Origin of the sequence: Larsenimonas rhizosphaerae (assembly GCF_023700005.1) — a bacterium.
GTDB classification, from domain to species: Bacteria; Pseudomonadota; Gammaproteobacteria; order Pseudomonadales; family Halomonadaceae; genus Larsenimonas; species Larsenimonas rhizosphaerae.
In genome coordinates this window covers 1-230,686 of the sequence record NZ_JAMLJK010000003.1, presented here as the reverse complement: position 1 = coordinate 230,686, position 230,686 = coordinate 1, and the positions used below count along the sequence as shown (strand labels likewise).

The 230,686-nt window shown below is 57.8% G+C and carries 222 protein-coding genes, 1 tRNA gene, 3 pseudogenes and 1 riboswitch (1 of these 227 cut by a window edge); of the genes and pseudogenes, 97 read left to right on the top strand and 129 right to left on the bottom strand.

The features are described 5' to 3' along the window. The 10 genes from NAT21_RS13200 to NAT21_RS13155 form a co-directional block, all read right to left on the bottom strand. On the bottom strand, positions 1-789 hold the 5' portion of the coding sequence (locus tag NAT21_RS13200) for a TolC family outer membrane protein (RefSeq protein WP_250939122.1). 717 nt of this gene lie to the left of the window's left edge; the window shows 789 of its 1,506 coding nt (coding positions 1-789); it begins with the start codon at positions 787-789; its stop codon lies off the left edge, out of view. A 219-nt stretch (positions 790-1,008) separates the two neighbouring features. Then, positions 1,009-1,992: an RNA polymerase sigma factor RpoS gene (gene rpoS, locus NAT21_RS13195; RefSeq protein ID WP_250939120.1), complete on the bottom strand. Its 984-nt coding sequence runs from the start codon at positions 1,990-1,992 to the stop codon at positions 1,009-1,011. 102 nt (positions 1,993-2,094) lie between these two features. Then, entirely contained in the window at positions 2,095-3,003 is a 909-nt protein-coding gene (locus NAT21_RS13190; RefSeq protein WP_250939118.1) for a peptidoglycan DD-metalloendopeptidase family protein, read from the bottom strand. Between the two features lie 9 nt (positions 3,004-3,012). Next, positions 3,013-3,948 (bottom strand): DUF368 domain-containing protein, encoded by a 936-nt coding sequence (locus tag NAT21_RS13185; RefSeq protein WP_250939117.1) that lies wholly within the window; start codon positions 3,946-3,948, stop codon positions 3,013-3,015. Beyond that, positions 3,945-4,718: a 5'/3'-nucleotidase SurE gene (gene surE / locus NAT21_RS13180; protein WP_250939115.1), complete on the bottom strand. Its 774-nt coding sequence runs from the start codon at positions 4,716-4,718 to the stop codon at positions 3,945-3,947. The genes NAT21_RS13185 and surE overlap by 4 nt, the downstream gene beginning before the upstream one ends. A gap of 26 nt (positions 4,719-4,744) precedes the next feature. Beyond that, on the bottom strand, positions 4,745-5,779 hold the full coding sequence (gene truD / locus NAT21_RS13175) for a tRNA pseudouridine(13) synthase TruD (RefSeq protein ID WP_250939113.1): 1,035 nt from the start codon (positions 5,777-5,779) through the stop codon (positions 4,745-4,747). Further along, on the bottom strand, positions 5,776-6,258 hold the full coding sequence (gene ispF / locus NAT21_RS13170; protein ID WP_250939110.1) for a 2-C-methyl-D-erythritol 2,4-cyclodiphosphate synthase: 483 nt from the start codon (positions 6,256-6,258) through the stop codon (positions 5,776-5,778). Before ispF ends, truD begins: the two co-directional genes overlap by 4 nt. A 27-nt stretch (positions 6,259-6,285) precedes the next feature. Continuing rightward, positions 6,286-6,978, bottom strand: coding sequence for a 2-C-methyl-D-erythritol 4-phosphate cytidylyltransferase (gene ispD / locus NAT21_RS13165; RefSeq protein ID WP_250939108.1), 693 nt, complete (start codon positions 6,976-6,978; stop codon positions 6,286-6,288). Continuing rightward, positions 6,975-7,301, bottom strand: coding sequence for a septum formation initiator family protein (locus NAT21_RS13160; RefSeq protein ID WP_250939106.1), 327 nt, complete (start codon positions 7,299-7,301; stop codon positions 6,975-6,977). The genes ispD and NAT21_RS13160 overlap by 4 nt, the downstream gene beginning before the upstream one ends. A 106-nt stretch (positions 7,302-7,407) precedes the next feature. Beyond that, positions 7,408-7,977, bottom strand: a complete 570-nt coding sequence (locus tag NAT21_RS13155) for an NUDIX hydrolase (RefSeq protein WP_250939104.1) — start codon at positions 7,975-7,977, stop codon at positions 7,408-7,410. Positions 7,978-8,021: 44 nt separating this feature from the next. Here NAT21_RS13155 and NAT21_RS13150 point away from each other — a divergent pair, with 44 nt between their 5' ends. Genes NAT21_RS13150 through NAT21_RS13140 form a run of 3 tightly spaced genes read left to right on the top strand, consistent with a single transcriptional unit; the run spans position 8,022 to position 10,617 of the window. Then, the gene (locus NAT21_RS13150; RefSeq protein ID WP_250939102.1) at positions 8,022-8,663 is read left to right on the top strand and encodes an NUDIX hydrolase; all 642 of its coding nucleotides are present in this window, start codon (positions 8,022-8,024) and stop codon (positions 8,661-8,663) included. Next, positions 8,660-9,316 (top strand): 2OG-Fe(II) oxygenase, encoded by a 657-nt coding sequence (locus NAT21_RS13145; protein WP_250939100.1) that lies wholly within the window; start codon positions 8,660-8,662, stop codon positions 9,314-9,316. Before NAT21_RS13150 ends, NAT21_RS13145 begins: the two co-directional genes overlap by 4 nt. A gap of 35 nt (positions 9,317-9,351) precedes the next feature. After that, positions 9,352-10,617 carry an AGE family epimerase/isomerase gene (locus NAT21_RS13140; protein WP_250939098.1) on the top strand — a complete coding sequence of 422 codons (1,266 nt, stop codon included), beginning with the start codon at positions 9,352-9,354 and terminating at the stop codon, positions 10,615-10,617. 2 nt (positions 10,618-10,619) lie between these two features. On the opposite strand, the gene NAT21_RS13135 is transcribed toward NAT21_RS13140, so the two are convergent. Further along, positions 10,620-10,988 carry a hypothetical protein gene (locus tag NAT21_RS13135; protein WP_250939096.1) on the bottom strand — a complete coding sequence of 123 codons (369 nt, stop codon included), beginning with the start codon at positions 10,986-10,988 and terminating at the stop codon, positions 10,620-10,622. A gap of 212 nt (positions 10,989-11,200) precedes the next feature. Between NAT21_RS13135 and NAT21_RS13130 the strand changes: the two genes are divergently transcribed. Further along, positions 11,201-11,599: a VOC family protein gene (locus NAT21_RS13130; protein WP_250939094.1), complete on the top strand. Its 399-nt coding sequence runs from the start codon at positions 11,201-11,203 to the stop codon at positions 11,597-11,599. A 13-nt stretch (positions 11,600-11,612) separates the two neighbouring features. Then, on the top strand, positions 11,613-12,581 hold the full coding sequence (locus NAT21_RS13125; protein ID WP_250939092.1) for a lysophospholipid acyltransferase family protein: 969 nt from the start codon (positions 11,613-11,615) through the stop codon (positions 12,579-12,581). Positions 12,582-12,626: 45 nt separating this feature from the next. Here NAT21_RS13125 and NAT21_RS13120 read toward each other — a convergent pair whose 3' ends face one another. From NAT21_RS13120 to NAT21_RS13105, 4 genes are all read right to left on the bottom strand, one after another. Continuing rightward, positions 12,627-14,243 carry an L-lactate permease gene (locus tag NAT21_RS13120; protein WP_250939091.1) on the bottom strand — a complete coding sequence of 539 codons (1,617 nt, stop codon included), beginning with the start codon at positions 14,241-14,243 and terminating at the stop codon, positions 12,627-12,629. 119 nt (positions 14,244-14,362) lie between these two features. Then, positions 14,363-15,229 (bottom strand): pirin family protein, encoded by an 867-nt coding sequence (locus NAT21_RS13115; RefSeq protein WP_250939089.1) that lies wholly within the window; start codon positions 15,227-15,229, stop codon positions 14,363-14,365. 140 nt (positions 15,230-15,369) lie between these two features. Further along, on the bottom strand, positions 15,370-15,855 hold the full coding sequence (locus tag NAT21_RS13110; RefSeq protein WP_250939087.1) for a YajQ family cyclic di-GMP-binding protein: 486 nt from the start codon (positions 15,853-15,855) through the stop codon (positions 15,370-15,372). A 167-nt stretch (positions 15,856-16,022) separates the two neighbouring features. Beyond that, positions 16,023-17,402, bottom strand: coding sequence for an SPFH domain-containing protein (locus NAT21_RS13105; protein WP_250939085.1), 1,380 nt, complete (start codon positions 17,400-17,402; stop codon positions 16,023-16,025). A 436-nt stretch (positions 17,403-17,838) separates the two neighbouring features. After that, positions 17,839-17,962: riboswitch (TPP riboswitch) on the top strand. A 70-nt stretch (positions 17,963-18,032) separates the two neighbouring features. Between NAT21_RS13105 and thiC the strand changes: the two genes are divergently transcribed. Together thiC and mqo are read left to right on the top strand one after the other, a co-directional pair. Then, positions 18,033-19,919: a phosphomethylpyrimidine synthase ThiC gene (gene thiC / locus NAT21_RS13100; protein ID WP_250939083.1), complete on the top strand. Its 1,887-nt coding sequence runs from the start codon at positions 18,033-18,035 to the stop codon at positions 19,917-19,919. A 391-nt stretch (positions 19,920-20,310) separates the two neighbouring features. After that, the gene (gene mqo / locus NAT21_RS13095) at positions 20,311-21,804 is read left to right on the top strand and encodes a malate dehydrogenase (quinone) (RefSeq protein WP_250939081.1); all 1,494 of its coding nucleotides are present in this window, start codon (positions 20,311-20,313) and stop codon (positions 21,802-21,804) included. Positions 21,805-21,898: 94 nt separating this feature from the next. Here the strand turns inward: mqo and pdxR are convergent, their stop codons facing one another. Then, entirely contained in the window at positions 21,899-23,380 is a 1,482-nt protein-coding gene (gene pdxR / locus NAT21_RS13090) for a MocR-like pyridoxine biosynthesis transcription factor PdxR (protein ID WP_250939079.1), read from the bottom strand. A 108-nt stretch (positions 23,381-23,488) separates the two neighbouring features. Here pdxR and NAT21_RS13085 point away from each other — a divergent pair, with 108 nt between their 5' ends. Beyond that, entirely contained in the window at positions 23,489-24,166 is a 678-nt protein-coding gene (locus tag NAT21_RS13085; protein WP_250939077.1) for a pyridoxamine 5'-phosphate oxidase family protein, read from the top strand. A gap of 82 nt (positions 24,167-24,248) precedes the next feature. On the opposite strand, the gene NAT21_RS13080 is transcribed toward NAT21_RS13085, so the two are convergent. The 3 genes from NAT21_RS13080 to NAT21_RS13070 are packed head-to-tail and all read right to left on the bottom strand — an operon-like array spanning position 24,249 to position 25,828. After that, positions 24,249-24,515 carry a hypothetical protein gene (locus NAT21_RS13080; protein WP_250939075.1) on the bottom strand — a complete coding sequence of 89 codons (267 nt, stop codon included), beginning with the start codon at positions 24,513-24,515 and terminating at the stop codon, positions 24,249-24,251. After that, positions 24,512-25,006: a hypothetical protein gene (locus NAT21_RS13075; protein ID WP_250939073.1), complete on the bottom strand. Its 495-nt coding sequence runs from the start codon at positions 25,004-25,006 to the stop codon at positions 24,512-24,514. Before NAT21_RS13075 ends, NAT21_RS13080 begins: the two co-directional genes overlap by 4 nt. Positions 25,007-25,063: 57 nt before the next feature. Next, positions 25,064-25,828: an alpha/beta fold hydrolase gene (locus tag NAT21_RS13070; protein WP_250939071.1), complete on the bottom strand. Its 765-nt coding sequence runs from the start codon at positions 25,826-25,828 to the stop codon at positions 25,064-25,066. A gap of 595 nt (positions 25,829-26,423) precedes the next feature. On the opposite strand from NAT21_RS13070, the gene NAT21_RS13065 reads away from it, so the two are divergent. Beyond that, a complete protein-coding gene (locus tag NAT21_RS13065) occupies positions 26,424-26,978 on the top strand; it encodes an RNA 2'-phosphotransferase (RefSeq protein ID WP_250939069.1) in 555 nt (184 codons plus the stop codon). Positions 26,979-27,032: 54 nt separating this feature from the next. Here the strand turns inward: NAT21_RS13065 and NAT21_RS13060 are convergent, their stop codons facing one another. Further along, a complete protein-coding gene (locus NAT21_RS13060; protein WP_250939068.1) occupies positions 27,033-27,401 on the bottom strand; it encodes a hypothetical protein in 369 nt (122 codons plus the stop codon). An 88-nt stretch (positions 27,402-27,489) separates the two neighbouring features. Continuing rightward, positions 27,490-27,666, bottom strand: coding sequence for a hypothetical protein (locus NAT21_RS15610; RefSeq protein ID WP_350355180.1), 177 nt, complete (start codon positions 27,664-27,666; stop codon positions 27,490-27,492). On the opposite strand from NAT21_RS15610, the gene NAT21_RS13055 reads away from it, so the two are divergent. Further along, the gene (locus tag NAT21_RS13055) at positions 27,580-27,846 is read left to right on the top strand and encodes a hypothetical protein (RefSeq protein WP_250939067.1); all 267 of its coding nucleotides are present in this window, start codon (positions 27,580-27,582) and stop codon (positions 27,844-27,846) included. The two genes, NAT21_RS15610 and NAT21_RS13055, sit on opposite strands and share 87 nt — an antisense overlap. A gap of 348 nt (positions 27,847-28,194) precedes the next feature. Here the strand turns inward: NAT21_RS13055 and NAT21_RS13050 are convergent, their stop codons facing one another. The 16 genes and pseudogenes from NAT21_RS13050 to NAT21_RS15535 all read right to left on the bottom strand — a co-directional run bounded on the left by NAT21_RS13050 (position 28,195) and on the right by NAT21_RS15535 (position 42,087). Then, positions 28,195-28,656, bottom strand: a complete 462-nt coding sequence (locus NAT21_RS13050) for an SMI1/KNR4 family protein (protein ID WP_250939066.1) — start codon at positions 28,654-28,656, stop codon at positions 28,195-28,197. Positions 28,657-28,658: 2 nt separating this feature from the next. Beyond that, a complete protein-coding gene (locus NAT21_RS13045) occupies positions 28,659-30,758 on the bottom strand; it encodes a DUF637 domain-containing protein (RefSeq protein WP_250939065.1) in 2,100 nt (699 codons plus the stop codon). A 239-nt stretch (positions 30,759-30,997) separates the two neighbouring features. Then, positions 30,998-31,231: a hypothetical protein gene (locus NAT21_RS13040; protein ID WP_250939064.1), complete on the bottom strand. Its 234-nt coding sequence runs from the start codon at positions 31,229-31,231 to the stop codon at positions 30,998-31,000. Between the two features lie 154 nt (positions 31,232-31,385). Continuing rightward, positions 31,386-32,810: a DUF637 domain-containing protein gene (locus tag NAT21_RS13035; protein ID WP_250939063.1), complete on the bottom strand. Its 1,425-nt coding sequence runs from the start codon at positions 32,808-32,810 to the stop codon at positions 31,386-31,388. Between the two features lie 803 nt (positions 32,811-33,613). Next, positions 33,614-33,787: a hypothetical protein gene (locus tag NAT21_RS13030; RefSeq protein WP_250939062.1), complete on the bottom strand. Its 174-nt coding sequence runs from the start codon at positions 33,785-33,787 to the stop codon at positions 33,614-33,616. 103 nt (positions 33,788-33,890) lie between these two features. Beyond that, positions 33,891-34,304, bottom strand: a complete 414-nt coding sequence (locus NAT21_RS13025; protein WP_250939169.1) for a MafI2 family immunity protein — start codon at positions 34,302-34,304, stop codon at positions 33,891-33,893. Next, positions 34,219-34,623: pseudogene (locus tag NAT21_RS13020) on the bottom strand (polymorphic toxin type 50 domain-containing protein). The gene NAT21_RS13025 and the pseudogene NAT21_RS13020 overlap by 86 nt, the downstream one beginning before the upstream one ends. 218 nt (positions 34,624-34,841) lie before the next feature. Next, positions 34,842-35,255, bottom strand: a pseudogene (locus tag NAT21_RS13015) (DUF637 domain-containing protein); the annotation flags it as partial. A 414-nt stretch (positions 35,256-35,669) separates the two neighbouring features. Beyond that, positions 35,670-35,987: a hypothetical protein gene (locus NAT21_RS13005; protein ID WP_250939061.1), complete on the bottom strand. Its 318-nt coding sequence runs from the start codon at positions 35,985-35,987 to the stop codon at positions 35,670-35,672. Then, complete coding sequence (locus tag NAT21_RS13000; RefSeq protein WP_250939060.1) at positions 35,984-36,484, bottom strand: DNA/RNA non-specific endonuclease; 501 nt, start codon at positions 36,482-36,484, stop codon at positions 35,984-35,986. The genes NAT21_RS13005 and NAT21_RS13000 overlap by 4 nt, the downstream gene beginning before the upstream one ends. A 108-nt stretch (positions 36,485-36,592) precedes the next feature. Further along, positions 36,593-38,071, bottom strand: coding sequence for a DUF637 domain-containing protein (locus NAT21_RS12995; protein ID WP_250939059.1), 1,479 nt, complete (start codon positions 38,069-38,071; stop codon positions 36,593-36,595). Positions 38,072-38,218: 147 nt separating this feature from the next. After that, positions 38,219-38,578, bottom strand: coding sequence for a DUF596 domain-containing protein (locus NAT21_RS12990; RefSeq protein ID WP_250939058.1), 360 nt, complete (start codon positions 38,576-38,578; stop codon positions 38,219-38,221). Next, a complete protein-coding gene (locus NAT21_RS12985) occupies positions 38,575-40,902 on the bottom strand; it encodes a DUF637 domain-containing protein (protein WP_250939057.1) in 2,328 nt (775 codons plus the stop codon). Before NAT21_RS12985 ends, NAT21_RS12990 begins: the two co-directional genes overlap by 4 nt. A 122-nt stretch (positions 40,903-41,024) precedes the next feature. Further along, on the bottom strand, positions 41,025-41,444 hold the full coding sequence (locus NAT21_RS12980) for an SMI1/KNR4 family protein (RefSeq protein WP_250939044.1): 420 nt from the start codon (positions 41,442-41,444) through the stop codon (positions 41,025-41,027). Between the two features lie 106 nt (positions 41,445-41,550). Then, positions 41,551-41,928, bottom strand: a complete 378-nt coding sequence (locus NAT21_RS12975; protein WP_250939043.1) for a UCP019853 family protein — start codon at positions 41,926-41,928, stop codon at positions 41,551-41,553. 30 nt (positions 41,929-41,958) lie between these two features. After that, positions 41,959-42,087: a hypothetical protein gene (locus NAT21_RS15535; RefSeq protein ID WP_284732798.1), complete on the bottom strand. Its 129-nt coding sequence runs from the start codon at positions 42,085-42,087 to the stop codon at positions 41,959-41,961. Positions 42,088-42,195: 108 nt separating this feature from the next. Between NAT21_RS15535 and NAT21_RS12970 the strand changes: the two genes are divergently transcribed. Beyond that, positions 42,196-42,345, top strand: a complete 150-nt coding sequence (locus tag NAT21_RS12970) for a hypothetical protein (protein ID WP_250939042.1) — start codon at positions 42,196-42,198, stop codon at positions 42,343-42,345. A gap of 30 nt (positions 42,346-42,375) precedes the next feature. On the opposite strand, the gene NAT21_RS12965 is transcribed toward NAT21_RS12970, so the two are convergent. From NAT21_RS12965 to NAT21_RS12930, 8 genes are all read right to left on the bottom strand, one after another. Then, the gene (locus NAT21_RS12965) at positions 42,376-42,696 is read right to left on the bottom strand and encodes a hypothetical protein (protein WP_250939041.1); all 321 of its coding nucleotides are present in this window, start codon (positions 42,694-42,696) and stop codon (positions 42,376-42,378) included. Between the two features lie 2 nt (positions 42,697-42,698). Continuing rightward, the gene (locus NAT21_RS12960) at positions 42,699-43,979 is read right to left on the bottom strand and encodes a DUF6862 domain-containing protein (RefSeq protein WP_250939040.1); all 1,281 of its coding nucleotides are present in this window, start codon (positions 43,977-43,979) and stop codon (positions 42,699-42,701) included. A 254-nt stretch (positions 43,980-44,233) separates the two neighbouring features. After that, complete coding sequence (locus tag NAT21_RS12955; protein WP_250939038.1) at positions 44,234-44,707, bottom strand: DUF2059 domain-containing protein; 474 nt, start codon at positions 44,705-44,707, stop codon at positions 44,234-44,236. A 79-nt stretch (positions 44,708-44,786) separates the two neighbouring features. Continuing rightward, positions 44,787-44,951 (bottom strand): hypothetical protein, encoded by a 165-nt coding sequence (locus tag NAT21_RS12950; RefSeq protein WP_250939036.1) that lies wholly within the window; start codon positions 44,949-44,951, stop codon positions 44,787-44,789. A 100-nt stretch (positions 44,952-45,051) separates the two neighbouring features. Beyond that, on the bottom strand, positions 45,052-45,441 hold the full coding sequence (locus NAT21_RS12945; RefSeq protein WP_250939034.1) for a glutaredoxin family protein: 390 nt from the start codon (positions 45,439-45,441) through the stop codon (positions 45,052-45,054). A gap of 85 nt (positions 45,442-45,526) precedes the next feature. Continuing rightward, positions 45,527-46,873 (bottom strand): hypothetical protein, encoded by a 1,347-nt coding sequence (locus NAT21_RS12940; protein ID WP_250939032.1) that lies wholly within the window; start codon positions 46,871-46,873, stop codon positions 45,527-45,529. A gap of 73 nt (positions 46,874-46,946) precedes the next feature. After that, a complete protein-coding gene (locus tag NAT21_RS12935; protein WP_250939030.1) occupies positions 46,947-49,304 on the bottom strand; it encodes a PAS domain S-box protein in 2,358 nt (785 codons plus the stop codon). A 181-nt stretch (positions 49,305-49,485) separates the two neighbouring features. Then, positions 49,486-50,118, bottom strand: a complete 633-nt coding sequence (locus NAT21_RS12930; protein ID WP_250939028.1) for a YIP1 family protein — start codon at positions 50,116-50,118, stop codon at positions 49,486-49,488. Between the two features lie 111 nt (positions 50,119-50,229). Here NAT21_RS12930 and NAT21_RS12925 point away from each other — a divergent pair, with 111 nt between their 5' ends. Continuing rightward, complete coding sequence (locus NAT21_RS12925; protein ID WP_250939026.1) at positions 50,230-51,201, top strand: YihY/virulence factor BrkB family protein; 972 nt, start codon at positions 50,230-50,232, stop codon at positions 51,199-51,201. A gap of 74 nt (positions 51,202-51,275) precedes the next feature. Further along, the gene (locus tag NAT21_RS12920; RefSeq protein ID WP_250939024.1) at positions 51,276-51,791 is read left to right on the top strand and encodes a PRC-barrel domain containing protein; all 516 of its coding nucleotides are present in this window, start codon (positions 51,276-51,278) and stop codon (positions 51,789-51,791) included. A 63-nt stretch (positions 51,792-51,854) separates the two neighbouring features. On the opposite strand, the gene NAT21_RS12915 is transcribed toward NAT21_RS12920, so the two are convergent. Both NAT21_RS12915 and NAT21_RS12910 read right to left on the bottom strand, forming a co-directional pair. Beyond that, on the bottom strand, positions 51,855-52,343 hold the full coding sequence (locus NAT21_RS12915; protein ID WP_250939022.1) for a fasciclin domain-containing protein: 489 nt from the start codon (positions 52,341-52,343) through the stop codon (positions 51,855-51,857). A 106-nt stretch (positions 52,344-52,449) separates the two neighbouring features. After that, positions 52,450-53,592, bottom strand: a complete 1,143-nt coding sequence (locus tag NAT21_RS12910) for a GNAT family N-acetyltransferase (protein ID WP_250939020.1) — start codon at positions 53,590-53,592, stop codon at positions 52,450-52,452. 59 nt (positions 53,593-53,651) lie between these two features. On the opposite strand from NAT21_RS12910, the gene NAT21_RS12905 reads away from it, so the two are divergent. After that, the gene (locus NAT21_RS12905; protein WP_250939018.1) at positions 53,652-53,927 is read left to right on the top strand and encodes a DUF4190 domain-containing protein; all 276 of its coding nucleotides are present in this window, start codon (positions 53,652-53,654) and stop codon (positions 53,925-53,927) included. 91 nt (positions 53,928-54,018) lie between these two features. Continuing rightward, complete coding sequence (pncB, locus tag NAT21_RS12900) at positions 54,019-55,185, top strand: nicotinate phosphoribosyltransferase (RefSeq protein WP_250939016.1); 1,167 nt, start codon at positions 54,019-54,021, stop codon at positions 55,183-55,185. Positions 55,186-55,234: 49 nt separating this feature from the next. Here pncB and NAT21_RS12895 read toward each other — a convergent pair whose 3' ends face one another. The 4 genes from NAT21_RS12895 to gap form a co-directional block, all read right to left on the bottom strand. Then, positions 55,235-56,053, bottom strand: a complete 819-nt coding sequence (locus NAT21_RS12895; protein ID WP_250939014.1) for a dienelactone hydrolase family protein — start codon at positions 56,051-56,053, stop codon at positions 55,235-55,237. A gap of 138 nt (positions 56,054-56,191) precedes the next feature. Next, positions 56,192-56,455 carry a hypothetical protein gene (locus NAT21_RS12890; protein WP_250939012.1) on the bottom strand — a complete coding sequence of 88 codons (264 nt, stop codon included), beginning with the start codon at positions 56,453-56,455 and terminating at the stop codon, positions 56,192-56,194. Positions 56,456-56,601: 146 nt separating this feature from the next. Beyond that, complete coding sequence (locus tag NAT21_RS12885; RefSeq protein ID WP_250939010.1) at positions 56,602-57,297, bottom strand: haloacid dehalogenase type II; 696 nt, start codon at positions 57,295-57,297, stop codon at positions 56,602-56,604. Positions 57,298-57,405: 108 nt separating this feature from the next. Next, positions 57,406-58,410: a type I glyceraldehyde-3-phosphate dehydrogenase gene (gap, locus tag NAT21_RS12880; RefSeq protein ID WP_250939009.1), complete on the bottom strand. Its 1,005-nt coding sequence runs from the start codon at positions 58,408-58,410 to the stop codon at positions 57,406-57,408. 247 nt (positions 58,411-58,657) lie between these two features. Here gap and edd point away from each other — a divergent pair, with 247 nt between their 5' ends. Genes edd through NAT21_RS12860 form a run of 4 tightly spaced genes read left to right on the top strand, consistent with a single transcriptional unit; the run spans position 58,658 to position 63,175 of the window. Next, positions 58,658-60,502 carry a phosphogluconate dehydratase gene (edd, locus tag NAT21_RS12875; protein ID WP_250939007.1) on the top strand — a complete coding sequence of 615 codons (1,845 nt, stop codon included), beginning with the start codon at positions 58,658-58,660 and terminating at the stop codon, positions 60,500-60,502. After that, entirely contained in the window at positions 60,499-61,458 is a 960-nt protein-coding gene (gene glk, locus NAT21_RS12870; protein ID WP_250939005.1) for a glucokinase, read from the top strand. Before edd ends, glk begins: the two co-directional genes overlap by 4 nt. Then, positions 61,455-62,315: a D-hexose-6-phosphate mutarotase gene (locus NAT21_RS12865; protein ID WP_250939003.1), complete on the top strand. Its 861-nt coding sequence runs from the start codon at positions 61,455-61,457 to the stop codon at positions 62,313-62,315. Before glk ends, NAT21_RS12865 begins: the two co-directional genes overlap by 4 nt. Then, complete coding sequence (locus NAT21_RS12860; RefSeq protein ID WP_250939001.1) at positions 62,312-63,175, top strand: aldo/keto reductase; 864 nt, start codon at positions 62,312-62,314, stop codon at positions 63,173-63,175. Before NAT21_RS12865 ends, NAT21_RS12860 begins: the two co-directional genes overlap by 4 nt. Before the next feature lie 113 nt (positions 63,176-63,288). On the opposite strand, the gene NAT21_RS12855 is transcribed toward NAT21_RS12860, so the two are convergent. The 3 genes from NAT21_RS12855 to zwf are packed head-to-tail and all read right to left on the bottom strand — an operon-like array spanning position 63,289 to position 66,131. After that, complete coding sequence (locus NAT21_RS12855) at positions 63,289-63,954, bottom strand: bifunctional 4-hydroxy-2-oxoglutarate aldolase/2-dehydro-3-deoxy-phosphogluconate aldolase (protein ID WP_250938999.1); 666 nt, start codon at positions 63,952-63,954, stop codon at positions 63,289-63,291. 31 nt (positions 63,955-63,985) lie between these two features. After that, complete coding sequence (gene pgl / locus NAT21_RS12850) at positions 63,986-64,672, bottom strand: 6-phosphogluconolactonase (protein ID WP_250938997.1); 687 nt, start codon at positions 64,670-64,672, stop codon at positions 63,986-63,988. Then, positions 64,659-66,131 (bottom strand): glucose-6-phosphate dehydrogenase, encoded by a 1,473-nt coding sequence (zwf, locus tag NAT21_RS12845; protein ID WP_250938995.1) that lies wholly within the window; start codon positions 66,129-66,131, stop codon positions 64,659-64,661. The genes pgl and zwf overlap by 14 nt, the downstream gene beginning before the upstream one ends. A 222-nt stretch (positions 66,132-66,353) precedes the next feature. Between zwf and hexR the strand changes: the two genes are divergently transcribed. Then, entirely contained in the window at positions 66,354-67,205 is an 852-nt protein-coding gene (gene hexR, locus NAT21_RS12840; protein ID WP_350355178.1) for a transcriptional regulator HexR, read from the top strand. A gap of 242 nt (positions 67,206-67,447) precedes the next feature. After that, complete coding sequence (locus tag NAT21_RS12835; RefSeq protein ID WP_284732797.1) at positions 67,448-68,872, top strand: sugar porter family MFS transporter; 1,425 nt, start codon at positions 67,448-67,450, stop codon at positions 68,870-68,872. Between the two features lie 74 nt (positions 68,873-68,946). Here NAT21_RS12835 and NAT21_RS12830 read toward each other — a convergent pair whose 3' ends face one another. Further along, entirely contained in the window at positions 68,947-70,617 is a 1,671-nt protein-coding gene (locus NAT21_RS12830; RefSeq protein ID WP_250938991.1) for a hypothetical protein, read from the bottom strand. A gap of 186 nt (positions 70,618-70,803) precedes the next feature. On the opposite strand from NAT21_RS12830, the gene NAT21_RS12825 reads away from it, so the two are divergent. From NAT21_RS12825 to NAT21_RS12750, 16 genes are all read left to right on the top strand, one after another. Beyond that, entirely contained in the window at positions 70,804-71,472 is a 669-nt protein-coding gene (locus tag NAT21_RS12825; RefSeq protein ID WP_250938989.1) for a beta-ketoacyl synthase chain length factor, read from the top strand. A gap of 118 nt (positions 71,473-71,590) precedes the next feature. Next, on the top strand, positions 71,591-71,866 hold the full coding sequence (locus tag NAT21_RS12820; RefSeq protein ID WP_250938987.1) for a phosphopantetheine-binding protein: 276 nt from the start codon (positions 71,591-71,593) through the stop codon (positions 71,864-71,866). Between the two features lie 6 nt (positions 71,867-71,872). Further along, a complete protein-coding gene (locus NAT21_RS12815) occupies positions 71,873-72,421 on the top strand; it encodes a COG4648 family protein (protein ID WP_250938985.1) in 549 nt (182 codons plus the stop codon). Then, the gene (locus NAT21_RS12810) at positions 72,418-74,112 is read left to right on the top strand and encodes an ApeI family dehydratase (RefSeq protein ID WP_250938982.1); all 1,695 of its coding nucleotides are present in this window, start codon (positions 72,418-72,420) and stop codon (positions 74,110-74,112) included. The genes NAT21_RS12815 and NAT21_RS12810 overlap by 4 nt, the downstream gene beginning before the upstream one ends. Continuing rightward, positions 74,112-74,852 carry a glycosyltransferase family 2 protein gene (locus NAT21_RS12805; RefSeq protein ID WP_250938980.1) on the top strand — a complete coding sequence of 247 codons (741 nt, stop codon included), beginning with the start codon at positions 74,112-74,114 and terminating at the stop codon, positions 74,850-74,852. Before NAT21_RS12810 ends, NAT21_RS12805 begins: the two co-directional genes overlap by 1 nt. Next, the gene (locus tag NAT21_RS12800) at positions 74,849-75,841 is read left to right on the top strand and encodes a lysophospholipid acyltransferase family protein (RefSeq protein ID WP_250938978.1); all 993 of its coding nucleotides are present in this window, start codon (positions 74,849-74,851) and stop codon (positions 75,839-75,841) included. Before NAT21_RS12805 ends, NAT21_RS12800 begins: the two co-directional genes overlap by 4 nt. Then, entirely contained in the window at positions 75,838-76,257 is a 420-nt protein-coding gene (locus tag NAT21_RS12795; RefSeq protein WP_250938976.1) for an acyl-CoA thioesterase, read from the top strand. Before NAT21_RS12800 ends, NAT21_RS12795 begins: the two co-directional genes overlap by 4 nt. Next, a complete protein-coding gene (locus tag NAT21_RS12790; protein ID WP_250938973.1) occupies positions 76,254-76,829 on the top strand; it encodes a LolA family protein in 576 nt (191 codons plus the stop codon). The genes NAT21_RS12795 and NAT21_RS12790 overlap by 4 nt, the downstream gene beginning before the upstream one ends. Further along, positions 76,826-79,159 (top strand): MMPL family transporter, encoded by a 2,334-nt coding sequence (locus NAT21_RS12785; protein ID WP_250938971.1) that lies wholly within the window; start codon positions 76,826-76,828, stop codon positions 79,157-79,159. The genes NAT21_RS12790 and NAT21_RS12785 overlap by 4 nt, the downstream gene beginning before the upstream one ends. Further along, on the top strand, positions 79,152-80,396 hold the full coding sequence (locus NAT21_RS12780) for an NAD(P)/FAD-dependent oxidoreductase (protein WP_250938968.1): 1,245 nt from the start codon (positions 79,152-79,154) through the stop codon (positions 80,394-80,396). The genes NAT21_RS12785 and NAT21_RS12780 overlap by 8 nt, the downstream gene beginning before the upstream one ends. Continuing rightward, on the top strand, positions 80,396-80,971 hold the full coding sequence (locus NAT21_RS12775) for a DUF3261 domain-containing protein (RefSeq protein ID WP_250938965.1): 576 nt from the start codon (positions 80,396-80,398) through the stop codon (positions 80,969-80,971). The genes NAT21_RS12780 and NAT21_RS12775 overlap by 1 nt, the downstream gene beginning before the upstream one ends. Continuing rightward, on the top strand, positions 80,968-82,149 hold the full coding sequence (locus NAT21_RS12770; RefSeq protein ID WP_250938963.1) for a beta-ketoacyl-ACP synthase: 1,182 nt from the start codon (positions 80,968-80,970) through the stop codon (positions 82,147-82,149). The genes NAT21_RS12775 and NAT21_RS12770 overlap by 4 nt, the downstream gene beginning before the upstream one ends. Beyond that, a complete protein-coding gene (locus NAT21_RS12765) occupies positions 82,146-82,595 on the top strand; it encodes a hotdog family protein (protein ID WP_250938961.1) in 450 nt (149 codons plus the stop codon). The genes NAT21_RS12770 and NAT21_RS12765 overlap by 4 nt, the downstream gene beginning before the upstream one ends. A 7-nt stretch (positions 82,596-82,602) precedes the next feature. Beyond that, on the top strand, positions 82,603-83,343 hold the full coding sequence (gene fabG / locus NAT21_RS12760) for a 3-oxoacyl-ACP reductase FabG (RefSeq protein WP_250938958.1): 741 nt from the start codon (positions 82,603-82,605) through the stop codon (positions 83,341-83,343). Positions 83,344-83,468: 125 nt separating this feature from the next. Then, positions 83,469-83,930, top strand: a complete 462-nt coding sequence (locus tag NAT21_RS12755) for an excinuclease ATPase subunit (RefSeq protein WP_250938957.1) — start codon at positions 83,469-83,471, stop codon at positions 83,928-83,930. Positions 83,931-84,060: 130 nt separating this feature from the next. Beyond that, positions 84,061-85,296: a dicarboxylate/amino acid:cation symporter gene (locus NAT21_RS12750; RefSeq protein ID WP_250938955.1), complete on the top strand. Its 1,236-nt coding sequence runs from the start codon at positions 84,061-84,063 to the stop codon at positions 85,294-85,296. A 50-nt stretch (positions 85,297-85,346) separates the two neighbouring features. Here the strand turns inward: NAT21_RS12750 and dacB are convergent, their stop codons facing one another. After that, positions 85,347-86,798, bottom strand: coding sequence for a D-alanyl-D-alanine carboxypeptidase/D-alanyl-D-alanine endopeptidase (gene dacB / locus NAT21_RS12745; RefSeq protein WP_250938953.1), 1,452 nt, complete (start codon positions 86,796-86,798; stop codon positions 85,347-85,349). A gap of 84 nt (positions 86,799-86,882) precedes the next feature. After that, positions 86,883-87,593: a tRNA (guanine(46)-N(7))-methyltransferase TrmB gene (gene trmB / locus NAT21_RS12740; RefSeq protein WP_250938951.1), complete on the bottom strand. Its 711-nt coding sequence runs from the start codon at positions 87,591-87,593 to the stop codon at positions 86,883-86,885. A 231-nt stretch (positions 87,594-87,824) separates the two neighbouring features. Here trmB and NAT21_RS12735 point away from each other — a divergent pair, with 231 nt between their 5' ends. The 3 genes from NAT21_RS12735 to NAT21_RS12725 all read left to right on the top strand — a co-directional run bounded on the left by NAT21_RS12735 (position 87,825) and on the right by NAT21_RS12725 (position 90,565). Continuing rightward, positions 87,825-89,705, top strand: a complete 1,881-nt coding sequence (locus tag NAT21_RS12735; RefSeq protein WP_250939159.1) for a beta-ketoacyl synthase — start codon at positions 87,825-87,827, stop codon at positions 89,703-89,705. A 66-nt stretch (positions 89,706-89,771) separates the two neighbouring features. After that, on the top strand, positions 89,772-90,248 hold the full coding sequence (gene coaD / locus NAT21_RS12730; protein ID WP_250938948.1) for a pantetheine-phosphate adenylyltransferase: 477 nt from the start codon (positions 89,772-89,774) through the stop codon (positions 90,246-90,248). A 65-nt stretch (positions 90,249-90,313) separates the two neighbouring features. Then, complete coding sequence (locus NAT21_RS12725) at positions 90,314-90,565, top strand: YfhL family 4Fe-4S dicluster ferredoxin (RefSeq protein WP_250938946.1); 252 nt, start codon at positions 90,314-90,316, stop codon at positions 90,563-90,565. Between the two features lie 64 nt (positions 90,566-90,629). Here NAT21_RS12725 and NAT21_RS12720 read toward each other — a convergent pair whose 3' ends face one another. Continuing rightward, positions 90,630-92,033 carry an alginate export family protein gene (locus NAT21_RS12720; protein WP_250938944.1) on the bottom strand — a complete coding sequence of 468 codons (1,404 nt, stop codon included), beginning with the start codon at positions 92,031-92,033 and terminating at the stop codon, positions 90,630-90,632. A gap of 247 nt (positions 92,034-92,280) precedes the next feature. On the opposite strand from NAT21_RS12720, the gene NAT21_RS12715 reads away from it, so the two are divergent. Both NAT21_RS12715 and NAT21_RS12710 read left to right on the top strand, forming a co-directional pair. Further along, positions 92,281-93,582: an MATE family efflux transporter gene (locus NAT21_RS12715; protein WP_250938942.1), complete on the top strand. Its 1,302-nt coding sequence runs from the start codon at positions 92,281-92,283 to the stop codon at positions 93,580-93,582. Between the two features lie 118 nt (positions 93,583-93,700). After that, positions 93,701-96,127, top strand: coding sequence for an MASE3 domain-containing protein (locus tag NAT21_RS12710; protein ID WP_250938941.1), 2,427 nt, complete (start codon positions 93,701-93,703; stop codon positions 96,125-96,127). A gap of 106 nt (positions 96,128-96,233) precedes the next feature. Here NAT21_RS12710 and NAT21_RS12705 read toward each other — a convergent pair whose 3' ends face one another. Further along, positions 96,234-96,449, bottom strand: coding sequence for a hypothetical protein (locus NAT21_RS12705; protein WP_250938939.1), 216 nt, complete (start codon positions 96,447-96,449; stop codon positions 96,234-96,236). 218 nt (positions 96,450-96,667) lie between these two features. Here NAT21_RS12705 and NAT21_RS12700 point away from each other — a divergent pair, with 218 nt between their 5' ends. Continuing rightward, a complete protein-coding gene (locus tag NAT21_RS12700) occupies positions 96,668-97,714 on the top strand; it encodes an ion transporter (protein WP_250938937.1) in 1,047 nt (348 codons plus the stop codon). On the opposite strand, the gene NAT21_RS12695 is transcribed toward NAT21_RS12700, so the two are convergent. Further along, complete coding sequence (locus NAT21_RS12695; protein WP_250938935.1) at positions 97,684-98,514, bottom strand: SDR family NAD(P)-dependent oxidoreductase; 831 nt, start codon at positions 98,512-98,514, stop codon at positions 97,684-97,686. The genes NAT21_RS12700 and NAT21_RS12695 overlap by 31 nt on opposite strands. Positions 98,515-98,718: 204 nt before the next feature. Here NAT21_RS12695 and NAT21_RS12690 point away from each other — a divergent pair, with 204 nt between their 5' ends. From NAT21_RS12690 to NAT21_RS12680, 3 genes are all read left to right on the top strand, one after another. Then, positions 98,719-101,079, top strand: coding sequence for an FdhF/YdeP family oxidoreductase (locus NAT21_RS12690; protein WP_250938933.1), 2,361 nt, complete (start codon positions 98,719-98,721; stop codon positions 101,077-101,079). Between the two features lie 114 nt (positions 101,080-101,193). Continuing rightward, a complete protein-coding gene (locus NAT21_RS12685; protein ID WP_250938931.1) occupies positions 101,194-102,441 on the top strand; it encodes an EAL and HDOD domain-containing protein in 1,248 nt (415 codons plus the stop codon). Between the two features lie 105 nt (positions 102,442-102,546). After that, complete coding sequence (locus NAT21_RS12680) at positions 102,547-103,542, top strand: acyltransferase family protein (RefSeq protein WP_250938929.1); 996 nt, start codon at positions 102,547-102,549, stop codon at positions 103,540-103,542. A 51-nt stretch (positions 103,543-103,593) separates the two neighbouring features. Here the strand turns inward: NAT21_RS12680 and NAT21_RS12675 are convergent, their stop codons facing one another. From NAT21_RS12675 to crcB, 11 genes are all read right to left on the bottom strand, one after another. Next, complete coding sequence (locus NAT21_RS12675) at positions 103,594-104,724, bottom strand: 5-(carboxyamino)imidazole ribonucleotide synthase (protein WP_250938927.1); 1,131 nt, start codon at positions 104,722-104,724, stop codon at positions 103,594-103,596. 52 nt (positions 104,725-104,776) lie between these two features. Continuing rightward, entirely contained in the window at positions 104,777-105,268 is a 492-nt protein-coding gene (purE, locus tag NAT21_RS12670) for a 5-(carboxyamino)imidazole ribonucleotide mutase (RefSeq protein ID WP_250938925.1), read from the bottom strand. Positions 105,269-105,386: 118 nt separating this feature from the next. Next, positions 105,387-106,286: a hypothetical protein gene (locus NAT21_RS12665; protein WP_250938924.1), complete on the bottom strand. Its 900-nt coding sequence runs from the start codon at positions 106,284-106,286 to the stop codon at positions 105,387-105,389. A 96-nt stretch (positions 106,287-106,382) separates the two neighbouring features. After that, positions 106,383-107,090 (bottom strand): extensin-like domain-containing protein, encoded by a 708-nt coding sequence (locus NAT21_RS12660; protein ID WP_250938923.1) that lies wholly within the window; start codon positions 107,088-107,090, stop codon positions 106,383-106,385. 223 nt (positions 107,091-107,313) lie between these two features. Further along, positions 107,314-108,978, bottom strand: coding sequence for a BCCT family transporter (locus NAT21_RS12655; RefSeq protein WP_250938922.1), 1,665 nt, complete (start codon positions 108,976-108,978; stop codon positions 107,314-107,316). Between the two features lie 239 nt (positions 108,979-109,217). Further along, entirely contained in the window at positions 109,218-110,012 is a 795-nt protein-coding gene (pstB, locus tag NAT21_RS12650; protein ID WP_250939157.1) for a phosphate ABC transporter ATP-binding protein PstB, read from the bottom strand. Between the two features lie 83 nt (positions 110,013-110,095). Next, positions 110,096-110,971, bottom strand: a complete 876-nt coding sequence (gene pstA, locus NAT21_RS12645; RefSeq protein WP_250938921.1) for a phosphate ABC transporter permease PstA — start codon at positions 110,969-110,971, stop codon at positions 110,096-110,098. After that, entirely contained in the window at positions 110,968-111,879 is a 912-nt protein-coding gene (gene pstC, locus NAT21_RS12640; protein ID WP_250938920.1) for a phosphate ABC transporter permease subunit PstC, read from the bottom strand. Before pstC ends, pstA begins: the two co-directional genes overlap by 4 nt. Positions 111,880-112,009: 130 nt before the next feature. Beyond that, the gene (pstS, locus tag NAT21_RS12635; RefSeq protein ID WP_250938919.1) at positions 112,010-113,056 is read right to left on the bottom strand and encodes a phosphate ABC transporter substrate-binding protein PstS; all 1,047 of its coding nucleotides are present in this window, start codon (positions 113,054-113,056) and stop codon (positions 112,010-112,012) included. 111 nt (positions 113,057-113,167) lie between these two features. After that, positions 113,168-113,488 (bottom strand): putative PII-like signaling protein, encoded by a 321-nt coding sequence (locus NAT21_RS12630; protein WP_250938918.1) that lies wholly within the window; start codon positions 113,486-113,488, stop codon positions 113,168-113,170. Beyond that, entirely contained in the window at positions 113,485-113,883 is a 399-nt protein-coding gene (gene crcB / locus NAT21_RS12625; RefSeq protein WP_250938917.1) for a fluoride efflux transporter CrcB, read from the bottom strand. The genes NAT21_RS12630 and crcB overlap by 4 nt, the downstream gene beginning before the upstream one ends. Positions 113,884-114,185: 302 nt before the next feature. Between crcB and NAT21_RS12620 the strand changes: the two genes are divergently transcribed. Both NAT21_RS12620 and NAT21_RS12615 read left to right on the top strand, forming a co-directional pair. Then, positions 114,186-115,226: a GGDEF domain-containing protein gene (locus NAT21_RS12620; protein ID WP_250938916.1), complete on the top strand. Its 1,041-nt coding sequence runs from the start codon at positions 114,186-114,188 to the stop codon at positions 115,224-115,226. 143 nt (positions 115,227-115,369) lie between these two features. Beyond that, positions 115,370-116,443, top strand: coding sequence for an acyltransferase family protein (locus NAT21_RS12615; RefSeq protein WP_250938915.1), 1,074 nt, complete (start codon positions 115,370-115,372; stop codon positions 116,441-116,443). Between the two features lie 2 nt (positions 116,444-116,445). Here NAT21_RS12615 and NAT21_RS12610 read toward each other — a convergent pair whose 3' ends face one another. Next, entirely contained in the window at positions 116,446-117,792 is a 1,347-nt protein-coding gene (locus NAT21_RS12610) for a DNA recombination protein RmuC (protein WP_250938914.1), read from the bottom strand. A gap of 162 nt (positions 117,793-117,954) precedes the next feature. Here NAT21_RS12610 and NAT21_RS12605 point away from each other — a divergent pair, with 162 nt between their 5' ends. The 3 genes from NAT21_RS12605 (at position 117,955) to NAT21_RS12595 (ending at position 120,193) form a co-directional block, all read left to right on the top strand. Next, the gene (locus NAT21_RS12605; protein ID WP_284732796.1) at positions 117,955-118,962 is read left to right on the top strand and encodes an aldo/keto reductase; all 1,008 of its coding nucleotides are present in this window, start codon (positions 117,955-117,957) and stop codon (positions 118,960-118,962) included. A 70-nt stretch (positions 118,963-119,032) separates the two neighbouring features. Further along, positions 119,033-119,596: a type 1 glutamine amidotransferase domain-containing protein gene (locus NAT21_RS12600; protein WP_250938913.1), complete on the top strand. Its 564-nt coding sequence runs from the start codon at positions 119,033-119,035 to the stop codon at positions 119,594-119,596. Between the two features lie 36 nt (positions 119,597-119,632). After that, on the top strand, positions 119,633-120,193 hold the full coding sequence (locus NAT21_RS12595) for a type 1 glutamine amidotransferase domain-containing protein (protein WP_250938912.1): 561 nt from the start codon (positions 119,633-119,635) through the stop codon (positions 120,191-120,193). A gap of 65 nt (positions 120,194-120,258) precedes the next feature. Here NAT21_RS12595 and NAT21_RS12590 read toward each other — a convergent pair whose 3' ends face one another. From NAT21_RS12590 to NAT21_RS12580, 3 genes are all read right to left on the bottom strand, one after another. Beyond that, positions 120,259-121,719, bottom strand: coding sequence for a sodium:solute symporter family protein (locus tag NAT21_RS12590; RefSeq protein ID WP_250938911.1), 1,461 nt, complete (start codon positions 121,717-121,719; stop codon positions 120,259-120,261). Further along, positions 121,709-121,942 (bottom strand): hypothetical protein, encoded by a 234-nt coding sequence (locus NAT21_RS12585; RefSeq protein WP_250938910.1) that lies wholly within the window; start codon positions 121,940-121,942, stop codon positions 121,709-121,711. Before NAT21_RS12585 ends, NAT21_RS12590 begins: the two co-directional genes overlap by 11 nt. Before the next feature lie 164 nt (positions 121,943-122,106). Continuing rightward, complete coding sequence (locus tag NAT21_RS12580) at positions 122,107-123,204, bottom strand: NADH:flavin oxidoreductase/NADH oxidase (RefSeq protein ID WP_250938909.1); 1,098 nt, start codon at positions 123,202-123,204, stop codon at positions 122,107-122,109. Positions 123,205-123,516: 312 nt separating this feature from the next. Between NAT21_RS12580 and NAT21_RS15530 the strand changes: the two are divergent. Both NAT21_RS15530 and NAT21_RS12565 read left to right on the top strand, forming a co-directional pair. Continuing rightward, positions 123,517-125,352, top strand: a pseudogene (locus tag NAT21_RS15530) (methyl-accepting chemotaxis protein); the annotation flags it as partial. 90 nt (positions 125,353-125,442) lie between these two features. After that, positions 125,443-125,874 carry a host attachment protein gene (locus NAT21_RS12565; RefSeq protein ID WP_250938908.1) on the top strand — a complete coding sequence of 144 codons (432 nt, stop codon included), beginning with the start codon at positions 125,443-125,445 and terminating at the stop codon, positions 125,872-125,874. A gap of 69 nt (positions 125,875-125,943) precedes the next feature. On the opposite strand, the gene rpmG is transcribed toward NAT21_RS12565, so the two are convergent. The 4 genes from rpmG to NAT21_RS12545 form a co-directional block, all read right to left on the bottom strand. Then, complete coding sequence (gene rpmG, locus NAT21_RS12560) at positions 125,944-126,099, bottom strand: 50S ribosomal protein L33 (RefSeq protein WP_250938906.1); 156 nt, start codon at positions 126,097-126,099, stop codon at positions 125,944-125,946. Positions 126,100-126,129: 30 nt separating this feature from the next. Next, positions 126,130-126,366, bottom strand: a complete 237-nt coding sequence (gene rpmB, locus NAT21_RS12555; RefSeq protein ID WP_250938905.1) for a 50S ribosomal protein L28 — start codon at positions 126,364-126,366, stop codon at positions 126,130-126,132. Positions 126,367-126,534: 168 nt separating this feature from the next. Then, positions 126,535-127,209 carry a RadC family protein gene (radC, locus tag NAT21_RS12550; protein WP_250938904.1) on the bottom strand — a complete coding sequence of 225 codons (675 nt, stop codon included), beginning with the start codon at positions 127,207-127,209 and terminating at the stop codon, positions 126,535-126,537. Between the two features lie 84 nt (positions 127,210-127,293). After that, on the bottom strand, positions 127,294-128,145 hold the full coding sequence (locus NAT21_RS12545; protein ID WP_250938903.1) for a 5'-nucleotidase, lipoprotein e(P4) family: 852 nt from the start codon (positions 128,143-128,145) through the stop codon (positions 127,294-127,296). Between the two features lie 125 nt (positions 128,146-128,270). On the opposite strand from NAT21_RS12545, the gene coaBC reads away from it, so the two are divergent. The 5 genes from coaBC to slmA all read left to right on the top strand — a co-directional run bounded on the left by coaBC (position 128,271) and on the right by slmA (position 133,129). Then, positions 128,271-129,509, top strand: a complete 1,239-nt coding sequence (gene coaBC, locus NAT21_RS12540) for a bifunctional phosphopantothenoylcysteine decarboxylase/phosphopantothenate--cysteine ligase CoaBC (RefSeq protein ID WP_250938902.1) — start codon at positions 128,271-128,273, stop codon at positions 129,507-129,509. An 11-nt stretch (positions 129,510-129,520) separates the two neighbouring features. Next, positions 129,521-129,979 carry a dUTP diphosphatase gene (gene dut / locus NAT21_RS12535; protein ID WP_250938901.1) on the top strand — a complete coding sequence of 153 codons (459 nt, stop codon included), beginning with the start codon at positions 129,521-129,523 and terminating at the stop codon, positions 129,977-129,979. A gap of 34 nt (positions 129,980-130,013) precedes the next feature. Beyond that, a complete protein-coding gene (locus NAT21_RS12530) occupies positions 130,014-131,396 on the top strand; it encodes a phosphomannomutase/phosphoglucomutase (protein ID WP_250938900.1) in 1,383 nt (460 codons plus the stop codon). 151 nt (positions 131,397-131,547) lie between these two features. After that, a complete protein-coding gene (gene argB, locus NAT21_RS12525) occupies positions 131,548-132,447 on the top strand; it encodes an acetylglutamate kinase (protein ID WP_250938899.1) in 900 nt (299 codons plus the stop codon). A 64-nt stretch (positions 132,448-132,511) separates the two neighbouring features. Then, positions 132,512-133,129, top strand: coding sequence for a nucleoid occlusion factor SlmA (gene slmA, locus NAT21_RS12520; RefSeq protein ID WP_250938898.1), 618 nt, complete (start codon positions 132,512-132,514; stop codon positions 133,127-133,129). Here slmA and NAT21_RS12515 read toward each other — a convergent pair. From NAT21_RS12515 to ftsY, 5 genes are all read right to left on the bottom strand, one after another. After that, positions 133,126-134,859 (bottom strand): putative bifunctional diguanylate cyclase/phosphodiesterase, encoded by a 1,734-nt coding sequence (locus NAT21_RS12515; RefSeq protein ID WP_250938896.1) that lies wholly within the window; start codon positions 134,857-134,859, stop codon positions 133,126-133,128. The two genes, slmA and NAT21_RS12515, sit on opposite strands and share 4 nt — an antisense overlap. Before the next feature lie 220 nt (positions 134,860-135,079). Beyond that, positions 135,080-135,949, bottom strand: a complete 870-nt coding sequence (gene rpoH / locus NAT21_RS12510) for an RNA polymerase sigma factor RpoH (RefSeq protein ID WP_250938894.1) — start codon at positions 135,947-135,949, stop codon at positions 135,080-135,082. Between the two features lie 127 nt (positions 135,950-136,076). Then, positions 136,077-137,048 carry a permease-like cell division protein FtsX gene (ftsX, locus tag NAT21_RS12505; RefSeq protein ID WP_250938892.1) on the bottom strand — a complete coding sequence of 324 codons (972 nt, stop codon included), beginning with the start codon at positions 137,046-137,048 and terminating at the stop codon, positions 136,077-136,079. Beyond that, positions 137,045-137,713, bottom strand: a complete 669-nt coding sequence (ftsE, locus tag NAT21_RS12500) for a cell division ATP-binding protein FtsE (protein WP_250938890.1) — start codon at positions 137,711-137,713, stop codon at positions 137,045-137,047. The genes ftsX and ftsE overlap by 4 nt, the downstream gene beginning before the upstream one ends. 3 nt (positions 137,714-137,716) lie before the next feature. After that, the gene (ftsY, locus tag NAT21_RS12495) at positions 137,717-139,198 is read right to left on the bottom strand and encodes a signal recognition particle-docking protein FtsY (RefSeq protein ID WP_250938889.1); all 1,482 of its coding nucleotides are present in this window, start codon (positions 139,196-139,198) and stop codon (positions 137,717-137,719) included. A 162-nt stretch (positions 139,199-139,360) separates the two neighbouring features. Here ftsY and rsmD point away from each other — a divergent pair, with 162 nt between their 5' ends. Together rsmD and NAT21_RS12485 are read left to right on the top strand one after the other, a co-directional pair. Further along, a complete protein-coding gene (gene rsmD, locus NAT21_RS12490) occupies positions 139,361-139,969 on the top strand; it encodes a 16S rRNA (guanine(966)-N(2))-methyltransferase RsmD (protein WP_250938887.1) in 609 nt (202 codons plus the stop codon). Positions 139,970-140,038: 69 nt separating this feature from the next. Next, complete coding sequence (locus tag NAT21_RS12485; protein ID WP_250938886.1) at positions 140,039-140,239, top strand: cell division protein ZapB; 201 nt, start codon at positions 140,039-140,041, stop codon at positions 140,237-140,239. 26 nt (positions 140,240-140,265) lie between these two features. Here NAT21_RS12485 and NAT21_RS12480 read toward each other — a convergent pair whose 3' ends face one another. The 7 genes from NAT21_RS12480 to prfB all read right to left on the bottom strand — a co-directional run bounded on the left by NAT21_RS12480 (position 140,266) and on the right by prfB (position 146,549). Further along, positions 140,266-140,745: a GNAT family N-acetyltransferase gene (locus NAT21_RS12480; RefSeq protein ID WP_250938885.1), complete on the bottom strand. Its 480-nt coding sequence runs from the start codon at positions 140,743-140,745 to the stop codon at positions 140,266-140,268. Continuing rightward, positions 140,742-141,578 carry a hypothetical protein gene (locus NAT21_RS12475; protein ID WP_250938884.1) on the bottom strand — a complete coding sequence of 279 codons (837 nt, stop codon included), beginning with the start codon at positions 141,576-141,578 and terminating at the stop codon, positions 140,742-140,744. The genes NAT21_RS12480 and NAT21_RS12475 overlap by 4 nt, the downstream gene beginning before the upstream one ends. Before the next feature lie 9 nt (positions 141,579-141,587). Next, a complete protein-coding gene (locus NAT21_RS12470; protein ID WP_250938883.1) occupies positions 141,588-141,896 on the bottom strand; it encodes a BolA family protein in 309 nt (102 codons plus the stop codon). A 57-nt stretch (positions 141,897-141,953) separates the two neighbouring features. Beyond that, positions 141,954-143,342, bottom strand: coding sequence for an MFS transporter (locus NAT21_RS12465; RefSeq protein ID WP_250938882.1), 1,389 nt, complete (start codon positions 143,340-143,342; stop codon positions 141,954-141,956). 38 nt (positions 143,343-143,380) lie between these two features. Continuing rightward, positions 143,381-143,767: a hypothetical protein gene (locus tag NAT21_RS12460; RefSeq protein ID WP_250938881.1), complete on the bottom strand. Its 387-nt coding sequence runs from the start codon at positions 143,765-143,767 to the stop codon at positions 143,381-143,383. 138 nt (positions 143,768-143,905) lie between these two features. Then, positions 143,906-145,420: a lysine--tRNA ligase gene (gene lysS / locus NAT21_RS12455; RefSeq protein ID WP_250938880.1), complete on the bottom strand. Its 1,515-nt coding sequence runs from the start codon at positions 145,418-145,420 to the stop codon at positions 143,906-143,908. Between the two features lie 30 nt (positions 145,421-145,450). Then, positions 145,451-146,549, bottom strand: a protein-coding gene (prfB, locus tag NAT21_RS12450; protein ID WP_250938879.1) for a peptide chain release factor 2 whose coding sequence is annotated in 2 segments (ribosomal slippage) — positions 145,451-146,473 and positions 146,475-146,549 — 1,098 coding nt in all. Because the reading frame shifts where the segments join, the coding sequence is not laid out codon by codon here. A 175-nt stretch (positions 146,550-146,724) separates the two neighbouring features. Here prfB and NAT21_RS12445 point away from each other — a divergent pair. Beyond that, a complete protein-coding gene (locus NAT21_RS12445; protein WP_250938877.1) occupies positions 146,725-148,308 on the top strand; it encodes a peptide ABC transporter substrate-binding protein in 1,584 nt (527 codons plus the stop codon). Between the two features lie 43 nt (positions 148,309-148,351). Here the strand turns inward: NAT21_RS12445 and NAT21_RS12440 are convergent, their stop codons facing one another. From NAT21_RS12440 to NAT21_RS12425, 4 genes are read right to left on the bottom strand one after another with little or no spacing between them, the layout of a single operon-like run. Further along, a complete protein-coding gene (locus tag NAT21_RS12440) occupies positions 148,352-149,233 on the bottom strand; it encodes a transglutaminase family protein (protein WP_250938876.1) in 882 nt (293 codons plus the stop codon). Between the two features lie 3 nt (positions 149,234-149,236). Continuing rightward, positions 149,237-151,729 carry a circularly permuted type 2 ATP-grasp protein gene (locus tag NAT21_RS12435; RefSeq protein ID WP_250938875.1) on the bottom strand — a complete coding sequence of 831 codons (2,493 nt, stop codon included), beginning with the start codon at positions 151,727-151,729 and terminating at the stop codon, positions 149,237-149,239. Positions 151,730-151,785: 56 nt separating this feature from the next. Then, on the bottom strand, positions 151,786-152,721 hold the full coding sequence (locus NAT21_RS12430) for an alpha-E domain-containing protein (protein WP_250938874.1): 936 nt from the start codon (positions 152,719-152,721) through the stop codon (positions 151,786-151,788). Positions 152,722-152,724: 3 nt separating this feature from the next. Continuing rightward, on the bottom strand, positions 152,725-154,179 hold the full coding sequence (locus NAT21_RS12425; RefSeq protein WP_250938873.1) for a circularly permuted type 2 ATP-grasp protein: 1,455 nt from the start codon (positions 154,177-154,179) through the stop codon (positions 152,725-152,727). Positions 154,180-154,581: 402 nt separating this feature from the next. Here NAT21_RS12425 and NAT21_RS12420 point away from each other — a divergent pair, with 402 nt between their 5' ends. The 9 genes from NAT21_RS12420 (at position 154,582) to NAT21_RS12380 (ending at position 166,172) form a co-directional block, all read left to right on the top strand. Further along, positions 154,582-156,168, top strand: a complete 1,587-nt coding sequence (locus NAT21_RS12420) for a peptide ABC transporter substrate-binding protein (protein WP_250938872.1) — start codon at positions 154,582-154,584, stop codon at positions 156,166-156,168. Positions 156,169-156,173: 5 nt separating this feature from the next. Beyond that, positions 156,174-157,088, top strand: a complete 915-nt coding sequence (locus NAT21_RS12415) for a C40 family peptidase (protein WP_250938871.1) — start codon at positions 156,174-156,176, stop codon at positions 157,086-157,088. Between the two features lie 28 nt (positions 157,089-157,116). Next, positions 157,117-158,715 (top strand): peptide ABC transporter substrate-binding protein, encoded by a 1,599-nt coding sequence (locus NAT21_RS12410; protein WP_250938870.1) that lies wholly within the window; start codon positions 157,117-157,119, stop codon positions 158,713-158,715. A 20-nt stretch (positions 158,716-158,735) separates the two neighbouring features. After that, complete coding sequence (locus NAT21_RS12405) at positions 158,736-160,319, top strand: peptide ABC transporter substrate-binding protein (RefSeq protein WP_250938869.1); 1,584 nt, start codon at positions 158,736-158,738, stop codon at positions 160,317-160,319. Positions 160,320-160,358: 39 nt separating this feature from the next. Further along, positions 160,359-161,285, top strand: a complete 927-nt coding sequence (gene oppB / locus NAT21_RS12400; RefSeq protein ID WP_250938867.1) for an oligopeptide ABC transporter permease OppB — start codon at positions 160,359-160,361, stop codon at positions 161,283-161,285. Positions 161,286-161,300: 15 nt separating this feature from the next. Next, on the top strand, positions 161,301-162,245 hold the full coding sequence (locus NAT21_RS12395; protein ID WP_250938865.1) for an ABC transporter permease subunit: 945 nt from the start codon (positions 161,301-161,303) through the stop codon (positions 162,243-162,245). Between the two features lie 9 nt (positions 162,246-162,254). Beyond that, positions 162,255-163,850, top strand: coding sequence for an ABC transporter ATP-binding protein (locus NAT21_RS12390; RefSeq protein WP_250938863.1), 1,596 nt, complete (start codon positions 162,255-162,257; stop codon positions 163,848-163,850). Positions 163,851-163,998: 148 nt separating this feature from the next. After that, positions 163,999-164,550: a cupin domain-containing protein gene (locus tag NAT21_RS12385; RefSeq protein WP_250938861.1), complete on the top strand. Its 552-nt coding sequence runs from the start codon at positions 163,999-164,001 to the stop codon at positions 164,548-164,550. 242 nt (positions 164,551-164,792) lie between these two features. Then, positions 164,793-166,172: a glutamine synthetase family protein gene (locus NAT21_RS12380; RefSeq protein WP_250938859.1), complete on the top strand. Its 1,380-nt coding sequence runs from the start codon at positions 164,793-164,795 to the stop codon at positions 166,170-166,172. Positions 166,173-166,282: 110 nt separating this feature from the next. Here NAT21_RS12380 and NAT21_RS12375 read toward each other — a convergent pair whose 3' ends face one another. Continuing rightward, a complete protein-coding gene (locus tag NAT21_RS12375) occupies positions 166,283-167,572 on the bottom strand; it encodes an NAD(P)/FAD-dependent oxidoreductase (protein ID WP_250938857.1) in 1,290 nt (429 codons plus the stop codon). A gap of 219 nt (positions 167,573-167,791) precedes the next feature. Between NAT21_RS12375 and NAT21_RS12370 the strand changes: the two genes are divergently transcribed. Next, entirely contained in the window at positions 167,792-169,678 is a 1,887-nt protein-coding gene (locus tag NAT21_RS12370; RefSeq protein ID WP_250938855.1) for a M3 family oligoendopeptidase, read from the top strand. Between the two features lie 47 nt (positions 169,679-169,725). Here NAT21_RS12370 and NAT21_RS12365 read toward each other — a convergent pair whose 3' ends face one another. Beyond that, entirely contained in the window at positions 169,726-170,994 is a 1,269-nt protein-coding gene (locus tag NAT21_RS12365; protein WP_250938854.1) for an OmpP1/FadL family transporter, read from the bottom strand. A 228-nt stretch (positions 170,995-171,222) separates the two neighbouring features. Between NAT21_RS12365 and NAT21_RS12360 the strand changes: the two genes are divergently transcribed. From NAT21_RS12360 to NAT21_RS12345, 4 genes are all read left to right on the top strand, one after another. Continuing rightward, entirely contained in the window at positions 171,223-171,669 is a 447-nt protein-coding gene (locus NAT21_RS12360) for a MerR family transcriptional regulator (protein ID WP_250938853.1), read from the top strand. Between the two features lie 3 nt (positions 171,670-171,672). After that, complete coding sequence (locus NAT21_RS12355; RefSeq protein ID WP_250938852.1) at positions 171,673-174,399, top strand: heavy metal translocating P-type ATPase; 2,727 nt, start codon at positions 171,673-171,675, stop codon at positions 174,397-174,399. Between the two features lie 199 nt (positions 174,400-174,598). Beyond that, a complete protein-coding gene (locus tag NAT21_RS12350; protein ID WP_250938851.1) occupies positions 174,599-175,615 on the top strand; it encodes an ion channel in 1,017 nt (338 codons plus the stop codon). A gap of 92 nt (positions 175,616-175,707) precedes the next feature. Then, the gene (locus tag NAT21_RS12345) at positions 175,708-176,136 is read left to right on the top strand and encodes a VOC family protein (protein WP_250938850.1); all 429 of its coding nucleotides are present in this window, start codon (positions 175,708-175,710) and stop codon (positions 176,134-176,136) included. Between the two features lie 10 nt (positions 176,137-176,146). On the opposite strand, the gene NAT21_RS12340 is transcribed toward NAT21_RS12345, so the two are convergent. From NAT21_RS12340 to ffh, 11 genes are all read right to left on the bottom strand, one after another. Further along, positions 176,147-176,755, bottom strand: coding sequence for a YitT family protein (locus NAT21_RS12340; RefSeq protein WP_250938849.1), 609 nt, complete (start codon positions 176,753-176,755; stop codon positions 176,147-176,149). A 107-nt stretch (positions 176,756-176,862) separates the two neighbouring features. Next, positions 176,863-178,656, bottom strand: coding sequence for a single-stranded-DNA-specific exonuclease RecJ (gene recJ / locus NAT21_RS12335; protein WP_250938848.1), 1,794 nt, complete (start codon positions 178,654-178,656; stop codon positions 176,863-176,865). 56 nt (positions 178,657-178,712) lie between these two features. Further along, entirely contained in the window at positions 178,713-180,101 is a 1,389-nt protein-coding gene (gene thrC / locus NAT21_RS12330; RefSeq protein WP_250938847.1) for a threonine synthase, read from the bottom strand. A 49-nt stretch (positions 180,102-180,150) separates the two neighbouring features. Continuing rightward, entirely contained in the window at positions 180,151-181,479 is a 1,329-nt protein-coding gene (locus tag NAT21_RS12325; RefSeq protein ID WP_250938845.1) for a homoserine dehydrogenase, read from the bottom strand. Positions 181,480-181,587: 108 nt separating this feature from the next. Beyond that, on the bottom strand, positions 181,588-182,319 hold the full coding sequence (locus NAT21_RS12320; RefSeq protein WP_250938843.1) for a DsbC family protein: 732 nt from the start codon (positions 182,317-182,319) through the stop codon (positions 181,588-181,590). Positions 182,320-182,322: 3 nt separating this feature from the next. Then, the gene (gene xerD, locus NAT21_RS12315) at positions 182,323-183,219 is read right to left on the bottom strand and encodes a site-specific tyrosine recombinase XerD (RefSeq protein WP_250938841.1); all 897 of its coding nucleotides are present in this window, start codon (positions 183,217-183,219) and stop codon (positions 182,323-182,325) included. 96 nt (positions 183,220-183,315) lie between these two features. Next, complete coding sequence (gene rplS, locus NAT21_RS12310) at positions 183,316-183,672, bottom strand: 50S ribosomal protein L19 (protein WP_250938839.1); 357 nt, start codon at positions 183,670-183,672, stop codon at positions 183,316-183,318. Positions 183,673-183,825: 153 nt separating this feature from the next. Continuing rightward, positions 183,826-184,611 carry a tRNA (guanosine(37)-N1)-methyltransferase TrmD gene (trmD, locus tag NAT21_RS12305; RefSeq protein ID WP_250938838.1) on the bottom strand — a complete coding sequence of 262 codons (786 nt, stop codon included), beginning with the start codon at positions 184,609-184,611 and terminating at the stop codon, positions 183,826-183,828. Positions 184,612-184,647: 36 nt separating this feature from the next. Further along, on the bottom strand, positions 184,648-185,187 hold the full coding sequence (gene rimM / locus NAT21_RS12300) for a ribosome maturation factor RimM (protein WP_265896637.1): 540 nt from the start codon (positions 185,185-185,187) through the stop codon (positions 184,648-184,650). 16 nt (positions 185,188-185,203) lie between these two features. Further along, positions 185,204-185,464: a 30S ribosomal protein S16 gene (rpsP, locus tag NAT21_RS12295; RefSeq protein WP_250938836.1), complete on the bottom strand. Its 261-nt coding sequence runs from the start codon at positions 185,462-185,464 to the stop codon at positions 185,204-185,206. A gap of 157 nt (positions 185,465-185,621) precedes the next feature. Beyond that, a complete protein-coding gene (gene ffh / locus NAT21_RS12290) occupies positions 185,622-187,022 on the bottom strand; it encodes a signal recognition particle protein (protein WP_250938835.1) in 1,401 nt (466 codons plus the stop codon). A gap of 245 nt (positions 187,023-187,267) precedes the next feature. On the opposite strand from ffh, the gene NAT21_RS12285 reads away from it, so the two are divergent. The 5 genes from NAT21_RS12285 to NAT21_RS12265 all read left to right on the top strand — a co-directional run bounded on the left by NAT21_RS12285 (position 187,268) and on the right by NAT21_RS12265 (position 191,899). After that, positions 187,268-188,071, top strand: a complete 804-nt coding sequence (locus NAT21_RS12285) for a cytochrome C assembly family protein (protein WP_250938834.1) — start codon at positions 187,268-187,270, stop codon at positions 188,069-188,071. Positions 188,072-188,151: 80 nt separating this feature from the next. Beyond that, positions 188,152-189,435 carry an HlyC/CorC family transporter gene (locus tag NAT21_RS12280; protein ID WP_250938833.1) on the top strand — a complete coding sequence of 428 codons (1,284 nt, stop codon included), beginning with the start codon at positions 188,152-188,154 and terminating at the stop codon, positions 189,433-189,435. 80 nt (positions 189,436-189,515) lie between these two features. Further along, positions 189,516-189,887 (top strand): PepSY domain-containing protein, encoded by a 372-nt coding sequence (locus tag NAT21_RS12275; RefSeq protein WP_250938832.1) that lies wholly within the window; start codon positions 189,516-189,518, stop codon positions 189,885-189,887. Between the two features lie 3 nt (positions 189,888-189,890). After that, positions 189,891-190,568, top strand: a complete 678-nt coding sequence (locus NAT21_RS12270; protein WP_250938831.1) for a response regulator transcription factor — start codon at positions 189,891-189,893, stop codon at positions 190,566-190,568. Beyond that, positions 190,565-191,899 carry a sensor histidine kinase gene (locus NAT21_RS12265; RefSeq protein ID WP_250938829.1) on the top strand — a complete coding sequence of 445 codons (1,335 nt, stop codon included), beginning with the start codon at positions 190,565-190,567 and terminating at the stop codon, positions 191,897-191,899. Before NAT21_RS12270 ends, NAT21_RS12265 begins: the two co-directional genes overlap by 4 nt. Before the next feature lie 18 nt (positions 191,900-191,917). Here the strand turns inward: NAT21_RS12265 and NAT21_RS12260 are convergent, their stop codons facing one another. Both NAT21_RS12260 and NAT21_RS12255 read right to left on the bottom strand, forming a co-directional pair. Then, positions 191,918-193,816: an MFS transporter gene (locus NAT21_RS12260; protein WP_250938827.1), complete on the bottom strand. Its 1,899-nt coding sequence runs from the start codon at positions 193,814-193,816 to the stop codon at positions 191,918-191,920. Continuing rightward, positions 193,813-194,427: a TetR/AcrR family transcriptional regulator gene (locus NAT21_RS12255; RefSeq protein WP_250938826.1), complete on the bottom strand. Its 615-nt coding sequence runs from the start codon at positions 194,425-194,427 to the stop codon at positions 193,813-193,815. Before NAT21_RS12255 ends, NAT21_RS12260 begins: the two co-directional genes overlap by 4 nt. A gap of 121 nt (positions 194,428-194,548) precedes the next feature. Between NAT21_RS12255 and NAT21_RS12250 the strand changes: the two genes are divergently transcribed. Continuing rightward, positions 194,549-195,244, top strand: a complete 696-nt coding sequence (locus NAT21_RS12250) for an SOS response-associated peptidase (protein WP_250938825.1) — start codon at positions 194,549-194,551, stop codon at positions 195,242-195,244. Then, the gene (locus NAT21_RS12245) at positions 195,241-198,054 is read left to right on the top strand and encodes an insulinase family protein (RefSeq protein ID WP_250938824.1); all 2,814 of its coding nucleotides are present in this window, start codon (positions 195,241-195,243) and stop codon (positions 198,052-198,054) included. Before NAT21_RS12250 ends, NAT21_RS12245 begins: the two co-directional genes overlap by 4 nt. A gap of 37 nt (positions 198,055-198,091) precedes the next feature. Here NAT21_RS12245 and sbcB read toward each other — a convergent pair whose 3' ends face one another. From sbcB to minC, 4 genes are read right to left on the bottom strand one after another with little or no spacing between them, the layout of a single operon-like run. Beyond that, positions 198,092-199,537, bottom strand: coding sequence for an exodeoxyribonuclease I (gene sbcB, locus NAT21_RS12240; RefSeq protein ID WP_250938823.1), 1,446 nt, complete (start codon positions 199,535-199,537; stop codon positions 198,092-198,094). Between the two features lie 45 nt (positions 199,538-199,582). Continuing rightward, positions 199,583-199,843, bottom strand: a complete 261-nt coding sequence (gene minE, locus NAT21_RS12235; RefSeq protein ID WP_250938822.1) for a cell division topological specificity factor MinE — start codon at positions 199,841-199,843, stop codon at positions 199,583-199,585. Beyond that, on the bottom strand, positions 199,840-200,655 hold the full coding sequence (gene minD / locus NAT21_RS12230; RefSeq protein ID WP_250938821.1) for a septum site-determining protein MinD: 816 nt from the start codon (positions 200,653-200,655) through the stop codon (positions 199,840-199,842). Before minD ends, minE begins: the two co-directional genes overlap by 4 nt. A gap of 55 nt (positions 200,656-200,710) precedes the next feature. Next, positions 200,711-201,433 (bottom strand): septum site-determining protein MinC, encoded by a 723-nt coding sequence (gene minC, locus NAT21_RS12225; protein WP_250938820.1) that lies wholly within the window; start codon positions 201,431-201,433, stop codon positions 200,711-200,713. Between the two features lie 299 nt (positions 201,434-201,732). On the opposite strand from minC, the gene NAT21_RS12220 reads away from it, so the two are divergent. Then, complete coding sequence (locus tag NAT21_RS12220; protein WP_250938817.1) at positions 201,733-204,507, top strand: DUF349 domain-containing protein; 2,775 nt, start codon at positions 201,733-201,735, stop codon at positions 204,505-204,507. A 62-nt stretch (positions 204,508-204,569) separates the two neighbouring features. Then, a tRNA-Met gene (locus NAT21_RS12215) sits at positions 204,570-204,646 on the top strand. A gap of 159 nt (positions 204,647-204,805) precedes the next feature. Here the strand turns inward: NAT21_RS12215 and NAT21_RS12210 are convergent. From NAT21_RS12210 to NAT21_RS12175, 8 genes are all read right to left on the bottom strand, one after another. Then, the gene (locus NAT21_RS12210) at positions 204,806-205,933 is read right to left on the bottom strand and encodes a Gfo/Idh/MocA family protein (protein WP_250938815.1); all 1,128 of its coding nucleotides are present in this window, start codon (positions 205,931-205,933) and stop codon (positions 204,806-204,808) included. A gap of 121 nt (positions 205,934-206,054) precedes the next feature. Next, positions 206,055-206,219 (bottom strand): hypothetical protein, encoded by a 165-nt coding sequence (locus NAT21_RS12205; protein ID WP_250938813.1) that lies wholly within the window; start codon positions 206,217-206,219, stop codon positions 206,055-206,057. A gap of 33 nt (positions 206,220-206,252) precedes the next feature. Beyond that, a complete protein-coding gene (iolE, locus tag NAT21_RS12200) occupies positions 206,253-207,155 on the bottom strand; it encodes a myo-inosose-2 dehydratase (RefSeq protein WP_250938811.1) in 903 nt (300 codons plus the stop codon). Between the two features lie 33 nt (positions 207,156-207,188). Then, positions 207,189-209,036 (bottom strand): 3D-(3,5/4)-trihydroxycyclohexane-1,2-dione acylhydrolase (decyclizing), encoded by a 1,848-nt coding sequence (iolD, locus tag NAT21_RS12195; protein ID WP_250938808.1) that lies wholly within the window; start codon positions 209,034-209,036, stop codon positions 207,189-207,191. Between the two features lies 1 nt (position 209,037). Further along, positions 209,038-210,996 (bottom strand): bifunctional 5-dehydro-2-deoxygluconokinase/5-dehydro-2-deoxyphosphogluconate aldolase, encoded by a 1,959-nt coding sequence (locus NAT21_RS12190; RefSeq protein ID WP_250938806.1) that lies wholly within the window; start codon positions 210,994-210,996, stop codon positions 209,038-209,040. A 324-nt stretch (positions 210,997-211,320) separates the two neighbouring features. Next, a complete protein-coding gene (locus tag NAT21_RS12185; RefSeq protein ID WP_250938804.1) occupies positions 211,321-212,220 on the bottom strand; it encodes an ATP-binding cassette domain-containing protein in 900 nt (299 codons plus the stop codon). 1 nt (position 212,221) lies between these two features. After that, on the bottom strand, positions 212,222-213,352 hold the full coding sequence (locus NAT21_RS12180; RefSeq protein WP_250938803.1) for an ABC transporter permease: 1,131 nt from the start codon (positions 213,350-213,352) through the stop codon (positions 212,222-212,224). Positions 213,353-213,406: 54 nt separating this feature from the next. Continuing rightward, on the bottom strand, positions 213,407-214,360 hold the full coding sequence (locus NAT21_RS12175) for a sugar ABC transporter substrate-binding protein (RefSeq protein ID WP_250938802.1): 954 nt from the start codon (positions 214,358-214,360) through the stop codon (positions 213,407-213,409). A gap of 230 nt (positions 214,361-214,590) precedes the next feature. Between NAT21_RS12175 and NAT21_RS12170 the strand changes: the two genes are divergently transcribed. The 3 genes from NAT21_RS12170 (at position 214,591) to iolB (ending at position 217,380) form a co-directional block, all read left to right on the top strand. Continuing rightward, entirely contained in the window at positions 214,591-215,454 is an 864-nt protein-coding gene (locus tag NAT21_RS12170) for a MurR/RpiR family transcriptional regulator (RefSeq protein WP_250938801.1), read from the top strand. Between the two features lie 55 nt (positions 215,455-215,509). Continuing rightward, positions 215,510-216,505: an inositol 2-dehydrogenase gene (gene iolG, locus NAT21_RS12165; protein WP_250938800.1), complete on the top strand. Its 996-nt coding sequence runs from the start codon at positions 215,510-215,512 to the stop codon at positions 216,503-216,505. Between the two features lie 71 nt (positions 216,506-216,576). Continuing rightward, a complete protein-coding gene (gene iolB, locus NAT21_RS12160; RefSeq protein WP_250938799.1) occupies positions 216,577-217,380 on the top strand; it encodes a 5-deoxy-glucuronate isomerase in 804 nt (267 codons plus the stop codon). Positions 217,381-217,604: 224 nt separating this feature from the next. Here iolB and NAT21_RS12155 read toward each other — a convergent pair whose 3' ends face one another. Beyond that, a complete protein-coding gene (locus NAT21_RS12155) occupies positions 217,605-218,255 on the bottom strand; it encodes a pesticin C-terminus-like muramidase (RefSeq protein ID WP_250938798.1) in 651 nt (216 codons plus the stop codon). Between the two features lie 101 nt (positions 218,256-218,356). Continuing rightward, complete coding sequence (locus tag NAT21_RS12150; protein ID WP_250938797.1) at positions 218,357-219,421, bottom strand: oxidoreductase; 1,065 nt, start codon at positions 219,419-219,421, stop codon at positions 218,357-218,359. A 140-nt stretch (positions 219,422-219,561) separates the two neighbouring features. On the opposite strand from NAT21_RS12150, the gene NAT21_RS12145 reads away from it, so the two are divergent. Beyond that, positions 219,562-220,506 carry a tetratricopeptide repeat protein gene (locus tag NAT21_RS12145; RefSeq protein WP_250938796.1) on the top strand — a complete coding sequence of 315 codons (945 nt, stop codon included), beginning with the start codon at positions 219,562-219,564 and terminating at the stop codon, positions 220,504-220,506. Between the two features lie 46 nt (positions 220,507-220,552). Here NAT21_RS12145 and NAT21_RS12140 read toward each other — a convergent pair whose 3' ends face one another. Continuing rightward, the gene (locus tag NAT21_RS12140; RefSeq protein WP_250938793.1) at positions 220,553-221,719 is read right to left on the bottom strand and encodes a MalY/PatB family protein; all 1,167 of its coding nucleotides are present in this window, start codon (positions 221,717-221,719) and stop codon (positions 220,553-220,555) included. A 38-nt stretch (positions 221,720-221,757) separates the two neighbouring features. On the opposite strand from NAT21_RS12140, the gene NAT21_RS12135 reads away from it, so the two are divergent. Beyond that, the gene (locus NAT21_RS12135; protein ID WP_250938792.1) at positions 221,758-222,192 is read left to right on the top strand and encodes a hypothetical protein; all 435 of its coding nucleotides are present in this window, start codon (positions 221,758-221,760) and stop codon (positions 222,190-222,192) included. A gap of 4 nt (positions 222,193-222,196) precedes the next feature. Here NAT21_RS12135 and NAT21_RS12130 read toward each other — a convergent pair whose 3' ends face one another. Then, complete coding sequence (locus NAT21_RS12130; protein ID WP_250938791.1) at positions 222,197-222,550, bottom strand: hypothetical protein; 354 nt, start codon at positions 222,548-222,550, stop codon at positions 222,197-222,199. Between the two features lie 99 nt (positions 222,551-222,649). On the opposite strand from NAT21_RS12130, the gene ybaK reads away from it, so the two are divergent. The 5 genes from ybaK (at position 222,650) to NAT21_RS12105 (ending at position 225,633) form a co-directional block, all read left to right on the top strand. After that, positions 222,650-223,123, top strand: a complete 474-nt coding sequence (gene ybaK, locus NAT21_RS12125; protein ID WP_250938790.1) for a Cys-tRNA(Pro) deacylase — start codon at positions 222,650-222,652, stop codon at positions 223,121-223,123. A 51-nt stretch (positions 223,124-223,174) separates the two neighbouring features. Then, a complete protein-coding gene (locus NAT21_RS12120; RefSeq protein ID WP_250938789.1) occupies positions 223,175-223,489 on the top strand; it encodes a hypothetical protein in 315 nt (104 codons plus the stop codon). After that, positions 223,486-224,007, top strand: a complete 522-nt coding sequence (locus NAT21_RS12115; RefSeq protein WP_250938788.1) for a DUF501 domain-containing protein — start codon at positions 223,486-223,488, stop codon at positions 224,005-224,007. The genes NAT21_RS12120 and NAT21_RS12115 overlap by 4 nt, the downstream gene beginning before the upstream one ends. Before the next feature lie 63 nt (positions 224,008-224,070). Then, the gene (locus NAT21_RS12110) at positions 224,071-224,622 is read left to right on the top strand and encodes an LOG family protein (RefSeq protein WP_250938787.1); all 552 of its coding nucleotides are present in this window, start codon (positions 224,071-224,073) and stop codon (positions 224,620-224,622) included. Positions 224,623-224,661: 39 nt separating this feature from the next. After that, positions 224,662-225,633, top strand: a complete 972-nt coding sequence (locus NAT21_RS12105; protein WP_250938786.1) for an NAD(P)H-quinone oxidoreductase — start codon at positions 224,662-224,664, stop codon at positions 225,631-225,633. On the opposite strand, the gene NAT21_RS12100 is transcribed toward NAT21_RS12105, so the two are convergent. Next, positions 225,630-226,118 (bottom strand): 3'-5' exonuclease, encoded by a 489-nt coding sequence (locus NAT21_RS12100; RefSeq protein WP_250939153.1) that lies wholly within the window; start codon positions 226,116-226,118, stop codon positions 225,630-225,632. The two genes, NAT21_RS12105 and NAT21_RS12100, sit on opposite strands and share 4 nt — an antisense overlap. 92 nt (positions 226,119-226,210) lie before the next feature. Further along, positions 226,211-226,735 (bottom strand): SEL1-like repeat protein, encoded by a 525-nt coding sequence (locus tag NAT21_RS12095; RefSeq protein WP_250938783.1) that lies wholly within the window; start codon positions 226,733-226,735, stop codon positions 226,211-226,213. Positions 226,736-227,000: 265 nt separating this feature from the next. Here NAT21_RS12095 and NAT21_RS12090 point away from each other — a divergent pair, with 265 nt between their 5' ends. From NAT21_RS12090 to NAT21_RS12080, 3 genes are all read left to right on the top strand, one after another. Next, the gene (locus NAT21_RS12090) at positions 227,001-228,038 is read left to right on the top strand and encodes an NADP(H)-dependent aldo-keto reductase (protein ID WP_250938781.1); all 1,038 of its coding nucleotides are present in this window, start codon (positions 227,001-227,003) and stop codon (positions 228,036-228,038) included. 145 nt (positions 228,039-228,183) lie between these two features. Then, a complete protein-coding gene (yaaA, locus tag NAT21_RS12085) occupies positions 228,184-228,957 on the top strand; it encodes a peroxide stress protein YaaA (RefSeq protein ID WP_250938779.1) in 774 nt (257 codons plus the stop codon). Positions 228,958-229,019: 62 nt separating this feature from the next. Next, complete coding sequence (locus NAT21_RS12080; RefSeq protein ID WP_250938777.1) at positions 229,020-229,835, top strand: Tim44 domain-containing protein; 816 nt, start codon at positions 229,020-229,022, stop codon at positions 229,833-229,835. Between the two features lie 140 nt (positions 229,836-229,975). Here the strand turns inward: NAT21_RS12080 and NAT21_RS12075 are convergent, their stop codons facing one another. Continuing rightward, complete coding sequence (locus NAT21_RS12075; RefSeq protein WP_250938775.1) at positions 229,976-230,182, bottom strand: hypothetical protein; 207 nt, start codon at positions 230,180-230,182, stop codon at positions 229,976-229,978. Between the last annotated feature and the right edge of the window lie 504 nt (positions 230,183-230,686).

Below are 230,686 nucleotides of genomic sequence, written 5' to 3'. Positions count from 1 at the left end.
GGCCATCTGACTCCATGCATCCCGGGAGGCCGGCCTGGGCGGCCGAATCGGCAGACTCTGCTTCAATGAATCAATCGAGGCATACTGCCGACCGGTCAGCTGTTCGAGCGCCTCGAAATTGACCTCGACCGTACTCTCCTGAGCGATGCGCTGGGCCCGCGCGGAATCATAGGAGGATTCAGCCGAGCGCACATCCGTGATGGCAACGACCCCGACATTGAACTGCTGCTGTACCTGCTCAAGCTCTCTGTTCAGTGCCCGCTCCTGCGCCTTGTAGGTCTCCAGAAGCTCATTGGCGCGCAGCACTTCAAAATAGGCCTCCGCCACATTATACATCAGCTGCTGCCGATCGCCGGCGAGTGACAACGACTGTTGCAGCGAGGAACGCTCGGCAGCCTCGAGCTGATACCAGTTGGTGGCATCAAACAGCGTCTGAGTGACCTGAAGTGCTGCGGACGTTGTTCCGTAATTGTCATCACTGGCACCTGCCCCTGCGGCACCCGCACCTGCCACACCACCTGCGCCTGCAGCACCGGCGCCACCGGTAGAGGCACGCTGGCGCTCAAGGGTGTGCGTCTGCGTGTAGGACGCCGTCGCCGATACCTGTGGCAGCAGATCCCCACGCTCGATGTCCTCATTGGCCCGCGTGCTGTCGTAGGTCGCACGGGACGCGTTGTATCCGGCGTTATTGCTGAGCGCATCCTGAGTAATCGTCATCAGATCGGCTGCGTGTGCCGGTACGGCAATCACCAGTGCGATCGCCAGCGGAAGGGACTTCATTCTGGGCATGGACAGGTTCCTGTAACGGCGAGAGCGAACATCGCTGGCAGAGTGTCTTCGACTCCACCACGGCTTTCCACCGGATTGGGTTCACACATACATACATGATTGCATGTTAGTCATGGCAATAGTCTAACGCGCCACGACGAAAATAATAAGTTCAATTGCTCATAACGACATCGAGCGGGCACCAGGCCCGCCCGAAAGGGAGATGATTTACATCGCGCGCTACGACTGGTCGAAAATGGATTCCAGCGACAGACCCTGCGCCTCGAGCACCTTGCGGAGCTTTTTGAGTGCCTCGACCTGGATCTGCCTGACCCGCTCACGGGTAAGGCCGATTTCCGCGCCGACATCTTCAAGTGTTGCCGCTTCATGACCGCGCAGACCAAAGCGACGTACCACCACTTCCATCTGTTTTTCGGTCAGCTCAGCCAGCCACTCATCCACGTGGGCCTTGACGTCAAAATCCACCAGATCGGATTCAGGGCCGGACTCATTCTCGTCGGCAATGGTATCGATCAGTGGCTTGTCACCTTCCGACCCGACCGGATAATCCACCGAGGATACCCGCTCGTTGAGCCCCATCATTTTCTTGACGGTGGCAACAGGCTTGTCGAGATGTTCTGCAATCTCGTCCGCCGTCGGTTCATGATCCAGCTTCTGTGTCAGCTCGCGCGAGGCGCGCAGGTAGACATTGAGCTCCTTGACGACATGAATGGGAAGACGAATGGTACGGGTCTGGTTCATCAGGGCCCGTTCAATTGTCTGCCGAATCCACCAGGTCGCGTAGGTTGAAAACCTGAAGCCACGCTCCGGGTCAAATTTCTCGACCGCCCTGATCAACCCGAGGTTGCCCTCTTCAATCAGGTCCAGAAGCGTCAGCCCCCGGTTCAGATAACGGCGTGAAATCTTGACAACCAGCCGGAGGTTGGATTCGATCATTCGCTGTCGACCTGCCGGGTCGCCCTTGCGGGCCAGTCGACCGTAGTAGACTTCTTCTTCCGGCGTCAGCAGGGGTGAAAACCCGATTTCATTGAGATAAATCTGGGTGGCATCCAGGCTCTGACTGGCCTGACGCTCTTCCCGATGCAGAGCCTTTTCAAAGGCTTCTGCTTCTTCAGTGGCGGCGTTATCGCTGCCTTCCAGATTCAACTCCTCATCTGCGTCATCAAGATTTACGTCCTGTATATCTCGTTCTGCTACCGTCATAGCTCTTACCCCTTTTCATTCGAAGCTTCCGTTGCCCGGAATCGGGTGTCTACGCCTGTTTTTTATAATCGGGCGCGGGTTGCGGCACGCGCCCGGTATTGCTCAGGCCTGATCCGGCAGATAGTTCAGCGGATCCTGAGGTTGTCCATCCTTGCGTATTTCAAAGTGAAGGGCCACCTGATCAGCATCACTGTTACCCATCGTGGCGATGGTCTGACCGGCACTGACAACGTCATTTTCCTTTACGTTCAATGACTGATTGTGTGCATAGGCACTGAGGAAATGATCGTTGTGTTTGATGATGATCAGGTTACCGTAACCACGAACACCGTTGCCCGCGTAAACAACAATGCCCGGGCCTGCAGCTTTCACAGACTGCCCCTTTTGACCGGCAATATCAATGCCTGCTGTTATATTTCGAGACTGGGTAAAATCACCCACTACCTTGCCTTTTACAGGCCATTGCCACGCGACATTGGCCACCGGCGAATACTGCTGTTTCGCCGGCTTTTCAGCGGTCGTTTCCCCGGCTACGGCCGTACCGACATCATTGCCCTTGCTATCGACCGTACTGCTGCTCGGCTGTCCGGCCGGGGGCAGGGTGCCGGAGGCGTCAACTGCGCCATCGGCATCCTCTGCATCCGAGGTAACAAGCCAGGAATCATCCGTGTCATCACTGCTGCTGCCCAGCGGTGACGTCGTAGCCCCCTGGGAGGATGCCACCGTCGGTGTACTTGCATCGCCCGCCGCCGAGAGCCTCAGCGTCTGCCCGGGGCGAAGGTTGTAAGGGGCCTCGATATTATTCAGCGCGGCCAGCTGTCTGAAGTCGACATCATGCTGCCAGGCAATGCTGTACAGGGTATCGCCGCGATGAATCTGATAGGAAACGGGCTTGTCAGCCTGCTGCCGATTGAAGGACAGGTCCTGCACCTGAGGCGTCGTGGCATTGGTACCACAGCCGGCCAGAAGCAGAACTGCAGCCAGCGAACCGGCCAGTTTGTAGTTACTCATTGCATATCCTTAACGAGTTGTCGTTTCAGCTGATGACGGCGCATTGCGCTCACCCAGCAAAATGACCAGCCCCATCCCGATGACCATCAGTACCAGCGACATTGCCAAATGCGATGGCTCACCGGTCAGCGCCGAATAATGTTCCGGCATGAGCAGCTGATGATCCAGCGGAATCTTCTCGCCCTTGTCAGACAACCGGTACGCCGTCAGGGTCTTCCAGGGCCAGAGCGTTGGCAGGGACCCGAGAATAAAGCCGATCAGCAGCTGAAGCGTCATTGCATGATGGTGCCTGAACAGCCAGGACAGCAGACGCGAAAACGTGAAGAGCCCGACCAGACATCCCAGCGCAAACTTGACGATCAGTATCAGGTCAAACCCCTTGATACCACTCATGACCGTACCGTACATCCCCATGGTCAACAGCAGAAAACTGCCGGAGACACCGGGAAGCAACATGGCACTGATCGCAATCGCTCCCGCGAAGAACAGCATCCAGCCACTGCTGTTACCGGCCGGCAGCAGATTCGGCAGGTACCAGGCCAGTATCCCGCCCAGCACCAGCGGTACCAGATGAGCAACATGCCAGTGCGTCAATCGGCGTGCCACGACAAAGGCCGAGGCCAGTACCAGCCCGAAAAAGAAGGCATTCAGTAGCAGCGGATACGCGTCCATCAACCAGGTAACGACATGCGCCACAGTGATCAGGCTGGTCAGGATCCCCAGCATCAGGGGCACCAGAAAACCGATATTGAGAAACTCGTACAGCCTGGGCAACCCGCCTTCACGCCAGACGCCGACAGCCTCGGGGCCAAAGCATTTAATGGTATGAATCAGCTCTTCATAAATACCGGTAACAAAGGCGATGGTACCGCCGGAAACGCCCGGTACAGCATCCGCGGCCCCCATGCCGGCACCCTTTAAATACAACGATAACGCTCGCTTCACACCTGTTGCTCCTTTACATGAATAATGCCCGGTGACGACAGCCAATCCGCGACATCGGCCAATGCCGAATGGCGCGTCAGATCCGTCATCAACGGTGTAATCGATACCCACTGTTCGCTGACCGCGGCAAAATCAGTGTCGCCGCCATCGTCGGCATTGCTGCCGGCCAGCGCAATCCAGTACCTTGCCCGCCCTCTCGGATCACGGACTTCCAGAGGCTGATCGCCCGGCCCGCGATGGCCCAGTCGAGTCACACGAAATCCCTTGATCTCCGACCAGGGCACATCGGGCACGTTGACGTTGAGCAGGCTGCGAGGTGGCAATGACAATCGGTCAGCACCGGATAGTAGTACCGCCGCCGCCCGTGCTGCCGTTTCGAAATGCGTATTGCCGCACAGGGAAACGGCCATGGCAGGAAGCCCGAGCGAACGTCCTTCCATGGCTGCCGCCACGGTGCCGGAATACAGGACATCGTCCCCCAGATTTCCACCGTGATTGATGCCGGCCACCACCATGTCGGGCGTATCCGGCCACAGCTCACTAACGCCCAGATACACGCAATCTGCCGGTGTGCCATCTACATAGTGAAAGCCGTTTTCAAGCGTATTGACTGACAGGGGGCGCGACAGTGTAAGCGAGTTGCTTGCCCCGCTCTTGTCTCGATCGGGCGCCACGACCCGCACCTCGAACGCGCCGGACAGTGTCTCGTACAGGGCGCGAAGCCCACCGGCGTGGACACCGTCATCGTTGGAAAGCAGCAGTTTTTTCATCGAATCTCCCGGCCCTTCAGGCAGGATTACAGGGTTGGATGGTCGATCAACTCGCGCAGCACAGCGGTCGCAAAGGCGCCTCGTGGCAACGTCATGCCAAGCCACGTACCGGTCTCGTCACGCAGTAGTCGTCCCGCCTCAACCCGCACACGAAGGGCACGTCGGCCCGCCTCGGCCCGGGCACGTTCGATGCCACCGGCCAGAGACTCATGACGGTGCAGTACATCGCGTTCAAGAGTCTCCGCCGTCTGCGACGTACCAGAACGTCCCGTGCCGTACAACGGGCCTGTCGGGTGAATGTCGAGCGTGGCCACCCGCTGGCGAAGACGCTCATCAAGCCCGTCACTGGCGAAGTGACTGTGTGACCCTTCCAGCATGAAGACATCGCCTTCCAGTGCCTGGTTCCAGCATCCAAGATCAATGCGCTCGGCCAGCACCTCATTGAAGAGAAAACTTCGGGCACTTGAAAGCAGCATGCCCTGACGGTCATCGCGACGCCGCCAGCCCCGATCCATGACCTGACGCGCCCGACGCAGGTTCTCGCCGCCGACGCCGAACCGCTGGGGGCCGAAGTAGTTGGGTACACCGTCATCCAGCAACTGCTCCCAGCGCGCATCAAAGGCGTCAGTCATGACGCACTCGCCTTCAAGACGTAGATAAAACCGGTTGGCGCGATGAGCACCTCGCTTGAGCTTGCGACGATGACGGCCGGCATTCAACAACCGCCCGCCGGCACTCTCCACCAGCGTCGCCGGGTCTGTCGGCAAGGGGCGTCCAGGCAGCCAGATCGAAAACCACTGGCGCGTCAGGGCCATCCGGTCCTTCAGTCCGCTGTAACCGATATCCTTCAGCTCCACGTCCAGCAACTGACCCAGCCGACGAGCCATTTCCAGCGTCCCGAGGTTTGCTTTTTCGATGAAAAGCCACCAGTGCTCGCCGTCGCCTTCCGGCTCGAACCCCAGCTGCTCTTCTACCTGAAAATGGTCGGGATGCTGCCGGTACCGTGCCGGCCCCACCGGCAACCCGAAGGCGCGAGGCCACTCCGGCAGAATGCCGCTCACAGGGCCTCCGTCAGCAGCACGACCGCTTCCGCCGCAATGCCCTCACCGCGGCCGGTGAACCCCAGCGTTTCCGTGGTCGTGGCCTTGACGTTGACCTGACCGATGCTGACACCGAGATCCTCGGCAATACAAGTCCGCATGGCGTCGATGTGCGGCGCCATTTTGGGCAGCTGTGCCAACAGGGTTGCGTCCAGGTTACCCAGCCGGTAGCCCTTATCGCATACCAGCCGATAGACCTCACGCAACAGCATGCGGCTGTCCGCGCCCTTCCAGGCGTCATCGGTATCAGGAAAGTGCTGACCGATGTCCCCCAGAGCGCAGGCCCCGAGCAATGCATCACTGATGGCATGTAACAGCACATCACCATCGGAGTGGGCTACAAACCCATGATGGAATGGCAGGCGCACGCCGCCGATCATCAGATGATCCCCCGGCCCGAAGCGATGCACGTCGAAACCGTGACCAATACGTAATGTCATGAACCGTCCTTGAAAAGCAATTCGAAATCAGTCGCCGCCTGGCAGGGCCAGTAGCGCTCCCGCCAACGCGAGATCCTCGGGATGCGTGACCTTGATATTGTCACGACGTCCAGGCACCAGACGCGGCGAACGGCCCAGTGCTTCAATGGCCGAGGCCTCATCGGTCACCTCTACGCCCCCGGCCCGGGCAGCATCCAGTGCCTGGCACAACAGGTCATAGCGAAACCCCTGGGGGGTCAGTGCATGAAAGAGGTGCGCGCGTGATTCAGTGCGCAGTACACCGCCACAGTCATCGGCCCGCTTCATGGTATCGGCCACCGGAGCAGCCAGCAGGGCACCATCGGCGTGCTCGCCGGCGGCCGCGTGAAGACGATGCAGGTCTTCTACCTGCACACAGGGGCGGGCTACATCGTGAACCAGAACCAGGTCATCCGGCGCAGCCTGCTCGGCCACGGAAGCGAGGCCCGCCCGCACTGACTCGGCACGGGTTTCCCCGCCACGCACACGCTGCCAGCGGGCAAAGGGCACCATGGACGCGTCGAAGCGATCGTCTTCATGATCCAGGCACAGCACCAGCACGGCTTCCGGAAAGGCGTCATGAAGGCGGGACAGCGTGTGTGCCATCAGTGGCCGCCCCTGAAGAAGCAGATACTGCTTGGGCCGGTCGGCCTTCATCCGGCTGCCGACGCCGGCTGCCGGCACGACAAGAAACAAGGTCATGAGCGAGGCTCCGGCGGGCTGTTTCTGGCTTCCTCGGTCGCATCGACGGTGACACCGGGCACCCAGAAGAACTGTTCGTCACCGCGCACCATTCCCAGATCATTGCGTGCCCGTTCCTCCACGGCCCCCAGGCCGTTCTTGAGGTCGATGACCTCGGCGGCCAGACGCTCGTTACGCGCCTTGAGAACAGCATTGGACTCGGCCAGCGTATCGGCTCGGGACATCACCCGATGCCACTCGATAAAACCGCCCTCATCAAACCAGAGGTGGTACTGGAGTATGCCGAGCAGCGCTACCAGCGCGATCGAAAGCCATTTCAGCATGAGACATCCGTTGTGGGTCGTGTCCGGTCAAAGGGCCTGTCCGGCCCTCTGTGTTGATCGCGGGATTATGCCATTATCCCCGAACCTTCGCAGGCGCAAACCGGCACTATTTATCGGCAGGCTGATTCTCTGGCGTCTGTCGAGCCATGGGCTGGTCGATGGTACTGGCGTGCAGGGGAAAGTGGTTCCGACGGCGATCTTCAAAAAAATGCTCAAGCGTACGTCGGATGGTGGGAAAGGCCAGCGTCTCCCAGGGAATGTCCCGTTCGTCAAACAGGGCGACTTCAAGACTCTCCGTACCGGCCTCGAACCCGCCGACCAGATCTGCTCGAAACATCATGTAGACCTGATTGATATGGGTCAGATCAATCAGGGTATAAAGCCCCTGCATGACTACCTCGGCTCCGGCTTCCTCACGGGTTTCCCGGCGGGCGGCATCCTCGGTCGACTCGCCGTTTTCCATGTAGCCGGCAGGCAGCGTCCAGTAACCATGGCGTGGCTCGATGGCCCGACGGCACAACAGCACCCGCCCGTCCTGTACCGGAACGGTTCCAGCGACAATACGTGGATTCTGATAGTGCACCGTGCCACAGTGATGACACAGATGGCGCGGGCGATCATCACCGCGAGGAATCTCGAAGCGCACCGGCGCGCCACATTCACTGCAGAAATTCATGATGGCGCTCCCGTGCCTGGTAGAATGTCAGGAAAACGTTCGGCATGTTAAAGACCCTTGAGCAACGACTGCAAGCCTATCACCCTCAACGTATAAAGGGGGAGCGCCCGCGGGCCGCCGTTCTGATTCCCCTGCATGATGAACCAGAACCCCGCCTGCTGCTGACCCAGCGCAGTGCCAGGCTTTCAAGCCACGCCGGCCAGGTAGCCTTTCCAGGGGGCAAGCTGGACCCGGGTGAAACCCTGGAGGAATGCGCCCTGCGGGAAACCGAAGAGGAAATCGGGCTGCCTCGCACCAGTATTACCCTCATCGGCCGGCTGAGTGACTGCATTTCAATCAATGGCATTATCGTGACACCGTTTGTCGGGCTGATTCCCGCCCAGCCAACCCTTGCCATCAACCCCGCGGAAATCGACCGACTGCTGGAAATTCCGCTGGCCCGACTGATCGACGATGACCGCGCCTGGACCGATGTCATCGAACTCGATAACGCCGATACACTCTATGTACCCAGCTATACCGTGGCTGACACCCAGCTCTGGGGGCTGTCCGCCATGATGATCATCGAGTTGCTGCGCGTGGGGTTTCATGTGGATGTCAGTCTGTCACATCCGCCCACAGCGGGTGATCTTCGCCCTCGCCCCCCCAGGCGCAAGCGCCCCTATCAACAGGATACCGATTCATGACCACCCCCGACGCCCCCGTGACCATTGACGGTCAGGATGCACTGATCGACCAGCTTGTGGCGTTTGGCTGGGGCGTACAGCACCAGGCCATCAGCCAAGAGCACATTCAGGCCCTTCGCCTGGAGCTGGATCATCTGCATGAGCACGACCAGCTCAGCCGAGCCGGCATCGGGCGCGGCCAGGACCACCAGCTGCGCGATGATATTCGTGGCGACAGCATTTACTGGCTCAACCCGGCAGGGCCGGCACAGCAGGACTGGCTGATGCGCATGGAGCACTTCCGCCAGGCCCTGAACTACAGCCTGTTTCTGGGACTTCTGGAATTCGAGGCCCATTTCGCTCGCTATCCGGCCGGAACCTTCTACAAGAAACACGTGGACAGCTTCAGGAACCGAGCCAATCGCATGGTCTCGACCGTGCTGTATCTGAACGAGGACTGGCCGGCTGACGGCGGTGGAGAGATGGTGCTGTTTGACGAACACGACACCGACCGCGAAATCGGCCGGGTACGCCCTGAAGCAGGCACCCTGGTCTGCTTTCTATCGGAAACCATTCCCCACGAAGTGCTGCCAACGCATCATAGCCGAGCCAGCATCGCCGGATGGTTTCGCCGCAATGCCTCACAGGGTGGGCGCATCGACCCTGCCCACTGAGCACCGCCTATTACTACCCTTGTCAAGGAGCCATCATGTCAGCGCAGTCGTTTACCGGAACATTCACTACCTACTGGCTTGATCAACCGGAGCATCACCTCTGGCTCAGGGAACAGACGCACCAGCTGATTGCCTTCGGCAAGGCCGCTCGCCTGCCTGATGGCGGCTTCGGCTGGCTGGACGAACAGGGGCGGCTGGACAATGCCTGTCGGCCTCAGACACTGGTCACTGCACGCATGACACATGTCTACGCCCTGGCGGCCCTGCAGGGTATTCCGGGAGCTGCGGAGCTGGTGGATCATGGCCTGAAGGCGCTGACCACCCTGTTTCATGATGACGAGGCCGGCGGCTGGTTTTCGGAAGTTCAGGAGCCGGGGGCCAGCGATACCAAGGAAGCCTACCTGCATGCCTTTGTCGGACTGGCGGCAGCATCAGCCACCCAGGCAGGGCGGCCCGGCGCGCATGAGCTTCTGAACGACGCCTGCCATATCATCGACACCCACTTCTGGAGTGATGATGAAGGCGCAATGCGTGAAAACAGTGACCGTTTCTGGACCGAGGGCGAAGCCTACCGCGGCGCCAACAGCAATATGCATTCGGTGGAAGCCTTTCTGGCCATTGCCGATGCACTGAATGCCCCCGCATGGCGCTACCGCGCCCTGTCCATTGCCGAACGCCTCATTCACGATAATGCGCGCCACGCCGGTTATCATGTGATCGAGCATTTCGATGACGCCTGGCAGCCACTGCGCGACTACAACCAGGACAAGCCCGGCGACCCGTTCCGCCCCTACGGCGTCACCCCCGGCCATGGCCTTGAGTGGTCTCGATTATTGATCAACCTTGAAGCGGCCCTGCTGAAGAACGAAGGGACGGCGCCGGACTGGCTCGCCCGCGATGCGGCTGCACTGTTCGACGCAGCCCTTGCAGGCTGGTCCGCTGATGGCGCTCCCGGCATGGTCTACACCCTGGACTGGGCACAGCAGCCTGTTGCGCATGAACGCATGCACTGGGTCATGGCGGAAGGCGTCTGTACCGCCGCCGCACTACTTGCCCGCACCGGCCACGCGGTGTACGAGCACTGGTACCGCACCTTCTGGGATTATATTGATCTGCACCTGATTGACCGACATCACGGCAGCTGGCATCACGAGCTGGATCGATACAACCAGCCCTCCACGACCGTCTGGTCAGGCAAGCCGGATATTTATCATGCGCTTCAAGCAACCCTGTTCCCGCGCCTGCCCCAGGCACCTACCGCAGCTCAGTGGCTGAAACGCCACCCCGAAACGCTGCGCTGACATCAGCTCATGCGCCGGCGGTACTGCAGCCAGTACACGCCACCACCGCCGGCGACCACCATGATCCACTGAATGAACGGGGTGATCAAAAAGGTGAACCCCCCATCGTTGTGCGGATGAAAAAAGATGATATCCAGATACGCATAGATACCCGGCAGGCTTATCAGCAGCGCCAGCGCCAGCATGACCCGCGGCGCGGCACCTTTCATGAGCCACCGATCCAGTGACCAAAGCACCGCATAGGGGGACACACCCCAGATCATGAAAATCACCGCACCCGAGGTCAACGCACGACCACCGCCGCCCAGCAAGGCAAGCCAGATGGTCATCAGTGCGGCCAGCAATAGAACCGTTTTAAACAGGGTACGCATGCATGTCTCCCAATAACTGCCATGAAATCGTGTATCAAGGTGGTGTCGCGGTCGGCGCGCTATCCTGACGGCCTGCCGCCTGTGAAGCAAGTATGGAGCCTGCCCCGTCAAACGCGGCAGGAAATAACGAAAAAATTTCAGTAAAGTAGTGATATTACGCGTAAATAGCGCGCCGCACCGGGCGGGTCCCGGCCCCAGCGAGGTTATTGCCCATGCTGACTCGACTTGATCATCTGGTACTCAACGTCGCCGACATCGACAGAACCGTGGACTTCTACACCCGTGTCTTCGGCCTGGATGTTCGCTATGGCGAACAGGGCCGTGTCTTTCTGGTCGCCGGCAGTGTTCAGATCAAACTGCACGGTCCGGACTTCGAGGCCCACCCACGGGCGTCGCGGCCAACGCCTGGCAGTGCCGATCTGTGCTTCATCAGCGCCCTGCCGGTCGATGAACTGACACGCCATCTTGAAGCATTGAATATCACCATCGAGGAAGGCCCCGTTCCCAGGCATGGTGCCGCCGGCGAACTGACGTCCTTTTATGTGAGGGACCCGGACGGCAATCTGGTTGAACTGGCACGCCCGGTTCGCACATCGTCCACTTCCGCCTGATATACGGGCTGCCATGAGCACCTTTTCCCAGCTGACACAACGACTGTCTACCGCCAAAGACCGCCTGCAGGCCGCCGTCATCGGCCGCCTGTGGCGATACCTGTCCACCTCGACCACGGCCCGACTGTGGCGGCTGACCCAACGGATCGAGCCGGTCTATCGCACCCTCGCCGCCCGCGAGCGGCGCATTACCCGGGTCAACCTGGCACAGGCCTACCCCACGCTTGACCGTGATACCCATCGCCGAATGGCACGGGAAAGCCTGACCCACTCCATTGCGACCGTCATGGAATTCGGGTTTGCCTGGATGGCCCCGCCCGAACACGTCGAGGCATCCATCAAGGCCGTTCACGGCCGTGAGCTGCTGGACCAGGCCCGAGCCAGCGGCCGTGGCGTCATTGTACTGGCCCCGCATTTTGGAAACTGGGAAGTCCTTAACTTCTGGCTCTCGAGTCACTTCCCGTTTACAGCCATGTACGAACCCCCCCGAATTGCCCCGCTGGACCCGGTCATCCGGCATGGCCGTGAACGCATGGGCGCATCACTGGTCCCCACCACGCCTCGGGGCGTCTCGGCCCTTCTGAAGGCCCTGAAACGCAGCGAAGCCATCGGCATCCTGCCCGACCAGGTACCGAGCTGGGGCAGCGGCGTCTTTGCTGACTTTTTCGGCCGACCGGCCTATACCGCCACTCTGCTGCCCAAACTGGTCGCCCGTACTGATGCCAGAGTCGTCACCGGCGTTGCGCGACGGCGTCCCGGCGGCGACGGGTTCGAGATTCATTTTCTTGCCGCCGATGAGCGGGTGTATGACACGGATGACGTCAGCTCGGCTGCCGGCGTCAATGCCAGCGTCGAGGCAGCCATCGCGCTGGATCCGGTGCAATACCAGTGGGAATACAAGCGCTTTCGACGCACTCCCGGTCAGCGCGAAAACGCGCCGGGCTGGCGAGAGCAGCGCCTTTACAGTGACAGGCACCGCTGACGGATGCCTGTCGTCTGCCATCACGGTCGCGACGCACATCACCGCCTATAGCAGCGATAGCGCCAGCGTGCATGCCCCGGCATAGGCCAGTAGCCACAGACTGTATTTCAGAGTCAGTCGCATGATGGCCGACTCCTGCCCAACCAGCCCCACCGCACCGGCCGCAATCGCAATCGACTGCGGCGAAATCACCTTGGCCATGACCCCGCCACTGGTATTGGCAACCACCAGTAGCGCAGAGGCAATATCCAGCTGCTCGGCGGTAACGGCCTGCAAATGGGCAAACAGTACATTGTTGTTGACCACGGACCCGGTAATGAATACGCCCAGCCAGCCGATGCCCGGTGAAATCAGCGGGAAGGCCCGCCCGGCTTCTGCCAGCGCCAGCCCGAGCGTCGAGGATGTACCGGAGAAGTTGGCCACGTACGCCACGGCCATGACCAGGCAGATCGTCATCAACGGTGTGCGCAGCTCGGTCAGGGTAGCCTTTAATTGGTTCATGGCGTCGCTCGCCCTGAGGCCTCGTGTCACGGCGACGGTGATCATGACGGACAGCAGAATGGCCGAACCGGCCGCCCCGACGATATCCAGCGTCCAGACGGCAGGCAGCGGATGAACGGCCGCGGCAATGGGCGGCTGTTCAGCCACCGCACGATCAAGCCAGGGCACTGGAAGACGGACAACGGCTTCCGACAGCGCGCCCCCCTGGGCCCACAGTGCCTTGAACCAGGGCAGGCTCCAGACAAGAATAACGCCGGTCAGAATGTAAAACGGCGACCACGCCAGAAGCACCGCTCTTGCGCTGAAGCGACCGGCAGCCGGTGCCGGTGCGCCCTCTACCCGATAAACTCGCCGCGGCCGCCAGACCCGCATGAGCAGCGCCAGCCCGCCCATGGTGACGACCGGAGGAAGAATATCCACCAGCTCGGGGCCCAGCAGGTAAAGAGTGGCGGACTGCAGCCCTGAAAACAGAATGCCAACCAGCACAACGGCCGGCCAGGTTTCCCGCAGTCCACGCACCCCATCAAGGATCAGCACCAGCAACGCCGGAATGAAGAGCGTTGCCAGCTGCAGGATGACGATCAGCATCGGGGCCAGATCAAACGGTGTCAGACCGGCCTGGCGCGCCCCGACAATGATGGGAATACCAATGGCACCGTAGCCCCCTGCAGCGGCATTGGCGACCAGACACAGCATCGCAGCGCGAAGGGGCTTGAAGCCCAGTTCCACCAACAGCGCCGCACAAATGGCAATCGGCACGCCAAACCCCGCAGCCCCTTCCAGAAACCCGCCGAAGCAGAAGGCAATCAGCAGCACCTGAATACGCTGATCCGTGGAAATACCGGCAATGCTGCCACGGATGATATCGAACTTGCCGCTTTTGACTGCCAGCCGATACAACCAGACCGCCATCACCACGATATACCCCACCGGCCACAGACCGTTGGCGATCCCCAGCAAAGCCGACATCACAATCGCCGGCATCGGCATGTGAAACAACAGCGCCGCCATCAGCGCCGACATGACCAGCGTCACGGCAGCCGCTGTCAGCGCCTTCCATTTCAGCAGCGTCAGGGCAAGCAGGAAAAAGACAATCGGCAATGCAGCCACGCATGCCGACAGTACGGCATGGTTCAAGGGGTCATAATGTTGATACCACACGGCGCAGCTCCTCGCGGGAAGACGACATGACTCGGCACGGACCTTCAAATAACTCTACTAAAGTATAATCCGAACAAGTGGTCCCGCGACTGCGCCCTGTTGTCACGCCCCGGCCCCCGTCAAGGAGTCAGCCCACCGAACCGGCCGGCGTAATAGTCGTCGATGGCCACCTGGATTTCCTCAGGGTACGTCATCACAAACGGCCCCCTGGCAGTGACCGGCTCATCAATGACATCGCCATGGCCAAACAGCAGCGTGGTGTGCTCCTGCGCCGTCAGAGTCAGCGCGTCCCCGGTGCGGTCAAGCTCGATCAGGTGGTGCGTCTTCAGTACATCTCCCTCAAGGGAAGCCGCCCCCCTGACCATGTATAAAAAGACGGCCCGCCCGGCAGGAGCCGGCAGCGTTACCCGGGCCCCGGGCACCAGCGTTACCGTACTCATGAAGATACCGGTCAGGGAGTCCACCGGCCCGGCATGCGTTTCCCACGCACCGGCAATCAATTGCAGTGTCACACCGGATGCCGGCGAGATGACAGGCACCTCATCCCGGCTCAATCCCTGGTAGCGGGGAGGCGACATTTTCAGCCGAGCCGGCAGGTTGATCCACAGCTGCAGTATCTCGAGCGCGCCCCCCTCCGCCATGAATGACGGCGGAGAGACCTCGGCATGGACAATGCCACTGCCAGCGGTCATCCACTGAACCCCGCCCGCCTCTATCACGCTGTGATGGTCCGCACTGTCGGCGTGGGCAAGTGCCCCCTCAAGGATAAACGTGACGGTTTCAAAGCCACGGTGCGGATGGGGCCCGAACGGCAGACCGGCATTGCCGGGCGGATAGGTTTGCGGCCCGTGGTGATTGAGAAAAAGAAACGGATCAAGCTGATCGATCCCGGGCCCCGGTAACGGCCGACGGGTAATCAGCGAGCCGATGTCATCGCGATGGGCCGGATACTGGTTGATTACTCGCCGTGATAAAAGCGTCGCCATGGGTCACCTCATGATGAATGGAAAGTAATGGGCGCGATGCCTTGTCGCACCGCTGACCGCAGGCACCTGCAAGCGCGCCGCCCCATACCGGGGCGGCGCGTTCGGAATCAATGCCAGGGATGCCCCTGCCTGTCAGACATCTAGTCGCGGAAATTGTTGAACTGCAGCGGCAGATCCGGCCCCTGCTCGCCACGAAGCAGCGCCATGACCTGCTGAAGGTCATCACGCTTCTTGCCGGTCACGCGAACCTTGTCACCCTGTATGGCGGCCTGAACCTTGACCTTTGACGCCTTGATCTCCTTGACGATGCGCTTGGCATCCTCCTGCTCAAGTCCCTGCTTGAGGGTCACATCCTGACGGGCCTTGACGCCGGCCAGCTCGGGGTCCTTCACATCCATGCAGCGGGCATCGATGCTTCTGCTGATCAGCTTGTTACGCAGCACATCCAGCATCTGCTGCAGCTGGAAATCCACCTCGGCTTCAAGGTGAACCACCTCTCCCTCCAGGGTAAAGCTGGCCTTGACGCCCTTGAAGTCAAAACGGGTCTGTATCTCTCGATTGGCCTGATCCACCGCATTGGCAGCTTCATGTTTATCAAACTCGGAGACGATATCGAAAGACGGCATGGTTAAAATCCTTTGAACGGCAGCATGAAAGATGGGCGGTACGACATTTGAGCGTTAAAAAAGGCGCCCGCACACGATAGCGGGCGCCGAGCTCCAGTTTTAAACATGACTATAACAAAGCCCTACCAGGGCAATCACAGCGTTTTTGATATGTTGCACAAAAGGAATCAAGGCGCCTCGTCCTTTTGAAGCTGCTTCAACGCACCAAGCGTCGTAAACACATCAAGACTGCTCAACGGCGCACCCGAACCCGCTCCGCCAGCCACATAGTAATCAGGCATATCAATAGTCGTATCTTTAAGGGCTGGGTACATGACTCGTGCAATATCACGCTGAATTTCGGCCAGGTAGATGTCCTTTGCCTGCTGACGTGCCTGCAAACGCGCTCGGGTCACATCGGCCTCGGCAAGCCCCTTTTCGCGAATGGCTTTCGCTGCATAGGTTGCAGCGTCTGCATTGGCCTTTTGAATATCGCGCTCTGACCGCGCCACTTCGAGCTCTTTCTGCTTTTCAAGCACAGCGACCGCTTTTTCCTTCTCCTTGCGCACCTGCTCGACCCTGGCCTGCTGCTCTTCCATCGCGACCTCACGCTGCTTTGCAATAATGGCCAGCTCCTTGGTGCGCTGAGCATCCTGAATCGCGCGCGCCCTTTCGATTTCCTTTTCAAGCTGCGCTGTCTTGGCTTCGGCGCGGGCGGTTTCCTGCGCTTGAATCGCCGTGATGCGCTTGGCAACAAGCGCCTTTTTCTGACTCAAAAGCTCATCCAGGCGCTGCTCCGGAACAGGACGACCGATCGTGACCTGTCGAACCTGAATACCGTACGATTCCAACGGGTTAGCCAGGCGCCGAGCCTGGCCTGACTTATCCTTTAAAATGATGTTCTTCCAGACGAGTTGGCGCCTGTTTTCGAGTCGGTCGCCATCGCCATTGACCGAGGAAACGGCAGCAATATCTGTCTGCTCAACTTCGACCCGACGGCGCTCGGTTTCATACAACCCGTTTTGAAGCTGATCTTCCAGCTGAACCTTGAACTTGTTGAGTCCACCCTGAAAGAACTCTTCGCCGGTGTACTGCGTACCGGTCACGACCGTGACGTTTTTGGCATTTTTGATCAAAAGCGAATCGATCAGATTGTCAAATCCGCGAAATTCGCGGTGCATAGCGATAATTTTCTGAGGATCGGAAGATAGTCTGAAGCGGAACGTGGCCGGAATTCGAGACGTATACGTGTCCGCGAACTGAACCTGCACCTCGGGAAGCTCACGTGTCGCTCGAACCTTTTCGCCGCTGTCTTGGTTGCCGAAGTTAAGCGTCATGGCCTGATCATAGACGTATACATTGGAGAACATGGGCACCTTGAAATGCACGCCAGGCTCGGTAAATACGCGTGTGGACCCAAACAGAGTGTCTTGAACAACATAGGTGTAGCCGAGTTCCGTCGTGAAAAAAGAGGCCAGAATCAAACAAAGCGCCACTAGCGAGGCGATGGCCAGCCCAACCACTTTTCGACCTCCAGACAGCAATTTCACTCCTGATGCCCAGAGCACGTTGCCCTTCCTTTCGTCATGATTATTATCGTCGTAGTCCACTTTTCATTCCCGGCGATCAAATAAAGCGGCGAAATCTAATAAAAACCCAACTAAAAAGGAAGATTCAATTTTATAAGTCGAAAGCATTAACCAGGCGTTTTCCACAACGTGCAATTACCCTCCTCCCTCTGCCAGAAAATCCATTCCCGCCGGCAGGTCACGTGCAGGCACATTTCGGTATTCACGATGGGCCAGCGTGGAGCTGATGGGTAGCGCGTCAGGGCCATGCCAAATGGCCGTAGCGGTTCCCCGTGGTGCTTTCCCATCAAGCGCTCATGCGCGTTTTTAGACATCGTTCAGATTCAATATCCCTTTGTGCAAGGTTAAGGCACCGAACAGGACTTGACCGTCCGGCGCCGAACAGCACAGACTGACCCGGCAATGGCCTGGCCATTGCTGCTTGACGGGGTGCCGGTGGAACCGGCTGAGATCACCTTACGTTGCCAGACAACGTCACGGTGGATCCCGATGAACCTGATCCGGCTAGTACCGGCGTAGGGATCAAGCGGCGATACCGTGCGTTTCGTGACGTCATTCGCCTTCCCGATCCTGCGCTCCAGCCGGCATTGATTGCCAATGGGAGCACACATGACTACCCCTCAGTTTCTGTCCGAATCCGCCCGCGTCGATGAGGCCGCGATTCAGCCGCTGCCCGCCTCTCGCAAGGTCTACCTTCAAGGGTCACGCGCCGATATTCAGGTGCCGTTTCGGGAAATCACCCTGTCGCCGACCACCACCTCACACGGCGTCGAGGAAAATCCCCCCGTGCTGGTCTACGACACCTCGGGCCCCTATACCGACCCCGGGGCCTTGATCGATATTCGAAAGGGCTTGCCGGAACTCCGCCGTACCTGGATCGATGAACGTGGTGATACCGAGCGTTTGAACGGTCTTTCCTCGAACTACGGCAGGCAGCGCGCCAACGATCCGCGCACCTCCACCCTTCGCTTTGACCTGAAACGAACGCCCTGCCGCGCAAAAGATGGCCGTAACGTCAGTCAGCTTCATTACGCTCGCAAGGGCATCGTGACGCCGGAAATGGAGTTCGTTGCGCTGCGGGAAAACCAGCGTCGCCAGGCCCTGGGCTCCGAAGAAGTAGAGCGCCTTTTGAACCAACAGCATGCGGGCGAGGGCTTTGGCGCGGTACTGCCGGAAGAAATCACGCCTGAGTTCGTGCGTGAGGAAATCGCGCGGGGCCGCGCGATCATCCCGGCCAACATCAACCACCCTGAAACCGAGCCGATGATCATCGGACGTAATTTCCTGGTGAAGATCAACGGCAACCTCGGCAACTCGGCGGTCACGTCCTCGATCGAGGAAGAGGTCGACAAGATGACCTGGGGCATCCGCTGGGGTGCAGATACCATCATGGATCTCTCGACGGGTCAGAACATCCACGAAACCCGGGAGTGGATTCTGCGCAATTCGCCGGTACCGATCGGCACGGTGCCGATCTATCAGGCGCTCGAAAAGGTGAATGGCGTGGCCGAACACCTGACCTGGGAGATCTTCCGCGACACCCTGATCGAGCAGGCCGAACAGGGCGTGGATTACTTCACCATTCACGCAGGCGTTCGATTGCATCACGTGCCGATGAGCGCCAGGCGGCTGACCGGTATCGTTTCCCGCGGCGGCTCGATCATGGCCAAGTGGTGCCTGGCCCATCATCAGGAAAGCTTCCTTTATACGCACTTCGAAGAGATCTGCGAGATCATGAAGGCCTATGACGTAGCCTTCTCGCTCGGCGATGGCCTGCGGCCCGGCTCCATTCATGATGCCAACGACGAAGCCCAGTTCGCCGAGCTTGAAACCCTGGGTGAGCTTACCCGGATCGCCTGGAAGCACGACGTTCAGGTGATGATCGAGGGGCCGGGGCATGTGCCGATGCACATGATCAAGGAAAACATGGACAAGCAGCTTGAGTGCTGTGATGAAGCGCCCTTCTATACCCTTGGGCCGCTGACCACCGACATCGCGCCGGGCTATGACCACATCACCTCCGGCATCGGCGCGGCGCAGATCGGCTGGTATGGCTGTGCGATGCTCTGCTACGTCACCCCGAAGGAACACCTCGGGTTGCCCAACAAGGATGACGTCAAGACCGGCATCATCACTTACAGGATCGCCGCTCACGCCGCGGATCTTGCCAAGGGCCATCCGGGCGCGCAGCGCCGGGACAACGCGCTGTCGAAAGCTCGGTTCGAGTTCCGCTGGGAAGACCAGTTCAACCTCGCCCTCGACCCGGATACCGCGCGCGCCTTCCATGATGAAACCCTGCCGAAGGATTCCGCCAAGGTGGCGCACTTCTGCTCGATGTGCGGACCGAAGTTCTGTTCGATGAAAATCAGCCAGGAAGTGCGCGACTACGCACGCGACAATAACCTCGACGGTGACGAGCAGGCCATGCGCGAGGGCATGAAGGAGCAGGCCGAGAAGTTCCGGCGTGAAGGCAGCCAGCTATATAATGAGGTCTGAACGCCGTTGAATTGCTGATTTGCATGTTCACCCCAGGACGCGTCGGCCGATAAACTCGGCAGACGCGTTTTTTCATGCCCCGGAGTTTTATCGATGCGGGAATGTGCTCATCGTGCGGTATCGGGAAATGCGCTTTGAATCCAAAGGAAAAGAAGCGCAAAATATTTCCATGGTGCACTGCACACAGGCTATTATTCCTGCGGCATGGTGTCACCTGTGCCGGAAAGATCGTTTTGTATCATGACGATGCAGGAAACCATGACCGGCAGAAGATGACGGCAAACGCACACGCCGGATAGAGTTTCGGAAGATAGTGCACAGGCAGCGCCCAGGAGGCTGCCCACCTGTGATCTCGGCCACGTAATTTCAGGATCTTACATTGACACACGTTATGGATGAGTCCGTAGATATTGTTCTGGTAGGTGCCGGCGTCATGAGCGCGACTCTGGCAACCCTGCTTCAGGCCCTCGAACCCGAATCCAGAATTGAAATTCTGGAACGTCTGGATACGCCCGCCAGCGAAAGCTCCTTTGCCTGGAACAACGCAGGCACCGGTCACGCGGCGCTGTGCGAGCTGAACTATACCCCCCAGGCCCCGGATGGCAGCATCAACATCGACAAGGCCATCAGCATCAACACCATGTTCGAGGAATCCAAGCAGTTCTGGAGCTACTTTGTCGAGCAGGGCGATCTGGGCGACCCCGCCGACTTCATCCATCCCGTACCGCACATGAGCTTTGTGCGTGGCGAAAGCGATGCCAACTTCCTGCGTGCGCGTCATGAAGCCCTTCAGGCCCACCACTGCTTCGAGGATATGTCCTTCACTGAAGACCGTGAGCAGATTCGTGCCTGGGCACCGCTGCTGCTGGAAGGCCGGTCCGACGGTGAAAGGCTGGCCGCCACGCGGTCCGAAGGCGGCACCGACGTTGATTTCGGCGCCGTAACGCGCATGATGCTCAAGCGCCTTGAAGCCCTGCCGGACGAGCAGGTCAAGGTCAGCACCGGCCAGTCCGTCACCGACCTTTCCCGTGAAAGCGACGGCCGCTGGAAAATCGAATCAACCACGAGTGACGGGCGCAAGCGCGTTCTTCGCTCACGCTTTGTGTTCCTCGGCGCCGGTGGTGCTGCCCTGCACCTGCTGCAGAAAAGCGATATTCCCGAAGCCAGCGGCTATGGCGGCTTCCCGGTCAGTGGTCAGTGGCTGCGCTGCGACAAGCCGGAAATCGTCAAACAGCACCTCGCCAAGGTCTACAGCAAGGCTTCCGTCGGCTCGCCGCCCATGTCCGTGCCCCACCTGGACACCCGTAATGTCGATGGCTCCCCATCCCTGTTGTTCGGCCCCTATGCGGGCTTTACCACCAAATTCCTCAAGACCGGTTCCGTGTTTGATCTGGTGAAATCCGTCAGCGGCTCCAATCTGTCGCCGATGCTTTCGGTAGCCAGAAACAATTTTGATCTGGTCAAGTACCTGGTAGAACAGGTGCGCCAGACGCACAGCCAGCGTGTTGATGCCCTGCGTGACTTCTATCCGGATGCCAGGGATGAAGACTGGCGTATCGAGGTAGCAGGCCAGCGCGTTCAGATCATCAAGAAGGATCCGGAGAAGGGCGGCATTCTGCAGTTCGGCACCGAAGTGGTCGCTGCAGGTGACGGCTCGCTCGCGGCCCTGCTGGGCGCCTCTCCCGGCGCCTCGACGGCCACGTCAATCATGCTTGGGCTGCTCGAGCGGTGCTTCCCCGAGAAGGCTCGCTCCCCCGAATGGCAGGCCGTTCTCAATGAGATCGTACCGGTTCGGGCAGGCACACTGGCCACTGATGCCGATCAGCTTCGCCAGGTACGCCATCGCACGCACCAGACGCTCAAGATCAACGACCCTACCGCCTGACGCCAGCCAGATGGCAGGCGTCATGGTGCCGGGCAATATGCCCGGCACCATGGCAGTACTCACCGCCCCTGCTGATACACCACCTTCCCTGCCTTCAGGCCGATGCATCTGCCCTGATCAGATAACGCTTCAATGCCGTCACCATGCAGGACATGGCCGCCATTGATGGCGCCGTAAACCCCAGAATGAACCCCTGGCTATCGGCGGACTCGCCCACAAAATGCAATGACAGGGGCTGCAACCGAATGCCCTCATTCATCAAGTCGCGTGCCACCATCTGATCACGCGTCGCCGTTTCCGACAGCCGGCCAGACGCCGATACGGCCTCCCTGAAACGTATCACGACGTGCATGCCGCCCGAGGGCGCCTGCCAGTCAAACCAGGGCCGTAAATGCTGGTCCAGCAGCCGCAGCAACTCATCCCTCTTCTGCCGGTAATGCCGTCGCATGCGGTTGATGTGGCGCGCAAACTCGCCATTGTTGATGAATTCAGCCACTACCGGCTGCATCGGCAGGGCCGCAGAACCACCCAATTGCCGGCGACTTTCCAGAAGTGTGCTGTAACAGGCAGGGGGGGACACGATAAACCCCAGCCTGAGGCCTCGGAAAAGTACCTTGGAAAGACTACCCACCAGGAAGGTCCGTTCGGACACATCGGCCTGCATCATGGGCACCGTGCTCCTGCCGCTATAGACGAACTCATTGTCGTAGTCGTCCTCAATCAGCCAGCACCGTCGTTGCTGCAGCAGCGCAAGCCATTGCTGCCGACGCGCCCGGCCCAGGCTGATCCCTGTCGGGTACTGGCGGTTAGGGGTCAACAGCACAATGGGCGCGGCACCGGTGAGCGTTTCATCGGGCAGGCAGCAGCCCTCCTCATCCACCGGCAGGACCATGGATGCCCGAGCACTGCCTTCAGGCCGCCAGCTTTCCAGCAGTCGATGAATGGGGGGATACGCCGGGTTTTCCGTTATCCACGCACTGCCGGGGCTGAGTGACGCCAGCGCGTGCCTCAACAGCGTCAGGGCATCACGGTTGCCTGCGGTAATCAGAATCTGCTGCGGGCTACAGGCAAGCCCTCTGAGCTGATACAGATAATCCGAGATCGCCTGTTTGAGGTCGGGCAGTCCGGTGGGGCAACTGTCATCCAGTACCCGAGGGTCTACCGACGCCCAGCTGGTACGAAGGCTTCTGAGCCAGGCCTTTTCAGGAAACCGGCCAGCATCACTGGTGGAACTGAAACCGATGACCGAGGGTGGTGGCGTTTCCCCCGTGTCACTATCGCCCACTACGGGCCGGGACGACTGAGTGATATACCCCGCCTGCTCGGCCACGAATACACCACTCTTGTGCTTACTGACCAGCACGCCCTGAGCGATGAGCTGATCATAGGCGTTCACCACCGTACTTCTGGAGATGCCCAGGCTTGAAGCCAGCACTCGACTACCGGGCAGCCGGTCATGCGCCTTCAGTTTACCCTGGGTGATGAACTCCACGATCTGATCAATAAGCTGACGATAGAAATGACCGCCCTGCCCCTGCAGGGAAAAGTTCAGGCTGACAATGGCAGTACGCGACATGGGAGCGCACCAGTCTGGACGGGTAAAATGATTCAAAAGTGGCCATGTTTCAGCATGCCTGCTGCCGGTAAAGTCGGACAGGACACCGACAGGCACAAGAGGTATACCATGACACCAGATACCCCGTTAACACACGCTGTACCGCCGACGCTGAGCGCCACGCCACTGACGACGGTCAAGCGTGGCCGTGGCAGGGCCATCGATGATGGGCAGGCACTGCTGGATTTCATTGACCAGACGCTGATCTGTCATGTGGGGTTTGTGGTTAACGGGCAGCCCCGTGTGATCCCCACCTGCCACTGGCGCGATGGAAACCATCTCTACTGGCACGGCCATGGCAAGGCCGCCAATATCGTGAGTGCAGCTCACTCGGCTCAAAAGGTATGTGTGACCATTTCACACCTGGATGGCCTGGTGATGGCCCGCTCGGCCTTTCATCATTCGGCCAACTACCGTGCCGCCATGATCTACGGCGTGCCCGAGGCTGTGACCGATCCGGAGCAGAAAAAACATCAGTTCGAGCGATTCGTCGAAAAGATAAGCCCGGGGCGCTGGCCCCTGCTGCGCCCGGTAACCGACAGTGAAACCCGGGCAACGGGCATACTGCGTATCAAACTCGACGAGGCTTCAATGAAGGTACGGGCTGACGGCGTACTGGATGATGACGCCGATCGGGACTGGCCGGTGTGGGCAGGCGTACTGCCGGTGGCGCCCAAGTGCCACCCCCCTGAGCAGGATGCGAAGCAGACAGCAGCGTATGCGCCGCCGGCCTGGCCTGCGATGTGAGGGGGCGCGTCGGCCTGGCGTCCCGCCCTTCACGAAAAAGCCCGGCACTGCATGCCGGGCTTTTTCATGGCACCACGACGGGCTACCGAAATGGCAGCCGCCGCGTCAAAAAGATACCGAAGACCACAATCAACATGCCGGGCAGGGTCAGTACGGCGTAGGTCATCTCACGAGTGACCGGCAGAAACCCGTGCCAGTTCTGGATGAAAACCGGCAGGATGATCATCAACAGCCCACCCAGCATCGTTAGCGAGCTGACAGCGTAACCTCTGATAAACAGCGTCATCGCCGCCACCAGCAACGCAATGGTCGCGGTGACCAGCGCCATGCCCAAAAAGGCCAGAATCATGAGCGCACCTCCGCGGTATCACGTGGTTTGGACGCGGTCATGAACGCCATGGCCAGCACCGTCAGTGCGATCATCATCACGGCTACGCCTGCAATCAACAGCAATACCTCAGCCTCCAGATACAACCGGTAGATGGGCAGTGACCCCAGAGAGGCGATCAACGCCTTGTTCTCGACAAAACTCATCCACTCTACGGGCTGATCCGACATCAATATCTGCACCCCATACACCGTATCCCCGGCGAGTATCAAAAAGGCCACTCCTACAAACACACTGAGAATGCCCTTGCCACGGCGCCACAGCGACATGGCCCAGCCGGCAATCAACGCAAGCGACAGGCCGAGTATGATCGTCGCCTCAATCGGCGACTGAAGCATGGCCCGAAACACCGCCTGCACTTCGTTGTAATCTGTCGAGATCAGCGGCACATCTGCCGACGCCGCCGCACTCCATCCCAACAGGCCCATAAAACCGATCCACTTCCACATCATCGTTTCATTCCTCTCTGCCCAGGCGACCAAGCCTAAAGCAATCACGAGGTTATGCAATCAGGCACCTCGCCGCACCTCATCCACCCCGGCAATGGCATTGAGCCGCGCCGCCAGTTGCTCGGGCATTTCCATCGGCAACAGATGCCCCATGCCCTCATAAACCTCAAGCGAGCCACGGGCCAGATGGGGCATTACCGCCTCGCGCTGCACCGAGGGCGGTAGAGAGGGATCCCTGTCGCCCACCAGTACCCAGGCCGGCATGTTCAGTATACCCACCACCTCCGCCCAGTCCTCGGCATAAGTGGCCGCCGGCCACGCCCGCCAGGCCGCCGGGTGCGCCGTCATCGCGTCCTCCACGGCCTGCTCATACAGGTCCGGAGCAATGTCTACGCCAATCGCCCCGTCAATGAATTCACGGGCACTTTCAACACTGAAATCAAAGCCCAACTGAAACTCAAGCTCCTCCTCACTGACCGGCTGTGGCCCGGGTGGCGCCGGCGCCACCAGCACCAGCGACTGAAGCCAGGCAGGCTGCTGCGCGGCCAGCGTCATCGCGATACGCCCGGAAAAGGAGTGCCCGACCAGAATCACATTATCAAGCGCCAGGCGCTCGATGGCGTCCTGCACGTGCCGGGTCATCGCGGCCACATCGTAGCCTTCCACATCATGGGCGGTGCCAAAACCTGGCATGTCCAGCGTCACCACCCGCAGGGAATCATCCAGCCGCGATACCACCCCATCCCACTCGCGGTGAGAACTGCCAAAAAAATGCATCAGCACCAGCGCCGGTGCACCCTGGCCGCGATCCATTGCAATCATCATTCGAAGACATCCTGTCCGTGAAAAAGAACTCTCAGCATAGAAGGAGGGCGACGAACGGCAAAGGACAGAAAGAACACAAGGCCGCATCCATGGCTAGAGCTGGCTGCTCTGCTGATGGGGCGAGGAGTGGGTAATATCGCCACCTCTGTCAGGGCCATGTCACCGTCGGCGGCAAGGCACGTCTTCTGATAGACCTGATAGTTTCCGCTGACAATGCGCGGGTTGTGCTATTCAGCCGACGGAATTCGATGGTGTCATTATTGGCGGGATCGGAGAACCGACAGACAATGAGGACAATCTGCCACATGAAGTGCACCTACCATATGTCAGCATGACTCGTCCACGTCGAGAGCTACTGATCACCGACAGTAGCAGTGACTGGTTCACTAGATCGGCTTCATGAGATGAACTCGATCTATTGTAATCGATAGCTTGCCTCAGATTCAGGACTTTAAAACATGCTGACCATGTTTGTTCAGCTGGATCTCCAGCTCTAAAAAATCATTTTTAATGAAGATTGCTTGAGAGGCACCCTCAGACACAGGCAATATGCGGATAAATTCACGATAAAAAATTGTCGATACGTAAAGCAGCCATGAACGCCAAAACACTCAATGAGGTCAGCAGATTTCTCAGCTATGTTTTGAGACACGAGCCCCAGTCAATCGGCTTGCAGCTAGACAGCGAGGGCTGGGCAGATGTCGAATCCTTAATAGCCGGTGCAGCTAAAGATGGGCGAGTTTTAGATATTGGCCTGATTCAGGCTGTCGTCAGCAGCAGCGATAAAAAACGCTTTAGCATTTCAGATGACGGACAACATATCCGTGCCGTGCAAGGCCATTCAACCGCCAGCGTAAACCTTCAACACGTAGGAAAAGAACCTCCTGAATTCCTTTACCATGGTACTGCGACACGCTTCCTTGAATCGATCCAGCAGCAAGGATTGATCGCAGGCTCTCGCCACCATGTGCACCTGTCGCAAAACATAACTACGGCCATTACTGTTGGGCAGCGCCATGGAAAGCCTGTGGTACTAAAAATTAAGGCCCTTCGAATGCATCAAAAGGGCTTCAAATTCTTTCAGGCAGAGAATGGAGTTTGGTTAACTAGTCATGTGCCTGAAAAATTCTTATATGAATATGGACAGTGAGCTAACTGCTCATAGCCTCAATTTTTAAACAGAAAATACGCGCCCTCTCAAAAATCAGTCCTGGAGAGCATCGTAGAGCCAAGCCTCAAAGTTCGGTAGCTCATAAACTCGCTCTTTGTTGCCTAGATCAATAACGATAACCTTAGGGTCGCCACTTGAGTCATCACCATCAAAAAAAGCAGCATCATCATTTAGCTGAGCAAAAGGTATTAGGTTTCTCCCTTCCAAACCCAACCACTCACTATAACTTCCCCGCAATTTCCACGACAACTGACCACCATCCGTGCACGCATCGTCAAACCACCAAGGAAAATCTTTAGGCAGATCAATAGACTTGGCAAAGCCCAAATATCTACTGGGATATTTAAAGCCAGTAGGCAATTGATCGACAGAATAAGTACAAAACCTCACCTGCATTTTCATCACCTCGTAATCTCAGGATTATAAATAGATCCCCTGGGAAATTTCTCTGCCCAACTCTTATCCACACCAGCCATCTGGCTTTGTTTCCTCACCCGACACTCCACAGCCTCTCCCCAAGTTTTAGGGTGTCGTCATCTTCCAGGAGGCGATTGATGGCTTGCAGCCGCCGGGCTTCTGGATGCGACAGATAGTTATACGCCGCCGCATTCCCCGCCACCTCCGCGCCCTTCTCCACATCTCCGCCCGCCATCCCGGCGGCGAGGATGCCGGTGATCTTCGAGGCGGAGACCAGAAGCGTCCGGTCGTTATCGACCAGCGCGGCGAGCTGCGTGATCAGCGCTTCGTTGGCGCCGGCGGCAATGGCGCCGCTGCGGAAGTTACGGCATCGCTGAAGCTGGCGGTCTTGAGGGCAGCGTCGGTGCCGGCATCTAGGCGCGCCTTCTGATAGACCTGATAGTTGCCGTTGAAAATGCGCGGGTTGTGCTAATCAGCCGACGGAATTCGATGCTGTCATTAATCCGGGACGCTGCAATCAGAAGCTTCTTATCTCTCTTCACCAAGGCATCAAGCTGATTGATTCCAGAAGAAATATCGGATCAATAGTTTATATTAACAACCTAAAACCCGATGCCAATCTGATGCAACAACTGAAAGCCTTTTGCCGAGAGTAGCACGACATCAATGTCCCCCTTAACGAGTTCAGGGGCAGGGTCGTCGATGAGCGAATACTGTCCGCCACTGTTTATAAATAAAGCAACACCGGCTCGAGGCCGGTGTTGGATGAGGGCACCATTCAAATATGAGCCAAAATTCGTTTATATAAAAACTCATAAAAATCTGAAGCGTAATTAACACTCTCGCCAGACGGAAGTCTAAGGTTCACTGGGCATTCGCCATCTTTAAACCTTGAATAATCCAAGAAAAAGACCTCACCCATATCAGTTTCGCTAATTACAAGCCTTTTGCTATCTACCGAATTATTTTTTATACCCACGATATGTTGATAGACAATATCCCCTCCATTTACACCCTCAAAGTCCACCCCATAGATACTGTAAATTTCTTCAGCACCAATTTCTCCACCCGCATACGTCTTCAAAAACCACTTGTACGACCTTGGCAGTTCAAGCCCTAAACGCTGTTCCGCCTTCTTGATCCAGTCGTCACCCACCTGATCGGCCTCACTACCGAAGCACACGACATCAGGATGCAATGACACCAACTCTCTAATTTTCTGCGCCGTAACTTGGCTCATAATCAATTCCTTAAATCTGCGGATCGTTGCTGCCAGTATTGCCCCCTCCACTTATTAAAAGCGGCTCGATCAATACCGGAGGGAATTGCATTAGGGTTAATGTGAATAGTTGCGCTATTGGACTGATGAAAGGTCTGGGTCATTTCTGCAATAGGTCCTGACTGTGTTTGTGTCAGGTGATGTAGGTTCACTGACTTTCCATCCACACCGATTGGCGCCCGACCAGAGGCCATACGTTCAACATTAGTACCTGTTATGACCTTACCACCCTCACGCCAACTAGTTTGCAAGTTTGGATCAAATAAGTCATTCCGCTGATAGACCTTATTCCCACTAAACTTAATGGGATCTTTTGACCAGAAATTACGCTGTTGAGTAAAAATGGAACCCGCTTCTGTAGCACTCCCTGCTGCTTTTGTACCGTTTGCAACAGCTCCGCCATCCAAATTACTCCGCTCAGTTTTCCTGAGAGGACGAGCTCCGCTATCAGCTACGCTTTCACCTTTTGCAGAACCTAATAGTGCCTTTCCATCTGCATCAACAAAAGTGACGGTTAGCGCTTTTTCAGACCTGCCAGCCTTTCCTGCGATCGCAACAACGTTGACGCCTTTTTTGGCCACACCGCCAGGCACCAAGGTGCTAACAATATCCGTCAGCAGCTTGCCACTTTCACGGCCTGCCTGAAATGCCCCTCCAAGCCCCGCACGTTCATACTGCTGCCTGATAGTGTCAAACTGCTCACGATAGTGATCAGCCACCGCGCTGCCGAGCACTGCAAGTACGCTATCCTGCTGTAGCAGCTGGCCGATGGCGTCCCACGTCGAGCCCTTGAACAGACTCAGCACATCGGTAACCGTGCTGAGACTTTCATCCGCAATACCTTTTACAATTCCTGCCGCAAGCGCTCTATCCTGACCGCTGTCGATCAGTTGCCATTTTAGTTCAACTCCAACGCACTCCACGCCCTTGCAGGTTTCGCGTTCCCGAGCCCTCTGCGCCTTCTGATGCTCCGCCAGATAGTTGTAGTTTGTCGCATTGCCTGCTATCTCGGCGCCCTTCTGTACGTCGCCGCCGGCCACACCGGCTGCCACAATGCCGGTGACTTTTGATGCAGCAACCAGGAGGCTCTCATGCATGCCGGGCTGGCCGCCCAGCCAATCATCCAAGTGCTTGACCAGTGCTTCATTAGCGCCTGCGGCGATGGCGCCGGTGCGGAAATCACTACCGGTCGCTTCTGCAGCAAGTCCGCCGGCCAAGGCATGGAGTACCGTTTTTTCAGGGCCGCTCTCAGCCAGCCCTTCACGAATCCCCAGATCGCCGACGTTATAAAACAGCGAGGCTTCCAGCACGGTGGTGACGGCGCCTTTAAGGCTCTGCTGGAGATTGTCGTTCAGGCTGCCGCCGTTTATGGCGGTTTGCAGGCCGGCATCAGCCAAGGCCTGACTGGCATTACGGCCAACAAATTGACCGATGCCCGGGACATTGTTGAGCTCAAGCCCTTTAACCTTGCCCGTTACCGGGTCAGCCTTCCCACCCCAGACGCTATCCAGCTGCTGCGACGCACCGGCAGAGGCCGCAGCAATCAGCGCGCCTTTGAGGCTTTCGGACGAGAAAGTGTCACCCAGCGTGGCACCAAGATTGCCGCGGTTGTTGATCAGGCTGACCGCGCTGGTACCGGCCAGTGAGCCTGCAGCCCCGGTCGCCATGGCGCCCATGAGGCCACTGCCGGCCAGACCACCTACCGCAGGCCCGACCACGGCCGCCGCAGCAATGCTGATCGCGAGCGCCGCACCCTTGCCAAGCCCCGATTGGCTGTAATCCCAGTTATCGTGGATCTCCTTGACCGTGCGCCAGTCGATGTCGCCCTGGGCCTCGGCCCGTTTCAACCAGGCAAGCTCCGGATCAGCGGCGACCATGGCGTCCACCGTCTGGCTGACGCTCTGGGCGTTGATCTCCGGTACTTCGATCGCGACCCGGTTGGCGGCCTGAATGGCGAGCTGCCCCTGCGCCACCAGTTCGCTCTGGCGCAGGGGATAGGCCTGCTTGCCGGCCGAGAGCTGGCTTGCCTGCGCGGTCAGATCGTTATTGGCGATAAGGGTCAAGTCATCGCCAGCGGAAAGTATCGCTTCCGACTTGGCGAATGGTTTCGTTGATGATGTCTTTTTTGATACAAAATTAGCTGTGGCCCATTACTTCCCGGGACCAAACATCTAGATAGCATCTTGGCCAGATCTAATACTGGAACTTTTAATCCGGCTCTTCATACATAATTTAAAAATTAGCCAAGCAAAACCGCCTGACATATAATAATTAATTTATTTTTAAACCTGAAGATCATCACTCACATAACCTTTATTTCGTTAACAATTTCCAAAAATTCTTTCTCTGTCATTTCAAACTCAGGCCCTTCCTCCATAGAAATTAAAGCTAACAACTTACGATCCATCTCTTTAGATATATCAACTCCATAATTTTGATAAATCCTAAAAGCCGCCCTAGATATTTTATTAACATTGTAACCGCTCTCATTTTCTTTCTCTAGCTTGGCGGCTATTTCCTCAGCCAAATAAGTCATTTCCAGCTCTCCAATTCTTTCCCAGTCGGGGGATAATGCTGCGCGTTTACCGTCTGCCCGTTAATACTTTTTGGATGCACACGAATTACTTTTCCAGAATGATCATAGCTTTCCATCCACTGCCTAGCCTTTCCATTCAGTGAATTATACTCCGTCACAAAAAAAGAGCCACGTGTCGGGCCTTCGGTTGAGCTGGCGTCTCTTCCATATAGTAACGTTTACGTCCGTCTGGCAGTGTTTTTTCATAGGCTGCGTTTTTCTGAGCTTTTTGCAGCCCAGATAGTTTAGCTTTCAAAGCGGCATGAGCATTATTGTTTGTAGCTTCATTTGCGATAACCGATGTTATTTTTTTATTGCCAACAGCGCCCTGACTACTAGAATTGGATTTACTTATACCTCCAATAGTCATTGCAGCAAGGGAAGCTAATTCCCCGGAAAACTTCACCTTTTCCTCTAGAGAAAGCTCACGTCCGGCCAGCTTATTCAGGTAGGATGTGTTTTCATTCCATTCTTTTAGCTTTAGCTTTTCTGAGCCAGAAAGCCAGCCTTCCTGTAATATTTTAGTTTGCGCCAGATCGTTTATAGGTAGGAAAATGCCCCGATTGCTTTGATGATTACCCAAAGTCTGATCTTCTCCTACTAATCGGGAGGGATCTCCTTGAAGCAGACTAGCTACATCATAAGCAAAATAATAATTGACAGTATCAAATATATTTTTCGCAGCGGGATCGTTAAATCCAATCAACTGAGAGCGTATATCTTCAACACAGCTTCTGCTATTGCAATCTGCTATGGCTGAAGCGTTTTCTGCAGACAACTTCTCGTAAGTCGCCAAGATTTCATCGATATCTTCAGAGCTACAATTTCCACCCTCTTTACATGCGTCAAGTTCATCGCTTAGCGCCTGAACTTCTCCATGTCTCAAGTGATTATACGCCGTCGCATTCCCCGCCACCTCCGCGCCCTTCTCTATATCGCCATCCGCCATCCCGGCGGCGAGAATGCCGGTGATCTTCGAGGCCGAGACCAGAAGCGTTCGGTCGTTGTCGACCAGTGCGGCGAGCTGCGTGACCAGCGCTTCATTGGCGCCGGCGGCAATGGCGCCGCTGCGGAAGTCACTGCCGGTGGCTTCGGCGGCCAAGGCATGCAAGACAATCTTGCCACTGCCACCATCGGCTAGGAATTCCGGGTAACGCTCCCCCAGATCGCCGATCTGATTGAACAGCTCGGCCTGGAAGGCGGTAGCCAGTGCGCCTTCGAGGTTATGCGTCACGGCGTCGCTGAAGCTGCCGCCCTGAATGGCGGTCTCGAGGGCGGCGTCGGTGCCGGCCTGTGCGGCGCGCCGGCCGACGAACTTGAGCACACCGTCAAGGGAGGTCTTGTCGATCACCGAATTACTGGACGTGTTCATGGCGTCATCGAGCCAGCTGGACGCGGCCGCCGTTGCCGCCGCAAGCGCAGCGCCTTTCAGACTGTCCGAGGAGAGGGTGTCGTCAAACGTGTCGCCGAGGTTGCCTCGGTTGTTGATCACGCTGACCGCAGCGGTGCCGGCCAGGGAACCGGCCACCCCGGCGGCCATGGCACCGCCTAGCAGGCCTGCGTGGTCAGATCGTTTTGGCGATCAGGGTCAAATTATCGCCGGCGGAAAGATCGATTCTGACCTGACAAATGGTTTCGCTTTGGGGTGCAGAATCAGCGGCCGACCATTGCAATCCGGGACCATACACCTAGCCTCACGAAACCCAAAGACTATACCTCATTAGAGATAATTTCTAACTCATCCCATACTGGCAACAATTTTTTTCCTCCATATAACTACCATAATCGTAAAAATTATTTATTCCAATATCTTTAACATTGAACCAAAAAGATTCGCACTCATCACAAATTAAAAAATGAACATTAATAGCTTTAACTTTGGCCTTTAAAATACATCCCTGCTCACATCTCGGACATAACATACGTACTCCTCTATTTCACAGGGTAAGCGGTGATAATTTTATTAGCCCCAGGACGCACGATTATTTTAATACTTTTTTCACCTAGTGTGCCGACCGTCCGCTGAATTTGGACAACATATGCCCTGGGATCGTTTTCGATTGGGCTACCTTTTTTAAGCCAAGCTTCATCTATGGCGCCTAGGATTTCTTTCCTGTCCATGTTGAAGACGCTATGTGCTACTTTATTCGGGTTTAGCACCGCATGTTCCAATACATGTAAAACTCGGTTCCCTTGACGTGAACCTTGTCCATAATCCAAACCTGCTGGCGTAGTCCAAGTTCGAGTCTTTTTGTCAAAATTTAATTTTACTGCATCAGATTTTGCTTGATCGGCAACATCATCGACAAATTCGACCGATGACGGCTTAACCGATGCCGCACTCTATAGTTGCCTGGCCGCCCCAAGCTCACCACCCATACCGGCCAAGCCATAATAGAACTCGGCCTGCGCCTCGGATATACCCAGCAGGCTCGAGAGCCCCTTCGCCCCGAAAGTCAGCATAGGACGACCATTGGCAACCGTCATGACTCCAGCTGCCGACTGATCCGCGGCCATTATATAGTAAGCCTTCTGTCGCGGAAGACTACGTTATTAGAGAACGAGCAAGCACTCAGACAATATCCGACCGACCAACTGTCAATCCAATATATATATTTAATCAATCATCGCTAAACTCATATCTGGAATAAACAAAACCACTAAGAGATTCTAAGTCACGCTTGAGACTTGTCGAATGTATACATTGAACATCAATTTTATCGATACATTGTTCTTTTCCATCAAGTGCATCCAAATTCGTGGCTACAATTTCGATGCTTTCTAAATCGAAGTCAGTAGGCTCTCGATCAAGATAGTAACGTATCAAAACACTACCATTGTCACAGTATCCGACAGCAATGGCTCTAATGTTAGGATATATTTCTCCTAGCAACGCTATACGAAATATGTCAACTAACCAACTAGGTATCCGGTTAAAAAAATTCATTTCATCTCCTTGAGCCATGGACAATATGGGCCCCGTTTTTTCCAAAATGAATTTGCCCTCTGCTAACAGATTTTCCGGTGGCGCCATCAACTCCTATTGGCTTACCAAATTCCACAATAGGGTTCCCTCTCGCCCCTGCTCCAACAACTGGATATTTACCAATATGAACACCTTAAAGAAGCTCTTCAGGGTCAATATTTTCATTAAAATAGCTCCGACCTTCTTGAAAATTATTATGACCTTTAATGTGCTTACCTTGCTGCCCCATATGTATATTATTTGGCAAGCCACCTGGAAGAGGTAAAGAATCTTTGCTGTTTGGAACATCATCAACAAACTCGACCGATGACGGCTTAACCGATGCCGCACTCGATAGTTGCCTGGCCGCCCCAAGCTCGCCGCCCATACCAGCCAGGCCATAATAGAACTCGGCCTGCGCCTCGGATATACCCAGCAGGCTAGACAGCCCCTTCGCCCCGAAGGTCGGCATAGGACGACCATTGGCAGCCGTCATGACTCCAGCTGCCGACTGATCCGCGGCCATTATATAAAGTGATGGAGCCAGAATCGCCCCGGCGCCACTGCCCGAAAGCATTGCGGCACTTCCGGCAAGCGCGGCGCCCCCTACGACCTGAAGCGCTCCGAATGCTCAGCAGTTTTGGCACTGCCACCATCGGCCAGGAATTCCGGGTAACGCTCCCCCAGATTGCCGATCTGATTGAACAGCTCGGCCTGGAAGGCGGTGGCCAGTGCGCCTTCGAAGCTGTCCGTCACGGCGTCGCTGAAGCTGCCGCCCTGAATGGCGGTCTCGAGGGCGGCGTCGGTACCGGCCTGTGCGGCGCGCCGGCCGACGAACTTAAGCACACCGTCGAGGGAGGTCTTGTCGATCACCGAATTGCTGGACGTCTTCATGGCGCCATCAAGCCAGCTGGACGCGGCCGCCGTCGCCGCTGCAAGCGCAGCGCCTTTCAGACTGTCCGAGGAGAGGGTGTCATCCAGGGTGGCGCCGAGGTTGCCGAGGTTGTTGATCAGGCTGACGGCACCGGCTGAGACTGCGTGTCATCAATGGCCGCACCGGTTTCGACTGGATGCGTTTTGAGTAAGGGATTCTGGTGGCAGGCGTGGATGCCGGCTCACGCCATCTCCACGGGGCGCTATGGCAAGCCCCCATCTGGTCAGATGCCGACCGGCCCCCACCGTTAATGATCGTCACATTCAGGCGCTATGCTCCGCTTAAAGAAACGGTACCACTTATTCCTGCGTGAGAGTGCAGGAGTGAGCATCCAGCAGTACTCGGTCATCGGAATATTTCATCGGAGTGTGTATGCCATGAAAACGGCATCGAGCACCGCCTGACGCGGCCCTTACATTTCTTGATCAATGGTCAGGTGGAGCGGATGAACCAAACAGGCCCCATCATGATCCGAACCATTACTTCCCGGGACCAAACACCTAGTAAGTAAATTTAGTGCTCGCTTTGCCGTCAAGATCAACAGAGAGCACAAATTTTTTCCAATTACCACCCGTATGTGATTTCATCAACTCGTGCAATTTATGTACTAAATCGGAAGCTCTATCTTCAGGATCATCCAGGAGCTCGCTTACAGATACACCATCTCGAACAAACGAGTATTTAGAGCCTACAGACCATCCACCATCGTAAATTTCATACTCAAATTCACAGCGCATCTCTTCATACTGTCCACACGCAGAGTCATGCATGATCTGCGTGAGTGCATTTAAAACTTCCATCTGTTGTTCAATACTCATTGACCTGCCTCATTTCTGAATGATTTACGCATTTTCTCTCCATTGATTGAGTAGTCAATGACTAGTGAGTCTGGTCGCGAAGATGCAGGGTCAGTCCTAGAAAATCGTACTGTCACTGAGCCAACTTGGTCGCCACCATTCAATGCGTTCTTGATTCCCATCTCCCAGCGTTTGTAGGCAGAATTGTTAAAATTGCTGTTTTGCGGAAAAAGATTGAACCGATCACATGTTCCACCAAACTGGCAACCTTGAATGTGCCCCCCAACATCCGTTGACAGTCCTTCCTTACCAACCGCCGTTTGGCGCGCATCACGAATCCCTTTTTTCAGTGATGGAGTGAACGTAAGTTCGTCGACGTAACCGCTTGAGTTGGTCTTGAATTCAGTGCCATTGTTCAGTTTGACTTGGCTATTGGGTGGTGGCTCATTCAATATTTTGTATTCGGGCGTACCTTTACTGGCTTTGGCCACATTGACCTCAACTATAGCCAGTTTCATTTCCCCTTTTGCACCATTTGTAATAGTGCCATCTAAACTACCCGTTCCAACTTTACCTCCAGAGGCAGCATTTGGAGAAGCTTGGGAAGCATCGATGCCATCATCAACCTATTCGACCATCGGCTTCCTGCTGGCACTACGCGATGCGGCATTCAACAGTTGGTTTACAGCGCTGGCTTCCCCTCCTGCCGCCGCCAGACCATACACGAGCTCTGCCTGTTCTACGGATATGTCCAGCTGATCAGCAAGTGCCCGAGCACCAAAGGTTGGAGTGGGATGACCATTGACCATGGTCGTGGTGCCGGCTGCAGCCTGATCCGCGCCCACTGCGACCAGTAAGGCACCCAGCAGGCTACCGACTCCGGTGCCTGACATTGCAGCACCACTGCCCGCGAGAGCGACACCACCTGCGGTTTGCAGCGCTCCGAAGGATCGATTGCCCACCTGGTAACGTTCTGCGTAGTCACCCACCACATCCAGACCGCTATAGCCGAATAACCCCGAGCTCTGTAATTTCTGACGTTCGGTCGCATAAGTATCGGTGTTACCGGCGTTCTCAAGCTCCTTGTAAAACTTGTACTGCTCTGATCCTCTTTCGTACTGGGCCGAGCACTCCACCAGGGCACAAGCGGCAATCTTCAGCCTTGCCTTTTCCTCTTCACTGCCCCCATGTGCCTCGATCCACTCTTTTTCCGAGGTATGCATCATGCGGTTATACGCTGACGCATTACCGGCAATCTCCGCGCCCTTCTGAATATCGCCGTCCGTCATGCCGGCCGCGACGATGCCGGTAATCTGTGACGCCGCAATCAAGAGCTTTTTATCCCCTTTCACCAGAGCATCAAGCTGATTGATTAGCGCTTCGTTGGCGCCGGCCGCAATGGCGCCGGTACGGAAATCGCCTCCGGTTGCCTGTGAGGCCAGACCGCCGGCCAGAGCATGCAGCGCGATCTTGCCACTGCCACCATCGGCCAGGAACTCGGTGTAGCGATCCCCCAGATTGCCGACCTGATTGAACAGCGAGGCTTCCAGCACGGTAGTGACGGCGCCCTGCAGGTTCTGTTCAAGGTTGTCATTCAGGCTGCCGCCGTTGATGGCACTTTGAAGACCAGCATCGGCCAGGGCCTGCGAGGCACGCTGGCCGGCAAAGCGACCCGTACCTCCCCAGGAGCTGAGGTCATGGGGAATGGTCCGGCCCGTGGCGGGGTCCGTCTCGCCGCCCCAGACACTGTCCAGATTTTCCGAGATCCCCGCAGACGCCGCAGCGATCAGGGCGCCTTTCAGGCTTTCGGAGGAGAGGGTGTCATCCAGGGTGGCGCCGAGGTTGCCGAGGTTGTTGATCAGGCTGACCGCGCTGGTACCGGCCAGCGAGCCGGCAGCAGCGGTCATCATGGCACCAGTAAGGCCGGTACCAATGCCGGGCATGGCAGCCGTGGCTGCAATGCTGACCGCCAGCGCCGCGCCTTCGCCAAGACCGGACTGCTTGTAGTTCCAGCTATCGTGAATCTCCTTCACCTGGCGCCAGTCGACATCGCCCTGCGCTTCGGCCTGTTTCAGCCATGCAAGCTCCGGCTCGGCAGCGACCATGGCATCGATGGTCTGGCTAACGCTCTGCTGGTCAATCTGGCGAATATCAACGTTGAGGTTGTTGGCGGCGTTGATCGCCAGCTGCCCCTGCGCGACCAGCTCGCTCTGGCATTATGATCCGAACCACTACTTCCCGGGACCGAACACCTAAGTCCAAATTTCTGTGCCATCTTCATATAGCCATACAAGTCCACCAGGCACCCAAGAGACGCCCTCATTAGTTACCCAGAAAAGGCTTTCATCGATATCATCTTTTGCAGGCCATGCGACCTTAAAAGCTTCAATCTGCTCTAAAATCGTACCTTTTAGAAAGTCACCACACGCTAATCTAGCCTTTCCTTCGATTAGAACCCTGTAAAGAACCTGCAAGAAAATATCCTTACAATTATCATAGGAGGAATTATCGTAAATTTTGCACACACTTAACCACAAAGAATCGATGGCCAGGCCATAACTCCACTCAAGTATTAATTTGTACTCACAATCCTCAAAAGAGCAGTTAATCATTTGAATTTTATCTCCACTTTAGGGGCCTTTATTCCTGCAACTCCGATAATGTCTATTGACCACTTGGCGCCAGTCTCAGCAGCAGATGACGAACCGTTCCTCAAATTCAGTTTCACACCATCGCTTCTTACAAGAGAATAAACTTCTGATGGTTGACCACGTATAGTAATTGCTTTGGGAGAAGGCAGCTTTTCTACACCTGCAAGTTGCATAAAATAATTAGCCACCATGTCATCAGTAGCCCCAACATACACCGGGGCGTTCTTACTAACGATAGGATCAGCCTTCAGAACTTTGCCATTAATAGTTAACTCAAAATCTTTTGGAAGAAGCGCTTTATCTGAAAAATCCCGAATCAAATCATTCATTCTCTTATGTGATTGCGCTTGCAGCACAGTGCCAGGCTGCTTGTCTGCCAAGCTGGGCCCTTTCGGGTTTTTTGCAATGCGGTCCAAAGCTTCTTTTTCAGCATCAACTACTGGGTTTCCAGTAGTTTTCTTATCACCTTCGCCCGAAACACCATGTCCAAGCTTACTTCTCGAAACACTCCTAGCCAGCCTCGGCAGGTGTGCCAACAGCCCACCTGCGCCCATCAGCATTGATTCGTTGTCCAGCGCAACGCGAACTCTCAGCCTGTCAGCGTCATCCAGTCGCCCCGCCTGCTCCAGCGCATCGGCACGTGCCAGCTGTGCGCGATTGCTTTCGCTGATGTAGTTCGCGGGATCGGCAGCAAAGGCCTTTATCTCCTCGCCCACTAATTGCAGTGTCGCCCGGGACTCTGCATCTCCCTGTAACGCCTGCCCAACGAGTTTTCCCATGATGAAGGGCGCGCTGGCTGAATCTACAACCATCTCCGAGAGGGCTTCGGCACCGATGCGCTCCATGCGCTGTTGCTGGTTCTGACCATACTGCCTCGCCGTATGCATGTACTCGGCAAAGACCGTGTCCTGGTCATCTCGACCCGGCGTCACGCCTTTCCAGCTACCCATGGCTACCTGCAGCTGTGCCCGTTCATAGTGGCAGGTGCTTGCCGAACCGCCCTGACCACAGGCCTGCTCCAACGACCGGTCACGCGTCTGGCTGCGGATATTAATTTCCAGACGTTCATCCTCCAGGGCCTGACGCTGTGCCTCGGTGAGGGTCTTGTCATCATCCAGGAGGCGATTGATGGCTTGCAGCCGCCGGGCTTCTGGATGCGACAGATAGTTATACGCCGCCGCATTTCCCGCCACCTCCGCGCCCTTCTCCACATCCCCTCCCGCCATCCCGGCGGCGAGGATGCCGGTGATCTTCGAGGCCGAGACCAGAAGCGTCCGGTCGTTATCGACCAGCGCGGCGAGCTGCGTGATCAGCGCTTCGTTGGCGCCGGCCGCGATGGCGCCGGTACGGAAGTCACTGCCGGTCGCTTCTGCGGCCAGTCCGCCGGCCAAGGCATGCAAGGCAATCTTGCCACTGCCACCATCAGCCAGGAATTCCGGGTAACGCTCCCCCAGATTGCCGATCTGATTGAACAGCTCGGCCTGGAAGGCGGTAGCCAGTGCGCCTTCGAGGTTATGCGTCACGGCGTCGCTGAAACTGCCGCCCTGAATGGCGGTCTCGAGGGCAGCATCGGTGCCGGCCTGTGCGGCGCGCCGGCCGACGAACTTGAGTACGCCGTCGAGCGAGGTCTTGTCGATCACCGAATTGCTGGACGTGTTCATGGCATCATCGAGCCAGCTGGACGCGGCCGCCGTCGTCGCCGCAAGCGCAGCGCCTTTCAGACTGTCCGAGGAGAGGGTGTCATCAAGGGTGTCGCCGAGGTTGCCTCGATTGTTGATCACGCTGACCGCAGCGGTGCCGGCCATCGATCCCGCGGCCCCGGCGACCGCCGCACCGGCGATGCCGGACACACCAGCAAACCCGGCGGCCATCGGGCCCACCACGGCGGCCGCGGCAATGCTGATCGCGAGCGCCGCGCCCTTGCCAAGTCCCGATTGGCTGTAATCCCAGCCATCGTGGATTTCCTTGACCGTGCGCCAGTCGATGTCGCCCTGGGCCTCGGCCTGTTTCAGCCAGGCAAGCTCGGGGTCGGCGGCGACCATGGCGTCCACCGTCTGGCTGACGCTCTGGGCGTTGATCTCCGGTACTTCGATCGCGACCCGGTTGGCGGCCTGAATGGCGAGCTGCCCCTGCGCCACCAGTTCGCTCTGGCGCAGGGTCTGGTCGGTGGTGCCTTTGCCCTTCGCCGACTGCCACGCCCAGTTGCTCTTGCTCTTCTCGTGGGATTCGGAGTGGGTATCCATCGCGCCGGCGAAGGTGATGTCGCCGCCGGCGCTCAGGGTCATGTCACCATCGGATGCAAGGCGGGTGCGCTGGTAGGTCTGGTCGTTGCCGCTGACTAGCCAAGCCTAATCACCTGTCTAGAACACCAGCTTAAAGCCAGTGCTAGATAAATTTTTTATAAAGACTACTCACCCTCTACCCATGCATATTTGATCCAATTAGCGAGACTTGGCCAAGTTTCATCATAGGGTCCATCATGTGACCAATAACTGACAGACCCATCTTCAAGAAGACAATAGTAGTTTCCATTATCCTCGCAGATGGGGAGCCACGACTCTGGAACGCCTTGCTTTCGAGCCCCTGCAACAGTGCTCAAAAGCTCTCTCGGACTATCTCTATTCACTGTCAATCGAAGCGCATCCTTACCACTAAAGACACTATCGCTCGCCTCCTTGGCAAAAACCTTGTACTCATCCGAAAATGAAACACCAAGCTCACGTTCATAAGCATCGATTAAAGCATCGTCAGGCAATTCTTGTGCATTTGGAAGAGAAATTCGAACGCTTTTTAGCTCTGCAATAGCATCTCTTATATCGATATTCATAATTATTTAAAAAACTAAAATTACTTTTCATACGGGGCCTAAAACAAGGCCAATAATTGATAGATCCTCCAATATCGCTTGGCGTCATCTTTTAAAATCGCAAAACCTACTTAGAAAACAAAATATCCAATCTATCAATTTTCCAAGAAATCAACTTACCATCAAGAAATCCAAAATCTGTCAGCAACACGTCATCACAAAAAACCAAATCACCACAATATATGCAGCCATCTTTCAGCTTACCAATAAAATCATAAGAGTATCCCAGTCCTTTTCTAACAATTTTAGGCTTGGAAAAATCAACTTCTTCAACAATGTAATTGTCAAAAATTACAGGAAGCAGCTCTGCCGAATAGACCCCTCCAACTTTAACTTCATAAGGCAGATAGCTGGCAAAGCAAGTTAACTTTTGACCACATACTATTACTGAAACCTCTTCTTTGATTTCTGAGCTAACAGAATCAACAGTGATTAAGTTTATCATGGAACAGGCCTTATATTTTTATCACCAGCGTCACCATTTAACATCTTCCAAAACTTTTACTTGGTTGTGGGTCACGGCATCGCTGAAGCTGCCGCCCTGAATGGCAGTCTCGAGGGCGGCGTCGGTGCCGGCCAGGGAGCCTGCCGTTCCGGCGGCCATGGCAACGCCTAGCGTGCCTATACCGCCCGCGATACCTGCGGCCATCGGCCCGACCACGGCGGCCGCGGCAATGCTGATCGCGAGTGCCGCACCCTTGCCAAGGCCCGATTGGCTGTAATCCCACTGGTCGTGGATTTCCTTGACTGTGCGCCAGTCGATGTCGCTCTGGGCATCGATCTCCGGTACTTCGATCGCGACCCGGTTGGCGGCCTGGATGGCGAGCTGCCCCTGCGCGACCAGTTCGCTCTGGCATTATGATTCCAACCATTACTTCCCGGGACCAAACACCTAACCCGCTCTAAATGGATCAAATAAAACATTTTTTCCTAAAGACTTCGCCTTAAGCATCAGACTCATCATTAATTTAGCCATTTCAGAAATCAGAGAATTTATGCTGGCGGCAGCAAGCAACTCGTCCATGAGAAAATCAATTTGCAAACCAGAGAACATATCGTAATCATCAAAGCTTAGACTGGAAAGAATTGGAAATTGCTCTGCATCCAGCCGAAATAAAAAAATTGCCGTATTCAAAGGAATCTCCATTTTATCGAGACAACCATCTCGCCCGGTGGATGCCAAGTCTTTGTCCCATACCATTACGTAATACATGATTAGAAAGTCTTCCCTGGAAATGTGTTCACCAAATTGCCTTTTGAGTCAGTAATCACCGTCATGAAATTAGTAGCCTGCCCTCCGGCTTTGGCATCAATTCTAATAGAACGCCCCATATCAACTGTTCGAATAAAATTACCAGACGTGGGTGATTTGTACGCAGGTGTTTTGACAACCTGTGGATCCTGCAAAACGATCTTCAACTCATCCTTGGAAATTGTAAAAGCAGATTTATTCTCACTCCAATCGCCACCATGCTTTTTCCAAGCATACTCAAGCCCACTACCATTGACGTTTGCAGTGCCCGTCAGCAAATTAATACGCGTTGCAACAACTCCTTTCGCAGCACTGAGAGCATTATTAGTTTCTACTGCTACCGTCGTAATCTCTTTGGCACCATTTGTAACAGTGCCATCCAGGCTATCCGGTCTCCCCTTACTTCCAACAACACTCTTGGCCAGCCTCGGCAATCGAGCCAATAGCCCACCTGTGCCCATCAGCATCGACTCGTTGTCCAGCGCGACGCGGACTCTCAGCTTGTCGGCGTCATCCAGCCGCCCGGCCTGCTCCAGCGCATCGGCCCGGGCCAGCTGCTCGCGGTTGCTTTCGCTGATGTAGTTCGCGGGATCGGCCGCCAGGGCCTTTATGTTCTCACCCACTGATTGCAATACCGCCCGGGACTCTTCATCCCCCTGTAACGCCTGCCCAACGAGGCTCCCCAGGATGAAGGGCGCGCTGGCAGCATCCACCACCATCTCCGAGAGGGCTTCGGCACCAATGCGCTCCATGCGCTGTTGCTGGTTCTGACCATACTGCCCCGCCGTATGGATGTACTCGGCAAGGACTGTGTCTTGCTCCTCTCGGCCCAGCGGCACGCCTTTCCAGCTACCCATGGCTACCTGCAGCTGGGCCCGTTCGTAGTGGCAGGTTTGTGCAGAACCGGCCTGGCCACAGGCCTGCTCCAACGCCCGGTCACGCGACTGGCTGCGGATATTGATTTCCAGACGTTCATCCTCCAGGGCCTGACGCTGTGCCTCGGTGAGGGTGTCGTCATCGTCCAGGAGGCGATTGATGGCTTGCAGCCGACGGGCTTCTGGATGCGACAGATAGTTATACGCCGTCGCATTTCCCGCCACCTCGGCGCCCTTCTCCACATCCCCACCCGCCATCCCGGCGGCGAGAATGCCGGTGATCTTCGAGGCCGAGACCAGAAGCGTCCGGTCGCTGTCGACCAGCGCAGCGAGCTGCGTGATCAGCGCTTCATTGGCGCCGGCAGCCATCGCGCCGCTGTGGGAGTCACTGCCGGTGGCTTTGGCGGCCAGACAAGGTTGAGGGCTTTGATAACCGGAACCGGCTGATTCAGGCTAACGGCTGGATCAGGGGCGTTTTGCTCTTCCTGCGACGTAAATATGCAAACTGCCGAGAAAGCAGACCTCTGATGTACGGAGGTGGGGTGCAGGCCTGGCGATAATGCTTTAGCCACCGGGCCCGCTATCTTACGAAAATAGCTGGAAAACCTGCGTGAAGCTGCTGGCTATTGCTGTGCACTGGCTGAGAGTTCTGCCTTGCGCTCGAGAAGCATGCGCTGAAGCTCGTCCTGATGCGCCATTACCTGCGTCTGGCCGATACTGGCACCTTCCTGCATTAATTCAGGCATGAGTTCCATGGCCTTTCTACCGGTATCGGTACTGTAGAAGTCCGTCAACGTGTTCAGCTCGTCTGCGCTGAAACGGGAGGCATAAAGTGCAGCCAGTCGAGGCTTGATGCTTTCAAAGCTCACATAGTCGTTGAAGAACTGCTCCATGACATCCTTGTAGGGCACCAGGGCGGGATTGACTGCCAACTGCTGCTCCAGAGAATCCTGCATGGCCTGATCAAAGATGCCTTTCATGTCCGTCTGCTCCATCAGCGTGTAGGCAGCCTGGCTGGCCTCCTCGCTCGGAGCGTCCGCCATGGAGAGAGGACTGAAACAAAGCAGGGCAGCAAGACACAACGAAGGTTTCAACATGATGGAACTCCTGTTCAAGGCACTATAAAAAAGGGCAGCCAGCCGGCTGCCCTTCCTGAATCAACAAGTAGTGAGAATATTACTCGTCGTTCTTGTTCTTTTCATGAACGTTACCGGCATCCTTTTGATCCTTTTTCCCCTTGTGCTTGAGGTCCTGATCGCCTGCTGCCTCGCCGGTTTTTTCCTGAATCTTGCCGCCAACCTTGTCAACCAGTTCTTCTGCCTTGGACTTGTCACCGGACATATGCTGTCCTCCATGTCATGTTGAGAATCCACCAGATGGGCATCAATGCCACTGACTGAAGCATAGCTGTTTCACGCCCCGGGAGGAAAGCTTCTCCTCATCAGATTGCAAAGCGCTGCTGAAGATAGCGGTTGATATCATCTGATTCGTACATCCATTCTTCCAGCCCGCCCGGATGAACAATCTTCAGACACGGCACCTTGACCCGGCCGCCGCCGGCTTCCAGCTCACGTCGCGCCTGGTCATCCTTTTGGATGTTCTTCATTTCAATCGGTAATGCCAGACGGTGAATTTCCTTTTTGACCTTGATGCAAAACGGGCAGGTAGAGAACTGATAAAGAGCCAGTTGCTGGCATTCCTGGTCGATATGAGCCTGATCCGAGGCACTGCGCTCTACGGCCTTCGGTTTTGACACCGCCGCATAGATCAGCATGAAAGGCATCAGAACGCGCCGTAGCCCCTTGAAAAACAATCGAATGACCAACCGCATGGAATCCCCTGGTGCCATTGCACCGTTTTAAAGTTTCACTCAAGTTGGGCCAATTCTATCAGTTTGCCGAGCTACGGGCGACGTATCACGGCGAGCCGACAGCTTCTATATCAACGATGCGGGAACGGTTCATGGTGATTTTCCAGCGTTTGAGCTCGATATCATCGCCCTGACGTGTCTTGACCACCAGGTTGACCTGATAGCGCTTTTCCACCTCATCGCGTTGGATATTGCCCTCATCATCAAGTCGGTAGACGTCAAAGGAGCCTGGGTCCATCAGTCGGGCCACGAACTGCAGGTCCACGATGATAACCTCACGGGTGTGGTAATAGCCTTTCAGGAACCGGCCCGGAGATAGCATCGTGTGGTTGCGATAGTGAAGTACGTGTTCTTCCCGCTTGACCATGTTGCCGCGGCGGGTACGGCGAATGTCGTCGGGCAGGCGCTGATAGCGGGAATAATCAAACCATTCGAGCGCACGTGCGACCATGTCACCACTGAAGTTATCGTAATACTGGCTGCGCCACTTTGGCCGCCCTCGCCGCAGCCAGCGCCATAGCGTATCGCGCAGGTCTTCCTTGAAGACTTCACGGGCGGCGTACATGACCGCCAGCGCTAAAAAAAAGCGCAGGGTGAGATCGCCCAGTACCGAACGCGCCTCAAACATCAGCACCGATACCACAACCATTACCAGACCGGCTGCCAGAGCCTTGACGCCCTTCTCTTCCATCTTGCCCAGTTCCTGACGCTTTTCGCGCAGGGTAATCGGATATTCGATCAATCGCCTGAGCAGGCGCATCTTGTTCGACATCCGTGAAGGGTTATCCATGGCCCTGGAGGAGTTGTAGTTTTTTTCCTCGCGATGGCGCCGCTCCTGCGCGGCGAGGTCCATCAGCGCCTGCCGCCCTTCATGGGCATGCTCATGCTGCTCCACGTGCATGGCCAGTGCCAGAACACTTTGCTCGGTCAACCAGGAAAGGTAGTTATCGATATTGAAATAGTATTTTTCCAGACGCTCCTCACCCGGCTGGTGCCGGCGAAGACGACGCAGAATGCCCTGACACAGCTCGCTGAGTTCAAGAAGCTCTTCCGAGCTGGCGTCATTACGGGACTGAAGGGCGCGCGCCTGGCGCTCGAGGGCGACAACGTACTGGTAGGCGTAAAGGCTCAGATCCAGCCGGTAACGCTCCGGAGAGAGTCTGGACCGACTGGCCAGTCGGCTGTATACCAGCGGGAGCTGATGACGAGTGCTGTGATAGGTACGCTTGACGTAGATGGCGTTGTGAAAGAAGTCACCTTCCGACATGACGCGCGCGCTGAAGCCCAGTTCGCCGGGCAGGAAAAAATAGATATCAACATGCTGAGAGGGTTCCCTGCTCAGAATGCGTGAAATTCGAAGCGAGAACCCTTCACGGTTGTCTACAGTGATCACCGATGTATTTCCGCTTGCCGCCTAAACCCTGAGTGTAACTTACTCCCGGGAGGGGTTATACAAAGGGCGTATCTCACCCCCTTGGCAGGAGAACATAAAAGCAGCTGCCCTCATCTTTCACGGAGGTGAACCCGATTCCCCCGCCCATGCCCTCCACGAGCTCCTTGCTGATGGCAAGCCCCAGCCCGGCCCCGCCATGACGTCGCGTACTGGCACCATCCACTTGAACGAACTTCTTGAATACCATGGGTTTGAAGGCATCTGGAATGCCTGCGCCATTGTCCGTCACGCTGAGCCTGACCATGCCATCGCGTTGTTCGCTGGCAAGTTGCACGTGGCTTCCTTCAGGCGAAAAGCGAATGGCATTACTCAGCAGGTTGATCAACACCTGCTTCAGGCGCGCCTCATCTGCCTTGACCAGACCGTCAAAGGAGAGCGTACATCCCAGGGTAATATGGCTCTGCCGTGCGATGATCCGGCATTCATCGAGACAGGCCTTCAGCAATGGCTCGATGGCCTGAGGAGCCAGGTCGTAATTCATCTGACCGGCAGAAATCCGCTCCATGTCCAGAAGGTCACTGATCAGCCGCTTGAGGCGTTCACTGCTTTCATGGGCAATTCGGATCATCTCGGTCGCGGTAGAGGAAGGCAAGCTCCCCAGCACGCCTGAGTCAAGCATGCCCAGGGCCGCGCTGATGGATGTCAGTGGCGTTCTAAGTTCATGACTGACCGTTGCAATGAACTCATCCTTCATCCGCGAGGCTCTATGCTGCTCGGTGATATCAAGGATTTGAGTAATGAATTGATCCGGCGCGCCGTGGGCATCGCGCAACAACGACACCTGCATCTCGGTCCAGAGCTCACTGCCATCCCGAGCATGATAGCGGCCTTCGATACGGTAATGTTGACGCGTGTTGTTCAACATTTCCTCGCGGAACGGCAGCTCGTGCTGCCAGTCTTCCACATTCATGAGAGTGCGCAGCTTCAGTGTTCTGAGTGTCTCGAGGGAATAACCGAGCAGACGGCACAGTGCGTCATTGGCATCCACGATCCACCCTTCCAGGCTGACCAGCGCCATGCCAATCGGTGCCGTTTCAAATGCCTGGGTAAATCGTTGCTGAAGCAGGGCAAGCGCGCGCTCGGACAGCACACGTGCCGTCACATCATGCATGATGGCGACAGCGCCCAGTGGCCGTCCATCGGGGCTGAAAATCGGATCGGCATTGGCAGAAACGTATCGAACCTCCTGATCGTTTCGGGCAATGACCATGGGCTCATCACGCAGCGTTTCACCGCCCAGCGCTCGTACCAGCGGAATGCGCTCAACCGACATGGGCGTGGTCGCATCCTGCTCATAGAGGTCATAGTACTGCCCCCATTCCGACTGAGGCACGGCCGTCACATCGACACCATGCCAGCGATAGGCAGCCTCATTGAATACCGTCAGCTCGCCCTGCTCGTTACAGGCCACGATCCCCGAGGAGGCAGCAGACATGACTCTCTGATACATCGCGCGTTCCGCCTCGATTTCAAGCCGGCCTTGCTGGCGAAGCGTGATATCCGACAAGAACCCGTACCAGGCCAGCGTCGTGTCATCCTTTTGAGGTGAGGCTTCTATTCGAAACCATCGCTCCTGGCCAAGGACACTCGCCCGAAAGATCACATCCACCATCGTTACACTACGACAGGACGCCAGAAACGCACGACGCACCGCACGCCGGTCTTCCGGAACCAGGTGACGAAGCAGCACGTTCACATCGTCATAGAGGTCACTGCAGGCAATGCCCAACATCTGCTCGGCGCGCTCTCCTGCATATTGAAGGGTAAAGGCGCCGGGATGATACACCAGCTCGAAAAGAAGCCCTGGCGCGCGCTGAGAGAGCTCGGTAAAGCGTGATGCCATGCTGTAATGATTCTCGGCAAGTTGACGCAATTCGATCTGCTTGACGACCTGACGGCCAAGCCCGGTCAGTGCCTGACGCTGCATGTCGGTGAGGCATCCGGGTTTGGTATCGATCAGACACAACGTGCCAAGTGCATGCCCTGACTTCATGACGAGGGGAATACCGGCATAAAAGCGAATATTCGGCGCTTCCCTGACCAGCGGGTTATCCGCAAAACGCGGATCCAGCCTGGTGTCCTGAACTTCCAGAATCCGGTCTTTTTCCAGGATGGCAAAGCCGCAGAATGCCATGTCGCGCGGAGTTTGCGTTGCATCAAGTCCCAGACAGCTTTTAAACCACTGACGGTCACTGTCAAGCAGGGAAACGAGTGCGATGGGCTTGTCGCAAATGACGCGGGCCAGCTCGGCAATATCGTCAAACGCCTGCTCGGGAGCAGTATCCAGAATATTCAACTGCCTCAGCGCTTCGAGCCGCTGGGGCTCATCGAGCGGAAATGGCGCTGGAACATAATGAGGCGTGTGACGCATAAGGTACCCTTGATCGAGTGATGGGCTTCACGGTACTGAGCTCATTCATCGGCGGGAATCAGTCAGCGTGAACTCCATGGGTCGAGCGCGGCAGCGATAATCGAATAAACCCGACACCTCAATATAGGTATATTAATTATAAACAATACTCTAAATAATCATACAAAAGAGGCCTTCCTTGCTACATCAGAGAAAACAGGATTTCCAGCCCCCAAAACACGGCCCCGGTAATCAGCGCCATGATGAGCAGGGAAACCAGCAGGATACTTGCGGCGCGCCGCGCCGAGCAGCGCTGGACCAGGGAAATCCCCACCACACCTACCCGAGCAGCCAGCAGTACCATGATCCATTTGGCAAAGGTCAGCGCCAGCGTGGCAGGATGCTCGACGATGGCTCCTCCGGCCATGAAGTAATCCATACCGGCAATGTTGAGCTGAACAAGCGTCGCCAGCGCCACCACGCACAGGGGCACATTGGTCCAGGTCAGGATACTCAGCGTATCGGCCCAGTCTCCCCGTCCTTTCATGGCTCTGGACACCAGACATGTCACCCCATTGAACAGATAAAGGCCGGCTATCCCGCACAGCAGACCTCCAGGCAGACACCACACCAGAAGATACAGTGCGCCATGACGCAGCCCCAGCCCCTGAACGGCGGCCAGTTCGGTCATCAGTACAATACCAAGCACCCCTGCCAGTAACAGCCGTGTTGAAAACGCATTCCGCGACTTGAGCAAGGAGCGCAGGGTATGGCGCGGCCTGACCCATAGAGCAAGCCATGGACTACGCCTGTGATCATGCAGGGTATGAGACATAAAACGCCCTTTCAGTTAATTTGAACCATCCTTTCGACCCAGGAACCCTATCCGAGTCGAATCAAGTTTTGCTTCGACCTATACTTGTTTTTTTATTTGACGGACCTGCTCATGCCCTCCAGCCGTACGACTTCTGCGTATACACCGCTACAGCTACCGCCTCGGGCAATGCTTTCCGCCCTGTGGCGGGTAAAGTCCCTGATGACTGACAACTACGCCAACATGGTTGCTGCCAGCATCGCCTTCTACGGTTTGCTGGCCATCTTCCCGGCCATTGCTGCGCTTATTTCGATCTGGGGCCTGGTATCGGATCCCCTTGAGGTTCAGCAGCAGATCCAGGCCATGAATGGCATCGTTCCTCAGGAGGCCGTTTCGATCATCAGCCAGCAGGCCATCAAGGTCAGTACCAACCCGCAGGCCGGCATGAGCGTCACCGCCATCGGCGGGTTGCTGTTTACCCTGTACAGCGCGTCCAAGGGCGTGCGTGGCTTCATGGCCGGTCTCAACATCATTTACGGGGAGCAGGAGCATCGGGGGCTCATACACCAGGCGCTGATCAACGTGACCCTGACCCTGGGCCTGGTGCTGTCTACCATCATCACGCTGGCGGCCATCGCCCTGGTGCCGGCCATCATTGGCTACCTGCCCTTCGGCGACCTGCTGAGCTCAATCATGCTTTACGCGCGCTGGCCGCTGATGCTGATGCTGGTTCTGTTTGCCATCGCCCTGTTGTATCGCTTCGCTCCGGACCGCCGCGCTGCCCGCTGGCAATGGCTGACCCCAGGTGCACTGGCAGCCACCCTGCTGTGGCTGCTGGGATCGGCCGGTTTTTCGATTTATGTCCGTAACTTCTCGAGTTACAACGAAACCTACGGTTCTATCGGCGCCGTGGTCATTTTATTGATGTGGTTCTGGCTGTCGGCTTACATCGTGTTGCTTGGTGCCGGTATCAACAGGGAGTTCGAGCGGGAAACCAGCACGGACACCACCGTGGGTGCCGAAAGGCCCATGGGGGATCGAAAGGCTTATGCAGCGGATACCACGGCGAGTCAGGATGCGGCCGAAAAGTCGTCTGCCGGTTGAAGGATGGGAAAAACACCCTATATTAAGAAGAACATGCAGGACGCATGCCCCTCTAGATATGCAAGGAGCACGATATGTCTCACATCAAATCCGCCATTGCCGGTACTGCACTTTTAACCGCAGGCGTATTCATGATTCCGCAGGCCATGGCTGCCCAGGCGGCAACACAGGGCCTCTACAGCGCTGATGAACTCATGGATGCCCCGGTCTACCTGCAATCAGACCCGAAAAATGAAGCCGGAGAAGTTGAAAACATCCTTCTCGGCGATGACATGAGCGTTCAGGCTATTGTGATCGAGACTGGCGATATCGGTCATGACAAGAACTTTGTCATTGAAAAGGGCAAGTTCACGGTTGAAACCACTCAGGACAGCAGTCTGGAAGACACCGAATACAAGGTGACCGTGGATCTGAGCGAAGAACAGCTCAATAACCAGCCTGAGTACACCAATGACTGGTGGCAGGATGCCAAGAAGCAGGCATCCACCGCCTGGGAAAAGACCAAGAACGGCGCTGAAAGCGCATGGAAAAACACGCGGGAAGCCACATCCAACCTGCTGGATAATGCAAGCAACGCTGTCGACAAGTAACAGCGCTGTACCGCAGCAAAAAGGCCCGCATTGTGCGGGCCTTTTCAGTATCCGGCATATGCCTTACTGACGGGGCATCAGGACTCGATCCAAACGGTACAGATACCCGGTCTTGAAATGCCTTATCGGCACTGCGGACACACCATTGACGTGAAGCTGTCCCTTATCGTCGGTAACCTTCAACGACTGCCCCTGATCCGACCCCAGATCACGCTGCTCAACGGCCCTGAAAGGCGCCACCTCGCCACTGACCATATGAAGATTCAACACGTCACGAAGGCGGTCACGGTTGGCGGGTGAAAACAGTTTGGTCCGCGATGTGGCGTCCAGCGCCTCAAAGGCGGCATTTGTTGGTGCAAAGACAGTAACCGGCTGCCTGTCCGTGGCATGTTTCAGCCGATCATCAAGACCCGCTTCATCCAGTGCCTTCACGAAGGTCGTGTAGTCGGGTGAGCCCGAGAGCGACTGCCACAAAGGCGATACCGTGTCGGCCCGTGCCGGCCCCGTCAATGCAAGGGTGCCCAGTATCAGGGCGGTAATCCATTTACCCATGATCGTATTCCTCATCCCTGTAACCAATAGTCGTTGCTGATCGAGAACCGGTCGTGACGAAAGACACTATCCTGTTATCTGCCTCCATCATGGCTCCGGCAGCGAATCAGCTCCCATCAATCTGCCTGAAGGGCAAAGCCTCCCGCGCCAGCGTCATGCGTTGCTCGACCACGGGCCTCTCGCGACTCAGAAAATCACCGACAGCCTGGTGAAACCTGCTGTCTCTCAGCCAGTGCAGCGAGCGCGTCATTACCGGCTCAAAGCCACGTACCAGCTTGTGCTCGCCCTGGGTACCCGGGTCGAAGCGGCGCAGACCGTGTGCAAGGCAATAATCAATTCCCTGATAATAACAGGCCTCGAAATGCAGGCAGTCCGCATGCACTTCGCTACCCCAGTAACGCCCATAAAGCGTGTCGACACCCTTGAGGTATAGGGCAGCTGCGATAGGCTGTCCATCGACCCGTGCCTGCATCAAGACGATATTGTCAGGAAGCGTTTTCATGAGTCGCTCAAAGAAATCGAGGCTCAGATACGGGGTTTGACCGCGCTCGAGATAGGTCATTCGATAACAGCGATAAAAATGCTCAAGACTTGCCTGCTCGAGGCTTTCCCCTTCAATCCAGTGCAGTGTAATGCCCTGTTCAGCGACCTTGCGCCGCTCACGGCGCACTTCCTTGCGTCGCTTTGATGTCAGCGTCGCCAGAAACCCCTCAAAGGTACCGTAGTCACGGTCCTGCCAATGATACTGAATACCGAGACGAAGCAGCAGCGACGGCCAGGCGGCCTGCCAGCGAGCTGTCTCCTGCACACCAGGAAACAGAAGATGCGCGCCAGAGCGATCGGTACGCTGAAGATGATCAGCCACCAGTATGCCGGCCACCTTCGGATCAATATCCTCGGCCAGCACCAGCCGCGGCCCTTGGCTTGGCGTGTAGGGCACGGCACTCAAAAGCTTGGGGTAATAGGCCTGACCGGCCTGCTCCCAGACATCGGCCCACTGCCAGTCGAAGACATATTCGCCCCAGGAATGGTATTTGTCATAGTGCACCAGAAACCCGACCAGTCGGCCTGACTGCCACAGTGTTACATGACGAGGAACCCAGCCGGTATCCGCTGACACATCACCGCTTTGCTCCAGGGCATATAGAAAGGCGTGGCGTAAAAAGGGGTAGTCACGGTCGACCAGCAAATCCCAGCTGGCGGGCTCGATCTCGGTAACGCCCTTGATCTCACGTAGTTCGAGTGTCATAACTGTCCATCACTTTTCGTTGTAACCGGCCTTGTTGCCCATTGAGCGCGATACAGCACATGACCACACCTGCACGGCATGAATCGACCAATACCATGGCGGTCATTGCCTTTTTGCTCAGTCTTGCCTCGTTCATGGTAGCGCCTGCCTGCCTGGGAGGGGTGGTCTGTGGCCACATTGCCCGACATCAGATCCGGAAAACCGGTGAGCGCGGTGATAGCTGGGCATTGGCAGCCCTGATCATCGGTTATCTGATGCTACTGGTGTCGGTAGGTGGCTTGATTCTTTTCGGCGGTATAATGCTGACCATGTTCGGCATTGCAGCTTTTACCTGAGCCGTGCGCGCCCTACATCATAGAAGCCGTGCCTGACCATAATCCATGGCACCGCCTATGTATCATTACCTACAGGATAACTCAGGGTCAGATGCTCACATCGATACTTGATAACGATTTCTACAAGTTCACCATGCAAAACGCCGTGGTGAAATTATTTCCAAATGCTCACGCACGCTATGCCTTCATCAATCGAGGCCAGCACGCCTTCCCTCCCGGCTTTGCAGAACGTCTGCGTGTGGCAGTGGATGCCATGGCCGATCTGCGCCTGACCTCCGGGGAGCGGGAATACCTCGAGGCAACCTGCCCCTATCTGGACCCGACCTACCACGACTTCCTGCAGGGGTTTCGGTATAACCCGACTGAGGTTCACATCACCCAGGAAGGCGAGTCACTCGAAGTGATCGTGGAAGGCCTCTGGTACCGCACCATCCTGTGGGAAGTACCGCTGATGGCCATGATCAGTGAGCTCTGGTACGACATGTGGGGCATGCAGCGAGCCAGCGACGACGTCATCGTCGAGCGCACGCGACACAAGATCGAGCACTATCAGCATATCGGCGTGCGCATTGCAGAATTCGGAACGCGGCGCCGTCACTCCTATGCGGTACATGACCTTGTCGTGGATGCGCTCAAGGAGTTCGGCGGCGAAAGCTTTACCGGCAGCAGCAACGTATACCTGGCCTACAAGCATGGCGTGAAACCACTGGGGACACATGCCCATGAATGGTTCATGTTTCACGCCGCCCGGTTCGGCTTCAAGATGGCCAATATTCTGGCACTTGAGCACTGGGTCAAGGTGTATCGGGGTGATCTGGGCATTGCCCTGTCGGATACCTTCACGACGCCGGTTTTTTTCGAAAGCTTTGACAAGATGTTTGCCAAGCTGTTCGACGGCGTCCGTCATGACAGCGGCGACCCGATTCAGTTTGCCCAGGATACCATTGCCCACTACGAATCAATGGGCATCGATCCTCAGAGCAAGACCATCATCTTTTCCGATGGGCTGGACCCGGACAAGGTCGACAATATATCCCGCTTCTGCAAGGGCCGGATTGGCATGTCCTTCGGCATTGGCACCAACTTCACCAATGATGCCAATCTGGAGCCCATGAACATCGTCGTCAAGATGACGGCTACGCGCCCGGAAGGACGCCAGTGGATGCCGGTGGTGAAGCTGTCGGATATTCGCGCCAAGAATACCGGCGACAGTGAAATGATCAGTCTGGCCAGACGGATTCTGTCACTGGAGGACTGATCCATGAAAAGCGGCGCCTTTTGGGCGCCGCTTTCAGAATCATCAGGCCTCAGCTACCTGAAAACACCTTGTTGAACAGGTTCAGCATGACCTGCCAGGAGGCAGCATCGGCTGACGGACTGTACGCCAGGGGCAGATCGAACTTTCCAGCCTTTGCGTCCACATACGGGTTGGTAAAGGCGTGTTTTGCGTTCGGGTACTGAATGACCGTCACATTGGTATCTACTGACTGGTAGGTATCCACCAGCGACTGGAGGGCATCCTGCGTGACCATGCTGTCATCCTGACCGTTCTGAATCAGCACACGTCCGTCAAAATGTCTGGGAGTATCCACGATCTGACCCGGGCTGCCATGAAAGCTCACCACGGCCTTGAACGGCATGCCGGCCAGGGCAGCGTTCAGCACAATACCGCCTCCAAAGCAGTAGCCGATGGCGGCAATGCGTGCAGGATCCACGCCACCCTCGCCTTTCAACACTCCGATGGCTGCTTCAAGGTTGGCCTGGGCATCACTCCAGTTTTCGTTGACACCGGATGAAAACGAGGCCGCATCATCAGGGTGCTCCGCCACCTTGCCATTTCCGTACAGATCCACCGCCATGGCGACATAACCCAGGGCGGCAAGCTTTTCGACGCGCTGACGAATATAGTCGGTCTGGCCCCACCACTCATGTACTACCAGCACACCGGGCCGGTCGCCTTCGGCATTGATATCACGGGCAATAAAGCCCTTGTACTGCTCGCCGTTAACGGTATAGGTCACTTCATTGGTGTGTACATCCGGACCAATTCGCCCGAGCGCGCCTTCGGCACCATAGGTGCTGACGCTGGTCATCAATAATCCCAGTCCTGCGACCATCGCTCTCATGGTAAATACTCCTTGCCTGCCTTGTTTGCCCTGAAGGGCCGGATCGCCTGCTGCCTTCAGTGTAGATCACCCGAGTGATCCACCCAGTATTCAGACATGAAAAAGCCGGACGCTGTCCGGCTTTTTCATGTCTTGTACTCATGCCCTGTGGCGGCGCTCTACCTTGCCTTGCTTCGCCTGCTGCTGATCATTTTCACGATGCTTTACCGCCTGAATCAGGGCTTCCAGCTGATCTCGGGTCATGACCACCCGCTCAGGACGAGTATCACCCTCCCAGATCACATCCACCACCGGATGCTCCCTGCATTGATCAACCCCTACCACTGCACCAGTGCAATCACGTCGCGCATCTCGCAGCGTGGCACCAATCAGTGAAGACACCTCTTTGACATACTGTCTCATGGAACAGGCCTTGACGGTGGAGGCCGCCATCATTTTTTTAGCGTTCTTTGCCCCTGCATGGCCGTTAAAGCGGATAAAAACATGCCAGTCAGGGTTCGATACGCTTACTTCTACAGAAAAAAAACGTCAAGTCAACCAAAAGCGCGCTATGACGGCGGCAAGGCATCAGACAGATAAACAAGTGACGATACTGTTACCAGTGGCTTGAGATCCTCATCTTCGATGGCTGTATGCGACCGCTTGATCCATGCCGCCCCAAGCCCGGTATGGCGTGCGCCCTGAATATCCCAGGCATTACTCGATACCAGCCAGGTACGCGAAGGTTCGCTGTTCATTCGACGAAGCAGGTGCAGATAGACCTGCGGATCGGGCTTGAAACGCTTGATATCATCAACGCTTACCAGCTCATCAAACAGCTCAAGCAGGCCGGCATTGGCCAATACATTCTTCATGGCTGCTTCAGTGCCATTGGAAAATGCAACCAGCCTAATGCCCTGCCCTCGCAGAGAGCGGAGCCCCTCGGCAGCATCATCGTGGGCGGGCAATGCGCCATAAGCATCCATCCAGTCCTGGCGCGTTTGCTCATCTACCTCATGTCCCTGTTCTGCCAGCACGGCACGCAGGGCATCCGCGGTACAGACAGCAAAATCCACGTATCGCCCCATCAGCCCGCGACGAAAGGCAAGAGTCAACTGTCGGGCACGCCATGCGGCGCTAACGCTCTCGGCGTCATTGCCCAGTACGGGACGAAGTGTCTCGGACAGGCTGTCCGGATCAATCAGTGTCCCATAAACATCAAAGGCCAGCACATCAGGTCTGGCAGCATGAAATTCCGTTTTCATGTCAACACTCCGTTCTTGAAAAACCATGATCCTGAAGGGTAGATGCCTGTGCACAAATTAAAAAGGCGGCCCTGAGGCCGCCTTGTTGAACAGGATGACACCGGATATTTATTTCCAGGTTTTTTCCATGGCCAATGCAGTATCGAGCATGCGGTTGGAGAAGCCCCATTCGTTGTCATACCAGGCCAGGATCTTGACCAGCTTGCCGGATACACGCGTGTGATTCTGATCAAAGATCGAGGAATTGGCGTTGTGGTTGAAATCCACGGACACCAGCGGTTTGCTGTTGATTGCCAGTACCGGTGACTTGTCAGCGGCGTCCTGCAACAGCTGGTTGATTTCTTCCTTCGTGGTTTCGCGCGAGGCGGTAAACGTCAGGTCCACCACGGACACATTGATAACCGGCACGCGCATCGCGAACCCGTCAAGCTTGCCATTGAGCTCCGGCAGTACCAGGCCCACCGCAGCAGCAGCGCCGGTCTTGGTCGGAATCATGGAATGAGTGGCACTACGCGCCCGGAACGGGTCGCTGTGATACACGTCTGCCAGATTCTGGTCGTTGGTATAGGCGTGAATCGTGGTCATCAGCCCGGTTTCAATTCCCACACCATCATTCAGCGCCTTGGCTACCGGCGCCAGGCAGTTGGTAGTACAGGAGGCATTGGACACGATCTTGTGGTCGGACGTCAGAGTGTCGTCATTGACGCCATATACGATGGTAGCGTCGGCATCGGGGCTGGGCGCAGAGATCAGCACGCGGCCGGCACCGGCCTGAAGGTGTTTGGACGCGGCTTCATGCTTGGTGAAAATGCCGGTGCACTCCATCACCAGATCAACCTTCAGCTCCTTCCAGGGCAGCTGGGCAGGATCACGCTCTGCCAAAATGCGGATGGCATCACCATCGACGCTAAGGCTGGCATCATCGTGAGACACATCAAAATTGAAATGGCCGTGAGTTGTATCATACTCAAGAAGATGCGCATTTAACGCCGGGTCACCCAGATCGTTGATGGCAACCACCTGAACACTGTCACGATAGCCGTTCTCATACAGGGCTCTGAGCACATTACGGCCAATCCGGCCAAAACCATTGATAGCGACACGCAAGGTCATTGCTTTTCTCCTACTGGAAACACAAATGGTAACTGCAGTTCATAACAGTGAAAGTAGTACAACTACTTAAAAAGCGCCCCTTGAGGGGATATCACCCCCTTCCGGGAGGGGTATTTTGCACCTTTTTGAATAATTACTACGTATTCTCCTCACTTTCGACCAAAAAGAGGGCGTAATCAAGTCCGCTTTTTTGCTAAATTTACAAAAATAGCTAGTCAAACTACATAACCGTGAGTCGAGGATCGTCATGAACGTGCATCAAACCGTCGCCGAGGTTACCCAACGCATCGAAGATCGCAGTCAGGGTCGCCGCGCTCGTTATGAGCAGCTAATGGAACAACAACATGCCGATGGCGTTCACCGTGGTGAATTGTCCTGTGGCAACCTGGCGCACGGCTTTGCTGCCTGCGGAGCTGAAGACAAGGAGCGCCTGAAGCTGACCAACAGCGTCAATATGGCCATTGTGTCTTCCTACAATGACATGCTGTCGGCCCACCAACCGTTCAAGGATTATCCCGACATCATCAAGGCCGCCGCACGAGGCATGGGATCTACCGCCCAGTTTGCCGGGGGCGTGCCGGCCATGTGTGACGGTGTAACGCAGGGGCAGCCGGGAATGGAGCTTTCCCTGTTTTCGCGTGACGTCATTGCCATGTCGACGGCCATAGCCCTGTCTCACAACATGTTTGATGGCGCACTGTATCTGGGGATATGCGACAAGATCGTACCAGGCCTGTTTATCGGTGCAGCGCGTTTCGGCCACCTGCCCGCCATCTTTGTACCGGGTGGCCCCATGCCCTCCGGTCTGCCCAACAATGAAAAAACCCGCATCCGGCAATTGTTTGCCGAAGGCAAGGTAGGTCGGGACAAGCTGCTCGAAGCAGAATCGGAGTCATATCACAGTCCGGGGACCTGCACCTTCTACGGCACGGCCAACTCGAATCAGATGATGATTGAAATGATGGGACTTCATCTGCCGGGCGCTTCCTTCGTCAACCCCAACACGCCGCTGCGTGACGCACTGACAGCCTATGCTACCGAGCAGACCATTCGTAATACGGCGGCCAATGGTACGTACCGCCCGTTTTACAAGCAGATCACGACAAAGGCCATCGTCAATGCACTGATCGGGCTCCTGGCCAGTGGTGGCTCAACCAACCACACCATGCACCTGATTGCGATGGCAGGCGCCGCCGGCATCACGCTGACATGGGATGATTTCCACGACCTTTCCAACGTCATCCCCAGCCTTACCCGCATCTACCCCAACGGCCAGGCAGACATCAATCACTTCCAGGCAGCCGGGGGCACATCCTATCTGATTCGTACCCTGCTTGATGCGGGCCTGCTGCATGCCGACGTGGAGACGGTGTTCGGCGGCACAATGGCCGATTATGTCAAGGAACCATTCCTTGAAGACGGTAAACTGGTCTGGCGTGATGGTCCCAGTGAGTCACTGGACAAGGACGTGCTACGCAGCAGCGATAACCCGTTCGCGCCGACAGGTGGCCTCCGCGTGCTCGATGGCAACCTGGGGCGAGGCGTTATCAAGGTATCTGCCGTCAAGCCGGAGTTCCGCAAGGTTGAAGCACCCGCCCGCATTTTCAGCGACCAGGACCAGCTCAAGTCAGCCTTTGAAAACGGCGAGCTGGACCGGGACATCGTTGTAGTGGTGCGCTTCCAGGGGCCACGCGCCAACGGCATGCCCGAACTGCATAAACTGACCCCCTTCCTGGGCGTACTTCAGGACAGGGGGCACAAGGTCGCACTGGTCACTGATGGCCGTATGTCCGGTGCTTCAGGTAAAGTACCGGCAGCGATACACATTACCCCCGAAGCTCTGGATGGCGGGCCGCTTTCCAGGCTCATGGATGGTGATGTCATACGACTCGATCCGGATAACGGAGAACTGCGTGTTCTGGTCGATGACAAGGAGTGGAACGCCCGCGAACAGCAGCGTATTCCACTCAACTACCACCACCACGGCATGGGCCGCGAGCTCTTTGCCGGGCTGCGCACCATGGTAGGTGGAGCCGAGGAAGGTGCCTGCAATTTCGGCGGCTTCGGGGATCTTGAAGGAGATAATGAATGACACGCCCAGCTCTGGTCGGCGATATCGGTGGAACCAATGCACGTTTTGCATTGGTTACCCCGGGCAGCTTTGACCTGCACGACATAGAAACACTGCCGTGCGCCGACCATGCCAACCTGGACGATGCCGTCAGGGCATATCTGGACATGGTAGGCAGCGATGCACCCAGAGAGGCCTGCCTGGCCTTTGCGTGCCCGGTTCACGATGACGTGGTCAAGATGACCAACAACCCGTGGCGCTTCAGCAAGAAAGCCATGAAGGAAGCGCTTGGCCTGGATAACTTCAAGGCCATCAATGACTTTACCGCCATGGCGCTGGGGCTGCCGCATATCCCGGAAGAGGATCTGGTCCAGATCGGTGGCGGCCACAGCGAAAGCGGCCGGGCCCGACTGGTCATCGGCCCGGGTACCGGACTCGGCGTTGCCGGCCTGGCTCCCAGTCAGCGCTACTGGATTCCACTGTCGGCAGAAGGTGGCCACACAAGCTTTGCACCGACCAACGAGTTCGAAATAAAGCTCCTGTGCTGGTTCCAGGGCCAATACGGTCGTGTGTCCATCGAGCGTATTCTCTGCGGCCAGGGGCTGCTGGATCTGTACCGCGCCCTGTGTGAATTTTCCGGCATGCCGGCCATGCTCGAAAGTCCTGCGGCCGTTACGGACGCTGCACGCGAGAACAATGAACAGGCTCATGGCGCGGTCATGCTGTTCTGCAAGATTCTGGGGGATGCGACGGGTGATGCCGCACTGACCCTGGGGGCTCGTGGCGGGGTATACATGTGTGGCGGCATTCTGCCGCGAATTCTCGATTTTCTGCAGCAAAGTGATTTCCGCAAGGCCTTTGCGGACAAGGGGCGTATGGGTCACTATACCGACAGCATCGCTACCTGGGTGGTCAAGGCCAAATGGACCGGACTCCTGGGTGCCGCTGAAGCCCTGCACAACGAGGAGGTCTCATGAGCGACGCGTTATGCACGCTCGTGGAAGCCACACACGGTCAGCGCGACGCTGACTGGTGTGGTCGCAAGGTACTGGTCATCAACGAAGGCTGGGGCAGTCTGGTTATCGCCTACCAGGGCGCACAACTGCTGCATTTTGCCCCGCATGGTCAACCGGGATGGCTGTGGACTACCCCCACACCCAAAGAGGCGCCTGACGCTATCAGGGGGGGCATCCCCCTGTGCTGGCCCTGGTTCGGAGACGCCGACGGCCATGAGGGGCCTGCCCATGGAACAGCCAGAACGGCGCCGTGGCGGGTTGATGCCGTCGATGAGCACCAGGAAGGCGTGGAAGTACACCTTTCTCCGGAACAGCGACTGGACCCGCAACTCACGCCACGAGTGGTCATCCAGGCCAACGCCCAGCGGCTCAATATCGAGCTGATTACAGAACACACCGGGGACACACCGGTAAGCTTTACTCAGGCGCTGCACACCTACCTGGCAGTGGATCAAAGCTTTGAATGCCGGATCAGCGGCCTCGCCGGAGCGCGCTACCTTGACAAGCTTGACGGCCTGCGCGAAAAGGACCAGCAGGGTGAGCTGGGCATCCGCGGCGCCCTCGACCGTATTTATCATTCCAGCCGCCCCCTGCTGCTCGAGTCCGGCAACACGACACGTCGACTGGCCAAGCAGGGCAGCGATTCGAGCGTTATCTGGCACCCGGGAAGCGCCCTTCCCGGTGACGTTCCTGCCGAACAGGCCCAACGCTTTGTCTGTATCGAGGCCGCCTGTACCCAGCTTGACCGCGTCTGGCTGGCACCGGGCAGCCACCATCTTCTGGCTCAGCACCTGTCACTGGAGACCCGGGACTCATGAGCGCCATGCCCCCCTTCGTAATCAGCCTCCGTCAGCTGGAGCATTACGATAGCCTGCTGAATACCCATGCCCTGGCCGACTGGATCGAAGCACGTCTGGACGAGGGGCTCGACTGGTTCTGCCTGTCGGATATCTATGGCGATGGCGAGCACGAACGTCGCTTCGGCGAAGCCCTTGCAAGCCGCCCAGCTCTGGCGTCACGTGTGCATGTCATGGCCAAGATCGGCATTGTACCTGCGCACATGGACCCGTCGGGACGCCATATCAAGCACTACAACACCACGCCCGACTACCTGACCAGTGCAGTGGAAGAACGTCTTTCGCGGCTTAATCTTGAACAGATCGAACTGCTGCACCTGCACCGCCCCGACCCGCTGATGAGCTATACCGAGGTTGGCCGCACGCTGGACAGCATTATCGACCAGGGCAAGGTTGCACGACTGGGAGTCTCCCACTTTCTGCCCTCCCAGTGGCGCCGCCTGCAGGCTGCCATGACCCACAGCCTGACATCTGCAGAAATAGAGCTTTCCATACCCCGAAGCGCACCATTGTTCGATGGGTTGTGGGACTCCCTGTGCCTTGACGGCCTGGCCCCCATGGCATGCTCGCCCCTGTGTGGCGGGCGCCTGTTCGAAAGCCTGCTGGGCAAGGTCATCAGCGAAAGCGCGCAGGAGCTCAACGTACAACCGGCCAACATCCCCATGGCCTGGCTCAACACCCTCCCGCACGCCCCAACTCCCGTTGTGGGCAGCCTCAAGGCCACCAACCTGCAAACCCTGCTTGAGCACAGCACGTTGACACTTGAGCGGACACGCTGGTTTGCCCTTCTGGAAGCAGCACGCGCCTACCGCGTATTCTGATTCTGACCACCGGCAGCGGATCTCCCTGATACCGGGATCAAAAAAAGCCCGTCGACCAGGTCGACGGGCGAAGCAACAGCCGAGGCTGTCGAGAGAGAGAAGGTACTGACGCCCTAGTGGCGCTTCAGAAATTCCGACGTTTCCAGGGCCAGCTTGCGAATGCCGTCCCAGTCTTCGTTTTCAATCATTTCCTTCGGCATGATCCACGACCCGCCCACGCACATGACGTTGCGAAGCTTCAGGTAATTGCCGGCATTATCCGGAGTAATTCCTCCGGTCGGACAAAACTGTACGTCACGAAGCGGACCCGCCAGGGCCTTGAGCGCCGGCACACCACCGCTGGCTTCGGCCGGGAAGAACTTGAACCGGCGATAGCCATACTGCCAGCCGTTCAAAAGTTCGGTCGCTGTGCTGATACCCGGAAGAAGCGGGACCGGGCTGTTGATGCCATATTCAAACAGACGATTGGTGGTTCCAGGCGTTACCACAAAATCAACACCGGCATCTTCTGCCAGACGATACTGCTCGGGCGTAAGCACCGTGCCTGCACCGATACTGGCTTCCGGCAAGGCATCACGCAGACGATGCAGCGCTTCAAGAGCGCAGTCAGTCCGCAGCGTCACTTCCAGCACCGGGAGACCGCCTTCATACAGTGCACGGCACAGCGGAACAGCGTCTTCGATGCGATTGATGGTCAGCACCGGGATAACTTCACAGCGCTGACAGATGCTGTCAATTTCCGCTGTACGGCTGGCTGGCAGCTGCTTGTCGATGGTCATACATGTACTCCTGTAATCAGCGCAAGGGGGATCAGGGCGCCCAGTAAAGCGACAAGGCCTGGCTCATGAAAGCACGGATCGGCAATGCCTTCACATCGTTACCACCAAAAGCATCAGCAAACACTGACCGCTTTTCATCACCGGTAACATGAAGAAAATGGCGACGAGCATTACTCAGCGCACTGGCGCTAAAGGAAATGCGCGCCTGGGGCACACTTGGCGAACGAACAGCCAGCAAGAGCTTATCGGTTTCAAGACCGTACGCGAGCTGAGGACTATCGGGAAACAGCGAGGCCGTATGGCCGTCACCGCCCATCCCCAGCACCACAACGCTGGCGGGCCAGGAAAGCTGCGCCATCTGAGCTTCAAGCGTGCTCACACCCTCTTCAGGGGAGTCGGCCTGGTTCACCAACGGATGGAATACGGCGGCACTGGCTTCCTGCGCGATGAGGTCCTGCTTCACCAGCCGAGTATTACTGTCCTGACTGTCCTCACCAACCCACCGCTCATCTGCGAGGGTAACATCTACCCGCGCCCAGTCCAGATGCTGACGTGAGAGCGCCTTGAAAAAAGGCACCGGCGTGGAACCACCCGATACGATCAGGGTAGCACGTGCCTGCTCGACCAGATCCTCCCGAAGGGCTGCCGCGACAGCTTCCGCCAGCGAGCATGCAAGGACTTCACGTGCGTCGGAGGCGGTGTAATCAGTAGTCTTCATACCAGGAGAATCCGTCCTTGGTGATCATTGCAATGGAAGATACCGGGCCCCATGACCCTGCCGGATAGCGCTTGGGCGGTACGTCACGTGCCTGCCAGCCTTCGATCAGGGTATCAACCCAGCGCCAGGCAAACTCGATCTCGTCACGACGCACAAACAGGTACTGCTGCCCCTTCATCACTTCCAGCAGCAGCCGCTCATAGGCATCGGGGATACGCGCCTTGGGAAACGCCTTGTGGAAATCAAGGTGCAGGGGCCCCTGACGCAGCCGCATTCCCTTGTCCAGACCACTGTCCTTGGTCAGTACCTGCAGGGCAATACCTTCTTCCGGCTGCAGCTTGATCACCAGCTTGTTGGCTGCCAGAGAGCGCTGGTCAGGATCAAAGATATAGTGCGGTTGCTGACGGAAGTGAATCACGATCTGGGACAGTTTTTCAGGCATCCGCTTGCCGGTACGCAAATAAAACGGAACCCCTGCCCAGCGCCAGTTGGAGACTTCGGTCTTGAACGCTACAAAGGTTTCAGTGCGGCTTTCGGTATTGGCATCTTCCTCATCAAGATACCCCGGTACCTGCTTGCCGCCTACGGAACCTGCAATATACTGCCCCCGCACGACGTCGGTATTGAGCATATCGCCCTCGATTGGGCGCAGCGCCTTGAGTACCTTGACCTTCTCGTCACGAATGCTGTCAGCATCCAGATTGGACGGCGGATCCATGGCAATCATGCACAACAGCTGCATCAAATGGTTTTGAACCATGTCGCGGAGCTGACCGGCCTGATCGAAATACCCCCAGCGACCTTCGATACCGACCGTTTCAGCCACGGTGATTTCAACGTGCGAAACCTTGCTTTGGTTCCACTGATCCCCGAATAGCGGGTTGGCAAACCGAAGGGCCAGAAGGTTCTGTACGGTTTCCTTGCCAAGGTAGTGGTCGATTCGATAGATACTGGTCTCATCGAATACGGCACCGATGGCATCATTGATTTCGATCGACGTTTCAAGGTCATAGCCGATCGGCTTCTCGACAACCACGCGGCTGTGTTCATCCAGGCAGCCCGATGATTCCAGGTGTTGACAGATATCACCGTAAAGGCTTGCCGGCACCGATAGATACACTACCAGCGGGCGGGAGCTGTCCTTGCGCCAGTCGGCAATTTTCGAGTAGCCATCAACGGTCGTGAAATCGACCTGGGCATACTCCAGCCGGGCCACGAAACGCTCCATGCTTTCTTCGGTGCGTTCGGAAGCATCGACACGGCTTTCCAGCGCATCGCGTACGCGCGCGCGATAGGCCTCTGCCTCATAATCCTGACGAGCCAGGCCGAGAATGCGTGCGTCGTCGGCCAAAAGTCCTTCGCGATCAAGGTGATACATCGCTACATAGAGCTTGCGAAGGGCCAGGTCACCAAGCGCACCAAACAGGGCGAGGTCGACTGACGGGGTCTGTTCAGACATGCGACGCTCCCTTCCGACTGGTTAAATTACGCGCAACGTTAGCCATATCACAGAGTCCTCGCAACTATTTTTCGTAAACTTACTAAAAAACCGGCCGACTAAGCGGTCTCATTGGCTTAAACCGAATCAAGAAGATAGCATGCGGGTATTGCGTAGTAATTTCACCACAAAAACATGCACAACTATCCATCTCCTCATGCATTTGACACAGCGAGATTTGCGGTGGCCCACGACCTTATATCCAAAATCCGGCTTCGTCTGGACTCCCTGAACCGTTCCGAGCGCAAGGTGGCCGATGTCATTCTGACCGACCCGGACGCCGCAACGGGCATGAGTATTGCCACTTTGGCACAACAGGCCAGTGTCAGCGAGCCTACGGTGAACCGGTTCTGCCGCAACTTTGAAACCCGCGGCTATCCCGACTTCAAGATAAAACTGGCACAAAGCCTGGCGGGTGGCACGCCCTATGTCACCCGAAGCGTCGAACATGATGACGATACAGCGGCCTATGCGCGAAAAATCTTTGGTGCCAATATCGCGGCTCTGGATGAAGCCTGCCGGTCACTGGACCCCAAGATCATCGAGCGGGCCGTGGACTACCTGATTCAGGCCAAACAGATCAGTTTCTTTGGTCTTGGCGCGTCGGGCCCGGTGGCCTTTGATGCTCAGCACAAGTTCTTCCGCTTCAATCTGCCCGTGGTCGCGTATGATGACGTATTGATGCAGCGCATGGTAGCGGCAGCATCCCGCACCGGTGACGTTATCGTCATCATTTCCAATACGGGCCGAACCTGTGACCTCGTGGAAATCGCTACGCAGGCCCGCTCCCACGGCGCCACGGTCCTTGGCATTACCGCCGCCGACTCACCACTGGCTCGACAGTGCACGGAAAGCCTGGCCGTCATCAGCGCTGAAGATACCGATCACTACATGCCCATGACGTCACGCATGATTCACCTGGCCCTTATCGATGTACTGGCCACCGGCGTCACACTGCGTCGCGGACCGGACTTCCTGCCTCATCTCAAGCGCATCAAGGACAGTCTGAAGCCGACCCGCTTTCCTGTCGAGTAACGCCATGAGATGGCGCGGTGTGCTGATCACGACGAAGGTCTAACGGCAAGACTTTGCCTTCGTTACCTATTTTGAAGCTTAATGCACACCCAAGGTCTTATCGCCAACTGTCTGTAATCCTGCATGGCCGACGCACCCTGCCGGCCATGCACCCACGTTCAGCTCCGAACCAGACCGCATGTATATCCGTATCCTCACACCACATCCTGACGACCTCAAGGGCGTCGACAAGGAGACACGTCATGTCTGATACCTCCGGTCCGGAGCAGACCAGAAAACCCGATGCCGTTGCCCACGCTGATATCGTACCCATGGTCTGGTTCAGCTGTGCACTGGCCGCCCTCGCCGGCCTGCTGTTTGGCATGGACATTGGCGTCATTTCCGGTGCACTTCCCTTCATCAAGCAGGAATTTCACCTGAGCACCGCCATGGAGGGCTGGATTGTCAGCTCAATGATGGTAGGCGCCGCCGTGGGCGCCTTCTTTGCAGGCGGAATCTCACAGCGGTTTGGCCGGCGCAAGGCACTGCTTTACAGCTCCCTGCTGTTTTTCATCGGCGCCCTTGTCGCCGTCGTGGCCACCAGCACAGCAATCCTTGTGGTAGCGCGAATCCTGCTGGGTCTCGCCGTCGGGGTCGCCTCCTTTACCGCCCCCCTGTACCTCTCCGAGATTGCCCCTGAACGCATTCGCGGCACGACCATCTCGTTTTATCAGCTGATGGTCACCGTCGGCATTCTGGCTGCCTTTGTATCAAACCTGGCCTTCAGCTACATCGAAAGCTGGCGCTGGATGTTTGGTGTTCTGATGATCCCGGCGGGCATGCTGTTTGCCGGCGTACTGATGGTACCCAACAGCCCTCGCTGGCTGGCCACGCGCGACCGTTTTGATGATGCCAGAAACGTCCTCAACCGGCTGCGCAGCAGCCGCGAGGAAATCGATTATGAAATGCGTGAAATTCGCGAGAGTATCGAGCAGAAGGAACAGAGCCGAGGCTGGGGCATGTTCAAGGAAAACGCCAACTTTCGCCGTTCGGTACTGCTGGGGGTCAGCCTTCAGATCGTGCAGCAGTTCACCGGCATGAACGCGATCATGTACTTCGCCCCCCAGATCTTTCAGGCATCCGGATTCGAAGGCACGGCGGCACAGCTCTGGAGCACAGTGGCCACCGGGCTGGTCAATGTACTGGCGACCTTCATTGCCATCGGCTTCGTTGATCGGCTCGGACGCAAGCCGATCCTGTATGCCGGGTTCACCATCATGGCCGTCAGCATGGCCGTACTGGCCACCATCCTGCACATCGGCCCGGACACCTCCGCACTCCAGTACACTGCCATGGGCGCCGTCCTGGTGTTTGTCGCCGGATTTGCCATGTCTGCCGGCCCACTGATCTGGACCCTGTGCGCTGAAATCCAGCCCCTGCGCGGACGTGACTTCGGTATCAGTGCCTCAACGGTCTCCAACTGGGTTGGTAACTGGATAGTAGGGCAGTTCTTCCCGTTGATGCTGGTCGGCATTGGAGGCACCATGACCTTCGGGATTCTCGCCGCGCTGAACCTGCTGTTTATCGTGTTCACGTTCATGCTGATCCCTGAAACCAAGGGCATTTCCCTGGAAAAAATCGAGAAAAACCTGATGGGCGGCAAGGCATTGCGCGATATCGGTACTTGAGCCCCCGTCAGACTGTCATGAAAAAACCCGGCATTCGCCGGGTTTTTTTGTTGCACACGTAATTGATCGATCCCTCAGGGATGAAATATCTGCAGGTTGAAGCTTTCAGGGGTGACAGGCTTGCCTGTTTCCAGCGATTTGAAATGAAGCACAAACCCGCGCCACGCCTTGTATTTACCGGCACCGCTATAGGCATCGATATAATCAATACCGGCAGATACCACATCATGATCATCAACGGTGACCGTCAGAATCGGGTCCCGAAACTCATACTCGCCCTGGTCAAACGACAGCTCGACCTGGCCTGTCTTGCGAGCCTTGTTATTCGGGAAGAAGTCGACCCCGGGCGCCTTTTCATCACCCTGGCGCCACTTGACGAACTGGGGCACACCGGTAAGCGCAGTATGAACATTGCCCGCCTTTGTCTGCTGCGGTGAACGCCCGGTCAGTCCCGGCAGATTTTCGTTGACCTGATACTCGTCCCACAGAATCGCCGGCTTTTTATCCTTGTCGTTTTTCGCACCCGCCTTAGCTCTGGCAGCAAAACGCAGCTTGCCCTTCCACACCCCATCGCTGGTCAGCTCGGGGTCGGTATCGAATTCGATATCGCCATTGTGCCCTGAATGACGAAGCACAATAGGATGGGCTCGCTTGTGAGCACTGGCATAACTGCCCTGAATGATAAAGGGCGTGTCTCCTTGCCAGGCGTCCGTTTCCGCCTTGATACCCCCAGGCGTCATTCTGAGCGCCGACCCCGTGGAAGACCGAACCAGCACCGCCGTACCGTTGGTCGATACGCCCCCCATGGCCTTGTTGTGCTGATCGCCACTGAAGACATCCTTCCAGCCATAAACCATGGTATTGGCACTGGCGAAACAGCCAATGATCTGCTGCTTCATGGTAGAGCGTACGGCTGGCCAGTCGGACTTCCCTCCGTTGCGCTTTTCCCACCAGTTCCCGATGAAGTTACAGCCATGAATGACCTGAGCCACGATCGCATCGCCCTTGACTGCTTCGAAGATGTTGTCCTGAAAGGTAGCGCCATAGAGCTCCTTGTCGAACACCACACAGTTCGTGACGTAATTGAATTCGTTGCCTGTCAGTCGAACGGTAGTCGAGGACATCCCCCCCTTGTCCTTGACGTGCAGGCCGTATTCACATGCAACAAAGGCACATTGCAGGATGTTGAAATTGACAATCCCCTTGTCAACTTCAATGGCCTTGCCAAGCGAGGTGAAAAGGTTATTGCGCAGGGTGGTATTGTAGCCATAACAGTTCAGTGCCACGGCGGAACTCTTCTTGCTCTGACCATTGAAGGTCAACGAGGCAATTTCAGGCCCTGTCTTGATAAACATCGGCCCTTTAAGATCATAATGGGGGATGAGACACGCCTCATCATCGCCGCCGCCACTGCGTGTCCGCCCCGGTCCCATCATGCTTTTGCCCAGAAGGTCTACCGTTTGAGCAATACGATACACGCCCGGCGGCACCTGCAGGGTACGCGCCCATTGAGACCGTGCTGCCTTGGCAAAGGCTGCAGAGCTGTCGCGACGACCGGACGGATCCGCTCCCCAGTACAGCACATTGGCCCGAGCCAGCGAATCCACGGCCTCGGACCGTTCACCACCGCCGGAGGCAGCCTGCACCCTGGGGGCCATTACACTCCCCACGACTACAGCGGGCAACAGTGTGAGTGAGCCACGCAAGAACGCGCGGCGCTTTCCTTCATCCCTGGGCAATGTCATCTATGGCTCCTGCCAGTCAAATAAACTGAAACGCCCCCGACGGGGCTGTATATGCTTCATCCTGCGGCAAGCGGCACGTCGTAACCATGCCTGGTCGCGCATTTACCGGCGTCGACGGGTATGGAGAACTACCACCAGCCCGATTACACTAACGCCCCTTCGCTGACCCGACCACGACGACCCACCATGACCCTGAACGTAGCTGACAACGACAATACCCTTGCCGAAGTATACATTCTGGACTGGCGGGGATGGCTCCCGGGCAGCAGCGCCCAGGCACCCGGACTTTCCACCGAAGCCAACCCGACCGCCGCCGACATACCGGCCATGCTGCGCCGACGGCTGACACCGGTAGGACGCGCGCTCTGCAGCATGCTGTGTGAGCTCGATGTTGCACGCCACAACATACCCATCATACATGCCTCGCAGCATGGTGACGGCCAACGGCCTCTTGATATGCTGGACGCCATTGCTGCCGGCGACCCGGTATCACCCGCCCGCTTCAGCCTGTCCGTACACAATGCGCTGGTCGGCGTGTATTCGATTGCATCGAACCATCAGGGTTCCATTGCCGCCATAGCGGCCGGCGGTGATGAATGGGCAGCACTGCTGTCCGAGGCGAGGGGGTATCTGGCAGAGGGCTGGCACCAGGTCGCGCTGGTGTGGAGCGACAGCACCGTTCCTGCCCGGTATCGCGCAGCAGAACGAAGCGCAGAAGCACCATCGGCACTGGCGCTGACCCTGAGCCTTGATGCTTCACCTACGGCTCGCCCGGTTTCATCCTTCTCGGCACGACCATCAAACGCTGTTCGAGATCAGCCCGAATATCTTGTCCATCAATTGATGACGTCCTGAAGAGCCCTGTTTTTCAAGGGATGCTTGTCGCCCTTTCTCATGACAAAATATGGCCTGTTCCCACTGCAATACATGTCATTTAACTGCCAGCCCAGGCCGCTGATAAAAAGGATCCTGTATGTCGGACACCCCGCTGACGCCTCTGGAGCATGAGCTTGCCGAGCTGATTATCAACACGCTCGAGCTCGAAGACGTTACCAGTAATGATATTGACCCGGATGACCCGCTGTTCGGCGAAGGACTGGGACTTGATTCCATCGACGCCCTCGAGCTGGGGCTGGCGCTTCAGAAACACTACGGCATCAAGCTGGACAGTGATGCAGAAGACAATCAGACCCACTTTGCAAGCCTTCGCCATCTGGCTGCACTCGTTGAGGCTCGTCGAGAAAAATAGGCCCTCATGACTGACCGTCGCCCCCTGGCCCTCCTGCTGGCTCTGGCAGGCCTCATGTATCCGCTGATGATCCTGTGGCTGCTCCCCCACGCGGGCGTCAGGGCGCTGGCAATGGCAGGTCTGGGCCTGCTGCTGGCCAGAGCGGTGATCACGCGAAGGTTCCTTCAGAACGGACTGTTCGCCCTGCCGATCATCATCCTGTTGCTGGCAGGTCAGGATGAACTGGGATTAAGGCTCTACCCGGTACTGGGCAATCTGATGATGCTGGTGATGTTTGCCGGCAGCCTGATGGGCCCCATGCCGCTGGTAGAACGACTGGCACGAATCAGTGAGCCCGACCTGCCGGAGGCCGGCATACGCTATACCCGAAACGTCACCCGGGTCTGGGCCGGCTTTTTTGCGCTGAATACCCTGGCAGCACTGGCAACGGCCGTGTGGGCCGACCTGCCGACATGGACACTTTACAATGGTGCGATCAGCTATCTTCTGACCGCCGCCCTCTTTACCGGCGAGTGGATCGTGCGCCAATACGTTCGACGGAGCCATACGGCATGATACCCATCCTTGACGAATCCCGGTTCCTTGACGCGCCATGGCACTACCGCCATGACAGCACGGTGGTGGCGGCGGGTATCAATGAACAAAAATGCATTGCCGATCTTCACCGAGATATCGCCGCGTGGCAGCAGGCCCCCATCGGGCCTGATCAGAAGGCCGTGCTTTATCACCCCGGGCCATGGCCCTTTGTCTGTGCCCTGCTGGCCTGCTGGCATCGTGGCATCCCTGTCGTATTGCCAGGCGATGACCGGCAGGACACGCTGAGCCAGCTGACCCGGGAAGGTGATGTGCTGCTGGGAGAGGCGCCCCATGCCTGGCAGCCCTGCCTGGATGATGACATCATCGCGCGTCCTGCCTGGGGGCCACTGCGAGCAGATGCCCCCGCCATGGAAATCTTCACCTCCGGCTCCAGCGGTGATCCGCAGCGTCTGATCAAGACCTTCCGACAGCTTGCCCATGAAACCTGTGCCTTCGGCAATACCTTTGCCCTGCCCGAGGGCGTCATTGCAAGCCAGGTAAGCCATCAGCACATTTACGGGCTGTCCGCCGGCCTGCTCCGCGCACTGGTACAGGACCGCCCCTTCGGCCTGAACATCTGCCGGTACCCGGAAGAAGTGGCACGCTACCTCGAGCACATGCCCATGGCTGCCCTGATCAGCTCTCCTGCCCAGCTTGAGCGAATACCGGAGGCGCTGCTTCCTCCTGATGGCCGCCGCCCCGGCTCGGTGTATTCATCAGGTGCCCCCTTGTCCCTGCCTGCCTGTCACCACGCCGAGGCCCGGCTGTCGGTGTCAATCATCGAAATCTACGGCAGCTCGGAAACCGGCGCGATCGCCTGGCGCGATCAGCGCGCTGACCCGGCATGGACCCCCTTTGATGATACCGACATCGAGGAACAGGACGGCGTATTGCGGCTTCGTTCTCCACGGCTGGACACGGCCGACTGGCAGCGTCATGCAGACCGTATCAAACATCTGCAGGGCCGCCGGTTCGAACTGCTGGGCCGGGCTGACAGAATCGTCAAGGTCGCCGGCAAGCGCGTTTCGCTGGATGGCATGGTTCGGCACCTGAAAGCCCATCCGGACGTGCAACGAGCAGACTGTGTCGAACTGGCATTCTCGGGAGGGCGGCTCGGGGCCATAGTACAGCTGGAAGCGTCGGCCGTACCGCACCATCGCGAAGCTCGACGACGTTTGATTGCCTCGCTGCGCGAGACGCTGGAGCGTCAGTTCGAGCCCGTCGCCGTACCGCGCTACTGGCGCTTTACCACCGTCTGGCCCACCAATGCACAGGGCAAGCTGACCCGCGCCTTGATAGACGAACTGTTTGCCGATGTGATGGACCATGAACGTCCCCGCTGGCTGGGCAGCGAGCTTGAAAGCGATACCCGGCTGATAGTTCACCTGGAAGTGCCGGATACCCTGCGCGCCCTGGAAGGCCATTTTACGGGCATGCCTATCGTCCCAGGCGTTGCCCTGCTCACCTGGTGCATGGAGTATGCTCACCGCCAGTGGCCGGACGCCGGTACCGCCGGCCGAATCGAACGGCTGCGTTTTCCGCGCCCGGTTCGACCGGGTCAACGCCTGACACTGACACTTGAATGGCGTGAGGACACCCTGCATTTCAGGGTAGGTTCCTGCGAGGGCGATCATGCCAGTGGACGAGCTCGATGCGAGGAACAACGCTGATGGCCTCACATCACGCCTGCGTACTGATACCGGTGTACAACCATGAACGCGCCATCGTGGAAACCTGCCGACAGCTGACCGCCCTGGAATTACCGATCCTTCTGGTCGATGACGGCAGCAGTCCTGCCTGTGCCAGCGTGCTGGACGAACTGGCCGCTCGCCCGGACATTCATCTGGTGCGACTGCTCCGCAATTCCGGCAAGGGCGCTGCCGTGCGCACCGGCCTGTTTGCTGCACGCGATCTGGGATTTACGCACGCTCTTCAGGTCGATGCCGACGGCCAGCATGACGTGGAGGACCTCCCGGCGTTCATCGCCGATATGGAGCGTACGCCGGAGGCACTGATCGTCGGCAGGCCGCGCTTCGATGACACCGTCCCCATGCACCGCTTTATCTGTCGTTATATCACTCATGTCTGGGTATGGATCAACACCCTGTCCATGGCGATCACCGACAGCATGTGCGGTGTGCGGCTCTACCCCGTCGCCCCCCTGACACGGATGCTGTCGCGACACAGCTGCGGTGATCGCATGGATTTTGATACCGAAGTACTGGTGCGGTGGTACTGGAGCGGCCAGGGCATTCAGAACCGTCTGGTCCGGGTTCACTATCCCACCGATGGGGTGTCTCACTTCAGGCTGTTGCGTGACAATCTGATTCTGGCGCGGATGCATGTTCGGCTGACACTGGGCATGCTGATGCGAATGCCCTCGCTGCTGGCCAGGAGGCGGACATCATGAGCAACAAGCACTGGTCAGAAGTCAAGGAATCCGGCTCGGTGACCGGCATGAATATCATGCTCGGCATCCACCGATGGCTGGGGGATACCGGGTACAACACCATTCTGTTTTTCGTCAGTGTGTACTACTGGTGTCGAAACCCGCTGGCACGCCGCGCTTCGCGCCAGTATCAGCGCCGACTGACATCGGCCCATCCCGATGTCCGACTGCCTGCACTTGCCACCCTTCGTCACTTCATGGCCTTCGGTATCGCCATGCGCGACAAGGTTCGGGCCCTGCACGGCCAGATCCCGCTGAATGACGTACAGATTGTCGATCATGCCACACTGCGTGATGCCATCACCTCAGGCAGGGGCGGATTGATTCTGGTATCCCATCTGGGAAATCATGAAATCTGCCAGGCACTGGGCACGCTTCGGCCCGACCTGAAAATCAGCGTACTGATGCATACCCGTCATGCACAGCGCTTCAATACCCTGCTGAGCCGCTCAAGCGGCCCTCGCCCCGACATCATCGAAGTCAGCGAAATTGGTCCGGCCACGGCACAGCGTCTTGGCGACCGTATCAATGAAGGGGGCTTTGTGGTCATTGCCGCTGATCGGGAGCCGATCGGACTGACCGGCCGCCGCCGGGCACTCGAATTCATGGGGCATCCGGCCTGCTTCCCGGAAGGTGCCTTCTGGCTGGCAGCACTGCTGCGCTGCCCCACGTGGTTTCTGCTGTGTGCCCGGGAACGCAGCGGCTACAAGGTACATTTCGAACCGCTGGCGGACGCCGGCACCCTGAAGCGGCACGAACGCAATGCCTGGATTGATCAGGGCATGCAGGCCTATGCTGATCGCCTGGAGCAGTTCTGCTGCCGCTATCCGCTTGAGTGGTTCAACTTCTACCCGTTCTGGGCACAACGAACACCCGCAAATGAACCTGATGCGACCAGCGCACTCCAATCGGCCGAGAGCACGCCACCAACGACGAGGCATGATCCGTGAATGTTACGCGCCCCTCCGCCACTGTCGAGATGGATGTCCCGTTTCACGATGTGGACATGATGAATATTGTCTGGCACGGCCATTACGCCAGGTATTTTGAAATTGCACGCTGTGCGCTGCTTGACCAGCTGGATTACAACTATCTACAGATGAAGGCCTCGGGCCACGAATGGCCGGTGGTTGATCTGCGGATTCGTTATCCCGGCCCTGCCCGGTTCGGTCAGCGCCTGACCATTACGGCCACTTTGACTGACTGGGATGGCCGCTTACGCATCGCCTATGAGGTGCGGGACAAGGCAACGGGCAGCCGGCTGACCCGCGGCCATAGCGTTCAGGTGCCAGTGGACATTGCCACCGGCGAACGCCGCCTGTGTACCCCACCGGACCTGCTGGCACGACTGGAGCATTTGCCATGAATCATTTTTTCCGCCTTCTGCCCCTGCTTACTGCCAGCGGGCTACTGCTGGGCACCCTGGGGCTGTCAGCAACGGCCCAGGCAGATCCGGTGAGCATGAGCGCCATCGAGCAACAGCTTTCCCGTCAGGCCCATGTCGAGGGCACGTTTGTTCAAAAGCGATGGCTGCACGATATGCAGACCACACTGACCAGTCACGGACACTACGAATTCGATCGTGGCGAGCAGGTTCGCTGGACACTGACCAGCCCGGTACAGGAGACCATGACGCTGGACGATACGGGCATGACCCGCAACGGCAAACCCGTGAAGGATGACCCGGGCGGCGTGGCGCGCCTGATCATGCAGTTGCTTGACGGAGATCTTGGTGCACTTCAGGAGCGCTTCACCATCGCGCTGTCCGGCACGACCGGACACTGGCAGGCTCGGCTGACCCCCAGATCCGATAGCATGAAACGTTATCTTGAGCGCATCGACCTGGCGGGAGGTGATCAGCTCGACACCCTGGCCATGCATCTGGCGAACGAGGACCGACTCGACATTCGCCTTGATCAGACCCAGAGCGACTCATGAACACGTCGGGCGCGCACCGGCCATCATGGGCCTGGTCATGGGGCGGCGTGATACTGCTTTGTGCGGTCATCTGCGGCTGGCTGTTGACCCACGGTGCACGCTTTGACACCCGTGTCACGGCACTGCTGCCGGATACTCATCAGTCCGAGCTGGTAGGGCGTGCCAATCATCAGCTGGGTGCCCAGTTCGAGGACCGGTTCGTATTGCTGCTAAGTGCAGATTCGCTGAACGACACCGCAGCACGCCTTGCCGGTCTTCTGAACCAGAGCCCGGCTGTTGCATCGCTGCAGTGGCGCCCGGACGATTTTGAAAGTGGCGACATCGTCAAGGCCCTTGGCCCCTACCGATACCGGCTCATGGCACCGGACTGGCAGGACGATGTTGATGCCGGCCAACTGGAAAACATTGAACAGCAGGCCCTCAAGGGGCTCTTCATGCCGGATGGTCTTGATCAGCATCCCATCCGCGACCCCTATGGCCTCCTGAATCACTGGCTGACCTATCAGCTGCCCTCCCTGTTCAAGACACATCACAACCTGGTCACCGTCACATCGGAGGAAGGTCAGGAGTACGCTGTACTGATCGGCACCCTGCATGGCAACCCGTTTGATCAAGGCACTCAGGCGCAGCTTGACGCGTCCCTCGCTACCTTCAACGATCAGTTCCCCAGGGCCACCCTGCTGCGCTCCGGGATGATCTTTCATGCCAGTGAAGGCGCCAGACAGGCTCGACGCGAGATGTCCACCTTCGGACTGAGCGCCCTGATGGGGCTTCTGATCATGCTATGGCTGGTCTTTCGCTCTCCAAAAACCATGGCCAGTCTGCTGCTTCCCCTGGTGACAGGCGGCCTGTTCGCCCTGACGGTGACCCTGCTCATCTTTGGCCGCCTTCACCTGCTGACCATCGCCTTTGGTACCAGTCTGATCGGTATCGCCATTGATTACGCCATTCACATGCAGTGCGCCCGCGCCGCCGAACAGCATCATTTCTCACTGTCTCGCCTGCTGCCGGGGCTGGCACTGGGGCTGGCCTCAAGCGTCATTGCCTTTGCCGCCCAGGCCCTGACACCCCTGCCGGGCCTGCGGCAAATGGCCATCTTTGCTGCAGCTGGCCTGATAGGTGCCTGGATAACGGTCGTGGTCTGGCTGCCTCGCATCCGCATGAAAAATACGCCTCACGCTGCCCGGCTGGCTGACCGGCTCTGGGCTCCGTTCTCACGCCTGCAGGGACGACTTCGCGCGCCGGCGGCCCTTGGCCTGGCCGCCCTTGCACTGATACTGATTGTCAGCCGTCTCGGCACCGATGACAGCCTGCGCCTGTTGAATACTTCCTCACCGGACCTGCTGGGCGACGAGCAACAGGTGCAGCGTCTACTGCACCGCGACACGGGCACTCGCTATCTATTGCTGACGGCGCAGACGGCAGACCTGTGGCTTGATGCGGCCGATCAGCTGCATCCCCTGCTGTCTTCTCTGAAGAAGGAAGGCCATCTGGGCGGCTTCGAACTACTCAGTGACCATGTGCCCACCATGGTGCATCAGGATGACAATCTCGAGCGCACCCGCACCCTTTATCAACAGAATCTGGCCACCCTGTACACTCGTGCCGGCCTGCCCGAAACACTTGTTCAACAGGCCGACAGAACACTGATCTCTCCGCCCTACCTGACGCTGGATCACTGGCTGGCCACCGGCCCGGGCAAGAGCGATCAGCGGCTCTGGATCGGCCCGGCAGACCCTACTGAACCACAAGGTGCCGTCGCAGGTATCATCAGCCTGACCGGCAAGGCGGATGCCAGTGCCATCAAGGCACTGCAGGCCGCAGACAGGAACGACCCGCATCTTCGCCTGGTAGACCGGGTTGCCGATATTTCCAGCGTACTGGGCCAGCTTCGGCGGCAAATTGCCTGGTGGGTCGGCGGCGCCCTCGTACTGCTGGGTCTGGGGCTGTCCCTGCGCTACCGTCGGCGTACCTGGCGCGTCATGGCGCCGGCTGCCGGAGCGGTATTGCTGGTTCTGAGCCTTTACAGCCTGCTGGGCGTGCCCCTGAATCTATTTCATCAACTGGCCCTGCTGCTGGTCATTGGTCTGGGACTCGATGCCGGTATCTTCATTACCGAGCACCCCACCGCGCACCATGCATGGCTTGCCATTACGCTATCCACGCTGTCCAGCCTGCTGGCCTTCGGTTTGCTGGCCTTCAGCGCGACCCCGGTTCTGCATTATATTGGCCTGACCACACTGCTGGGATTATTGAGCGTCTGGCTGCTGGTACCGCTGGTTCAACCCAGGCAACCGACCTCGCCTCAAGGGAGCATTACGCATGAGTGAGTTATCCACCACCACTGATGTGGCCATCATTGGTGCCGGCCCGGCCGGTGCCCTGGCGGCCAAATGGCTGGTTGATCGAGGCGTCAGGGTCGAGGTCATCGAGGCTCGGTATTTCCCGCGGTTTTCCATCGGAGAAAGCCTGCTGCCACAGAGCATGCATTACCTCGAGGAAGCCGGGCTGCTTCATGTGCTGGAGGAAGGCGGTTATCAGCACAAGAACGGCGCCCGCTTTGACCAGGACGGAACAAGCGTCGATATCGATTTTCGAGACAAGTTTACCGACGGGTATGGCACCACCTGTCAGGTAGAACGGGCCGATTTTGATCATCGTCTGATCAAGGCTGCCGAACAGGCCGGCGCGGTCGTTCATTTCGGCGCCCGTATCAGCGATTTCACCGCACACACTCAGACGCCGTGCCTGACCATTACACCGGACGAGGGCCCAGTGCGACATCTTACGGCCCGGTTCGTGATCGATGCCAGCGGCTTTGGCCGCGTACTGGCCAGGCATGAAGGACTGATGCGTGCACCAGGACTCTCCGAACGAACGGCCGTCTTTGCACATATAGAAGACCACATCAGCGACCCCGGCTACGATCGGGAAAAGATTCTTCTGGGCGCTCACGCTTCAGAAGCAGAGCGCTGGTTCTGGCTGATCCCCTTTGCCAATGGGCGTGCATCGCTGGGGTTTGTAGAGCGCGCCCATCGACTGACTTCGCTGGGTGATACTCCCGAAGCCCAGCATCAGGCACTGTGGAAAAGTTTTCCGTACCTGACAGAGCTTCTGAAGGACGCGCGTCTGGTGCGTGAGCCCGCCACCCTAGGGGGGTACTCGGCCGATGTAGAGCGGCTTCACGGGCCCGGCTATGTGCTGGTCGGCAACGCCGGTGAGTTTCTGGACCCGATCTTTTCCTCCGGCGTCACCATTGCCCTGCGTTCGGCACGAGACGCCGCCGCGCTGGTTTATCGCTCACTGCAGGGAGACAATGTGGACTGGCACCTCGAGTTTGAACTCCCCCTGCGCCAGGGCATCAGCGTCTTTCGCGCCTTTGTCGATGCCTGGTATGACGGCTCCCTGGCTACCATCATTTTTCATCCCGATCCGCCCGCCTATTTGAAACGCATGATCAGTGCTGTGCTGGCCGGCTATGCCTGGGATACCACCAACCCGTTCGTGGCCGCACCTCGCAAGCACCTTGCATCGCTGGCGGCCCTGTGTAAAAAGGAAACTGCCTGATGCGAGGACACCTGGCCCCCTGGTTGGGCATCATGCTACTGACCCTGCTGGCCGGCTGCATGGGCCCGCAACTGGCACCCACGCCGGCGCTTGACCACCCGGCCGCGCCGAACACTCTTACCCGCCTTCTGACCTTTACGCCTCATGACAAGGATGATGATGCACGTCAGCTGCTGGGAGTCATTCGGTTGATGCCCGGGGGGCTACAGACGGTAGTGGCTACGCCCACCGGCCAGCGGCTGTTCACGCTGGTTGATGATGCCCAGGGCGCCCGCTATACCCAGACGCTGATGAAGCCGCCCTTCCCGGCTGCCTGGCTGGCGGCCCGGCTGGAGTGGGGCCTGTGGCCTGCGCCGGCTCTGGCTGATGCCTGGCAGGGCAGTGACTGGACGCTCGCCACCGAACGAGACCCACAGGGCAGAACCATCCGCCATATCCGCCAGAAAGGCCGTGATATCGTTACCGTGACCTATGATGGCGACCAGCCGCTGGCACCGGCGCCGGTGTATCTTGATGATCATCAGGCCGGTTATACCCTGACCATCGCCCCCTTGCCCGACGAGGGGACACCATGAGCCAACAGATACCCTGCCGTCTGTCGGCTCCAGGAATCGCGTCCTGTCTGGGCAGCGATCTATCCGTCATCACTAAAGCGCTTGAAACCGGAACACGCGGGCTGACGATGTGCTCGAAGTACACCCCGGGGCATCCCCTGGCGCTTGGGGCCGTAACCATGCCCCTGCCGGACATGTCCCACTGGCCGGCCAGACATCAAAGCCGCAACAACCAACTGAGCCTGGCCGCACTTGAGGCGCTTGGAGAGGCACTGCCAGCATTATTGGCTTCGGTCGCCCCGGAGCGCATTGGCGTGGTAATGGGCAGCAGCACTTCCGGTGTCAGTGAAACCGAAGCGGCCATTGACCGTACCGGGCCCGGCAATGACTTTGATGATCAGTACTGCTACTTCCGTCAGGAACTGGGAGCCACGTCTGCGTTCATTGCACATCACCTCGGGATTCGCGGCCCCCAGTGGACCATTTCCACGGCCTGCACCTCCGGCGCTCGGGCGCTGAGTGCGGCCCGACGTCTTTTGGCCTCCGGCCAGTGTGATGCGGTCATTGCCGGCGGTGCCGATACCCTGTGCAACCTCACGGTACATGGCTTTGCGTCTCTGGATGCCGTCAGTGCAACGCCCTGCATGCCGTTTTCACGACACAGAGACGGCATCAATATTGGAGAGGCTGCCGTTGTCTTCATCGTGACTCGTGACACCGATGGCATTCAGCTGACCGGCTATGGTGAAACGTCTGACGCTCACCACATTTCAGCCCCCCATCCGGAGGGCGACGGTGCAGCTCGCGCCATGGCCCAGGCACTGACCATGGCAGGTACCTTGCCGCAGCACATCGGCTATCTGAATGCCCATGGCACGGCTACGCCGCACAACGATGCCATGGAAGCCCGGGCCATTGATCGTGTTTTCGGCCATTGCGGTGTACCTGTCAGTGCCACCAAGGCGTTGACCGGACACACACTGGGCGCGGCCGGTGCGCTGGAAGCGGCCTTTGCCTGGCTTTCACTGACACATCAGTTTCTGCCGGTGCATGTTCATGATGGCCACTATGATGACCGGCTGCCGCCGCTTGATCTGGTCAGCTCGTCCATACCAGGGACCCCGTTGACTCACGCCATGAGCAATGTCTTTGCCTTTGGCGGCAACAATGCCACCCTGCTGCTGGAGCGCACGTCATGATACTGCCACGCCCCATCGCCGGCCTCGTGCCTCACTCCGGCCCCATGTGCCTGCTCGATAGCGTTACCCATGCCGATGCAGCGGGGCTCAGTGCCATGGTAACGCCAGCACACGACGCCCTGTTCATGACGCCGGACGGCCTACCGGGCTGGATCGGACTGGAATGGATGGCACAGGCAGTAGCAGCCTGGGGCTATCTCACCGCCGATACCGGACAGGAAGAGGCTCCCAGAAAGGGGCTTCTGCTGGGCGCCAGTCGCCTGCAGCTGTTTGAACACTACCTGCAGCCCGGCACCACTTATCGCGTCGACATCACGCCCGGATTTGTGGCCGACAATGGTCTGGGTACCTTTGACGGTGCCATTTTCAAGACCGACGCTCGTGTGGCCGAGGCCACCCTCAAGATTTTTCAGCCAAGTGACCCGGCTGCACTGACCGATGGATAATCACACCATGACCTCTTCCGAGAACACCCACAGAATTCTGGTCACCGGTGCCAACCGTGGTATCGGTCGGGCCATTGCGCTGCGATTGGCGAAGGACGGCTTTGACATCGTGGTGCACTACCGACAACGTCAGGATGATGCCGCCATGGTGTGTGAGTGCATCGAGGCCCTGGGGCGCAAGGCCTGGCTGCTGCAGGCCGACATCAGTGACCGCGATGCAACCCGCATCGCCCTTGAGCAGGAAGTGGAGGCACGTGGTCCCTTTTACGGCGTGGTACTCAATGCCGGCTTCAGCCAGGATGTCCCCTTTCCCGGCATGCAGGACGAGCAGTGGGACAGCGTATTAAGCGTCAATCTGGATGGCTTTTATAACGTATTGCGCCCGCTGGTCATGCCGATGATCCAGGCCAGAAAAGGCGGACGAATCGTGACACTGTCCTCGGCGGCAGGTGTGGTGGGACAGCGCGGCCAGGTCAATTACAGTGCCGCCAAAAGCGGGCTGATAGGAGCCAGCCGAGCGCTGGCACTGGAGCTTGCCAAACGACGCATCACGGTCAACTGCATTGCGCCGGGCTGGATAGACACCGAGATGACCGAAGCCGTGCCCCGGGAACAGATCAAGGAGCAGGTACCGATGCAGCGCATGGGCGAGCCGGATGAGATTGCCGGCGTCGTGAGTTTTCTTTGCTCACGAGACGCTGCCTACATGACTCGTCAGGTCCTGTCGGTAAACGGTGGCATGTTCTGACAAGGGGCGCACCGCGGCGGCAGTGACCTGCTTGCGAGGCCGAACAGGATCACGGATAGTAGCCCCATCGCGCCTTCACTTTTTCGAATTACTTCGTTTTTTGAACCAACATGGAGAGGGTTCTCATGATGCGTTGCAAGACTCTGGCAGCTTCGCTTTTGAGCGTTGCCGTCGTTACGCTCGGCTGGACCGGACAGGCCCAGGCGCGCAATACCCAGTACTTCATGCCCTTCAAGGATGTACTTTCCCTGCCTCAGGCACGTGAAGAGCTGGACCCCACGATTCGATTGTATTTTGGCAACCAGGTCCATCCCGAGGTTCAGGACCGTCACGGCGGGTATTACACGGACCGTACCACCAGCTCGATAACCAAGAGTGATGAGGAAGCCTGCCGCTGGGTTGCCCTGTCTGCGCTGATTGATCTTCAGCAACGCGCACGGCTTGTGGGTGCCAATGCGGTCACCAACATCGCCAGCTACTACGACAAGCGTGATTACATCAACGATGAAAATTACGAATGCCATGCCGGCAACGTGGTAACAGGTGTTGCGCTCAAGGGCAACATGGTTACCCTGCCTCCGCAATAAGCTCTGTTTCGGCGAGTTTTCCCCTCGCCGTATCCTGTCATTGATGCCTCGTTTTCCAGCCCGCCTTTCCCCGCCCTGCTTTTTTCTCGCATAATGCCCGCCCTGCTCCGACTCCATCGATGGAGTCGGAATGACTCTGACACCTGAGCAAGGCGGAACGATGGCAGCGAGATTACTGAAAAATACAGGCTTGCAGGTAGTGATCGCCATGATGGCCGGCGTGATTGCCGGCATCATTATGGGCGATGAGGCCCGCCTTTTTGCCCCCCTGGGGGATGTATTTATTCACCTGATTACCATGCTGGTAGTGCCCTTGATTGCGGTTGCCATCATCTCAGGGGCCGCCGGGCTTGGCAGTTCCTCTTCGGCCGGACGTACCGGTCTGCTGACCATTGGTTTCTTCCTGCTGACCTCGGCGCTGGCTGTCGCCCTTGCACTGGGGCTGGGCGAGCTGTTTCAGCCAGGTCAGGGGGTTGATCTCAGCCAGAGCATGTCCAGTGAATATGCCGACAAGGGCTCGGTTCCGGGCTTTTGGGATACGGTGCTTGGCATGATTCCCACCAATATCTTTGCTGCCTTGAGTCAGGCCAACATTCTCCAGATTCTGGTGTTCTGCATGTTCTTTGGTCTGGCGCTGACACGAATCGATCAGACACGCGTCAAACCTCTGATGGCCGGCCTTCAGACCATCATGGATGCCTTGATATGGATGATTACCGTCGTGATGTGGCTTGCGCCTGTCGGGGTCTTCGGGCTGATGGCCGATGCGGTGGGTACTTTCGGCTTCGGTGTACTGGAATCGATCAGCGGGTTGATCGGCGTCTATTTTCTGGCCCTGCTGATCTATGGCCTGATCATCTATCCATTGATCATCCGCCTTGCCTCGGATGTACCACTGGGTGTCTTTTTCAGCAAAATGAAAAAGCCTCAGGTAGTGGCGCTGTCAACAGCCTCCAGCATGGCCACGCTGCCGGTCAACATGGAGGTTGCCGAAAAGGAACTGGGCCTGTCCAACGAAACCTGCGCCTTTGTTCTTCCGCTGGGGGCCACGATCAATATGGCCGGCAACGCAATCTATTACGGGCTTGCCGCCGTTTTTTTCGCTCAGGTCTTTCAGGTCGATCTTGGTCTGGCCGCATGGAGTGCCATCATCTTCACTGCCACCATCGGTGCCATCGGTCAGGCGGGTGTGCCCGGCCCCTCCTTTCTGGTGGTAGCGGTTCTGATCGCCGCAGGCATCCCCACCGAGGGGCTGCCTCTACTGATCGCTCTGGATCGTATCTTCGACATGACACGCACTGCCCTGAACATCACCGGTGATGTGGTAGGTGCGGCCGTGGTCGATAAATGGTCGCACCGTTCCTGAACCATTACCACAGGCGCCAGCCATGGTGGCCGGCGCCTGCGTACATGCCGTCAATGATTTTCGATCATCGGCGTCAGGTCCTTCGAAACCGCTTCCAGTACATCCTTCCACCGTAAATAAGGGGTAGCAGCGCGCCCGTTGACCATGACGGCAAAGGCGCCCCATCGCCCCTGACGAGTACGGAAATAGCCGGCTACGGCACGCACCGGCACCGGCTGATTGAGGGTACCCGTCTTGATCATGATGTTGTTTTGAAAGACATCACTGCCCCGACGTATGAACCGCATCGGCCCGTTGACCGGCGCCTGCATGCCAGCCACAAAGACCGGAAACAGGGCGGGACGATGATACATCTCATTGAGCAGTGCAATCAGGCCGTGGGCCGAGGTCTTGTTTTGCGTGGTCAGCCCACTGCCGCTTTGCAGGGTCACCGGCCCGTGGCCCGGCACGGTCGCCACAAATCGCTCGAGCGCTGCACTCGCATTGGCCAGGGTCGCCGGTGTCGTACTCGACAGGTCCAGTGCCAGTACATCGGCCATGAAGTTATTGGAATAGTTCATCATTCGAAGCAACAGTTCCTGAAGCGTCGGGCCGTCGACCGATGCCAGTACCGTCGCATCTGACGGAGGTCTCGTCCGGCTCAGGGTTGCATTGCCGGTCACCGTAATATCGGCCTGATGCATAAGATCCACCAGCGTATAAAGGCTCTGCTGGGCCGGATCGGCACTGGCACGATAGATATTACGCGGGAAGGTATCGAGCGCGATGGTGCCATCGAGCTTCAGTGTATCGGTTGACCCGCTGGTCACTCGTGCGCCGCTGATGCGCGTAGGCTGCGTCGTGGCAACGGTCTTGATGCTACTGTCGACCGCCGTCAGTGCCTTCTCGCCAAAACAGCCCTGCAAATGTGCCGGTTCACCGACCTTCGATCCCGGATAGACGCGCACACACCAATTGGCAAAATCCACGGCAGCCGAAGACAACAGGGCATCATAGGCATGGCGTGAGGAAGTACGCGCCCGACAGCGATCCGTGCTTATGCAGGGCACCGGGCCAAATCGCCACTCACTGACCAGTACATTACCCCGCACACGCTTGACGCCCAATTGCTTGAGGCCCTGCACCAGCATCCAGTAGTCGTTGGACGTAAGCCCCGGGTCACCGGCACCGTCCAGGATGATGTCACCGCGCAGCGTGCCATTGCTTTCCACTTCTCCGGTAGTCACCAGCCGGGTGGTAAAGCGCTTCTGGGGGCCGAATCGGTCCAGTGATGCTGCAGAAATATAGAGTTTGGAGACCGAGGCCGGTGTCAGCATGGCCCTGGGCGCGATGGCGCCCAGTGTGGTATTGCCATCAAGAAGTACTGCCTGAGCACTGACGTCAAATCCCTTGGCAGCAATGCCTTCAACGGCATCAAATCCGGCAGCATGGGCAAGTGACGTCACACTGCAGGCCACCATGCAGGCCAGTACGGCCAGACGCTGCGTTATCGGGTGTTTCATGAACCGCTCCCTGTCATTATCGTGCCTCCATTGGAGCACATCAGCTTACTGACAGGGTTCCAGGAAAAACAGGGTTTCCTTTCATCAAACCTTATTAATGACGCCATCCGTTGGCATGAGAGAGGGCTGCCAGGAAAGTATGGCGCGCATTCGCCACAGCGATTGGCCGCTGTCATGATACTTGAGCTCGAAGGGGGTCATGAAATCGCCGTTCGGAGCCCAGCACTCGACGGCAGGCAGGGCCGTTACTGCGCCGGCCATGGTCATCGCCTGAGCAAATTCCTCTACGTAGATACGCCAGTTGGAACGCACTTCAACCTCACCCCCCAGTGCCAGCAGCGCTGGGAATACCGGGTGGCCATGCCAGCGGAGCTTCAGATGGCCGGGCTTGGGATAGGGATTGGGGTAAAGGATATAATGGCGTGAAGGCTGCCAGCCGGCAGCCAGGGCGAGGCGCCAGAAATCCACCAGATCCGCACGAATCAGGAAGGCGTTATCGGCCAGGGCGCCGTGCTGCCGGGACAGCCGATCTGCGCTGCGATCAATGCCGATGACACAGTTGTCGGGGTACAGGGCCGAGAGCCGGCGCGTTGAAATGCCGACACCGCATCCGGAGTCCAGTATCAGTGGCCCACCATGGCACTCACGCCAGCGTTGTGCCCGCTCGAAAGCCTCCCGGGAATGATCCGCAATCGGCCGCTGCCAGGGCGCCGAAAGTGCGCGCTGTACCCGGGTCGCGAGGTGCTCGTGAACCGTGTGTTGCGAGGTGGAAATACTGGAAGAATTGCCCTGCATCTGTCTGCCCTGCCGTGATGATCGCCCAACCACCGGCATCATACCGCAGCCACGCAGGACCCGGACAACAAAACATGACCACGAGAAGGACGCACCAGCATGACGTGCGACCCGACGCAATGCTATCATCGCCGTATTCTCCGCCCATGATGGTTCGTTCCCATCATGGGCGAATCGATATGAACGTATTACGAGGGACGCGGCTTGTCACAGTTACCGGTGATCGTCGGCATGGGCGGCATCAACGCTGCCGGCAGAACCTCGAGTCATCAATCCTATCAGCGCACCGTGCTTGACGCCCTCCCCACGGCATCACAGCATCATACGCTTCTGGGCCTGGCATCACTGATGGCCCTGGCCACACGCGAAGCCGATCAGTGGCGCGACACCCAGGGCAATGCACTGGATGAAGCAAGTCTGATTGCTCAGCATCGCGACTGGATCCTGACTCATACCAATATTCGTCGGATCGAGGATCCTCAATTCGGCGATGACGGCATTTCATCCGCCAAAAAGGCCGGTCTGTCGCTCGACACACCATTGACCTTCGTGCTCAGCCGTCGACAGCTCCCTACGCCGACGCCGGCCCACTGGCAGGTGCGAGAGATCGACAGGCGTCAGGTGGAAGTGACCGTGCCGGCTGGCCCACTGGATGTCATGTTGCCGGAGCAACGTGACGCTCTGGTGAAAAGTGCCGGACAATTACCCACCGGGTTTGAACCGGCTTCCTTCTACCGCAGTGTGCATCACCCGCGCGGGCTGGCCATGTCCATCTTTGGAGCATCAGACTGTCTGGGCCAGAGCGGGCTTGAATGGCAGGACATCATTGACCGACTCGACCCGGATGCCGTGGCCGTTTATGCCGGCAACTCCATCGGTCAGCTCGATCAAAACGGCTGGGGTGGCCTGCTGCAAAGCTTCGTGACAGGACAGCGTGCCACGTCCAAGCAGATGCCGCTGGGATACGGCCAGATGCCGGCCGATTTCATCAATGCCTACGTTCTGGGCAGCGTGGGAACGACAGGCTCCATGCTGGGTGCCTGCGCTACCTTCCTGTACAACCTGCGCCTGGGCGTTGAAGACATCAAACAGGGCCGTCGGCGTGTGGTCATGGTCGGCACCTCGGATGCTCCGATCACCCCGGAAGTCGTCGAAGGGTTCCGTGTCATGAGCGCACTGGCAGATGATGCCAGCCTGAAGGCTCTGGATGCTCTGGAGCTGCTGACCGATGCCGATTATCAGCGCGCCAGCCGTCCCTTTGCACGCAATTGCGGCTTCACCATCGCAGAGGCTTCTCAGTTCATCCTGCTGATGGACGACAGTCTGGCGCTTGAAATGGGTGCCCAGGTGCTCGGCAGCGTGCCGGATGTCTTCGTTAATGCCGATGGCTGGAAGCGCTCCATTTCGGCACCGGGTATCGGTAACTACCTGACCCTTGGCAAGAGTGTGGCACTGGCCAAGGATCTGCTGGGGGATGACGCCGTACGCCATCGCAGCTACATTCATGCCCATGGGACCAGCACCCCCAAGAACAGGACGTCCGAATCGCACGTCATGGATATGGTGGCGCGAGCCTTTGGCATCGAGAACTGGCCGGTTGCAGCCATCAAGGCCTTTATCGGCCATTCCCAGGGCAGCGCTGCCGGAGATCAGATGGCCAGCGCACTGGGAACCTTTGCCTTTGGCATGATTCCCGGCATCCCCACCCTTGACCAGGTAGCGGATGATGTCTTCGCTGAAAAACTCGATTTTTTCACTACGCCAAAGGCCTTTACCGCAGATGTCAGCTTTATCAATGCCAAGGGGTTTGGCGGCAATAACGCTACGGCTCCCCTGCTGTCACCGGATGTGACCGAACGCCTGATGACCCTGCGCCATGGCGAGGCCGCCATGACGGCATGGCGAAGCCGCCGTGACAGGACACTTGAACGCAGCGCAGCCCATGAGAATGCATCACATGGCGGACACTTCAAGCCGACCTATCAGTTCGGCGAAGGGGTGCTCGAGGGCCCTGAGCTGTCCATGGACAGTGCCGGATTGAAGATACCCGGTTATGCCAACCCGGTATCGTTCAACGTCGACAATCCCTTTGGACATCTGAACGACAAATAACTGGCCCGGACCGCGCTGCCTGGCGTCACTGACTGTTGCAGCGCGAGACTACCAGCGAGGCGCGTAATGAATATTGCGGTGTATCCAGGGACCTTTGATCCCATCACCAATGGCCACACTGATCTGATCGAACGGGCAGCACGCCTGTTTGATAAAATCGTGGTGGCCGTGGCCGCCAGCCCCGGCAAGAAACCGACATTGTCACTGGACGAACGTGTCCAGCTGGCGCGTGATGTGCTTGAAAGCCTGGACAATGTCGAAGTGGTAGGGTTCAGTTGCCTGCTGACCGAGCTCATCGAGCACCACCACGGGCGTATCATTCTACGTGGCCTGCGCGCCGTTTCGGACTTTGAATACGAACTGCAGCTGGCCAACATGAACCGTGCCATGGCGCCTCATGTAGAAAGTCTGTTCCTGACGCCGGAAGTACAAAACTCCTACATCTCGTCGACCATCGTGCGTGAAATTGCACGTCTGGGCGGAGATGTGACTGCGCTGGTGCACCCCCGGGTGGCTCGCGCGCTTCAGGAGCACTATCACTAAGTGCCTCCCTGTTGTCTTCATACGGCAGCGTATCGCGCGCTGCCTGCTACCGTGAGGTAACTGTCATGTCTTTGATGATCACCGACGAATGCATCAACTGTGACGTCTGTGAACCGGAATGCCCCAATGATGCCATCTCACCGGGCGAAGAAATTTATGTGATCGACCCCGGGCTGTGTACCGAGTGTGTCGGTCACTTTGATGAACCTCAGTGCCAGCAGGTATGCCCGGTAGACTGCATACCGCTTGACCCCGAGCATGAAGAGACCCGGGATCAGCTGATGGAAAAGTATCAACGCATTGTGGTTGCCGGCTGAAAAACCAGCGCTCCGGACATGAAAGGGCCGCCTCGATGGGCGGCCCTTTCATGTCCAACACTGCCTAAAAACTATAGGTTGCGAACAGCTCGACGAGTTGCGATGTGTGGTCATCATAAAGACCACTCTGCTTCGCTCCATCGTCCGGAAAGGCCACACCGTACACGCCGGAAATGCTGAAGTGATCCGTGACGGTCCAGTCGGCATAAAGATCTACCTCTCGGGCAAAATCACGACTGGAAATACCCTGCGGAGTTTCATCGTAGCGGAAACGATAGCCAATCAGGCCGGTTTCAAGCGACTCATGAGGCCTGATCGATGCCTTCACCATGTCCACTTTCAGATTGGAGTTGAACAGCATGTACTCACCGACCACTTCCCCGAAGTACCAGCTGCCCCACCCACCGGCGAACGAATAAAACAATGGATCATAACCCTGGCTGAATTCAGCGTAGCGATAGGCAATTTCGGGCGTCCAGGGTGTATTGAGGAAGGTATAGGTAACCTGCCCGTACCAGGCGTGATCATCGACATTCTGTCTGTTGTTGGTCTCGTATACATACTGGCCACCGAGCGCAAGGCCGGGTAGCGATGCCAGAGGGATGCCCTTGGCACGCAGGTTATAGACTTCCATGCCATCGCGGGCATCAATATCACTGTCGTAGATATCAAGATATGCCACACCGAATTTGGCGCGATCTCCCAGGGTATAGTCCACGTTAACCCCGTTCAACGACGTATCCTGATCGGAGCCGCCGCTGACGTATTGATGCGCCTTCAGATGAAACAGATCACCATGCCAGCCCTGGCTTTCCAGTGACAACACCGCGCTGGACTGAAATTCGTCACCCGGGCCGATGTAGTACACAGCGTTCTTGCCGGTATCGCTATAGGCATCACCAACCAGAAATCCATCACCGAACTGGAAGGTCTGTCGGCCAAAGGAAAAGGTAATGGCATCCTCACCCAGTGAATCTGTCAGCATGTCGCCGCTGCGCCACCCCAGGTAGGATTTTTTCAGACGGGCTTCTTCTGGATGACCCGGTGTTGCGCCGTCGACATCGCCATGGGCATTGCCCCGTGTCAGACCATAGCTGCCGGAAACGCCCCCGAACAGGGTACCCCTGCTCTCAGGCAGATCAACTTCACCTGCCAGACTCGGGATAACGGCTGCTTCCCACCAGTCCGGGCCCTTATCCGGCTGCGCCCCTTCCCGTGTACCACCGAAGTTGGCATTGCGCGTGCCGGCTGCAAAACCGTGAACCGTCAATCCGCCGCTGAGCCGTACACCAGTAGCAGCATTGTCATACAGCGAGATATTGGTTGTCGGCAAGATGATCCCTGCCGATGTCAGATCAACATCCGTCACGGTCCCTGCCTGAGCCGTCGAGGCCAGCAGCAGCCCTGAGACCAGTGAGCTGGACAGTGCCAAAGGCCGCAGCTGCTTCGGTGAAATCACGTTATTCATTGTTGTGCCCCTTTTTGAATGAAATAAAGGCGTGACAGCTTGAATCGTTCCAGTTTTCCGGGAGGGCAAGGGCGAGAATATGTCAGTATTGCCCCTTTGGAGCAGTCGGCGGCTGGTCACGCATGAACAGTGTTTTTGTAGTAATTGACACGATGTTAAATACATTCTTGTTATATTACAAAAGCACGGACCTGCCCGGCCGCATGTCTTCCTGCATATGCCACTCGTTTTACCATGGACTACAGACGTGAGTTTCCTTCCTGCTGCGACTCAGCGCGTGTGGGGCCTGGCCTGGCCCATCATTCTCTCCAACATAACGGTCCCCCTGCTGGGACTGGTGGACACTGCCGTGGTGGGGCACCTGAGTGATGCCCGATATCTGGCCGCCGTAACACTGGGCGCCACCCTGTTCAGCTTTCTGTTCTGGGGATTCGGTTTTCTACGCATGGGAACCACCGGCCTGACGTCGCAGGCCCATGGCCGTGGCGATACCAAAAGCCTTCGACACCTGCTGGGCCAGTCGCTGATCATTGCGCTGATACTTGGCCTCATCCTGATTGCCCTCTCGCCGCTACTGATTACTGCAGGGCTCGATCTGCTGGGCGGTGCCCCTGATACGCGTGAGCTGGCAAATGGATATGCTTATATACGAATATGCTCGGCACCAGCGGTGCTGGTCAACTATGCATTGATAGGATGGTTTCTGGGCCAGCAGAACAGCCGAGTCACTCTGTTGATCATGGTATTGACCAACAGTATTAACATCGTTTTGGATCTGATCCTTGTTGTCGGACTCGACATGACCAGTAACGGCGTAGCACTGGCATCAGTGGTGGCAGATTATTGCGCCTGTGCGACAGGACTCTGGCTCGCCATGCGACAGCTGAAGCGCATTCCCGGCACCTGGAGTATCGAGTTACTGTCCAGACTCAGGGCCTACGCTCCTCTTTTTCACGTCAACCGCCACCTTTTTGTGCGCACGATGTGTCTACTGTCTGCAATGGCCTTCTTTACGGCACAGGGCGCACGCATCGATACAACAACACTTGCCGCCAACGCCATTCTCATGCAGCTGGTCATGATGACGTCCTACGGCCTGGATGGCTTTGCCAGTGCCGCAGAGGCACTCGTGGGGGAAGCCGCAGGAAAAAATGATAAAACACTCATGTCCCGCCACATCGTTGCCTGTACATGGTTCTCGATACTGACAGCAACAGGGGCTGCACTTCTGTTCTGGCTCGCAGGCCCATGGTTCATCAGCCTGATGACGGATCTGGCACCAGTGACGGCAACAGCTGTCAGCTTTTTGCCGTGGCTTGTTGTCATGCCACTGGTCGCCGTATGGAGTTACCTGCTGGATGGAGTTTTTATCGGTCTGACCGATACAAGAGCAATGAGGGATACCATGATTATCGCTCTGATGGCCTATATCGCCTGCTGGTATGTTACGCAATCTCTGGCCAATACCGGGCTATGGCTGTCATTTACCTTGTTCACGGCCGTTCGCTCTCTTGGGCTGGGAGCGATTTATCTGAAACGGCACACTTGAAACGTCAGAGTGTAAGAGCATCCCGGTAACACTCAAAAAATCCTGTGAGTCCTTTTGCTTTGATAAACTACATTAACATTTCTTTAATGAACGGCCTCTTTAATCAGGGCATTTATCTATGAGCTACCCTTTCAGCTCCAGGGCATCCGGCTACCGCCTGCAGTCTGCCAGCTTTCGTTACCTGCTGCTGCCGGCAATCCTTCTGATGGCACTGATCGGCTTTTTGTGGCTGTCCCGCGTCCAGGGCACCTGGATTCCACCACATTATGCTGCCTGGCATGCCGTCATCGAAATAATGGCTACCCTGATGGCGCTCATGGTCACCCTCTGCCTGTTCACAGGATACCAAAGCACGGTTCCTGCGGCGTTACTGGTAATGGGCGTCCTTTATGGGCTGGCGGCAGGTTTCAACCTTGCTCATGCCCTGTCATTTCCAGGGCTTGCCCTGTTACCCGGCATCACCGATATCAACGTCACGCTATACCTTGGGGCAACAGGGCGCTTTCTTGCCATCAGCGCATTGTTGATGGTGGGGATCTCCAGTGTTGAGCGGTGGCCATCATCGCGCTGGCTGTTCGGATTACTTATAGGTAGTGCCTTACTTGCTCTGGTGCTGGCTGGCCTCATCTACCATCACGACCGCATCCCCCTTCTCTATAACCAGGGTGAAGGGCTGAGCACTTTCAAGATAGTCATAGAGTGGGTACTGGTAGTTACCAGTCTCATGGCAGGCGTCTTTCTCATGAAAAACGAAAGGCTGTCGAAATACGTCAACAACAAACAACTGGCCAGTGCGGCCTTCATTACTGCGTTGTCAGAAGTCTGCTTTACCCTATACGCCGCATCCTATGATGGGTACAGCCTGCTTGGTCATGTTTACAAGCTGATTGCTTATGGCCTGGTATGCCAGGCCACACTGGGCTCCAGCCTGAAACAACCCTTTACCGAGCTTCAGAAAACCCGGACCTCACTGGACAGGCTGAAACGGGATTATCACTTTGCGCTGGAAAATGCTCGCACCGGCATCTGGGAATACAACCCAGACCAGGACAGACTTGATTACTCCCAGCACTGGCATCGCCTGCTGGGTTATCAAAACAGCGACATGCTGGATGGCAGCATTGAAAAAACACTGGGGCAGATTCATCCGGACGACAGGGCCGAATTCAAGCAGATTATTCATCGTCATTTATATGATGAAGGCCCGCCGATCCAGCATGAATACAGAGTGCTTGACGCCAACGGTCAGTGGGTGTGGGTCGAAGCGCAGGGTCAGGTGATGTCACGGGATGCCATGATGCATCCTGTGCATGTAGTGGGCACCGTCACCATCATCAATGAACGCAAGCCCACGCAACTTGCATTTCAGGCCATGAATAACCGCTTCAGAGCCATATTTGATGCATCGGCCGATGGCATGGCAATGATAGATACCACGGGCACCCCTCATCAGACCAATTCGCCATTGCAGCAACTGTATGGTGAAGAGATCAACCCGGACATCAGCCTCTTTGAGCAGGCTTCCGGGCCGGACGCTCGTCGTTTGGCCATTGATTGGAACGATTATCTCGAACAGCTTCCTCTGGGTCAGGAGGCCGCCCTGTCACCATTTACCGGAAAATACCGGCTTGATACCGGGATGTATAAGCCGCGCTGGACCGAATGGAATATCATGCCACTGAGTAATGAGCCCCTGTTTCTGGTGCAGGTCAGTGACATTGATGAACAGCACTACGCCAGAGAACATTTACGGGAAAATAAAGCCCTCTACCGAGGCCTTTTTACCGGCGGCAATGCCATTAAACTACTGATCAACCCGCTCGATGGCCAGATCATCGATGCCAACCCAGCGGCTTCCGAATATTATGGGTATGCCTTGCGTACCCTGCAGGGCATGTCGATACAAACGCTCAACGGCGGGAATCATGAGGACGTCAAACGGCGATTGCTGCAGGCACAACTGAACTCGATAGCGCGCTTTGAGACCACGCACTGTCTGGCCAATGGAGAACATCGTGCAGTAGATATTCGTATCAGTCCGATTCATATCAATGGCGGAAACATGCTGTTTGCCATTGTTACCGACACTCAGGAGCGGGTCTGCGCAGAGCAGTCACTGGCACAGTCGACAGAGCTTTGCAGGGAAAAGGAACGATACCGGCAACGGCTGCACGCCCTCCGCTCACGTCTTGCGACTGCGACAACCATCGAAATGTTCAGGGCCGGCGTGACTCAGGAGTTGCCAGGCTGCTTCACTGATACCAGCGGAACGCTGACACTTCCCATTACCGAGCTGGCTCAGCCTCTGCACGTGCACTGGGGCACGGAACAACATGCACAGTCAGACTGCACACTATCAAGAACCATCGACAGCGACCAGGCATCACCCGGCACACTGACATTAATGACAGACCCCCTGACGCCGGAAAGACGAAAACTGCTGGAAGACATACTTGATGAATGCACGATTGCCCTTGCGACAGCTCTGACAATCCTCCGCCTGTATCTGCGCGTTCAGGAAGCAGGGCGCAAACCTTTTGAATAATAAAAGTACCGGCGTCCTGCCGTTACATCCACCATGCCCCTGCATGAAGCACATCCGCGTCAGTCACGGTTCTTGAACTGACGCGGTCAACCACCTGATGGACGTATCACTTCTCGGACGCGTCCGATGGCTTTCTTTTGGCCACGGGATGATTGGACATCGGCGGAGAAGACAAGTCAGTCTCTTCCTGCAGGGCGCTGAAACGCCGAGGATGTAACGAATGTCGCTCACGACGACAAAATACCTTTTGCTCCGGCGTATGCCAGTGGCAAATATAGGCTGTGCCTGAAGCAGAGCGTACACTGTTTTTGATTTTTGTCATGACTGCCTCTCCTGGCGAAATATATTTGTTACTTTAGACCGCTTACGCCACTTTAAAAATCCTTTATCACCTTATACTCATATTTAATAGTGCCTCACAGCATGTCTTCTTATGAAGAAATGTTATATCTCGTGATCATTCATGGAGGATACGGGCAGCTCCATGCCTGACGCGCTAGACTGTCGGCAGTAATGTCCCTTTTACTTCGGAGCTTTTGAATGCCCCCGTCCCGCATTACCCGACCTGCAGCCCAGGATGCCTTTCATGCCTGGTGGGACACCATCATTGTAGTAGTTGTTGGGCTTAACCTGCTGCTCATCCTGCTCGATACGTTATACGCCCTTGGCCCGGTACATGCTCTTGTAGACCTGGGACCAGCCAGCCTTCAGTCTACCGCCGCCTGGATGCACGCGAACTTCACCACGATCGACCTGTATTTTGTTGCCCTGCTGGCACTTGATGTACTGGCGGGCTGGCTTGTTGCTATTCGAGAAAGACGTTATCACCGATGGTTCTTCTATCCCTTCATTCACTGGTATGACGTCCTGGGCTGTATTCCGGTCAGCGGATTCAGGGTATTGAGAGTGCTGCGTGTGGTCAGCCTGCTGATTCGACTTCAGCGCATGGGCACCATCAATGTACGGCAATGGTCGGTCTATCAGTTCTGCTACAAGTATTACCAGATCCTGATGGAGGAGCTGACCGATCGCGTCGCCATCAAGATGCTTGGCAATGTACAGACGGAACTCAGTGACAACGGCAAGCTGACCGACCGCATCACCCGCGATGTCCTGCTGCCTCGTAAACAGGCCCTGATCGAGGACATGACAGACCGTACGATTCGCCTGATATTGCAGGCCTACGGTACTCATCGGGCCGATATTCTCGGCATGGTTCGCAGTCTCGTGCACGACACCCTGTCAGAAAATCCGGACATGCATCGCCTTAAACGGCTGCCAATGGGGGATACGCTGGCAACTGCCATGGAGCAAAGTCTGACCGAGGCAGTATGCGGTCTGCTGGATGGCAGCATACAACGTGTCAATCAGCGCCGCTTTCGGAACCTGGCCGAATCGATGGCTGAAAGCGGCTTTGATGCATGGATCGAGGATAATGCCAGTGCCAATCGTGAAATAGAGCAGGTCATGATTGAAGTGCTGGACGTCATGAAATCCCAGATAAGACAGCAGCAGTGGAAGATGGAATACGGTGCAGAATCCCGCCCCCCACACCATCAGGATGAAGCATCGTTCAATCCGAAATAACGCTTGAGCCAGTAATCGCGCATCCGGTGTGGCAACAGCGCCAACAGCGGCAACGCAAGCCCCCCATTACCCACACGGATAATGGCTGGCCGGCGCGACGCAGTAAGGGCTGAAGCAACCTTTTCGGCCAGGCGAGAGGCCGGCGTTGAGCTCAAGAGTTCTGAAGAACCTGCACGCTTGTCAATGCCGGCGCGAAACGGCCGCCACGGGGAGTTTTCCTTCAGGCGTCCCGAAAGCTCGTGACGTGCTCGCTGTCCAAACCGGGACTCGATGGCGCCAGGGCGTACCAGCACCACGTCGACCCCTAGAGGAGCCAGCTCCATGCGCATGGCATCGTTCAATCGGTGAAGCGCTGCTTTCGATGCGCAGTACACTCCAGCATAGGGAGAACTGACCTCCCCTGCGACACTCCCGATATTGAAAACAACCCCCCCACGCGCCTTCAAGAGCAGCAGTGTGGCGCGAGCAAGTCGCACCGGCGCAATCACATTGACCTCGAACTGATGGGTCAGCGCCTTATCATCGAAATCAAGTACCGGCCCCATGGCGCCGAATCCAGCATTGTTGATCAGTACATCCAGTCCCTGGTAACGCTGCTCCACGTCAGTAACAAGGGCATCCACCCCCTGAGCGTCCGTTACATCCAGAAGTCGTCCTTCTGCTCCCAGCGCCGTTATCCGAGCCAGATCCGCTTCACGACGCACCGTGGCAATCACGTGATAGTTCAATGTCACCAACTGCTGCACCAGAGCCAGCCCAATCCCACTGGAGCATCCGGTGATCAACGCGACCTGCGACATAGTCTTCTCCTGTAGTACGAACGACCCTCGATTTCCCTACTTTAACCAAAAAGTGCTGAATGCGGCTCGTCATCACGCCGCCGACCACCTACATTTAAAGGCACTACCGTTGTTGCGGCGTTGTCTTATACCGCAGGCGCTCGGTTTCAGGCGTGAAGCCGAGCGCTCCTTTTATTTATTTCTTCCCTTTTTGTGAGGTGGCTCATGGATGAGACATCAAGTAAAACCTCTTCCGATATGCTGGGTACTCAGGACAAATCATCTTCTCCCGGCGGCGGCTGGCTGGCCCTGAAGGCAGTAGAACAGCATATGCTTCGACAGCAGGTGCCCTTCCGTGGCAACCGACTGATGCTCAAGATGAACAAGCCCGGCGGATTTGACTGTCCAAGCTGTGCGTGGCCGGATCCAGCCAAACCCCACATGGCTGAATTCTGCGAAAACGGTGCCAAGGCCGTTGCATGGGAAACCACACACAAGCGCACCACGCCGGCGTTTTTCGAGCAGCACACTGTGACAGCGCTTCGCGAGTGGTCTGATCATGAGCTTGAAAATCAGGGACGCCTGACCCATCCAATGCGCTATGACGCAAGCAGTGATCGGTATCAGGCCGTCAGCTGGGATGAGGCCATGGCTGATATCGGCGCGACTCTTCAGCAGGTGGGCAACCCCAACCAGGTAGAGTTTTACACCTCGGGGCGCGCCTCCAATGAATCCGCATTCATGTTTCAGTTGCTGGGGCGTCTCTATGGCACCAACAACTTCCCCGATTGCTCCAACATGTGTCATGAGACCACCACCGTGGCGCTTCCCATGAGCCTTGGCGTGGGCAAGGCTACTACCACACTCGATGATTTCGATTATGCCGATGCCATCTTCATTTTCGGCCAGAATACCGGTACCAACAGCCCAAGGATGATGGGCGAGTTGCACAAGCTGGTCATGCGTGGCGGCAGTGTCATCACGTTCAATCCGCTGCGGGAAAAGGCACTGGTCAAGTTTGCCAACCCGCAAAGCACACTCGACATGCTCAAACCCGACGGCACCAGGATCAGCGCCCAGTATCATCAATTGCGTATCGGAGGTGATATTGCCGCCATTCAGGGCATGTGCAAGGCACTGATTGAAATGGATGATGAGGCGCAACAGCGTGGCGAGCCTCGAGTACTGGACCACGAATTCATCGAAGCCCACACGCACGGCTTCGAAGCCTATATGGCGCACTGCCGCTCCCTGACATGGGAGGTCATCGAGCATCATTCAGGCATGACCCAGTCAGCCATTCGCGAAGCCGCCGAGTGCTACAGCAAGTCCGAACGCGTCATTGCCTGCTGGGGCATGGGAATTACCCAGCACCGCTACGGTGGTGATGCCATTCACCAGATCATCAACCTGCTGCTCATGGGCGGCAATATCGGCAAGCGCGGCGCGGGTGCCTGCCCGGTTCGCGGGCACTCCAATGTTCAGGGTGACCGCACGGTAGGAATCTTTCACAAGCCAACCACGGAAATGCTGGACAACCTGGACAGTACCTTTGAGATCCAGTGCCCTCGTGAGCATGGTCATGATGTTGCCCTGTGCTGTGAGGCCATCATGCGTAACGAAGTATCCGCGTTCATTGGCCTGGGCGGTAATTTCTTTCGCGCAATTCCCGACCCGGAACGTGTTGCACAGGCAACGATCAACCAGCTGGATCTGACGGTTCAGATTTCCACCAAGCTGAACCGAAGCCATCTTGTTCATGGTAAAAAAGCCTATATCCTGCCTTGCCTTGGCAAGACCGAGCGGGATATCAAGGCCGGCGTTGCACAGGCCAGTACAGTGGAAGACGGGATGTGCATGGTGCATGCCTCAACCGGTGAACTTGAACCGGCCTCCCCTCACCTGCGCTCTGAAGTGACGATTATCAGCGATATTGCCCGCGCTACCCTGCCGGTTCACCCAAAGGTCGACTGGGCATGGCTGGCCGAGGATCACTCTCGTATCAGGGACCGGATTGAAGCCGTCTTTCCGGACATCTTTCCTCGATATAATGAGCGCATTCAGATACCTGGCGGTTTTCATATCTATAACGCTGCCCGTGAACGGGTATGGCTGACCGATTCCGGAAAAGCCAACTTCCTGTTCGATGCCGATAAAATGGATTCCGGCATGACGCCCCCAGACGCCGATTACTTTCAGTTGCTTACCACCCGTGGCCATGATCAGTTCAATACAACGGTTTATTCGCTGGATGATCGCTACCGTGATATCTACGGAACGCGGATGGTCGCCATGATGAACCCGGAAGACATCGAGGCTCACGGCCTTGAGGCAGGCAACATGATTGCATTCAGTGCCGTGGCTGAAGATAACATTCCACGTCGTGTGGCCGGGTTCAAGGTCGTGCCCTATGATATTCCGCGTGGCTGCATTGCAGGTTATTACCCCGAGACCAATGCACTGATTCCGATCGCCAACAGGGACGAGCGCAGTAATACCATCGCCGGTAAATCCGTTCCGGTGACCATTGCTCTGATGGATAGTGAAGAGGTGGAGCGCACGACTGGCTTGCTCGCCACCGGCTGAACCGACTGGTCAAGGGCACAGGAAGCTGGCATGGGGCCAGCCGTTCTTCAAGCGGTTACAGATAGTGCCGATATTAGCGAAATATCGTACAAGCATCTGTCGGAGAAGCCCCCCATGCCAGCTGTCGATGAACAGAGCCTTATGCCCTGCACTGTGCTCTATGCACGCCAGCCGATTGTAGATCGCAACAAGACACTTAAAGGCTATGAGTTTCTTTTTCGACCTGCTGACGGTAGCGGCTGCTTTCCACTGGACATGGATGGAAACCAGGCCACGGGAACGGTACTTGCCAACGTATTCATCGAATCCGGTATCGAAAAGGCCTGTGACGGTACTAAAGCCTATATCAACTTCACCGAAGAAACCCTGCACGGCGACTTTCCCTTCAGACCCGAACACCTGGTGATCGAAGTACTGGAAACCGTTGATGTCACTGATGAGAATATCGAGGCACTGCGACACCTGTACGAGCAAGGCTATACGCTGGCACTCGATGATTATAGCCAGACCGACGCAGACCACCCCTTTCTTCCCTGGGTACGTATCGTCAAGCTGGATTTCCCGGTCTATGACGATATCGCATTGATCAGAACAGTCATTCAGCTCAAACGGCGCTACCCTTCCCTGCTGCTGCTTGCCGAAAAAATAGAAACACAGAGCGATTATGAGCAGTGCATGCAGGCAGGCATCGACCTCTTTCAGGGCTATTTTCTGGCAAGACCTGCTCCGGTTCATGGTAAACAGCTCGACATGAATCATGCGGGCATACTGAAACTTCTGAAGGTGTTGAACAGCCCGGATGTTACAACGCTTGAAGTGACCCGTATCATCGAAAGAGACCCGGCACTCAGTGTGCAACTTCTCAAGCTCGTCAATTCCGCCTACTACCAGCGCGCGACCGATATCGTTTCCATCAGACAGGCCACTCTGCTTCTGGGTCTGCAACGAATACGCAGCCTGGCAAGCCTAATGGCATTGACGCGCACCAGCCAGACCGGCACTGCACTGCCTCACATGGCACTGACCCGTGCATTTCTGGCCTTTGAACTGGCAGCCCAGTTCGATTCGGATACTCAGGAAAGTGCTTTCATGGTGGGGCTTTTCTCCTACCTGGATGCCTTCTTTTCCATACCCGTGGAGCAGCTGCTGGAAGCCATTCCACTGCACGACAATATCCGCAGCGCCCTGCTTCACCATGAAGGAGTACTGGGCCTGCTGCTTGAAACGTCACGGCTGTACGAGCAGGACCAGTGGATCAGTATCCGGTGGCCGACACTTGCCGAGTACAACATTACCCCCGAATACGTTCACAAGTGTTTTCAGCAGGCACATATGGCAGCCAGCCAGCAGCGCCCACTGTGAAAGCACTCTGTCTTGATATGTTACGTTTCGCTGCCTGCATGGATCATCAACCGGCTTCCGTGGTCTGAGCCTGTCTCGAACAGACAGGCCACAGGAAACCAACGCATGCTGATCTCGGTACAGGGCCTTCGCGCCTTCGCAGCCTGGCTGGTAGTGTTTCATCACTTCATGCAGGTCTTTTTTGACTTCAATGCCACCACCACCACCGGCCACCTGCTTTCCACGCGCGGCCAGGCTGGTGTGGATATCTTTTTTGTCATCAGTGGTTTCGTGATTTATATCTCCACTGCAGGACGGGAGATGGCCTCCCATACCTTTTTGATCCATCGCCTGGCCAGAGTCGTACCCGCCTACTGGCTTTATACCCTGATTACGGCGGGAATTATCACCTTTGCCGGCGAAGTGATGCCGGTCTATGGCGTCAGCATGAGGGAGTTGCTGTACTCTCTTTTCTTTCTACCGTCGCAGAACCCGGGTGGATTCGGCCTGTATCCGATTTTGCCAGTTGGATGGTCACTGAATTTCGAAATGCTTTTTTATGTGATATTTGCCCTGTCATTCGTGGCAGGAGAGCGGTATCGCCTCTGGCTGGTCGCCGGTCTGTTGGCCGTAATGTGTCCCCTGCTGGCACAACAGCCATTTATCAGTAACTTCTATACCAATCCCATGATGTACGAATTTATCCTGGGTATCGGCATTGGCGTAATATACCGACGCGGTTATATCCCACAGGGGCGCTGGATTCCGCTGATGCTGGCGGTGCTGGCAGTGGCATTCATGTTGAAGTTCGACGATCAGTCACCGTATCGGCTGGTGACCTGGGGCGTACCCGGTGCCTTGCTGGTCGGCTGCGCCATTTCACTGGAAGCCCACTTTCAGCGGCTGCCTCTGTTGAAACAGCTGGGCGACTGGTCCTATTCAGTCTATCTGGTACATATCATTGTACTGTGGAGCGGTGAGTACCTTCTGACACGACAACTGGACATCAGCCCCGCCATGACACTGCTGGCATGTCTGCCGGTCATTCTGGGCCTGTCCTGGTTAAGCTTTGAAGTCATTGAGAAACGGCTCTCCAGAATGATCAGGCGCTGCCTTGCCTGACTCATGCTGAAACGCCCCGGTTTTCGGGGCGTTTCAGCAGCTCAAGGATTGTCATGCCTCTCGGGATGACTCCCAGGCAAGAAAGCGCGGCGCCGGCACATCCGGCACCAGCGGATGAACCTCCGCCAGACGAGCCTTGAGTTCATCAGGTGTTGGCGCCGTGACATTGAGGTGTCCCAGCTTGCGGCCGGCCCGCTCGCTCTTTCCATAGCGGTGCAGATGCACGTCTTCATGTGCCAGAATCTCGCTCGCATCCACCTCCCGCCCAATGATATTGATCATGCAGGTCGGATGCAGGGCACGAGTTGACCCAAGAGGCAGGCCCTGAATGGCCCGAAGATGGTTTTCAAACTGACTGGTAACCGCGCCGTCCATCGTCCAGTGGCCCGAGTTATGAACACGAGGAGCCATTTCATTGACCAGAAGCGAGCCATCGGCCAGCTGGAAAAGCTCCAGCGCCAGCACACCCACATAATCGAGTTCATCAAGAAGCTGCTGAATGTAGTGCTCGGCACGCGCCTGAACATCATCGGAAATATCTGCCAGCGGCGCCATGCTGTAACGCAGGATTCCCTGGTGATGATGGTTTTCGGCCATGGGGTAAAAAGCCAGTTCTCCACTCGTACTGCGCACGGCAATGATGGACATTTCACGCACGAAATCGACAAACGCCTCAACCACCAGCTGCGTGTGCCCGATGCTGTTCCAGGCAGCCTCGGCCTCATCGGCATGATGGAGTACCGCCTGTCCCTTGCCGTCATAGCCTTCCGTTACGGATTTGGCGACCACCGGTGCACCCATCGCATTGACTGCTTCGGCCAGCTCGGTGGCACTACCTACCAGCCGCCATTCAGGGGTCGGGATCGACAGGTGAGAAAAAAGCGCCTTTTCATCGCCGCGATTCTGGCAGACAGCCAGAGCACGCCGCGAGGGATACACCGGTACGTGCGCTTCGATACGCTCGACCAGAGCAGTATCCAGATGCTCGAATTCATAGGTTACCAGATCCACCCCGGCCAGAAATTCAGCCAGCGTGTCGTCATCCTGACCGGTCATGATCCGACCGATATCGGCGCTGGGGGTGCCGGCAGGATCAAGAAGAGAGAAGCGATTTGCCAGTGGGTAGCCAGCCAAAGCCAGCATTCGGCCCAGTTGTCCAGCTCCCAGAATACCAATATGCATGAGCGCTCACATTACGATGCGGGATAAAGAAGCGTACCCTGAGGGTACGCGCTCACTGTTCTCGCGGATCCGGCGTATCCAGCACGCTACGGGTCTGCTCGGTACGGAAGTCATCGACTGCCTGGCGCACCTGCTGATCATGCGTACCGATAATCTGCGCCGCCAGCAGCCCGGCATTCTTCGCACCAGCCTTGCCGATCGCCAGTGTACCAACGGCCACGCCGCCCGGCATCTGTACAATGGACAGCAGGGAATCAAGCCCCTTCAGGGCCTTTGACTCCACCGGCACGCCCAGTACCGGCAGAGAAGTCTGGGAAGCCACCATACCGGGAAGATGGGCAGCCCCGCCTGCTCCGGCGATAATCACCTCAAGGCCGCGCTCGGACGCCTGACGTGCATACTCGAACAATAGATCCGGCGTGCGATGTGCCGAAACAACGCGTGTTTCGAATTCTACCCCCAGCTGTTCCAGCATGAGAGTCGCATGCTCCATTACAGGCCAGTCAGATACCGACCCCATGATAACTCCGACGCGTGGTGCCATGATGCGCTCCGTTGATGCATACCGCCCCCTGGTGCCAGCGGCACGACAAGGCAGGAAAAGTACATTCAGGAAACCGGGCAGGATACCCCCGATCATGCATCAAGAAAAGATGGAACGCTCAGAGACAGGCGATAATCGTCAGAGCCGTCAGCACTCCCAGTACCGTGACTCCCATCGCCGTTGGCCAGAAGCGCGATGCCGCTTCGGGCATGTCTGCAGGTACAGCCGGCGCGACCTCGATGCGCCCCTGGTATAGATAGGAAGACAGGCCGGCGACCTGGGCAAATATCTGGCAGGCCTGCTCCATGGGCATCAGCGCGCGGGCTTCAAACCAGGTCGCCGGCTTGTCGACGCACTCCTCGGGAACAAGGTAGGCACAATCACTCATGAACATGAACTGACGCTCCTGCCCCTGCTCCTGCTCTTCCACCAGCCATTCACGTCCGGGAAAGGTCGCCGGAAGCGACTCCGAACCAACATGACAGGAACGCAGCGGGCGCCCGACCAGAAAGTCACCCTCCATCCCCATGATCTGGAACCGATATCCCTGCCCGCCCAGTGTTACCCGCGCAAGATAAGGGAAGCCCGGCTCGGTAAATGCAGGGGTGTAATCACGCATTTGAGTACTGTTTTCAAGACGGCAGGCCAGCGTGTCCCACAGGCCATGCGTCAACCATTCGGTCGCAAACCCATGATCACTGTAGTGATTCCAGGCCAGCCGCTGCGCAATGGTGCGTATCAGGTACTCATGCAGACCTTCAGGCACCGGATAGTGGCCAGGCGCCCCTGGAAGACAACCATTGAGTGGCAGCCGTTCGGCATCAACCTTCAAAACGCCCAGCACACCGATGAAATGCTTTTCACCGTCCAGAAAATACATTTTCAGATGCCCCGGCGAATGCCCTTTCGGGTCATCATCCTGCACTGCGAGTGCGTGAGGTTCAGCCGCCGACAGTTGTTTGACGAACTGTGAAAGCACATCGATATACGAAGAGTATGAGCGATAAGGTTCCATCATCGTGATCTCGCAGGCCTATGTGCAGTTGATGCGCGAAGTACTTCCGTTATAACGACCGATGGCCAGGTTACTTCACCCGAACATGCCCGATGCTCATTACCGACAGAGACCAAAGCGCCGTGTTCCCAGATGAAAATGGTTGGCATGGGCCTGATTGTAATCAGGACCAAGAGACGTACCGAAGATATCGCAGGCCCCCTTGAACAGGGTATGCCAGTATTCGCTGCGTGCATCACCCTTCGGCCACTCCGTCAGCAGATCCAGACGGCGGCCGTCAGCCAGCTCGAGCGCCGCCAGGTCGAACGCGGAGGCACTTGCATGTTCACTGCGAGGGGCATTGGCACGATGATAGATATTACGGCATGCAAAGCTTCCATAGTGCCGTACCCGGGCTACTGACGTACCCAGCATGTCGCGTGTTATTGGCTGAAGACGCTGACGCTCGAATACCAGCCAACTGACAACCAACGGACAGCTGGCCAGAAAGGAAGCGTTGAAGGCCACGGAAGTACGATACACGCGTGACACGTTCTTCAGCGGGCATCCCTGTACTACAAACGAGCCGACAGGCCTTACATCGATATCGGATGTTTTGACCGCCTGCGCCAGTACGACCTGGCAGGCGCCATCATCCTGCTTCAACCGTTCAAGCTTCCAGCGCGTCAACGGCGTCACCTCATCATTGATATTCAATGGGACTAACGGATTATAGGCGTCAGGAACGAGCGAGCGCAGGGTCGGCTGGCCGAGGCAATACCAAGACACCAGTACCAGCAGTGCACTTCCGATAACAAACCAGCGCATCACGTTGTTCTCTGCCCTTTTTGTCCAGCATAGAAGAGAACGCTAAAGGAGCTTATAAAAAAATCCCGCACCTGAGTGCGGGATCCAAAAAGGGTCGTGCTGATGCATGCGTTAAGTGAACAGCACAGGATTCAGGACAATCATCCCGAACTCGCGCATGGTAATACCCGGCATGAGTCCCCTGACAATTGCTTTTTAATATGGTGCCCATTAATGCCTGCGGCTACCCCTGATCGGTCGAGTTGCTGTCGCGGCTGGTCCTGATCCGACGATTCACCGTCCGCGGGATCCGCCTGATCCGCTCATCCGCGCTGCCCGACATCTCGTCAGCCTCGTAAATATCAGCCCCGACGGGCGTTTCACCATGTTGACGGTACAAATGGCGCAACATGTTTCTACGATCTGCTCGCAACTCCTTCATCAGCACATAAAGCATGGCATAAACAATAAACGTGAAGGGCAATGCCGATAGCACCGCGGCCGACTGCAGCCCCTTGAGACCACCCGCCACCAGCAGCGTCAGACAGATCGCTGCAATCAACACCCCCCAGACAATACGCTTGTAAAGCGGTGGGTTAAGCGATCCATTATCCGTCATCTGCGACACGATGTAGGACGCGGAATCTGCCGACGTCACCAGAAAGATGAAAATGAGCACAACGGCGACAAAGGACAGCACGCCGGAAAACGGCATCAAATCAAACATCTTGAACAGTGCTGTCGTGATATTGTCACTGGTGGCCTCGGCCAGATGCGCACCCTGCGCCAGATCCATATGAATGGCGGCACCACCAAAGACACCAATCCACAGACATGCCAGCAACGGCGGCACGATCAGCACTCCGAACACATACTCCTTGATGGTACGTCCCCGCGATACGCGCGCAATGAAAGTACCCACAAACGGAGACCAGGCAATGACCCAGGCCCAGTAAAAGACGGTCCACGAACTGGCCCAGTCTTCACCACCGTACGGCGACATGCGAAGGCTCATTCCGATGAAGTTCTGCAGATAATCTCCGATCCCCATGGTAATGGTCTGCAGAATGGCAATGGTCGGGCCGGTCACGAGCACATAGATCATAAGGCCAATACATAGCGCCATATTCAGGTTGGAAAGCCGTTTGATTCCCTTGTCCAGCCCCGAAGCCGCAGATGCCATGTAGCAGGCAAACATGATCGCCAGAATAATGAATTGCCACAGAAACCCTTCCGGCACGCCCATGACAAAATGCAGTCCACCATTGATCTGCAGCACTGCCAGACCGATGGAGGTAGCGACCCCCATCACCGTGGCAACAACGGCAAAGACGTCAAGGGCATCACCAATACGCCTGCCCTGAGGCAGCCTGGCCGTCAGAGGCGATAGAACCGTAGACACCATGCCCGTCTGGCCCTTGCGAAACTGGGTATAGGCAATGATCAGCCCCACGATGGCAAAGGCAGCCCACTGATGTACGCCCCAATTGAAAAAGGCGTACTGAATGGCAAGGCGCCCGGCCTCCGGCGTCTGTCCCTCGACATCACCAAAGGGCGGATTCATGAAATGAGTCATCGGCTCGGCCATACCGTAAAACACCAGACCCACACCGAAGCCTGCCGCCAGCAACATACTGACCCAGGAAAAGAAGCTGTAGGTCGGCTTGCTTTCCTGAGGACCAAGACGAATCTTTCCATACTTGCTGATCGCAAGGGACAACAGAAAAATCACAAAACCAAATACCGAAATCAGGTAAAACCAGCCAAATACGTGGCTTACCCAGCCGAGTGCCGCATTGGCGGCATCGCCAAACTGCTGGGGCACGGCTGCCCCCAGTATCACCAGTAGCGTGATCACCAGTGCAGAGATGTAAAACACCTTCTGACGTCCATGACTTGGAGTGGCCATAAGCGATTCAAGTCCTTTTTTTATGATTGATGCATCGAGTGACTTGCATTGCCTGCACGTCGCAGAACACAAGCAACACCTTATTCACTGTAGACAAAAAGCCCGTGTTTGCTTTCCTCATCACACGAGGTCCCTTGCTCGACGCACAGGATTTGCCCAATAAAAAGGGGATGCTGATCGCATCCCCTGTGGCAGGTCACTATACAGAAACCATAATTTATTTCACGGCAAAGAACGCATCAACCATAACGACCCGTTATGTAATCTTCTGTCTGCTTCTTCTCCGGATGCGTGAAAATGCCATCTGTCGGGCCACACTCCACCATCTCGCCCAGATACATGAAGGCCGTGACATCCGACACACGAGCGGCCTGCTGCATGTTGTGTGTCACCATCGCGATGGTGTAGTCCTGCTTCAGCTCATTGATCAAGTCTTCGATATAGCCTGTCGAGATCGGGTCCAGCGCCGAGGTAGGTTCGTCGAGTAGAATCACCTCCGGTTTCACTGCAATGGTACGCGCGATACACAGTCGCTGCTGCTGTCCACCCGACAGGGACTGGCCGTTTTTCCTGAGCTTGTCCTTGACCTCATCCCACAGCGCTGCCTTTTTCAGAGCCCATTCGACCCGCTCTTCCATATCTCGCGAGGACAGCCGCTCGTATAGCTTGACGCCGAAGGCGATGTTATCGAACACCGTCATCGGAAAGGGCGTCGGCTTTTGAAACACCATACCGATGCGGGCACGCAGCAGATGAATATCAATGCGCTTGTCATTGATGTTTTGCCCATTGAGCAGAATCTCGCCGTCGGTCCTGAGGCCCGGATACAGATCATGAATACGGTTGAAACAGCGGAGCAGTGTCGACTTGCCACAACCGGAGGGGCCGATAAATGCCGTAACCTGGTTGGACGGAATCTCAAGGGAAATCTGTTTCAGCGCCTGAAAATCACCGTAATGAAAATTCAGGTTATTCACCTTGAGCTTGGCCGACCCGGTCGACGTGGCGGTAGTACTAACATCGTCCCCAGACATGGAGCGAGTCATCGTATTCATCGTGTTGGCCCCTGTTCGCGCGTAGGCAAACGTTTTTCCAGAAGATTGTAGTGTCATCTGCTTCATCCTTTTTTACGCTCTGCAATGACGCGAGCCAGGATGTTCAAAACGAGAATGGCTACCGTCAGTATAAGTGCACCCGCCCAGGCCAGTTCGACCTGTCTCGGAATGAACGAATTTATGGTCATGTTCTGATAAAGCGTCATCGGCAGGTTGGGCATTTCACTGCCAAGGTCAAAGAAGTTCCACTGGTTGGTATTCAACGAGGTAAAGATCAGCGGGGCCGTTTCACCGCTGATCCGCGCACACCCCAGCAGAATACCGGTGGTGATGCCGGCGCGCGCGCCGCCGTAGCAGACCTTGCATACCACCCACCAGCGATGTGCACCCAGCGCTGATGCCGCCTCACGCAGTGTATTGGGAACAAGCCGCAACATGTCTTCCGTGGCCCGAATAACCACGGGGATAATCAGTACCGACAACGCAGCCACCCCGGCCCAGCCTGAAAAGTGGCCGGTAGGCAACACCACGATGGCGTAGATATAAAGCCCGACGATGATCGACGGCGCCGACAGCAGAACATCGTTGATAAAACGCGTCAGATTGGCCAGTCGTGACTGGCCGCCGTATTCGGCAAGCCAGGTACCGGCGGCCACGCCCACAATGGTTCCCGCCACCGTAGCCAGCGACGTCATGATCAGACTGCCCAGAATGGCATTGCCAAGCCCGCCGCCGGTCATGCGCGTACGTTCGGTAAATACCGTCACATCCAGGGCGGTAATACCCTTGGTCACCAGGCTGAACAGAATCAGAAGCAACCAGAGAATGCCGAAGGCTGCCGCACTCACGCAAAACAGCATGACCAGGCGATTGAGCATCCGCCGGCGCCGATAGACGGGGTTGGACGGTGTCAGGTGAGTACTGGTGTGGGTGCTCATTTCGGAGCCCTCTGATCCATACGGTTGAGCATCACTCGCGCCAGAGCCAGCACGATGAACGTGATGACAAACAGCATCAGACCAAGAGCCAGCAGTGCCGAACGCTGCAAGCCATCGGCTTCGGGAAACTGATTGGCAATCAGTGCCGCTATGGAGGTGCCCTGTCCGGTGATGGTGGGATTGAAAAAGAGGTTGTTGCCGATGACAAAGGTCACTGCCATGGTCTCCCCCAGTGCCCGCCCAAGTCCCAGAATCACGCCCCCTACCATCCCGGCCTTGACCGAGGGGAAGATCACGTGACGCGTGACTTCCCAGGTAGTGCAGCCCAGACCATAGGCGGACTCACGCATCATGGGCGGTACGGTCTGCATCACGTCCCGGGTGATCGCGGTAATGAACGGAATGATCATGACCGCAAGGATCAGGCCGGCCGTTGTCAGCCCGGTTCCGGCCGGGAAGAGCGAAGGAAAGTGAGACTGCAGGAAAGGCGCCAGCACCTCCACTCCCCACATGCCGTAGATGATCGACGGTACGCCGGCCAGGAGCTCAACCGTGGTCCCCAGCGGACGGCGAAGTGCACGCGGGCATTTCTCCGTCAGAAAAATGGCGATACCAAGTGACACGGGGACAGCAATCGCCACCGCAATGGCAGAGGTTACCAGCGTGCCGTAAATGGCCGGCAGCGCTCCAAATCGATTCAGGTTGGCGGCCCAGCGGTCTTCCGTGAAAAAGCCCCAGCCAAACTTGGCCAGTGCCGGCCACCCGGATACGATCAGGGAGCCGAGAATGGTAGCAAGCAGCACCAGCACCAGCAGGGCAAACCCACGCGTGGACAGCTCAAAGAACCGATCCCGCCGATGCTCACGCCTGAGCGCGGCCTGCTCCCCGGGTGTTGCATCAAGCAACATGTTTTTCTGTACATCTGTAGCGTTTCCAGACACAGCGCCACGCCCCCTTAAAACCGGTAGAAACACAGGATCATTCTGCAGAAAAGCGCCACAGCCTTCCGGCTGCAGCGCTTTCAGGCATTACGCAGGCCTAGTTCGTCCAGACAGCCTTGCCATTATCACCCTGCACCTTGCTCCATACATCCTGGCGGATCATGGACGCAACATTGTCCGGCATGGGCACGTAATCAAGTGACGCGGCGGCATCGCCACCATTGTTATAAGCCCAGTTGAAGAACTTGAGTGCCTGTTCAGCGGCTTTCGTGTCCTTTACATCCGTCGGCATCAAAATGAAGGATGCCCCGACAATCGGCCAGCTCTGTGCACCGGGCTGATCGGTCAGCACCAGATAAAGGCCGTCGGCATGTTTCCAGTCAGCGTTTGCTGCTGCTGCCTTGAAGCTGTCGCTGCCGGCGCTGACAAACTGGCCATCCTGGTTACGAAGCTGAGCCACCTTGAGGTTATTCTGGTGGGCATAGGCATATTCGACGTACCCGATCCCGCCCGGCGTACCTGCAACCTGGCTTGCCACACCGGCGTTGGCCTTGGCGCCGACCCCTGCAGGCCATGCCACTGACTTGCCCTCACCCACGCTATTGGCAAATGTGTCACTGACCTGAGCCAGATAATGCGTAAAGAGGAAATTGGTGCCGGATCCTTCTGCACGGTAAACCGGCGTGATGCGCGTGTCGGGCAGATCCATGTCCGGATTGAGGCTTGCAATGGCCTCGTCGTTCCAGTTTGTCACCTCACCCATGTAGATACGCGCCAGGGTCTTGCCGTCAAGCTTGAGCTGCGTACCGTCAATACCGGGAACGTTCACGACCGGCACAACTCCGCCCATGATCTGAGGCCATTGCACCAGATGGTTTTTGGCAAGCTCTTCGGGCTTCATGGGGGCATCGCTGGCGCCGAAGGTCACGGTACGTGCCGTGATCTGCTTGATGCCGCCACCGGAGCCGATCGCCTGATAGTTAAGGCCCACGCCAGTCGCATCCTGATAGGCATCAGCCCACTGGGAATACACGGGATACGGGAAGGTAGCGCCTGCGCCTGTGATGGTCTCGGCAGACCAGGCTGCAGCAGAACCGAGCATCAAGGAAGAAGTAACAAGTGTAGCGGCGACGTGCTTAAGCATAAGGGTGCTCCCGAGGACGCGATAAGGCCTTCATTGGGCAGAAGGCACATGTTTTTTCGATGTCGCCACGGTAGCAAGGGAATATGTCAGTTTTGTGTCAGGCTGTCATAATTACGTCGAGGCCCCCAGCTGCCAGTATTCAATCGAGCGCTTGAGGCAAAAAAGAGGTAACTCCGCTGCCGTTACCACCTTGATCAATTCATTGCAGTGATGATCATCGAGAACGAACATCACTTCTTCAGGCCGATCCGCCAGCTCGAAGAAATGCGCGCTGTGCGTGCGCCCATTCTGGCCCTGCGCCTCGGTATCCAGCCTGCGGGTATAGCTGTTGATGCCCAGCTGACTCGCCAGTGAGATGACCTTTTCCAGGACCTGCTCCCCCTGATGACGGCGCCCCTCGGGTGCCATGAAAAGCACTTCGAATCCATTCATTGCTGACCTCCCAGCCAGAGCTTGAGTAACGCAAAGGTGCCCATGCCCAGCCCGGTCATGCATAGTGCACCGACAACATGCAGGGCAATTCCTGCCAGGGCCGTCAAGTAACGCCCCGATTGAAGGGTGGACCACATTTCAGCCGAAAAGGTCGAAAACGTTGTCAGGGCACCCAGAAAACCGGTAATGACAAACAGGCGCCAGAAGGGTGACAGGTCCGGCAGCGCCGCAAAAAAGGCCAGTGCCAGTCCGATCAACCAGGCCCCCAGCAGGTTGGCCACCAGCGTCCCGGGCGGGATGGCAGGAAACAGGGCATTCAGCATCACGCCGAGCCACCACCGAAGATTTGCGCCCAAGGCCGCACCCAATCCAATCGAAAGTATGGAAGATAACATGCCGGATCTCATACTCCGCCCGAGCCACCTGCCGGGCCACCGTAAGTAAATGAACGCGCCTGAGCGCATGAATGTCACGTTTTCAATACTATGCTTTCCGGCCCTGTCCCTTCAGCAGGAATACTCTTTCGAGTCTACTGACATCAGAAGGTTCCTCCGCTGTTCCGGTACCGTTGTGAACCATTCGCGGAGCGACCACAAGCACATTATCATCTCCACTTTATCACCGAATCATGTTAGCTTTATCTAATTAGAATGAGTTCCTTCACCGGCGACCGCTGGTTTCAACAGGGCGCCACAACATGTTGAAACACATGTTTCCCAAGTATCCCCCCGCCTCGCTGACATCGCTCCAGCTACGTCTTTACACCACGTTCTGGTACGCCAATATTCTCGCCCTGCTGACGCTGGTACCCTATCTGGTGCTGGATCTTTTCGTTGCGCCCCTGCTCTGGCCCTTCCACGCAATGGCATCGGTTCTGGTACTTTATTCCCAGCTTTTGCTGCAGTACGGGCATCTCAGACTGTCACAGCTCATGTCCCTGTCGACCTGTCTGGGTATTGTGGTTGTGGGCTATATAGCGTTTGGTAAAGACAGCGGCATCGAATACTTTTATTTCCCACTGCTGGTATCAGCAGTGACCAGCAGCGTATGGCCACTGGCACGCAGGGTCATGGTGGGGCTGATTACCGTCTGTGCCATCGCCACCCTCCTGACGTCCCTGGCTCCCCCGCCATGGGTCACCATGGACTCTGGCACGCTGGGCTTCATCAAGCTTTATAACCTGCTGATGACCGTCATCATGCTGGCCTTTATAATGACGCGAATACGCACGCTGGTTGAGCTGCTGGGAAAGGATGCTGATATCGATCCCCTGACGCATACCCTTAACCGACGCGCCTTCTACCTTGCCGTGAATCGCCTGCAGCAGCGCAGGCAGGCGTTTGCGCTCCTGCTGCTGGACCTTGATCATTTCAAGACCATCAATGACACCCACGGACACGAAGTAGGTGATCAGGTTCTTGTACATGTCACACGGCTTCTGAAGCAGCATAATCAGCGTAATCGAGATGTCCTGAGCCGTTATGGCGGTGAAGAATTTCTTCTGTTATTACACGACGCCAGCCCGGAACAGGCATTGCAGACCAGTCAGGCCATTCGTAATACCCTGGCGGTCAACCCGTTCAAGCACGACAACACCCTCCTCACCATGACCGTTTCGATTGGTATCAGTCTTTCATCGGAAAGCAGGGACATCGACAAGGTCATCGCGCTGGCTGATGAGCGTCTTTACAAGGCCAAGAGCACTGGCCGCGACCGGGCAGTTCTTTATCATGCCTGACCCTTTCAACGACAATCACAGCATCCTGAAAACAAGGAGACGATTATATTTCACGGAAAGTTGATGCGGCACAAGGAACTATATTGATTCATGTTAAATTAAAAAATACTGATCACCACACGGATATGCCAGAGAGCTTAAAAATGTCTGCCGACCCCAAGCGACTTGAATGGATTGATGCCGTAAAGGGCGCAAGTATTCTTCTAATCGTTTTTTATCACACGATAATATTCTGCCTCGACGAGCAATTTCTTGGTGACCTTTATAGCCACAGGATTCTTGTCATATTGGCTACGGTACTTGTTCCTTTAAGAGTGCCCCTGTTCTTTCTTGTTTCAGGCTTTCTGGCCGCGTCTGCCATAGACAGGAAATCCTGGGGCAGCGTATTTCACGGACGCATAGCGAATATTTCATGGATCTACCTTGTCTGGTTTATCCTGCAGTGGATAACTGCTCTGCTGGTATTCCATCTTGGCAACCCGGATATCATGCCTCGCGATCCTGCGTTCAACCTCGCCACGTTAACGCATGACTTTCTTACCGGTGAAAGTGCAACCTGGTACCTGTATGCACTGGTTCTTTACTTTATATTTTCCAAAATAATTCATCATTCAAAAATAATTCTTGTCGGCCTGGCCGTCGTGGCTTCAATTTATGCCGACACCTTCATCGAAAGCTGGAATTTAAGAAGCATTGGACAGAATATTATTTTCTTCGTAGCCGGTTATGCATTCAAGGAACAAATCAACTCCAGGTTCAAGGCATTCAGCACACCGCGTTTTTTGGCCACAACACTAATATCCTTATTACTCCTTGGGCTCGCTTCAAAGTTCAGTTTGATGCGTGCTCCCGGCTTCCGGATGGTATTGGCCTTCATGATGATCTTTGCTGCCATCGATCTTTTATCGCTGCTTTCACGTTATTTTAAAATGACGTTATTGAAACGAATCGGCCAGAATACGCTTCCGGTTTATGTTATACATTTTATTCTTATCCAGATAATCATCCAGCTGATCGACACCTTGAATGTTTATGAACCCGTCGGGGAACAGGGAGTGCTGGGTGAAGCCATTATAATAATTCTGCCGTTCCTGCTGACTGCACTGATCAGCATAATGTGCCTGACCCTGCACAAATGGTTGATGAGCGGCCCGGGCAGCATCCTGTTCACGTTGCCCCACCGTCCTTCAACCGGCAAATTGCCGGCAAGGGAGTAAATTCAACGCTGATGGCGCTCACGCACGCCCAGCGCCCTGAGCTGCTCTGCCTGACTGACAAGGCTGCCCTGCCCATCCGATAGTCGCTTGAGCGCCTGTTGGTGGCTGCGTCCGGCGCGCTCCAGGTGCTCACCCAGATCGTCCAGGCTGGACACAAAGCCCTGAAACTTGTCGAGCAGACGCTCGGCGCGCTCGGTAATGGCTCTGGCATTTTCATTTTGATGCTCCAGTCGCCATAAATTGGCAACCGTGCGTAAACTGGCCAGTAGCGTGGTCGGCGTGACCAGCACGATCTGCCGATCAAATGCGTACTGAAACAGGCCAGGGTCGTGCTCGAAGGCCAGCGAAAATGCCGGTTCAACGGGCATGAACAGAAAGACCATATCCGGTGATCTGATTCCTTCCAGCGCCGGATAATCCCTGGCCGACAGCGTCTCGACATGCTGTCGAACCGCCTGAAGATGGCGCTTGAGCGCTGCGGTACGCTCGGCGTCGTCTTCAGCGCGCGTCCACGTCAGATAATCGACCAGCGAGACCTTGGCATCCACAATCAGGTGACGTCCTTCCGGCAGGTCAATAATCACATCAGGGCGCCCACGCCGGCCCTGCTCTCCCTTGAAGGACACCTCGCACCGATACTCCTTGTCCTTTCTCAGCCCCGAGCGCTCCAGTACGGACTCCAGCAGCATTTCACCCCAGTTGCCCTGACGCTTCTTGTCACCCTTGAGGGCCTGCGTCAGACTGGCCGCGTCCTCACTCATCTGGTGATTGAGTTCGGCAAGCTGCGTCAACTGGGCACTCAGGCGCGTCTGTTCGCGACGATCCTCGCCATGCAATACCTCCAGCCGAGACTGAAACTGTCCGACCTGTTCCCGAAATGGCTGAAGCAGCGCTTCCAGGCTCTGGCGACTTTGATCATTGAACTGACGGTGGCGCTCTTCAAAAATACGTGCCGACAGTCGTTCGAACTCATGACACAGGGCATCACGTGCCTGCTCGAGCGTTTGTATCTGAGTCTGATGGTGGGCTTCGGCCTGCTGCCACCTGGATTTCAATACCGACAGCTCGGAGGCCTGCTCATGGCGCACCTGCTCACTATCCTTGAGCATCCGGCGCGCCTCGGCATCAGCCTGACGAGCCTCTCGCAGGTGGGCACCCGTCTGCTCGAGCAGAATATCCCGCTCCGCCAGATATCGTTCGTTTTCAATCCGTTCATGCTCGCTGTGCTCAAGCCGTGAGCGAAGTAATTCATTTTCCTGTCGGGCCGCGCCGAGCCAGCGGCCGATGATCCAGACCGGTACCAGCGCCCCCAGCACGGTCCCGCCCAGCCCCGCCATCAGTAGCATCATGTCTTCATTCATCCTGCCACCCCGAAACCGTTATGTTCATGGGCAGTGTATCAGTAACCTGCGCCCCCCCCTTGAAGGGGGCGCGCCATATCCCCACCCACTACTGCAAAGGCCAGGCAGAACAGCCACAAGTCTTCTAAAGTAATAAGGATGCTATCGATCATGGAGGACACGATGGAAACAATTACCCTGCCAAACAGTGACCTGAGTGGCAGCCGAATTGCGCTGGGCACCTGGGCAATTGGCGGCTGGATGTGGGGCGGTACCGATGAGAAGCAATCCATCGACACCGTTCGCAGTGCCGTCGAGCGCGGCATTACCACCATTGATACAGCAGCCGTTTACGGGTTTGGCGAATCAGAGCGCCTGGTCGGCAAGGCGCTGAAACAGCACGGTCTGCGTGATCAGGTATTACTTGCGACCAAGTGCGGCCTCAACTGGCGCGATGATGAATCCGTGTTTCGCGATGCCGGCAGAGCGCGGATCGAACAGGAGATCAATGACAGCCTGTCTCGCCTGCAAACCGACTACATCGACCTGTATCAGCTGCACTGGCCGGACCCCACCCGCGATATTGAGGAAGCAGCCGACACGCTGAAATCACTCAAGCAGGCAGGAAAGATCCGCGCTGTCGGGGTCAGTAATTTCAATGTAGAGCAGATGAATGCCTTCAATGAAATCTGCCCGCTCAGCACTATTCAGCCGCCTTACAACCTGTTCGAGCGCGACATCGAACAGGACATCCTTCCGGCAGCGCATCAGGCCGGTATCGGTACACTGACCTACGGCGCCCTGTGCCGCGGACTGTTGTCCGGCAAGATGAAGGCCGACACCACCTTTGACAGTGATGACCTTCGCAGCAACGATCCGAAATTCCAGAAGGGACGCTTCGAGCAGTACCTTTCTGCTGTCAGCCGTCTGGATGACTATGCCCGCGAGCGCTATGACAAAACAGTGCTGGAACTCTCGCTGCGCTGGCTTCTTGACCAGGAAGGTGTATCCATCGCCCTGTGGGGCGCTCGCCGCCCTGACCAGCTTGATCCGGCCAGCAAGGTAATGGGCTGGTCGCTGGATCAGCAGGCCAAACGCGATATTGATGCCATTCTGAATGAATGCATCACGGACCCGGTCGGCCCCGAGTTCATGGCGCCCCCGACACGCAACGAATAACTGACCACCAGGCGCGGAAGGACTCCGCGCCGTTTATCCACGATAAAGACATGACACAAGGAGTTGTCTCATGACCCAATCACTCAACGGTATTCGCGTTGCCATCCTTGCAAGCGATGGTTTTGAAGAATCCGAACTGGCCGTACCAAAGGCTGAAATGGATGCCGCAGGCATCGATGTGCACGTTGTCGCGCCGAAAGGTGGCAACATTCGAGCATGGGCCGAAACCTGCTGGGGTGATGAATACCCGGTCGACAAAACGCTGGACGAAGTCAGCGAGCATGATTATGCCGCCCTGATGCTGCCCGGCGGTGTCATCAATCCGGATACGCTTCGCCAGAATGACAAGGCCTTGGCATTCGTACGCGCCTTCTTCAAGGCCGGCAAGCCGGTCGGCGCCATCTGCCATGCCTCCTGGATACTGATCAATGCAGACGTGGTGGAAGGCCGTCGCATGACATCGATCCCCTCCGTGGCCCAGGACCTGATCAATGCCGGCGCGGAATGGGAAGACAGTGAAGTCGTATGCGACAACGGGCTGGTGACCAGCCGCAAGCCGGCAGATCTGGATGCGTTCTGCAGCAAGCTCATCGAGGAAATCGATGAAGGCCGCCACACGGATCAACACGCATAATTCCCCTCATCACGGACGATACAAGGGAGTCACTACATGACTGATCTTAAAAATACGACTATTGCCATTCTTGCCACTGACGGGTTCGAGGAAGCCGAACTGACGTCACCCAAAAAGGCACTGGAAGCACAGGGCATGACTGTTCACGTCGTCGCGCCAGCGTCCGGCAGCATTACTGCCTGGGCCGAGACGGACTGGGGAACAGACTACATGGTCGACAAGACGCTTGATGATGTCAGTGCAGCTGATTACGACGCGCTGATGCTGCCGGGCGGGCTCTTCAATCCCGATACCCTGCGTACCAACGATGATGCACTGAACTTCGTTCGTGACTTCTTCAAGGCGGGCAAGCCGGTAGGTGCCATCTGTCATGCCCCATGGATCCTGATCAATGCAGGCGTGGTGGAAGGCCGCCGCATGACCTCTGTCGCCTCCGTCTCCCGCGACCTGATCAATGCAGGCGCGCACTGGGAAGATGCTGAAGTCATCTGTGACAGCGCGCTGGTAACCAGCCGAACCCCGGACGACCTCTACGCGTTCAACAACAAGTTGATTGAAGAGATCAAGGAAGGCAAGCATCGTCAGCAGCATGCCTGATCATGCCTTTCGCACCTGAACAACGGGCGCCACTGGCGCCCGTTTCTGTATTCCTGCCAGGCCTGCTACATGCGCCGAACTATCACAAAGAATCTCTCTACTACTGCCGTTTCCGTCGGCCTCGTCACCCGGGAGACCCCGACAAATACCGGCAGATTCAGTAAAAGCCCCCAGAAGCCCGCATGAATATCCAAAGGGTTACGCCATACCAGAGTAAACAGGACCGTGACGGCAAAGCCCGCCAGAATCCCAGCCATCACCCCGGCCCGCGTAGCCCGAGGCCATAGAAAGATGCCGATGAAGGCCGGCAGCACCTGCGCGGCAAATCCCAGTCCCACCAGCAGTATCATGATCAGATTGGACGGCTCGGTAATTGCCACCGGAGCCACAATCCCCGCCATGATAGGCAGCAGTAGCCAGCGTGCCAGTCTGGTGGTTGCCCGATCACCCAAACCGACCAGCGGCTGCGCAATATCCTTCGCCCAGCTCAGCGCCGTTGAATGTATAAACGGTTCACAGGACGACATGGCGGCGGCCAGCGTGCCGGCGCCCAGCAGGCCGGTCAATACCGGTGGCATCGATGTCAGTGCCAGTTGAAGCGCAACGGTATCGGCTCGCGCCAGATCCGGAAGTGACCAGACACCAATGAACCCCACCACCACCATCGGCAGGATAATCACATAGTAACTCGGCAGCCAGGTCGCGCTGCGCCGGAGGGTTCGCGCCTTTCGGGCACTCATCCACTGAGTCCAGACCGGCGGCATGAATGACAGCATCGAGACGATGATCGAGGTTGTCCAGAACGAAAAACTCATGGTGCCATCTGCGCCGGGCAGGGTCAGCCAGGCAGGACGCTCGGTCTGAAAACGCTCGAAAACCGCGCCGAACCCCCACTGACCGGTGAACTGATGTACCGCCCATAACCCCGTACACCAGGCAACAACCAGCATCAGTGCCCCCTGAAAGGCGTTGGTCAACCCGATGGCACGCTGACCACTGATAAACAGGTAAACCCCCATGACCGCCAGCACCAGCCAGACGCCCATCCAGACCGGCAGCGCACCATGACTCATGACATTAAGAATATATGCCGCACCGATGGTCTGAAGAACCGCATACGCCAGCGTACCAATGGACATGACCAGCGCTGACAGTGCACCCAGCGCCGGACTTTGATATCGATCCCGAATGGCGCTGGCCTGGGTGACATGGCCAAACTCAATACCCAGCCGCCAGACCTTCGGTCCGAAGTACCAGGCCACCATGGCCAGATACGACAGATAGATCACGACATAAAAGACCGGTACGCCCTTGCTGTATGCCCAGCCAGGTGCGCCCATGAAGGTATAAGCACTGATACTGCCGGCACCGATCAGAAGATAAAGCATGACCGGTCCCATGCTTCGTCCGGCGACCCCCCACTGCTCCAGCCGGGTCATGGCATGGCCACGGCGTGCCAGAAGCCCCAGGGTCATGGCCACCAGCAGATAACCGATCGTGATCAGGAAGGCGGTATCAGTCATCATCATCCCCAACCAGCCAACGATTTCCGGCTACCATGACAAGCGTAGAAAGTGCCACGACCAGATAAGCCCACGCCCCGACAGCCGGCAATCCCAGGACGATAATCGGTCGATTCACCCACCCCATTACCGGCCAGAGCCCCAGGCCGATCACTCCGATAAACAACGCCAGAAACCACCACCCACGCCGCGTGACCGGTCGCACCCCCTCAGGTAACTCCCTCATCCGCCTTTCCCTTCTCCTGTCTGGATGTACTGGCCCGATACCCATGCCCGGCGCCTCATGATGCGGCGTCATTGTGAGCAAGCCGAAAGCGACCTGCCACCCCGAACACAAAAAAACCCACCGGCTGACCGGTGGGCCATTCATAAGGGGCGCATGTGGCCATTTTACTGGCTGAAAAGGCCCTTCAGCGCATGTGGTTCACTGCGCTCATACTGAGGGGGCACCCTGACCTGGGCCTTGAGCGCGGCCGCCGCGTGCCAGGGCCAGCGGGGATTGAACAGCATGGCACGTGCCAGCCCGACCATATCGGCCTGCCCGGTACCAATGATTGCCTCGGCCTGCTCCGGCTCGGTAATCAGTCCCACAGCGATCACCGGCATATCGACGGACGACTTGATCCGACTGGCCATCGGTACCTGGTAATTGGGACCAGCCGTAATCTGCTGATGCTCGGACAACCCGCCACTGGAAACATGAATAAAGTGACAACCGCGGGCCTCAAGGGCCTTAGCCAGTGCAATGGTCTGATCAGTATCCCAGCCGCCTTCTACCCAGTCCTCGGCGGACACACGCACCCCCAGCGCCATCTGCGCCGGAATGGCTTCCTTCACTGCCTCGAACACCTCAAGCACCAACCGCAACCGATTTTCGAGTGTACCGCCATAGCCATCCTCACGATGGTTCGACAAGGGCGATAAAAACTCGTGCAGCAGATAGCCATGAGCAGCGTGCAGCTCGATCACATCGATCCCCAGAGACGCAGCACGTTGTGCGGCGGCCACAAAATCTGCCTTCAGGGTCTTGATATCATCATCGGTCAGGGCGGTCGGTACTGGATCGCTCTCGGCAAAGGGAAGCGCGGAAGGAGCCCATGTCTGCCAGCCCCCTGTCTGATCAGGAGCAATGGATGAACCACCCTTCCAGGGAACATTGCAGGAGGCCTTGCGGCCGGCATGCCCCAGCTGAATGGACAGAGGCAGATTCGAATAATGGCGAATCGCATCGACAACGGGCTTCAAGGCATCACGATGCGCGTCCGACCACAACCCCAGATCACCTTCGGTAATGCGACCTTCCGGTGATACGGCTGTCGCCTCGATGGTCAACATGCCAGCGCCGGACATGGCCAGATGACCCAGGTGCATCATGTGCCATGACGTAGCAAGGCCATTATCGGCTGAATACTGGCACATGGGTGCCACCACGATGCGATTGGACAACGTTACGTCACCCAGCGTGATGGGCGTAAACAGATGACTCATCAGACAATCCTTTTGTAAGCATGCTAACAATATAGCCACGAGATTAGTCCGAAGGTCCTGTTTTTCAACCCATCCCACCGAATATTTCAAACACGACGTCAAGGGGCATCACTACAACGCCGATATATCGGGCATATACCATGCGGCGCATAACGCGCCCGGCGTATCAGGGAGATACTCATGCTGAAGTACCTGTTCAACAAGACCACCAGGGGCGCACTTAAAAAGGAAGTGACTGTCATCCGGACGCCCCTGCACGCCCTGGAAAAGCAGGCCCGTAGACTCAAGGGAGCGCGAGTGATATTCGGCTTTGTGTCCGCAGGTATCGAACTTGAGCCGGTACGCCGAATACTGCGTGAAGCAGCGCCCGAAGCAGGACTCATGCTGAGCATGACCGCCGGTGAGCTGCACAGTGACGGACGTGAATCGATATATATTACACCGGGCAAGGATACGATTGTGCTGCAGGGATGGCATACCGACCTTGTCGATCAGGTTCATGTTGCTCGTGTACCACTGCACTGCGAAGACATAAAAAACGGCCACCCCACCATGGACGCCGATCAGCGTGTCAACCGAATCCGCCAGGAACTCGAGCGCATCAAGCTCCCCTTTGCGCTGAATCACCACGACACTGTGGCCATTCCACTGGTAGACGGGCTGTCCAACAGCGAAAGCTTCCTGATGCGCGCCGTCTACGACAGTGGTCGCTTTCCGGTGATGTTTGTCGGTGGCTCATCCGGCGGCCCGCTCGATTTCACGACAACCTGCCTGGCCGATCGGGATGGCGTATTTGATAACCACGCCCTGATTGCATTTGTCCGGCTCAAAAAGCCGTATCGCTACTCGGTTTTCAAGAGCCAGAACTTCGAGGCAACCCGCACCCAGTTTACCGTAGGAGAAAGCCAGCCCGAGCTTAGAACCCTCACCAACGTGATCGATCCGTCGACAGGCCGGCTGGTCGATTTCATCAGCGCCCTGTGCGCCCACTTTCGGTGTGATGAATCCGGACTGGAAGAACACCTTAAACGCTACACCTTTGCCATTCGAATTCAGGGGGAGCTGTTCATTCGCTCCATCCTGAAATTCGATTACACCGCCAGACATGCGCAGTTCGCCTGTGATGTCGCCTGTGGAGACGAGCTGGTACTGGTCAAGCCTACCGACTTCTGTGCACAGACCGCCGAGGATTTTGCGCATCATCACCAGGGCAAGGGCCGGCTGGTCGGTGGCATTCTCAATGACTGCATTCTGCGCAGGCTGAATAACGAAAACGCCCTGGCACACATGGACACCTTTTCCCGTTACCCGGTCAGCGGCTTCTCGACCTTTGGGGAGCTGCTGGGCGTCAATATCAACCAGACCCTGTCTGCACTGCTGATTTACGACCCTGCCCCCGGATTCAGGGACGAGTACACCGATAATTTTGTGACGCACTACGCCAACTTCCAGAATTACTTCAGGGAGACCGAGCTCAAGCGACTTCACATGATGAACGACATGAAATCGACCCTGGTTGCCAGCCTGACCGACTATAGAAACTTTGCCGAACAGGTCACCAATGATTTCCCGGAATTTCAGGCCTCCATTGTCGGATTTACCGACATGCTGGACAGCATTACCCGGCGCGTCGAAGGCTTTACCCACGACATGAGCCTGAACAGTGCAGCGTCAGCCGATGTAGGTGAGCGAATAAAGGAACTCAATCACAATGCCGCGCAGGCCCGGGAACTACTGGCCACCATCGGCGGTATAGCACAGCAGACCAACCTGCTGGCGCTTAATGCAGCGGTAGAAGCTGCACGCGCCGGTGAACACGGCCGAGGCTTTGCCGTTGTCGCCCAGGAAGTTCGCTCACTGGCCAACAAGACGCAGGAAAGTCTGGTTCAGATCACGGAAGTGATCAACGCCGTTCAGGGCTCGGTCGATACGGTCAGTCGACAACTCGAGCAGATGGGCAGCATGGTGTCGGAAGTATCACAACAGGGTGACAGCATGCAGCAGGAGATTATCCATTCACGCGCTGAAGCCGATCAATCCCGGGGCAACATGGAGCAGATGCTGTCACGCACGTCCAGTATTCACGAACGCATGGCTCAGGATGCGGATTACATGGAAGACATCGAACGACTCAGCAATGCGCATTGATTGCGTCATGAAGGTTGCCCTATCCCGCACGCTCGACCAGGCTGATTCAGGTAATGGCAGTATCCTGATGACCGGTTAAGGAGAACCGACATGACGACCATGATTGTTGTTGCCGATGCGGCCCGCGCACGCATTTTTACCGAAGATAACGGCGCAATGAAGGAACATGAAGCGCTGGTGCATCCCGAAAGTCGTGAGCATACGGGCGATTTGAGAACCGGTGGCAAGGGCGCGTCAGGCAAGGGCCCTCATCGGCACCAGACAGGTAACGAGGATGCCACATCCGACAAGCATGAAGCGTTTTTTGCATCTGATGTGGCCGAGTATTTGAAGCAGGCGCATGATCAGGGCAAGATCGAGAAACTGATCATTGCTGCAGCGCCCTCATTTCTGGGCACGTTACGTCAGAAGATGGATAAATCCCTGCAGCAGTGCATTGACCAGACCGTGGACAAGGAATTGTCCCGAGAGAGCGCTGAAGAGATTCGTGACCGGTTCGCACCCAATGCCAAACTGGGGTGAACACAATGTTCAGAATGCAAAAAGGCCCGCAAAAGCGGGCCTTTTTTCGAAGCGGATCAGGTAATTTAATTACTTGATCTTGGCTTCGCGATAAGTGACGTGCTTGCGGACAACCGGGTCGTACTTCTTGAATTCCAACTTGTCAGGCGTATTACGCTTGTTCTTGTTGGTAGTATAGAAGTGACCGGTTCCTGCAGAGGACACCAACTTGATCTTGTCACGCATATCAGCGTACTCCGAAAAAAATCGTTTTAATTAGACGCGTTCGCCGCGGCTGCGCATTTCTGTCAGCACGGTGTCGATGCCTTTCTTGTCAATGATACGCATGCCCTTGGAGGAAACACGCATTTTGACAAAACGCTTTTCGGATTCAACCCAGAAACGATGGCTGTGCAGATTGGGCACAAACCGACGACGGGTTTTGCGCTGGGAGTGTGAAACATTGTTACCGGTCACCGGACGCTTACCGGTAACCTGACATACCTGGGACATGGAAGCCTCCAAAACCGTAAGCCATGAGCTTGTTAGGTACAAGGGATATAGTGTCGGGCAAACCGGGAAGTGGCAGGCGTCGGCCTTATGCCCTGTACTCAAAGGGCGTACTTTATACCAGACACCCCACCTGACAGCAAGCCGACACTGCCTTTTTGGCTAAAAAACCTATAGCCAGCCGCGTTCGGAAAAGGATACCACTTCTCCCTCACCGATGACGAAATGATCGAGTACGCGAATATCAAGAAGTGCCAGCGCATCACTCAGGTGACGAGTGATATCCCTGTCCGCCTGACTGGGCTCGGCCACACCAGAGGGATGGTTATGCGCGAAGATAACCGCACCTGCATGAAGGGCCAGTGCCCGTTTGGCTACCTCCCGAGGGTATACGCTGGCACTGGACAGGGAACCGGTAAACAGTTTTTCAAACCGCAGTACCCGGTGCTGTGTATCCAGAAAAAGGGCAGCAAACACTTCATGCCCCAGATCGCGAAGATGTGCGGACAAAAACCGTTTGACCAGCATGGGAGAGGTCAGCGCATCTCCGCGTACCAGAAGGGTTTCAAGGTGGCGCCTTGATAGCTCCAGAGCAGCCTGCAGCTGAACATACTTGGCGATGCCCAGCCCGTGAGCCTGACAAAAGCGCGCCTGATCAGCACCCAGCAGAGGGCGAAGACCGCCGAACTCGTTCAACAGATCCCGCGCAAGGTCAACGGCCGAACGCCCCTTGACCCCGACGCGCAGGAAGATGGCCAACAACTCGGCATCACTGAGCGCCTCGGGGCCAAGGCCGATCAGTTTTTCACGAGGCCGTTCTCCCTCCGGCCAGTGACAGATTCCCATGTACATTCATCCATCGGCAAGACAACAGTATCTGCATGAGCTTATCGGCAGCCGAGGTAGAACATTCATGCCGACCCGGACACGTCAGGGGGTGCCGGAAGGCTGCCAGGCCTTGAGCCCTGCCTTGCGGTGGGCCGACTTCTCATCGGGAGGCAAACTCCAGTCTCCGTCGTACAATGCCGCCTCCCAGGCCCCGTATACCGGATTGGGAAGCAGAATGAACCGTCGACCAAAACGAGCCTGGTCATCAAATACGGCCTCATTGCGTACCGATGCCAGGTCACTGCCATAAATGGACTTAAAGTCAGCCAGATTATCGCCCATCATCAGCGCCACCTGATGACTCGAGGTCACCAGATCCCGACGCGCCTGTTTGTCGGAACTACCGGACTTGAGCAGCAGGTGAGAGCGTGTCAGCTGCGGGAATCCCAGGGCGGCCAGATTCGCCTGGGTATCGGTCCATGCATCCTCATCACGATTGGTGATGTAATACACATCAACACCCTGCCGATCCGCGTACTGCAAAAACGAGACAGCGCCCGGCAATGCCGTCGCCTGACGCGCCTTCATCCACTGGTGCCAGCGCTCACTACCATAGGCTTCATCCTTGCCCACCAGCCAGGCCTCGAAGGCCATGTTATCAACGAGAGTCTCATCAACATCGACGACGACCGCCAGGGGCTTGTCGTGACGCGACTGACCAGCCAGTGCGTCATCAAGCCTGTCTCGGGCAATATTAAAGGCCTGATAGCTCAGTGCCTTGTATTCAGCGGCGTGCTGCACCCACGCCGTGGCCATGACCAGCTGCTCATTCAGATCCGACAGACTGTACTCGGATGGCGCCGACTGCTGTTCTGACGGTGCCGAGGCACACCCGGCCAGCACCAACCCCGCGACCAGCGTACCCACCATCGGTGACAGGACACGTTGCTTCATGAAAGATCCCTTCCGGTTATGTAATCCCTTTCCAGCATAGCGAGCCTCCCCGGTCGCGCCACCATGACGTACAACAAGCGCTGGTGCTAAGGTAGCGAAGGATTATTCAATGAGCAGGACATGTCATGACATCTCTTATCGGCCGCCGCATCCTTCTGGGCGTCAGTGGCGGCATCGCGGCGTACAAAAGTGCCGTACTGGCAAGGCTGTTGAAGAAGCAGGGAGCCGAGGTCCGTGTCGTGATGACCGACGGTGCCCAGGCCTTCGTCACTCCCCTGACCTTTCAGGCACTGACCGGAAACCCGGTACGCACCACCCTGCTTGACCCGGAAGCCGAGGCCGGCATGGGACATATTGAACTGGCTCGCTGGGCCGACAGTATTCTGATCGCCCCGGCCTCCGCCGATCTGATGGCTCGGCTGGCAAATGGCATGGCCGATGACCTGTTGACCACCCTTTGCCTGGCCAGCCAGGCCACGCTCTACATGGCCCCGGCCATGAACCAGGCCATGTGGGCACATCCCGCCACAACGCGTAACACCGAGCGCCTTCGAGAGTACGGCTGGCACCTTTTAGGGCCGGACAGCGGCGAACAGGCCTGCGGTGATACCGGCAGTGGCCGGATGCTGGAGCCTGAAGCCATTGTCACGGCATTGCTTGATGCAGCCGAGCCCCCCCTCGCCGATCTGGCGGGACTGCGGGTCGTACTGACCGCCGGCCCTACGCGAGAGGCCGTTGATCCGGTCCGCTACCTGAGCAACCACAGCAGTGGCAAGATGGGATTTTCGCTCGCGCTGGCAGCCAGGCGCCGGGGCGCCGATGTCACGCTGATTACGGGGCCGGTAGCACTTCCCACACCGGAAGGAGTACACCGACAGGATGTCGAAAGCGCTGTTGACATGCTGCATGCCGCAGAACAGTGCATCGACCATGCGGATATCTTCATTGGTTGCGCCGCAGTAGCCGATTTCCGGCTTGAACACCCAGCAGAACACAAGCTCAAAAAGCGGCCTGATGAAGACACACTGACCCTGACGCTTGTCAAGAATCCGGATATCATTGCCACGCTGGCCCATCGGGCCAATGCACCGTTCATGGTCGGCTTTGCCGCCGAAACCCGCAACGTGACCCACTACGCCGAAGACAAGCTGATACGCAAGCGTCTTGACCTTGTCGTGGCCAATGATGTGTCACGTGAAGGACTCGGGTTCGGCAGCGACGACAATGCGGTCACGCTTCACTGGCAGGAAAGCGGCCGACACTGCCACCAGGCCTTGCCGACCGCCGACAAACTGACGCTGGCTCATGGTATTCTGGACCATCTTCTGGTGAGGTTTCACGCCACTCACCCCGCTTCACTCTGACAGGACTCCGTATGGATCACCCGCAGCTCAAGGTAAAGATTCTCGACGACCGCGTCCGCCGGTTCGACCTCCCGCATTATGCCACTGAAGGCAGCGCCGGCATGGACCTTCGTGCCCTGCTTGATGCACCGCTGACACTGTCACCGGGCGAATGTGAGCTGGTTCGCACCGGACTGGCCGTACACATCGATGATGCACGCTATGCCGGCATGATCCTGCCTCGCTCGGGACTAGGCCACAAAAAAGGCATTGTCCTGGGTAATCTGGTGGGCCTGATCGACTCGGATTATCAGGGTGAACTGATGATCTCGGTGTGGAATCGTGGGCAGCAGGAAGTCACGCTTGATGTCGGTGAACGTATTGCACAGTACGTGCTGGTGCCGGTCATGCAGGCCGAACTGACCCTCGTTGACGATTTTGAAGAAAGTATTCGCGGCGCCGGAGGCTTTGGCCATTCCGGCCGCCACTGACCCGCCCGACAAGAGACATTGCAAGGATGACGCCGTGAGCCAGATCCCCCAATCCATTTTCCGCGCCTACGATATTCGAGGCGTGATTGACCAGGACCTTACTGTTGCCGGCGCCCGTCTGATCGGGCAGGCCATCGGCAGCGAGGTGGTGGCTCAGGGCGAATCCCGCATTGTGGTCGCACGGGATGGGCGTCTGTCCGGCCCGGACATGCTCCAGGCCCTGACAGAAGGCCTGCTGTCGACAGGAGTCGATGTCATCGATCTTGGCCGAGTTCCCACGCCGGTCCTTTATTTCGCGGTTCATACGCTGGAGGGCGTTCACTCCGGGGTAGCCGTTACCGGTAGCCACAACCCGTCAAACTACAATGGCTTCAAGATCATGATCGGGGGTCACACCCTGTCCGGCGAGGCTATCCAGGGGCTTTATCAGCGCATCAGTGACGGTCGCTTCAGCACCGGCGAGGGCCATTGCGAGTCTCACGACATTCGAGACACGTACCTGGAACGCATTCGTCAGGACATTCACCTCAAGCGACCACTCAAGGCCGTAGTCGACTGCGGCAATGGCGTGGGGGGTGAACTCGGCCCCCGTCTGATTGCCTCCCTGGGCGTGGATACCATCCCGCTCTTTGACGATATCGACGGGCACTTCCCGAATCATCACCCGGATCCAGGCAAGGTCGAAAACCTTCAGGATCTGATTGCCATGGTTCAGGAAACCGGGGCCGATATCGGCCTCGCATTCGATGGTGATGCCGACCGGGTCGGTGTCGTTACGCCCAGGGGCGAGGTGATCTATCCAGACCGCTTCCTGATGGCTCTGGCAGAAGACCTGTTGACCCGCAAACCGGGTGCCCGGGTCGTCTTCGACATCAAGTGCACAGGCCATCTGGCAGACATGATTGCCCGCCTGGGCGGTGAACCGGACATGTGGTTTACCGGCCATTCTCTCATCAAGGCCCGCATGAACGAGGTCGGGGCGGATCTGGGAGGAGAAATGAGTGGCCACATCTTTTTCAAGGAACGCTGGTACGGCTTTGATGACGGCATTTACGCTGCCGCACGGCTTCTTGAGATACTGGCCGGCCAGTCAGAGGATGCCGATACCTTTTTCAGCCGCTATCCACAGGACCTCGGCACGGCCGAGCTCAATGTTGAAGTCACCGATGCAACCAAGTTTGACCTGGCCCGACGCATCGCACTGGAAGGTGACTTCGGCAATGATGGCACTCGCACGACGCTTGATGGCCTGAGGGTCGACTATCCGGATGGCTGGGGACTGTGCCGAGCGTCCAATACGACACCCATGCTGGTATTCAGGTTTGAAGGCGCCTCTCAGGCCGCCCTGGACAGAATTCAGGACTGCTTTCGAACGGCGCTGCTCAAGGTGGCCCCCGACGCCACACCAGGCTTTTAACGCGTTACGCCGCACCCTGCCGGACGCGATGATCACTACAGGCAACCAGCCCTCTCGCCTGGCGAGAGTTATATCGCCTCGTTATGATGAAAGGTCGTCTCCGGCAGCCGCTTTGATGGTTTAACCCACCCCGCGCCAATCAGGACACATGATGAGCACACCAGAACGCGACCCGAGAGAGGTCGTTAGAATCCTTTCCGAGGCCCTGCCCTACATTCAGCGCTTTTCCGGCAAGACCGTGGTCGTTAAATATGGCGGCAACGCCATGACCGACGATACCCTGATCGATTCCTTTGCCCGCGATATCGTTCTGCTGAAGGAAGTCGGCCTGAACCCGATCGTGGTCCACGGCGGCGGCCCGCAAATCGGACAACTGCTTGAGCGACTTCAGATTGAATCCCGGTTCGAGGAAGGCATGCGGGTAACCGATGCCCAGACCATGGACGTGGTGGAAATGGTACTGGGTGGTCTGGTCAACAAGAGCATCGTGAACCAGATCAACCAGGCAGGTGGCAAGGCCATCGGTCTGACCGGCAAGGACAATGCCCAAATCAAGGCCCGACAGTTGAAGGTGCAGCGTTACAGCCCCGAGATGGCTGCGCCGGAAATCATCGATATCGGGCATGTCGGCGAAGTGGAGCATATCTCCACCGACCTCATCGACATGCTGTCTCAGGCCGACTATATCCCGGTCATTGCTCCCATCGGAGTCGATGATGACGGCGCTTCCTACAACATCAATGCCGATCTGGTGGCAGGCAAGGTTGCCGAGGCCCTGAATGCCGAGAAGCTAATGCTGTTGACCAACGTCGCGGGCCTGATGAATGCCAAAGGCGAGGTCATGACCGGCCTGACAACGCAGGACGTTGACAGCCTGATCGAGGATGGCGTGATTTATGGCGGCATGCTGCCCAAGATCCGCTGTGCACTGGATGCCGTCAAGAATGGGGTAACCAGCGCCGTTATAGTGGATGGTCGGGTAGCTCACGCCATATTACTGGAAATCTTCACCAATTCAGGCGTTGGCACCCTGATTACCGACAAAACCTGAGACTGGTGTTCGGCAGACTGCCTGCCGAACACCCCTCCATTTTACGCCAGGGAATGTACGCGCTATGGCTCCGACAAAAAAAGGCGCCGCCCGCCGGGAACAGATACTCCAGGCGCTGGCAGGCATGCTTGAGGGCGACAGTAACCAACGGATAACGACCGCCGAGCTGGCCCGGGAAGTGGGGTTTTCGGAGGCTGCGCTTTATCGCCATTTTCCCAGCAAGGCAAAGATGTTCGATGCCCTGCTCGACTATATCGATGAAGTACTGTTTGAGCGCATCAACCTTATCGCCCGTGAGGCAGAGGATATAACGCAGCGCTGCCACCATATCCTGACGCTGGTGTTGAACTTCGCTGAAAAAAATCGCGGGATGTGCCGCTTGTTGACAGGAGAGGTACTGACCGGCGAGCTGGCGCGTTTGCGCCCGCGAGTGCAACAGATCTTCGAGCGCATGGAAACCCAGTTGAAACACCTGCTGAGAACCGCCCGGGCAACAGATGACATCGCATTACCGATGACCGCCAGTGCCAGTGCCCACCTGATGATGGTCACGGTGGAAGGCCGAATCAGTCGTTACTCCCGCAGCCAGTTCAGACACCGCCCCTGTGAACACTGGAATGAGCAGTGGGATGTGCTTGCACAGGCACTTTTCCACGCACCACGAGCCCACATGGCGCTTTAGCGCTGTTGTGCAATGGCTTGTCGGCAGGCCATGAATTCGTCTGCCGGCATGGCGACACCAAACAGATACCCCTGAAGCGTGCGGCACTGGTGGTCTCGCAGATAATGCCATTGCCGCCTGCTTTCAACGCCCTCGACAATCACGTCAAGATCCAGAGCAAGCGCCATGCTGATAATGGCCGTGATGACTCCACGTTCCTGCAATCGGTCCGGCACACCATCCACAAATCGCTTGTCAATTTTCAGACGATCCAGTGGCAGGGAAGCAAGATAGGCCAGCGACGAGTACCCCGTCCCGAAATCGTCCAGCGCAATGGCAATGCCCCGCTCGCGAAGGGTCTGAAGAATGGTATGGCTCAGCGCCAGGTCATGCATCAGCTGTGTTTCAGTAACCTCCAGCTCAAGTCGCGAGGGTGCCAGATCATGCCTGTCGAGCAGACGCTCAACCTCTTCAATCAGGGCCGGGGTCAACTGCAGGGCCGACACATTGACCGACACACGCGGCATATAAAACCCGACGCGATCCCAGTCCACCAGTTGCTGACACACGCACTCAAGACTCCAGCGCCCCAGAGCATTGATCAACCCCATTTCCTCGGCAAGAGGAATGAACGAATCCGGTGGTACATTTCCAAGCTCCGGATGGCGCCAGCGCATCAGTGATTCGGCGCCCACCATTTGCCCTGAGCAGGCATCGACCTGAACCTGGTAATATACTTCCATTTCATTACGAGCCAGTGCATCCCGCAACGCCTGCTCCATGGGCAGGCGACAGGTCTCCATATGGGAAAGGTCCGCCTCGAACTCGCCACTAATCTGGTTATTGGCGCGCGCATACTGAAGCGCCAGTCTGGCCTGACGAATGAGCACATCAGCGCTGCACGAACTGGCCTGGGCCAGACCAATACTGATATCAATGGCCAGAAACTGGCCGGCAATCTGATAGGCAGGTTTCAGGACGGTCAAAAGACGAGCCATTGTTTCATGCTGGCGATCGGCATCCGGAACGAATACGGCAAACTCATCTGCCCCCATGCGAGCCATGACAGAAGACTCACTGACGCACTGGCTGAGCCGTTGAGCCACCTGATGGAGCAGTTCATCACCGGCCTGGTGCCCCAGCTCATTGTTGATCGACGAATACCGGACAATATCAAGATAAAAAAGCGCGCCCTCGCCTCGCTCAGCAAACTGCTCAAGGTGGTTGATAAAGGGTAAACGCTGCCATAGCCCTGTCACGGCATCATGATCCACGACATAGGCCAGATGCTGTTGAACACGCTGGTGAGAGGTCATGTCCAGCAACAGGCCTTCACGAAACAGCCGCCCGCGCTCATTGATGACAACGCCGCGATCCAGCACCCAGGTCTGAGGGTGATGGCGACCGATACCGGGCTTGAGTCGATACAGAACTTCATGACGCTGCCCTTCAGACACCGCATGCGCCAGCTCACCTCGCCAGCGACAAAGGTCATCCGGATGAATCAATACATCAAAGGGGGTCTGATCGGCCAGCAGCTCATCCAGCTGGCCGTCAATCAATTCACGCGCACCGTGGCTCATGAAAAGCAGGGTATTGGAAGAGGCATCCGTGCGGTATACGCCGCCAGGCAGATTATCAATGATGGCTGCAGAGAGTGTTTCCCGCTGACTATCGGCATGAAGCGCAGATCGACGAGGTATCGCAGAGCACAGGCTGCCCATGTGATGGCACAATCTGGACCATCTCATTGCCACATACTGAAATGGCGATGATTTGCTTACCTTGCGCTGCGTCGATTTCACCAGAAGTTATGCCTCTACCAATCAGGAAATACATAGTATTGCCCTTGATTACATAACATACTTGGCTGAACGGCTTATCGCTGACTTTTGAACAAAAAATTACATTGAATACGTAAAAAGCCCGGCACGCGCAACAGTCGGGCCGGGCTCGTGAAGCGTTTGGCGATCAGGCTGCTTCGGCGTCTTCTGCCATGAAAGCCTTGAGCTTTTTCATGGCATTCTTTTCAAGCTGACGTATTCGTTCGGCAGATACCTCATAGGTTTCGGCCAGCTCATGCAGGGTAGCCTTTTGCTCCGCCAGCCAACGCTGCTGAAGGATATCCCGCGAACGCTCGTCCAGACGTGCCAGTGCCGATGCAAGCCGACGAGAGGAGTCCTCTTCCCAGTCGGTACTTTCCAGCATGGATGCCGGATTGGTCGCCGTATCTTCAAGATAATTGGCCGGCGCATGCCAGGTCTGCTCTTCATCATCGCTGGGTGATGCATCAAAGCCTGCATCATGTGCTGAAAGACGGTTTTCCATCTCACGCACTACACCCGGTTTGACGTTCAGATCCTCGGCAATGGCATCCACTTCATCATTGTTCAGCCAGGCCAGACGTTTCTTGGCGCTGCGAAGATTGAAAAACAGCTTCCGCTGCGCCTTGGTAGTGGCCACCTTGACGATGCGCCAGTTACGCAGGACAAACTCATGAATCTCTGCCTTGATCCAGTGCACCGCAAACGATACCAGACGCACACCCTGTGCCGGATCGAATCGCTTGACGGCCTTCATCAGGCCGACATTACCTTCCTGAATCAGGTCGGCCTGAGGCAGGCCATACCCGGAATAACTCCGTGCGATGTACACGACAAAGCGCAGATGTGACATGACCAGCTGGCGCGCAGCGCCAAGATCACCTTCATCATGCAGGCGCACTGCCAGAGAATGCTCTTCTTCTGCCGACAATACCGGAATGCCATTGACGATCTGTATATACCCGTTCAGGTCATTGCCCGGCGACAGATTCCCGATAGGCTGAAGACTATTACTCATATGCACTGGGTCTCCCCGTTGCCTTTTATTACGTTACCCATTAGAGGACAACATTTGAATAAGGTTCCCTTGACTCTCCAGTATAGCGTACCCATGTCATAGTGCGACAGCACCGATTCGTGCATGCCTAGCGCGGTCGCATTCGGGCCAGGTGCCGTCCTACCGCAATCCATGCGCCAAGCCAGCCAAGCACGGTACTGCATACAAGCAGCAGCAGTGAGCCCTCGAACCCCAGCCCGGGAAGCTCCCAGTCGGTACCATAACTGCTCGCCAGTGCAGACAGCGGTGAAGAGAGCCACCCCATACCGACCGCCAGCAGCACCAGTGCCAGCATCCCTCCCCCAAGCCCCAGCCAGGCACCGCTGTAAAGAAAGGGGCGACGGACAAAGGCATGTGTTGCACCAATCAGCGTAACCACTTCAATTTCATCACGTCGATTTTCGACCGCCAGACGAATCGTGTTGCCAACGATAAGCAGAACCCCCAGTGCAAACAGTGCGCCAAAGGCCAGCACGATACGCTGGCCCAACCGGGTAAGCTGCTTGAGACGCTCAAGCCACTGCATGTCGGCGCTGGCTTCATCAACCCCGTTTACCTGGCGCAATTGCATGGCCAGTGCTGCTACGGCCTCTGGCGTGCGAGTAACAGGCTGAACCACCAGAGAGGCAGGCAGCGGATTATGATCCAGCCCCTGCAGGGCATCCCCCAGATCAAGGGATGCCTGAAACTGGTGCAATCCCTCCGCAGCGGTGATCAGCTCTACACGTCCCACATCAGCGCGCTGACGCACCTTGTCGGCCACTTCCCGAGCAGATGCCTCTTCAAGCGAGGGTGACAGATACACGGTCAACTGCGCGGTATCCTCGAGATTACGATCCAGCACCTGGGCGCCTCCCAGCAACAGCCACAGGGTTGCCGGCAGTACCAGGGCCACGGCAATCGCAAACAACGTCATCAGGGTACCCAGGGGACGCTGACGCAAGCGGATCAGACTGTCGCGTGCAACCTGTCGATGATGCGCCTGCCACGCACGGCGCTGCTGCAGAAAGGAAGGCGCCTGCTGATTGGCGCCACGCCGTGAAGACATTCGTTCACTCATGATCCATTCTCGTCTGCGATCAGCCGACCATCCTTGAGTCTTAATACCCGATGCCTGAGCCGGGCAATCAGTGCCAGATCATGACTGGCAATCAACACGGTAGTGCCAATGCGGTTGAAATCCTCGAACAGGCGCATGATATCGGCAGAAAGCTGGGGATCCAGGTTACCGGTCGGCTCATCCGCCAGCAGCAATGCCGGCTTGTGAACCACGGCCCGTGCGATACCGATACGCTGCTGCTCACCGCCGGACAGCTCAATCGGCAATGCTCGCTCCCGATGAAGCAACCCGACCTTGTCAAGCGCAGCCCGAACCCGGCGAGCAACATCCGAGGCCGGCATTCCCTGAATCAACAATGGCAACGCCACATTGTCAAAGACCGTACGATCAAACAGCAGCTGATGGTTCTGGAATACCACGCCGATCTGGCGGCGATAAAAGGGAATGCGGACGCTTCCCAGTTGCCCCAGATCATGACCTGCAACAACAATACGACCACGAGAGGGACGCTCAAGGCAGGTCAGCAACTTCAATACCGAGCTTTTCCCTGCTCCGGAATGCCCGGTGAGAAACACCATCTCCCCTCGAGACAGGCGAAAATTAACATCCGCCAATGCCTCGAAACGGCCTCCATAACGCTTCCCTACGTGTTCGAAGGCAATCATCGGCTATGACTCGCGATCATCTTGAGTAAACAGGGCCTGCACAAAATCGTCAGCCTTGAAGGGACGAAGGTCATCCAGACTTTCACCCACCCCGATGTAACGGATCGGGATACCCAACTGTTTCGCCAGCGCAAAGATAACCCCACCCTTGGCCGTGCCATCGAGCTTGGTCAGCGTAATTCCGGTTACCGGAATGGCCTCATTGAAGGTTTCAGCCTGACTGATGGCGTTCTGCCCCGTTCCGGCATCCAGCACCAGCATGACTTCATGCGGCGCCGTGGCATCAAGCTTGGCCATGACACGTTGCACTTTCTTGAGCTCTTCCATCAGATGAGACTTGTTGTGCAACCGGCCGGCCGTGTCGGCAATCAGAACATCCACGCCCCGCGCCTTCGCCGCCGCCACACCGTCATAAATCACCGATGCACTGTCAGCACCGGTATGCTGAGCGATGACCGGCACACTGTTGCGCTCCCCCCAGACCTTGAGCTGCTCTACGGCGGCGGCACGGAATGTATCACCGGCCGCCAGCATGACGCTGCGCCCCTGGGCCTGATAGCGCCTGGTCAACTTGCCGATGGTTGTGGTCTTGCCTACCCCATTGACTCCGACCATCAGAATAACAAACGGCCCCTGCCCCTTTTCAGGCAGGCGGAGCGGCCGGGCCACCGGCGTCAGAACGGTAGTCAGCTCCTCCTGCAGCGCCTTGTACAGGTTTTCGGCATCATTGAGCTCCCGGCGCGACACCCGCTCGGAAAGGTTATCCATGATCTCGGTCGTTGCCTCGATACCCACATCGGCCATCAAAAGCCGTGTTTCGAGCTCTTCCAGGAGATCATCGTCAATCTGCTTCTTGCCGAGCAGCAGCGTCGCAAGCCCCCCGGTCAGGTTGCTGCGGGTCTTGCCCAGTCCCTGACGCACACGCGAGAACCAGCCCTTGCGCTCGACGGTTTCGGAAGGATCAGCTTCCATGGCCGTTTCGACTGGATCAAACATGGCCGGCAGGTCATCCACTCGGGGAGATGACGACACGACCGGCGCGGGTTCGGGAGCAGGTTCCGGTTCCGGTTCCGGTTCCGGTTCCGGTTCCGAAACAGGCTGCTCCGGGACCTCAGGAGGTGACAAGGCTTCATCACCCTTTTCGGGAGCTATTCGAGCATGATGTTCGGGCTCCCTGACCGGCGGGGCTTCGACGGGCGGCTCTTCCACCGGTGGCGTTTCCACCGGGGGCTCAGGCTCGTCGATGGCCGGGGGGGCAGATTCATCAGGCGCAGGTGACCTGGCATCCTTCAGCGCCTCTTCCCATGACGTGTCATGGTGCCGCGCTGCGGGTGATGCAACGGTATCATCCTTCCGGACGCTGTCGTGGGCAGGCTCCTCGCTGGACTGCTCGGCAGCCTCGGCGTCACGTTGCGCCTGATCCTGAACATCCTGCTCGTGCTGTTCCTGCTGCTTTTGTTTCTTGCGTTTGAAAAAACCGAACATGTTGGCTGTATCTTTTGTTGACGACCCGTCACACCTTAGCCCTGAACCGGCCGCGCTGCCCTGCCGGCTGGCCTGACGAAGTCCGAAAATTCCGATCGGGGGCTCCCGACACATGCCTGCTCATCCTACCACTCCCGTCACGCGACGGGTACAATCCACGCCATGACAAGACGCCGACCCCCAACCTCCTCTTCACGCACCAAACGCCCCCCAGGCAAGCTTCGCCTGATTGGCGGTATTCATCGTCGCCGACAGTTGCCGGTGCCAGATCGCCCCGGCCTGAGACCCACCCCGGATCGCGTACGCGAAACCCTGTTTAACTGGCTAGGCAGCTCCGTACATGGTGCCAGGGTACTGGATGCCTTTGCAGGCACAGGCGCACTGGGGCTCGAGGCACTCTCGCGAGGCGCCACTACGCTTTCCTTCATCGAACAGGACCGCATTGCAGCCGATCAACTGGCTGATAATCTGGCAACGCTGAGTGCTACGGCCACCCTGTTGCGCCAGGATGCCCTGATAGCGCTTGCCACTGCGCCTGCAGCGCCGTTTGACATCATCTTTCTGGACCCGCCCTTCAACCGTGATCTGGCCGCACCCAGCTGTAGCCTGCTGGAGCAACAGGGCTGGCTGGCATCAGAAGCATGGATCTATCTCGAGACGGAAGCCACCCTGCTTCCCGAGGTGCCTGCCACCTGGCGGCTACACCGTGAAGCACGCGCCGGAGAGAGCCACGCAAGGCTTTACCGCCGTTCAGCTCTTGCCGAGACCTGAGTGGGCGCGTAGTCTTTCGACCGACGCGGTGCGTCAGGGTGAAAAAGGACGACCAGGAGACGTGAACGAATGAGTAATGAATTGTTTGACAAGCTGGAACAGAAAGTCAGCACGGCCGTTGATACGATCGAGATGCTGCGTATGGAAGTTGAAGAACTGCGTCAGGAAAACGAGCAGCTCAAGAACGAACGTACACAGTGGGAAAGTCGTCTTAACGGCATTCTGGCACGCTTCAGCGATTTAACTGATGACGCCAGCCAGGCATCCTGATATCCGGCCCCATCAAACGCCGCGAGTCAGGCCGATGTCGTATCTGTGAGCAGCGGGTACGACATCAGTACAGCATCCTCGCGCTGCCCTCCGGCGCAGGGATAATACCCGGGACGCACGCCGTCGCGAACAAACCCCATCCCTTCATACAATGAAATGGCCGCCTGATTGCCGGCTCTGACCTCCAGCAGCAACCGCTCCTTGCCCAGCGCCGCGGACCGGGTTATTGCCGTCTGAACAAGCAGTCGGGCAATGCCCTGCCGGCGCACATCGGGCGCCACCATGATCAGTTCAAGTTCTGCATCAAAGGGCTGCCAGCCCAGCACGACAACCCCTGCCAGCACCTCATCCTGCCACATACCACACAGTAGGTTATCCGGACTTCCCAGCCCACGCAGAAACTGAACCCGGGACCAGCCGCCCTGGTGACTCAGTCTGTCGAGCGTAACCAACGCATCAAGTGCATCCAGTGTCAGAGGCTGAATCATGTCTTCATGCAATATCATGCCGCGCCGGATGCCTCCCCGTGCCACCAGGTGTGCCATTCGGCCAGCCGTGGCCAGAGGCGACGCTTCTGCGTCCATTCACCCAGCATGTCCTCCAGGGCAGGCCCCTGCCAGACGGGCAGGCCGAGAAGGTGGCTTTCGCCGTCCTCGATCTTCAGGACGGATGCCACCTGCTCATCCTGACCAAACACCATAACGCGCTCGGGTACCCAGCCACGCCCCCTGCGTCCTGAAAGAAAGGCCTTCACCCCCTCGCGCGCTTCATCAAGCGGTGCCGGACTGGGCAGCCCTTCAATCATTGGCCAGCCCAGCTGCTCAAAGACCGGCCAGTGCCCTGGCGTAATGCGACAGGCCACCAGCAATGCCTTCAACAGCGCCTGAGCCTCCGTACCGAGTGCCCGACCAGGCACCACCACCAGCCAGCGCCCTTCCAGTGCCGCTACCGCCCATGTAAAGCGCACTTCCTGAGGCACGGTATCCACCACCGGGTCAGCAGCGGATGACTCAACTTCCCGAGCAGCAGCCGGCCTTTCTGCAGATGCAGGCGAGCTGTCCGTCGATGTTCGAATATCGTCCAGCAGCGCGCGCGCCGATACTACCGACTCGGCCGTAGCACTGTCCGGCGGAGTTGTCGCAGCAGCAGATTCAGATACCGGCGCGGCCGCATCACGCAACGCCGCCATTCCGCGGGTGCCCGGCTGCGGCGCAACAGCCGGCTTTTCAGGCCAGTCGCACACTGGGGTCGGCATCGCATGGGGCAGTTGATAGCGCGCTTCCCACATCGGCAGCCCCATCGCCTCAAGGTACTGGCGGCGGTAAAATTCAGAAACCATGCAGAATGCTTACTCGCCGCCGCCAAGGCAGTTGGGTGAGTCAGGTCGCGTTTTACCTCGAGCCTCCCATTCTTCCGGCGTATACAGGTGCAGGGCCAGCGCATGCACCGGCCCGGCAAGCTCGTCGGCCAGCATGCCGTAGATACGCTGATGACGCTTGACCTGACTGAACTGCTCAAAGGCCGCCGAGACCAGCGTGACCTTGAAGTGGGTTTCTGAATTGGGCGGCACGCTGTGCTTGTGGCTTTCGTTCTCGACCTTCAATACGGAAGGGTCAAGTTCAGCCAGCTTCTGTTCAATAATCTCTTGAATGCTCATGGATCACCTCTTGTTGTCACGTTCAATCAACATCACTGCGAGGCATCCCTGCCCGTCTTATTCGCGCGGGGCCCTGAGCCGCAGGGCACTCAGTACCAGCGCGATTACAGCACTTGCAACCGCCACTCGAAGGGCCAGCACTACAGGCTCGCCACCGGCCATCGCCAGCAGGCCACCCGACAGCGCCAGCGCGACCAGCGCCGCCCCCAGGGATTGCCCGAAGGTTCTGACACTCGCCATCACTCCCGCAGCAGTACCACTGAACTGGCGCGGCAGGCTACCCATCAGTTCCCGATTATTCGGTGATTGATAAAATCCGAAGCCCAGCCCGCAAAGTGCTGTCCGCCATGCCACGTCGAGCCAGCCGGCGCCGGATTCAAGCAGGGCCAGTGAGATAACGCCCAGAATAAAGATCATCATGCCGATGGTACAGATCAGCGGCGGCGAAAAACGGTCAGCCAGTCGCCCGGCCCGAGGGGCGGAGAGCATGATCGCCAACGGCCAAGGGGTAAACAGCAATGCCGAGGCCAGTGGAGAATACCCCAGGGCGCCCTGCAGCAGAAAAGGCACGCTCAAGAACGCGCTGGCCTGCCCCACCCAGGCAAAGAATGAAGTAACCGCCGCCATCGAAAAGCGGCTGGATCTGAAAATATCCAGCGGTAACAGCGGATTGTCGAATCGCTGCTGGCGGCGAATAAACAGCACTGCGGACACGACCCCCAGCACAAGCCACAGCATCCACCGGCTTCCCTCTGCCGAGCGAAGCTCATCCACACCGACCACCAGACCACCGAACATCAGTCCGGACCACACCGCGCCCCAGCCATCAAACGCTATCCTGCTTCCCGGAGTCACGGGCAGGTACCGCCATGTAAGCACCAGCGCGACCATCCCCACGGGTACATTGATCAAAAAGAGCAGCGGCCAGTCACCAACCGCCAGCAGCAATCCACCAAGCGTTGGCCCGGTAGCTATACCGGTGGCAACAATCATGGCCGAAAACCCCATGGCGCTTCCCAGCAATCGCGAGGGAAAGACCATCCGATAAAGCGCCGGGCCGAGGCTCATCATGGCAGCGGCACCCAGCCCCTGAAAGCAGCGAAAAAACACCAGCCATGACAGGGAGGGCGACCAGGCACATCCCAGCGATGTCACGATGAACACCACCAGACCGGAAATATAAATGCGCCGCGCCCCAATACGGTAGCTGAGCGCAGCAAAGGTCAGAATCGCGCAGGCACCGGCAAGCTGGTAGATATTGACGACCCAGATCGCATCCGACGACGAGATGGACAGGGCATCGGCAATGGTTGGCAAGGCCACATTGACGATGTTGGTATCGAGAACGGCCATGAGAGAGCACAGCATGAGTGCTGCCATGGCCATCGCGCGTGGTTTGGGGGGGTAGCCGTCATCGTCGTGACGGGAAGAAAGCAGATGCTTCACGTAATACCGTTTCTCATTTGCGTTCAGGGAACGGTATCCTAGTCATCTTCCTCGCTGGATACAAAGTCTTCGCCCATCTCATCGCTGTCAAGCGGCGTATCTGCCTCAAGATCCAGCGCCAGATAGCTCAACTGATACTGAATGAATTCCTGAAACAGCGCCCAGTTGCGTGGAGCGGGCCATTGCTGCGCATCCTCTTCCCAGGCACTCAGCTCATTCTCGAGAATATCGCTGTACCGCTCGCGTACATAGGCATGCAGCGCATCTTCGGTATCCATCTCGGGAATCAGATAAACCGTGCTTTCCTGCTCAATGTCCTTGAGCATCAGATCGTCATCGCCGTCGGTGGCTTCCAGCGAGTTGATCCAGTCAACAAAGGCCTGCGTCGGGCTGACACTCAGGGCGGAACGATTCACCAGTTTCATGGTGCTCTCCTTGTCAGGTCATGCACGTAAGTGACGCCCATTATGCGCGCTCGACCGGGCGGCGTCCAAGGCCATCAACGTAAACAGGGCAGCCATTTACGGACTGCCCTGCTGAAACTACTGCGCGCCCACGCCCTTTCAGCCCTGGCGAGGCCGCATGGCGGGGAACAGAAGCACATCCCGGATCGAAGGCGCATCGGCCAGGAACATGACCAGACGGTCTATGCCAATGCCCTCGCCTGCTGTCGGCGGCATGCCATATTCGAGTGCCTGAACGTAATCGGCATCGTAATACATTGCCTCGACATCTCCGGCATCCTTCTCTGCCACCTGCGCCTGAAAGCGCTCGGCCTGGTCCTCGGCATCGTTGAGCTCGGAGAAACCGTTGGCAATCTCGCGCCCGGCAATAAAGAACTCGAACCGGTCGGTCACGAAGGGGTCGGCATCGCTGCGACGTGCCAGCGGGCTGACCTCGGCCGGGTACTCGGTAATGAAGGTTGGCCGGTCCAGCCGGTGCTCGGCCACTTCCTCGAAGATTTCCGTCTGAAGCTTGCCCAGCCCCCAGCCGGTCTTGACCTCGATACCCAGCCGCCCGGCCAGCGCGCTGGCCGCCTCAAACGAGGCCAGGTCCGCCTCGGTAATATTCTCGCCATAGCGAATGATCGATTCACGCATGCTCATGCGATCAAACGGCTCGGCCAGGTCATAGGACGTGCCCTGATACTCGACCGTGGTTGACCCCAGCACCTGTTGCGCAACATCCCGCAACAGGGTTTCGGTCAGATCGATCAGTGCCGTGTAATCGGCATAGGCCCAGTAGAATTCAAGCATGGTGAATTCGGGGTTGTGCCGAGTGGAAAGCCCTTCGTTACGGAAATTGCGGTTGATTTCAAAGACCCGCTCAAACCCGCCGACCACCAGCCGCTTGAGATAAAGCTCGGGCGCAATACGCAGATACATGTCGATATCAAGCGCATTGTGATGCGTAATGAACGGACGCGCCGTGGCACCGCCAGGAATGGGCTGCAGCATCGGCGTTTCCACTTCCATGAAGGCCCGCTCGTTGAAAAAGCGGCGAATGGCAGCGATCACACCCGCGCGAATACGGAAGGTATCCCGCACTTCGGGATTCATGATCAGGTCAACGTAGCGCTGGCGATAGCGCGCCTCCTGATCGGTCAGGCCGTGAAACTTGTCCGGCAACGGGCGCAGGCTCTTGGTCAGAAGGCGCGCCTCCTTCATCATCACGTACAAGTCGCCCTTGCCGGACTTGTGCACCGGCCCGTGGCCATAGACGATGTCGCCGATATCCCAGCCCTTGATGTCATCAAGTACGTCGGCCGGAAGGCCCTTCTTGTCGACATACAGCTGAATCTGGCCGGAAACATCCTGAATCACGATGAACGGGCCGCGCTTTCGCATGATGCGTCCGGCAACCTTTGCGTGACGATCCCGCTCCTCCAGTGCCGGCTTGTCGAGTTCACCGAGCTCGGCCTGCAGGTCAGCCGCCAGATCCTCACGATCGATATCGTTCGGAAAGGCGCTGCGGCCGGTGGCAGCCGCCTGTTCACGGCGCGCGGTCAGCTTGGCGCGGCGCTCTGCGATCAGGTGATTGTCATCCTGGCCGTCGAGTGATGTGTCCTGTTCTGACATGGTCTATCCTATGATGAGCGAAACGCCGGCTTACAGCCCCTGCTTGAGGCTTGCCACGATAAATTGATCCAGATCGCCGTCGAGCACCTTTTCGCAGTTGCTCGACTGCACATTGGTCCGAAGGTCCTTGATGCGCTGGTCATCCAGTACATAGGAACGAATCTGGCTGCCCCAGCCGATATCGGACTTGCTGTCTTCCGCTTCCTGCTTCGCCTCGTTGCGCTTTTGCATTTCGAGTTCCCACAGTTTCGCCTTCAGCTGTTTCATGGCGAAGTCACGGTTGGCATGCTGGCTGCGCTGGTTCTGGCATGACACCACGATGCCGGACGGCTCGTGGGTAATACGCACGGCGGAATCGGTGGTATTGACGTGCTGGCCCCCGGCGCCGCTGGAGCGGTAGGTATCGACACGCAGGTCCGAGGGATTGATATCCACCTCGAAGCTGTCATCGACTTCCGGGGACAGGAATACGGAAGCAAACGAGGTATGACGGCGACCACCGGAGTCGAACGGGCTCTTGCGCACCAGACGATGCACCCCGGTTTCGGTCCGCAGCCAGCCAAAGGCATATTCACCCTGGATGTGGATCGTGGCCGACTTGATCCCGGCGACTTCACCGGCAGACAGCTCGACGATTTCAGCGGTAAAGCCATGGTGCTCGGCCCATCGCAGGTACATGCGCAGCAGGATGTTGCCCCAGTCCTGCGCTTCGGTACCACCGGAGCCGGCCTGGATATCAAGGTAGGCGTTGTTCGGATCCATTTCGCCGGAGAACATGCGCCGAAACTCGAGCTTCTCAAGCTGATCATCAAGGCGAGCCAGTTCGGCCTTGACCTCTTCAACGGTGTCCTCGTCATCTTCCATGACAGCCAGCTCGAGCAGTTCCTCGTTGTCTGTCACGCCCTGGGTCAACGCATCAAGGGTCGATACCACGTTATCGAGCTGGGACCGCTCGCGCCCCAGTTTCTGGGCGTAGTCCGGATCATTCCAGACATTGGGGTTTTCCAGTTCGCGGGTTACCTCTTCCAGCCGGTCCTTCTTCTCGGCATAGTCAAAGATACCCCCTCAGGACGTCTGTCCGCTCGGACAGGTCCTTGAGTGTCAGATGAATCGGGTTGAGCTCTTGCATGAATGATCTCTTGTGATGACAGACGCACCCGGGCAGCCCCGTGTGCAAAACGTCCATTGTAGCCAACCCCGATGCAGTACGTCATCCGCTGCGATAACAACGCCACGACTCGAAAAGCATCGCAGAATAGGCTTATATAAGCAGCATAACTCTATCAGCACGCAAGGAAGCCACCATGCAGCCACGCACGTTTTATCGCGCCACCGCCCTCACCCTCGGGCTGGGCGCGGCCCCGTTTGCCTTCGCCGATACCCTGAATGTAGGCATCAGTGGCGATCCGGCCTCACTGGACCCGGCCAAGATTACCGGTGGAGTCTGGGAAGAAGATATTCTGCGGGATATCTATGAGGGGCTGGTCTCGGTCAGTTCAGAGGGGGACATCATTCCAGGCGTTGCCGAAAGCTGGAACGTCAGCGATGACGGTACGATATGGACATTCACGCTGCGTGGTGACGCCAGGTGGTCAGACGGCACGCCGGTGACCGCCAACGATTTCGTGGCCGGACTACGCCATCAGCTCGACCCGAAAACCGCGGCAAACTATGCCCAGCGCCTGTATCCGATCAAGAATGCCCAGGCCATCAACGGCGGAAAAATGCCGGTAGACCAGCTTGGCGCCACCGCCAGCAAGGATGGTCGCACGCTGACCATTACTCTCAATGAACCCACGGCCTACTTCTTCAAGTCGCTGGTGCTGCCGATCGGCTATCCGATTCCGGCACATCTGGTGAAGGAGTACGGCGACACATGGAGTGATATTGGTCATATCGTGACCAACGGTGCCTTCACCCCCACCAAATGGGTCTCGCACTCCGAGCTGACCACCGTCAAGAACACGCATTTTCACGATGCCGATGCCGTCAGCCTCGACGGAGTTGATTACTTCCCGATGGAAGACAAGAACGCCGGCATCCAGCGCTTCCGGGCCGGCGAGCTGGATATTCTGCGTGACTTCCCGGCGTCCCGATATCAGTGGCTCAAAAAGAACCTTCCTCAGGCCACCCACCTCTTTCCGTCGCTGGGCACCTACTACTACGTCTATAACCTGAAAGACGGCTCTCCGGTCACGGACGTGCGCGTGCGCAAGGCACTGAGCCTTGCCATCAACCGGAAAGTGATCGCCGAAAAACTGCTGGATGGCGCCGTAACGCCGGCCACCACACTGGTACCGCCGGGCACCGCACATTACAACGCACAATCCCAGCCGGGCCTGGATGCCCCCTATGAAGAGCGTCTCGATACCGCCAGAGCACTGATGAAGGAAGCCGGCTACGGCCCCGACCATCCCCTGAGACTGACCCTTCGCTACAACTCGGGCGACGAGCACAAGCGCATTGCAGTTGCAGTGGCGGCCATGTGGAAGCCTCTCGGCGTCAATGCCGAGCTTCGCAATACGGAAGCCAACGTGCACTACGCCGACCTGATGGCAGGCAATTTTGAAGTGGCTCGCGCCGCCTGGATCTCAAGCATTGATGATGCACAGAACTTTCTGCAGCTTCTGCTGCAAAAATCCAATAACTACGGAAACTATCAAAACACCGAATACCAGTCGCTGATGGCCAGGTCGGATACCGAGCAGGACGCTGACGCGCGTGAGAGCCTGATGGAGCGCGCCGAGAAACTGGCCCTGGCGGAGTACCCCCTGACGCCGATCTATACCTACAGTTCGCGCAATCTGGTAACGCCTGACCTCGACGGCTGGAACAACAATGCACTCGACATTCACCCTTCCCGCTGGATGTCACTGAAGGATAAGTAAAATATCCTTCTGCGGGCCGGCCTGTCACGGACCGGCCTTTTTTTCAGTGCGAGAGCGGCATGACATCGACTTCAACGATCAGCTCATGGGCGCCGCCGCCACTCATCAGCCCCTTCAGGGGCACCACGTCCGCGTAATCGCGCCCGAAGGCTACGGTAACATGGCGCTCACCAGGCACCATGTTGTTGGTAGGATCAAAATCAACCCACCCCACCACGGGATCAAATACGCTGAACCAGGCATGTGAGGCATCAGCCCCGATCATGCGCGGCTGACCCGGCGGTGGCACGGTTTCAAGATAGCCACTGACGTAACTGGCCGGAATGCCCATCGAACGCAATGCACTGATCGCCAGCTGAGCAAAGTCCTGGCATACCCCCCGCTTTTGCCGCAGCACGGTGTGCACGGGCGTTGCCAGTGTCGTAAAGCCCGGGTCATATCTGAACTCGTTGAAAATGCGGTGGCACAGCCGCCAGGCGCCTTCCAGCACCGGCATTCCCGGCGCAAAGACATCCTGAGCGAACGCCTTGAGCACCGGGTCCACCGGGGTCATTCGCGTCGGCGTACGGAGTAGTCGTGCCTGCAGCCCTCGGGCATCTCGAGCCGTCTCGAGCCAGACCAGCAGCGTCTCCCATGGCATGGACTCCCCCAGACGATCTTCTGTCGGGCGCGGCAACACCTCAACCTCACTGACGACGCTGACGCTCAGGGCATCATGCAGCTCGTTGACGTGAAAAAAAACATGCCGATTGCCAAAGAAATCCAGCCGCTGCTCCATGGTACCGGGCATCGGCGAGACATCCATGTGCGATGAATCCACCCTTTGCCAGGGCAGAGCCCGCGGGGACATGCACCCCAGGTTGTAACAGTTGGCGACATCCAGTCCATAGCGGTATCGCGTCAGATGGCTGATTCGATAACGCATGGCTCACCCCTCGTACCGGTCAATGGGCCGGGGAATATCAGTATGATTGAAATAGGCCAGCGTAATCGCATCCGACAGCTGAGCCAGCAGTGTCTGCACCCGGCGCATCAGCTCGACAAGCGGCTCGGCAGGCTCTCCCTGCTCGTTCATCAGCTCATCGGTATCCACCAGCTGCAGGATGGACACCAGTTCAACCATCAGACGCTGCTCAGCGTTAAGGCCCGGCATGTTGGAATCCCGCTCAGGCAGATCATGCACCTGACGCCGCAACCGCTTGCACTGATACCCCACCGACCTGGGAGTGCCCTCATCCAGCAGCAGCAGATCGATGATCGCTATCGGGTGCAGTTCAGAGCGGTACCGGCGACGATAGGTCATCAGGGTATCCGCCATGCGAAGCACAACCTCCATCAGCATCGCAGGCGGTACCGGGTGAGTCACGAACACCTTTTCAAGCATGGCGGTGGTCTTGAGGGCGCGCTCAAGATGCTGACCGATATCCATGAAACGCAGCGTCTGCGTGCGGCTCATGGTTTCATTGTTAAGGCCGTAAATGGCGGACTGCAGCAAAATGACGTTGTCCAGGGCACGTACCATCCGGGAGGTGGAGCCCTGCGCCGGAAAGCTGTTCATTGCATTCTGCAGGCGCTCCAGCACATACCAGGTATCCTCGCTGAAATACTCCCGCACCGACTGGGCGTTCATGATCAGAGACTGCATCAGTGATAACAGCCCGTCCGGGCGGTCGCGATCAAACAGACTGACCAGCTGGGCGATCACCTCATCTTCCGAAGCGGTAGGCGTGAAGTGACCACCGTTGATCGTGCAGGCAAATTCCACCATGGGAGACAGCACTCGCACCTGGTCTTCACGGGCCACGGTACTGACCAGCGGCAACGCTGCCCTGAGCGCTCGGCAGGCCAGATTGAGCCGCTCGCTGTAGCGCCCCATCCAGAACAGATGATCCGCTACCCGGCTGGGTAGCAGACCCGCCTTGCGTGACAGGCGCACCCGGCTCATGGCGCTTTGCAGGAGACTGATGCGCTGTTCGATCTCACTGGGCAGCCAGACATCCTTGCCCACGAAAGGGGCGTCCAGTCCGTGCTGCAGCTCGAGCGCATCCTCACCGCACCGGGCCAGCCCGCCGGGCAACACCATATCGCCCTGCTCGCCGAACAGCACAAAGCTGCGAAGCACTGCATGCCGGGACTGCAGCGTACTGTCCTGCCAGACCGGCACCGTACTCAGGGGCAGGGCCTGACGTGCCACGTACCGCCCCGGATCGGCCTGCAGCCGTGCCAGCCATTCCATGCGCTCGTCGCTATCAAGCAGCCCCACGGCCACGGGCGCGCCCGGGACTACCAGGTCATGGAGAATCACATCATCAAGCCGTCCCATGACCGTTGCCAGCGAGGTCGGCTCACCGCACCACCAGGCCGGAACGGTCGGTAACAACAGCGGTTCTCCCAGCAGGGCCGCGCATGACTCGGCCATGAACGGCAGTAGTGCACCACTGTCAATCACCCCGACTCCCGGGGGGTTACAGCAGACCAGCAGGCCCTGACGAATGGCCTGCAACAGACCGGCACTGCCGATCCCGTCGCCATCAAGCTCCAGCGGATCACTCAACGCATCCGGCAGATACCGCATCAGACCATCCATCGGCTGCAGGCCACTCAAGGTCTTGAGCCACAGCCGACCGTCCTTGTACATCAGGTCGGAGCCATGAACGAGTGCAATATCCAGGTAGTTGGCCAGAAAGGCGTGTTCGAGGTACTGCTGGTCCCGATAGTTGCGAGTCAGCAGCCCGATCAGGGGCTCGGCGGTATAGGCCCCGGCCGGTGCCAGAGTCTTTTGAAGCTGTTTGAAAAAGCCGGCCAGCCGCCGTTTTTGAAAGCGACCGGACAGCTCGGGTACGACCTGGGTCAGGGCCAGACGATTCTCGAGAGCATACCCCAGACCGCCAGGCGACAGCGTGCTGTCACCATAGGCACACCAACGGCCCTGCGCATCCCGCCCGACATCACAATTAAGCTGAACCAGCCACTCGCTGTCTTCATCCAGAAGCTCATGGCACGGCAGCATGTACCCGGCATTGCGAAACAACATGTCGGGGGGCAATACACCTTCCTTCAATAATCGCTGCTCACCGTAAAGGTCCCGCAAGACAGCAGACAGCACCTGTCTGCGCTGCACCAGACCGGCCTCGAGCGTTTGCCAGTCAGTGGCATCCATAACCCAGGGAAGCAGGTCGAGGCTACGGTGCTGTTCGAAACGAGGGTTGAACGCTGCGCCGTATTCCCGCAGCTGATCCTTCATGTCGGTAGAAAGATTATCGAGTGTGTCTGCATCCTGGCCTGCCAGCCATCCCAGTATGCTGGTCCAGTCCGATGCATCGCCGCAGGACACCCATTCATCCCTGCCCCCGACCCCAGCCTCATAGGCCTGTCGAAGACGTGTCAGTGTATCGAGGCAGACGCCGGCATCATCACTCATTACGTGTTCTCAATGGAGGGAGGCAGGCGCGCAGAACAGGCACGCGTGCCTGTCCGTTACGCCACGGATAACCTGAGTGCATCAGACATCAATACCGTGTGAATGTCATTCAATCCGGATTGCAGGGTATCGATCAGGGCATGCAGTCCCTCAACATCGAGAACGGCCAGGTCCTGATCGTCCATCTGCCGGCGCAGCGCCTCCAGTGTCGCCAAGAGCGAATCGTTGTGGGGCAGAAAGGCAGCCTCTTCCCGTACCCTGTCCAGGCAATAACTGATCGATCGCGGAAAGACGCGGCAGGACATCAGAAAATCGATCACATCCGACCGCTCATCCTCTCGAGTCACATAACGCTGGTAGGACTCAACACCCCCCAGGGCGTTGAGTACCGCATGCCACTGAATGCCTCGCTGCCCCCTCGGGCCCGATGCCGGCAGCAGTTGATGCAGAATCAGAATATCCATGATTCGTGAGGTCATGTCCGCCCGCTCAAGCAACCGACCGATGTTGAAGAGATGATAGGCATCATCGCGAAGCATGGTGCCATCCATGACCCCGATGACCATCTGACAGCGACGAATCACTTCCACCATCAGGGTATAGCGCTTGTGCCGGTTGGAGGCATGCAGGCACTGCTCCTGCATGAAAAGGTTAAGCCCGTTGAGCTCCTCCCATATATCCCGCGGGATCACCTCACGCACGCAGCGGGCATTGAAGCGTAGCTGCGAGCAGGAATAACGAATGGAGGCGGTGCTGTTTTCCGCCGCAATCAGACAATGCATCACGGCACGTTCGCTGGCGCTGTGTTCCTCCTTGATGAACCGCTCACTGTCCTCACCCAGCACATCCACCAGCACCGGCCAGCTGAAGCCGGTATCCCGGTGTGAATCGATCAGAATATGGGTGGTGGCATTGATCAGGCGCGCCGTATCATCGATGCGTTCAAGATAACGTCCCATCCAGTACACATTTTCAGCCACTCTTGCCAGCATGGGTCAGCCCTCGTCGTTGATTATCCAGGTATCCTTGCTGCCGCCACCCTGTGAAGAGTTGACGACCAGCGAGCCGCGGCGCAGCGCGACACGACTCAGCCCGCCGGTGGTGCAGTAAAGCTCGGCGCCCTGAAGTACGAAGGGACGAAGGTCCAGATGCCGTGGCTCCAGCTGGCCATCGCACAAGGTAGGACTGGTGGACAGGTTAAGGGTCGGCTGGGCGATGAAGTTTCGCGGCGCAGCCTTGATCGCTTCGGCAAATTCAGCCCGCTCCTGCTCGGTAGAGCGCGGACCGATCAAAATGCCATACCCACCGGATTCATTGGCAGGCTTGACCACCAGAGAATCAAGATTGGCCAGCACATGCTCGCGCTCCTTGTCATCCATGCACAGGAACGTGGGAACGTTATCAATCAGTGGGGCTTCACCGAGGTAGTACTTGATGATCTCCGGCACGAACGCATAAATGACCTTGTCATCAGCCACACCGGAGCCCGGCGCGTTGGCAATGGCCACCCGACCGGCACGCCAGGCGCCCATCAGGCCGCGAACGCCCAGCACGGAATCCGGACGAAACACGTCCGGGTCAATGAACACGTCATCGACCCGACGATAAATGACATCCACCCGCCGATTGCCACGCAGGGTCTTCAGGTACACCGTGTCATTTTCAACCAGAAGGTCCGTGTTTTCGGCCAGATAACAGCCCATCTGCTGTGCCAGATAGCTGTGCTCGAAATAGGCCGAGTTATAGATACCCGGTGTCAGGATCACGATCACCGGCGTATCGTCCGGGCGGGGCGAAAGCGAGGCCAGCATGCTCCAGAGCTGGCGGGGATAATCATCCACCGGCGAGATGGTCGAACGGGCAAAAAGCTCCGGAAAGACGCGCTTCATGACCGTGCGGTTTTCCAGCATGAACGAGACCCCGGAAGGCACCCTCAGATTATCTTCCAGCACCAGAAACTGACCGGTCTCATCACGCACCAGATCCGTGCCGCAGATATGGGCCCACACGCCATGAGGCGGCGTAATACCCTGGCAGGGGGCGAGGAAGTTCCTTGATTCGTGAACCAGACTGGCGGGCACCACACCGGCCTTGAGGATACGCTGATCGTTGTACAGGTCATTGATGAACAGGTTCAGCGCTTCGAGACGCTGCTTGAGTCCATCGCTGGTACGTTTCCATAACCCGGAAGGGATGGTCCGAGGTACGACATCCAGCGGCCAGGACCTGTCGATGTTCTGACTGTCGGAGTAGACCGTAAAGGACACCCCCATCGCACGAATGGTGTCATCCAGTAACTGCTGCCGTTCGACCAGTGCCGACCCACCCTGCTCGGCGATGAACCGGGCAATCGGCAACGCATGCGGCCGAGGCGTTCCCCGTGTTTCCACCAGTTCATCAAAAAAACCGGCATAGGGTTCATACTGCTCCAATGCAAGTACATCAGACATACTGCGTACCCCCTGTAATGGCTCTCATGCCACGTTTTTGTTTTGTTCTGGACAAGAGCAGGCAGTGCCTCGAAGACCCGCGACCGGCAGGGCCTGTCAACCCGAAATACCGCGACGCTGAATCATTGCCTCCGACGGCCCGAAAATGCAGGCCGCCCTATTGATATATGCCATTTACAGCCACAGCGCCACGCCAATATCCCCCTGGAGCATGCTGAGTCCCAACCGCCGCCTCAGACGAAAACAGTAGAAAACACTTGTTTTTTAATGGCCGGTCCACTCGCCGCAGTAGACAATCCATCATTCCTGACGCTATGGTCAGCTTTGCTCTCAGCGACCTTCAGATGCTCAAAAAGGTCCGAACTGTCCTTATTACAACAAACAATACTGTCAGGATATTTCATGAAAAATTCTGTCCGGCTCATGGTTGCCACCCTGACCATGACGTCTGCCCTTGCCACTACCCCGGCACTGGCCCGCACCTTGAACATCGGCGCAATCGGCGAACTGGCCTCCTTTGATACCTCTCAGGTCTCCGGTGGCACATGGGAATCGGACATCCTGATGGATGTCTACGAAGGGCTGGTCAAGGAAAACCCGAGCGGTAAACTGCTGCCGGGCATGGCCACCTCCTGGGAAACCAGTGACGATGGTCTGACCTGGACATTTCACATGAGAGACGGCGCGAAGTGGTCCGACGGTACGCCGGTAACCGCCGACGACTTTGTCTTTGGCTGGCGCCACCTGCTCAACCCGGCCAACGCCTCCAAGTACGCCTATAACCTGTACCCGATCAAGAATGCCGAAGCCGTCAGCACCGGCAAGCAGCCGCTGGACGCTCTGGGCGTTGCCTCCCGCGATAACGGCAAGACGCTTGAGGTCACGCTTAACCAGCCAACCCCCTATTTCCTGCAGTTGATGGCTCACTACACCGCGTTTCCGCAGCCGAAGCATCTGGTGGAAAAGTACGGCAAGGACTGGACCGGGATGGAGCACATTGCCACCAACGGCGCCTTTCATCCGGTCCAGTGGGTCTCCCAGTCTCGCATCACGACCGAAAAGAACCCGGCCTATTACGATGTCAGCCAGGTGGCGCTTGATGGCGTCAATTACTTCACATCCGAAGACCGGAATGCCGGGATCTCCCGCTTTCGTTCAGGCCAGTTTGATGTCCTGCGGGAATATCCCTCCAACCGCTATCAGTGGCTGAAGGAAAACCTTCCCGATGCCACCCACATGAGCCCCATGCTGGGCAATTATTATTACGTCTTCAATCAGCGCAAGGGCGAGCCGACGGCAGACCCCAGAGTGCGTGAAGCCCTCAACCTGGCCATTCGCCGCGATGTGCTGGCCAAACAGATCATGGGCGGCACCTTCCTGCCGGCCTACGCCTTTGTACCACCGGGGGTGAACAACTACACCCGCCAGCCGCTAGCCTTCAAGGGCGAGCCCATGGCCGAGCGCATGAAACGTGCCAGGGCCCTGATGAAGGACGCCGGATACGGGCCGGACCACCCGCTAACGCTGAACCTGCGCTACAACTCAAGCGATGAACACAAGAAAATCGCGATTGCCGTGGCGGCGATGTGGAAGCCGCTGGGCGTTAAAACCCAGCTGCAACAGGCTGAAGCCACCGTGCACTACCAGGCCATTGCCGAAGGTGATTTTAACGTCGCCCGTGCCGCCTGGATTGCCGATTACGATGACGCCGAAAACTTCCTGAGTCTGCTGTCCACCGGGGCAGGCAACAACTATGGCGCCTACTCAAGCCCCGCCTTCGATGCGGACATGAAAAAAGCCGCCAACACCGCCGACCCGGCCGCTCGTGAAAAACTGCTCGAACACGCCGAAGCCATTGCCATGCAGGATAACGCCGTGGCACCGCTACTGTTTTACGTGACCCGCAACCTGGTCAATCCCGACCTTGAGGGCTGGGAAGACAACGTGAAGGATAACCACCCTTCACGCTGGGTAAGCTTCAAGGAATAAGCCGCGTGCGTATTGCGGTAACGCTGGCCAACCTGTGGGCCTCTCCCCGGGCTCCTCGCCCGGTGGACAGACGCTCGACAGCCCCTGCGCCGGACATGTCGGGCTGGCTTGATGACATGACCGATCAGGACCGGCTGGGCCTGTGCCAAGACAAGCGACTGGTCACCCAGGCCCTGTTCAACACCCCGGTGACCGTCCTCGCCCGCGAGGGAGAGTGGGCCAGAGTCAGGGTGCTGGATCAGCCAACCGGCGTACCAGCCCGCGGCTACCCGGGCTGGCTGCCCATGGCGCACCTCGCCACACCATCTCGCGAACAGGGGATGCCTTACCGAGTGACACGGGAGGGCGCGACGCTGGCGCTGGACAACGGCACGTTGCTGCCACTGCTGTTTCTGACCCGGCTCACGGTGCGCGACATGACCTCAGAGTCGGCTCACGTGGAGACACCGCTGGGGTCTGGCACCCTGCCGACCCGTGCACTGATGCGCCTGGACGATATTGACGACCATGGCCCTGACGCCCTTTTGCATCTGGCACGCTCGTTCATGGGCCTGCGCTATCTGTGGGCCGGTAACAGCCCGCTGGGGCTAGACTGCTCCGGCTTCACGCACACGGTATTTCTGGGCCGAAACATCAAAATTCCCCGCGACGCCTGCGACCAGGCACTCGGCGGCGACGCCATTACGCCAGGTCAGCAACGACCGGGGGATCTACTCTTCTTTGAACGCCCGGATCGAAAGGGAAACCTGCGGATTGATCACGTCGGCCTGTATCTCGGCGATGACACCCTGCTGCATGCGCCAACCAACAACGCCCATATCGAGTGTCAGCAGATTGAGGGCAGTCGATATGCCCGCGAGCTGGCTGTCGTACGACGCTACACTACCGGCAACGCCGCTTCCGGCTGCGATGCCCTTTGACTCGTTTATTACGTCAGGAGTAATCCCCATGCTCTATTCGTCACGCCGCGGGCTGCGTCGTCCGCTGCTGCTGGCCGCCCTGCTGGGCCTGTCGCTCAGCCAGGTCCAGGCCGCCACCCTGAATATCGGCACCCAGGGCGAACCCGCCTCACTGGATACCGCCCGGATCGGAGGCAGTGTCTGGGAAAACGATATTCTGGGAGATATTTATGAAGGGCTGGTGACACTGGACCCCGAAGGTCAGTATGTGCCCGGTGTTGCCAGAGACTGGCGCGTGTCCGATGACGGCCTGAGCTGGACGTTTCACCTGCGCGATGACGCCAAATGGTCGGACGGCGCTCCCGTGACCGCTCAGGATTTCAAACTGGCCTTTTCCCGTTTGTTCATGCCTGAAAATGGCGCCGTTTACGCCAGCCTTTTCTACCCGATCCGAGGTGCCGAGCCGATTACCAAAGGCGAGGAATCCATGGATGCGCTGGGCATCGACACACCGGATGACCATACACTGGTGTTTCACCTGAACCAGCCCACGCCCTACTTCCCCACACTTCTTGCACACATTGCCGCCTCACCGGTTCCGGCACATGTAATCAAGCGCTACGGGAAGGACTGGGCCAGCATGGAGCACATCACCACCAACGGTGCCTTTACTCCTGTCAAATGGGTCTCTCAGGATCACCTGACCACTGTCAGGAATGACAACTTCCATGATGCGGACTCGGTCAGCCTCGAGGGCGTCAACTTCTACCCGATCGAGAACCGCAATTCAGGCCTGACCCGCTTTCGCTCCGGCGAACTCGATATCGTGCGCGACTTTCCACCGGCACGCATTGATGCCCTGAAAGAGCAGTTACCCGGCGCAGTACACCTTGCTCCGCAGCTGGCCAATTACTATTTCGCCCTGAATCAGCGCCCCGGGCACCCTACCGCCGACCGGCGCGTCCGCGAAGCACTCAACCTGGCCGTGGCTCGCGATGTCATTGCAAGGCACATCATGGGCGGCACCGTAACGGCGTCCAGCAGTTTCGTGCCTGATGGCGTAGCCCATTACGATGCCCGCTCGATGCCCGGCATGGGGCCGGACATGAAGGCCCGTCAGGCACGCGCACGCCGCCTGCTCGAGGAAGCCGGTTACGGACCGGACAAGCCGCTGACACTGGAGCTTCGCTATTCGACCACCGAAGCCAACAAGCGCATTGCCGTGGCGCTGGCTGCAATGTGGAAACCACTGGGTGTCAAAACGCAACTGATCAATGCCGAAGGCCGCGTTCACTACGCAGACCTGGCCGCCGGCAAGTTCGATGTCGGCCGGGCCAGCTGGGTTGCCGACTTCGATGACGCCTCCAACTTCCTCGGTATTCTAACAAGCGATGCCGTCAAGAATTACGGCGGTTATCACAGCGAGGCCTTCGATACGCTGATGGAGAAGGCAGCCACCACGCAGGACCTGGATGCCCGTCAGGACGTGCTTCAGCAGGCTGAACAGCAGATGCTGGACGACTATGCCGTGCTGCCGGTGTACATCGACACGTCCCGTAACCTGGTTAAACCCGACATTGAAGGCTTTGCCGACAACGCCCTCAATCGCCACCTGTCGCGCTGGATGCACTTTAAAAACACCCAGTAACCACCACGGGGGAGCTGACCATGACGCTGCGACGATGCCGAGTCCTTGCCCTGCTGCTGAGCCTTGCGGCCGGCAGCGGCCAGGCCGCTACACTGCATGTGGATAATGAAGGGGAACCGGGATCACTTGACCCGCAGAAATCCAACAACCAGTGGGACGCGCGCATCCAGAAGGCGCTGTTTGACCGGCTGGTGGATGTGGCTGCCGACGGCACGCTGATACCCGGGCTAGCCCGTTCATGGGACGTTTCGGCAGATGGCACGGTATGGACCTTTCATCTGCGTGATGCGCGCTGGTCCGATGGCACCCCGATTACTGCCGAAGACGCCGTTTTCAGCCTCCGCCGGTTGCTGACACCGGCCACGGCCAACCGGAATGCCAATCTGTATTACGCCATTCACAACGCCCGGGCCGTCAACCTGGGCAAGACGCCCCCCGAATCACTGGGAGTGGACGCCGTGGACGAAAGCACCCTTCGGGTTACTCTGGACCACCCCAGCGGCTATTTTCTGGAAGCCATGGCCATGGCCGAAGCCGCCCCACTGCCGGCGCACGTGATAACGCGGGGAGAGCGCTGGATTACGCCTGGAAACACCGTGGTCAGTGGCGCCTTTACCCTCGGGGACTGGATCCCCCAGTCCCGGCTGACCCTTGACAGGAATCCGGCCTTCTATGCCGCGGACACGGTCGCACTCGACAAGGTCGTCATGTACCCGCTGGAAGATACCAATGACGCCATTCGCCGGTTTCGAAGCGGCCGAATCGACCTGTCCCTGGCCCAGGTTCCTTCAAGCCGGATCGACTGGCTCAGGACGAACATGCCCGAGGCGCTGCAACAGGGCCCCTGGGCAGGCGAGTACTTTTACATGTTCAACGTCCGCAAGGGCCCCCTGGCCGACGCCCGCGTACGCGAAGCACTGAACCTCGTCGTCAGACGCGACATCATCACCGACAAGATACTGGGAACCGGCATGATCCCCAGCACTCGGTTCGTGCCCGGCGCCGTCAGTGGCCAGGGGGATGCCACCATGCCGGGGCTTGACGCGCCCTGGCCGGAACGGCTTTCAAAAGCGAAGGCACTGATGAAGGACGCCGGCTACAGCCCGGCACATCCGCTCAGGCTGACGCTTCGCTACAACACCAACGACGATCATAGAAAAGTGGCTGTGGCTGTCGCCGCCATGTGGAAACCACTCGGCGTGGAGACAACCCTGTACAATTCCGAAGCGGCAGTGCATTACGCTGCCATCCATGCCGGTCAATTCGATGTGGCACGCTATGGCATGATTGCCACCGTCAACGATCCGTTCGACTTTCTCGGAAGCATGGCTCAGGGCGGCAGCGCCGCTGAAAGCAGTGGTTACACCAATGCAGCGTTCACCGAGGCCGTCCGCGAAAGCGAGACCCTTGCCAGCCCGGAGGCACGGTTTGACGCCCTGACCCGGGCCGAACAGCAGCTTCTCGACGATCATGCGGTTCTGCCCATCTATGAATACGTGGCCAGCCATCTGGTCTCGCCGCGGGTCCACGGCTTTGAAAGCAACGTCATGGATGAGCACCCGCTGCGCTTTCTTTCCATCACCCCACCCACCTCTGGAGAATGACATGGCAATGGAGCCACACCGCCATGGAGGCCTGCATCAATGCTGAGTTACATCCTTAAACGCCTGGCCTTTGCCATTCCTACGCTGCTGATCGTCATTACGATTTCGTTTTTCCTGATGCGCGTGGCACCGGGTGGCCCGTTCGATGGCGAGCGCCAGTTGCCACCGGAAATCGAAGCCAACCTGGAAGCGGTCTATCACCTCGATGAACCACTGCCCATGCAGTATCTGCGCTACATGAACAATCTGGTGCACGGCGATTTCGGCCCCTCGTTCAAGTACAAGGATTTCTCGGTCACAGAGCTGATCATGCAGGGCTTTCCCGTCAGTCTTGAAATCGGCGGACTCGCCATTGCCCTTGCACTGCTCATCGGCCTGCCGCTGGGGGTCATCGCCGCGCTCAAGCGCAACAGTGCGGCGGATTATTTTGTGATGTCCCTGGCACTGGGCGGCATTGCCGTACCCAACTTCGTCATTGCCCCCATCATGGCACTGGTGTTCGGGGTACTGCTGGGCTGGCTGCCGGCAGGCGGCTGGAACGGCGGCGCATGGCCCAATCTGGTGCTGCCGGTGGTGGCGCTGTCGATTCAGCAGATTGCCTACATCGCCCGAATGATGCGCGCCTCCATGATTGAAACGCTGGGCAGCCATTTCATCCGTACTGCGCGGGCCAAGGGACTGAACGAAATGCAGGTGGTCATGCGTCATGCCCTTAGGCCGGCCATGCTGCCGGTCGTATCCTACCTTGGCCCGGCCATCGCCGGCATTGTCACGGGGTCGGTGGTCATCGAACAGATTTTCGGCATTCCCGGCATCGGACGCTATTTCGTTCAGGGCGCCCTGAACCGGGACTACACCCTCGTGATGGGGACAGTGGTGTTCTATGGCGCACTGATCGTGCTCATGAACCTGCTGGTCGATCTGCTCTATTCCGTACTGGACCCCCAGATTCGTTATGACGACTAACCGCGAGAGGCATTCATGACATCTTCAACTCCAACGCCCTACCGCGGCGAACATGATGGCACGCCCTTGCCGGCCGGCGCCCCCAACCCGCCCTCGGGGCCGGACAGGCACACCGGTGAAAGCCTCGGGCGCGAGGCCTGGCGGCGACTGAAGCAAAACCGGGCCGCCATGCTCAGCCTGATCCTGATGGTGATACTGGCCCTGGTCTGTTTCATCGGGCCATACCTGCTGCCCTGGGGGCTTGATGAGGTCGACTGGAACAGCTTCCAGACTGCTCCCTCCATGACCGATGGCCACTATGCCGGCACCGATGCCAACGGCCGCGACCTGCTGGTGCGCACCCTGTTCGGTGGTCAGGTCTCGCTGTCGGTAGCCCTGATGGCCACCTTCGTGTCACTGCTGATCGGCGTAATCTACGGCGCCGTGGCAGGTTACGTCGGCGGGCGAACCGACAACCTGATGATGCGCTTTGTCGACATCATGTATTCCCTGCCGTTCATGTTTCTGGTGATCCTGCTGATGGTGGTCTTCGGCCGGAACATCTTTTTGATCTACGCCGCCATCGGGGCCGTCGAGTGGCTCGACATGGCCCGTATCGTGCGGGGGCAAACCCTGGCACTGAAACGGCGCGAATTCATCGAAGCCGCCCATGCCCTTGGCGTCAGCGGCCCGACCATCGTGCGACGCCACCTGATTCCCAACACCCTCGGCCCGGTCATTATCTATGTCACCCTGACAGTGCCGAAGGTCATCCTGCTGGAAAGCTTCCTGTCGTTTCTGGGGCTTGGCGTGCAGGAACCACTGACCAGCTGGGGGGTACTGATCAGCGAAGGCAAGGACATGATGGAAAGTGCACCCTGGATGCTGATCGTGCCGTCGGTATTTCTGGCCGTGACGCTGTTTTGTCTCAACTTTCTGGGCGATGGGCTGCGTGATGCCCTCGACCCCAAAACCCGCTGAGGAGGCTTCATGTCAGCCCTGCTTGATATTTCACACCTGACCGTCTCCTTCGATCTGCCCACTGGCGCCGTCGAGGCCGTCAAGGACGTCAGCTTTCAGGTTCCGGCCGGAGAGACCGTGGCACTGGTCGGCGAGTCCGGTTCAGGCAAGTCCGTCACATCAACGGCCATCATGCGCCTGCTGCCCGACCTCGCCCGTATCGAGGGTGAGATTCGCTTCGATGGTCAGGTCCTTAACCGATTGAGCCCGAAGGCCATTCGCCGGCTGCGAGGCAACGACATCGGCATGATCTTTCAGGAACCAATGACGTCACTGAATCCGATGCACCGCATCGGCCGCCAGATCGGCGAGGTGCTTCGGCGTCACAAGGGCATGAATGGCGACCAGGCACGGACCCGGGTGCTGGAGCTGCTGACACAGGTCGGCATTCCCGAACCCGAACGGCGCATTCAAAGCTATCCGCATGAACTGTCCGGCGGTCAGCGCCAGCGTGTCATGATTGCCATGGCCCTGGCCTGTGATCCGAAGCTGCTGATCGCTGACGAGCCGACCACCGCGCTGGATGTCACCGTGCAGGCCCAGATCCTGCAGCTGCTCAAGTCCCTGCAGCAGCGCTACGGCATGGCGATCCTGTTCATCACTCATGACCTGACCCTGGTACGTCACTTTGCCGACCGGGTCTGTGTCATGCAGCATGGCCATCTGGTCGAATCCGGCCTGACCCGCGAGGTCTTCGATGCCCCGCAGCATGCCTACACCCGCATGCTGCTGGCCGCCGAACCCAAAGGCCGCAAGGTACCGGTCAACGAGGACAGCCCCCTGGTGCTCGATGCCCGGGATATTCGCGTCCGCTTCACCACAAAACGGCGCATGTTCGGTCCCGACGACACCTTCGAGGCAGTACGTGGTATCAGCCTGAAGGTCAAGCGAGGCCAGACCGTGGGTATCGTGGGAGAATCCGGCTCCGGGAAATCGACCCTGGGTCGCGCCCTGCTTCGACTGCTTCCCAGTGAAGGCACCATTGCCTTTGATCAACAGGCACTGGAGGGGCTTGATCAGAAGGCCCTGCGCCCGTTGCGCTCACGGCTGCAGGTGGTCTTTCAGGACCCCTTCGGTTCGCTCTCCCCGCGAATGACCGTAGGCGAAATCATCAGTGAAGGCCTGCGGGTCCACCATCCGGAGCTGTCTCGTCGAGAGCGCGACGCCCGCGTGGTGGAAGCGTTGAAGGATGTCTCACTGGATCCGGCCATGCGCGCCCGCTATCCCCATGAGTTTTCAGGTGGCCAGCGTCAGCGAATTGCCATTGCCCGCGCCGTGGTGCTCAAACCGGAATTTCTGCTGCTGGATGAACCCACGTCGGCACTGGACCGGTCGGTACAGGTAACGGTAGTAGAGCTGCTGCGGGACCTGCAGCAGAAATACGACATGACGTACCTGTTCATCAGTCATGACCTGGCCGTGGTCAGAGCCATGTCGGACACGGTGCTGGTGATGAAGAACGGGGAAGTGGTGGAGTCGGGTACGACCGAGGCCATTTTCGACCACCCGTCCATGCCCTATACCCAGGCGCTGATCGAGGCATCCTTTCTGAACCGGGCAGCCTGACGACCCGCCCCCGCCGCAGCGCGTCGGCGGGGGCGGCCACGCCAATGCCGCGTCGAAACCGGCCATCACCTTCTCGGGCCGGTATCAACGGCACGAGTATGCTATTTTTCGCAGCTGAACCCCGCCTCACCTACAAGGATGATCGCTCATGTCGGATGATGTCGGCGCCAGGCTCAAGGCACTGCGTACGTTACGCGGCATCTCCCAGCGAGAGCTGGCCAAGCGCTGTGGTGTCACGCATTCCAGTCTGTCACTGATCGAGCATGGCAAGGTCAGCCCCTCGGTCAGCTCGCTCAAGAAGATTCTCGATGCCATTCCAATCAGCGTGGGCGATTTCTTCACGATGGACTTCGAAAACACTCACCAGGTGTTTTATCACCAGCACGAATTGCCGGACATCGGCAGTGACAACGTGATTTACAAACTGGTCGGTGCCAACCGCCGAGACCGCGCCCTGTCGTTCATGATCGAAACCTACCCCGTCGGCAGCGATACCGGCCGCGAAATGATTACCCATCAGGGCGAGGAAGCCGGGGTAGTCATCGACGGCGAAATCGACATTACCATTGGCATACAGACCCGGCGGCTCGTAGTGGGTGATGCCTATTACTTCAACACCAACCAGCCGCATCGGTTCCTGAATGCCGGCAAGGTTCCCTGCCGAATCGTCAGCTGCTGCACGCCGGCCAGAACCTTTTAGCCCGCCTCCGACGCGGGGATGGGTGTTGCCTTTTATTCAACATCCTTCTCTCATTACCCGGTGGCCATTCTCGCGCCAGAACACCATTTACCGCCATATTCGCACCTCTAAGCGAAAAATTCGCTGAAGAAACTTGCCAGGCCCGCCTGCCAATAGCGCCGCTTGTACTAAAAAAATTGACAACCCCACTGCAACAGCGGAAAGATGAGGGATACCTCTACGGCACCGCAAGGAATCAGCCCATGTCCGAGTCACCGCTGCCCCGGCGCGCGCAGGCATTTCTGGATGCCCACCCCGACATTGACACCATTGATCTATTGATCAGTGACCTGAACGGCGTCATGCGGGGCAAGCGCATCCCCGGCGAGAACCTGCACAAGGCCTTTGACAGCGGCATCAATCTGCCGGCCTCCCTGTTCGCTCTGGATATCAATGGCAATACCATTGAGGAAACCGGCCTGGGGCTTGATTCCGGCGACAGCGACCGGGTCTGCCGCCCGATCCCGGGAACGCTGGCCCTGATGCCCTGGCGCCAGGAAGGCCGCAAGGCGCAGGTGCTGATGAGCATGTATGAAAATGACGGCACCCCATTCTTTGCCGATCCTCGCCACGTGTTGAACGCCGTGCTGGAGCGCTTTCGTACACGCGGACTGACGCCGGTGGTCGCTCTGGAACTGGAGTTTTATCTGGTTGAGCGCCAGCGCGACAACAAGGGCCGCATCCATCCTCCCTGCGCCCCTTCTACCGGCGAGCGCGCGGTGCAAAGCCAGCTTTACTCGATCAGCGAGCTTGATGAGTACGCCGATTTTCTGGAGGACATTCAGTACGCTGCGCAGGTGCAGTCCCTGCCGCTGGATACTGCCCTGAAGGAATGCGCGCCGGGGCAGTTCGAGATCAACCTGATTCACTGCGATGATGCACTTCTGGCCGCCGACAGTGCCGTGCTGCTGAAGCGCCTGATCAAGGGAGTAGCCCAGAAGCATGGTCTGGAAGCCACCTTCATGGCCAAGCCCTATGGCGAGGAAGCCGGCAGCGGCGCCCATGTACATATCAGCCTGCTGGACGACCAGGGCCGTAATATCTTTGCAAGCGATGATAATGATCCACTGGGTACGACCGCCCTCAAGCACGCCGTGGCCGGCGTCCTGGAACTGATGCCGGCATCCATGGCGGTGCTCGCCCCCAACCTGAATTCCTTCCGGCGGTTTCAGCCAGGGCTTTACGTGCCGATGGCACCCTCCTGGGGATATGACAATCGTTCCGTGGCCGTACGCATTCCCTCCGGGCCCAACGCGGCCAGACGGATCGAGCACAGGGTGGCCGGTGCCGATGTGAATGCCTACCTGTTGCTGGCTACGCTGCTGGGGTCGGTGTTGCACGGGCTGGACAGCGGTTCGGCGCCTCCGCCGCCCATCACCGGCAATGCCTATACCCAGCTCGAACCTACCCTGACCAACAGCTGGCAGCAGGCCCTGACCCTGTTTGCCCACCACCCGGTGATGAAGGAGATGTTCGGCGAGCAGTTTCACGCCGTCTACACCGCCAATCGCCAGGCGGAACGCGATCAGGCCATGCGGCGGGTCAGTACACTGGAGTACGACTGGTATCTACGACACGTGTAATGGCACGGCGGGCGACTCGCGTTGTTCAGCCACCTCCCCCTTGCTGCATTGACGCTGCACCGAAAAAGGGCCCCGACGGGGCCCTTTTCGCACATGGTCATGTCAGCGCATTACCAGCCAAGCCGATCCCTCAACTGGTAATACCACGCACCCAGCGTGGTCAGCGGTACGCTCAGTGCACGCCCGCCGGGAAACACCTGATGCTTCAGGCCGGCAAAGGCATCAAAGCGACCGCTCTCGCCATGAATGACTTCCGCCACCAGCCGTCCGGCCAGATGGGAGCAGGTCACGCCATGGCCGGAATACCCCTGGGCGTAGTACACGCCCTCATTGATCCGTCCAAACTGAGGCAACCGGTTCAGGGTCAAAAGAAAGGTACCGCTCCAGGCATATTCGACGGCCACCCCCTTGAGCCAGGGAAAGGTCTTTTCGAGCTTGGGCCGAATCGCGGCTTCAATGCTTCTGGGGTCCTGGCCGCCGTAACTGACCCCACCGCCGTACAGCAACCGGCCATCGGCGGTAAGCCGATAATAATCCAGCAGGTAGTTGCAGTCCTCGACGGCCCGGTCATTGGGCAGCAACTGGCGCCGTTGCTCATCGGTCAGCGGCGCGGTGGTAATGATCTGGGTACTGGCCGGCATGGACTTGTTTTCAAGGCTCGGCAGCAGCCCGGTCATGTAGGCATTGCCAGCCAGCACAACGCGGGTGGCCCGCACCTGCCCCTGAGCGGTATGGACGCACGGTGTGTCGTAATCGATACGCTCGACCGGAGAGTGCTCGAATATCTGCCCGCCCAGCCCTTCAAGGGCCGCTGCCTGCCCCAGCACCAGATTCAGGGGGTGAAGGTGTCCACCGGAGTGATCCAGCAGTGCGCCGGTATAGCGATCAGATCCGGTCTCACGGCGCGTCTCGGTGTCGTCCAGCAGTTCAAGCTGCTTATGGCCATACCGCTCCCAAAGCGCCTTGTGCTCCTTGAGCCCCTCGAACTGGCGAACATTGCAGGCCGCAAAAAGGTTACCTTCCCTGAGATCGCATTCAATGCCGTAGCGGGCGATACGCTCACGGATAATGCGGTTACCTTCAAATGCCATATCGCCAAGAGCGCGAGCTGTTGTACCACCATACTTCGCCTCGATGACATCCATGTCACGGCTGTAGCTGTTAACGATCTGACCGCCATTGCGACCTGAAGCCCCAAAGCCAACCCGCGCCGCCTCAAGGACGACCACCCGATATCCCTGCTCTGCCAGATGCAGTGCCGCCGAAATGCCGGTAAATCCGGCACCCACGACGCAGACGTCGCAGTCGATGTGCGCCTGCAGCGCCGGGCGATGGGGGCTTTCATGGGCACTGGCCGCATACCATGAGGCCACATGATCAGTTGTCGTTGAGGCGGACATGAGAATCCTCGAAACCGTGACGTTGATTTTATTTTACAATACAGAGCCAATTTACCGTTGAAGCCCTTTGAATAAAACAAATTGGTCATTTATTTAAAACATGACATCCCTGCTCAACCTTTAACATGGCCTGTCTGCTTCATGGAACACACGTGAGCACACTACACTGCTCTATCCACCGGCCTCCGGAGTCGGCAGCCCTTTTGTGATGAGGTGATGATGTTACGACGTACGCTCCGCCCCTGTCTGGCGACCGCCCTGCTGTCTGGATTGACTCTCGCACCCCTGCAGATGGCACTGGCAGAAGATACCCCACCGAGACCTCACTGGGCACTTGCCGACCTCTATCCTTCCGTGACGGCTTGGCAGCAGACCCTTGACCGTACCCGCGACGACATTGATCGGCTCACGCGTTTCAAGGGCGCCCTGAGCCAATCACCCGAAGCACTGGCCAGCGCGCTGGATGCCATCGGCCGCATCGAGAAGACCACGGCGCGCCTGAGTGTGTACGCGGGCCTAGATGCCGATGAGGACCTGAACAGTAGCAAGAAGCGGGAACGGGCAGCGCAGACCACCCGACTGCAGGCACGGCTCAATAGCGTTACCGGCTATGTCACCCCGGAACTGGCGGCCATGACACCGGATGAGCTGGCCCGATGGGCCAAACTGCCGGCATTGTCCGATTACCGCTATTTTCTGACACGACTGGCCGAGCGTGCTCCGCATATCCTGAGCGCCGACACCGAATCGGCTCTGGCGGCCATGGCGCCGGTAACCTCGACTGAAAACAGTTATGCCCTGCTGGCCAATGCCGACATTCCCTGGCCCGCCATCACCATTGACGGGGTGTCACGCACCCTGGACCCGTCAGGATACGCCCATTGGCGCAAGGTCGATGAGCGCGACGCGCGCGAGCAGGTCTTTGATACGTTCTGGGCCACCTTTCACCAGTATGCTGATACCTTCGGCTCCCTGCTCGACCACGACGTGACCGCTCATGTGACCTCGGCACGCCTGCACCATTACGACAGTGCCCTGTCCGCGGCGCTGGACAGCAATGACATACCTGTTGCGGTCTACGACCAGCTGGTGCATTCCGCCAATGCTCACCTGGATACCCTGCAGCGCTACCTGCGCCTGCGTCAGCGGTTGCTGGGCGTCACGACCCTGCATTACTACGACATCTATCCGCCGCTGATCCAGAAGGCACCGGAGTTTACACTCGACCAGGCTCGCCAGCTGACCATGGAGGCAACTCGCCCCCTGGGGGAACATTACCAGGCCCTGCTGGACGAGGCCCTGCATGCCAACTGGACCAGCCCATACCCGCGCAAGGGCAAGCGCTCCGGTGCCTACATGAATGGCGCTGCCTATGACGTGCACCCCTACGTGCTCATGAACTTCAACGGCAGGTTCGGTGACGTATCGACCTATGCCCACGAATGGGGCCATGGGGTTCACTCGATGCTGGCCACCGAAGCACAACCCTGGGCCACGGCGGACTACTCCATTTTCACCGCCGAGGTTGCCTCGACGGTCAATGAAATGCTGCTGTCAGATCACATGATGGCTACGGCCACTACGCCTGAAAACAAATTGTTCTACATCGGCCAGGCTCTGGAATCACTCCGTGCCACCTTCTTTCGCCAGACCCAGTTCGCCGAATTCGAACGCGAGATTCATGACGTGGTGGAACAGGGAGGATCATTATCGGGCCAGCGCCTCAGCCGAATGTACGGTGAGTTGCTGCACAAGTACTACGGTGTGGACAAGGGCGTGATGGAAATCAAGCCGGCTTATAACATCGAGTGGGCGTATGTTCCCCACTTCTATTACAACTTCTACGTCTATCAGTACGCGACCTCGGTGACAGCAGCGCGCGCCCTTGCCGACCGTCTGGCCTCCGGTGATCCGGCAGCCCGTGCCGACTACCTGACACTACTGAAACGTGGCGGGGCCGACAGCGGCTATCAGCTGATCAGGGATGCCGGCGTGGATCTGGCCGAGCCCGCCCCCTACGAGGCCTTGATGCGCTACATGAACGGATTGATCGATCAGGCCAATACGCTGCTCGACCAACACCCGGAACTGCTCGAGCGCTCATGAAAACGCCCGGCCTGCGGCCGGGCGCTTCCCTGCACACTCACCAGGGTTCAGAAGCGCCAGGTCACCTGCGTACCAAATCCGTGACCATCGCTGTCATAGTCTGCCTTGTAGGTACCCCGTGAAGCATCCTGCATGTCGACAGAGGCCTTGTTTTCGTTGAAGTAGGTATAGGACACATCAACGGTGAGTGTCTCGGACGGCTGCCAGCCCGCGCCCACGGAATAGATCCAGCGATCTCCGGTGGGCACACGTGGCGAACGGTTGCCACCGTCCATGGGCGACTCGTCAAAGGCTACCCCGCCGCGCAGCACCCACGCAGGCGTCAACTGATAGCTGGCCCCCACGGAGTACATCCAGGTGTCCTTCCAGTTTTCCTGCTCGTTGATGTCACTGATGTCATTTTCAACATTCAACTCGTCGAACCGACTCCAGTGCGTCCAGGCAGCCCCCGCCATCAGCGTCCAGCGTTCATCCAGGACCTGGGTCACGGCAAATTCGATGGTTTCAGGCAGGGTGATGTCCAGTGACGCATCACTATCCACCGAGGCGCCCGGCGCGATGGTCACGACATTGTCGAAGGTCACATCGCCCTTGAGGGTGTAATCCACCTTTGAGCGGTAGGCCAACCCCAGGGTCGTACCGGGCTGCGGCCTGAACATGACCCCCAGGTTGTAGCCCCAGGCTTCGTCGTCGCCCTTGACGTTCACATCCCCTTCACCCAGAACTCCCACGGTCGGATCAGGTGTGGCAGAGCCCAGCTCTCCCTTGATCCGGTTATAGGTGACACCCAGCCCCACGGACCACTGGTCATTGAAGCGATAGGACAGGGTAGGCTGCGCAGTAAAGACCTCCACGTCGCTGTAGTCGCCGAAGAAACGCCCCTTGAAGCTGCTGCTGTAATCCGTGATCAACCCATAGGGGACATAGGCACCAAACCCGAAGGTCCACTGTTCATCCAGAGGCACCACCACATAACCGAAAGGGATCGCCTTTCCGGGGATCATGTCTCCGTCGTTTTCACCGGATGTCGGTACACTGCCGGCCAGGCTCGGCTGTGTGGACTGCTGCGTATCGATATCGCTTGAAAGCGCCAGATAGACCGTACCCACGGTCAGTTGCGCCTGATTCAGAAATGACATGCCGGCCGGGTTATTGAACACCGTCGCGGCATTTTGTGGTGTGGATGCACGACCGGCAAAGCTGGTGCCCTGCGTGGCCACATCCTGTTCATTGAGCAGAAACCCGCCAGCCATTGCCGGCCAGCACAATCCGACACCCGCCACGCCGGCGCTCAAACGTACCCATGTTTTAGTCATTGTTGTATCCCCTGCCATATGAGGTGGCAACCTGGAGTCAAACGATCGTTTGATCCCCTTCACCCTTACCGTTGTGTAAGAACCTGACTCACTGGTCAATCCCGACCTTGGCCGCACGACCAAGGTCGGGGCTGTTAAAGAGAGCCGGAAGCCCTCTGCTCACATCGCTTGACCCTTGTGTTACACCAGGGTTTTACACTGCAGGTCATGACAGACAGTGAGGCCCCCATGAGAAAAGTCAGCGAACTGGCCAGCGCCGCCGGCGTGACGGCCGAAACCGTACGGCACTATACCCGAGAAGGCTTAATAAGCTCTAACCGAAACCCGCATAATGGCTATCAGCTTTATGATGAGCAGGCCCTGCGTCGGCTGCGCTTCATTCAGCAGGCGCGTACGCTGGGCTTCAGTCTTCGTGAGATTCGCGACATCCTGGCCCATACCGAGCACGGCGATTCGCCCTGCCCGATGGTGCGAGACCTGCTCGCTGCGCGGCTTCCGCAAATACGTGAGGAAATTCATCAGCTTCAGCAGCTGGCCGATCGCATGGAGCAGGCGCTGGCAACCTGGTCAGCCATGCCGGATGCCGCCCCGGACGGACACACCCTGTGCCGTCTTATCGAACACTGGGAGCCCCCGGCAGCCACTATCGAACAGCCAGGCGCGGACAAGGAGTAACTCATGCCGACCGAACACCCCGCAACGCTGCACCTGAGCCTGGACGGCCTGTCCTGTGGTGGCTGTGTCAACAAGACCCGCAGGGCGCTGGAAGCGCTGGACGCCGATGCCGACATCACCATTGATCGTACATCGCTGATCATGGTGACTGACCAGCGCGCCGATACCGTCATCGATGCCATTGGTGCTGTCGGCTTTACGGCCACACCGGCGACCCGGTACCGCCATATCAGCGCCATGTCCTGTCAGGGCTGCGTGTCAAACATGCGTCGGGCCATTGCCGAGGTGGATCCGCATGCACAGGTGGGAGGTGACCCGTCCAACAAGGCCCTGCAGGTTCAGACCACGCTGGGCGATGACGCACTGGACAACCTTCTGAAGGAGGCAGGATTCCCCCCCTCCGCCAGCCCGATGAAGGAGACGGAGAGCGCAACCGAGGGTGAGTGTTCTCCGGTACCTGCAGAAGCGCTCTCGACTGACCAGGCGCCGACCGGTCGGATAAAAACCATCGAACTGGCCCTGAGCGGCATCACCTGCGCCGGCTGCGTCGCTACCATCCAGACCGTACTGGAGCATACGCCCGGCGTTGATCAGGCCAGCGTCAACTTCGCCAACCGCAGTGCCCGGGTGAAAGGCCGAGTGGATGCCAAAGCCCTGATTGCTGCCATCGAACAGGCCGGTTATGGCGCCAGTGCGGTCGAGAATGCCGAGGCGCTGGACGCCACACAGCGCGACAACGCCAAACGGGAATGGCGCCGCAAGTGCCGTGACAGTGCCCTCGCGCTGGTACCCGGCGCGTTGCTGATGGGATTGATGTTTTTCCACCACCCGCATCTGGCAGGCTCCGAACGTCTGGTCTGGCTGGGCGTCGGCGTCCTGGTACTGGGCGTCATGGTCACCGCCGGGCGCGGCTTCTTCAGTGCGGCCTTCAAGGCAGTACGTCACCACCAGGCCAACATGGATCTGCTGGTCGCCCTGGGCAGTCTGGCCGCATGGATCTATTCGATGGCCGTGGTGCTGGCCCCGACCCTGTTCCCTGTCATGGCCAAACACCTCTATTTTGAAGCGCCACTGATGATCATCGGCCTGATCAGTGCAGGCCAGGCACTCGAGGTACGCTCACGAGGGCGCACGTCCGAGGCCCTGCGGGCCCTGCTCGATCTGCGCCCTCCGACGGCGCGGCGTATTACCGACGGACAGGACGAGGATGTCGATGTCGAGGACGTGCAGCGCGGTGACCAGCTGCGGGTTCGACCCGGCGAGCGGATTCCCGTCGACGGCACGGTCGAGGAAGGCGAAAGCCGGGTCGATGAATCCATGCTGACCGGTGAGCCTATGCCCGTCATCAAACGGCCCGGCGACACCCTCAGTGCCGGCACCGTCAATGATCAGGGCACGCTGGTCTATACCGCCACCAGCGTCGGTCAGGACACCACCCTGGCTCGCATCATTCACCAGGTACGCGATGCCCAGAATTCACGACCACCCATCAGCCGGCTGGCCGACCGGGTGGCCGCAGTCTTCGTCCCGGCGGTCATGATCATTGCCGTGATCGCCGCGCTGGTGTGGTTCAACCTGGGGCCTGACCCACGCATCATGCACATGCTGATCGTAGCCACGTCGGTGCTGATCATTGCCTGCCCCTGCGCCCTGGGCCTTGCCACGCCGCTGTCGGTCATGATCGGGGTCGGCAAGGGCGCCGGACTGGGGGTACTTATCCGCGATGGTGATGCACTGCAGACAGCCAGTCGGCTGACCACCCTGATCATCGACAAGACAGGCACACTGACCTGTGGCACGCCTACGGTGCAGCACCAGTGGCATGCGTCAGAGACAGAAGCAGCGACCATGTCACCAGTCGTCAAGGCACTGGAGCAGCGCTCCGAACACCCGCTCGCCGGTGCATTGCTGGCCATGGACGGCATGTCTTCCTGTCAGGCGGCGCCCTTGACCGACGTGCGCTCGATGACAGCGCGGGGCATGGAAGGGCGTGATGCACAGCAGCAATGGTGGCGCATCGGCAACCGCACCCTGATGACCGAGCATCAGGTGGATCTTTCCGCGGCCGATGCCCCGCTGGCAGACTGGGCGTCTGGTGCCCCTACGGTACTGTACCTCGCCCGAGGCCGGCAGCTGATGGCGCTGTATGCCATCCGCGACCCGCTGCGCGATGATGCACTGTCCGCCGTGCAGCGCCTCAAGGCCGAAGGACTGCACCTGGTCATGCTGACCGGCGATAACGCGACCACGGCCGCCGCCGTCGCCGCGGAGCTGGGCATTGATGATTACCGGGGGGACTGCCGTCCGGAAGACAAGCAACAGGCAGTGCGCGACCACCAGAATAAAAGGGCCGTGGTCGGCATGGTCGGTGATGGCATCAACGATGCCCCCGCGCTGGCGCTGGCCGATGTCGGATTTGCTGTCGGTACCGGTACGGATGTCGCACTGCAGTCAGCCGGAATCACCCTGATGCGGGACAGCCTGCACGGCGTGGTGGATGCCATCGCCCTGAGCCGTGCCACGCTCACCAATATCCGGCAAAACCTGTGGGGCGCGTTTGGCTATAATGCACTGGGGATTCCGCTGGCCGCTGGCGTACTGTACCCGTTGACTCATCAGCTGCTCTCGCCCATGGCGGCAGCGCTGGCCATGTCACTGTCTTCGGTGACGGTCGTGGCCAATGCCAGCCGGCTGCGGCATTTTCATCCTTCAACCACCGGGGAGGCGTGAATGGACATGATCATCAACCTGATCGGGCTGTTTGTCGTGGCGCTGATCATTGGCTGGTTCTGGGGCCGCTTCAAGCGCTGAGTGGTTCTGTAAAACCGGCACATGGCCTGACCTGTCCTGCCCGGATGAGTATACTCATCCGGGCATTCCACCTCCGATGATGCCCGGCCACCCCCCGACACAGGAACGCCCTTCTGCCATGCCCTTTCTTGCCCTGATTCGAAAGTGTTCCCAGTTACTGGTTTATCGTTTCAGCTGGGGCAGCCTGCTGCTGGGCGTGATCATTCACTGTGCCGTGGGCTATGAAGGCCTCGTGTTCTTCGATGAAAAGGCGCTGCTGGCGCCGATGACCTATCTGTATTTTTACCTGACCACTACGCTGACGGTCGGCTATGGCGATCTGCTGCCGGTCACCGAAGGCGGCCGGCTGTTTACCGCCCTGTGGCTGATGCTGGGCGGCATTACGCTGTTGACCGTGGTGATCGGCAAGCTTACCAACCTGTTTGTTGCTCTGTGGAGAAAAGGCATGAAGGGAAAACACAGCTATGCGCACCGCGAAGCGCATACGGTACTGATCGGCTGGGACCCTGCCACCAGCGAGCGCATCATCGATCTGCTGCTGAAGGACGATACGTCCAGTGATGAGGCCATCGTGCTGTGTGACAACACCCTCGACGAGAACCCGTTACCGGGCAAGGCGGGCTTTGTACACGGCGAACAGCTGACCTCCAGAGCCCTGCTTGAGCGAGCCGGGGTCAGTACCGCCGAGCGGATCCTGATTCATACCGGCAATGACGATGTCACCCTGGCCGTTGTCCTGTCGGTGCATGCCCTGGAACCGCAGGGGCACGTGGTTGCCCATTTCAACGACCCGGAAACCGCGCGGCTGGCTCGTCTGTATGCACCAGCGCTGGAGTGCACCTCCTCCATGTCGGTCGAGATGCTGGTAAGGGCATCCCAGGACCCGGGATCGTCATCGGTGATTACCGAACTGCTGGCCGTGGATCAGGGGGCCACCCAGTATCGTACCCACCTGCCAACCACCATGACAGGCCGACTGGGCGACCTGTACCAGCGCATGAAGGAAGAGCACAACGCCATTTTGATCGGTTATATGCCGGAAGATGGCACCACGCTGCTGCTGAATCCCCATGGTGATACCCATGTCGAGGGTGGTGAAATCTTCTACATTGCCAATGAGCGCATCACGTTCTAGACATTGCCTGAACGCTGTCGCACTCATCTGACCGTAACGGCCCACCAGCTCACCACGGCCTTGCTTGTAACCGACCGCAGGAGGCGATCGCCATGACTCATTGCGCACCCGCCCTTGGCCATGTTCTGGAAAGCGTGCTCTATACCCGGGACATGGCCAGCGCCCGAACCTTTTTCGAAACCGTGATGGGGCTGACGCCCTTCAGGGCCGATGAGCGCTTTACCAGCTACCCGACGGGCAACACCATGCTGCTGCTGTTCCAGCAGGGGCTGACGGAGGAGACCGTCCATCTGCCGAATGACATGGGCACCATCCCGCCCCACGATGGCACCGGCAGAACGCATCTGGGCCTGGCCATTGCCCAGGACGATCTCCCGGCTTGGGAAGCCCACCTGGCAGCCCATGACATTGATATCGAGGGACGCTCCCACTGGCCGGGCAACAGCGAAAGCCTTTATTTTCGCGACCCTGACGGCCACTTGCTGGAGCTGGTGACGCCGGGACTCTGGCCCAATTACTGAGCCAGACCTCTCAGCTCTCGCCCCTATAGCGTTCCGGGCGATGGTTGATCAGCACAATGGCATTAAGCACTACGGCCCCGACCACCGAATAAGCGACCTTGTCGAGCGGCAATACAAACAGCGCCGCCACCATCAGGCTGATATCGATCACCAACTGGATATGCCCTGCCCGGGCGATATGCCGATCCTGAAGGTAAAGTGCCAGAATATTGATCCCCCCCAGACTGCCCCGATGGCGAAACAGTGCCAGGATGCCCAGGCCAATCAGACAACCGCCCACCAGTGCAGCGTATAGCGGATGAATGTGCGAGAGCCCTATCCAGCCAGGCATCCACATGGAAAACAGCGACAACAACCCGATCGCCATAAAGGTCTTGAAGGTAAAGGCCAGCCCCATGCGCCTGAACGCCAGCCAGTAAAACGGAATATTGACGACAAAGAAGATCGGGCCGAACCCCCACCCGGTGATGTAACTGACAAGCAGCGCCAGGCCTGCCGTACTACCGATCAGAATCTGGGCATCGCTGTAAAACTGAATACCCAGTGAAGTCAGGCTCACGCCTATTAAAATCGCCAGCGCGTCTTCCCACGGACGATGGTGAAGCGTGGAATCAATCATCGAACCATCCTTTTGTTGTTATGCCACATGAATGGTGGCTGCAGGCGGACAGCGCTTGTGGCACTGCCGCCAACAAAAGGTAATCCCCCGACTCGCCCCTGTCGAGATCAGGCCGGTTCGAGGTGTTCGATCATCAACTGCAGGCTTTCACGCCCACGATAACGGTTACGGGAAAGCTTGAAGGCGCAACGCACCTGGTCGCCCTCGCTGATCGGCGAAGGGTCGCCGGGATCAACAGCCCGAAACCAGATGGCCCTGGTAAGCTGTCGACCGGCTTCCAGAGTCAGCATCAGGTGATTGCCTTCACTGCCGACCAGACGCGCCATATCCACCTGAAAGACGCCCTCGAACAGGGGCGGGTCAAATTCACGTCCATAGGGCGCCAGGGCTTCCAGCTCATCCAGCAGTGCAAGCCCCATGCATGAGGCATCCAGCTCACCATCGGTCAAAAGCAGCGGGTAAAGTTCGCGCTCCCCCAGTTGTTCCTCGATGGCCTGCGCAATCGCCGCCTCAAAGGCGCTCAACTGCTCACGGGCAAGCCCGATGCCTGCCGCGCCGCCATGACCACCGAACCGGGGCAGTGCGTCAGGCGCCAGCGCAAAGGCCCGCTGCAGCGCATCGCGCAGATGTACTCCTTCCACTGACCGGCCGGAGCCGGTCAACATGCCGTCCTCCTCCGCCGGCGTAAGCACAAAGGTCGGTCGCCCCCAGGCCTGCACCAGTCGCGAAGCCACGATGCCCTGTACCCCCGGATGCCCCTGCTCAAGGAAGGTCACCAGCACACGGGCACCTGCCATCAGGGCCGGTTGCACCTGCGCACGCGCCGTTTCCACCATGGTCTGTTCAATGGCCTTGCGAGCCTGATTGTCCTGATCCAGCAGGTCCAGATAGCGCCGGGCTACCGTATCGTTGTCAGCCAGCATGAAATGAAGCGCTGCGTAGGGATCATCCAGCCGGGAGCGGGCATTGATGCGGGGCCCCATCTGAAATGCCAGGGTTTCGGCATCAAACGGTGTGCTGTCAGCCCCGAGGCGTTCGGCCATCATCCGCCAGCAGGGGGCACCCATACGGTTGATCAGCGAAAGCCCCTGGGTGACCACCGCACGATTGATGGCACTGTCGCCCAGCGATACGCAGTCCGCCACGGTGCCCAGCGCCACATAGGAAAGCCAGGGCGACAGCTTGGGTGTGTCACTGCCCAGAATGCCCTGCTCGATCAGCACGGCCCGGGCCAGCGACATCAGCAGCCACGAGACCATGCAACCTGCAATGGTGGCATCGGGGTAGCTGCAGTCGGACCGTGAGGGATTGACTACCGCCAGCGCCGAAGGCGGCGGCCCTTCCACCGGCAGTGCGTGGTGATCAGTAACAACTACATCGATACCCGCCCTGGCCAGTTGAGCAATGCGAGGCTCATCGGAAGAGCCGCAGTCAGCGCTGATGACCAGACCTGGACGAGGCGACAGGGCCAGCGTTCTTTCCACCAGCGGCTGACTGATGCCGTACCCGTCATGTATGCGATGCCCGATCAGGCTATGCAGCCGCTCGCGTGGCACACCAAACAGCTCATTCAGGGTGCGCAGGATCACGACATGGGAAGTAATACCATCGACATCATAATCGGTCAGGATGCCGATATGCTCACCGGCACTGACAGCCTGTGCTATGCGCTCGGCAGCCAGGCGTGCATCACGCAGTTTTTCAGGATGATGAATGTACTTGAGGCCAGGACGTACCAGCGCCTCGATCGGCGCCCGTGGCGACGACAATCGCCCCGCCAGCACTCGGGCCTGAAGCTCGGTAAGACCGGCAGACAAGGCCTGCTGATACAGGTCGGGATGGCAGGTTCGACGTTTCAGTTGGCGTGCCAGCGTTACCACCGGCGTTTGTGCATCGCTCATGGCAGCATCACATCAGACACGGGATAAAGGCCGCCCTGACGGGCGGCCGGGAAAGGTCAGTGGCGGTGTTCTGCCACATAGGCCTGAACGGCGGACAGCTCCGCCGGGAGCACGGCATACTGCTCTTCACGCTCCAGCAGGTCAGCCATGGATGGCGGCAGCGCCGCGCCATCAAAACCGGCCTTGACAATGGCATCCTCGAACTTGGCCGGATGGGCGGTTGCAAGGGTGATCATTGGCGTGGTCTGGTCAGCGCGAGCCTTCTCGGCGGCGTAGAACCCGGTTGCGGTATGTGGGTCGAGCAACTCACCGGTCCGCGCGAACGCATCCTTAATGACCTCAATGATGCCGTCATCGCTCAGGCTGGCACTGGCAAACTGCGCTCGCAGTCGCGCCAGTGGCGCCTCCGCGAGTACGGCAGGCTCCTGCTGAAACTGCTCCAGCAATGCCCGGACCTGGTCACCGTCACGATCATAGGCGTCAAACAGCAGCCGCTCGAAGTTGGACGACACCACGATATCCATCGACGGTGCCAGCGTGGCCAGCAGCTCCTTTTTGGAAAAGTCATTGCTGGCAAGCGTGCGGTGCAAGATGTCATTGGCATTGGTGGCAATGACAAACTGCCTGACCGGTAGCCCCATCTGGCTGGCAGTAAAGCCGGCATAGAGGTTACCGAAATTGGCCGAGGGCACCGTGAAGCTGACCTCACGATGGGGCGCCCCCAGATTCACGGCGGCATACACGTAGTACACGATCTGCGCCATGATCCGGGCCCAGTTGATCGAGTTGACCGCAATCAACCGCGTACCGTTCAAAAACTGCTGGTCTGCAAAGCTGCCCTTGACGATGGCCTGGGCATCATCGAAGTTACCTTCGATGGCTACATTGAACACGTTATCCGACAGCACGGTCGTCATCTGCCGACGCTGGACTTCCGACACCCGCTGATAGGGATGCAGAATAAAGATATCCAGGTGATCACTGTGGCGACAGCCTTCAATGGCGGCCGACCCCGTATCACCGGACGTCGCCCCCATGATGACGCCCTTCTCGTTGCGCCGGGTCAGGAAGTGGTCCAGCAGACGACCGAGCAGCTGCAGGGCAACATCCTTGAAGGCCAGCGTCGGCCCGTGAAACAGCTCCAGCAGATAGTGGTTTGGTCCAAGTTGAACACTCGGAACGACCGCATCGTGCTTGAAGGTGGCATAGCTGTCTTCGATCAGGCCACGGAAGGTGGCATCATCGATGCTGTCACCCACGAATGGCTTCATTACCCGAAAGGCCACTTCGCTGTAGGGCTTTCCGGCCATGTCGGCCAGCTCATCATGGCTGAACCGGGGTAGCGTCTTCGGCACGTACAGGCCGCCATCACTGGCAAGTCCGGTCAACAGCACGTCTTCAAAGTCGAGTTCCGGGGCAGCGCCCCGGGTACTGATATAGCGCATCGCTCTTCTCACAGAATCATGTGCCGACCCCGGCACAAGGCAAGCCTGTTCAGGCGTTATCGTCGAGGTTTTCAACACGAATACGAGTGACGGAGCCGGCCACGTCCGCCAGGGACTCCAGCTGGCGAATGGCCTCGTTCATGCTGGATTCACGTGTGCGGTGAGTCAGCATGATGATGGGCACCAACTCGCCTTCAGTGGCTTCCTTCTGGGTCAGGGCTTCAATGCTGATGCCCTGCTCTGAAAGAATCGTCGCCACGCGAGCCAGCACGCCTGGCCGGTCGACCGCCATCAGGCGCAGGTAATAAGCCGTGACGATGTTTTCCATCGGCAGCACCTGAGGTGCCTGGTCGCTCTGCTCGATGATCCCGCTGAACGCCAGATAGGGCGTGCGGTACTTGTGCTCGGTGACCATGTCTCGCGCCACGTCCAGAAGATCCGCCACCACGGCAGACGCGGTCGGTTCAGCACCGGCCCCCGCTCCGTAATACAGCGTGGGGCCCACGGCATCGCCCATGATCTCGATGGCATTCTTGACGCCATGCACATTGGCCAGCAGACGCTGCTTTGGAATCAGCGTCGGGTGCACACGCAGCTCAATGCCCTCATCGGTCCGGCAGGAAATGCCCAGATGCTTGATCACATAACCAAGGTTATCGGCCTGCTCGATGTCTTCCGAGGTAATACGGCTGATACCTTCGGTATAGGCCTTTTCGAACTGCAGCGGCACGCCGTAGGCGATCGAGGCCAGGATGGTCAGCTTGTGGGCCGCATCGATTCCTTCCACATCAAAGGTCGGATCTGCTTCCGCGTATCCCAGCGCCTGAGCTTCCGCCAGCACATCGTTGAAGTCACGTCCTTCATCACGCATGTGCGTCAGGATGTAGTTGCCCGTGCCGTTGATGATGCCCGCCAGCCATTGGATACGGTTACCGCCAAGCCCCTCGCGCAATGACTTGATCACCGGAATGCCGCCGGCAACCGCCGCCTCGAAGGCAACCATGACACCCTTCTCGGCCGCCGCCTGAAATATTTCGTTACCATGCACGGCGATCAGGGCCTTGTTGGCCGTTACTACATGCTTGCCGTTGCTGATGGCTTCAAGTACCAGTTCACGCGCGGTGTCATAGCCGCCGATCAGCTCGACCACGACATCGATGTCCGGGTTTCTGACCACCTCGAAAATATCGTTCGTGACGTTGATACCAGCCAGGTCACAGGCCGGGTTGTCACGACGTGCAGCCACCTGCTGGATGACAATCGGACGCCCGGCACGACGCGCGATATCGTCAGCGTTGCGTGTCAGAACATTGAAGGTGCCGCCACCTACGGTACCCAGCCCACAGATACCTACCTTTACCGGTTCAAGCGTTGTCATGGTTTCACTACCCAGCCAAGTCGAATAAAGATCATCTCGATCTGCGAAAAAAGAGCCCAAGTGTAACGTCATTGGGCACGGCAATGAATGCCGGGCCCGCTGAAAGGCTCAGCGCTTTTCGAGCATTTGAATCAAACGCTGCGCCGGCAGATAGCCGGCAATCATCTGGCCATCCGGCAATACAATGGCCGGAGTCCCCTGAATCCCGATCTGCTGACCCAGCTGATACTGTGCCGCTACCGTGCTGTCACAACGAGTACGTCCCCGTTTGGCGTCCCCTTTCATGGCCGCCGTCATGGCCTCACTGCGGTTCTTGCTGCACCACACGCCGGCCAGCTCCTCGGCTCCCCTGGACCCCATGCCGGCGCGAGGAAAGGCCAGATAGCGCACTTCGATACCGGCCTTGTTAAGGGCGGGCACATCATCGTGCAGCTTGTGGCAATACGGGCAGGTCGTGTCCGTAAATACCGTCAATACGTGCCTGACCTTGCCGGCAGGCCGAAAGATCACCATGTCCTGCTCGCTGACCTGATCCATCTGCGCCTTGCGCTTCTCATTGCGCTGCTGCTCGGACAGATTGACCAGCCCACCCTCGGTATTTTCGTAGAGATCCCCCACCAGCAGATAGCGCCCCTTGTCATCGGTATAGAAGGTTTCTCCGGACGCGAGGTGTACTTCATTGATCCCCGGAAGCGGGGTGCTGGCCACGGATTGAACCGGCATTTTCTGACCATTGACGACCAGGTTGTCCAGCAGGGCCTGATCATCGGCCATGGCGGCGCTGGAAAGGACACTTGCACAGGAGGCCAGCGCCAGAACGGCACATATTCGACTTAACATTCATCAACCTCTTGGATGGTGCATGGCATGCAGTGCTTCAAGGCGAGCCTGCGCCACGTGGGTATAAATCTGGGTTGTCGACAAGTCGCTGTGACCCAGTAGCTCCTGTACGACACGCAGATTGGCCCCATGATTCAATAAATGGGTCGCAAAGGCATGACGCAGGGTGTGGGGCGACAGGGGCTTGTGAACCCCGGCCACCATAGCGTGATGCTTGATACGATGCCAGAAGGTCTGCCGCGTCATGAAGCCATCACGCCGACCCGGGAACAAAGGCTCGCGCGTAATGGATGCCATCAACAGTGGACGGCCGTTGCGCATGTATACGTCCAGCCACTCAAGCGCTGTCTCGCCCATCGGTACCAGCCGCTCGCGATCCCCCTTGCCCAGCACACGCACAACCCCCTGACGCGGATTGACATCACTGACGCGCAGGCCAACCAGTTCGCTGACACGCAGTCCGCAGGCATAAAGCACTTCCAGCATCGCGCGGTCCCGCAACCCCAGCGCGGTATCGGTGTCCGGCGCGTCCAGAAGGGCATCAACATCAGCCTCATCCAGTGTACCCGGGAGATCCGGCCGGACCCGCGGCAGGCTGATGCGAGCAACCGGATCATGGATAATCATCGCCTCTCGCACGTTCCAGCGATAAAACCGGCGCAGGCTCGACAGAAGCCGAGCATTGGATCGGTCGCTGTAACCGGCCGCCACCCGCTCGCTGAAAAAGGCCTCGGCATCGTCCTGCTGCGCCGTCAGCGGGCGAACGCCATGCGCTTCGGCAAAGCGCAGCCAGTGGCGCAGATCCGTGCGATAGGCCGACAGCGTATGGGGGCTGGCACCACGCTCAAGCCACAGCGCATCCAGAAAGGTATCCACCAGCTGCTCACCGGATGGCGACATGTCGTTTCCCCTGAAAATGAAAAGGCCCCGCGGCAATCATGCCAGCGGGGCCTGCTGTGAGCTACCCCTGGGGCAGCCCATCGCCTTGAGTGGCGATCAGGACAGCTTTTCCTTGATACGTGCAGACTTGCCGCTACGCTCACGAAGGTAGTACAGCTTGGCCTGACGAACGTCACCGCGACGTTTGACGGCAAGGCTGTCAACCAGCGGGCTGTAAGTCTGGAAGGTACGCTCGACGCCTACACCGTGGGAAATCTTGCGCACGGTGAAAGCGGAGTTCAGACCGCGGTTACGCTTGCCGATGACGACACCTTCAAAGGCCTGCAGACGCTCGCGAGTACCTTCAACAACCTTGACCTGCACCACAACCGTATCACCCGGGCCGAACGAAGGAATTTCCTTGTTCATCTGCTCGTTTTCGATTGCCTGGATCACCTTGTTCTTGCTACTCATGACACACTCCTGATATTCATTGGTGTTCACCCCTCTTCAAGCGGTGAACGCTGATCCCGGCGCTCGAAAACGCGGGAGTCACATTGTGGATGACGCATCCTGTCAGGCATCTGCCGCCCACACTCGCACCGCGCAAATCACGTACTGCGGGTACTATGAGGATGCACCGCCGTCGCCGGGAGCGACGTAGTCCTTTTTGAACGCTTCAAGAAGATCATGTTCCTCCTTGTCGAGCGTCCGTCCTTCGAGCAATTCCGGCCGTCTCAGCCAGGTTCTACCCAGCGACTGCTTGAGCCGCCAGCGCCTGATTTCGCCGTGATGGCCACTGAGAAGCACGTCCGGCACCTGCCGACCATCAATGGCTTCCGGCCGGGTATAGTGCGGACAATCCAGCAGTCCATCGGTGAAGGAGTCCTCTTCGGCAGAGCCCTGATGCCCAAGCACCCCGGGAACCAGTCGCGCCACCGCGTCGAGAAGTACCATGGCCGGCAGCTCACCACCGCTCAGCACATAATCTCCTACAGACCACTCTTCATCGATATCGGCCTCGATGACTCGCTCATCGATACCTTCATACCGTCCTGCCACCAGAATCAGTTTCGAGTGACGCGCAAGCGCCTGAACCCCCTGCTGATCCAGCCGGCGCCCCTGGGGCGATAGATAGATCACACGGGCAGGACGATCGTCCTCGCTCGATACCTGTTCTGCTGCCCGCCGAGCCTCGTGTATGGCCGAGCGGAGGGTATCCACCTTCATCAGCATGCCAGGACCGCCCCCATAGGGCCTGTCGTCCACGGTGCGATGTCGGTCCGTGGCGTAATCCCTCGGGTTCCAGGTCGCCAGCTCGATCAGCCCGCGTTCCACGGCCCGTCCCGTGACGCCATAACGCGTAAGCGCGTCAAACATCTCGGGAAACAGGGATACCACACCTACCCACACAGGATATTCTGCCTTCCAGCGACGCCATAACGCATGTTAAAACTCCGGATCCCAGTCGACGGTCAGTTCGCCGCGGTCGAGATCAACGTCGGTTACAACATTGCTGATATACGGCAGCAATCGCTCGCGCCTGTCGATACTGTCGTCACTCCCCTTGACCACCATGACATCATTGGCACCGGTTTCGAACAAGTGATCGATCCGTCCAAGTGTCTGGCCATCAACGGTGACAACGCGCAGACCTTCAAGCTGATACCAGTAAAGCTCGTTCGCATTCAGAGGAGCCAGCTGCTCGGTCGGTAACCGGATTTCGGCGCCGGCGAGTGCCTCGGCATCATCACGCGAATCAACACCCTCGAGAAACACCACGAGACCCTTGCCCTGCGGGCGGCCCTGAAGCACACGCATGGTGCGCGTCTGGCCCTGAGTCACGACAAGCCATTCGGGATAACCGAAAATGCCCTCGATGGGATTGGTGTATGAATACACCTTCAAGCCACCCTTGACGCCATGAGGACTGGTCAGCGCACCAAGCAGCACACTGTCCTGCGTCGAGGGACGCGTACGGGACGTCATCGGGTCAGCCATCGTCTCAGGCCTCGACAGCCTGGGCCTTGCGTGCTTCCTTGACCAGCTCGCTGACGCGTTCGGTCAACTGGGCACCCTGGCTCTGCCAGAATTCAACGCGCTCAACGTCAAGACGCAGACGCTCTTCCTGGCCGCGGGCAACCGGGTTGAAAAAGCCGAGGCGCTCGATAAAGCGGCCGTCACGGGCACGACGAGAGTCGGTGACCGCTACGTGATAAAACGGACGCTTCTTGGCGCCACCACGGGCTAAACGAATCGTTACCATCGTTAATGTCCTTTGGGTTGGTATCAATCAGAGCCTTGGCAAGCTCCGGGTGAATAGTCACGTGCCCGCATAATGCGGGCACGTTTGTTTGAAGACGCGGTATTCTACGGGAAAGTTCAATGATTGGGAACCACTTACCCTGTCCCTGACCGAAGGCCTACCTCCCGGGAAAACCACCCGGTCCGCCACCCATCGGGCCGCCCGGGCCGCCACCGCCCATCATGGAGCTCATGCCACGCATCATCTTCTGCATGCCGCCCTTCTTGCCCATCTTCTTCATCATCTTCTGCATCTGCTTGTGCTGCTTCAAAAGACGATTGAGATCGGCCACCTGGGTTCCGGACCCGGCGCAGATACGACGCTTGCGAGACCCATTGATCAGTTCCGGCTTGCGACGCTCCTTCTGGGTCATGGAGTTGATCATCGACTCGAGCTTGCCGAACTCCTTCTCGCTGGCCTGCCCCTTGGCCATGTCGGCCATCTGCCCCATCCCCGGCAGCTTGTCCAGCAGGTTGCCCATGCCGCCCATCTGCTTGAGCTGCTGAAGCTGGTCGCGGAAATCTTCCAGATCAAAGCTCTGCCCTTTCTTGATCTTGCGGCTGAGCTGATCGGCCTTGGAACGATCAACCTTGCGCTCGGCCTCCTCGATCAGGCTGAGCACATCGCCCATGCCCAGAATGCGCGAAGCAATACGATCCGGGTAGAACGGCTCGAGGGCGTCGGTTTTCTCGCCCATGCCCAGAAACTTGATAGGCTTGCCGGTAATATGACGCACCGACAGGGCCGCACCGCCACGGGCATCCCCGTCGACCTTGGTCAGAATGACACCGGTCAGCGGCAGCGCCTCATGGAACGCCCTGGCCGTATTCGCCGCATCCTGCCCGGTCATGGCATCGACGACAAACAGCGTTTCCTGCGGCGACAGGGCGCGGTGAAGCTCCTGAATTTCGCCCATCATCACGTCATCGACGTGAAGACGGCCCGCCGTATCCACCAGCACAACATCATGAAACTTGATGCCGGCATGCTTGATCGCCGCATTGGCGATATCCACCGGTTTCTGACTGCTGTGAGACGGGAAGAACTCGACCCCCACCTCGGAGGCCAGCATTTCAAGCTGATCGATCGCCGCAGGACGATAGACATCCGCCGATACCACCAGCACCTTTTTCTTCTCGCGTTCCCGTAGGTACTTGGCCAGCTTGGCAACCGAGGTGGTCTTGCCCGCCCCCTGCAGACCCGCCATCAGGATCACCGCCGGCTCGCTGCGCCCGAAATCCAGTGGCACATTGGCCTCGCCCATGATCGATTCCAGCTCCTGCTGAACGATCTTGACGAACTGCTGGCCCGGCGACAGGCTCTTGGAAACTTCCTGGCCAACGGCACGTTCACGCACCTGATCGATGAACGCCTTGACCACCGGCAGGGCAACATCCGCCTCCAGCAGCGCACGTCGCACCTCTCGCAGCGTGTCCTTGATATTGTCTTCAGTCAGCTTCGCCTGTCCGGAAATGGACCTGAGCGTGTGCGACAGGCGATCTGTCAAACTGTCAAACATAAGCCTCTCCGGCAAAACGGCGCCTGACGGGAAGCCTCCCGGGCGCGGTGTCATGGGCATTTGACAACGGATTATACGCACAAGAGGCCCGTGCCTCCATGGGTTGGCGCTGCACCGAACGAATTTACCCGACTGCGACGTCATGGCCAGGCCATCGGATGCCACCACAGACAGCTTTACGGTATAGTGGTCAAAACAAGTCCACCCCGAATCATGCACGACCATTCAAGGAGATGACGCTCTTCATGCAGGCACTGCCCTTTGCCTTCGCGGCCATCTTGCTGTATCTCGCTGCCGGTCTGTGGCAGGCCATGGCCCTGGCGCGCCGAGTTGAACCTCGCCCGGCACCGGTACAGTGGCTGGGCGGCACCGCAGCCCTGTGTCACGGCGTCATCGTTTACCTGACCATTCACGCGGCGACGGGATTCAACCTGGGCCTGTCGGAAAGCGCATCGCTGGCCTGCTGGATCATTACGCTCCTGTTGATCGTGGTCAGCTTCTTCAAGCCCATCCTGGCTGCCTCGGCCATTCTGTTTCCGATTGCCGCCGTCTCTGTCACGGCCGTTATCGGCCTGCCGGGCAACACCGTGGAAAGCGGATTCAGCCCCGGCCTGATCATCCACATTGCTACCTCCATGCTGGCCTATGGACTGCTGAGCATTGCGGCCGTGGTCTCCATTCTGCTGGCATTTCAGCAACATGCGCTCAAGCATCATCATCTACGGGGCATCATCCAGGTTCTGCCTCCCCTGGTACGCATGGAGCGGTTGCTGTTCGAGCTTATCAGCTGGGGAATGGTCTTCCTGACCGGTGCCATCATCAGCGGCTTTATCTTTCTGGATAATCTGTTTGCCCAGCACCTGGCCCACAAGACCGTCCTGTCGATTGCCGCATGGATCATTTTCGGCATTCTTCTGTGGGGCCATCATTATCGTGGCTGGCGAGGTCAGCGCGCCGTTCGCTGGACCCTTACCGGAAGCGTCTCACTGCTGCTGGCCTACCTCGGCAGCAAACTGGCACTGACCCTGATCTACCACTCTACCTTTTGATGGGCAGCCCCCCGTGCCTTGACACCGGCGCAGCAAATCCCTACAACCATCTCTGGCTTTATATCGAGGATTATTGAATTTTGAGCAACGACACATCGTTGTGGGTGATGTTTGTCCTGCTGGGACTACTGATTGCCCTGTCAGCCTTCTTCTCGAGTTCCGAGACCGGCATGATGTCCATCAACCGGTATCGCCTGAGCCACCTCGAAAAGGCCGGTGACAAGCGCGCCAAGCGCGTACTGCGTCTGCTTGCCCGTCCGGACCGCCTGATAGGTGTCATCCTGATCGGCAATAATTTCGTCAACAATCTGGCAGCCTCGATTGCCACCATCATCGCGATCCATTTCTTTGGTGATGTTTCCGGTCCGGCCATTTCCACGGCAGCCCTGACGCTGGTAGTACTGATTTTTGCCGAAGTGACGCCCAAGACCATGGCTGCAGTAAAGCCCGAGCGCATCGCCTTCCCCGCCTCGGTAATTCTTGAGCCCCTGCTGAAGTTCATGTATCCGCTGGTCTGGCTGGTCAACGGCATCTCGAACGGCCTGTTACGCATGGTTGGCATCAAGGATGTTTCAGGCGGCGCTTCCAGTTTAACGCGAGATGAACTCAGAACCGTGGTGCACGAGGCCGGCACGCTGATTCCCCGCCGCCACCAGTCCATGCTGATCTCGATTCTTGATCTGGAAAACGTCACCGTCAACGACATCATGGTGCCTCGCCACGAGATTGTCGGCCTGGACTTGGACAGCCCCATAGACAGCCTGCTGGCTGACATCCGGGCCAGCCAGCACACGCGGCTCCCGGTCTACAAGGGTGATATCAACAATATCATCGGTATTCTTCACCTGCGCAATGCTGCGCGCTTTCTGTCCAAGCCGGAAGTCACCAAGGCTGCCATCGTTCAGGAAGCCCGCGAACCCTACTTCATTCCCGAATCCACCCCGCTCCACACGCAACTGCTCAACTTTCAGCAGCAAAAGCGGCGCATCGGTATCGTGGTAGACGAGTACGGCGACATTCAGGGGCTGGCAACACTCGAAGACATTCTCGAAGAGATCGTGGGAGAATTTACCACCGACGTCTCGGGCACCCATCAGGACATACACCTGCAAAATGACGGCAGCTATGTCATTGACGGTACAGCCAATATTCGTGAGGTGAACAAGGTGCTCGGCTGGCAGCTTCCCACGGATGGCCCAAAAACCCTCAACGGACTGATTCTCGAACACCTGGAGTCCTTTCCCGATGCTGCAGCCTGCCTCCAGATCGGCACGTCCCGGATGGAAATTCTGGACGTCAAGGACAACCTGATCACTGCAGCGCGCTGCTGGCAGGCTACCGTACGTCGCCCCATTCGTGACTAGAGGGCCGACACAAGGGCTGTTTCAGGTTGAAGTGGCGCGAATACAGTAGTCTTTGAGCCTTTGACGCGACGGAGAGCACCATGACTCTCGCCTACCATTGGCCGGCTGCTGCCGCAGGGATGCGGGCCATAAGGCACCCTGCCACTTTCCTGTGGATCGGCGGGCCGTGCCTGGTCCTGGTATGCCTGATGGCCATGACCCAGCCGTGCCAGGCTGATCTCTCCCAGGATGATGTGCTTCGCCTGACCCGCTCGGGCCATATCATTGAATTTCCAGCCATACTGGAGAAGGCACGACGCCATCACAGCGGTAAATTGCTGGAGGCCGAGCTTGAAAAGGAACATGACCGCTATATCTATGAAATTGATATTCTTGATGACCAGGGCACAGTCTGGGAATTGAAATTCGATGCGGTCACAGGTGATTACATTACCGCCAGCGAGGAAAAATAAGTTATGCGGTTGCTACTGGTTGAGGACAATGTCCCGCTTGCCGATGAGCTCAACGCGCTGTTCAGCAGAAACGGCTACGCCGTGGACTGGTATACCGATGGCCGCGACGCTGCCACCATGGCGGTCAAGGAACCCTACGATGTCATCGTACTGGACCTGGGGCTCCCGGGCCGACCCGGCCTGAGCCTGCTTGAAGAATGGCGTGAAGCCGGTCTGGATATCCCCATCCTGATTCTGACGGCTCGCTCAAGCTGGAGCGAACGTATTACCGGCCTTCGCGCCGGTGCAGACGATTACCTGCCGAAGCCGTTTCATCCGGATGAATTGATTCTGCGTCTGCAGGCACTGGTTCGGCGCCGTCATGGCCAGCGCCCCTCTCCGACGCTGGCTGTCGCAGGTGTAACTCTGGATGAAAACAGCCAGACAGCAATGCGCGACAGCGAAGGCAAGGCCGTCAGTCTGACCCGCGCCGAATTTGCGATCATGCGCTACCTGATGCACCACCCCGAACACGTTATTCCCAAGGATCGGCTGCTGGATCACCTGTACGACAGCGAGCATGACCGCAATCCCAACGTGGTCGAAGTCCACATCAACCACCTTCGCCAGAAACTGGGCCGCAGCATCATCGTGACCCAACGTGGCCAGGGCTATCGATTTGGTGGCGACAGCACGACATGATGTCGCTGACCCGACGGCTGGACATGGGGCTGTTGCTGGCCAGCCTGGTCGTCATGCTGTTGCTGGCCCAGGGCAGCGTGCTGCTGTTTGACTACGCAACGCGCGATTATCTGGGGGAGCGACTACAGGAGGATGCTGAAAGCCTGATCGCCAACCCCCAGCTTGAAAACAGCCCACAGCGCCTTGATCCGGATACACTGCGAGCATCCTTTAATCGCGTATATTCCGGTCACTACTTTCTTATCCAGATTGACGACCTGCCGCCCATTCGCTCCCGTTCGCTGTGGGACTTTCAGATCAAGCCCCATAGCCAGGGCCTGTCCCACGGACTGGAGCCCGGTCCGGAAGACCAGAAACTACTGGTATGGACAGGTCAGTACCACCGTGGCACTCATGAAATCCAGGTCACGACTGCGCTTGACTATACCCCGGTAACCTACCGGCTATTCTGGCTTCGCTGGTCCATCTGGGGGCTCGGCGGGGCCATGGCAGGGCTTCTGGTATTGATTCAGCGTCGTGTGATCCGGCTTGGCCTCAAGCCACTTGACCGCCTGCAGCAGGAACTGGCCCAGCTTCACGAAGGCGAACGCATGGCCCTTGAAACACCCATGCCCGCTGAAATATCTCCGGTCGTTACCGAGCTCAACCATCAGCTCGGACGCATCGAGCAGGTGCTCAACCGCTCACGCGATGGCATTGCCAATCTGGGGCACGCCCTCAAGACACCGCTGGCCGTGATGGAAGCCCTGCTTTCCAGGGAAGAACTCAATCAGCATCCTGATATCAAGAAGGGCCTGCAGCACCGGCTGGATGATATCCATCGACTGGTCGAGCGTGAGCTACAGCGAGCACGTCTTGATACCAGTGAGGTATCACCGGCCGCACGCTTTCGCCCGGAACACGATTTGCCGCCACTGCTGGATACCCTGCGTGAAATTCATGGTCCCAGGATTCGCTTTCTCTGTCTGGGGGACAAGCCTGCCTCTCTTCCGTGGGACAGGGATGAACTACTGGAAGTGCTGGGCAACCTGCTTGATAACGCCGGCAAGTGGGCAGCCAGTCAGGCTCGCCTCACGCTTCATGCCGAAGAACATGCCATGCGCCTGCAGGTTGATGATGATGGCCCAGGGATAGCCATCGAACATCGAGGTGATGTGTTGAACAGGGGAACGCGCCTGGATGAGCAGGTCAGCGGGCACGGGCTGGGGCTGGGCATTGTTGAACAGATCGTTGGCCACCATGGCGGCACCCTCACCCTGGGCGAGAGCAACCTTGGCGGCCTCTCTGCAACCATCACCCTGCCCTGGCCCACCCCCAAGCTGGCAGGATAAGCCAGCCTGGTGAAGAAGCTAGTGTGGCGGTGAAAGCGGAGCGGTACTGGCGGTCAGATCGCCCTCTTCCTTCAACGCCATGACGGCATGCTGCAGGTCCAGACGGCTGGTATCCGCCGGCAAGGGCTCACCGAATCTGAGGCAGACCCGTGCACGACACCGGCTCGGCCATCCCTTGAAGGGCCGCCCCCCCTGGCGGGAAGTCCATGACCCCCACAGACCGGACAGGGCCGCCGGCACGACAGGTACCGGATCTCGCTTCAGGATCAACTCGATCCCGCGCCGAAATTCATGTACCTGGCCATCCCGGGTCAATCGACCTTCGGGAAACAGCATCACCACTTCACCATTACGCAACGCGTCGCTGATTTGATCAAGCGCTCGGCGCATCCCCTTGGGATCACGACGTTCGGATTCCACCGGAATAGCGCCGGCAATCCGAAAAAACCAATTCATCCACGGTGACTGATAGATCGGCTTGTCCATCAGAAAGCGCAGCGGACGTGAGCTGGCGCCCCCCATGACCAGTGCATCCATGAAGCTGACATGATTACACACGATCAGTGCAGCGCCCTCGGCCGGAATATGACGACGCCCGGAAAGCCTCAACCGATACCAGCAATGCACCAGCAGGAAAATGACAATGCGCATGGTGGGCCGAGGATGAAGACTGGCTACACTGACGGCAATCAACAGGGCCAGCAGGGCCAGCAATACAAACAGGGTGGATAGTGAAGCCTTGAAGACACTGAGCACCAGCACACCGAACACTGCTGCAGCAATCATGAAGACAGCATTCAGCAGGTTATTGGCAGCGATCATCCGCGCTCTCTGATCTTCCGGGCTGCGCAACTGAATCAGCGTATAAAGCGGCACGATATAAAGCCCACCTCCCACGCCCACCGTCGCCAGCTTCAAAAGCATCCACCACAACGCGGGCATGGACAACAGGGAAGCCATCGATTGTGGCGCACTGGCCAGGGGGTCTGTCATGGCAAACCCGAACCCACCCAGTGCAATCAAAAGGGCACCAATGGGTACCAGGCCGACTTCAAGGCGGCCGGCGGACAGGCGTGCACAGATCAAGGCACCCAGCCCGATACCGACGGCAAAGGCAGCCAGCAACAGACTGACAGCCGTTTCACCTCCCATGACGATCTGGCGAGTCCAGATCGGCAACTGTGTCAGATAACAGGTGCCCAGAAACCAGAACAGGCTGATGGCCACCAGGGCTGGAAAAACCCGTTTGGCACGCCAGGCGTCCTTCATGACGCGCGTTGATTCGCGAATGGGCTGCCAGCGCACCTTGTGAGATCTGACAGGAGGAGCGGAGGGAATAAGCCAGCAGGTGCCCAGCCCGATCAATGCCACGACCACCAGGCATATGGCGGCCAGCCAGTTGCCTTCCGAAGGCTCGGACAGCAGAAAGGAAGATGACAGGGTACCCAGCAAAATGGCGAGAAAGGTACCCATTTCAATCCAGGCGTTGCCACTGACCAGTTCATGTCGCCCCAGGTGCTGGGGCAAAATGGCGTACTTTACCGGGCCAAACAGCGCTGACTGCGTTCCCATCATGAACAGTAGCGCCAGTAATACTTCGAAGGCTCCGTTGATCAATGCCCAGGCAGCCCCGAGCATGGTCAACAGCTCCAGCCATTTAAGCGCAGTAATCAGGCGCCGCTTGTCCATGGCATCGGCCAGCGCACCGCCCAGTGCGGAAAACAGCAGAAAGGGAAGAATAAAGAGACCGGCTGCCAGGTTATTGACAAGACCGGCATCCCAGCCGCGCTGTGGCACGGCAACAAAGGTGACCAGCAACAACAGGACATTCTTGAACACGTTGTCGTTGAATGCACCCAGCGCCTGAGTCCAGAAAAAGGGCGCAAAGCGCCGGTGCCACATCATTTCTGCACTCACGCGCTGTCCTTGTAGCGGAGACCGCGAATGATGGTAGCCAACAACTGATCCAGCAGCTCCGTGACCTCCAGCGGCTTGCCCTGCCAATATCCCAGACGCTCGTTAAGTCCCAGCTGCACCAGCCCGTGAACACTGCCCCACAGAGAGCGGGCCATATAGTTGGCCTCGACCTGACTAAGCGTGGGCTGAATCTCCCGAAGAGTCTGCTCCACGCGGATGAACAACTGCTCGATCATGTTACTCTGGCGCTGATCAAGCTCTCCTTCCTGCGCCAGCGGATGGTCAAAAAGCAGTTGCCATCGGTACGGGTATTTCTGGGCAAACTGCCAGTAAAGGCGAGCAAGACGGTAGATGCGCTCACTTGGCGCATGATCTTCATTGTCTTCCTCGATGCCGCTTCGCAGGGCGTTGAGGGTATCGATATTGACGTATTGCAACAGATTACTGAAGCTGCCGTAGAGTTTAAGCAACGTACTCGGCGCGCACCCGACTTCTCGGGCGATGGAGCGTAACGACAGGGAGTGGATCGGCTGAGACACGAGCCACTCATCACATGCCGCCATCACTCTCGCATGCAGCTCATCCGGTGCATGCTGTCGTGGACGGGCCATTGCATTCCCCTGGTATAATTATCATCGAACAGCGTTTTCGTACAGCATATCGCGCACCGGTTTAAACGCAAGGGCTTTGTTCCCCTGTGTAAAAACATGAACAAACAGGTTAAGGAGTGGCATGGCAGGTCGACTATGGGTGGGTGATTTTTCCCTCCCCTCCGCAGTATCGCCACTGACGCGACGCGGACCGGTAATTACCAGCACCAATCTGGCACCTCGGCGCCCCATCAGCACCCTGCGCCATGAGGCCGGAGTCGGTGCAGTACTTGATCAATGCTTCTGGGGCCTTACCCCCCCCTGGCTCAAGGTACTGGACCATGCGCCTCACTGTGCTCGAGCCGAATCCCTGTTCGAGCGCCCCATGTTCCGGGATGCCATCACCACGCAGCGCTGCCTGATCCCGGTATCCGGTTTTTACGTATGGAAGCCGCAGCCCAAGCGCAAGCAGCCGTTCCTGGTCGTTCATATCCAGCGGCGGCCGCTGCTGCTGGCCGGACTATGGTGTCGTTTTGAACAGCAGTTCACTCATTACGACAGTTGCGCATTGATTACCGTTCCCTCGCTGCCCCACCTGACGCCACTGACCGATCGGCTGCCGGCCGTCATAGCGCCTCACCGGGCTCGACAGTGGCTGTCACCGGACACGCCGATGGATGAGGTGCACCAGATGCTTTCCTGCCCGTTCCCGGAACCCCTGGGCGCCTATCCGGTCACAACCCTGGTCAACAGTCCAGAGAACCAGTCCATGCAATGCACCCACCCGACCGGCCCGATGCTGGTCGACAGGCACCACGACACACCGGATACACCATGACGCCTTCCCGGCTCGCACTCTGCCTGCTGCTTACAGGATTGAACCTTGCCTCCCTGCCGATGACCGCAGCGGCCTCGATCATCAAAAAAAGCCCGAATGATCCGGCCACCTACCAGGCCATGACGCTGGATAACGGCCTGACCGTCATTACGGCTCACGATCCGGGTGCCGAGCGCGCGGCGGTAGCCGTAAACGTCGAAACCGGCAGCGAGGATGACCCGGCGGCCTACCCGGGGCTTGCCCATCTGACCGAACACATGCTGTTTCTGGGTACACGGGACTATCCGGCGCCCGGGGCCTTTGACACCTTCATGAGTCGGCATCACGGACAACACAACGCCTACACCACACTGCGCAATACCAACTACCACGCCAGTGTAAGCCCCAAAGCGTTACCAGCATTGATTGAGCGTTTCAGCGGCTTTTTTACAGCCCCCACACTGGATAGCCATTACGTCGACCGGGAACGTCACGCCGTCAATGCAGAATTCAGCATGCGGCTGGATAATGACGCGGATGGTCGACGAGACGCGATGATTCAGGTCATGAACCCGGATAGCCCGGTACATCGCTTTACGGTAGGCAATCTTGAAACACTGGGCGGGGATCCTGACCGACTGGCGCAGGCGGTCAGAACGTTCTATCAAACCCATTATCACGCAGGGAAAATGACCGTGGCACTGGTCGGCCCGCAATCTCAGACAGAGTTGCAGTCGATGGCCCGTGCCCATTTTTCCCGGGTCCGCGCATCGGACACCGCCTTGCCTGATCACGAACGCACATCCCCGGCGCTCTTTGAGCCAGAAACCCTGCCCCGCACCCTGAACGTACACAGCCGTCGCGACCAGCGCTCCGTAAGCTTCATGTTTCCGATCGCCCATAACGAGCGCGATATCCACAACAAGTCCGCCGATTTCATTGCAGGCCTGATCGGTGATGAAGGACCAGGCAGCCTGCTGGCTCGCCTGAAGGCCATGGGCTGGGCCAATGGCCTGACAGCCGGTGTCAATCAGCTCACTGGACGCCAGGCACTGTTCACTGTCGGCATCCAGCTTACTCCTGAAGGGGCACGACATCTGGACCGGATTCAGGCCAGCCTGTTCGACGTTGTGACTCACATCAGGGCCGGGGGGCTGCTGCGCTGGCGCTACCAGGAACAGGAACAACTGGCTCGTCAGCAATTCCGCTTTGAAGACGTCCCCGATACCGACAACCTCGCAATCTACCTGAGCAGCCACGCCCATCAGTACCCTCTGACGGATTTGCGTCGGGCACCCTATGTCATGGACCAGTTCAATGCTCCTGAACTGCGTGCGATTCTGTCAGCCCTGCGCCCGGCGCGGCTGCTTCGACTGTACAGTGGTCCCGACATTCAAGGGCAGAAGACCAGTCCCTGGTTCAAGGCCAGCTATACGACGCATGCCGTCACCGCGTGGCCTGATGCCGAGCCACTTGATGGACTGCGGCTCCCCTCACCCAATCCTTATATCGCGCGCAATCTGACCCCGGAAGGACCAGAGAGGCAGCCACCGGCCCGCCTTGTTGATCTACCGGAAATGGATATCTGGTATCAGGGCACCCGACAGTTTCACAGCCCCCGAACAGCGTGGCGACTCAGCCTGCAAACGCCACGAGCCAATGCCAGTGCACGAGAGCAGATCCTGACCTCTCTGCTGGCCCGATGGTGGATCGACAGCCTGAGCAGTACCCTTTATCACGCCGCCACTGCCGGTCAGCAGATCGGCGCCTACAGCCATCCCAGAGGCATCACCCTGTCATTGACCGGCTGGAGAGACCGTCAGCCCCTCATCATCAAACGCATGCTGACCCAATTGAAGACTGGCGCCATACAGGCTGACGATGTGGAGCGGCTCACCACCGAACTGCGCCAGTCATTGATCAGTCAACGTCAGAATCCTGCCTGGCAGCGTCTGGCAGCCGCCCTTCACCCTTTGACAGTGATGCCCGCCTTTACCGAGCAACAGCAGCAACAGGCGCTCAAGGGCATTACCGCTTCGGACCTGCGAGCATTCCGGGCACGTTTCATCAACCACCTGCATCTGGAGGGAATGATTACCGGCGATATCACCCAGGATCATGCCCTTCAAGCTGTCGAGGCAATCAAACAGCAATTGCATCCGAACCTGACGGATACCGCCATCGACACCCCCGCCCCCCAGTATCCAACGCGTCAGGCGCCGGCCTGGACCATTCCGGTCGATGACGGCAATCATGCCGTCATCCGCTACCTTCAATGGCCCTCACGGGATGAAAGAACGCGCGCCGTCGCTGCCGTACTGGGACAGTGGATCGCCTCGCCCTTTTATAATCAGTTACGTACCGAGCAGCAGCTGGGTTATGTGGTAAGAGCCGGTTATCAATCCATACTGGATGCCCCAGGCATCATGATGACCGTACAGTCTCCCACACATGATGGAGATGACCTGAGCCAGCGTATACAGACACTGATTCAGGCCCTGCACCCGCCCGCCACTACGGAAGCCCTGGCCCCCTACCAGAAGAATCTGGTACGCGAGTTGCTGAAAAAACCACGCACACTCGACGAGTTGACCAGCAGGCACTGGCAGGCACTGGGAATGAATACACTGGGTACGCATCCCCGACAACGCATGGCTGACGCCGTACGCGCACTCACACCGGATGACGTCCAGGCCGCATGGAAACAGGCCCTTGAATCCCCCTCGATAACACTCCACGCCCGCCCGAGCGACAAGGCCGTGCCGCCACCCGCGCCTGACTGGGGGCTGCGCCCCCTGCCTCCGGCACCAGCAATGAAAAACGCGCCCTGAGGCGCGTCTTTCATTGCTGTAAAGGTAGAGTGCCGAGCTAGCCGAACGCTTCTTCCGGCATCATGCCCTCGACATACAGCACCAGCTCTTCCAGTAGCTGACGATCACGATCTTCAAGGGGCTGCTGATTAAGCCGTTCGATCGCACGCGCAAACTGCTGCAGCGTCAGCGATGACAGCTGAGGCGAGTTCATGCGCTCCCAGCGAAACTGCTCCCATTGTCGGCGTTCTTCATCACTGAGCGTGACCGGGTAATTGCGCGCCCGATACCGGAACAGCATTTCCTCCAGCCGCGGATCCTGAAATGACGGCTGCAGCTCATGCAGCGCCTCTACGGGACACTCACGCACCCGAGCCATTTCCCGCTTGTCACTGCCGGAAAAGAACGCTCCGCTGTACAGCATCAAATCCGGGTCTTCCACGGCAGCACCGGGTGGCCCTTCGCCGAAGACGGCCTCGACCTTGCCGGCCACGTCGCCTCGACCGGCCAGCGCCTTCCAGTGCTGCTCGGCCTGCGCCTTGTCAATGCCAAGACGCTGAGCCACGGTTTCATCCACTACGCTGATCGGCATGACGACCGGCGAGCGATTGATATGAATCACCTTGAGAGGAATACGATGTTCACCCTCGCTCAGCTCATCGGCACTGGCAAACACCCGTGCACGGATAGCCTCCGGCGACAGCTCGAACAATGGCTCCGGATCCACCGACAGGTCATAGACAATGACCCCATTGGGGTTGGAGGGATGCCTGGCCAACGGGATGATCAGCGCACTGCAACCGCGTGCCGCCGGATAACGACGAGAGATATGCAGCATGGGCTTGCGGCGCTGCACATCCAGCTGCTCGGCCACCGTCTGCTTGCGCCGCAGCGACAACAGATAATCGAATAGCCGGGCATTTTGCGCTCTGAGCAGCTTCGCAAGCTCGATGGTGGCATACACATCCGCCAGCGCATCATGGGCGTTGCCGTGTTCGATCCCGTTGGCCTGGCTTAGATGCTCAAGCTTGAAGCTGGGCACCCCGGGCTCACGCTCCGGCCACTGAATACCGTCAGGACGCAGCGCATAAAACGCGCGTACCACATCGATCAGGTCCCAGCGTGAATTGCCGTTTTGCCATTCGCGTCCGTAGGGGTCAATGAAGTTACGGTAAAACAGATGACGACTGATCTCATCATCAAAGCGCAGGGTGTTGTACCCCAGTGAACAGGTATTGGACACCTGCATCAGATCGGCAATTCGTCCGGCAAACTCGGTTTCAGGCATCCCTTCCCGACGCGCCTTCTGAGGCGTCAGACCGGTAATCAGGCAGGCATCGGGATGAGGAAGATAATCATCCGCCGGCTGACAGTACCAGACAACCGGCTCACCGATCACATTGAACTGCTCGTCAGTGCGAATGGCAGCAAACTGGGACGGACGGTCCCTTCGCGCATCTGCACCAAAGGTTTCATAGTCATGAAACAAGAATGTGGCCTGCACCCCGCCTCCTGTTAATCAAATACCGGACATGGACCCCTGCCGGGATCAGCTGTCCTTACTGTTGGGCAGTGTGACGTTCAGCTCGAGGATGGAACAGTCATCTTCGCTGTCGAGCGTAATATTGACTGCTTCCTGATCCACCGACACATAGCGGCGGATTACCTCCAGCAGTTCCTGCTCGAGCATGGGCATGTAATCGGGCTGGCCGCGATGGCCTCGCTGGTGCGCCACGATGATCTGCAGCCGCTCCTTGGCCACCGAAGCGGACTTTTTCCGCTCGCGCTTAAGAAATTCGAGAAGTTTCACCGGCGCCCTCCGAATATACGACTGAGAAAGCCTTTCTTCTGGGCCTGGTGGAAGCGAAGGGTGACCTCTTCTCCCAGCAGGCGAGAGACAGTGTCGGCATACGCCTGACCGGCGTCGCTGCTGTTATCGTGCGTAACCGGCACCCCCTGGTTCGAGGCCCGAAGAACGGCTTCGGATTCTGGAATCAGACCGATCAGCTTGATCGACAGGATTTCGGTAATGTCATCCAGATTCAGCATGTCTCCATGATCCACCCGTTCCGGATTGTAGCGGGTGATCAGAAGATGCTCGCGTACCGGATCGTTGCCCTGCTCTGCGCGACGGGTCTTGGACGACAAAAGGCCCAGAATCCGATCCGAGTCCCGCACGGAAGATACTTCGGGGTTGGTCACCACGATGGCTTCGTCAGCGTAGTACATCGCCAGCTGGGCACCTCGCTCGATACCGGCCGGTGAGTCGCAGATGATGAAATCAAATTCTTCCTTTAGCTCACTCAGAATGCGCTCGACGCCTTCCGGTGTCAGCGCATCCTTGTCACGCGTCTGGGACGCGGGAAGGATATACAGGTTTTCAGTACGCTTGTCGCGAATGGTGGCCTGGTTGAGCGTCGCCTCCCCCTGAATCACATTGACCAGGTCATATACCACGCGGCGCTCGCATCCCATGATCAGGTCAAGGTTACGCAGGCCCACGTCAAAATCGATAACAATGGTCTTGTTGCCACGAAGCGCCAGCCCTGTCGCAATCGCTGCCGCGCTGGTGGTTTTCCCTACTCCGCCCTTGCCGGAGGTCACTACGATAATCTTGGCCAAAATCACATTCCTATGCTGACGTTACGCAGTACATTATCCGGTTGCCCTCGGATTGTTACAGCGCCTCGATATATAAATGATCGTTGTTCAAATACACCTGAATGGCTCGCCCGAGCAATGCAGGATCAATATCTTCCAGCCGCTTGTAATTCCCGCTGATCGAGAGCAGCTCGGCATTCAATTCGTTGCAGAACACCCCGACATCGGTATCGCCGTGGATACCGGCCAGAGCGCGTCCACGCAATGGGCCATATACATGAATACTGCCTGCCGCCAGAATCTCGGCGCCGGCATTGACAGCACCGACCACCACCAGGTCGCCGTCGGGGGCACTGACCTGCTGACCGGAACGTACCGTTCCCCGGTATACGCGTCCACCACCAGGTACCGCAATATCGACGGCCGGCTCTGCCGGTACCACCGCCGGTACGGACTCCACGGTGCGTGCGCGTTCCTCGGTAGGCGGAAACCAGCCAAGCCCAAGAGCCCAGGCTGACTGCTTGACCCCGTCAGCGCCACCCCGCACCGCGACCGGCAGCAGTTTGTGAGCACGACAGACGGCACACAGACGCTCCAGCGCCAGGTGCGGCTCGTCGAGTTTTTCGACGCTCAGCACCACCGGCGTATGCTGAAAAAAGGCCGGCGACTGACTGATCTTGCTGACCAGTTGCGCCCGGATCTCTTCCGGGTCGGCACTGGACAGCTCCATAACCGTCATTGGCAGCATGCCGCCCTTGAAGGTAAAGGCCGTATTTTCCCTGTCCATGTTGAGGCTCATGCCATGCTCCACATTGGCTGATATTTCCTGGATCCCGTACCGTATTTCACGCATCCAGGCGGCTTACGCTATAGGCAGTAACGGTCAAACGCAATTGATGATACGGCTTGTTCCCGGCAATGTCAGGTGTAGATCAGAAGCGACATCACGGGCAATCGCGGTATTGTACGCCGGGATGATCAAGGACGTGCTTAAAATGGGTGCCCCACCCATGTAAACTGCTTCACTGTATTTCAATGCCGGTCGTCACGGTACCGGCTTCTATTGCGTCGACTCACCCATCGCGCTCAGGACATCCCATGCTCGGATTTTTCAATCGCTTTTTCGCCCCCGCCTGGCGTCATCCCGATCCACAACGTCGCCGGCAGGCCATCGATTCCCTGGACCCGCAACAGGACCGGGAAACGCTGACAGCACTGCTCAATGATGACAATGCCCAGGTACGTGATGCGGCCCTGTTTCGCCTTGATGACCCGGAGCTGATGCTGGCCCGCCTCGACAAGCAGCAAAATGATGTCATTCAGACCCGATTGATCAAGCACCTGAACGGCACCTCCGCGCACCCCCTGCCGATCGAGAAGCGAAAGCAGCTGCTTGAGCTGATCAGCGAGCAGGCGCTGCTGAAGGCGGTCGCGTCCAACGCCGATAATCAGCAACTGCGTCTTGCTGCACTGGCGCGGATCCGGGATGAAAAGTGCCTGATCGAACAGGCCTGTCAGAACCGGATCGCCGCAGTGCGTCACGCCGCCGCCGAACGAGTAGAAAGCGATGAAGGCCTCGAGCAGCTTGTCCGCCAGTCAACCCGCGACCGACATATCGTACGTTATGCACGCGATCGCCTGAATCAGCGCCAGCAGGATGCGCAGGAAGTACAGCGCCGCCACGAACAGCGGGAAGCCCTGATCGCGAGTCTGGAAAAACACGCCACGGCGCCGTGGGATGCCCTGTACGAACCTCGGCATCGCCATTTCCTGAAGGAATGGGACACCATGGCCAGCGAAGCCGGCGAAGAGCAGGTGCTCCGGTTCCAGAATGCCCATCAGCGCTGCGAGCAGGTCATCCGTCATCATCATGCCGAGCTGCTTGCCGCACAGGAACACGAGCAGGCCCTGAACAGGGAACGTGAAGACCGGGCCGCCGTTGTCGAAGCTCTCGAGAACGCACTGACACACCTGAAAGGCGAGGCTCACCCGCGACGTCAGGATATCGACAGCCTGCTGGCGCTAAGGCGCCTGCAGGCAGAACGCTGGGGCTACCTCAGTGAACACAATTCACCCACACCGGAACGCCAGGCCCGTTACCACAGTGCGCTGGTCATCATTGACCAGCTTGTTGATGCCTGGCAGCTGCTGGATGATCACCGAGCGGATATCGAGCAGGCGCTGGATGAACAGGACATGGGTGAACTGGCCCGACTTCGCGGCCTGGTGCACTGGCCGGCAGATTACCCACTGCCCCTGTTGATGCGTGAAGTCGACACCGCCCTCGAGACCCACCAGAGCCTGAAACAGACTCGGGATGACACTCGAAGCCGTGAAGACAGCCAGCGCCTTGAACAGCAGCTGGACGAACTGGATAAGCTCCTGACAGACGGAGAGCTTCAAAGCGCAACGCGTCTTTTTGATGCCTTGAATCACCGTTTCGGCCGCCTGAGTGACGCTGATCGGCACCGCCACAATGCCACGGTCAAACGGCTTCGAGCCCGACTGGCCGAACTGCGGGACTGGCGCAGCTTCGTTGCTTCGCCCAAACGAGAGCACCTGTGTACCGCCATGGAAGAACTGGCCGAGCAGCCCATGGCCGATGTCAACAAGGATCAGCGCCATCGCCAACTGGTCAACGAATGGCGGCTGCTGGGAAATGCCGCAGCGACGCGCGAGCTGTCCCAGCGCTTTCGCACGGCCTCGGATCGTATTCGGTCAAGCCTGGCAGACTACTACACCCAGCTTGGCCAGCAGCGCGAGGAAAACCGCGCGTTCTGTGAAGCCCTGTGCACTCAGCTTGAAGAACTGATTGCCCATGCCGACCAGCGGGCTGATCCGGATGCCCTGCGCACCATTCGCAACAAGGCCCGGGAAGAGTGGCGGCAGCACACTCCCCTGCCTCGCCAGCATGTTGACGCCCTGAAACACCGGTTCGGGCTTGCTCTTCAAAGTGTACAGGCCCTGATTGACCAGCAGGCGCATCATATTGCCGAACAGAAGCGGACTCTGGCCGAACAGGCCGAAGCCCTGCTTGTGGATACACGGGATATCGAGCAGCGCACCCGAGAAGCCAAGGATCTGCAACAGCAATGGCGCAGTCTGGGGCGCGCCCCCAAGGGTGAGGAACAGCGACTCTGGAAACAGTTTCGTCAGGCATGCGACCAGCTGTTCGCCTGGCGCGATGATGAACGCAAGACGCGCCGCAACGAACAAGACAGCCATCTGGACGATCTGCAGACGCTGATTGATCGCATCGATAACTGGCATCCGAATCACGCCTCGGACGCCGAGACCCTCGATCAGGCCGAAGCCGAATTCAATACCTTTGAGCCCCTGCCACGCGGCCGGCGCAGCGAAGGCATGCGCAAACGCTGGCGCGGCATCGTTCGTCAGCGTCGCGATGAACTGCACTCACTGGCGCATGATGTACTGAAGCAACGGTGGCATGCCTGGCGCCCTCTCTTCGACGCCCATGTATCAGCCGATGATGCCGCCCTGGCTGATCAGGGCATCGAGGACGTATCACTGGTCAATGGCACAGACCTTGACAGCGATGCGCGCCAGGCCCACCAGCACCGCAATCTTCAGCGGCGCCAACCGGTTCGGGTCGAGGATGATACGCTGCAGCGACTGCGTGTTCACCTGGCACTGATGGCCAACGCCCCGATCGATGACAGTGACAACGACCGCAGGCTCGATATCCAGGTCGCACGTCTGAACGACAATGTGGGCCAGATACACAGCCTCAGCGAAGAGTTTGCACGATGGCTGTGCAGTCTGCTGGCGACCGGTCCGGTGAGTCACGCCCAATGGGAAGCGCTGCACCCTGAGCTTGATGCCCTGATCGGCCGACTGGATTTTGAAGATTGAAATTGATTTGGTGTAATTTGTTGACAGATATAAAAAAAAGCGTAGTATGCACCTCAAGTTGATGCGGGGTGGAGCAGCTTGGTAGCTCGTCGGGCTCATAACCCGAAGGTCATCGGTTCAAATCCGGTCCCCGCTACCAAACATTGAAAAAAGCAGGCCAGTTATTACTGGCCTGCTTTTTTTATGTCTGATGACCGGCCCGCTGTATCTGCATGATGTCTGACCATCATTGCTTCCTTTCCACCTGTCAGAGCAGGGACGACGCCCGGACACTTATCCGGAAGCGGCACAGACCTCCTCAGGACGCCACCTGAACCCACTGAAGGGTCTTGTCCGACTTCTCGATGGCATCAATCAGACGGTTTACTCGTGCAGCTTCACGAAAGTCGGGATAAAGGGAACGTTGGCCGAAGATCCCCTCGATCAGATCACGCACTTCGATAATCTTTTGATCGTTATAGCCCAGGCCATGCCCCGGCGCAGGACTGAAAGCGGCATAATCGGGGTGTTCGGGACCTGCCAGCAACGTGGTAAAACCACGCCGCCCTGTCGCATCGTCAGCGCGATAAAGCTGCAATTCACTCATGCGTTCCTGATCAAACACGATGGCCCCGCGGGTTCCCGTCAACGTATAAGCAAGGCCCATTTTTCTTCCGGCGGCTATCCGGGACGTTTCGATATTCCCCATCAACCCCCTGTCAAAGCGCAGCATGGCCTGAGCCTGATCATCATTTTCCACGGCAGCCATACCGGCACCGTCGGCTTCGGGCCGCGACGCAATAACGGTCTGCAGCTGACCGCACACCTCAGTAATACGCTGCCCGGTTAAAAACTCCGCCATATTGAGAATATGCGACCCTATATCGCCCAGTGCCCCGGCGCCCGCCATTGCGCGCATGGTATGCCAGTCATGGGGTTTTTGCGGATCAAGCAGGTAGTCCTCATTGTGTCGCCCCCGGAAGTGAACCAGCTCGCCGATTTCGCCGCGCATGACAATCTCGCGAGCCAGCTGAGTGGCTGAATTGCGAATATAATTGAAGCCCACCAGAGTTTTAACGCCAGCCCTTTCAGCCGCTTCCACCATCTCTTCGGCATCAGCCGTACAAAGCGCAAGCGGCTTTTCGGCATACACATGCTTGCCAGCGGCAATGGCGGCCAGCGCTATTTCCTTGTGCAGGAAGTTGGGGGCACAGATATCAACCACATCCACCCTGCTGTCCGCCACCAGGGCACGCCAGTCATCAGTGGCGCGAGCAAACCCCCAGGCACTTGCACGGCTTTTCGCTCTGGCGAGATCAGCATCGGCGAGCAACTCACAAACGGGCCTTGCAGGTAGATCAAAAATACTGGAAACCGCATTAAGGGCAACAGCATGGGCCTTGCCCATGAAGCCGGTGCCGATCAGGCCAATATTAAGTGTTTTCATTGTGTCTTCGCTCCGGCAGGCAGGACGAACAATGCGCAAGCGCCGGGCTGGGCCCGGCGCTTCATGGGGGCCTGATAATTGGCAAGCTCACATTGTCGGCATGGTGAAATGGCTGGTTTCTTCACGAAGGCCACTGGGCCAGGCGTACCGCGTCGCGGGTTTCGTCGGCACTGGCCAGCGCCACCTGAGCAATCTGCTCGCCGGTAGCCGGGTTATAGACCGGTGCATGACGCTGATGCCGGCCGGTCACATACCGGCCGCCGAGATAGTGGGATAACGTCTTCACAAGGGCTCCAGATAACAGGGCGCGGGGGCTGTGTCAGTCGGCAATGTCAAAACCGGCCTGTTCGGCAAGCTGACGCAGATTACGGTAGCCCAGACGAGCATAGGTCAACGGGTGAGCAACTTCGGGGTCCTGTTCGGCTTCAACTACCAGCCAGCCTTGATAGCCCTGTTCGCACAGAAGGGTCAGGGTTGGCAAAAAGTCCACGTTGCCATCTCCAGGCACGGTAAACAGGCCGTCCAGTACACCATTCAAAAAGCTTTTATCCCGATTTCGAACCGCATCCAGCACAGGAAAGCGCAGATCCTTGCAGTGAACATGATGGATACGCTGACTATAGCGCCGGGCAATGGCGAGCGGATCACCATTGGCACCGCGCAGATGACCGAAATCAAGCAGCAGGCCCACCCCCATGCCCGTGTTATCCATCAGGCGCTCAATGTCGGACTGACTTTCGATCACCGTCCCCAGGTGATGGTGATACACCAGTTGGATTCCCTGAGATTGAAGATAGTCACCAACAACGTTCAACCCATTCAGCAGGCGCTGCCAGTCATCCTCGGCAAGGTGCGGTCGCTGGGAAAGCGGACGCTGCTGATCGCCATGTACGCAATGAGTAACTTCACAGAGCACCATCACTTTGGCTCCACACTGCTTGAGAAGCTGCATGTGATCCTGAATGGCTTCAATCTCTTCGTCAGGGCTACGCTCAAGAAGGCGCGCGGAATACCAGCCTGATACCAGTGACAGATCGTGAGAACGCAAAACGCTGTTCAGGGCCTCGGGCGTTCGCGGAAACTTGTTGCCCAGCTCAAAACCGCTGAAACCTGCTTCGCGCCCTTCCTTCAGGCAGGTTTCCAAAGGCGTTTCACTGCCCAGACTGGGCAGGTCATCATTCGTCCAGGTCAGCGGATTAATACCCAAAGTGACGGTTGGCATAACGTAATTCCTTGACATTGAATATTGTTGGCATTAATGGCGCTGGCGCTGCTTGGCCTCTCGATAGCCTTTGTAAGCGGCATTGACCGCTTCGCGCTCAGAGACCTGGGGTACGGCGACCTCCCACCAGGCACCGCCTTCCTGGGTGCTGGGTAATGGGTCCGTTTCAAGGGCAATCACATAGGTAGTCCGAGCAGCGCGGGCGCGCACCAATGCCTGCTCCAGTTGCGCAATGCCACTTACCGTTTCGGACTCGCAGCCCAGCGCCTTGGCGTGAGCTGCAAAGTCGGTTTCAGGTGCCCCCGCATCGATAGCGCGACAATCCTTCAAGAGGTTGTTGAATCCTGCGCCGCCGGTGGCATGCTGCAAACGGTTGATACACCCGTAGCCGCGGTTATCCAGCACTACCACCACCAGCTTGTGGCCCAGCATCACCGAGGTCGCCAGCTCCGAGTTGTGCATCAGATAGCTGCCATCGCCTACCATCACCACCACTTCGCGCTCGGGCCTGGCCATTTTAACGCCCAGCCCACCAGCAATTTCATACCCCATGCAGGAGAAGCCATACTCCACGTGGTAACTGCCCGGCCCCGAGCATTGCCAGAGCTTGTGCAATTCACCGGGCAGTCCACCGGCGGCACAGACTACGGTGGTATCGTCGAGGGCCTGCCGATTGACCGCACCGATCACCTGAGCATCCGTGGGCAGCTCGAGCCCCTGATCTGCCGTTATGCGGTGTACCGCGTCACTCCATTCACGCTTGAGGGTGCCGGTCTGTTCACGCCATCCATCACTACTGCGCCATTCGCCCAGCGCGGCATCGATCTGTTCGAGCCCGATCAGGGCGTCGCAGCACAGCGGAAGGGCCTGATGCTTCAGACTGTCGAAACGGCCCACGTTAAGCGCAACAAGCGTTTTATCGCTGCTTTCAAACAATGCCCGTGATCCCGTAGTAAAGTCCTGCAGCCGCGTACCTATTGCCAGAATGACGTCAGCCTGCTCCGACAACTGGTTGGCGGCGGCGCTGCCGGTCACACCAATGGCTCCTGTCGCACAGGGATGGCTATCTGCCAGTGCGCCCTTGCCGGCCTGAGTTTCAGCGACGGGAATACCTCGCGCCATGGCAAATGCTGCCAGGGCCTCGCAGGCATCGGCGTAATGCACGCCACCACCGGCAATGATCAGTGGCCTGCTGGCCTGTTTCAGTGCAGCAATCGCCTGATGCAACTCATGAGCATCCGGTGGCGGGCGGCGAACATGATGTACTCTCGGAGTAAAAAAGGCGGCTGGGTAGTCGTAGGCAAAGGTCTGTACATCCTGTGGCAACGCCAGGGTTGCCGGGCCACAGTTTTCAGGGTCAAGCAGCGCAGCCATCGCCTGGGGCAGACTGGTCAACAACTGCTCGGGACGATGAATGCGGTCAAAATAGCGTGATACCGGACGAAAACAGTCGTTGACGCTGATGGTGGGATCACCGAAATGCTCCACCTGCTGCAGGACCGGGTCAGGTTCACGAGTGACAAAGGTATCCCCTGGCAGCAGCAGGACCGGCAGGCGATTGGCGTGAGCGAGCGCAGCAGCCGTCACCATATTGGTCGCCCCCGGGCCAATCGAACTGGTCGCCGCCATTAAACGCCTGCGACCGTTGGCTCTGGCAAAGGCAATGGCTGCGTGGGCCATGGTCTGCTCGTTATGAGCACGAAAGGTCGGCAATTCATCCTGTACGTGGTAAAGGGCTTCACCCATGCCGGCCACATTGCCATGACCGAATATTGCGAACACCCCCTCAAACAGTGGCACCTCCCGGCCAGCCATCTCGATACGCTGAGCCGCGAGATATTTGACCAGCGCCTGGGCCATGGTGAGTCGAATAGTATGCATTTCAAGCTTCCTCCGAATGGACCAGCGGTTGCGACTGTGCCTGCCTTGATTGACGCCATGCCTGTATCAGCTCGGCATAGTTTCCGGCCACCTGCGTTATCAGGTCAGCATCATTTATTCGCCCGGCCAGCCACTCTCGACTGGCGCTGGAAAACAGCGTGCGTCCGACGGTAAACCCCTTGCAGCAGGGGTGTTTGGCGGCGTTTTCAAAGCCACGCTTCATGTCATCCATGGGCGCATCCAGTCCAAGCAGCACAACGCCTCGGCAGTAGGGATCCTCGCTCTTGATCGTCTCGCACACGGCATGCCAGGCCGCATCCGGCATGGCAGGAAGTTTCCACCAGTCGGGGCGAATGCCCAGGTTATAGAGCCGTTGCAGAGTGCGTGGCAAAACGCTGACATCACTGGGCATGTCCACTGGAGGAATGACTTCCATCAACAGCTCCAGTCCATAAATACAGGCCGCCTGATAGAGTTGACGCAGCCGTTCTTCCTGCTCGAGACGCAGCGAGATATCATCGTCAGGATGGTAAAACACCAGACATTTGATGATCTGTTCCCGCGGCCACTGGCGAAGACAGGCCCCCAGGTCATCTCCGTGCTGGAAGCGCAGTGGCCGTGATCCCGGCAGCTCCACCGGGCGTGCGATCCACCACCCCTGACCGCTGGCCTTGTTGAGCGCTTCCTGCCCCAGAACATCATCCACCAGAATGGCGGGAGTCGTTAAGCCGCCGAGCCTGGCGCCCTCTCTGGCTGCAGTGACAAGGAGTTTTTTCAACGCCGGCAACCGTGCACTGTCCGCATGCTCTTCGCGGGCCATATCGGTGAGCTGACGGCGGTGATCAAATGCCAGTCCCAGTACTTCAGGCCACTGGGCAGGCACTCGGGTGGTTACTCGATGCAGGTGATTCAGGCGCTGGTCGATATCGGGGCGAGGGACATCATCGCGGCGGGCCAGATAATCAAACAGCTCGTCCTCGGTGGGCATGGCAGGAGCACAGCCATGGCGGGAAACCACCAGCGCACCACAGGCATTGGCATAAGCTGCGGAGGTTTGCCAGCTTTCACCGCGCAGCCAGCCACGTAACAACCCACTCATGAAGGCGTCACCGGCGCCCAGCACATTCAGTACCTCAACCTGAACGCCCCTGACCAGGATACCGTCTTCCAGACGATCCGGAACAGGACCTTCAAATACCACACAGCCCATGGGCCCCAGCTTGCACACAAGGGTAGCCCTGCTCACCTCGCGCACCGCACGCAGTGCCTCGAGGGTCTCGGTCATGCCCCCGGCGATGTGAAATTCTTCCTCGGTACCCACGATCAGGTCGAAGTCAGGCAGCCAGTGCTGAAGATCCCTGGTGACCTTGTCATCAGCGATGAAACGGGTTTCGCCATCACCTGGATGGGTCAATCCCCACAGTACGGGCCGATAGTCGATATCCAGCACTCGCTTCACACCATAACGAGCAGCGGCGTCCAGCGCCCTGCGGCATGCCCGCCGAGTTGTATCGGTTGAAAGGTGCGTACCGGTAATCGCCAGGGCTTTTGAGCGCCCAATGAACTCGGGGTCGATGGCATCGGCGTCGATGGCCATATCAGCGCAGTCACGACGGTAGAACAGCAGTGGGAAACTTTCGCGATCCTTCAGGGCCAGCAGCACCAGCCCAGTGTGGCGTTCAGGGTCGACCTGAAGCGCGGTGGTATCCACACCGGCACGCTCCAGTTCCTCGCGTACAAAGTTGCCCATCTGCTCGTTACCCACGCGTGAGAGCATGGCTGATTTAAGCCCCAGCCTCGCGGTGCCGTAGGCCATGTTGCCGGAACTCCCTCCCAGATATTTGGCGAAGCTGGCTACGTCTTCCAGGCGGCTGCCAATCTGCTCGGCATAAAGATCCACTGCCACGCGCCCCAGGCAAACAAGGTCAAGCGGTTGGTGTTGCGTATTATTGTTCGTCATAAAGTCTCCCCACGTTACAAACTCGTTGTACTGGGCAAGTGATAGCTAGTACATGAAGGCGTCTAAAGCATCCATTACACGGCATTCATCCAAGGCGAGAAGGCGGTCCGGAATCGATCGAGTGCAAGGCTCTGCACTGCCGGAAGTCCAGCCTTCCAGACCCACAATGTCCTGACATTCATGTCGTTGAGCATTGGCGCAATGGTCGGGGAGTTGATGTCACCCGTTCCAGGTTCACAGCATCCGGGTACATCAGCCACGTGAACTTCACACATGCCGGGCCTGCAGCGACGAAGGAGCTGTTGATACATTCATGACAACTCCTCAGCGGTCACTCGCCAGCCGCTCTCCGGCAGGAGCATCAGCATGTCCGGCCGCTGCCACCGACTCGGAATGACCGGGAGCAGGCGCACCATCGGCCTTCCTTTCGCGGTCATTTCGCTGAAACTCGGCCAGTTCTGCATCCAGGTTTTCCAGCTCGGCACCACCCGCCATCATGTTGAGCACCTCCTCGCGACTGATCTCTTCCTTGCGGAAGGAGCCCAGGCTGCCTCCCCGTGACAACAGGGTGAACGCATCAGCTACCGGGTATGCATGGTGGACGTTGTGGGTAATGAAAATGACCGCAAGACCGTCAGCCCTAGCCCTGGCGATGTAACGGAGAACTACGGAAGCCTGCTTGACCCCCAGTGCCGACGTAGGCTCATCCAGGATCAGTACCTTGGCGCCGAAATAAACGGCTCGCGCAATCGCCACACATTGACGCTCCCCTCCCGAAAGCGTCCCTACCGGCTGGCTGGGGTCGCGTACATCGATGCCGATCCTGGCCATTTCCTCCTTGGCAATGCGATCGGCATACTTCCAGTCAATGCGCTTCAAGGGCCCCCAGCCAATGGTTGGCTCACGTCCCATGAAGAAGTTACGGGTGATCGACATCAGTGGAACCATTGCCAGATCCTGGAAAACGGTTGCGATGCCGGCATCGAGTGCATAAGCAGGAGACTTGAAACGAGCGGGTTTGCCATCGAGCAGCATGTCGCCATGAGTAGGCTGATGCACACCGGAAAGGGTCTTGATCAACGTCGACTTGCCTGCGCCGTTATCACCGAGCAGACACATGACCTCACCGGAATAGACCTTCATCGAGATATTGCTTAGCGCAATGACGCTGCCAAAGTGCTTGCTGACACTGCGCATTTCGATCATGGGCGTCTGAGTTGTCATGTTACCGAGCCTCCATCGCCTTCTTGCGCATGTAGTTGTTGAAAAGCACGGCTACCAGCAGCATCACTCCCAGAAACACCTGGAACCAGTCGGTGTTCACACCGGTATAAAAAATGCCCATCTGCACCATGCCGAAGATCAGTGCTCCCAGGGCCGCCCCGATGGCCGAGCCATACCCTCCGGTCAGCAACGCACCGCCGATTACTACTGCAATAATGGCTTCCAGCTCTTTCAACAGCCCACGGATGGTGTCAGCAGACCCCGTATCCATTACCTGGATGCAGGCAAAGATCGTCGCGGAGAAGGCCGTGAACATGAACAATGAAATCTTCACGCGGTGAACAGGAACTCCCGAATTTCGCGCGGCATTGGCATCACCACCGCTGGCGAAAATCCAGTTGCCGTAAGGCGTACACAGCAATACCCAGGTCGCCACTGCCGTCAGCCCAAACCACCACACGATGGAGACGGGGATACCCGAAACAACGGGATTGCCCGCAAAGTTGGTGGCGATCCAGCCGTTGGCCGCCATCCAGCTGAACAACCCCGTAGCGACCTCTCCGGAAAAAAGTGACGCAAACCAGTCACCGGGGATATGTTCCTGAATACCACCTATCTGGGTGCGCCCCGTCAGAAGCCGACTGACACCAATTGCCAGCCCTCGCAGGATGAAGAGAAAGCCAAGGGTAACGATGAAGGATGGCAGGCCCGTTTTATTGACGAGATTACCGTTGATCCAGCCCACCAGCCCGGCACAGGCAAACGCAAGCAGAATAGCCGCCCATAACGGCCAGCCGTATTCCACGGCAGGGATGGCAATCAGGATGCCGGCCAGCCCGATCATTGAACCGATCGAAAGATCGAATTCTCCGCCAATCATCAGCAGGGCGGCCGCCGTAGCAATAATGCCGAGCTGAGCGGCAACTTCGAGAAAATTGACAATACCCGCCGGGGTAAACATACCGGTACCGCTTGCAGAGACAATAAAGAACGCAATAACCAATACGGCACCGGCCAGTGCCCCCAGCTCAGGACGATTGAGCGCTCTTTTCCAGAAGGAGACTCTCTGAATACGCTCATCCCGATCAGTCGCGGATGGCGCAACCGACTGTTTCGTTTCAGTGGAACTCATGGCGATCGACTCCCAGGGTTCGGTATCGCCGAACCCCTTGATATCAGGTAGTTATCAGCGGATGCCCTGACTGCTCAACTTAATGACCTGAGATGCATTTTCCCTGGTGACAAACCCAGGACCGGTGGCGACATCTCCTGCGGGCAGTAATCCATTTTTGACGAATTGATCCAGGAAGATGACAGGCAGATACCCCTGCATGTACTGCTGCTGATCGATCGCAAAATCCAGATCTCCCGCATCCAGAGCCTTGAGGATGCCTGGCGAGAGATCAAAGGTGCCCAGGGTAAACATGTCTGTAGCACCCTGCTCTCGCATGGCTTGAATCATGGGTTCCGCAGAGAGAGCGCCCAGGGTCAGCACACCACGCACATCATTGTGTTCATTGAGGTAAGCGACGATGGCATTGCGGATATTGGTAGGGTCATACGTGGTCGCCAACTGCTCGGCATTGCCGTTGAAGCCATCAACAAAACCATCACAGCGCTGATCAAGCCCCTGATTGCCTTGTTCGTGGTTAACGCAGACGCCCTTCTTGACGCCCAGTTCCTGCATGCGCTCGGCGGCCTGCTTTCCTGCTTCGTACTCACTCTGCCCCACATGAAGCCGGGCACCGTATTTTCGTGCCGCATCGCCACCGGAATTAATGGTAATGACGGGGATGTCATTATCGACGGCATTTTGAACCACGCTGCCCAGAGCATTTTCATCCGTGAAGGAGAGGATCAAGCCATCCGGCCTGGACGCCACGGCCGCCTGTACCAGTTGCTGCATCCTGGCCATGTCGAAGGTCGACGGTGCGCGATATTCAAGTTCGGCACCTACAAGATCAGCAGCAGCTTCGGCACCGTTTTTCACAACTGACCAGAAAGGGTCCGATGGGACACCGTGCGTCACCATGACAAAGCGGCTCGTGTCCTGCTGCGGCGCTTGTGCCTGTGCAGCAGTACCAGCCATCAACGCTGCCGTGGCAGCAGAAGCCAGAAACCAGTGAGATAGACGCGTCATAGAGTCATTCCTCTTCGTATTATCATTATTTTCAGATGATTCTTCGTTGAATGCCTTGCTGGAGATGAAATATAGATTCCATAAACAAAAAATATCAAACCATTTATTCTATACTTTGGTTTAAATGGAATATTTATTCCAATATCCTAGACTGCACAACAGCCAGCCACTTTGCTCACTTGTTACCTGTGCCCATGAACTGCAGATGAGCTACCGCGAAGGAAATTTGCATGACACAACCACCACAAAGTTATCGTGAGCTGGAAACGCTGATCTCTGCCGAGTACGACACGCTAAGCAAACGCCTGCAGCAAACAGCGCGCTTCATACTCGACCATCCCCAGGAAGTGGCACTGGCAACCGTGGCCAAGATTGCCGAGCAGGCGGACGTCACCCCCTCCACCCTGATTCGCCTGGCCAACAGCCTGGGGTTCAACGGCTTCTCCGAAATGCAACAGCTGTTTCGCAGTCGCCTGGTAAACGAACTACCCAATTACACCGAGCGGATTAGCGCCGTACGCAGTGCCACCGGAGAAACCCCGGACAGTACACAGCTTTTATGGGAATTTGCTGACGCCAATCGCGCCGTGCTGGAGCAACTGCCTGGCAGGATTGATCCGGAAGCATTGGAGAAAGCGCTGGATATCTTTGAGCAGGCCCAGTCAATTCATGTGATGGGGGCACGGCGCAGCTTCATGGTGGCCAGCTATATGACTTATGCACTGGCGCATGTCGATAAACCGGCCCTGCTGATCAGTGGCCTGGGCGGCATGTATGGAGAGCAACTGCGCGCCATGAGCCAGCATGACGCCCTGTTGACCATCAGCTATTCCCCCTATGCCGAAGAGAGCCAGAAGGCCTGCGAGGATGCGCATCAGCGTGGCTTGCCCATCGTGGTCATTACTGACTCGACCCTGAGTCCGCTTGCTCGCTTTGCTGATGTAGTGTTCGTGGTCAATGAAGCTGAAGTGAAAAGCTTCCGCGGCCTGACCGCCTCCTTCTGTCTTACCCAGACCCTGGCGATTGGCCTTGGGGTAAGGCAGAACAAGTCCTCTGAAAGAGGCCTGTCGCCAGATATCCGTAAAGATCCATAAAAAACCCCCTATTCATCCATAGCCATTCACTTCCAGGAACAGGACAGAAAAGCTTATGAAACTTGCACTCATCGGCGCTGGACGTATTGGAAAGGTGCACGCACAGGCCATTCACTCTCATCCCGATGTCACACTGGCGGCCGTGGCCGATCACCATCAACCTGCCGCACAGGCGCTGGCTGAGCAGTACGGCAGCAGAGCGGTCAGCGTTGATGACATTTTCGCCGACAGCCGCATTGATGCCGTGTTGATCGCCTCCAGTACGCCCACTCATGCGGAATATCTGGAACGCGCCGCTCGTGCAGGAAAAGCGGTGCTGTGCGAAAAGCCCATCGCTCTGGATCTGGAACGAACGCGTGATGCGCTACAGGTGCTCGATGACAATCCGGTAGTCTGCGCACTGGGCTTCAACCGGCGGCATGACCCTCAGCTTGCAGCACTCAAGCAGGCCATTGCCCAGGGACGCATCGGGTCTCTGGAAACCCTGACAATCATCAGCCGGGACCCGCTGCCGCCACCGGCAGAGTATGTTGTCGAGTCCGGTGGCCTGTTCAAGGACATGATGATTCATGACCTGGACATGGCCCGCTGGCTACTGGATGAACCCATCAAAAGCGTCTTTGCCGTGGGCAGCAGTATCATCGATCCAGCCATTGGTGAAGCAGGCGATGTGGATACCGCCATGGTCACCCTCACCACCGCCAGTGGAAAGCTTTGCCAGATCAGTAACTCACGACGTGCCTGTTATGGCTACGATCAGCGCATCGAGGCGTTTGGCAGTCTCGGCATGCTGCAGGCGCAGAACGAAAGCGATACCCGGTTGCGCTTTACGGGCGAAGCCGGACAAGTAGAAGAAAAGCCCAGGTGGTTTTTCCTCGAGCGTTATGCTGAAGCCTATCGTCTGGAAATCAGTGACTTCGTAGCAGCCTGGAAAGAAGGGCGGCCTCCCCTGGCAGGTGCCCGGGACGGGCTTGAAGCATTGCAACTGGCCGAGGCAGCTGAGCGCTCGCTTCGCGAAGGTCGGAATATCCTGATGGATACATTGGTGTAAAGGGCCGGACACGCTTTCATTCACGTCATTCGGCTTAAGGAGCTGCTGCCGAATCGTCAGGAGGAGTACAAATGACTTCGTTACTGATACATCCCACCCCCCCGGATGCCCAGGGCACTGTAATTGACGTGACCCCCGCCTCCGCCGGCTGGACCCATATTGGCTTTCGAGTACACCGGCTCGCCAGGGGCCAGCGTCTGGAGGCAGGCAGCGGTGATCAGGAAGTCTGCCTGGTGCTGATTACCGGCCGTGCAAACGTTGCCTGTGGGGAGCATCGCTTTGACGACATTGGCAAACGCATGGATGTCTTCGAACAGATCCCCCCCTACGCGGTGTACCTGCCAAATGGCGTTGACTATTCGGTGGAAGCAACCACTGAACTTGAGCTGGCAGTGTGTGCAGCCCCGGGATATGGCAATCATGTGCCACGCCTGATCGCACCGGAACACATCAGGCAGAGCACCCGTGGGCAAGGCACGAATACTCGGCATGTGCATGACATTCTACCGGAGACGGAGGCCGCCGATAGCCTACTGGTGGTCGAGGTATTCACCCCGGCTGGTAACTGGTCGAGCTATCCGCCCCACAAGCATGATGCAGATAATCTGCCCCATGAGTCTCAGCTGGAAGAGACCTACTATCACCGTATCAACCCATCTCAGGGGTTTGCCTTTCAACGTGTCTATACCGATGACCGATCACTTGATGAAACCATGGCAGTGGAAGACGGCTGCTGTGTACTGGTGCCAGGGGGCTATCACCCCGTAGGCGCTGCCCACGGCTACTCACTTTACTATCTGAATGTCATGGCAGGGCCAAAGCGGGTATGGAAATTTCATAACGACCCTGATCATGAGTGGTTAATAAAGACGTAACACGGCAACGGTTATATATACCCGATCATTCTGATACCAGGTGGTCTGAATGCCTGAAAGAGCCAGTGTCATTTCATGAACGGCCTGTTTTGCAGCCGCGAATACAGAGCCATCCGTTCATGTCCCCCGGCTCACGATCCATCATTGAAAAAGCCGATTCACAGGGTGAATCGGCTTTTTAACGCCTTGTATTTTTATCCCTGCGTTATCACACGTCGACGATATCAGGGATCATTTGCCGCAGGCTGCAATGACACCACCTCCGAGCGACCGAACATATGATGCTTCAGATAAGAAGCCTCCCGGTGACGACGAGTGGCGTAGTTGTCGCCGAAATCCACCAGCTCGGTAATCATGCCCATCCAATTCTGCAAGACAGCATATGACCAGAACCGCGGAGCGCGTGCTGCCAGGTTCGGCCCGTACTGGATGGCTACGCTGGTCATTACCGTAGCCGCCGCTGAAGGCAACGAAGCCCAGCCATTTTCCGGCGACGTTGATTGATGGGCATCATAGTGATGGGCCAGCGTTTCAATGATGCGCCCGTACACTGCATGATCAAGCTGGTGTACTTCCTTTTCCGATAGTTGCAGCGGGCAAGCCTCCAGCGCCTCAACCGCCTTTTGTCGCTTGAGGCCGACATACGGCGCCAGCTTTTCGATCAAGCCCCGGGGCAGTGACAGCCCTGCCAGCTGGGCCATATCCATCTGACCAATATCGATACCGTGCCCTACGGTAACACCGCTTTGACTGCTGTCCGGCATGGGAACACATGCCTGTGTAGCATCACCACCCTGCTCCAGTTCAAAGATGAAATCAAAGTCGATGGCAGCAGTAGCAATCTGTGCCGGGGTACGAGTCGGTGCTTCAGCCATTGTCTTTCTCCCTGGTGGTACGCGGTACATATCCACCATAAGGGAGGCCACGCGTCAGTGCGCGTGGCAGGCAGTGTCAGTCTTAAGGCTTACACTAGTAATCATATAGTGCTATCGAAGCAAACCTCACGACGCTGTTCGGCACTTTGCTTGCCAAGCTCAAGAAGGCGCATGGTATCCAGGGCGCTGCTCAGGCTGACCGGGGCGTCGCCATTATGCTGCAGGGCATGCCTGACCCCCTCATAAAAGGCCGGATAATTGCCGTGTAGCGATGGCCATGTTTCCCGCACCAGATGTCCGTTGGCATGGCGTGTTATCGTGCCGGGCACCGGGTCGGCTCCCCAGCCCTCGAACCCAGGTCGAGCACCGCTTCGGAGCGCCGCCTCCTGAGGATCCATTCCGTAAATGGTATAACTGCCTGTCGTACCATGCAGACTGAATCGGGGCGCCGGCTCGCAGGCTACGACTCCTCCGTGCAACAGCACCCTGAAGCCGTTATACCGAAGAACAACATGGAAATAGTCCGTTGCCTGGCCACCTTCCCGTAAAATTCCCAGATCGGCGTAGATCCCTTCAGGGCGACCAAACAACTGCAATGCCTGATCTCCCAGATGTGCCCCCAGATCCATCCAGTTGCCGCTGCCCGGGCCGGGCTGCTCCTTCCATTGGCCGTGGTCCACTTCCGGACGAAACTTGTTGAAGCAGGATTCAAACTGTTTCAGTTCACCCAGCGTGCCCTCTTCCAGCAAGGCACGAATCGTCAGAAAGTCGGCATCCCAGCGCCGATTGTGAAACACCGCCAGCATCAGGCTACTGCCCTCGGCCTTTCGTGCCAGCAGGGTGGCTTCGTCAAGGCTCAGCGCAAAGGGCTTGTCCACTACCACATGCTTGCCATGCTCCAGTGCCTTCATGGCGATCTCTGCATGGGTATCGTTGGGCGTGGCAACTACTACCAGATCAATATCATCGTCATTCAGCGCATCCTGCAGCGAGCAGGCATGTGCCTCAGGATATTCGGCATGAACGAGCTCAGTCTGTCGGGTAACAACCCTGGAGAGCTCCAGACCCGGCGTCGTGCTGATCAAGGGCGCATGAAAGGCCTTCCCGGCCAGGCCAAAACCGATCAGTGCTACGCGGGAAACGCCGTGGGAGGGTGCTTCGGACATGATATCTTTTCCTTGAGTGCTTGAGACTTCCCCATGTCAGCTCAATATATCCACTGACATGGCGGTTGAATTTATGGCCAACTGACAGCATTACTTCAGATAACATACCTATCCAGATCACACCGAGCCAGGAAAGAGCGATGCAAATAGTTGACCCAAGAACCGGCGCCCCGATGGAAAGCCCGTCATCCGCATCTTCCGGTCAAAAAGCCGGCGATACCGCCGCCATTGATGATGCGCACCTCATCGTGGATGTCGACATGAGCAACTTCCAGCAGGTCGTGCTCGAAGGATCCATGCAGACACCTGTTCTGCTCGATTGCGGCAGCCATAATTCGGAGGCAAGCGCCCAGCTGGCACCCGTGCTTGAGAAACTGGCCCGTGAGTATGCCGGCGCGTTTGTTCTCGCCCGGCTAGATGCCGAGCAGAATCCACAGATTGCCGCCCAGCTTGGCGTACGCTCGGTGCCTGACGTCAAACTGATCAGCCAGGGCCAGCTGTATGATCAGTTCCAGGGCGCCCTGCCGGAGCATCAGATTCGTGAGTGGCTGGGGAAATACCTTCAGCCGCCGGAAACCGCCGGGCCAAGCACCCATGAGCAGGCTGTAGAAGCCGTCGCGACCGGTGATACCGCCACGGCAAAGGCACTTTATGAACAGCTCATCAGTGAATCACCGGAACATCATGCATATCGCATCGATTATGCCGGCGTCCTGACCAGCGAGGGCCAGTTCGATCAGGCCCTGGAAATTCTGGATGCACTGCCACCTCAGGACCGGGACAGCACACCAGGTCGCGGCGTTCGTGCTCGCATCGATTTCGCCCGGCAGGCCCCTGCCGCTGATGAAGTCAATGCGCTCGGCGAGCGGAATGACAGTGAAGCACAGCTTGTCAGAGCCCGTTTTGCACTTGGTCAGGGACGCTATGAAGAAGCACTTGAAGGGTTGCTGTCATTGATGAAAAGCGATCGCAGTTATGGTGATGACGCTGCCCGCAAGACACTTCTGGAAGTGTTTGATGCCCTCGGCAAGGACCACGAACTCACGACGCTTTACCGCCGCCGCATGTTTACTCTGCTGTACTAAAGCAGCACGATGACGGGCCCGGCAAAACGCCGGGCCTCGCGTTTATTTATCCGGCCAGCACGCGGTCCATTCGTTCAAGTGCAGCTTCAAGCGTGGCTTGATCCGTGCCGAAGTTAAGTCGTACAAAGCCAGGCCATCCGAAATCTGCCCCATCCGACAAGGCGACACGACAAGCCTCGAGCAGAGCCTGTTGAGGTGCCTGATCAAACCCGGCCTTCCGGCAATCAAGCCAGGCCAGATATGTGGCCTTCGGCGCGCACCAGCTCACTCCAGGCCAGCGTGCGACATAATGCTCGATCAGTTCCACATTACCTCGCAGCAGCGTCAGTAATGCCTGACGCCACGACTCACCATCCCGATACGCTGCCAGCGCAGCAGTCTGCCCCATGATGTTGTCGGATGGCGTCAACCCCAGACACGCCTTCCGAAACCGACGTCGCAGTGCAGGGTCACTGATCACGGCACAGGCGCTGGTCAGTCCAGCGACATTGAAGGTCTTGGAGGGAGCCCATAACGTAATGGTTCGAGAAGCCAGCCGCGGCTCGGCGCTGATCAGCGGCGTATGGGTGCGGGCATCATCCAGCAGCAGGTCACAGTGCAGCTCATCCGAGCAGATCCAGAGGTCATGACGCTCAGCCAGGTCGGCCAGCGCACTCAGCTCCTGACGAGAAAACACATGCCCGGTCGGGTTATGAGGATGGCACAGCAGCAGCATGCGGGTGCGAGGAGTAATCGCCGCCTCCAGCGTCTCCAGATCAAGCTGCCAGTAAGGATGCCCTTCTTCGGGGGGCTTCATGGGGGCAGCCTGGGTATGACGACCGATGTTTTCCGCCACATGCAGAAACGGTGGATAAATGGGCGTCAGCGTCACGATATCGTCGCCCTGCTCTGTCAGACACAGACCGGCAATGTGGAGCGCCGGCACAACGCCAGGCAGCCACAGCTGCCAATCGGGCTCGATCCTGAAGCCATAGTGCGCCTCGCTCCACTCACAAAGTGCCGTCTTGAGAGCCTCCGAGGGAGAAGTATATCCGAACACCCCATGCCGGGTGCGCGCTTCAAGTGCATCAATCACCGGGGCCGGGGATTTGAAATCCATATCGGCCACCCACAGGGGAAGGACGTCATCGTCATAGCGGCCCCACTTGCTGGATCCCATCTCGCGCCTGTTGGAGGGCGGCGTAAAATCAAAGGCATCGTGCGCGCTTGTCATGGTATAAAGCCCTTCTCCTCAACTTCGGGTAATTACGTATGACCGTAGAACAGGACCCCGGGTTCTATCGACTTGCCATGCAGGGCCTTTCCCATCTGGTCGGTCACTGGCTGCTGATTGGTGATGCGGATGCCGACCGGCTGGCCGTCATCCTTGCTGATACTGCACGCCTTACAAAGCTTGGCCAACCCACCGACAACCCGAGCGGCCACCAGCTGACGTCCTGGGCTCAGGGTGAACAGCCGCCAATGTGGGTAGCTCGTGCCTCGCTTTTTCTACTGGTGCAGATGCCGCGGCGCCCTGCCCCGCAGACTCCCGAAGAGGCGGCGGCCTGGGCCTATGTCTGGCTTCGCCTGCGTGACCATGAAAGCAGGGACGCGGCACTGAAGGCCTTGCCTTCTCATGTTCAGGAGAGCCTGAAGGACACCATGGACCGTGCCTGGCTTGACCTTCATTCACAGCGATTGATTTAATCAGTCAATCCTGACGCGGACGACGCGACCTGGGCTGAAATCCTGCCGGCTTGTCGGCCAGCCAATCGACAAAGGCACGAATATCCGGGTGGCTCAGCAATGCCTCGCGACTGGCGTGATGCTCTCCCAGAGCCTGTTCGCTCAGAACCACATGAATATGGCGATGACAGGGGCGACACAGCCATAGAATAGCACTCAGCATTTGCTCCCGACTGTAACGCTTTCGAAATCGCTTGCGCCCATGAACCGTTCGCGGAATCAGATGGTGTCGAGTCAGTGCAGCCACCGGCCGGTCGCACAGCTCGCACCGCGCTGGCCTGTCCTGCTTCCCGGGAGGTAATGAGAACTCAGGTGGCATGCGCCCTCCATGATCGTTACCTTGCATGAATCACTTTGCAGTGCACTATAGATCATCACCCCCTGTGACTGCTGCCCCTGACAAGGAGCCGATACCTGCATGACGCCTGCCATTCGCCTGCTGAAACAGCAGGGCATCCCGTTTGAGACTCTCCGCTTCGAACACGCAGAGGGAGCACACTCCTTTGGCGATGAGGCCGCCCAGGCACTGGATTATCCGGCTGCCCAGATATTCAAGACACTGATGGTCACTCTGGATCAAAGAAAACTGGTAGTGGCGATTGTTCCTGTAGCCGGCACACTGGATCTCAAGGCATTGGCCAGGGCTGCCGGAGCCCGCAAGGCTGCCATGGCAGAGCGCGTATCAGCCGAACAGGCCACCGGCTATATCATCGGGGGTATCAGCCCGCTCGGACAGAAAAAATCGCACCCCACATTCATTGATGCAAGCGCACGGCAATGGGATGCCATACTGGTCAGTGGTGGCCGAAGAGGGCTCGATATCTCACTGGCTCCCGAAGATCTTGCGCGGCTTGTCAAAGCACAGTTTGTAGCTATCGCACGGATAGACTGACAGGCCGCCTGTATCCGCTATCATGATAGAATGCACCCGAAGGAGCATGACATGGCGCCAGGGCAGTACGATCTTTGGCTGTATCCGCAGGATATCGACCGACACCGACGTATCGAGGCCGACCTTCAGGGCTATTTCATGGAGCGGTTTGCCGATTTTCCGCACATCCGCCTGCCTGTGGCACAAAGCCTCGATCAGGAAGTACCGTTCAATCGGCTGTACGATTCGCTGATCCATCGGGCACGCAGCTGGTGCCGGGAACACCGCGATTATTCGCCCAGCCCCATGCAGCTCAATCAGGCCTTTTTCAGAGCCGTCTCACGCTCTCCCAAGTTCATCATAGAAGACGACACGTCCCATTCATGATCATTCAGACAGATCACGCGCCCGATGCGCGCCAGCTCGACATCATTGCCCATCAACTCGGCCGTGCCCCCCATGGCATACAGGCCGTCAGTGCCGAAGATCACAAGGGCACGCCGCTGGTTCTTCGCATGCACTCCCTGATCGATGACAAGCCCTTCCCCACACTCTACTGGCTCTGCAGTGACCGGCTCAAGGTGACGCTATCCCACCTGGAGGCTGCCGGGGTCATCAAGCAACTGGAAGATGCCCTGCGTGATGACCCGGATTTCATGGCCCGTTACCGGGAAAGCCATGAAGATTATGTCCGACAACGCTGGGCCTTCATGCCAGAATCGCAGCGTGATGAAGTACGTCGCCGGGGATTTGAAGACATTCTGACGCATCGGGGAGTAGGCGGTATCGCCAACTGGACGCAGGTACGCTGCCTTCACACGCAGTATGCGCATCACCTCTGCGGTCATAATGTTATTGGTCAGTGGGTCGATGAACATTATCCGGACGTTGCGGCGTCCGTTTAACCTCAGCAGCCAGCCGCAGGTTATCGAACTCTTCAACGCTCACTATTCGACAAGGGGCACACCATGATCAGTATCTGCGTATATCTGGGTTCTCGCGATGGCCAGGATGCTCGATGGGCGGCACTGGCCGAACGTACCGGCAGACTCATTGCAGAGCAGGGATGCCGGCTGGTTTACGGTGGAGGCAGGGCCGGTTTGATGGGGCGCTGCGCCGATGCAGCGCTGGAAGCCGGTGGTGAAGTCATCGGAGTAATCCCTGAACATCTTGTGTCCCGCGAGGTCGCTCATACCGGGCTGACCCGGCTTGACCGGGTCGCCAATATGCATGAGCGCAAGGCCCGCATGGCCGATCTGGCTGACGGCTTCATGACCCTGCCTGGCGGCATCGGTACGCTTGAAGAGCTGTTCGAAACCTGGACCTGGCGCTACCTTCAACTGCACGGAAAACCCCTGGGGCTGGTCAACGACAATGACTTTTTTACGCCCCTGCTGGACTTTATCAACAATGCAACGCAGGCAGGCTTTCTGGACGCGACGACCAACAGGATGTTGCTCGCCGAGCCCACGCCGGAGGCATTGCTGGATAAACTACTGACCGCACACCATCATCACTGACAGTGTCGGACAACGCACCCCATGGAAGAGGAGCGTCTCATGTACGCCATCCATATCGAAGATGATCATACCCTCAGCTGGCGCAAGGGCGCCAAAATTGCCGAACCAGGCGAGTTTGAAGTTCGCATCAATGTCGCCTGGGCGGGAATGAACCGGGCAGACAGCCTTCAGCGTCAGGGAAACTACCCCCCACCGCCCGGCGCATCGGAAACGCCCGGACTTGAGGTCAGTGGCACCATTGCCGCCATCGGCTCCGGAGTTACCCGCGCCAAGATCGGGGACCGTGTCTGTGCACTGCTGACCGGCGGCGGTTACGCCGAGCAGGTAATAACACATGAGCTTCAGGTATTGCCGCTGCCTGAGGCATTCACCCTCAAGGACGCCGCTGCGCTTCCCGAAGTCTTTGCCACGGCGTGGCTCAATCTATTCATGGAAGCCGGGCTGCAACAGGGTGAGCGCGTGGTATTGCATGCTGGAGCCAGTAGCGTAGGCACAACGGCCATCCAGCTCTGCAAGGCGTTCGGCAATCCCGTATTTGTCACGGCAGGCAGTGATGACAAGATCGAACGATGCCGTGCTCTTGGCGCCGATGATGGCTTCAATCGTCACAACGGCAGCTTCGTTGATGCCGTCAACGCCTGGGGCGGTGCGGATGTCATTCTTGACCCCGTAGGTGGTGACTACCTGCCCCAGAATCAGAAGGTACTGAAGACCGACGGGCGTCTGGTCATGATCGGCGTCATGGGGGGCATGGAAGAGACCCTCAACCTGGGCACCATGCTGATGAAGCGCCAGCGCATTATCGGCTCTGCCCTGCGCTCTCGCTCTCCCGAGCAGAAAGGCAACATCATGCGTGAGCTGTACGAGCAGGTCTGGCCACTGCTTGGTTCGGGGAAGATAGCGCCCGTGATTGATGGCAGCTGGCCGGTCGAACAGGCCAATGAGGCCATGGACTACATGGAAGGTAATAGCGGCATGGGCAAGTTGTTGCTGGAAATAGCGGACACTTAATCGGTCTGGCTGGACCGCAGATACGTTAATTGAAGCAGGCGAGCATCCTCACCGGCGCGATGCCGACGGATGCTCGCATCACACAATACCTCTTCCTTGACGTCAGACCATCGATTGAGCTGAGCTTCATCAAGGAGCCGCCGCAGGCTCTCAAGCCTGAACCCCGGCAGCATCCCGGCATGGTGAAACATCAGTGACAGCCAGGTATTGTCAAAGCCCCAGCTGTCACTATAGGCAATTTGTACATCCTTCAGCTCATCATTAAGCCAGCGGGCGACATCACGCACGGGGTACCCCTCTCGAGCCAGACGTGCCCGGGAGATGCCATGCAGTAATTCTGCCTTGGGATCCCAGTGCACCCATTCTTCGCAGGGCTGAATCAACAGGGCACAGGTAGTACCGTCAGCACGGGCAAGGCCAACTTCGATAGGGTAGCTTCCTCGACCGAACCCGGAAGCTTCAACGTCCAGAATGACAGGCAGCATCTCGTGGTTACCCACCCTTTTCAGAAAGCACAAGGGACACGTTGTGTCCCTTGTATCAAGCCTGGCAGCTTAGTTCCCTGACGGCGAATGAACTAATGTATCGATACTGCCATGGCAGGCGCATTACGTGCCGCAAATGCTGGCACGTCAGAGGTCGTTACAACCCTGCTCTCCCAGTAATCGGCACGAGCCGGATCAATCTGAAGGCCCAGCTCACCACATGTATATGCACGAGCCAGGCGAACAGCCGCTTCCTCGTGACCGGCTTCTGCTGCTCGCGCAAACCAGGTCACGGCACGCGAATCACGCTGCGCATACTGCGCGCAACCGAATTCGAAGATCCGGGCAGCATGATACTGTGCCTCGATGTCACCGGCCTCGGCCGCCATGATCACGAAACGAGCGCCACGCGCCTTTTCCTGAGAAGAGGCTCCACAACGAAACAGCAACAGCCCGTACATGGACTGGGCATTTACATGACCGGCATCGGCACAGCGCTTGAAAAGACGCATGCTCAAACGATGCCAGCGAAGGGTATTCTTGCTTTTACAGGTATAAAGTAAACGTTCAGCCAACCGATATTCCAGTCGCGTAACGAGTGAAGCAGCCTGCAACATGGCGACTCACCTTTGAAACGATAATCAAAGTATTCAACGTCCCTTGTCATCACTGACGCAGGGCGTCCATCAAACCGATTTCACAATACGCGCAAACAGCACCTCTCTGTGCCGTGCCACCGTATCATCACGCTTACTGGCCGCCTGTCGACGGGCAGGGCCGGCAATATACGCCTGGAACCCCTGCGACTCAACCCTCCATTGCTGCTTTTTAGCGACCTGTCTACCATGAAGGCTCACTTCCCAGCACCGGAACGGTTTTCTCATGGAAAGACGCCCCCTTGGCAATAGCGGTATTGATGTCAGTGTTCTGTCTCTGGGCACCATGACCTTTGGTGAACAGAACTCGGAATCCCAGGCGCACGAGCAGCTCGACAGGGCACTGGATGCCGGCATCAATTTCATCGACACGGCAGAAATGTACCCTGTCCCTCCCCGGGCAGAAACCCAGGGCCGGACAGAAGAGTTCATAGGTAGCTGGCTCAGGCAGCGCGGTAGACGGGACGACATTATCCTTGCCAGCAAGGTCGCCGGTGCCGGCCGCGACATGACTCATCTACGAGGCGGTCCGAAACTGTCACGTCAACACATCCACGAGGCGGTGGATGCCAGCCTGACACGCCTTGGCACGGACTACCTGGACCTTTACCAGCTTCACTGGCCGGACAGACAATCCAATTATTTTGGCAAGCTCGGGTATGTGCCCGTCGATGACAGTGATGCCACTCCGATCGAGGAAACACTGAGCGCCCTGAAGGAATTGGTTGATGCCGGCAAGGTCCGTACGGTAGGGCTGTCCAACGAAACAGCCTGGGGTGCCATGACATTTCTGCACCTGGCCGACAAGCTGAATCTGCCGCGGATGGTCAGCATTCAAAATCCTTACAACCTGCTGAATCGCAGCTATGAAATCGGTCTGGCGGAGGTCAGCCACCGCGAAAACGTAGGGCTACTGGCTTACTCGCCACTCGCCTTTGGCGTACTGTCAGGCAAGTACCTGGGCGGCGTAAAACCCGAAGGCGCCCGCTTGAGCCTGTTTGAACGCTTTCAGCGCTATACCTCTCCACTGGCAGAAGAGGCAACCTGGGCTTACGTGGACATTGCACGTCGGTTCAGTCTGGATCCGGCGCAAATGGCTCTGGCCTTTGTCAACTCACGCCCCTTCGTGACCAGCAACATTATCGGCGCGACCACGATGGCGCAGCTTGACAGCAACATCGGAAGTGCCTCACTGACGCTGGGCGATGAGGTCATCGAAGCACTTGAAGGTGTTCATCACCGCCTGCCCAACCCCAGCCCCTAAGCATGAGCATGAGCATGAGCATGACGAGGTAGGCCAATAAGGCCTGCCTCAGGCCCGTATAGCTTAAAGCAATCTGTAGCTCACCTCTGTATATCGGCCAGGTGATATACTATGAACCTAACACCGGAACACAGAGGTGCTACCCATGCTGAGCGTGATTTCGCCGGCTAAAACGCTCGACTTTGAGACGCCACCATCCACCCGGCTGCATAGTCAGCCCGACTTTCTGTCCCACAGTCGGGAACTGATCGATGTATTGAGGACTTATTCACCTCATCAATTGGCAGACCTGATGAAGCTCAGTGACAAGCTGGCCGGCCTGAATACAGCCCGTAATGCCGAATGGCATACGCCTTTCACTCCCGAAAATGCGAAGCCGGCAGTGCTGGCCTTTCAGGGAGACGTTTATCAGGGGCTGGAAGCAGAGCGCTGGCAGGAACAGGACAATGAGTGGGCCCAACAGCATTTGCGCATTCTATCGGGCCTGTACGGCGTTTTAAGGCCATTTGATCTGATCCAGCCATACCGGCTTGAGATGGGCACAAGACTGGCCAACAGCCGCGGCCAGGACCTCTATAGCTATTGGCGCAATGACATTACCACTGCCCTGCAGAACGCCGTAGAAGAAAGTGGCTCAGCCACCCTTGTAAACCTGGCCTCGAATGAGTATTTCAAGGCGGTGGACAAAAAGGCATTCGGACCAGAGATCATTACCCCTGTGTTCAAGGATGCCAAAAATGGCCAATACAAAATCATCAGCTTTTACGCCAAGAAGGCACGTGGCCTGATGAGCAACTGGATGATACGCCAGCGTCTTGATGACCCTGAAGCGCTCAAATCCTTCAATGAGGATGGCTACAGCTTCAATCAGGCCATGAGCGATAAAGAACAGTGGGTCTTTACCCGAGAAGCCCCCTGAAAAAAGCGGGCCCCCGACCACCACAACCACACCTTCATATTGACCAACCTGGGAGTTCTTTCATGAGGCACCTTCTTATCACCTTCATGGTGGCCCTGATGACGTTTGGCGTCGCGGTAGATCATGCCGAAGCCAAGCGGATGGGCGGCGGAAAGAGCTTTGGCTCCTATTCGCGCTCATCACAATCTGCAACCTCAACCAACCGCGCCACCACACCACCTCGTCAGGCCACTGCACCAAACAGCCGGCTTTCACGCTTTGCAGGCCCGTTTGCCGGCATGCTGGCAGGCGGCCTTCTGGCATCAATGTTCTTCGGTGGCGCTTTTGACGGCATCCGGATGACAGACATGCTGCTGATCGCGCTGGTAGCATTCATCGCCTTCAAGTTCCTGCGCCGCAGGCGACCGGCCATGGCCGGTCATGGCCAGCAGGAACAACCGTGGCAAAGCCGTCAGGCCCAGCCCGAAGCCCCTGTTGCCGGAAGTGGTGGCACAGCATCACGCTCAGGTACTCCTGCATGGTTTAACAAAGAGCAGTTCCTGCAGGGCGCCAAGGAGCACTTCAATGCTCTGCAGCGCGCATGGGACAAGAATGATCTACCGGAAATTCAGGAATATGTAACGCCTGAACTCTACAACATGCTTCGCAAGGAACGTGCCGAGCAGCCTGTTAACAACGAAACCGAAGTGGTCAAGCTGTTTGTCGAGCTGGGCAGCATCAACGAGTTTGATCAGCAGGCTGAAGCGACTGTACTGTTCCACGGGATTATCCGTGAAGAAGGCAAGGAAAGTGAGTTCAATGAAACATGGCACCTGACGCGCCAAATCAAGGATGGGGCGCCCTGGTACATTCAGGGTATTGAGCAGAACGCGACCTGAGCACTGCTTCGATACAGAAAAGGCCAGCGGAAGCTGGCCTTTTTCATGTCTACTGTTTGCGAAAGCCATTTCTCCATGGCACTCACTAAAAGAAAAGGGTCGGCATATTGCCGACCCTTTTTCTGCCAAAGCGCGACCAATCAGTGATCGGTGGCTTCTTCAGCCTTGTCACCCAGCTCTTCAGCCTGATCCTGCATTGCGTCGCCAGCATCAGATGCTTTTTCCTGCGTATGCTCAGCGGCGTTATCAATCTTTTCACCGGCCTGCTCTGCCGGACCTTCTTTTTCACAGCCTGCCATTACCGTGGCAACCATCATCACACATACAAAACTCAGCAGCTTTTTCATAGCATTTTCCTTGCGTAAATATGGATGCGTCCTTGCTCATTATCGAGCGCGTGCCTTGTGCACACTACCACTAACGCTACATAACGAAAACAAAAAAAACCTCAGTACAAAGTACCGAGGTTCCCATCAATACGTTTGAAGCCATGATGAGCCTCACACGTTGGGCATTATTTCAACACGGATGGATCTAGCCGACCATAGCGCTTTAGCCGCACGACCAAGGTCTAGCTACAGGGGATAAATACCAAGGCTAACGGGGCTCTTTATTCAACCTTCATCAATCCAGAGCCCGCTGCACTGCCTCTGTGCCTTGTCCAAACAAAGCCCTTGCCCTGCACAGCTTTTTTCACACAGCCGGGCGGCCGACGCCGCTGTTTTTTTAGCCATAAAAAAAAGCCCCTGGTCATGTGACCGGGGGCTTTGGTATAGATGCCTGACGATGACCTACTCTCGCATGGAGAAGCTCCACACTACCATCGGCGCTAAGCTGTTTCACTTCCGAGT

Excerpts from the sequence above, each read along its gene's own strand:
- NAT21_RS12130 (WP_250938791.1), bottom strand. The coding sequence starts at position 222,550 with ATGCCACCTGAGTTCTCATTACCTCCCGGGAAGCAGGACAGGCCAGCG.
- NAT21_RS12175 (WP_250938802.1), bottom strand. The coding sequence starts at position 214,360 with ATGACGCGTCTATCTCACTGGTTTCTGGCTTCTGCTGCCACGGCAGCG.
- NAT21_RS12815 (WP_250938985.1), top strand. The coding sequence starts at position 71,873 with ATGACTGACCGTCGCCCCCTGGCCCTCCTGCTGGCTCTGGCAGGCCTC.
- NAT21_RS12345 (WP_250938850.1), top strand. The coding sequence starts at position 175,708 with ATGACTCATTGCGCACCCGCCCTTGGCCATGTTCTGGAAAGCGTGCTC.
- NAT21_RS12355 (WP_250938852.1), top strand. The coding sequence starts at position 171,673 with ATGCCGACCGAACACCCCGCAACGCTGCACCTGAGCCTGGACGGCCTG.
- NAT21_RS12265 (WP_250938829.1), top strand. The coding sequence starts at position 190,565 with ATGATGTCGCTGACCCGACGGCTGGACATGGGGCTGTTGCTGGCCAGC.
- NAT21_RS13135 (WP_250939096.1), bottom strand. The coding sequence starts at position 10,988 with ATGCGTACCCTGTTTAAAACGGTTCTATTGCTGGCCGCACTGATGACC.
- NAT21_RS12995 (WP_250939059.1), bottom strand. The coding sequence starts at position 38,071 with ATGGTCGCTGCCGAGCCGGAGCTTGCATGGCTGAAACAGGCCGAAGCG.
- recJ (WP_250938848.1), bottom strand. The coding sequence starts at position 178,656 with ATGAGCGATGCACAAACGCCGGTGGTAACGCTGGCACGCCAACTGAAA.
- NAT21_RS12620 (WP_250938916.1), top strand. The coding sequence starts at position 114,186 with ATGTTGAAACACATGTTTCCCAAGTATCCCCCCGCCTCGCTGACATCG.
- NAT21_RS12470 (WP_250938883.1), bottom strand. The coding sequence starts at position 141,896 with ATGAGCATTCAAGAGATTATTGAACAGAAGCTGGCTGAACTTGACCCT.
- NAT21_RS12370 (WP_250938855.1), top strand. The coding sequence starts at position 167,792 with ATGTTACGACGTACGCTCCGCCCCTGTCTGGCGACCGCCCTGCTGTCT.
- NAT21_RS12475 (WP_250938884.1), bottom strand. The coding sequence starts at position 141,578 with ATGGTTTCTGAATTTTACCGCCGCCAGTACCTTGAGGCGATGGGGCTG.
- NAT21_RS12785 (WP_250938971.1), top strand. The coding sequence starts at position 76,826 with ATGAACACGTCGGGCGCGCACCGGCCATCATGGGCCTGGTCATGGGGC.
- NAT21_RS12365 (WP_250938854.1), bottom strand. The coding sequence starts at position 170,994 with ATGACTAAAACATGGGTACGTTTGAGCGCCGGCGTGGCGGGTGTCGGA.
- NAT21_RS13160 (WP_250939106.1), bottom strand. The coding sequence starts at position 7,301 with ATGCTGAAATGGCTTTCGATCGCGCTGGTAGCGCTGCTCGGCATACTC.
- slmA (WP_250938898.1), top strand. The coding sequence starts at position 132,512 with ATGGCTCCGACAAAAAAAGGCGCCGCCCGCCGGGAACAGATACTCCAG.
- NAT21_RS12425 (WP_250938873.1), bottom strand. The coding sequence starts at position 154,179 with ATGTCTGATGTACTTGCATTGGAGCAGTATGAACCCTATGCCGGTTTT.
- NAT21_RS13050 (WP_250939066.1), bottom strand. The coding sequence starts at position 28,656 with ATGAGCCAAGTTACGGCGCAGAAAATTAGAGAGTTGGTGTCATTGCAT.
- NAT21_RS13110 (WP_250939087.1), bottom strand. The coding sequence starts at position 15,855 with ATGCCGTCTTTCGATATCGTCTCCGAGTTTGATAAACATGAAGCTGCC.
- NAT21_RS12420 (WP_250938872.1), top strand. The coding sequence starts at position 154,582 with ATGAAAAATTCTGTCCGGCTCATGGTTGCCACCCTGACCATGACGTCT.
- NAT21_RS12985 (WP_250939057.1), bottom strand. The coding sequence starts at position 40,902 with ATGACCCTGAGCGCCGGCGGCGACATCACCTTCGCCGGCGCGATGGAT.
- NAT21_RS12090 (WP_250938781.1), top strand. The coding sequence starts at position 227,001 with ATGGAAAGACGCCCCCTTGGCAATAGCGGTATTGATGTCAGTGTTCTG.
- NAT21_RS12680 (WP_250938929.1), top strand. The coding sequence starts at position 102,547 with ATGCTGATCTCGGTACAGGGCCTTCGCGCCTTCGCAGCCTGGCTGGTA.
- NAT21_RS12250 (WP_250938825.1), top strand. The coding sequence starts at position 194,549 with ATGGCAGGTCGACTATGGGTGGGTGATTTTTCCCTCCCCTCCGCAGTA.
- NAT21_RS12440 (WP_250938876.1), bottom strand. The coding sequence starts at position 149,233 with ATGCGTTATCGAATCAGCCATCTGACGCGATACCGCTATGGACTGGAT.
- NAT21_RS12695 (WP_250938935.1), bottom strand. The coding sequence starts at position 98,514 with ATGTCGCAGGTCGCGTTGATCACCGGATGCTCCAGTGGGATTGGGCTG.
- NAT21_RS13035 (WP_250939063.1), bottom strand. The coding sequence starts at position 32,810 with ATGGCCGCCGGGGTGGCCGGTTCCCTGGCCGGCACCGCTGCGGTCAGC.
- iolG (WP_250938800.1), top strand. The coding sequence starts at position 215,510 with ATGAAACTTGCACTCATCGGCGCTGGACGTATTGGAAAGGTGCACGCA.
- NAT21_RS12430 (WP_250938874.1), bottom strand. The coding sequence starts at position 152,721 with ATGCTGGCAAGAGTGGCTGAAAATGTGTACTGGATGGGACGTTATCTT.
- lysS (WP_250938880.1), bottom strand. The coding sequence starts at position 145,420 with ATGTCAGAACAGGACACATCACTCGACGGCCAGGATGACAATCACCTG.
- NAT21_RS12885 (WP_250939010.1), bottom strand. The coding sequence starts at position 57,297 with ATGAAAACGGAATTTCATGCTGCCAGACCTGATGTGCTGGCCTTTGAT.
- NAT21_RS12275 (WP_250938832.1), top strand. The coding sequence starts at position 189,516 with ATGACTCTCGCCTACCATTGGCCGGCTGCTGCCGCAGGGATGCGGGCC.
- NAT21_RS13055 (WP_250939067.1), top strand. The coding sequence starts at position 27,580 with ATGCGACAGATAGTTATACGCCGCCGCATTCCCCGCCACCTCCGCGCC.
- ybaK (WP_250938790.1), top strand. The coding sequence starts at position 222,650 with ATGACGCCTGCCATTCGCCTGCTGAAACAGCAGGGCATCCCGTTTGAG.
- rplS (WP_250938839.1), bottom strand. The coding sequence starts at position 183,672 with ATGAGTAGCAAGAACAAGGTGATCCAGGCAATCGAAAACGAGCAGATG.
- NAT21_RS12605 (WP_284732796.1), top strand. The coding sequence starts at position 117,955 with ATGGAGGACACGATGGAAACAATTACCCTGCCAAACAGTGACCTGAGT.
- NAT21_RS12955 (WP_250939038.1), bottom strand. The coding sequence starts at position 44,707 with ATGTTGAAACCTTCGTTGTGTCTTGCTGCCCTGCTTTGTTTCAGTCCT.
- NAT21_RS12835 (WP_284732797.1), top strand. The coding sequence starts at position 67,448 with ATGTCTGATACCTCCGGTCCGGAGCAGACCAGAAAACCCGATGCCGTT.
- NAT21_RS12800 (WP_250938978.1), top strand. The coding sequence starts at position 74,849 with ATGAGCAACAAGCACTGGTCAGAAGTCAAGGAATCCGGCTCGGTGACC.
- NAT21_RS13125 (WP_250939092.1), top strand. The coding sequence starts at position 11,613 with ATGAGCACCTTTTCCCAGCTGACACAACGACTGTCTACCGCCAAAGAC.
- NAT21_RS13085 (WP_250939077.1), top strand. The coding sequence starts at position 23,489 with ATGACACCAGATACCCCGTTAACACACGCTGTACCGCCGACGCTGAGC.
- NAT21_RS12965 (WP_250939041.1), bottom strand. The coding sequence starts at position 42,696 with ATGTATTACGTAATGGTATGGGACAAAGACTTGGCATCCACCGGGCGA.
- NAT21_RS12255 (WP_250938826.1), bottom strand. The coding sequence starts at position 194,427 with ATGGCCCGTCCACGACAGCATGCACCGGATGAGCTGCATGCGAGAGTG.
- glk (WP_250939005.1), top strand. The coding sequence starts at position 60,499 with ATGACACGCCCAGCTCTGGTCGGCGATATCGGTGGAACCAATGCACGT.
- NAT21_RS12095 (WP_250938783.1), bottom strand. The coding sequence starts at position 226,735 with ATGTTGCAGGCTGCTTCACTCGTTACGCGACTGGAATATCGGTTGGCT.
- NAT21_RS12385 (WP_250938861.1), top strand. The coding sequence starts at position 163,999 with ATGTCGGATGATGTCGGCGCCAGGCTCAAGGCACTGCGTACGTTACGC.
- xerD (WP_250938841.1), bottom strand. The coding sequence starts at position 183,219 with ATGTCGCCATCCGGTGAGCAGCTGGTGGATACCTTTCTGGATGCGCTG.
- ftsY (WP_250938889.1), bottom strand. The coding sequence starts at position 139,198 with ATGTTCGGTTTTTTCAAACGCAAGAAACAAAAGCAGCAGGAACAGCAC.
- NAT21_RS12360 (WP_250938853.1), top strand. The coding sequence starts at position 171,223 with ATGAGAAAAGTCAGCGAACTGGCCAGCGCCGCCGGCGTGACGGCCGAA.
- NAT21_RS12110 (WP_250938787.1), top strand. The coding sequence starts at position 224,071 with ATGATCAGTATCTGCGTATATCTGGGTTCTCGCGATGGCCAGGATGCT.
- rpoH (WP_250938894.1), bottom strand. The coding sequence starts at position 135,949 with ATGAGTAATAGTCTTCAGCCTATCGGGAATCTGTCGCCGGGCAATGAC.
- thrC (WP_250938847.1), bottom strand. The coding sequence starts at position 180,101 with ATGCGCTATATCAGTACCCGGGGCGCTGCCCCGGAACTCGACTTTGAA.
- NAT21_RS12895 (WP_250939014.1), bottom strand. The coding sequence starts at position 56,053 with ATGAGAGCGATGGTCGCAGGACTGGGATTATTGATGACCAGCGTCAGC.
- NAT21_RS12865 (WP_250939003.1), top strand. The coding sequence starts at position 61,455 with ATGAGCGACGCGTTATGCACGCTCGTGGAAGCCACACACGGTCAGCGC.
- dacB (WP_250938953.1), bottom strand. The coding sequence starts at position 86,798 with ATGAAACACCCGATAACGCAGCGTCTGGCCGTACTGGCCTGCATGGTG.
- NAT21_RS12120 (WP_250938789.1), top strand. The coding sequence starts at position 223,175 with ATGGCGCCAGGGCAGTACGATCTTTGGCTGTATCCGCAGGATATCGAC.
- NAT21_RS12755 (WP_250938957.1), top strand. The coding sequence starts at position 83,469 with ATGATGCGTTGCAAGACTCTGGCAGCTTCGCTTTTGAGCGTTGCCGTC.
- NAT21_RS12075 (WP_250938775.1), bottom strand. The coding sequence starts at position 230,182 with ATGAAAAAGCTGCTGAGTTTTGTATGTGTGATGATGGTTGCCACGGTA.
- edd (WP_250939007.1), top strand. The coding sequence starts at position 58,658 with ATGAACGTGCATCAAACCGTCGCCGAGGTTACCCAACGCATCGAAGAT.
- NAT21_RS13000 (WP_250939060.1), bottom strand. The coding sequence starts at position 36,484 with ATGAAACTGGCTATAGTTGAGGTCAATGTGGCCAAAGCCAGTAAAGGT.
- NAT21_RS12860 (WP_250939001.1), top strand. The coding sequence starts at position 62,312 with ATGAGCGCCATGCCCCCCTTCGTAATCAGCCTCCGTCAGCTGGAGCAT.
- NAT21_RS12460 (WP_250938881.1), bottom strand. The coding sequence starts at position 143,767 with ATGAAACTGGTGAATCGTTCCGCCCTGAGTGTCAGCCCGACGCAGGCC.
- NAT21_RS12765 (WP_250938961.1), top strand. The coding sequence starts at position 82,146 with ATGATACTGCCACGCCCCATCGCCGGCCTCGTGCCTCACTCCGGCCCC.
- NAT21_RS12905 (WP_250939018.1), top strand. The coding sequence starts at position 53,652 with ATGACCACACCTGCACGGCATGAATCGACCAATACCATGGCGGTCATT.
- NAT21_RS12890 (WP_250939012.1), bottom strand. The coding sequence starts at position 56,455 with ATGAGACAGTATGTCAAAGAGGTGTCTTCACTGATTGGTGCCACGCTG.
- NAT21_RS12990 (WP_250939058.1), bottom strand. The coding sequence starts at position 38,578 with ATGATTAACTGCTCTTTTGAGGATTGTGAGTACAAATTAATACTTGAG.
- pdxR (WP_250939079.1), bottom strand. The coding sequence starts at position 23,380 with ATGTCGCGTACTGCCATTGTCAGCCTGAACTTTTCCCTGCAGGGGCAG.
- mqo (WP_250939081.1), top strand. The coding sequence starts at position 20,311 with ATGGATGAGTCCGTAGATATTGTTCTGGTAGGTGCCGGCGTCATGAGC.
- NAT21_RS12285 (WP_250938834.1), top strand. The coding sequence starts at position 187,268 with ATGCAGGCACTGCCCTTTGCCTTCGCGGCCATCTTGCTGTATCTCGCT.
- NAT21_RS12950 (WP_250939036.1), bottom strand. The coding sequence starts at position 44,951 with ATGTCCGGTGACAAGTCCAAGGCAGAAGAACTGGTTGACAAGGTTGGC.
- minC (WP_250938820.1), bottom strand. The coding sequence starts at position 201,433 with ATGAGCCTCAACATGGACAGGGAAAATACGGCCTTTACCTTCAAGGGC.
- NAT21_RS12920 (WP_250939024.1), top strand. The coding sequence starts at position 51,276 with ATGTCTCACATCAAATCCGCCATTGCCGGTACTGCACTTTTAACCGCA.
- NAT21_RS12660 (WP_250938923.1), bottom strand. The coding sequence starts at position 107,090 with ATGCGCTGGTTTGTTATCGGAAGTGCACTGCTGGTACTGGTGTCTTGG.
- NAT21_RS13070 (WP_250939071.1), bottom strand. The coding sequence starts at position 25,828 with ATGATGATTGCAATGGATCGCGGCCAGGGTGCACCGGCGCTGGTGCTG.
- NAT21_RS12700 (WP_250938937.1), top strand. The coding sequence starts at position 96,668 with ATGCCCCCGTCCCGCATTACCCGACCTGCAGCCCAGGATGCCTTTCAT.
- NAT21_RS12595 (WP_250938912.1), top strand. The coding sequence starts at position 119,633 with ATGACTGATCTTAAAAATACGACTATTGCCATTCTTGCCACTGACGGG.
- NAT21_RS13030 (WP_250939062.1), bottom strand. The coding sequence starts at position 33,787 with ATGGCCGCGGATCAGTCGGCAGCTGGAGTCATGACGGTTGCCAATGGT.
- NAT21_RS12600 (WP_250938913.1), top strand. The coding sequence starts at position 119,033 with ATGACCCAATCACTCAACGGTATTCGCGTTGCCATCCTTGCAAGCGAT.
- rpoS (WP_250939120.1), bottom strand. The coding sequence starts at position 1,992 with ATGACGGTAGCAGAACGAGATATACAGGACGTAAATCTTGATGACGCA.
- NAT21_RS12100 (WP_250939153.1), bottom strand. The coding sequence starts at position 226,118 with ATGCTGCCTGTCATTCTGGACGTTGAAGCTTCCGGGTTCGGTCGAGGA.
- NAT21_RS12485 (WP_250938886.1), top strand. The coding sequence starts at position 140,039 with ATGAGTAATGAATTGTTTGACAAGCTGGAACAGAAAGTCAGCACGGCC.
- thiC (WP_250939083.1), top strand. The coding sequence starts at position 18,033 with ATGACTACCCCTCAGTTTCTGTCCGAATCCGCCCGCGTCGATGAGGCC.
- NAT21_RS13150 (WP_250939102.1), top strand. The coding sequence starts at position 8,022 with ATGTTAAAGACCCTTGAGCAACGACTGCAAGCCTATCACCCTCAACGT.
- pstC (WP_250938920.1), bottom strand. The coding sequence starts at position 111,879 with ATGTTGCTTGATGCAACACCCGGGGAGCAGGCCGCGCTCAGGCGTGAG.
- NAT21_RS12780 (WP_250938968.1), top strand. The coding sequence starts at position 79,152 with ATGAGTGAGTTATCCACCACCACTGATGTGGCCATCATTGGTGCCGGC.
- NAT21_RS12190 (WP_250938806.1), bottom strand. The coding sequence starts at position 210,996 with ATGACGAACAATAATACGCAACACCAACCGCTTGACCTTGTTTGCCTG.
- NAT21_RS12480 (WP_250938885.1), bottom strand. The coding sequence starts at position 140,745 with ATGATATTGCATGAAGACATGATTCAGCCTCTGACACTGGATGCACTT.
- NAT21_RS12610 (WP_250938914.1), bottom strand. The coding sequence starts at position 117,792 with ATGATGCTACTGATGGCGGGGCTGGGCGGGACCGTGCTGGGGGCGCTG.
- NAT21_RS13075 (WP_250939073.1), bottom strand. The coding sequence starts at position 25,006 with ATGATGTGGAAGTGGATCGGTTTTATGGGCCTGTTGGGATGGAGTGCG.
- NAT21_RS12565 (WP_250938908.1), top strand. The coding sequence starts at position 125,443 with ATGACGACCATGATTGTTGTTGCCGATGCGGCCCGCGCACGCATTTTT.
- NAT21_RS12245 (WP_250938824.1), top strand. The coding sequence starts at position 195,241 with ATGACGCCTTCCCGGCTCGCACTCTGCCTGCTGCTTACAGGATTGAAC.
- NAT21_RS12935 (WP_250939030.1), bottom strand. The coding sequence starts at position 49,304 with ATGCGTCACACGCCTCATTATGTTCCAGCGCCATTTCCGCTCGATGAG.
- NAT21_RS12405 (WP_250938869.1), top strand. The coding sequence starts at position 158,736 with ATGACGCTGCGACGATGCCGAGTCCTTGCCCTGCTGCTGAGCCTTGCG.
- NAT21_RS12340 (WP_250938849.1), bottom strand. The coding sequence starts at position 176,755 with ATGATTGATTCCACGCTTCACCATCGTCCGTGGGAAGACGCGCTGGCG.
- NAT21_RS12790 (WP_250938973.1), top strand. The coding sequence starts at position 76,254 with ATGAATCATTTTTTCCGCCTTCTGCCCCTGCTTACTGCCAGCGGGCTA.
- radC (WP_250938904.1), bottom strand. The coding sequence starts at position 127,209 with ATGGGAATCTGTCACTGGCCGGAGGGAGAACGGCCTCGTGAAAAACTG.
- coaD (WP_250938948.1), top strand. The coding sequence starts at position 89,772 with ATGAATATTGCGGTGTATCCAGGGACCTTTGATCCCATCACCAATGGC.
- NAT21_RS12735 (WP_250939159.1), top strand. The coding sequence starts at position 87,825 with ATGGGCGGCATCAACGCTGCCGGCAGAACCTCGAGTCATCAATCCTAT.
- NAT21_RS12380 (WP_250938859.1), top strand. The coding sequence starts at position 164,793 with ATGTCCGAGTCACCGCTGCCCCGGCGCGCGCAGGCATTTCTGGATGCC.
- NAT21_RS12220 (WP_250938817.1), top strand. The coding sequence starts at position 201,733 with ATGCTCGGATTTTTCAATCGCTTTTTCGCCCCCGCCTGGCGTCATCCC.
- NAT21_RS12155 (WP_250938798.1), bottom strand. The coding sequence starts at position 218,255 with ATGGCTGAAGCACCGACTCGTACCCCGGCACAGATTGCTACTGCTGCC.
- gap (WP_250939009.1), bottom strand. The coding sequence starts at position 58,410 with ATGACCTTGCGTGTCGCTATCAATGGTTTTGGCCGGATTGGCCGTAAT.
- NAT21_RS12805 (WP_250938980.1), top strand. The coding sequence starts at position 74,112 with ATGGCCTCACATCACGCCTGCGTACTGATACCGGTGTACAACCATGAA.
- NAT21_RS12145 (WP_250938796.1), top strand. The coding sequence starts at position 219,562 with ATGCAAATAGTTGACCCAAGAACCGGCGCCCCGATGGAAAGCCCGTCA.
- rpmB (WP_250938905.1), bottom strand. The coding sequence starts at position 126,366 with ATGTCCCAGGTATGTCAGGTTACCGGTAAGCGTCCGGTGACCGGTAAC.
- NAT21_RS13060 (WP_250939068.1), bottom strand. The coding sequence starts at position 27,401 with ATGAAAATGCAGGTGAGGTTTTGTACTTATTCTGTCGATCAATTGCCT.
- NAT21_RS12185 (WP_250938804.1), bottom strand. The coding sequence starts at position 212,220 with ATGACAACTCAGACGCCCATGATCGAAATGCGCAGTGTCAGCAAGCAC.
- NAT21_RS12210 (WP_250938815.1), bottom strand. The coding sequence starts at position 205,933 with ATGAAAACACTTAATATTGGCCTGATCGGCACCGGCTTCATGGGCAAG.
- NAT21_RS12180 (WP_250938803.1), bottom strand. The coding sequence starts at position 213,352 with ATGAGTTCCACTGAAACGAAACAGTCGGTTGCGCCATCCGCGACTGAT.
- NAT21_RS12915 (WP_250939022.1), bottom strand. The coding sequence starts at position 52,343 with ATGGGTAAATGGATTACCGCCCTGATACTGGGCACCCTTGCATTGACG.
- trmB (WP_250938951.1), bottom strand. The coding sequence starts at position 87,593 with ATGCAGGGCAATTCTTCCAGTATTTCCACCTCGCAACACACGGTTCAC.
- NAT21_RS12115 (WP_250938788.1), top strand. The coding sequence starts at position 223,486 with ATGATCATTCAGACAGATCACGCGCCCGATGCGCGCCAGCTCGACATC.
- fabG (WP_250938958.1), top strand. The coding sequence starts at position 82,603 with ATGACCTCTTCCGAGAACACCCACAGAATTCTGGTCACCGGTGCCAAC.
- NAT21_RS12705 (WP_250938939.1), bottom strand. The coding sequence starts at position 96,449 with ATGACAAAAATCAAAAACAGTGTACGCTCTGCTTCAGGCACAGCCTAT.
- NAT21_RS12690 (WP_250938933.1), top strand. The coding sequence starts at position 98,719 with ATGGATGAGACATCAAGTAAAACCTCTTCCGATATGCTGGGTACTCAG.
- iolB (WP_250938799.1), top strand. The coding sequence starts at position 216,577 with ATGACTTCGTTACTGATACATCCCACCCCCCCGGATGCCCAGGGCACT.
- ftsE (WP_250938890.1), bottom strand. The coding sequence starts at position 137,713 with ATGATTGCCTTCGAACACGTAGGGAAGCGTTATGGAGGCCGTTTCGAG.
- NAT21_RS12810 (WP_250938982.1), top strand. The coding sequence starts at position 72,418 with ATGATACCCATCCTTGACGAATCCCGGTTCCTTGACGCGCCATGGCAC.
- NAT21_RS12435 (WP_250938875.1), bottom strand. The coding sequence starts at position 151,729 with ATGAGTGATGATGCCGGCGTCTGCCTCGATACACTGACACGTCTTCGA.
- iolD (WP_250938808.1), bottom strand. The coding sequence starts at position 209,036 with ATGCATACTATTCGACTCACCATGGCCCAGGCGCTGGTCAAATATCTC.
- rsmD (WP_250938887.1), top strand. The coding sequence starts at position 139,361 with ATGACAAGACGCCGACCCCCAACCTCCTCTTCACGCACCAAACGCCCC.
- ffh (WP_250938835.1), bottom strand. The coding sequence starts at position 187,022 with ATGTTTGACAGTTTGACAGATCGCCTGTCGCACACGCTCAGGTCCATT.
- NAT21_RS12825 (WP_250938989.1), top strand. The coding sequence starts at position 70,804 with ATGACCCTGAACGTAGCTGACAACGACAATACCCTTGCCGAAGTATAC.
- NAT21_RS12080 (WP_250938777.1), top strand. The coding sequence starts at position 229,020 with ATGAGGCACCTTCTTATCACCTTCATGGTGGCCCTGATGACGTTTGGC.
- NAT21_RS12410 (WP_250938870.1), top strand. The coding sequence starts at position 157,117 with ATGCTCTATTCGTCACGCCGCGGGCTGCGTCGTCCGCTGCTGCTGGCC.
- NAT21_RS12150 (WP_250938797.1), bottom strand. The coding sequence starts at position 219,421 with ATGTCCGAAGCACCCTCCCACGGCGTTTCCCGCGTAGCACTGATCGGT.
- NAT21_RS13130 (WP_250939094.1), top strand. The coding sequence starts at position 11,201 with ATGCTGACTCGACTTGATCATCTGGTACTCAACGTCGCCGACATCGAC.
- NAT21_RS12720 (WP_250938944.1), bottom strand. The coding sequence starts at position 92,033 with ATGAATAACGTGATTTCACCGAAGCAGCTGCGGCCTTTGGCACTGTCC.
- NAT21_RS13115 (WP_250939089.1), bottom strand. The coding sequence starts at position 15,229 with ATGGCGACGCTTTTATCACGGCGAGTAATCAACCAGTATCCGGCCCAT.
- NAT21_RS12590 (WP_250938911.1), bottom strand. The coding sequence starts at position 121,719 with ATGATGACTGATACCGCCTTCCTGATCACGATCGGTTATCTGCTGGTG.
- NAT21_RS12105 (WP_250938786.1), top strand. The coding sequence starts at position 224,662 with ATGTACGCCATCCATATCGAAGATGATCATACCCTCAGCTGGCGCAAG.
- NAT21_RS12135 (WP_250938792.1), top strand. The coding sequence starts at position 221,758 with ATGACCGTAGAACAGGACCCCGGGTTCTATCGACTTGCCATGCAGGGC.
- NAT21_RS12390 (WP_250938863.1), top strand. The coding sequence starts at position 162,255 with ATGTCAGCCCTGCTTGATATTTCACACCTGACCGTCTCCTTCGATCTG.
- NAT21_RS15535 (WP_284732798.1), bottom strand. The coding sequence starts at position 42,087 with ATGGCCGCCGGAACGGCAGGCTCCCTGGCCGGCACCGACGCCGCCCTC.
- ftsX (WP_250938892.1), bottom strand. The coding sequence starts at position 137,048 with ATGAGTGAACGAATGTCTTCACGGCGTGGCGCCAATCAGCAGGCGCCT.
- surE (WP_250939115.1), bottom strand. The coding sequence starts at position 4,718 with ATGAAAAAACTGCTGCTTTCCAACGATGACGGTGTCCACGCCGGTGGG.
- NAT21_RS12375 (WP_250938857.1), bottom strand. The coding sequence starts at position 167,572 with ATGTCCGCCTCAACGACAACTGATCATGTGGCCTCATGGTATGCGGCC.
- oppB (WP_250938867.1), top strand. The coding sequence starts at position 160,359 with ATGCTGAGTTACATCCTTAAACGCCTGGCCTTTGCCATTCCTACGCTG.
- NAT21_RS13025 (WP_250939169.1), bottom strand. The coding sequence starts at position 34,304 with ATGGCGCCACCGGAAAATCTGTTAGCAGAGGGCAAATTCATTTTGGAA.
- NAT21_RS12675 (WP_250938927.1), bottom strand. The coding sequence starts at position 104,724 with ATGCATATTGGTATTCTGGGAGCTGGACAACTGGGCCGAATGCTGGCT.
- NAT21_RS12170 (WP_250938801.1), top strand. The coding sequence starts at position 214,591 with ATGACACAACCACCACAAAGTTATCGTGAGCTGGAAACGCTGATCTCT.
- NAT21_RS13065 (WP_250939069.1), top strand. The coding sequence starts at position 26,424 with ATGAACGCCAAAACACTCAATGAGGTCAGCAGATTTCTCAGCTATGTT.
- pncB (WP_250939016.1), top strand. The coding sequence starts at position 54,019 with ATGCTCACATCGATACTTGATAACGATTTCTACAAGTTCACCATGCAA.
- NAT21_RS12685 (WP_250938931.1), top strand. The coding sequence starts at position 101,194 with ATGCCAGCTGTCGATGAACAGAGCCTTATGCCCTGCACTGTGCTCTAT.
- NAT21_RS12580 (WP_250938909.1), bottom strand. The coding sequence starts at position 123,204 with ATGAGTCATCTGTTTACGCCCATCACGCTGGGTGACGTAACGTTGTCC.
- NAT21_RS12615 (WP_250938915.1), top strand. The coding sequence starts at position 115,370 with ATGTCTGCCGACCCCAAGCGACTTGAATGGATTGATGCCGTAAAGGGC.
- pstB (WP_250939157.1), bottom strand. The coding sequence starts at position 110,012 with ATGTCTGGGGACGATGTTAGTACTACCGCCACGTCGACCGGGTCGGCC.
- NAT21_RS12545 (WP_250938903.1), bottom strand. The coding sequence starts at position 128,145 with ATGAAGCAACGTGTCCTGTCACCGATGGTGGGTACGCTGGTCGCGGGG.
- NAT21_RS12750 (WP_250938955.1), top strand. The coding sequence starts at position 84,061 with ATGACTCTGACACCTGAGCAAGGCGGAACGATGGCAGCGAGATTACTG.
- NAT21_RS12655 (WP_250938922.1), bottom strand. The coding sequence starts at position 108,978 with ATGGCCACTCCAAGTCATGGACGTCAGAAGGTGTTTTACATCTCTGCA.
- pstS (WP_250938919.1), bottom strand. The coding sequence starts at position 113,056 with ATGCTTAAGCACGTCGCCGCTACACTTGTTACTTCTTCCTTGATGCTC.
- NAT21_RS13080 (WP_250939075.1), bottom strand. The coding sequence starts at position 24,515 with ATGATTCTGGCCTTTTTGGGCATGGCGCTGGTCACCGCGACCATTGCG.
- rimM (WP_265896637.1), bottom strand. The coding sequence starts at position 185,187 with ATGACGTCCCGTACGCGTCCCTCGACGCAGGACAGTGTGCTGCTTGGT.
- NAT21_RS12930 (WP_250939028.1), bottom strand. The coding sequence starts at position 50,118 with ATGTCTCATACCCTGCATGATCACAGGCGTAGTCCATGGCTTGCTCTA.
- NAT21_RS12515 (WP_250938896.1), bottom strand. The coding sequence starts at position 134,859 with ATGAGATGGTCCAGATTGTGCCATCACATGGGCAGCCTGTGCTCTGCG.
- yaaA (WP_250938779.1), top strand. The coding sequence starts at position 228,184 with ATGCTGAGCGTGATTTCGCCGGCTAAAACGCTCGACTTTGAGACGCCA.
- NAT21_RS13040 (WP_250939064.1), bottom strand. The coding sequence starts at position 31,231 with ATGACTTATTTGGCTGAGGAAATAGCCGCCAAGCTAGAGAAAGAAAAT.
- NAT21_RS12980 (WP_250939044.1), bottom strand. The coding sequence starts at position 41,444 with ATGAATATCGATATAAGAGATGCTATTGCAGAGCTAAAAAGCGTTCGA.
- NAT21_RS12630 (WP_250938918.1), bottom strand. The coding sequence starts at position 113,488 with ATGAATGGATTCGAAGTGCTTTTCATGGCACCCGAGGGGCGCCGTCAT.
- NAT21_RS13140 (WP_250939098.1), top strand. The coding sequence starts at position 9,352 with ATGTCAGCGCAGTCGTTTACCGGAACATTCACTACCTACTGGCTTGAT.
- NAT21_RS12395 (WP_250938865.1), top strand. The coding sequence starts at position 161,301 with ATGACATCTTCAACTCCAACGCCCTACCGCGGCGAACATGATGGCACG.
- ispF (WP_250939110.1), bottom strand. The coding sequence starts at position 6,258 with ATGACATTACGTATTGGTCACGGTTTCGACGTGCATCGCTTCGGGCCG.
- NAT21_RS12270 (WP_250938831.1), top strand. The coding sequence starts at position 189,891 with ATGCGGTTGCTACTGGTTGAGGACAATGTCCCGCTTGCCGATGAGCTC.
- purE (WP_250938925.1), bottom strand. The coding sequence starts at position 105,268 with ATGGCACCACGCGTCGGAGTTATCATGGGGTCGGTATCTGACTGGCCT.
- NAT21_RS12725 (WP_250938946.1), top strand. The coding sequence starts at position 90,314 with ATGTCTTTGATGATCACCGACGAATGCATCAACTGTGACGTCTGTGAA.
- pgl (WP_250938997.1), bottom strand. The coding sequence starts at position 64,672 with ATGAAGACTACTGATTACACCGCCTCCGACGCACGTGAAGTCCTTGCA.
- NAT21_RS12710 (WP_250938941.1), top strand. The coding sequence starts at position 93,701 with ATGAGCTACCCTTTCAGCTCCAGGGCATCCGGCTACCGCCTGCAGTCT.
- NAT21_RS12975 (WP_250939043.1), bottom strand. The coding sequence starts at position 41,928 with ATGATAAACTTAATCACTGTTGATTCTGTTAGCTCAGAAATCAAAGAA.
- NAT21_RS12665 (WP_250938924.1), bottom strand. The coding sequence starts at position 106,286 with ATGATGGAACCTTATCGCTCATACTCTTCGTATATCGATGTGCTTTCA.
- rpsP (WP_250938836.1), bottom strand. The coding sequence starts at position 185,464 with ATGGTAACGATTCGTTTAGCCCGTGGTGGCGCCAAGAAGCGTCCGTTT.
- NAT21_RS12140 (WP_250938793.1), bottom strand. The coding sequence starts at position 221,719 with ATGACAAGCGCGCACGATGCCTTTGATTTTACGCCGCCCTCCAACAGG.
- NAT21_RS12585 (WP_250938910.1), bottom strand. The coding sequence starts at position 121,942 with ATGAGGGAGTTACCTGAGGGGGTGCGACCGGTCACGCGGCGTGGGTGG.
- dut (WP_250938901.1), top strand. The coding sequence starts at position 129,521 with ATGGATCACCCGCAGCTCAAGGTAAAGATTCTCGACGACCGCGTCCGC.
- NAT21_RS12445 (WP_250938877.1), top strand. The coding sequence starts at position 146,725 with ATGCAGCCACGCACGTTTTATCGCGCCACCGCCCTCACCCTCGGGCTG.
- crcB (WP_250938917.1), bottom strand. The coding sequence starts at position 113,883 with ATGTTATCTTCCATACTTTCGATTGGATTGGGTGCGGCCTTGGGCGCA.
- NAT21_RS13155 (WP_250939104.1), bottom strand. The coding sequence starts at position 7,977 with ATGAATTTCTGCAGTGAATGTGGCGCGCCGGTGCGCTTCGAGATTCCT.
- zwf (WP_250938995.1), bottom strand. The coding sequence starts at position 66,131 with ATGTCTGAACAGACCCCGTCAGTCGACCTCGCCCTGTTTGGTGCGCTT.
- argB (WP_250938899.1), top strand. The coding sequence starts at position 131,548 with ATGAGCACACCAGAACGCGACCCGAGAGAGGTCGTTAGAATCCTTTCC.
- NAT21_RS12945 (WP_250939034.1), bottom strand. The coding sequence starts at position 45,441 with ATGCGGTTGGTCATTCGATTGTTTTTCAAGGGGCTACGGCGCGTTCTG.
- NAT21_RS12325 (WP_250938845.1), bottom strand. The coding sequence starts at position 181,479 with ATGACAACGCTTGAACCGGTAAAGGTAGGTATCTGTGGGCTGGGTACC.
- NAT21_RS12775 (WP_250938965.1), top strand. The coding sequence starts at position 80,396 with ATGCGAGGACACCTGGCCCCCTGGTTGGGCATCATGCTACTGACCCTG.
- NAT21_RS12350 (WP_250938851.1), top strand. The coding sequence starts at position 174,599 with ATGCCCTTTCTTGCCCTGATTCGAAAGTGTTCCCAGTTACTGGTTTAT.
- NAT21_RS12830 (WP_250938991.1), bottom strand. The coding sequence starts at position 70,617 with ATGACATTGCCCAGGGATGAAGGAAAGCGCCGCGCGTTCTTGCGTGGC.
- coaBC (WP_250938902.1), top strand. The coding sequence starts at position 128,271 with ATGACATCTCTTATCGGCCGCCGCATCCTTCTGGGCGTCAGTGGCGGC.
- NAT21_RS12960 (WP_250939040.1), bottom strand. The coding sequence starts at position 43,979 with ATGGCTGCCGGCGCCAATGAAGCGCTGATCACGCAGCTCGCTGCGCTG.
- NAT21_RS12770 (WP_250938963.1), top strand. The coding sequence starts at position 80,968 with ATGAGCCAACAGATACCCTGCCGTCTGTCGGCTCCAGGAATCGCGTCC.
- NAT21_RS13005 (WP_250939061.1), bottom strand. The coding sequence starts at position 35,987 with ATGAGTATTGAACAACAGATGGAAGTTTTAAATGCACTCACGCAGATC.
- NAT21_RS13190 (WP_250939118.1), bottom strand. The coding sequence starts at position 3,003 with ATGAGTAACTACAAACTGGCCGGTTCGCTGGCTGCAGTTCTGCTTCTG.
- NAT21_RS12820 (WP_250938987.1), top strand. The coding sequence starts at position 71,591 with ATGTCGGACACCCCGCTGACGCCTCTGGAGCATGAGCTTGCCGAGCTG.
- ispD (WP_250939108.1), bottom strand. The coding sequence starts at position 6,978 with ATGACCTTGTTTCTTGTCGTGCCGGCAGCCGGCGTCGGCAGCCGGATG.
- NAT21_RS12855 (WP_250938999.1), bottom strand. The coding sequence starts at position 63,954 with ATGACCATCGACAAGCAGCTGCCAGCCAGCCGTACAGCGGAAATTGAC.
- NAT21_RS13145 (WP_250939100.1), top strand. The coding sequence starts at position 8,660 with ATGACCACCCCCGACGCCCCCGTGACCATTGACGGTCAGGATGCACTG.
- NAT21_RS12925 (WP_250939026.1), top strand. The coding sequence starts at position 50,230 with ATGCCCTCCAGCCGTACGACTTCTGCGTATACACCGCTACAGCTACCG.
- rpmG (WP_250938906.1), bottom strand. The coding sequence starts at position 126,099 with ATGCGTGACAAGATCAAGTTGGTGTCCTCTGCAGGAACCGGTCACTTC.
- NAT21_RS12320 (WP_250938843.1), bottom strand. The coding sequence starts at position 182,319 with ATGTTAAGTCGAATATGTGCCGTTCTGGCGCTGGCCTCCTGTGCAAGT.
- iolE (WP_250938811.1), bottom strand. The coding sequence starts at position 207,155 with ATGCCAACCGTCACTTTGGGTATTAATCCGCTGACCTGGACGAATGAT.
- pstA (WP_250938921.1), bottom strand. The coding sequence starts at position 110,971 with ATGAGCACCCACACCAGTACTCACCTGACACCGTCCAACCCCGTCTAT.
- NAT21_RS12910 (WP_250939020.1), bottom strand. The coding sequence starts at position 53,592 with ATGACACTCGAACTACGTGAGATCAAGGGCGTTACCGAGATCGAGCCC.